This is a genomic window from Pseudoalteromonas sp. 2CM32C (genome assembly GCF_023161925.1).
In the GTDB taxonomy this organism is placed as follows: Bacteria; Pseudomonadota; Gammaproteobacteria; order Enterobacterales; family Alteromonadaceae; genus Pseudoalteromonas; species Pseudoalteromonas marina.
In genome coordinates, this window is the sequence record NZ_JALNTI010000003.1 from 296935 (window position 1) to 466507 (window position 169573).

The 169573-nt window shown below is 39.4% G+C and carries 145 protein-coding genes, 6 tRNA genes, 1 other RNA gene and 1 pseudogene; 100 read left to right on the forward strand and 53 right to left on the reverse strand.

All coding sequences use genetic code 11. The features are described 5' to 3' along the window. The 7 genes from MTF67_RS08350 to purF form a co-directional block, all read left to right on the forward strand. Positions 1-3530, forward strand: a 3530-nt coding sequence (locus MTF67_RS08350) for a FimV/HubP family polar landmark protein (protein WP_282447140.1), incomplete at its 5' end; no start/stop codon positions are given. A 154-nt stretch (positions 3531-3684) separates the two neighbouring features. Further along, positions 3685-4479 carry a tRNA pseudouridine(38-40) synthase TruA gene (gene truA / locus MTF67_RS08355; RefSeq protein WP_006793894.1) on the forward strand — a complete coding sequence of 265 codons (795 nt, stop codon included), beginning with the start codon at positions 3685-3687 and terminating at the stop codon, positions 4477-4479. A 150-nt stretch (positions 4480-4629) separates the two neighbouring features. Continuing rightward, positions 4630-5505 (forward strand): acetyl-CoA carboxylase, carboxyltransferase subunit beta, encoded by an 876-nt coding sequence (accD, locus tag MTF67_RS08360; protein ID WP_008128641.1) that lies wholly within the window; start codon positions 4630-4632, stop codon positions 5503-5505. A 24-nt stretch (positions 5506-5529) separates the two neighbouring features. Next, on the forward strand, positions 5530-6795 hold the full coding sequence (gene folC, locus MTF67_RS08365) for a bifunctional tetrahydrofolate synthase/dihydrofolate synthase (protein WP_248519260.1): 1266 nt from the start codon (positions 5530-5532) through the stop codon (positions 6793-6795). Between the two features lie 11 nt (positions 6796-6806). Continuing rightward, on the forward strand, positions 6807-7496 hold the full coding sequence (locus tag MTF67_RS08370; RefSeq protein ID WP_248519261.1) for an SPOR domain-containing protein: 690 nt from the start codon (positions 6807-6809) through the stop codon (positions 7494-7496). Positions 7497-7680: 184 nt separating this feature from the next. After that, on the forward strand, positions 7681-8175 hold the full coding sequence (locus tag MTF67_RS08375) for a CvpA family protein (RefSeq protein WP_006793890.1): 495 nt from the start codon (positions 7681-7683) through the stop codon (positions 8173-8175). Positions 8176-8193: 18 nt separating this feature from the next. Beyond that, the gene (gene purF / locus MTF67_RS08380; RefSeq protein ID WP_010557197.1) at positions 8194-9720 is read left to right on the forward strand and encodes an amidophosphoribosyltransferase; all 1527 of its coding nucleotides are present in this window, start codon (positions 8194-8196) and stop codon (positions 9718-9720) included. A gap of 90 nt (positions 9721-9810) precedes the next feature. Here the strand turns inward: purF and MTF67_RS08385 are convergent, their stop codons facing one another. Continuing rightward, positions 9811-10410, reverse strand: a complete 600-nt coding sequence (locus MTF67_RS08385) for a Yip1 family protein (protein ID WP_006793888.1) — start codon at positions 10408-10410, stop codon at positions 9811-9813. A 205-nt stretch (positions 10411-10615) separates the two neighbouring features. Here MTF67_RS08385 and miaE point away from each other — a divergent pair, with 205 nt between their 5' ends. From miaE to MTF67_RS08400, 3 genes are all read left to right on the forward strand, one after another. Beyond that, positions 10616-11374 (forward strand): tRNA isopentenyl-2-thiomethyl-A-37 hydroxylase MiaE, encoded by a 759-nt coding sequence (miaE, locus tag MTF67_RS08390; protein WP_010557196.1) that lies wholly within the window; start codon positions 10616-10618, stop codon positions 11372-11374. A 161-nt stretch (positions 11375-11535) separates the two neighbouring features. Further along, positions 11536-13761, forward strand: a complete 2226-nt coding sequence (locus MTF67_RS08395) for an EAL domain-containing protein (RefSeq protein WP_248519262.1) — start codon at positions 11536-11538, stop codon at positions 13759-13761. Continuing rightward, positions 13748-15661, forward strand: coding sequence for a HAMP domain-containing sensor histidine kinase (locus tag MTF67_RS08400; protein ID WP_248519263.1), 1914 nt, complete (start codon positions 13748-13750; stop codon positions 15659-15661). Before MTF67_RS08395 ends, MTF67_RS08400 begins: the two co-directional genes overlap by 14 nt. 103 nt (positions 15662-15764) lie before the next feature. Here the strand turns inward: MTF67_RS08400 and MTF67_RS08405 are convergent, their stop codons facing one another. Both MTF67_RS08405 and MTF67_RS08410 read right to left on the reverse strand, forming a co-directional pair. Beyond that, positions 15765-16502, reverse strand: coding sequence for a UDP-2,3-diacylglucosamine diphosphatase (locus MTF67_RS08405; RefSeq protein ID WP_248519264.1), 738 nt, complete (start codon positions 16500-16502; stop codon positions 15765-15767). 89 nt (positions 16503-16591) lie between these two features. After that, positions 16592-17083, reverse strand: a complete 492-nt coding sequence (locus MTF67_RS08410; protein ID WP_008128620.1) for a peptidylprolyl isomerase — start codon at positions 17081-17083, stop codon at positions 16592-16594. Positions 17084-17215: 132 nt separating this feature from the next. On the opposite strand from MTF67_RS08410, the gene cysS reads away from it, so the two are divergent. After that, positions 17216-18595 carry a cysteine--tRNA ligase gene (gene cysS, locus MTF67_RS08415; protein ID WP_248519265.1) on the forward strand — a complete coding sequence of 460 codons (1380 nt, stop codon included), beginning with the start codon at positions 17216-17218 and terminating at the stop codon, positions 18593-18595. Between the two features lie 62 nt (positions 18596-18657). Here the strand turns inward: cysS and folD are convergent, their stop codons facing one another. After that, complete coding sequence (gene folD, locus MTF67_RS08420; protein ID WP_008127813.1) at positions 18658-19512, reverse strand: bifunctional methylenetetrahydrofolate dehydrogenase/methenyltetrahydrofolate cyclohydrolase FolD; 855 nt, start codon at positions 19510-19512, stop codon at positions 18658-18660. 347 nt (positions 19513-19859) lie between these two features. On the opposite strand from folD, the gene MTF67_RS08425 reads away from it, so the two are divergent. The 11 genes from MTF67_RS08425 to MTF67_RS08475 all read left to right on the forward strand — a co-directional run bounded on the left by MTF67_RS08425 (position 19860) and on the right by MTF67_RS08475 (position 29333). Continuing rightward, positions 19860-19936, forward strand: a tRNA-Pro gene (locus MTF67_RS08425). A gap of 58 nt (positions 19937-19994) precedes the next feature. After that, positions 19995-20071: transfer RNA gene (locus tag MTF67_RS08430), tRNA-Arg, on the forward strand. Positions 20072-20094: 23 nt separating this feature from the next. Further along, positions 20095-20170, forward strand: a tRNA-His gene (locus MTF67_RS08435). Between the two features lie 13 nt (positions 20171-20183). After that, a tRNA-Pro gene (locus tag MTF67_RS08440) sits at positions 20184-20260 on the forward strand. A gap of 70 nt (positions 20261-20330) precedes the next feature. Beyond that, a tRNA-Pro gene (locus tag MTF67_RS08445) sits at positions 20331-20407 on the forward strand. A gap of 355 nt (positions 20408-20762) precedes the next feature. Further along, positions 20763-22067, forward strand: coding sequence for a trigger factor (gene tig, locus MTF67_RS08450; protein ID WP_008126620.1), 1305 nt, complete (start codon positions 20763-20765; stop codon positions 22065-22067). 165 nt (positions 22068-22232) lie between these two features. After that, positions 22233-22850 (forward strand): ATP-dependent Clp endopeptidase proteolytic subunit ClpP, encoded by a 618-nt coding sequence (gene clpP, locus MTF67_RS08455; protein WP_008126622.1) that lies wholly within the window; start codon positions 22233-22235, stop codon positions 22848-22850. A gap of 133 nt (positions 22851-22983) precedes the next feature. Next, positions 22984-24267: an ATP-dependent protease ATP-binding subunit ClpX gene (gene clpX / locus MTF67_RS08460; protein WP_006794855.1), complete on the forward strand. Its 1284-nt coding sequence runs from the start codon at positions 22984-22986 to the stop codon at positions 24265-24267. A gap of 149 nt (positions 24268-24416) precedes the next feature. Continuing rightward, the gene (gene lon / locus MTF67_RS08465; RefSeq protein ID WP_008126626.1) at positions 24417-26777 is read left to right on the forward strand and encodes an endopeptidase La; all 2361 of its coding nucleotides are present in this window, start codon (positions 24417-24419) and stop codon (positions 26775-26777) included. Positions 26778-26969: 192 nt separating this feature from the next. After that, on the forward strand, positions 26970-27260 hold the full coding sequence (locus tag MTF67_RS08470) for an HU family DNA-binding protein (RefSeq protein ID WP_157849304.1): 291 nt from the start codon (positions 26970-26972) through the stop codon (positions 27258-27260). A 171-nt stretch (positions 27261-27431) separates the two neighbouring features. Further along, complete coding sequence (locus MTF67_RS08475) at positions 27432-29333, forward strand: SurA N-terminal domain-containing protein (protein WP_248519266.1); 1902 nt, start codon at positions 27432-27434, stop codon at positions 29331-29333. A 104-nt stretch (positions 29334-29437) separates the two neighbouring features. On the opposite strand, the pseudogene MTF67_RS08480 reads toward MTF67_RS08475, so the two are convergent. The 7 genes and pseudogenes from MTF67_RS08480 to pspF form a co-directional block, all read right to left on the reverse strand. Beyond that, positions 29438-29918, reverse strand: a pseudogene (locus MTF67_RS08480) (VOC family protein). 73 nt (positions 29919-29991) lie between these two features. Then, entirely contained in the window at positions 29992-30753 is a 762-nt protein-coding gene (locus MTF67_RS08485; protein ID WP_138740105.1) for an ATP-binding cassette domain-containing protein, read from the reverse strand. Beyond that, positions 30753-31745 carry an oligopeptide/dipeptide ABC transporter ATP-binding protein gene (locus MTF67_RS08490; protein ID WP_058429500.1) on the reverse strand — a complete coding sequence of 331 codons (993 nt, stop codon included), beginning with the start codon at positions 31743-31745 and terminating at the stop codon, positions 30753-30755. Before MTF67_RS08490 ends, MTF67_RS08485 begins: the two co-directional genes overlap by 1 nt. Next, complete coding sequence (locus tag MTF67_RS08495) at positions 31746-32639, reverse strand: ABC transporter permease subunit (RefSeq protein ID WP_006793652.1); 894 nt, start codon at positions 32637-32639, stop codon at positions 31746-31748. It lies immediately after the preceding gene. Continuing rightward, positions 32626-33660 carry an ABC transporter permease gene (locus MTF67_RS08500; RefSeq protein WP_008126634.1) on the reverse strand — a complete coding sequence of 345 codons (1035 nt, stop codon included), beginning with the start codon at positions 33658-33660 and terminating at the stop codon, positions 32626-32628. Before MTF67_RS08500 ends, MTF67_RS08495 begins: the two co-directional genes overlap by 14 nt. Beyond that, on the reverse strand, positions 33660-35267 hold the full coding sequence (locus tag MTF67_RS08505) for an ABC transporter substrate-binding protein (protein ID WP_008126635.1): 1608 nt from the start codon (positions 35265-35267) through the stop codon (positions 33660-33662). The genes MTF67_RS08500 and MTF67_RS08505 overlap by 1 nt, the downstream gene beginning before the upstream one ends. 15 nt (positions 35268-35282) lie before the next feature. Beyond that, a complete protein-coding gene (gene pspF, locus MTF67_RS08510; RefSeq protein ID WP_248519267.1) occupies positions 35283-36347 on the reverse strand; it encodes a phage shock protein operon transcriptional activator in 1065 nt (354 codons plus the stop codon). A gap of 186 nt (positions 36348-36533) precedes the next feature. Between pspF and pspA the strand changes: the two genes are divergently transcribed. The 9 genes from pspA to MTF67_RS08555 all read left to right on the forward strand — a co-directional run bounded on the left by pspA (position 36534) and on the right by MTF67_RS08555 (position 44369). Next, positions 36534-37193 (forward strand): phage shock protein PspA, encoded by a 660-nt coding sequence (gene pspA / locus MTF67_RS08515; RefSeq protein ID WP_006793648.1) that lies wholly within the window; start codon positions 36534-36536, stop codon positions 37191-37193. 66 nt (positions 37194-37259) lie between these two features. Then, positions 37260-37493, forward strand: a complete 234-nt coding sequence (pspB, locus tag MTF67_RS08520) for an envelope stress response membrane protein PspB (RefSeq protein ID WP_006793647.1) — start codon at positions 37260-37262, stop codon at positions 37491-37493. Beyond that, entirely contained in the window at positions 37490-37891 is a 402-nt protein-coding gene (gene pspC / locus MTF67_RS08525) for an envelope stress response membrane protein PspC (protein ID WP_006793646.1), read from the forward strand. Before pspB ends, pspC begins: the two co-directional genes overlap by 4 nt. A 55-nt stretch (positions 37892-37946) precedes the next feature. Beyond that, positions 37947-39371 (forward strand): YcjX family protein, encoded by a 1425-nt coding sequence (locus MTF67_RS08530; protein WP_248519268.1) that lies wholly within the window; start codon positions 37947-37949, stop codon positions 39369-39371. Then, entirely contained in the window at positions 39368-40396 is a 1029-nt protein-coding gene (locus tag MTF67_RS08535) for a TIGR01620 family protein (protein WP_248519269.1), read from the forward strand. The genes MTF67_RS08530 and MTF67_RS08535 overlap by 4 nt, the downstream gene beginning before the upstream one ends. A 140-nt stretch (positions 40397-40536) precedes the next feature. Further along, positions 40537-41718 (forward strand): methionine gamma-lyase, encoded by a 1182-nt coding sequence (gene megL, locus MTF67_RS08540; protein ID WP_248519270.1) that lies wholly within the window; start codon positions 40537-40539, stop codon positions 41716-41718. A gap of 236 nt (positions 41719-41954) precedes the next feature. Continuing rightward, the gene (gene phhA, locus MTF67_RS08545) at positions 41955-42752 is read left to right on the forward strand and encodes a phenylalanine 4-monooxygenase (protein ID WP_248519271.1); all 798 of its coding nucleotides are present in this window, start codon (positions 41955-41957) and stop codon (positions 42750-42752) included. Between the two features lie 37 nt (positions 42753-42789). Continuing rightward, complete coding sequence (locus MTF67_RS08550) at positions 42790-43134, forward strand: 4a-hydroxytetrahydrobiopterin dehydratase (RefSeq protein ID WP_006793641.1); 345 nt, start codon at positions 42790-42792, stop codon at positions 43132-43134. Between the two features lie 203 nt (positions 43135-43337). Continuing rightward, positions 43338-44369 carry a DUF2804 domain-containing protein gene (locus MTF67_RS08555; protein WP_248519272.1) on the forward strand — a complete coding sequence of 344 codons (1032 nt, stop codon included), beginning with the start codon at positions 43338-43340 and terminating at the stop codon, positions 44367-44369. Positions 44370-44493: 124 nt separating this feature from the next. On the opposite strand, the gene dapD is transcribed toward MTF67_RS08555, so the two are convergent. The 3 genes from dapD to map form a co-directional block, all read right to left on the reverse strand. Then, positions 44494-45321 carry a 2,3,4,5-tetrahydropyridine-2,6-dicarboxylate N-succinyltransferase gene (dapD, locus tag MTF67_RS08560; protein WP_010557180.1) on the reverse strand — a complete coding sequence of 276 codons (828 nt, stop codon included), beginning with the start codon at positions 45319-45321 and terminating at the stop codon, positions 44494-44496. 10 nt (positions 45322-45331) lie between these two features. Beyond that, complete coding sequence (gene glnD, locus MTF67_RS08565) at positions 45332-47950, reverse strand: [protein-PII] uridylyltransferase (protein WP_010557179.1); 2619 nt, start codon at positions 47948-47950, stop codon at positions 45332-45334. 62 nt (positions 47951-48012) lie between these two features. Next, positions 48013-48798 carry a type I methionyl aminopeptidase gene (gene map / locus MTF67_RS08570; RefSeq protein ID WP_006793637.1) on the reverse strand — a complete coding sequence of 262 codons (786 nt, stop codon included), beginning with the start codon at positions 48796-48798 and terminating at the stop codon, positions 48013-48015. 272 nt (positions 48799-49070) lie between these two features. Here map and rpsB point away from each other — a divergent pair, with 272 nt between their 5' ends. The 14 genes from rpsB (at position 49071) to MTF67_RS08640 (ending at position 62450) form a co-directional block, all read left to right on the forward strand. After that, complete coding sequence (gene rpsB, locus MTF67_RS08575) at positions 49071-49799, forward strand: 30S ribosomal protein S2 (RefSeq protein WP_006793636.1); 729 nt, start codon at positions 49071-49073, stop codon at positions 49797-49799. Positions 49800-49903: 104 nt separating this feature from the next. Next, positions 49904-50755, forward strand: a complete 852-nt coding sequence (gene tsf, locus MTF67_RS08580) for a translation elongation factor Ts (protein WP_006793635.1) — start codon at positions 49904-49906, stop codon at positions 50753-50755. 158 nt (positions 50756-50913) lie between these two features. Beyond that, complete coding sequence (pyrH, locus tag MTF67_RS08585) at positions 50914-51663, forward strand: UMP kinase (RefSeq protein ID WP_006793634.1); 750 nt, start codon at positions 50914-50916, stop codon at positions 51661-51663. A 13-nt stretch (positions 51664-51676) separates the two neighbouring features. After that, positions 51677-52234 (forward strand): ribosome recycling factor, encoded by a 558-nt coding sequence (gene frr, locus MTF67_RS08590; RefSeq protein ID WP_008126662.1) that lies wholly within the window; start codon positions 51677-51679, stop codon positions 52232-52234. Between the two features lie 81 nt (positions 52235-52315). After that, positions 52316-53095, forward strand: coding sequence for an isoprenyl transferase (locus tag MTF67_RS08595; protein WP_008126663.1), 780 nt, complete (start codon positions 52316-52318; stop codon positions 53093-53095). Between the two features lie 20 nt (positions 53096-53115). Continuing rightward, a complete protein-coding gene (locus MTF67_RS08600) occupies positions 53116-53982 on the forward strand; it encodes a phosphatidate cytidylyltransferase (protein WP_006793631.1) in 867 nt (288 codons plus the stop codon). Next, positions 53979-55184 carry a 1-deoxy-D-xylulose-5-phosphate reductoisomerase gene (gene ispC, locus MTF67_RS08605; protein ID WP_248519355.1) on the forward strand — a complete coding sequence of 402 codons (1206 nt, stop codon included), beginning with the start codon at positions 53979-53981 and terminating at the stop codon, positions 55182-55184. Before MTF67_RS08600 ends, ispC begins: the two co-directional genes overlap by 4 nt. 1 nt (position 55185) lies before the next feature. Beyond that, positions 55186-56538, forward strand: a complete 1353-nt coding sequence (rseP, locus tag MTF67_RS08610) for a sigma E protease regulator RseP (RefSeq protein WP_248519273.1) — start codon at positions 55186-55188, stop codon at positions 56536-56538. A gap of 96 nt (positions 56539-56634) precedes the next feature. After that, the gene (gene bamA / locus MTF67_RS08615) at positions 56635-59106 is read left to right on the forward strand and encodes an outer membrane protein assembly factor BamA (RefSeq protein WP_010557176.1); all 2472 of its coding nucleotides are present in this window, start codon (positions 56635-56637) and stop codon (positions 59104-59106) included. 11 nt (positions 59107-59117) lie between these two features. After that, positions 59118-59636 (forward strand): OmpH family outer membrane protein, encoded by a 519-nt coding sequence (locus tag MTF67_RS08620; RefSeq protein ID WP_006793627.1) that lies wholly within the window; start codon positions 59118-59120, stop codon positions 59634-59636. A 7-nt stretch (positions 59637-59643) separates the two neighbouring features. Continuing rightward, entirely contained in the window at positions 59644-60666 is a 1023-nt protein-coding gene (gene lpxD, locus MTF67_RS08625; RefSeq protein WP_248519274.1) for a UDP-3-O-(3-hydroxymyristoyl)glucosamine N-acyltransferase, read from the forward strand. A gap of 27 nt (positions 60667-60693) precedes the next feature. Then, complete coding sequence (gene fabZ / locus MTF67_RS08630; protein WP_006793625.1) at positions 60694-61146, forward strand: 3-hydroxyacyl-ACP dehydratase FabZ; 453 nt, start codon at positions 60694-60696, stop codon at positions 61144-61146. Between the two features lie 2 nt (positions 61147-61148). Continuing rightward, positions 61149-61919 carry an acyl-ACP--UDP-N-acetylglucosamine O-acyltransferase gene (gene lpxA, locus MTF67_RS08635; protein ID WP_248519275.1) on the forward strand — a complete coding sequence of 257 codons (771 nt, stop codon included), beginning with the start codon at positions 61149-61151 and terminating at the stop codon, positions 61917-61919. 138 nt (positions 61920-62057) lie between these two features. Beyond that, on the forward strand, positions 62058-62450 hold the full coding sequence (locus MTF67_RS08640; RefSeq protein ID WP_006793623.1) for a septal ring lytic transglycosylase RlpA family protein: 393 nt from the start codon (positions 62058-62060) through the stop codon (positions 62448-62450). Here MTF67_RS08640 and cydC read toward each other — a convergent pair. From cydC to MTF67_RS08665, 5 genes are read right to left on the reverse strand one after another with little or no spacing between them, the layout of a single operon-like run. After that, positions 62433-64175, reverse strand: coding sequence for a thiol reductant ABC exporter subunit CydC (gene cydC / locus MTF67_RS08645; RefSeq protein WP_248519276.1), 1743 nt, complete (start codon positions 64173-64175; stop codon positions 62433-62435). The genes MTF67_RS08640 and cydC overlap by 18 nt on opposite strands. Next, positions 64168-65955: a thiol reductant ABC exporter subunit CydD gene (gene cydD / locus MTF67_RS08650; RefSeq protein WP_248519277.1), complete on the reverse strand. Its 1788-nt coding sequence runs from the start codon at positions 65953-65955 to the stop codon at positions 64168-64170. Before cydD ends, cydC begins: the two co-directional genes overlap by 8 nt. Continuing rightward, entirely contained in the window at positions 65945-66109 is a 165-nt protein-coding gene (gene cydX / locus MTF67_RS08655; RefSeq protein ID WP_006793620.1) for a cytochrome bd-I oxidase subunit CydX, read from the reverse strand. Before cydX ends, cydD begins: the two co-directional genes overlap by 11 nt. 12 nt (positions 66110-66121) lie before the next feature. After that, entirely contained in the window at positions 66122-67261 is a 1140-nt protein-coding gene (cydB, locus tag MTF67_RS08660) for a cytochrome d ubiquinol oxidase subunit II (protein ID WP_039038116.1), read from the reverse strand. A gap of 2 nt (positions 67262-67263) precedes the next feature. Beyond that, positions 67264-68838 carry a cytochrome ubiquinol oxidase subunit I gene (locus MTF67_RS08665; RefSeq protein WP_006793618.1) on the reverse strand — a complete coding sequence of 525 codons (1575 nt, stop codon included), beginning with the start codon at positions 68836-68838 and terminating at the stop codon, positions 67264-67266. A 299-nt stretch (positions 68839-69137) separates the two neighbouring features. Here MTF67_RS08665 and lpxB point away from each other — a divergent pair, with 299 nt between their 5' ends. The 6 genes from lpxB to MTF67_RS08695 all read left to right on the forward strand — a co-directional run bounded on the left by lpxB (position 69138) and on the right by MTF67_RS08695 (position 77099). After that, the gene (gene lpxB, locus MTF67_RS08670) at positions 69138-70295 is read left to right on the forward strand and encodes a lipid-A-disaccharide synthase (RefSeq protein WP_248519278.1); all 1158 of its coding nucleotides are present in this window, start codon (positions 69138-69140) and stop codon (positions 70293-70295) included. Continuing rightward, positions 70285-70890, forward strand: coding sequence for a ribonuclease HII (gene rnhB, locus MTF67_RS08675; protein WP_010557170.1), 606 nt, complete (start codon positions 70285-70287; stop codon positions 70888-70890). The genes lpxB and rnhB overlap by 11 nt, the downstream gene beginning before the upstream one ends. Next, positions 70890-74381 (forward strand): DNA polymerase III subunit alpha, encoded by a 3492-nt coding sequence (gene dnaE / locus MTF67_RS08680; RefSeq protein ID WP_248519279.1) that lies wholly within the window; start codon positions 70890-70892, stop codon positions 74379-74381. The genes rnhB and dnaE overlap by 1 nt, the downstream gene beginning before the upstream one ends. Before the next feature lie 16 nt (positions 74382-74397). Next, on the forward strand, positions 74398-75354 hold the full coding sequence (gene accA / locus MTF67_RS08685) for an acetyl-CoA carboxylase carboxyl transferase subunit alpha (protein ID WP_006793614.1): 957 nt from the start codon (positions 74398-74400) through the stop codon (positions 75352-75354). Positions 75355-75446: 92 nt separating this feature from the next. Further along, on the forward strand, positions 75447-76751 hold the full coding sequence (gene tilS, locus MTF67_RS08690) for a tRNA lysidine(34) synthetase TilS (protein ID WP_248519280.1): 1305 nt from the start codon (positions 75447-75449) through the stop codon (positions 76749-76751). Beyond that, the gene (locus MTF67_RS08695) at positions 76752-77099 is read left to right on the forward strand and encodes a hypothetical protein (RefSeq protein WP_248519281.1); all 348 of its coding nucleotides are present in this window, start codon (positions 76752-76754) and stop codon (positions 77097-77099) included. It abuts the gene before it with no gap. Between the two features lie 66 nt (positions 77100-77165). Here the strand turns inward: MTF67_RS08695 and MTF67_RS08700 are convergent, their stop codons facing one another. Next, positions 77166-78062 (reverse strand): GGDEF domain-containing protein, encoded by an 897-nt coding sequence (locus MTF67_RS08700; protein WP_006793611.1) that lies wholly within the window; start codon positions 78060-78062, stop codon positions 77166-77168. A 133-nt stretch (positions 78063-78195) separates the two neighbouring features. On the opposite strand from MTF67_RS08700, the gene MTF67_RS08705 reads away from it, so the two are divergent. Next, positions 78196-80169, forward strand: coding sequence for a monovalent cation:proton antiporter-2 (CPA2) family protein (locus tag MTF67_RS08705; RefSeq protein WP_248519282.1), 1974 nt, complete (start codon positions 78196-78198; stop codon positions 80167-80169). Position 80170: 1 nt separating this feature from the next. On the opposite strand, the gene MTF67_RS08710 is transcribed toward MTF67_RS08705, so the two are convergent. After that, complete coding sequence (locus tag MTF67_RS08710; protein ID WP_248519356.1) at positions 80171-81316, reverse strand: patatin-like phospholipase family protein; 1146 nt, start codon at positions 81314-81316, stop codon at positions 80171-80173. Positions 81317-81547: 231 nt separating this feature from the next. Between MTF67_RS08710 and MTF67_RS08715 the strand changes: the two genes are divergently transcribed. From MTF67_RS08715 to MTF67_RS08740, 6 genes are all read left to right on the forward strand, one after another. Further along, the gene (locus MTF67_RS08715; protein WP_248519283.1) at positions 81548-82420 is read left to right on the forward strand and encodes a DUF3014 domain-containing protein; all 873 of its coding nucleotides are present in this window, start codon (positions 81548-81550) and stop codon (positions 82418-82420) included. A gap of 138 nt (positions 82421-82558) precedes the next feature. After that, positions 82559-82655: signal recognition particle sRNA small type (gene ffs, locus MTF67_RS08720), an RNA gene on the forward strand. 133 nt (positions 82656-82788) lie between these two features. Further along, positions 82789-83418, forward strand: a complete 630-nt coding sequence (locus tag MTF67_RS08725; protein WP_248519284.1) for a Tn7 transposase TnsA N-terminal domain-containing protein — start codon at positions 82789-82791, stop codon at positions 83416-83418. After that, on the forward strand, positions 83411-85234 hold the full coding sequence (locus MTF67_RS08730; RefSeq protein ID WP_248519285.1) for a Mu transposase C-terminal domain-containing protein: 1824 nt from the start codon (positions 83411-83413) through the stop codon (positions 85232-85234). Before MTF67_RS08725 ends, MTF67_RS08730 begins: the two co-directional genes overlap by 8 nt. Before the next feature lie 2 nt (positions 85235-85236). After that, positions 85237-86241 carry a TniB family NTP-binding protein gene (locus MTF67_RS08735; protein ID WP_248519286.1) on the forward strand — a complete coding sequence of 335 codons (1005 nt, stop codon included), beginning with the start codon at positions 85237-85239 and terminating at the stop codon, positions 86239-86241. Between the two features lie 69 nt (positions 86242-86310). Then, positions 86311-87432, forward strand: a complete 1122-nt coding sequence (locus MTF67_RS08740) for a hypothetical protein (RefSeq protein ID WP_248519287.1) — start codon at positions 86311-86313, stop codon at positions 87430-87432. A 13-nt stretch (positions 87433-87445) separates the two neighbouring features. Here MTF67_RS08740 and MTF67_RS08745 read toward each other — a convergent pair whose 3' ends face one another. Both MTF67_RS08745 and MTF67_RS08750 read right to left on the reverse strand, forming a co-directional pair. After that, positions 87446-89203 carry an ATP-dependent helicase gene (locus MTF67_RS08745; RefSeq protein ID WP_248519288.1) on the reverse strand — a complete coding sequence of 586 codons (1758 nt, stop codon included), beginning with the start codon at positions 89201-89203 and terminating at the stop codon, positions 87446-87448. Beyond that, entirely contained in the window at positions 89204-91102 is a 1899-nt protein-coding gene (locus MTF67_RS08750; RefSeq protein WP_248519289.1) for an AAA family ATPase, read from the reverse strand. Between the two features lie 181 nt (positions 91103-91283). Between MTF67_RS08750 and MTF67_RS08755 the strand changes: the two genes are divergently transcribed. The 7 genes from MTF67_RS08755 (at position 91284) to cas6f (ending at position 98460) form a co-directional block, all read left to right on the forward strand. Then, positions 91284-91583: a helix-turn-helix transcriptional regulator gene (locus tag MTF67_RS08755; RefSeq protein ID WP_248519290.1), complete on the forward strand. Its 300-nt coding sequence runs from the start codon at positions 91284-91286 to the stop codon at positions 91581-91583. Then, complete coding sequence (locus tag MTF67_RS08760; RefSeq protein ID WP_248519291.1) at positions 91584-92156, forward strand: Pycsar system effector family protein; 573 nt, start codon at positions 91584-91586, stop codon at positions 92154-92156. Then, complete coding sequence (locus tag MTF67_RS08765) at positions 92144-93532, forward strand: adenylate/guanylate cyclase domain-containing protein (protein ID WP_248519292.1); 1389 nt, start codon at positions 92144-92146, stop codon at positions 93530-93532. The genes MTF67_RS08760 and MTF67_RS08765 overlap by 13 nt, the downstream gene beginning before the upstream one ends. Positions 93533-93602: 70 nt before the next feature. Beyond that, positions 93603-94778 (forward strand): TniQ family protein, encoded by a 1176-nt coding sequence (locus MTF67_RS08770; RefSeq protein WP_248519293.1) that lies wholly within the window; start codon positions 93603-93605, stop codon positions 94776-94778. 3 nt (positions 94779-94781) lie between these two features. Then, a complete protein-coding gene (locus tag MTF67_RS08775) occupies positions 94782-96833 on the forward strand; it encodes a type I-F CRISPR-associated protein Csy2 (RefSeq protein WP_248519294.1) in 2052 nt (683 codons plus the stop codon). Then, positions 96833-97861: a type I-F CRISPR-associated protein Csy3 gene (csy3, locus tag MTF67_RS08780; protein WP_248519295.1), complete on the forward strand. Its 1029-nt coding sequence runs from the start codon at positions 96833-96835 to the stop codon at positions 97859-97861. The genes MTF67_RS08775 and csy3 overlap by 1 nt, the downstream gene beginning before the upstream one ends. Then, a complete protein-coding gene (gene cas6f, locus MTF67_RS08785) occupies positions 97858-98460 on the forward strand; it encodes a type I-F CRISPR-associated endoribonuclease Cas6/Csy4 (protein ID WP_248519296.1) in 603 nt (200 codons plus the stop codon). The genes csy3 and cas6f overlap by 4 nt, the downstream gene beginning before the upstream one ends. Positions 98461-98793: 333 nt before the next feature. Here cas6f and MTF67_RS08790 read toward each other — a convergent pair whose 3' ends face one another. After that, a complete protein-coding gene (locus tag MTF67_RS08790) occupies positions 98794-99072 on the reverse strand; it encodes a hypothetical protein (RefSeq protein ID WP_248519297.1) in 279 nt (92 codons plus the stop codon). Positions 99073-99138: 66 nt separating this feature from the next. Next, positions 99139-100014 carry a WYL domain-containing protein gene (locus MTF67_RS08795; RefSeq protein WP_169020724.1) on the reverse strand — a complete coding sequence of 292 codons (876 nt, stop codon included), beginning with the start codon at positions 100012-100014 and terminating at the stop codon, positions 99139-99141. Positions 100015-100343: 329 nt separating this feature from the next. Here MTF67_RS08795 and MTF67_RS08800 point away from each other — a divergent pair, with 329 nt between their 5' ends. From MTF67_RS08800 to MTF67_RS08820, 5 genes are all read left to right on the forward strand, one after another. Further along, a complete protein-coding gene (locus tag MTF67_RS08800; RefSeq protein WP_248519298.1) occupies positions 100344-101216 on the forward strand; it encodes a hypothetical protein in 873 nt (290 codons plus the stop codon). Between the two features lie 127 nt (positions 101217-101343). Further along, positions 101344-102000 (forward strand): hypothetical protein, encoded by a 657-nt coding sequence (locus MTF67_RS08805; protein ID WP_248519299.1) that lies wholly within the window; start codon positions 101344-101346, stop codon positions 101998-102000. An 18-nt stretch (positions 102001-102018) separates the two neighbouring features. After that, a complete protein-coding gene (locus MTF67_RS08810; RefSeq protein ID WP_169020727.1) occupies positions 102019-102303 on the forward strand; it encodes a hypothetical protein in 285 nt (94 codons plus the stop codon). A 127-nt stretch (positions 102304-102430) separates the two neighbouring features. Further along, positions 102431-103486 (forward strand): lipase, encoded by a 1056-nt coding sequence (locus MTF67_RS08815; protein ID WP_248519300.1) that lies wholly within the window; start codon positions 102431-102433, stop codon positions 103484-103486. A 506-nt stretch (positions 103487-103992) separates the two neighbouring features. After that, positions 103993-106755 carry a response regulator gene (locus MTF67_RS08820; RefSeq protein WP_248519301.1) on the forward strand — a complete coding sequence of 921 codons (2763 nt, stop codon included), beginning with the start codon at positions 103993-103995 and terminating at the stop codon, positions 106753-106755. A gap of 54 nt (positions 106756-106809) precedes the next feature. Here MTF67_RS08820 and MTF67_RS08825 read toward each other — a convergent pair whose 3' ends face one another. Both MTF67_RS08825 and zigA read right to left on the reverse strand, forming a co-directional pair. Further along, positions 106810-107505, reverse strand: coding sequence for a DUF1826 domain-containing protein (locus MTF67_RS08825; protein ID WP_248519302.1), 696 nt, complete (start codon positions 107503-107505; stop codon positions 106810-106812). Continuing rightward, complete coding sequence (gene zigA / locus MTF67_RS08830) at positions 107505-108704, reverse strand: zinc metallochaperone GTPase ZigA (RefSeq protein ID WP_248519303.1); 1200 nt, start codon at positions 108702-108704, stop codon at positions 107505-107507. The genes MTF67_RS08825 and zigA overlap by 1 nt, the downstream gene beginning before the upstream one ends. Before the next feature lie 223 nt (positions 108705-108927). Here zigA and MTF67_RS08835 point away from each other — a divergent pair, with 223 nt between their 5' ends. After that, positions 108928-111063, forward strand: a complete 2136-nt coding sequence (locus MTF67_RS08835) for a TonB-dependent siderophore receptor (protein ID WP_248519304.1) — start codon at positions 108928-108930, stop codon at positions 111061-111063. A gap of 29 nt (positions 111064-111092) precedes the next feature. Here the strand turns inward: MTF67_RS08835 and MTF67_RS08840 are convergent, their stop codons facing one another. From MTF67_RS08840 to MTF67_RS08870, 7 genes are all read right to left on the reverse strand, one after another. Next, positions 111093-112172: a mechanosensitive ion channel domain-containing protein gene (locus MTF67_RS08840; protein WP_248519305.1), complete on the reverse strand. Its 1080-nt coding sequence runs from the start codon at positions 112170-112172 to the stop codon at positions 111093-111095. A gap of 102 nt (positions 112173-112274) precedes the next feature. Next, positions 112275-112676 carry a DUF6691 family protein gene (locus MTF67_RS08845; protein WP_248519306.1) on the reverse strand — a complete coding sequence of 134 codons (402 nt, stop codon included), beginning with the start codon at positions 112674-112676 and terminating at the stop codon, positions 112275-112277. Between the two features lie 3 nt (positions 112677-112679). Next, positions 112680-113093 (reverse strand): YeeE/YedE thiosulfate transporter family protein, encoded by a 414-nt coding sequence (locus MTF67_RS08850; RefSeq protein ID WP_008129261.1) that lies wholly within the window; start codon positions 113091-113093, stop codon positions 112680-112682. 1 nt (position 113094) lies between these two features. Continuing rightward, complete coding sequence (locus MTF67_RS08855) at positions 113095-114354, reverse strand: outer membrane protein transport protein (protein ID WP_248519307.1); 1260 nt, start codon at positions 114352-114354, stop codon at positions 113095-113097. Between the two features lie 224 nt (positions 114355-114578). Further along, positions 114579-116009 carry a sugar porter family MFS transporter gene (locus MTF67_RS08860; protein ID WP_248519308.1) on the reverse strand — a complete coding sequence of 477 codons (1431 nt, stop codon included), beginning with the start codon at positions 116007-116009 and terminating at the stop codon, positions 114579-114581. A 36-nt stretch (positions 116010-116045) separates the two neighbouring features. After that, positions 116046-117140, reverse strand: a complete 1095-nt coding sequence (locus MTF67_RS08865; RefSeq protein WP_248519309.1) for a FecR domain-containing protein — start codon at positions 117138-117140, stop codon at positions 116046-116048. Beyond that, entirely contained in the window at positions 117133-117705 is a 573-nt protein-coding gene (locus MTF67_RS08870; protein WP_033025389.1) for an RNA polymerase sigma factor, read from the reverse strand. The genes MTF67_RS08865 and MTF67_RS08870 overlap by 8 nt, the downstream gene beginning before the upstream one ends. A 355-nt stretch (positions 117706-118060) precedes the next feature. On the opposite strand from MTF67_RS08870, the gene MTF67_RS08875 reads away from it, so the two are divergent. The 5 genes from MTF67_RS08875 to MTF67_RS08895 all read left to right on the forward strand — a co-directional run bounded on the left by MTF67_RS08875 (position 118061) and on the right by MTF67_RS08895 (position 125228). Beyond that, positions 118061-121354, forward strand: a complete 3294-nt coding sequence (locus MTF67_RS08875) for a TonB-dependent receptor (protein ID WP_248519310.1) — start codon at positions 118061-118063, stop codon at positions 121352-121354. A gap of 71 nt (positions 121355-121425) precedes the next feature. Beyond that, positions 121426-122982 (forward strand): tryptophan halogenase family protein, encoded by a 1557-nt coding sequence (locus tag MTF67_RS08880; RefSeq protein ID WP_248519311.1) that lies wholly within the window; start codon positions 121426-121428, stop codon positions 122980-122982. A gap of 38 nt (positions 122983-123020) precedes the next feature. Further along, a complete protein-coding gene (locus MTF67_RS08885; RefSeq protein ID WP_058429470.1) occupies positions 123021-123761 on the forward strand; it encodes a SapC family protein in 741 nt (246 codons plus the stop codon). Beyond that, positions 123754-124473: a DUF6445 family protein gene (locus MTF67_RS08890; RefSeq protein WP_248519312.1), complete on the forward strand. Its 720-nt coding sequence runs from the start codon at positions 123754-123756 to the stop codon at positions 124471-124473. The genes MTF67_RS08885 and MTF67_RS08890 overlap by 8 nt, the downstream gene beginning before the upstream one ends. 326 nt (positions 124474-124799) lie before the next feature. Continuing rightward, entirely contained in the window at positions 124800-125228 is a 429-nt protein-coding gene (locus MTF67_RS08895; protein WP_039038097.1) for a DUF6491 family protein, read from the forward strand. Between the two features lie 129 nt (positions 125229-125357). Here the strand turns inward: MTF67_RS08895 and MTF67_RS08900 are convergent, their stop codons facing one another. Further along, positions 125358-125852: a dual specificity protein phosphatase family protein gene (locus MTF67_RS08900; RefSeq protein ID WP_248519313.1), complete on the reverse strand. Its 495-nt coding sequence runs from the start codon at positions 125850-125852 to the stop codon at positions 125358-125360. An 89-nt stretch (positions 125853-125941) separates the two neighbouring features. On the opposite strand from MTF67_RS08900, the gene MTF67_RS08905 reads away from it, so the two are divergent. The 3 genes from MTF67_RS08905 (at position 125942) to MTF67_RS08915 (ending at position 130225) form a co-directional block, all read left to right on the forward strand. Beyond that, on the forward strand, positions 125942-128179 hold the full coding sequence (locus MTF67_RS08905; protein WP_248519314.1) for an exonuclease domain-containing protein: 2238 nt from the start codon (positions 125942-125944) through the stop codon (positions 128177-128179). A 136-nt stretch (positions 128180-128315) separates the two neighbouring features. Then, positions 128316-129209 carry a hypothetical protein gene (locus MTF67_RS08910; RefSeq protein WP_248519315.1) on the forward strand — a complete coding sequence of 298 codons (894 nt, stop codon included), beginning with the start codon at positions 128316-128318 and terminating at the stop codon, positions 129207-129209. Between the two features lie 62 nt (positions 129210-129271). Continuing rightward, the gene (locus tag MTF67_RS08915; protein ID WP_248519316.1) at positions 129272-130225 is read left to right on the forward strand and encodes a hypothetical protein; all 954 of its coding nucleotides are present in this window, start codon (positions 129272-129274) and stop codon (positions 130223-130225) included. On the opposite strand, the gene MTF67_RS08920 is transcribed toward MTF67_RS08915, so the two are convergent. Next, positions 130209-131555, reverse strand: coding sequence for a S8 family serine peptidase (locus MTF67_RS08920; protein WP_248519317.1), 1347 nt, complete (start codon positions 131553-131555; stop codon positions 130209-130211). The two genes, MTF67_RS08915 and MTF67_RS08920, sit on opposite strands and share 17 nt — an antisense overlap. A 140-nt stretch (positions 131556-131695) precedes the next feature. Between MTF67_RS08920 and MTF67_RS08925 the strand changes: the two genes are divergently transcribed. Genes MTF67_RS08925 through MTF67_RS08935 form a run of 3 tightly spaced genes read left to right on the forward strand, consistent with a single transcriptional unit; the run spans position 131696 to position 133462 of the window. Next, positions 131696-132187, forward strand: coding sequence for an RNA polymerase sigma factor (locus MTF67_RS08925; protein ID WP_039038091.1), 492 nt, complete (start codon positions 131696-131698; stop codon positions 132185-132187). Then, positions 132184-132924, forward strand: coding sequence for a hypothetical protein (locus MTF67_RS08930; RefSeq protein ID WP_248519318.1), 741 nt, complete (start codon positions 132184-132186; stop codon positions 132922-132924). Before MTF67_RS08925 ends, MTF67_RS08930 begins: the two co-directional genes overlap by 4 nt. A gap of 25 nt (positions 132925-132949) precedes the next feature. Continuing rightward, positions 132950-133462: a hypothetical protein gene (locus MTF67_RS08935; RefSeq protein ID WP_248519319.1), complete on the forward strand. Its 513-nt coding sequence runs from the start codon at positions 132950-132952 to the stop codon at positions 133460-133462. A 17-nt stretch (positions 133463-133479) separates the two neighbouring features. Here MTF67_RS08935 and MTF67_RS08940 read toward each other — a convergent pair whose 3' ends face one another. Further along, positions 133480-134364 carry a DMT family transporter gene (locus tag MTF67_RS08940; RefSeq protein ID WP_248519320.1) on the reverse strand — a complete coding sequence of 295 codons (885 nt, stop codon included), beginning with the start codon at positions 134362-134364 and terminating at the stop codon, positions 133480-133482. A 103-nt stretch (positions 134365-134467) separates the two neighbouring features. Between MTF67_RS08940 and MTF67_RS08945 the strand changes: the two genes are divergently transcribed. After that, positions 134468-134992 carry a sel1 repeat family protein gene (locus MTF67_RS08945; RefSeq protein WP_248519321.1) on the forward strand — a complete coding sequence of 175 codons (525 nt, stop codon included), beginning with the start codon at positions 134468-134470 and terminating at the stop codon, positions 134990-134992. Between the two features lie 2 nt (positions 134993-134994). Here the strand turns inward: MTF67_RS08945 and MTF67_RS08950 are convergent, their stop codons facing one another. Genes MTF67_RS08950 through dinG form a run of 6 tightly spaced genes read right to left on the reverse strand, consistent with a single transcriptional unit; the run spans position 134995 to position 139835 of the window. Beyond that, the gene (locus MTF67_RS08950; protein WP_006793581.1) at positions 134995-135147 is read right to left on the reverse strand and encodes a YbaM family protein; all 153 of its coding nucleotides are present in this window, start codon (positions 135145-135147) and stop codon (positions 134995-134997) included. Further along, on the reverse strand, positions 135131-135412 hold the full coding sequence (locus tag MTF67_RS08955) for a late competence development ComFB family protein (RefSeq protein ID WP_006793580.1): 282 nt from the start codon (positions 135410-135412) through the stop codon (positions 135131-135133). The genes MTF67_RS08950 and MTF67_RS08955 overlap by 17 nt, the downstream gene beginning before the upstream one ends. A gap of 51 nt (positions 135413-135463) precedes the next feature. Then, positions 135464-136363: a histone deacetylase gene (locus MTF67_RS08960; RefSeq protein ID WP_008129306.1), complete on the reverse strand. Its 900-nt coding sequence runs from the start codon at positions 136361-136363 to the stop codon at positions 135464-135466. Positions 136364-136373: 10 nt separating this feature from the next. After that, entirely contained in the window at positions 136374-136982 is a 609-nt protein-coding gene (locus MTF67_RS08965) for a primosomal replication protein (protein ID WP_006793578.1), read from the reverse strand. A 1-nt stretch (position 136983) separates the two neighbouring features. Next, positions 136984-137760 (reverse strand): TSUP family transporter, encoded by a 777-nt coding sequence (locus tag MTF67_RS08970; protein WP_039038085.1) that lies wholly within the window; start codon positions 137758-137760, stop codon positions 136984-136986. After that, complete coding sequence (gene dinG / locus MTF67_RS08975) at positions 137760-139835, reverse strand: ATP-dependent DNA helicase DinG (RefSeq protein ID WP_039038084.1); 2076 nt, start codon at positions 139833-139835, stop codon at positions 137760-137762. Before dinG ends, MTF67_RS08970 begins: the two co-directional genes overlap by 1 nt. Before the next feature lie 60 nt (positions 139836-139895). On the opposite strand from dinG, the gene MTF67_RS08980 reads away from it, so the two are divergent. The 5 genes from MTF67_RS08980 (at position 139896) to MTF67_RS09000 (ending at position 148534) form a co-directional block, all read left to right on the forward strand. Continuing rightward, positions 139896-142256, forward strand: coding sequence for a DNA polymerase II (locus MTF67_RS08980; protein WP_248519322.1), 2361 nt, complete (start codon positions 139896-139898; stop codon positions 142254-142256). 331 nt (positions 142257-142587) lie between these two features. Next, the gene (locus MTF67_RS08985) at positions 142588-145182 is read left to right on the forward strand and encodes a TonB-dependent receptor (RefSeq protein WP_082652822.1); all 2595 of its coding nucleotides are present in this window, start codon (positions 142588-142590) and stop codon (positions 145180-145182) included. Between the two features lie 63 nt (positions 145183-145245). Continuing rightward, positions 145246-146175 (forward strand): class I SAM-dependent methyltransferase, encoded by a 930-nt coding sequence (locus tag MTF67_RS08990; protein ID WP_010557133.1) that lies wholly within the window; start codon positions 145246-145248, stop codon positions 146173-146175. A gap of 187 nt (positions 146176-146362) precedes the next feature. Next, positions 146363-146665: an H-NS family nucleoid-associated regulatory protein gene (locus MTF67_RS08995; protein WP_006794071.1), complete on the forward strand. Its 303-nt coding sequence runs from the start codon at positions 146363-146365 to the stop codon at positions 146663-146665. A gap of 117 nt (positions 146666-146782) precedes the next feature. Beyond that, complete coding sequence (locus tag MTF67_RS09000) at positions 146783-148534, forward strand: DEAD/DEAH box helicase (protein WP_248519323.1); 1752 nt, start codon at positions 146783-146785, stop codon at positions 148532-148534. A gap of 20 nt (positions 148535-148554) precedes the next feature. On the opposite strand, the gene MTF67_RS09005 is transcribed toward MTF67_RS09000, so the two are convergent. Further along, positions 148555-148890, reverse strand: a complete 336-nt coding sequence (locus MTF67_RS09005; RefSeq protein WP_008129315.1) for a ribonuclease E inhibitor RraB — start codon at positions 148888-148890, stop codon at positions 148555-148557. A gap of 202 nt (positions 148891-149092) precedes the next feature. Between MTF67_RS09005 and MTF67_RS09010 the strand changes: the two genes are divergently transcribed. From MTF67_RS09010 to MTF67_RS09020, 3 genes are all read left to right on the forward strand, one after another. Beyond that, positions 149093-150817, forward strand: a complete 1725-nt coding sequence (locus MTF67_RS09010) for an autotransporter assembly complex family protein (protein WP_248519324.1) — start codon at positions 149093-149095, stop codon at positions 150815-150817. Then, entirely contained in the window at positions 150817-154506 is a 3690-nt protein-coding gene (locus MTF67_RS09015) for a translocation/assembly module TamB domain-containing protein (protein WP_248519325.1), read from the forward strand. Before MTF67_RS09010 ends, MTF67_RS09015 begins: the two co-directional genes overlap by 1 nt. A gap of 194 nt (positions 154507-154700) precedes the next feature. Further along, positions 154701-155585 (forward strand): peptidylprolyl isomerase, encoded by an 885-nt coding sequence (locus MTF67_RS09020; RefSeq protein WP_248519326.1) that lies wholly within the window; start codon positions 154701-154703, stop codon positions 155583-155585. A gap of 58 nt (positions 155586-155643) precedes the next feature. On the opposite strand, the gene queF is transcribed toward MTF67_RS09020, so the two are convergent. Next, on the reverse strand, positions 155644-156489 hold the full coding sequence (gene queF / locus MTF67_RS09025) for an NADPH-dependent 7-cyano-7-deazaguanine reductase QueF (RefSeq protein ID WP_248519327.1): 846 nt from the start codon (positions 156487-156489) through the stop codon (positions 155644-155646). Positions 156490-156548: 59 nt separating this feature from the next. Between queF and syd the strand changes: the two genes are divergently transcribed. Next, positions 156549-157088, forward strand: a complete 540-nt coding sequence (gene syd, locus MTF67_RS09030; protein ID WP_248519328.1) for a SecY-interacting protein — start codon at positions 156549-156551, stop codon at positions 157086-157088. A 63-nt stretch (positions 157089-157151) separates the two neighbouring features. Here syd and MTF67_RS09035 read toward each other — a convergent pair whose 3' ends face one another. The 3 genes from MTF67_RS09035 to MTF67_RS09045 all read right to left on the reverse strand — a co-directional run bounded on the left by MTF67_RS09035 (position 157152) and on the right by MTF67_RS09045 (position 158706). Continuing rightward, entirely contained in the window at positions 157152-157925 is a 774-nt protein-coding gene (locus tag MTF67_RS09035; protein ID WP_006794063.1) for a Zn-ribbon-containing protein, read from the reverse strand. A 13-nt stretch (positions 157926-157938) separates the two neighbouring features. Beyond that, positions 157939-158205, reverse strand: a complete 267-nt coding sequence (locus MTF67_RS09040; protein ID WP_248519329.1) for a hypothetical protein — start codon at positions 158203-158205, stop codon at positions 157939-157941. A 264-nt stretch (positions 158206-158469) separates the two neighbouring features. Beyond that, positions 158470-158706, reverse strand: coding sequence for a DUF2789 domain-containing protein (locus MTF67_RS09045; RefSeq protein ID WP_248519330.1), 237 nt, complete (start codon positions 158704-158706; stop codon positions 158470-158472). Positions 158707-159032: 326 nt separating this feature from the next. Here MTF67_RS09045 and MTF67_RS09050 point away from each other — a divergent pair, with 326 nt between their 5' ends. Further along, entirely contained in the window at positions 159033-159677 is a 645-nt protein-coding gene (locus MTF67_RS09050) for a GNAT family N-acetyltransferase (RefSeq protein ID WP_248519331.1), read from the forward strand. 743 nt (positions 159678-160420) lie between these two features. Here the strand turns inward: MTF67_RS09050 and MTF67_RS09055 are convergent. Together MTF67_RS09055 and MTF67_RS09060 are read right to left on the reverse strand one after the other, a co-directional pair. Beyond that, a complete protein-coding gene (locus tag MTF67_RS09055) occupies positions 160421-160720 on the reverse strand; it encodes a DUF3301 domain-containing protein (protein WP_010557125.1) in 300 nt (99 codons plus the stop codon). Beyond that, positions 160721-161749, reverse strand: a complete 1029-nt coding sequence (locus MTF67_RS09060; protein ID WP_008129324.1) for a DUF3549 family protein — start codon at positions 161747-161749, stop codon at positions 160721-160723. 105 nt (positions 161750-161854) lie between these two features. Here MTF67_RS09060 and MTF67_RS09065 point away from each other — a divergent pair, with 105 nt between their 5' ends. The 3 genes from MTF67_RS09065 to MTF67_RS09075 are packed head-to-tail and all read left to right on the forward strand — an operon-like array spanning position 161855 to position 163381. After that, positions 161855-162175 (forward strand): YqcC family protein, encoded by a 321-nt coding sequence (locus tag MTF67_RS09065; RefSeq protein ID WP_006794057.1) that lies wholly within the window; start codon positions 161855-161857, stop codon positions 162173-162175. Beyond that, a complete protein-coding gene (truC, locus tag MTF67_RS09070) occupies positions 162168-162932 on the forward strand; it encodes a tRNA pseudouridine(65) synthase TruC (RefSeq protein ID WP_248519332.1) in 765 nt (254 codons plus the stop codon). Before MTF67_RS09065 ends, truC begins: the two co-directional genes overlap by 8 nt. Beyond that, on the forward strand, positions 162932-163381 hold the full coding sequence (locus MTF67_RS09075; protein WP_248519333.1) for a flavodoxin: 450 nt from the start codon (positions 162932-162934) through the stop codon (positions 163379-163381). Before truC ends, MTF67_RS09075 begins: the two co-directional genes overlap by 1 nt. Positions 163382-163435: 54 nt before the next feature. Here the strand turns inward: MTF67_RS09075 and MTF67_RS09080 are convergent, their stop codons facing one another. Both MTF67_RS09080 and gloB read right to left on the reverse strand, forming a co-directional pair. Continuing rightward, a complete protein-coding gene (locus MTF67_RS09080; RefSeq protein ID WP_248519334.1) occupies positions 163436-165019 on the reverse strand; it encodes a LysM peptidoglycan-binding domain-containing protein in 1584 nt (527 codons plus the stop codon). Positions 165020-165160: 141 nt separating this feature from the next. Continuing rightward, positions 165161-165934 carry a hydroxyacylglutathione hydrolase gene (gene gloB / locus MTF67_RS09085; protein ID WP_248519335.1) on the reverse strand — a complete coding sequence of 258 codons (774 nt, stop codon included), beginning with the start codon at positions 165932-165934 and terminating at the stop codon, positions 165161-165163. Between the two features lie 53 nt (positions 165935-165987). On the opposite strand from gloB, the gene MTF67_RS09090 reads away from it, so the two are divergent. After that, positions 165988-166764 (forward strand): class I SAM-dependent methyltransferase, encoded by a 777-nt coding sequence (locus tag MTF67_RS09090; RefSeq protein ID WP_006794052.1) that lies wholly within the window; start codon positions 165988-165990, stop codon positions 166762-166764. 11 nt (positions 166765-166775) lie between these two features. Here MTF67_RS09090 and rnhA read toward each other — a convergent pair whose 3' ends face one another. Further along, on the reverse strand, positions 166776-167240 hold the full coding sequence (gene rnhA / locus MTF67_RS09095) for a ribonuclease HI (RefSeq protein WP_006794051.1): 465 nt from the start codon (positions 167238-167240) through the stop codon (positions 166776-166778). 68 nt (positions 167241-167308) lie between these two features. Between rnhA and dnaQ the strand changes: the two genes are divergently transcribed. The 3 genes from dnaQ (at position 167309) to MTF67_RS09110 (ending at position 169573) form a co-directional block, all read left to right on the forward strand. After that, positions 167309-168022 carry a DNA polymerase III subunit epsilon gene (gene dnaQ / locus MTF67_RS09100; protein ID WP_006794050.1) on the forward strand — a complete coding sequence of 238 codons (714 nt, stop codon included), beginning with the start codon at positions 167309-167311 and terminating at the stop codon, positions 168020-168022. A gap of 9 nt (positions 168023-168031) precedes the next feature. Further along, positions 168032-169402, forward strand: a complete 1371-nt coding sequence (locus MTF67_RS09105) for a TIGR03503 family protein (RefSeq protein WP_248519336.1) — start codon at positions 168032-168034, stop codon at positions 169400-169402. A 97-nt stretch (positions 169403-169499) separates the two neighbouring features. Beyond that, a tRNA-Asp gene (locus MTF67_RS09110) sits at positions 169500-169573 on the forward strand.

Here is a 169573-nt window from a genome sequence, read left to right on the forward strand (position 1 = left end):
AAACTGATGAGTTAGTTGAAGAAAGCGATGACTTTGATTTGGACGATATCGACAGCTTAATTGATGAAGCAGATGAAGGTTCAGTTAATGAAACGCTTACAGAGTCGTTAGTTGAAGAAAGCGATGACTTTGATTTGGATGACATCGACAGCTTAATTGATGAAGCAGATGACGATTCAGCTAATGAAACGCTAACAGAGTCGTTAGTCGAAGAAAACGATGACATTGATACTGCTTTGGCCGGTTCTGTCGATGATTTAGCTGATGCACAAGAAGAGTTAAATGTTGATGATGTCGAATCTTTAGCTTCAGCTTTGATTGATGAATCTGAATCGGAGAATGAGTCTGAAGATGAGCCAGAGCTTGTAGAGGAGCCCGAGCTTAAAGAAGAGCCAGAGCTTGAAGAAGAGCCAGAGCTTGCAGAAGAGCCTGAGCTTGAAGAGGAGCCTGAGCTTGAAGAAGAGCCAGAGCTTAAAGAAGAATCAGAGCTTGAAGAAGAGCCAGAGCTTGAAGATGAGCCAGAGCTTGTAGAAGAGCCTGAGCTTGAAGAAGAGCCAGAGCTTGAAGAAGAGCCAGAGCTTGCAGAGATGCCAGAGCTTGCAGAAGAGCCAGAGATTGAAGAAGAGCCAGAGCTTGTAGAAGAGCCAGAGCTTTTAGAGGAGCCAGAGCTTTTAGAGGAGCCAGAGCTTGAAGAAGAGCTAGAGCCTAATGAAGTGCTTGAAGACTTTGGGGCCGATGATTTTACAGACACATCAGACACGCTTTTAGATCCAGAAGATTTACTGGATGAATATAACGATGATGCGTTGCAAAGTGTAGACGAACTCTTAAATGAATTACAACAACCAGAAGACTCAGAATACGTAGAAAGCCCTGATTGGACACTTGATGATCTGGACGATGAAATTGAAGAGGTTGAAGTTGATCTAGGTGATGATCCATTAGCAGAAGACACAGATTCTGATTTATCCCTTGAGGATGAATTACTAGAAACAGAATCAATAACGCCTAGTGAAGAGTTAGACGATTACCCTGAGTTAGAAATAGCTGAAGATCAAGGGGCTGAAACGCAAGAGTCTACTAGCAATGAAGGTGAAAATGTTGTTAGTCAAACAGAAAAAGATTTAGCTGACTCTATTTCTAAGGGCGCAGACTTGGGTAACTTTGACGAGGAACTTGATGATGAGCCCCATGCCACTGCTGATTTTGATGAAGCCCCAATAATTGATGACAATGAGCTATTGGCGGTAGGCGATGCTAAAGAATTCGCGACAAAAGAAGAGCATAATGAATTAGATGATGACGGAGAGTTTGCAGAAGAGGTTTCAGATTTTTCGGATAATGATATCGATGTGCTGGCTGATGAAGAACTTGATTCAGAACTATCACCAAGTCAAACAGAGCAAGAATTATCACAAGCGCTCTCATCAAGTATTGATTTAAATAGCCTAGAAGATGACTTTGACGATGAGCCGTTAATCGATAGTGAGTTTGAACAGTCAGATTCTGGACTTGATACTAATTCAGAAAGTGAAGAACCACTACCAGAAATTACAGATGAAGCATTGTTATCGCAAGAGGACTTTGATGATTCACAGGTTGATTTAGCAGGGTTAGACGCCGACTTAGAATTTGATTCTGTCAATGCAGAAGACTTTGAGGAGCTTGTTTCAGAGACGCCAGATGGTGATACTGATAACGATGAAGAGCTAGATGGATTAAATTTAGATGAAGTTGTTAGTGATACCACAATTGATGAAACTTTAGATGCAGGCCTAGAGCCAGAACTATCACCAAGTCAAACAGAGCAAGAACTATCGCAAGCGCTCTCATCAAATATTGATTTAGATAGCTTAGAAGATGATTTTGATGATGAGCCATTAATTGATAGCGAGTTCGATGAATCAAATTTAGAGCCTGAAATTAATGAAGAAGCCAACGTTTTAGTCCCAGAGGATACTGGCGAAGATTCATTACTAGGCGCTGATTTAGAGTTTGATTCAGTGGGTGTCGAAGGCGTTGAAGAGCAAGTTTTAGAAACGCCCCAAAACGACATTGAGAGAACGGATACTAAAGAATTTGAACAAGATTTAGATGATGGCGGCAGTGCGATTGCTCAGGAAGTCGACATTGAGCATGAACCAGAATTATCACCAAGCCAAACAGAGCAAGAACTATCGCAAGCACTTTCATCAAATTTTGATTTAGATAGCCTAGAAGATGACTTTGATAATGAACCATTAATTGATAATGAGTTTGATGAATCAGAGTTAGTGCTAGAAGCTAATGACGAGACTGAAGTATCAGCGCCTGAAGCTACTGATGAAAGCCAAATTTTAGACGAAAACCTTGAATATTCACAAAACGATTTAGCAGAAACAGGCACTGATTTACCTAATAGTGAAGAGCTTGAATCATCTGATTTAGGTATCGAGCAAACTGTTGATGATGAACTAGATGAACTAGATGAACTAGATGAACTAGATGAACTAGATGCTGAGCTTGAAATCAATGACGAGGTTGAGAGATCAATTGCTCAAGTTAACGATGATGCGGTTTCAGCAGAAGAAGTTGAAGAGCTACTTCCTAATAGACCGAGTAATGGTGCTGATTTCTCAGGTTCAGGTGAAGATGATAGTGAAATAACCAGTGACGATGCGTTAACTCCAGAGCTTAATGACAACGAAGCTGATAATCAAAATTCAGCTGAAGATGATATAGACAGCGCGGGAACTAACTTTAATGACGACCTGTTAATTGATGAATTTAATGAACTAGATGGTGAGCTCGACAATCTTAACGACTTAAGCGATGACACACTTGATGATTTACTCTCAGAGTCGAATAACGCTGATGCGGACTATTTAGCGCCTGATAGCAGCGTTGGGCTAGACAATCCAGCATTTATAAGTGAATCGGACGATGAAATAAATGAACAAACTAATGTTGATCGTGAAGCTGAACTAACTCAAGTTGACTCTCAGGGTGATACTAACCTTGTATCAGATGAAGTACTTGATGATGAATTTATGGCTGATTTAAGTGAAACCGATTTCGATTCATTGCTCAATGAGTTAGCCGCTCCCGATGAACTTGCTATAGAAGATAGCAGCGAGTTTGATGTTGACTTTGATTCTTTATTGAAAGAAGACTTAGTTGATGAAGAAGTGTTTAATCATAAAGAGCCTGTCCCTGAAGCTGAAGACGCAAAACCTTTAGGTGAAGACGATTTTGTAGATATTGACTCATTACTTGAGCAAAGTGACGATGCTGAACTTGAGCATGAGCCTTACAATGACGTAAATATAGATTTAGGTTTAAGTGAGTTTGATGCATTGCTTGCTGGTGATAATCCAACAGACGTTGATGCCGAGAGTGGAGGTTATTCCGCTAAGTTGGATTTAGCACGTGCCTATATTGAAATTGACGACTTCGATTCCGCGCTTAAAGTGATTGAAGACGTAATAGCAAAAGGGCCTGAAGAAGTTCAAGAAGAAGCGCTTAGTTTGCAAGCAAAATTACAACAATAGCTTTTGTGTTAATTTAAATACGATAAACCCATAATTGGTGATGCTGATTATGGGTTTTTTATTGTTTTTATATGATTACATCACGGTCGCTTTTATTGCGCCGCGAGATAGCATAAAATGCGCCGTTAATTAGTACAGTAGGTAAACGATAAATATGCGAGTAGCACTTGGGGTTGAATATAATGGCGCACGTTATAGTGGTTGGCAGCGTCAATCGCACGTAAATAGCGTACAACAAGAAGTAGAAAAGGCGCTGTCGAGTATCTGTAACCACCCAGTTGAAATTGTGTGTGCAGGGCGAACTGACGCAGGAGTGCATGGAACAGGCCAAGTTGTTCATTTTGAAACCAATGCATCTCGTGAAATGGTCGCGTTTACTATGGGTATGAACACTTTGCTACCTAAAGATATTGCTATTCGATTTGCTCAGCCTGTTGTAGAAGACTTTCATGCACGTTTTAGTGCAACTGCAAGAAGGTATCGTTACGTTATTTATAACTATCCATACCGTGGAGCTGTCATGAACGAAGGTGTTACTCATTTCCATCACAAGCTAGATGAAAAGGTGATGCAAGAGGCGTGTCAGCATTTAATTGGTGAGCATGACTTTACATCATTCAGAGCATTACACTGCCAAGCTAATACCGCCAAACGTACAATTCATCACTTATCTGTACAGCGCCAGGGTGATTACGTTGTAATTGATATTAAGGCAAATGCATTTTTGCATCATATGGTGCGTAATATAACCGGTTGTTTAATGGATATAGGCCTACACAAGCACCAACCTGTATGGTTAAAAGAGCTATTAGATTTAAAAGAGCGTGCTAAAGCGAGTGCAACCGCTAAAGCAGCTGGTTTGTATTTAGTCGATGTTGATTACCCAGAACACTTTAATATCCCTAAAACACCATTAGGCCCATTATTTTTGCCTGATGTTGATATTTAGTTAGAATTATTAATCGCTAAATTTAATTTCCTCTAACTACTAAGACCAGTTTTTTATACCGTGTTTGTGTAATTCATGTTTTAATTGAAAAAATCTGTCTGCTACTTATTAGCAGACTCGCGACACAGAACAGCATTAAGAGAGTTGCAAATGAGTTGGTTAGAAAAAATCTTACCTAAAACGACTAAGTCGTCAGGTCGTAAAGAAATTCCAGAAGGCGTTTGGGCTAAATGTACAGCTTGCGATTCAATTTTATATAAAGCTGAACTAGAAAAATCATTAAACGTATGTCCTAAATGCGACCATCACATGCGTGTGAGCGGCCGTAAACGTTTAGAGCACTTTTTAGATGAAGGTGACCGCACGGAGCTTGGTACTGAGCACGAGCCTAAAGATGTATTAAAGTTTAAAGACTCTAAAAAATACTCAGACCGTATTAGCGCAGCCCAAAAATCAAGTGGCGAAAAAGACGCGCTAGTTGCAATGAAGGGCCGCTTAAAAGGTATTCCTGTTGCTGCGGTTGCTTTTGAATTCTCATTTATGGGTGGTTCAATGGCTTCGGTTGTTGGCGCACGGTTTGTTGATGCCGTAGACCAATGTTTAGAGCACAACATGCCATTAGTGTGTTTTTCTGCCTCAGGTGGTGCCCGTATGCAAGAAGCGCTTATGTCGCTTATGCAAATGGCCAAAACCAGTGCTGCACTTGCTAAAATGAGCGAAAAAGGATTGCCATTTATTTCGGTAATGACCGACCCAACAATGGGTGGTGTATCGGCTTCATTAGCAATGCTAGGTGATATCAACGTTGCTGAACCAAAAGCCTTAATTGGCTTTGCTGGCCCGCGAGTAATAGAACAAACAGTTCGCGAAACCTTACCAGAAGGTTTTCAGCGTAGTGAGTTTTTACTTGAGCACGGTGCAATAGACATGATTGTTGACCGCCGTGAAATGCGTGATACGTTAGCACGTGTGCTTGCTAAATTTATGAACTTGCCTTCTACTGAACAAGAGCATAGAGTAGCGTAAATTTAAGCTTTTCTGATTTATGCTATGACAAAAACAATCCCTAGCCAATCATCAAGCCTTGATGATTGGCTTTTTTATTTAGAAAGTGTTCACCCAGCCAACATTGAAATGGGGCTTGAACGCGTTGCTACTGTTGCCAACAACATTGGCTTATTAAACACTTCCAGCAAAATTATTCTTATTGGCGGCACAAACGGCAAAGGCACGACTGCGCGCTGTTTAGAATCGCTACTACTTGCGCAAGGTTACAGCGTAGGTACTTACGCCTCTCCTCATTTAATTCGATATAACGAACGTGTTCGCATAAAGGGTCAAGAGCTTGATGATCAATACCATGTTGATGCCTTCAACACGCTAGAGCAAGGCCGGGGTAGCACACCGCTTACGTATTTTGAGTACGGTACCTTGGGGGCACTGGCTATTTTTAAGCGCTTTGAAGTAGATTATGTATTATTAGAAGTTGGCTTAGGCGGGCGTTTTGATGCAACAAATATAGTAACGCCATACGCAAGTGTGATTACAACCATCGATTTAGACCACAAAGAATACCTTGGCGATACCCGAGAGCTGGTGGCGTACGATAAAGCAGGTATATTCCGCAAAGATACCCCCGCTATCATCGGGGACTTAAGTATCCCGCATACAATGATTGATTACGGTAACGAGATTAGTGCCAATATGACATTATCAGGCACTGACTTTATATTTAAAGAGCACGACAAAACGTTTAATTGGCAGTTTGAAAAACATAACCTGACACTCAATAAGCCTGCAATACCCGCGCAAAATGCAGCGACTGCTCTAACAGTGCTAAGCGTTTTAAATTTATTACCCAATGTTGATGTAATAAAAAATTGCTTAGCTAACTTGGTGGTGGAAGGGCGTTTTGAACAATTAAGCACAGAGCCATTGGTATTTACAGACGTCGCTCACAATCCAGAATCAGCTCGCTATTTAGCCAATAAGTTATTAAGCTACAAAGATAAAGGCTTTAAAGTTCACGCATTAGCCGCTATGCTTGCTGATAAAGATAAAGCTGCGGTGCTAAAAGAGCTAACCCATCTTGTCGATGATTGGTTTCTTGCTAGCTTAGGCGGCCCTCGTGGTGATAGTGCTAATAACCTAAAAGAAGCCCTACAAAGCTTATCTACTCACGACAAGGTACAAACCTTTGAAAGCGTTGAACGAGCACTGAGTGTTATTTTACCTAAGCAACAAGACAATGTTATTTTAATTGTATTTGGTTCATTTTTTACAGTAGCAGATGCTATTAATTATTTTAAAAAATAGAGAGGATATCGGTGAACTCAAGTTTTATAAATCGCTTAGTTGGAACAAGTATTGTGGTGATCGCAGCAATTGTGTTTATCCCAAACATACTTGATGGCGAAAAAGTGCATTACAAGGAAGGCTTTAAAGCGATCCCAGAGCGACCTGAGTTCAAAACGATTGACTTGCAAGACTCAATTAATGATCAAGTAGCTATAGCTGAGCCGTTAAAGCAAGATAACATTGAAGATATTTCTCCTGATGATGACGTTTTAGAGCAAGACGATACTATTTCACAAAGCAGCTTTGCTAGCGAAGAGAAAATAGTTGAAGCGTCAGTTATACCTAAAGCTACAAAAACTGATATTGCTGAACCGCAAGTTGCTAAAGCGGAAGAAGAGACTAAGGTTCCCGAAAAAGTAGTTAAAGAGGCACCTAAGCCTATTACGCCGCGTAAAAGTGATGAAAACCTAACTGATATGGCCTATGTGGTGCAGTTAGGTAGTTTTTCTCATGCTGCAAATGTTAAAGCATTACAGGCTAAATTAACTTCAAAAGGGTTTAATACGTTTACTAAACCTATAAAAACACCCAACGGAACGCTAACAAAAGTATTTGTTGGTCCGTCACTTGATAAAACTGAGTTGGAAAAGCAATTACCAGAACTTAAAAAGCTTACTAAGCTTAACGGTAAAATAACCCAATACGAAGTAACTAACTAATTAAAAAGGCCTTAAACAATAAGGCCTTTTTCTTTGATGTTACACAATTACTTAGGCCAATTTATTAACCACTAGAATGTTAATTAAATGTTTCAGTTTGGCTGCGGTTATCTCCCGTTTAAACTTGCATACTGAGGATGTTTGGGTATAGAATGCGCCCCAAAATAGCGACTAATTGGTTATTATGATCTGGGTTGATTACGCCATTCTTGGCATCATTGCACTGTCTACCATCATCGGTTTAATACGCGGCTTTGTAAAAGAAGCTATGTCATTAGCGGTATGGGCAGGCGCGTTTATCATCTCAAGTTTATTTTACCAATATTTAGCTTCCTTCCTAACAAGCATTTCTGAACCCCTTTTAAGAAATGCGGCGGCCATTGCCATACTCTTCTTTGCGACGCTCCTGTTAGGCGGTTTACTAAACTATATTTTAGGTCAGCTTGTACTTCGTACTGGCTTATCGGGTACTGACCGTGTCTTTGGCATAGTGTTTGGTGCTCTACGAGGCGTGTTGGTCGTGAGCGCGTTACTCTTCTTTCTTGATGCTTTTACTGGTGCACCTAATACGCACTGGTGGGGTAATTCTATTTTGATTCCAGAATTTGGCTTTGTTGTTGAATGGTTTTTTTCGTACCTTGAAAACAATTCCAGCTTTTTAAATTCAGTAAACCGTTAATCGGCGAGGATAAATTACATGTGTGGTATCGTTGGAATAGTCGGAACGTCTCCTGTGAATCAGGCGATATATGATGGCTTAACTGTTTTGCAGCATCGTGGGCAAGACGCCGCGGGAATAATTACCATTGAAAATAATACGTTTAGCTTACGTAAAGCAAACGGCCTAGTGAAAGATGTATTTCACACACGTCACATGAAGCGACTACAAGGTACCATTGGTATTGGCCATGTACGTTATCCAACAGCAGGCTCTTCTAGTTCATCTGAGGCACAGCCTTTTTATGTAAACTCACCATTTGGTATCGCCCTTGCGCATAATGGAAACCTTACAAATGCTGAAGAACTAAAAGAACAGTTATTTTCAGAAGCACGTCGACATGTTAATACAACGTCTGATTCTGAGATATTGCTGAATATTATGGCACATGAGCTTAGTCGCTCAGACAAGTTGCACCTAGACCCTGAAGATGTGTTCACAGCTGTTGCTGAGGTAAACAAAAAAGTAACGGGTGGCTATGCAGCTATTGCTATGATTATCGGTCACGGCGTTGTAGCGTTTCGTGATCCTAACGGTATTCGCCCTCTTGTTTTTGGTAAACGCGAGACTGAAAAAGGCACGGAATACATGTTTGCCTCAGAAAGTGTAGCACTAAAACCTGATGGCTTTGAGTTTATTCGCGATGTAGCCCCAGGTGAAGCTATTTTTGTGACGGAAGATGGACAGTTTCACTCATTAAATTGTGCAGATAAAGTGTCTTACTCGCCTTGTATTTTTGAATTTGTTTATTTTGCTCGTCCAGACTCAACAATAGACAGAATGTCGGTTTATGCAACACGCGTAAACATGGGTACCAAACTGGGTGAAAAAATAGCACGTGAGTGGGCAGATAAAGACATTGATGTTGTCATTCCTATTCCAGAAACTTCGTGTGATGTCGCGCTTGAAATTGCTCGTGTACTTGATTTACCGTACCGCCAAGGCTTTGTTAAAAATCGTTACATTGGCCGTACGTTTATCATGCCTGGTCAAGAAATGCGTAAAAAGTCAGTGCGTCAAAAGCTAAACGCAATTGATCGTGAATTTAAAGGTAAAAATGTATTACTTGTTGACGATTCAATAGTGCGCGGTACTACATCTGCGCAAATTGTGGAAATGGCGCGAGAGTCTGGTGCTAAAAATGTATATTTTGCCTCAGCAGCTCCTGAAATACGCTTTCCAAATGTTTATGGTATAGATATGCCATCGGCAGCTGAACTTATTGCGCATGGCCGTGAGGTTGAAGATATAAACGCAAGTATTGGTTCTGACGGATTGATTTTTCAGTCATTAACAGATTTAATGGCCGCTGTAAGCCAAGAAAATCCAGAAATAACTCAATTTGAAACTTCTGTGTTTGACGGGCAATATATAACAGGCGACATAGATCAAAACTATTTAAACCGAATAGATAAACTGAGAAACGATACAGCTAAAAGCACACGCGAAACAGCGATGTCATCAGGGTTAGAGATACATAACCAAGAAGAAAACGAGACTGATTAATACTTTCGAGTATTTTTTATTTTAGAAAAGGAGCTAATTAGCTCCTTTTTTGTTGGTTGAATATTACTTAATCGAGTTACTTAAAATTTATTATGTGAACATGGGGCTTACAATGCCATTTGTCCAAAGAATCGCAGTGGCAGCTAATATGATGACTAGTAGGATAAGCCCACAAGTAACGACCGAGCTTGCATAAATAAAACCACGTTCTTCAGGTATGTGCATGAGTATAGGTACTCCGGTATAAAGTAAATAAACCGAGTAGGCTAGTGCAACAATACCAGCACATACAACAAACCAAAGTACAGGCCAAAAAGCGGCAAGCGCAGACATAAATACCGGTGTTGCTGTGTAAGCCGCTAGTTCAAGCGTTTGAGTAAAGGTGGGTTTAGAGCCAAAAGTAACGGCCATCCAATGGGCTAAATAGGCAAGTGCAAATACACCTATAATTAAAGCTACATACATGGCTATAGCTATTAATAGCGCGCTCTCATGTGTTAAAAATACTAGACCACCAGTGCCAATGCTCCAGCCCAAGTAAACAGACGAGTAATACCCCATTATTGATGGAAACAAAGCAATGAGTAAAATATGTGACAAGCTGTAGGTCAGGCTTTCGTGTCGGTTATCAATTGTTTGCCACTCTTCAAGTGGGTGAGCGTATAAGCCCCATAGGTGGTTTAATATCATAGTGTGTACTCCGTTTAGGAAGGTATTATTGTTTTTGTTACGGTGTGTTTTTTATACAGTTCATTTACAGTTATGGGCCACATAGTGTACAAAGTCAAGTTAACTAATTTTTAACAAATAAATGAAGCTGGCTTTGATTTAATCAAACCGTGAATTCGTGTTAAAATACAGGTTCTTTAATTTTAATTAGCAACGAGTATCAAACGTGTCACATAGCCAGCTGTTAGAGCCTATTCATGACTTTTTATTGTGCAAAACACCGACTCAGTGGGTAGATAAAGCAATCAAAAAAGAAAATCTGTCAGTTATTTTAATAGATCACTTAATTTGTGAGTTAAAAGCAGCTCAGTCAGCAATGTTTTTAATTCGTAAGTATGCAGTAGATAAAGAAAGCGGTGATGCACTTTTAGCCTGGCTTAAACCATTCGAAACACTTATTTATAAACGTGAAGGTAACTGGCGTGATTTAGCAGCAAAAAACAAGCTCACTAAATCAATCATTCCCAAGTCTAACTCTCCTTACGGGCAAGACTTAATTGACAAAATGGTGTTGCTCATAAAAGAAGAGTTACATCACTTTTACCAAGTTTTAGAAATAATGGATGAGTACGGTGTAGAGTACCAAAGTATTACACCATGTCGTTACGCTAAAGGGATGTTACGAAATGTAAAAACATTCGAGCCAAATGCACTTGTCGACAAATTAATTGTAGGTGCTTACATTGAGGCACGCTCGTGTGAGCGTTTTGCAAAGTTGGCGCCCCATGTAGATAAACGTCTAGGTGATTTTTATATTTCGCTACTGCGCTCAGAGGCACGTCATTATCAAGATTATCTAGCCTTGGCGCAAGAAATTGCCGATTTTGATATTACGCAAAGGGTTAAGGAATTTGGTGAAATTGAAGCTGAACTTATTGTATCGGCAGATGAAGACTTCAAATTTCATAGTGGTACTCCAGCATAATCCCCCCAGTGCTTTATTTTTTGCATAACTGATGAGATAAAGCACTAAAAATTAGACCAAACTTAAATCGCCTTCTACTATATATAGTAAATAGTTACATACAAATTTATGAACTATATCTATTAAATTTAGTTGTATATTTTTTATATAGGCGGTGTAGGATGTCCGATAACAACAGTCTGTTTGTATTTGATGAGGAGCTTGAAGAAGACAGCTCAACAATAAAAAAAATAAAAGTGCTCACTGTTGAGGACGATATAAATTATCAGCATGCTTTAACCAACAGCTTAAAAGAAATGAGACCAGAGGATAATTGTGAAATAGAAGTTCTCACAGCTAACTCGGTTTCACAAGCAGCTTTAGTGCTCAGTTTACATCCAGATATAGCGCTCACTTTTATAGATGTTGTAATGGAAGATGATGACTCAGGTCTCAGGCTTGTAAGTACTATAAGAGAGGTGATTGGTAACGCAGACATGCGTATTGTTTTACTTACAGGTCAACCAGGCTTTGCTCCCGAACAGCAAATAATGAAAACGCTTGATATAGACGAGTATTGGAATAAATCAGACGTCTCTGCTGAAAAATTACAATCTATTGTTACAAGCAACTTACGCACTTGGAAATACATTTCACAAATATCTTCAGCCAGAAAAGGTCTTCAACTTGTTTTAGATGCTTCAAGAAGCATAAACAGTAAACACGATATGGGATCTTTCTCTAAAGCTGTTTTAGAAGAAATCAGTAATATTTTAAACGTCACTGAGGGAGGAGGGATTATGTGCTCTACTCAAAGTGATGGCGAAATTATCAGAGCGCATATTTCGACAGCTAATGGTTGTTTTGATGGGTTTGAAGGAAAGCTTATTGACGATAGGGTTTTGCTTCCACAAATCTACAGTGATTTTGAGCGAGCTTTAGATGAAAAAAGGCACGTTTTTTCTGAACACCACACGGTATTTTATTTTTGTAACAAAGAAATAGCTGGGGAAAGCTATATAACGATTGTTCAGTCGGACAATGAGATATCAGAGCAAAATGAATATTTATTAAAAGTATTCAGTGAAAATGTAAGCACAGGCTTTAGTAATATAGCACTGCTTAACAAGCTTACTGAACTTGCATATACCGATGTGTCGTTAAACATGCACAATCGTAACTGGCTCACTCGTGAAATAAAAAATATGAACCTGCACGAGCAGTACCAAACACGTTTGTTAGTTTTTGAAGTTGAGCAATTTGAAGAAAAAGCTTTTTCGTTTGGTCACGATTTTTGTCAAAAGCTATTAAGAGAAGTTTATAAAAATTTAATGACTATTTTTGATGGTTATTCAGCGCGTATTGCCATTATTAATAACAGCAGCTTTGGATTACTTATAAACGCAAACTTCGATATAACTGACGAAATGATAGCTAGCCTAATAAGGCAAAAATGTATAATTACCTCTGTAAAACAATATGCTGATTTGAGAATTCTTGATTTAGCGCTAAGTTCTGTTTTGAACATTGTACCCGAAAAAATAATAAGTATTGCTGAGTCTAGCTTAAGTGATAGCCATAATGCATCGTTAAAATATATAAAGCATACCCAAGAAAAAACAGAAGCATTAACTAACCGATATAGTTTAATGGCCCGATTAAGAAGAGTAATTGGTGCTGGTACTTTACAAGTAGCCTTACAGCCGAAAATGGACTTAGCAACGTTAACCCCTGTGGGCTTTGAAGCATTGGCTCGTTGGCAACTAGAAGACGGAAGTTTTGTAAGTCCAGAAGTATTTATTGAACTTGCTGAAACAGCTGGTTTAATTAGTGAATTAGACAGCGTTATTTTCGATAAGATAATTTCGAGCATTCATAAGTTAAGTGATATAGGCGTAAATCTGCCTATTGCTTTTAATGCATCTGCCTTTGATTTGGTTGACCCGGATTACTGTAAAAAAATTCTTCATAAGTTAAAAGGTGCCAATATACCTCCAGAAATGCTTGAGCTAGAGATTACTGAAACTCAAGCGATCAGTAATTACGATTTAATTAGAGAGTCGTTAGATAAATTTATGGCGCTGGGTATTAAAGTAAGCATTGATGACTTTGGAACAGGTTATTCATCTATTTCACACATAACTGAGATACCTGCAAATATTTTAAAAATAGATAGATGTTTTTTAACTGATATTGAGCGTAATGCTAATAACCAATACATCCTAGAAATGATTGTAAACTTAGCCAAACGATTTGATTTTTCGATTATTGTTGAAGGTGTAGAAACACTAGAGCAGTGTGAATGGGTTAAAAAAATAGGTTGTGATGTAGCCCAAGGTTATTACTTTTCAAAACCGCTATTTTTTAAAGACTTAACAACATGGTTAAAGCAATATGGAAAAGTTTGATAGTAAACTTTCTGTTAGTTTAAATAACAAACAAATATATATTAAAGCATTGTTTATTATGGTTGCTGCTGGCGTTATTAGTTTTTTAGTATATTGGCAAATTTACCAATCAAGGCTTGCGCTTGTTCAAGATTATCAAGACGACAAGCTATCTCTAGTGCAGACAGAGTTTGTAAAAGAGCTAAGTAGTATAAAAAAACTAACACAAGTTTTAGCAGACAACAAAAACCTAAAAAGGGGCAATAAGCTCAGGTATATGTTTAGAGACCGAGAATCCATACGAAGCATAAATGATTACTTCGTTAATTTTGGGTTATTATCGCCTATCATTTCGCAAATTCGGTGGATTGATATTGTAGGAAACGAACGCTTTAGGGTCGACTTCAAAGATGGAGAAGCTAAAGTAATTGAGCAAAGTGAACTACAAAACAAAATATCGCGCTATTATTTTAGGCAAGGTATATCGATAGAGGCACCTGATTCGTTTTTATCAAGAATTGATTTAAATATGGAGTATGGTTCAATAGTTGAGCCATACGAACCCACCATTAGAGTTACTTATCGAACCAGCTCAAGCGAATATATAGTTGATGGTCTCATTATAATTAATTTTAACTTATCTGACTTTTTTCAGAAAATTAGAAATTACTCTTCTGAAAACGCTCAGATTAATATTGTAAACAAAGATGGATATTGGATTTTTAACAATGATAAATCTAAAGAGTGGGGGTTTATGCTTGGATTGCCAGAGCTAACAATTGCTACTTATAACCCATTGCTCTGGGAGTCTATGCAAAACCAACAAGAAAATACAGTAAGACATTTTGATTCAAACATTTATACATTAGACAAGCTTCCCGCTCTTTTTTCAAAAAGGCATAATGAAACTCTTAATGAAGTCATTTATATTTACATCAAAAGTAAAGATAAATTGATAAATAACATACGCTTTGCGGCGCTAGGGTATGCTGGTATTAGCGGTGTTATTCTTTTATTCATTGGTGGCTTTATTTTATATAGAGAATATTGCTATACAAAAGCACTAAAAGATTTATTTGACCAGTTACGCACTGAAAAGGTGGAGCTGGATTCTGTTAATAATCAACTTTCAAACACCATTAGGCAGCAGCAACTTTTGCAGGACAGCTTTGTTGAAGCGCAAAAACTATCTTCATTAGGTATGCTTGTAGCGGGTGTAGCTCATGAGATGAATACGCCTATAGGCGGTGCTATTATTTCTGTTACTAATGCAGAGTCGGTGATGAGCCGCCTCAATGAAGGTATAAAAACTGGCTTAACAAAGTCTCTGCTAGAGAACAGCGTATCAAGCTTAGACGATAATTTAGGCTTAGCCAGAGTAAATCTAGATAAAGCTGCTGTGCTTGTAAAAAGCTTTAAAAAAATGGCTATAGATAGAAATAATGAAGAGTTTATTGAATGTAATATTGAAACAATAATAAAAGAGTTGTTGATTACGCTGAACTCTCGATTAAAAACCTCAAAGGTTAAAATTAAAACCTTGTTTAATGATAGCTGCACGCTTAAAAGTCGCCCTGGGATTATTTCACAGGTTATTGAAAACCTTATAATGAATGCGCTTAACCACGCTTTTGAAGAAAATCAATCTGGAGAGATTGAAATTAAGGTTGAGAAAAATGATAAGGGTCACATTAATATTAGCGTATCAGATAGCGGATGCGGGATTAATCAGCAGCAGCAATCTGTTATTTTTGAGCCCTTTCATACATCAGCGCGCGGTAAAGGGAACATAGGGCTTGGGCTTTATATGGTTTCTCAATGGGTCACTAAAATTTTAAAAGGGCAATTGGTTTTAGAGTCTGATCCTCAATGGGAGGATAAATTTAAAACTCGATTTACAATTACGTTGCCTAAAAATTAAGTGAGTACCCACATTTAATTTTTAACGTATTATTTAAATGCTATATAGGTCCTTAAAGGGACTACACTTAGGGATTGAGGCTCTAAAAATGGCTTTATATAGCTCATTTAAATGGTGTGTTTATTAGCCTTTGTTCTTGAGGTGTAACAATTAAGTAGGAGCCTTGTTCATACCAGTCCCCTAAAACAGTGCGTTTAAGCGTTTGTCCATTTAGTGAGTATGTATGAATATTTGGTCGATGCGTATGACCATGGATCATGTTAACAACTTTGTGCTTCGTAAATGTCGAAAGGACAGCATCATCAACAACATCTAAAATTTCTATCGGTTTATCTGCTTGGCTAAGCTTACTTTTTTCACGGGCATTGCGAGCTATTTTTTTTCGGTACCATAATGGCATGGCAAGCATTAATTTTGGCCACCACCAACCGCGGCTTTTTTTACGAAATTTTTGATACTCAATATCTTGGGTACACATTTCATCCCCATGTAAAATAACAGTGGGGGTGCCGTAAAGGTCTATAACAGTTTGCTCATCTAACAGTGTCATACCTGCTAAATTTGCATAGTGCTCTCGCAGGATAAAGTCGCGGTTACCATGGATAAAATAGACGGGAATACCTGAATCACTTACTGCTTTAAGCTTTTTAGCTACACTGAGCGCAAGTTCAGTGACGTAATCATCACCTACCCATACTTCAAAAAAGTCACCTAAAATGTAAAGCGCATCAACGTCTTGATTCAAAATGTTAGATTCTAAAAAATTAAAAAAAGCAGCGCTAATATCAGGCCTATTTTCAGTTAAATGTAAATCAGCAATAAAATACGTTTTTTGAGTCATAGGGATATCTTTTCGATAAAAATAAAGCGGGCGCATGCATGTTGCAATGACACCCGCTGATACTCCACGTTATGTGGGTAAGCGAACTATTAGTTAACAGTAACGCTTTCGATGATCACGTCTTCAAGAGGCACGTCTTGGTGAAAGCCATTACTCCCTGTAGCTACACCTTTAATTTTTTCTACAATATCCATGCCTTCAACTACTTCAGCAAACACACAGTAACCCCAGCCTTGAGATGTTTCGCTGCTGTGGTTTAAAAAATCGTTGTTGTTAACGTTAATAAAAAACTGTGCTGTAGCAGAGTGTGGATCTGGCGTGCGTGCCATAGCTAAAGTACCTACTTTATTAGATAGGCCGTTGTTAGCTTCGTTTTGAATAGGGTCGTTAACGTCTTTTTGTTCCATACCTGAAACAAAGCCACCACCTTGAACCATAAAGCCATCAATTACACGGTGAAAAATTGTACCGTTGTAAAAACCTGCGTTTGCATACTCTAAAAAGTTTTTTACTGTGTTTGGAGCTTCTTGCTCAAACATTTTAATGGTGATGTCACCAAAGTTTGTGTGTAGAACAACCATGAGCTTTCCTATATCTGGTTTAAATAGTCGTACTATTTTATCTTAGTTAGCTAAGATTAACAAAGCGCTAGAGCCCATGCTTTTCAAGTGGTAACATACATTTTCTTGATAATAGTGAAGGACACCAACTAAATGGTACAAATATACAACACACTCACGCGACAAAAAGAACAATTTAAACCTATGGTCGATGGTAAAATCGACATGTATGTGTGTGGTATCACCATTTACGATTACTGTCATATCGGTCATGCGCGTACATTTGTTGGCTTTGACGTCATTGTTCGCTACCTTCGTCATATTGGTTACAATTTAAAATATGTGCGTAATATTACCGACGTTGACGACAAAATTATTAAACGTGCAAATGAAAATAAAGAGTCAATAAACGATTTAACGCTGCGCATGACCAAAGCCATGCATGAAGATTTCGATAGCCTAAACATGTTACGCCCGGATGTAGAACCGACAGTGACAGGACACATGGATGAAATTATTGAAATGGTTGAGCGTCTAATAGCTAAAGGGCATGCGTATGTTGCAGCTGATGGTGACGTGTTATTTGATGTATCAACGTTTGAGCAATACGGCGCGCTCTCTCAACAAGATTTAACAATGTTGCAGTCAGGCTCGCGTGTGGAAGTTGCGCAAGATAAAGACGACCCATTGGACTTCGTTTTATGGAAAAAAGCCAAAGCCGGCGAGCCTTCATGGTCATCTCCATGGGGAGAAGGGCGCCCAGGTTGGCACATTGAATGTTCCGCTATGAGCTCAAAGCATTTAGGTGAACATTTTGATATTCATGGTGGGGGTTCTGATTTACAGTTTCCGCACCATGAAAATGAAATTGCGCAGTCATGCTGTGCCAATAATGGTGAGTATGTAAATACGTGGATCCACACCGGCATGGTACAAGTAAATAAAGAAAAAATGTCTAAATCGTTAGATAATTTTTTTACTGTTCGCGATGTGCTAAAAGAGTACGACCCTGAGTCGGTTCGTTACTTTTTAATATCAGGTCATTACCGCAGCCAACTTAATTACTCGCAAGAAAACTTAGACCAAGCGCGTTCATCGCTTGAGCGTATTTATACTGCTTTACGTGACGTTAAACCTATCGAGTGTGAGCTTGAGAGTAACGAGTTCGTTATTAAATTTAGAAAAGCAATGGATGATGATTTTAATACTCCAGAGGCTTTACCTGTTTTATTTGAGCTGGCAAAAGAGCTAAACCGCGTAAAAGAAAGCGATGCAACACAGGCGGGTCAACTTGCGTTTATATTACGTACTATAGGCGAAGTACTAGGCGTTGCACAACAAGCTCCAGAAGCGTTTTTACAAGGTGGACAAGACGATAATGAGGTTGCCACAATCGAAGCGTTAATTGTTAAACGTAATGATGCTCGTGCTAGTAAAAATTGGGCTGTGGCTGATGAAGCCCGTGATGCACTTAATGCTTTAGGTGTAATACTTGAAGATTCAGCCGGTAAAACAACGTGGCGTAAGGCTTAATACTACTCGCTTGCAATAAAAAAGGGTTGCCGAATGGCAACCCTTTTTTATTTGAATTACATTCAGCTATGATATTTTTCGCATGCTTCTAATGTATTTTCAATTAAGCTGGCCACGGTCATTGGGCCAACCCCGCCAGGAACAGGAGTAATAAAGTGAGCTTTTTGCTCTGCAATGCTGTACTCAACGTCACCTACCAATTTACCTGTATCTAAACGGTTTATACCTACATCAATAACAATGGCGCCTTCTTTTACCCAATCTCCAGGGATAAATTCAGGTTTGCCCACAGCTACAACCAAAAGGTCTGCGCGTCGCACATGAGTTTCTAAATCTTGTGTAAACTTATGGCACACAGTAGTCGTACAACCGGCCAGTAATAGCTCTAACGACATAGGGCGGCCCACAATATTTGATGCGCCAACCACAACCGCATGCATGCCTTTATAACGAACACCGGTAGAATCGAGTAAAGTTATAATCCCTTTTGGCGTACAAGGACGAAGCGCAGGCATACGCTGTGCTAAACGACCTATATTGTAAGGGTGAAAGCCATCAACGTCTTTGTGTGGTGTAATGCGTTCTAAAATTTTCTCTGCATCGAGTCCATCAGGTAAAGGTAACTGCACCAAAATGCCATCTACTTCTGCATCATTATTTAGCTCATCAATTAAACTTAAAAGAGCATCTTCTTTTGTGTCTGCAGGTAAATCAAATGATTTTGAAATAAAACCAACTTCTTCACAGGCTTTACGCTTTGAACCAACATAAACTTGGCTTGCTGGATCAAGTCCTACGAGGACTACTGCAAGTCCGGGGGCGCGTAATCCTTTAGAAACGCGTTCGCTTACGCGTTGTGCAACTGTACTACGTACTTGTTTTGCGATTGCTTTACCATCAATGATGTTTGCCGTCATGGTTGACCTTTAATTGGGGTTAATTAACTAGATACCGATACTTTAAAAATGAACGCATAATAAAAAGGGGCATATGCTTATAAAGAGAATAATAACTTTATTTTTTCATTTAATATTACCAAGCCATTTTCGCAGAAAAGCATTGCAGCGCCAAGTTGCTTTTCATCTATATAGTACTAGAGTAATTAAATAGTTTAAATTTCAGTCTTCTATTATAATATTTAGCCATTGTGGGCTAAAAATGACCACTTGATTTGTTTTCTTAAAAAAACGTTTGACCTAACCCCGTCAAATCACTATTATGCACCCCGTTGTCAACGAGGTCACTCGTAGAGAATAGTAAGTAACGGCGATTAGCGCAGTTTGGTAGCGCACTTGGTTTGGGTCCAAGGGGTCGCAGGTTCAAATCCTGCATCGCCGACCATTTTTTTATAATTTAATTATAATCGAATAGCTTATTGGTAAACTATGAAGTTTTCGATGCGCCCATAGCTCAGCTGGATAGAGCAACGCCCTTCTAAGGCGTCGGTCGAAGGTTCGAATCCTTCTGGGTGCGCCATTTGAAAACATGTAAATATAGCGGTGATTGTAGCTCAGTTGGTAGAGCCCCGGATTGTGATTCCGGTTGTCGTGGGTTCGAGCCCCATCAGTCACCCCATTTACAAGAATATCGGCGATTAGCGCAGTTTGGTAGCGCACTTGGTTTGGGTCCAAGGGGTCGCAGGTTCAAATCCTGCATCGCCGACCACTTTCTCAAGGTGGTTTTAAACGCTCTGTTTAATTGTTCAGTATGAAAAAAGAAGCTTAGCCTTCAATGTCGGCGATTAGCGCAGTTTGGTAGCGCACTTGGTTTGGGTCCAAGGGGTCGCAGGTTCAAATCCTGCATCGCCGACCATTTTCTTATTTATAACTCCTCTGTATTTTTTTATTCTATTTTTCTATTGCTATAAATAAAACTCACTTAAACCTCTGAAAACAACGGTTAGCCTGTTTTTTACTCGGTTAGGTGCTGTAGTACCCAATCTATCCCAAATAATTGCCCCCCATACTCGACTATCATAAATATTAGGTTATAATGCCGCGTCTATTGTTTAACATAGTGCCCTAAGGGCAAAGCAGCAATGGTATCTCATGGTAGCGACGGATGCTTTTAAGTGTGAAAAATCGCTTAAACTTTATCAAGACTCATGCAGATCACTTTGTTTGTAAGGAAGGCGAACAGTCGCCAAAATTGAATATTGAGGTAAATCATGCAAGTTTCTGTTGAGACGACCCAAGGCCTTGAGCGCCGTATAACTATCACCGTTCCTGCAGAGAACGTTGAGACCGAAGTAAAAAAACGCCTACAACAACTGTCAAAAACACAGCGTATAGATGGTTTCCGTGCTGGTAAGGTACCTGTATCTGTAATTAACAAGCGTTTTGGCGCTGCAGTTCGTCAAGAAGTTGCTGGCGAAGTAATGCAACGTAACTACATTGAAGCAATAGTTGCTGAAAAAATTAACCCTGCTGGCGCGCCTTCATTCGCTCCTAAATCACTTGAAGCAGGTAAAGATTTAGAATTCTCAGCTACATTTGAAGTTTACCCTGAAGTTGAAGTTCAAGGTTTAGACAAAATTGCTGTTGAAAAACCAGCGGTAACAGTAACTGACGAAGACTTAGCAAACATGCTAGAAACTCTTCGTAAGCAACACGCAGAATGGGCTGAAGTTGATACAGCTGCCGGCGAAAGTGACCGTGTAACAGTTGATTTCGTAGGTACTATCGACGGTGAAGTATTTGAAGGCGGTAAAGCTGATGACTTCCCATTAGAGCTTGGTCAAGGTCGTATGATCCCAGGTTTTGAAGATAACATCGTTGGTAAAAAAGCAGGCGAAGAAGTTGTTGCAGATGTAACATTCCCTGAAGATTACCATGCTGAAAACCTTAAAGGTAAAGCAGCTCAATTCACTATCACAGTGAAAAAAGTAGAAGCGCAAGAGCTTCCTGAATTAAGCGAAGAGTTTGCAACTAAATTCGGTGTTACCGAAGGCGGCGTAGACGCGCTTAAAGAAGAAGTTAAAAAGAACATGACGCGTGAACTTGACCAAGCGGTTAAAGCTAACGTTAAAGACCAAGCAATCAAAGGTCTTTTAGAAAACAACGAAATTGAAGTGCCAAAAGCACTTGTTGATCAAGAAGTTGACGCACTACGTCAGCAAGCAGCTCAACGTTTTGGCGGCGACGCTAAAAACATGCCTGAGCTTCCAGCTGAATTGTTCCATGAGCAAGCTGTAACACGCGTTAAGACTGGTCTTTTATTAGGCGAAGTAATCAAAGCTAACGACATTAAAGTTGATGATGCTAAAGTTGAAGCATTAATTGCAACAGTGGCTTCTGCATACGAAGATCCAACTGAAGTAGTAGAATACTACAAAGCAAATGATCAACTTATGCAACAAATGCGTAATGTTGCAATGGAAGAGCAAGCTGTTGAAGCTATTTTAGCTAAAGCAAATGTTTCAGACGTTGAAAAAGCATTTGATGACATCATGAATCCGCAGCAAGGTGCTTAATAAGTCATTGACTTAAGCTCTCGCTAACGATTAAATGGCTCGTGTTACACTGTTTAAACAGCGTGCCCGGGCCATTTTTAGTTTTTGGCTCTTAATTTGCGAAAAACGATAACTATGCTTCCTTATAATAAGGATAAGTATAAGCGCATAAGGAATTAAATAAGTATGAATACTGGTATTACAGATCCCCTAAATGCATTGGTCCCTATGGTTGTTGAGCAAACACCAAAAGGTGAGCGCTCGTATGATATTTATTCGCGACTTTTAAAAGAGCGTATTATTTTTTTAACAGGCCAAGTTGAAGACAACATGGCAAACCTAATTTTAGCGCAAATGCTATTTTTAGAATCAGAGAACCCTGATAAAGATATTTTCTTATACATAAATTCACCGGGTGGCTCAGTAACTGCTGGTATGGCAATTTACGACACAATGAACTTTATCAAACCTGATGTGAGTACTATTTGTGTAGGACAAGCAGCGAGCATGGGGGCATTTTTGCTTACCGCTGGTGCTAAAGGTAAACGTTTTTGTTTACCTAACTCACGTGTAATGATCCACCAACCTTTAGGTGGTTTCCAAGGTCAGGCGTCTGACTTTGAAATACACGCCAAAGAAATACTATCTATTAAAGATAAGCTAAATCGCTTAATGGCAGAACACACGGGTCAGCCGTTAGATGTGATTTCAAAAGATACTGATCGTGACAACTTCATGAGCGCTTCAGAAGCTGTAGAGTACGGCTTAGTTGACTCAGTATTTGCAAATCGCGATAAAAAGTAAGCGCTTGGTGAGCAGGGGACCTGTTAATCACTTTTAGTTACTATGCGAAAAACAATAAATTTTGTTATAGTTAAGCGTATTGAAATAGCCACCATAAATCTTGGTGGCCAACGTAATAAGATGAGGTAGCTGAATGTCTGACACTCCTACAGACGGCGACAAAAGTAATAAATTGTTATACTGCTCTTTTTGTGGCAAGAGCCAGCACGAAGTACGCAAATTAATTGCAGGCCCTTCAGTATACGTTTGTGATGAATGTGTAGAGTTGTGTAACGATATTATCAGGGAAGAGATCAAAGATATTGCTCCTAAGCATGACTCGTCTGATAAACTACCTGTTCCAAAAGAAATTCGAAAACACCTAGACGACTACGTTATCGGCCAAGACCATGCGAAAAAAGTATTGTCTGTTGCTGTTTACAACCATTACAAACGTCTTCGTAATCAATCAACCAAGCAAGATATTGAGCTTAGCAAAAGTAATATTTTGCTAATAGGTCCGACTGGTAGTGGTAAAACATTACTAGCAGAGACGCTGGCTCGTTTACTTGACGTACCGTTTACAATGGCTGATGCAACGACACTTACCGAAGCCGGTTACGTGGGCGAGGATGTAGAAAATATCATCCAAAAACTATTGCAAAAATGCGACTACGATGTGGAAAAAGCACAGCGTGGCATTGTATACATTGATGAAATAGACAAAATTTCTCGCAAATCAGATAACCCATCAATCACGCGCGATGTGTCGGGTGAAGGTGTGCAACAAGCATTACTTAAGCTGATTGAGGGTACGATTGCTTCTGTGCCTCCTCAAGGTGGACGCAAACACCCACAGCAAGAATTTTTACAAGTAGATACGTCTAAAATCTTGTTTATTTGTGGTGGTGCGTTTTCAGGGCTTGATAAAGTCATTGAGCAACGTAGCCATAAAAATACTGGCATTGGTTTTGGCGTTAGTGTTAAAGAGTCTGCAGAAACGCGTTCTTTAAGCGAAACGTTTAAAGACGTAGAGCCCGAAGACTTAGTGAAATACGGTTTAATACCTGAATTTATTGGCCGTTTACCTGTAGTTGCTACACTCACAGAGTTAGATGAAGCTGCACTCGTACAGATTCTAAGTGAGCCTAAAAACGCGATTACTAAACAGTTCTCAGTGTTGTTTGGTATGGAAGATGTAGAGCTTGAGTTCCGTGATGATGCTTTATCTGCTATCGCTCACAAAGCAATGGTTCGTAAAACCGGTGCACGTGGCCTTCGCTCTATCGTAGAAGGTATTTTACTAGATACCATGTACGAACTTCCATCTATGGATGATGTCAGCAAAGTAGTTATTGACGAAACGGTAATTAAAGGTGAGTCTGATCCAATCTTGATATATGAAAATAATAATCAAGATAAAGCAGCATCTGAATAGTTTTTAAGCTATTTGCATTAAAAAGGAGCCTAGGGCTCCTTTTTTTATAATTAATTTAAACGAGTCGGGGAAAATTGTTGAACTTTAATGTGGTTATCCCCATATACTTGAGTAATCTTTTAAATAAATGAAGTGCGAAGAGAAATATAATGACGCTTGAGAGAACCGACCAAGTCGAAATCCCAGTGCTAGCACTGCGCGATGTTGTGGTGTACCCACACATGGTGATCCCGCTTTTTGTAGGCCGTGAAAAATCAATAAAATGCCTTGAAGCGGCAATGGATAAAGACAAACAAATTTTCTTGGTTGCACAAAAAGATGCAACTGTAGACGAACCAGAGCAAGATGATATTTATCGCATTGGTACTATTGCAACTGTACTTCAATTATTAAAACTCCCTGACGGGACAGTAAAAGTATTGGTAGAAGGCACACAGCGCGCTGAAATCAAAGACTTTGTTGATAACGACGAGTTTTTTGTTGCCGATGCTCAATTTATTGAATCAGATTTAATTGATGAACAAGAGCAAGATGTATTTATTCGAAGCGCAATTAGCCAATTTGAAGGCTATGTAAAGCTCAATAAAAAAATTCCACCAGAAGTGCTCACTTCGGTATCAGGTATTGATGAACCAGCGCGACTTGCAGACACAATGGCTGCGCATATGCCTTTAAAAGTACCTGAAAAACAAAAAGTGCTAGAAATTTCAAGCGTGACAGAGCGTTTAGAATACCTAATGGCCCTAATGGAAGGTGAAATCGACTTATTGCAGGTTGAGAAGAAAATTCGTACCCGCGTTAAAAAGCAGATGGAAAAATCTCAGCGCGAGTATTACCTCAACGAGCAAATGAAAGCCATTCAAAAAGAGCTTGGTGAACTTGATGATGTTCCTGATGAGTTTGAAGCGCTCAAAAAGCGTATTGAAGAGTCGGGCATGTCATCAGAAGCACAAGAAAAAGCCACGACAGAACTTAATAAACTTAAGATGATGTCGCCAATGTCCGCTGAGGCAACGGTTGTGCGTTCTTACATCGATACATTAATTAACGTGCCATGGAAAAAACGTTCAAAAGTTAAAAAAGATTTAGCTGGTGCACAAAAAATATTAGACAGTGAGCATCATGGCCTTGATAAAGTAAAAGAACGTATTTTAGAGTACCTAGCGGTACAACAGCGTACTAACAAGCTTAAAGGGCCAATTCTGTGCCTTGTAGGACCTCCAGGTGTCGGTAAAACATCACTTGGTCAGTCGATTGCCCGTTCTACTGGCCGTAAGTATATTCGTATGGCGTTAGGCGGTGTTCGTGATGAAGCCGAAATCCGAGGCCATCGTAGAACGTATATTGGTTCTATGCCTGGTAAGCTAATTCAAAATATGACAAAAGTAGGGGTCAAAAACCCACTATTTTTATTAGATGAAATCGACAAAATGTCTTCAGATATGCGCGGCGACCCAGCTTCAGCATTGTTAGAAGTACTGGATCCTGAGCAAAACAGCCATTTTGCCGATCATTATCTTGAAGTAGATTTTGATTTATCGGATGTTATGTTTGTCGCTACTTCGAATAGTTTTAACATCCCTGGTCCTCTTTTAGACCGTATGGAAGTTATTCGTTTGTCAGGATATACAGAAGACGAAAAGCTTAATATTGCAAAAGAGCACCTGATCACTAAGCAAGTAAAGCGTAATGGCTTAAAAGACAACGAGATTGAAATAGACGATAGTGCAATTATCGGCATTATTCGCTATTACACACGTGAAGCGGGTGTCCGTAATTTAGAGCGAGAAATTTCTAAGTTGTGCCGCAAAGCTGTTAAAAATATTCTGATTGAAAAAGACACTAAAACGGTGACTATTAATCAAGATAATTTAGAAGAGTACTTAGGCGTTCAACGTTTTGACTATGGTAAAGCAGAAGATGGTGATCGAATTGGTCAAGTTACAGGTCTAGCATGGACTGAGGTTGGTGGTGATTTACTGACAATCGAATGTGCAGCCGTGCCAGGAAAAGGTAAATTGACCTACACCGGTTCACTTGGCGATGTAATGCAAGAGTCGATTCAAGCAGCAATGACCGTTGTGCGTAATCGTGCTGATACTTTTCGCATTAACAGTGATTTTTATGAAAAGCGTGACATTCATGTTCACGTTCCTGAAGGTGCAACACCAAAAGATGGCCCAAGTGCTGGTGCAGCCATGGTGACTGGTCTGGTGTCGAGTTTAACAGGTAACCCAGTTAAAGCTGATGTTGCTATGACTGGCGAAATAACGCTTCGTGGTGAAGTTCTGCCTATTGGTGGCTTAAAAGAGAAGTTACTAGCTGCGCACCGTGGTGGAATAAAAACCGTTATTATTCCAAAAATTAACGAACGTGACTTAAAAGAGATCCCAGATAACGTACTGGCAGGTCTTGATATTCACCCAGTGACATGGATTGATGAGGTGTTAAAACTTGCTTTGGTACATCCTGTTGAGAGTTTTTCAGTCGAAACAGAGAAAAAGCAGTAAAAAACGTAAAAAAAGTGCTTTTTAGGGCTTTTCAAATCTAAACGGTATGATAAGTTAAGCACTGGTTTTCAAGCCTAGGCCTTATGTGGCCTAGGCTCAAGAAAAATATAATCATGTGAGCATTACAAGTTTGCTCTAAAATTTTCAAAAAAGTGATGTTAGTTTAAAAAACCATCGCTCTTGATAATAACAATGAAAGAGGATGATATTGTGAATAAATCTCAATTAATCGATCAAATCGCAGCTGATGCTGACATTTCTAAAGCGGCTGCAGGTCGTGCACTTGATTCATTCATCGAATCTGTATCTGGCGCGCTTAAAGATGGCGACTCAGTTGCACTTGTTGGTTTTGGTACTTTCTCAGTACGTGAACGTGCTGCACGAGCTGGCCGTAACCCACAAACTGGTGAAACTATTCAAATCGCTGCTGCAAACATTCCAGCTTTCAAAGCCGGTAAAGCGCTTAAAGACGCAGTAAACTAATCAATAGTTTAAACAGATTAGTTATGGCGAAAGTAAAGTTACTTAATCAGCCTAACAGTTGAATTGAGTAACTTTACCGCTAGTTACTTCAAGTGAAAAAGCGTATCTGGTAAGATACGCTTTTTTTACATGTGACAAGGTATTGAGCCTTGATCAAAAAGAGATAAACAAATGCTTGAGAAAATCAGAGAAGGTTCGCAAGGACCTGTAGCCAAAATAATTTTAGGCGCGGTGATTTTATCTTTTGCTTTAGCAGGGATCGGTAGTTACCTAGGTCAAACCACGGAACAACCTGTTGCTGAAGTAAACGGAGTTAAAATTAGCCAAACGGAATTTAACCGCGCGTACCAAAACGAACGTAATCGTTTAGAGCAACAATTTGGTGAGTACTTTACACAAATTGCTGCAGATCCAAATTATATGGCACAAATTCGTCAAGGTGTAATTGACCGCTTAGTACAACAAGAATTGCAATCACAGTTAGCGGCAGAATTAGGCCTTCGCGTGAGCGATGATACAGTTCGTAAAACAATTTTAGAATTGCCTTACTTCCAACTTGGCGATAAATTTAATAACGATCGTTATTTACAAGTAATTCGTCAAATGAACTTCCAACCAGATACTTTTCGTGAATACCTTCGCGAAGACATGACACGCAGTCAGTTAGTATCAGCAGTTGCAGGCACAGACTTTGCGCTTGAAAGCGAGCTTAAAAGTGCTATTGCTCTTCAACAACAAACTCGTAGCATTGATTACTTAGTAATTAATAAAGAGTCACTTGCAGATAATGTTGAAGTATCAGAGCAAGAAGTTTCAGATTACTATGACCTAAATGCATCGCAGTTTTTATCACCAGAACTTATCTCGGTGAACTATGTCGAATTGAAAGCTGAAAATATTGTTGTTGGTTCAGTGACTGAAGAAGATGTGAAAGCGTCTTATGAGCAAAATAAGGCGCAATATGTTGAGCCTGAAAAACGCCGTGTGTCACACATATTAATAGATAATAGTGAAGACGATGATGCAGCTAAAGCTAAAGTCGATGCGCTTTATGCTGAGCTTCAACAAGGTGCAGACTTTGCTGAACTCGCAGAGTCTTCATCTGATGATATCGTTAGCGCAGAGATGGGCGGTGACCTTGATTGGATTGAACGTGATGTAATGGATCCTGCATTTGAAGATGCAGCATTTTCACTTGAAGCGAAAGGTGATTTTTCAGAAGTGGTTGCGTCAGAGTTCGGTTATCACATCATTAAACTGACTGATATTCAGCCACAACAAGTTAAACCATTTGATGATGTAAAAGCGGACTTACGTGCTGAGTTAGAGCGTGCTGAAAAAATTGATGCATTCTACGATAAGCAAACCGAAATGGGTGCAATTGCGTTTGAAATTTCAGATCGTTTAGATGATGCTGCAGAAGTTGCTGAACTAGAAGTTCAGTCAACCCCTCTTTTAGCATTGAACGCTTTACCTGAGCCGTTAAATACACCGGCTGTTATTACTGCACTCACATCTGTTGACTTACTTGAAGACAAAGTTAACTCTGAAGTTATTGAGTTGGGCGATGAGCACATTGTTATCGTGCGTATTAACGAGCATCAGCCAGCGTCAACTAAACCATTAAGTGATGTAAGTGAACAGATCAAAACACGCTTGGTAAATGATAAGACCTCTGAGCTTGCCAAAGATAAAGCGCGTAGTTTGTTTGCTGAAATTCAAGCAGGTAAAAGTTTGAATGATATTGCAACTGAGCAAGACTTAACGCTTCGTCAAGAGTCACAACTAAATCGTCAAAGTTTTGCTGTCTCGCCAGCGATTGTTACTCAGGCATTTAAAATGGCTCACCCAGCAGACACTGCAGTGGTAGATGTTGTTGACTTAAATAACGGTGATGCAGCGATTGTTGCACTTAACTCAGTGACAGATGCTACAGTAACCGCTGATATTGACCCACAAGCTAAACAAAGCATTACAATGGCTCAAGCAAACAAAAACTATATGGTTTTCATAGAGTCGCTTAAAGCTAAAGCTGAACTTAATTTACCAGTAGTTGAACAAGCTGCTGAATAAGTTAATTTTGGTTATTAAAAAAAGGCGCTTATGAGCGCCTTTTTTATTGTTTTAATTCGAGTGTGTTTATACCACTGCGTAATAATACCAATCATTTTAGGGCGCTAGATAGGCCTTGCAATAAATTCAATAGGGTTACCGCTAGGCTCTTTTATCATCATGTGCTGCGTAGGGCCTTTACCTAAATTCTCTGGTGCAAATTCTATAGTAATATTATTTTGCATTTTTAAGTGCTTATGCAGCTTGCTTAACTTTTCAATACTCTCAACACTGAGTGCTAAATGGTGTAGGCCCACATTTTCTGCTCGATTAAACTCTACACGTTTTTCATTATTCTTAATTCGCCACAATGTAATGGTTGTTTTTATTAGATAAAAAGTACGCAGGATAAGTTGGATCATTTCCCAGCACTTTAAAACCAAGCACATCAGTAAAAAACGCTTTAGATGAATTTAAATCTGAAACAGTTAAACCTAAATGATCGATTCCGCCAACCCAGTTTTTAACTTTGTTAGGGGGCTCGGCAATAGCAGAGGCTGATAAAATCAGTAGGGGAGTAATACTAAGTAGTGTGTTTTTGAGCATGGAGTGGCCTTGTTAAAAAGTAAAAGTTAATAACAAGACCTTCTAAAATGCACTTACATAACAAAAAATTGCATTAACAGCTTAATAGACGCTGCGTTATTTTTGACTGAGGGTTATTAAATACATTTTCTGTTAAACCATACTCAACAACTTCGCCTTTATCTAGCACTATGACTTGATCACTAATATGGCGTACTAAACTAAGGTGATGGGTGATCATGACATAAGTTAAACCCGTTTCACGTTGTAACTTGAGTAATAAATTTACTATTTGGGCACGTATAGAAGGGTCTAAAGACGATACGGCTTCATCGAGCACCATCACTTTAGGATCTAAAATAAGCGCTCTGGCAAAAGCCACACGTTGCAATTGGCCAACACTGAACATATGTGGATAGTAATGTTGGTGATCGACTAGCAATCCAACTTTAGAGAGTGTTGTATTTATTTTTTCTGAGCGCTCTTCTTCATCAAAGTCCGTATTGTATTGCAAGCAATCATCAAGCATGTCGCCAATAGTTAAACCTGGGTTTAACGACGCCCCTGAGTCTTGGAAAATCATTCTAATGTGACGACATTGGTTATCACGAATACCGTTATCTTCTATTACATTGCCTTCAAGTAATATTTGCCCAGCGTTTGCGTTATCGGCACCGGCAAGTAACTTAGCTAACGTACTTTTCCCTGAGCCTGTTTCACCAATTACGGCAATGGTTTCACCTTTACCAATACAAAAAGAAATGTTTTTTAGCACTTCAAATTTTTTGCGTTTAAATAAACCCGCTCGCACATCAAATGTTTTAGATAGCGCTTGTACTTTGAGAGTAGGCTGCATTACTTCACCTCCTTTATAAGCGGAAAGTGACAAGCGTAGCTGTGCCCACTGTGTTTAGTGAGAGCAGGTGTAACTACACATTCTTTTTGTGCTTGTGGGCAACGTGGCCCAAGTCGGCAACCAATTGGTAAATGTTGTAAAGTAGGAATAGTACCTTTAAGCGCATAAAACGGTTCTTTATGAGCCAAGCCTTGCTCGTAATCTGGCAAGCTTTTCAAAAGTGCTTGGGTGTATGGATGGCGAGGTTGCTTAAATATTTTATGAGTTGGACCTGCTTCAACCATTTGCCCGCAATATAAAACATGAATCCCATGAGACCAATCAGCAATCTCTTCAAGCTCGTGTGAAATCATTAAAATAGACATATTCTTGAGTTGATTAAGGCTTTTTAATAACCTAAACACTTGCGCACGGGTAGTACTCTCAAGTGCCGTAGTCGGCTCATCAGCAATTAATAGCTTAGGTGTTCGGGCAATTGCCATTGCAATCATTACCTTTTGGCACACACCTTCTGAGAGCTCATGGGGGTAGCTGTCTAGTACCGCTTCATGGTTTTTGATACCAACTTTATGGATAAGTGCTTTAACGCGGTCTTTTCGTTCGCGATTTCGTTTTAAAAAGAATCCCTTGCGAGCGACTTCAGGTAAGGTTTCAGCAATTTGATTAAAAATTTTCGCTGTAGGGTCAAGGCAACGGCTAGGATCTTGGTAGATCATTGCAATATCTTTACTAACCGTTTGTCTGCGTTGCTCCGGAGTGAGGCGCATTAGGTCAACACCACGCCAGTGAATTCTATCAGCGGTTATATTCCAGCGTTCGTTTAATACACCTACGATTGCTTTTGCGATTAGGCTTTTACCTGAGCCTGACTCACCTACAAGCGCATGCACTTCACCTTCTTTTAAGCTAAAGCTGACCCTATCAACTGCTCTTATAACTGTTTCTGAAGTGCGCAGTTCAATGGTTAAATTTCTAACATCTAATAATTGCATTTAATCGGCCTTGCGCTCTTTTAGCACTTGTCTAAGTCCATCGCCTACTAAATTGGTCGATAATACCGCTAAAAATAATAATACGCCTGGTAAGGCAACCGTCCAAGGTGCTAAATAAATTAGGCCAAGGTTTTCTGCCAATATGGCACCCCATTCAGTGGTTGGGGGTTGTGCGCCTAACTTTAAAAAACCCAACGCAGAAATATCTAGTATGGCCGTAGACAGTGCCATAGTAAAAATAACCACTATGTGTTCGTAAATATTAGGAAAAATACCGCGCGATATAATATGCCAATTTGAAGCGCCGTCGAGCTTAAAAGCCGTAATGTAATCTTTGCTTAGCTCTTCTACTATTAGGTTTCTAATAGAGTGAATAAACTGCGGTAGTAAGGCTAAAATAATAGCCCATACTGTATTCATCAAGCCCGGGCCTAATACTGCAATAATGATAATAGCCAATAATAAAGACGGTATTGAAAGAGTGATATCAAGTAAGTGGTTTAAAAAGCTTGAACGCATACCTCGACTAATGCCAGCAAATGTTCCGACTAATACACCAATTATGGTGGTCAATAATGCAGCGACGACCGATAAACCAAATGTATAGGTTGCGCCGTTCATTAAACGCGACAACACATCGCGTCCTAAATCATCAGTGCCTAAAATAAAACGCACATCGCCCATTTCTCGCCACGAGGGTGGAATAAGTAGCGCATCACTGTGCTGCTGGTTTACCCCATAAGGCGCTAAAAATGGTGCGCTGGCAGCGAGTAAGGCAAATGCCAAAAACACCCATAAACCAACAAGGGCAGGGTGATTGTTTTTAAATTTTCGCCAAAATCGCGCTAGTGGCGATTTATTCGACTCTTCAGAAAATACCTTAAACTTTGCCATGGGCTTGGTTCCGTGAGAGTGGGTCGAATAAACTATAAAGAAGTTCGGTTGTTATAGTGGCTAAAATAACAAATAAAGATACAGCCATTAGGCCTCCCTGAATTGCAGGAAAGTCGCGCTGGTAAATACTGTCTATCAACCAGCGGCCAATACCAGGCCACGAAAAAATAACTTCGGTGATCATAGCAAGCGTTATTAGTGTACTGAATTGCAAACCAATTTTTTTAATTACCGGTAAAAGCGCATTGCGCAGTGCATGATGCATGATTAATTGGCGTCTGTTTAATCCCTTCGCGCGTGCTGTTTTAATAAAATTTTGATCCATTATTTTCAACATTGATTCGCGGGTAAATCTTACAAGCACTGTGGTTGGGTATGTGGCAAGCACAATTGTGGGCAGTGTTAAGTGGTGTAATGCATCTACAAATGCCATTCCTTTATACGGAAAGCCGGCAAGCATGATATCAATGAGCATAAACCCGCTGGCTGCTGGAATTTCATAAAGAAGCCCCATTCTACCCGACATAGGAAACCACCCCAATTTGAGCGAAAAAATCATAATTAGTAATAAAGCTAACCAGAATACAGGCATAGAATAGCCCACAATGGTGGTTGAATTAATAAGCTTATCTGGCCAGCGATTGTAATACGCTGAGCCTATAATACCTGCAGGCACGCCAACAAATATAGACACAATAAGTGCATAGACACTAAGCTCTAACGTCGCTGGTAATAAATCAAGAATATGTGAAAAAACATTGTCGCCAGAGGCAAACGATAATCCCCAATCACCCTGAAAAACTCGCCCTAAAAAGGCGAGGTATTGCATAAAATAATTACTGTTATAAAAGTATTTATCTTCTAATTGCGTATTTTGAGAAAAATTATTACTCGGAACGCCACTCAAATTACTTAATGGATCACCAGGGAATAAGTACGCCAACGAAAATGTAAAAATGCTGAGCATGAGCAACATAAAAAGTAATAAACCAAGGCGGCGTAAAATATAATCGAGGATCATTACTTTTTCCTCGCATTGGCTAACGAAATAGCCCCAAATGGGCCAAGCTCTATGCCGTCTACATCGGCACTGCTTGCTTGAAACCGTAACCCATGAGCAATGGGCAACAAGGGTAATTCATCCATGATAAGCGACTGCACATCTGCGTAGTATTTTTTTCGCATATTTAAGTCTGTCGTATCGAGTGCTTGCGCCAGTAATAGATCAAATTTAGGGTTGCACCAATTGGCTGGGTTTTTGCCACTAAATGTTGCTGAGCAGCTTAATAACGGGCTAAAGAAGTTATCGGGGTCTGGCGTATCTGCTGCCCAGCCGAGGAGCACGCTATCGTGTCTGTGCTCTCCAATTCGCTGAATAAACGTATTCCACTCGTATTCTACAATACTGACGTTAACACCTACTTTGCGTAAGTCACTTTGCATTAATTCAGCCATTTTACGTGCATTGGGGTTATAAATACGACTCACTGGCATGGCCCAAATATTCATATCAAACCCATCAGAAAAGCCGGCTTCAGCGAGTAGCTTTTTAGCAAGGTCAGGGTCAAATGATGGCATACTTGTTTGAGCGTTAAAAGCCCATGAGGTTGGTGGTAACATCGATTCGGCACGTGTTCCATTACCGTAATATACCGCTTGCATTATTTTATCTGTATCAATTGCATGTGCAAGCGCCTTGCGAACTCGAATGTCGTCAAAAGGTGGGCGTTCTGTGTTAAAAGCCCAGTATCCAACATTGAGGTTGGTTTCTTTTTCAATATTAATATCTTCACGCTGGGCTAAAATACTCAACTGAGCACTACTAGGATGAGCGGCTAAGTCGCACTCTTTAGTAAGGAGTTTTGCGATTCGGGCTGTGCCATTAGGGGTAATGTCGTAAACGAGTTGTTCAAGGGCAACGTCGTGTTTCCAATAATCGGGGTTACGGTAAAAGCGGACTAAATTATCACGGCGATATTCACGATAAATGTAAGGACCAGTGCCTACAGGGTATTGATCAAAAAATTCTTCTTGCTCTGCAGCTTTACGTTTCATTGCATACTCGGCCGATAAAACAACCGCGAAGTCAGTGGCCATGTTAGCTAAAAAACTACTTTCAGCATTAAACAACTCAAATCTAACTTGGTGGTCAGACACGCGAACAATTTTACGAATAAGCTGATCAACGCCTACACTTTGAAAATAAGGGTAACTGGCATCACCCACAAAATGATAAGGGTTGTACACATCAAATAAGCGGCTAAAGGTAAAAATTACGTCATCGGCGTTAAAAGTGCGGCTAGGTGTAAAGTACGCGGTGGTATGAAATGGTACGTCTTTTCGAAGAGTAAAGGTGACCGATTTACCATCTTTACTTACTTTCCAATCTGTTGCGAGTTCGCTTTGAAACTCAGCAGTAACCGGATCAATACTTATTAAACGGTCATAAAGCTGATTGGCAATAATATCAATAGTTGAGCCTGTGGTTGTCACTTGTGGGTTAAACGACACAGGGTTTGCCTCGGCGCAATAGACCAAGCCTTGGTTTTTTTCTTCAATAACGCGTTCTTCACTATCTAAGCAGCCAACTAAAGTGCCTGCTAGTAAAGCAAGTAAAAATTTATGCACACGCATAACCTCTAACTATTGTTGATCCAACAAATTGTATTTTTTTAGATACCCACGTAATTGATGATACGTTAAACCAAGGACTTCTGCAGTTTTCTTTTGATTAAATTGGCTATGCTCAAGCGCTTTGTTAATCATATTTATTTCAAATTCATTTGAGCGTTCTTTTAAGCTACAAGGAAATTGAATATTGGCTTCAACTTTTTGCTCAGAAACGTTTACAGGCGCTGCAACAGAAACAGGCTCAGCACTAACATGTTGAGTGGTTATTGGTGCTTTAATACGCGCTTTAGGTCTAAATGGACTTTCGAATGGGTCTAAAATAATCTGGTGAACGGGAATATGTTCACTTCCGTGGCGATATAAGCTACGTTCAACCACATTTTTAAGCTCACGAATATTACCAGGCCAGTTATACGATAAAAGCGTTTCTGTAGCGCTTCGAGTAAACCCGCTAAATAGCTCCCACTCTAAATCGCGTGCCATGTTCATCGCAAATTGCTCTGCGAGCAGCATAATATCGTCTTGACGTTCACGCAATGGGGGAAGCGTTATTACATCAAATGCTAATCTATCAAGTAAATCACTTCTAAACTCACCTTGTTCAGCAAGGTATGGTAAGTCTTCATTGGTGGCGCATACTAGGCGAGTATCTACTTTTACAGTTTGCTTGCCGCCTACTCTTTCAAACTCACCATACTCTATAACGCGTAGGAGTTTTTCTTGTACCATGGCGGATGTATTTGCCAATTCATCCAAAAATAGCGTACCGCTGTTAGCACGTTCAAAACGGCCTTCGTGACGTTTACTGGCCCCTGTAAATGCGCCGCTTTCATGACCAAACAATTCACTTTCGAGCAGGTTCTCGTTCAATGCAGCACAATTTAGTTTTACGTAGTTTTGATCCCAACGTTTAGATAAAAAATGCAGGCGGGCAGCTATAAGCTCTTTACCTGTGCCTCGTTCGCCAATAATAAGCACCGGCTTATCTAGATTAGCTAGTTGCGATACTTGATCCAACACAGATAAAAAGCTGTCTGATTGGCCCAGTAAATTGTCTTGTTGGCGATATTGGCTCATATTCCCTAAGTCTTAGTCATTTTTACTAACTGTTAGTGTATTTCATAATTATGAATAACTAAAGTAATTTGTATATTTAGTTTAACTTAATGAAAATACAGTGTATTTTAGTTTTTAAAAAGTTGGCAAGCATATTGATACTAGTTAAAGCAGACTAACTAAGTTTTAATTACAGAGGTAAATGTTATGGGAATTTTTTCACGTTTTGCAGATATTGTTAATTCTAATATCAATGCCATTTTAGATAAAGCAGAAGACCCAGAAAAAATGGTGCGTCTGATTATCCAAGAAATGGAAGATACACTAGTAGAGGTTCGCTCTACGTCAGCTAAAACTCTGGCAGAGAAAAAAGAAATTGTTCGCCGCCTAGATACACTTAAAGTTCAAGTAAGTGACTGGCAAGAAAAAGCTGAGTTAGCACTTAGTAAAGACCGCGAAGATTTAGCTCGTTCAGCATTGCTCGAAAAGCAAAAGTCGGCAGATGCAGTGACGGCTGTAGAAGGTGAACTTGAGCATGTAGAGTCTCATATTGAGAAGCTTCAGCAAGAAGTGACCACGTTACAAGAAAAGTTAGCTGATGCTAAATCACGTCAAAAGGCAATAATTCTTCGTCAGCGTTCAGCTGAGTCGCGCCTAGAAGTGAAAAAAGCACTTGATAGCTCGAAGGTAGAAGATGCACTTAATCGCTTTGAACGTTACGAAACTAAAATTGATGGACTAGAATCTCAAATAGAGTCTTACGATTTAGGTAAGCAAACGTTAGCAGATGAAATTGCTGATTTACAAAAAAATGAAAAAATTGATGATGAGCTAGCTGAACTTAAAAAGAAGCTTGCTGATAAGTAATTTACGCAGGGGCATGTAATGTGCCCCACTGCTTAACATATTTGAACGGATTGTCAGGAGAGGGTTATGTTTGATCCAGAGATACTAGTTGCACCATTTATCTTGTTTATGATTTTTGTTGCGCCACTGTGGTTAATTTTACACTACCGTAGCAAAAAACAAGTAAGCCAAGGGTTAAGTGAGCACGAACATCGCCAGTTATTAGAACTAGCACACAAAGCTGAACGTATGGCTGATAGAGTCGAAACACTTGAAGCATTGCTAGACCAAGAGTCACCACAATGGAGACGCAAAGTATGAATGCCAAACGCGAATTATTAAGAGACCCACAACGCGGTAAAATAGCCGGAGTATGTGCGGGATTAAGTGACTACTTTAATATGGAGTTATGGTTAGTTCGCATTATATTTGTTAGTGCGGTACTGCTAGCAGGTGGCCCATTGTTTGTGGTAGCGTACATTGCAGCGTGGTTTATATTAGACAAAAAAGAGCCAACGACTGCACATGCGAGCAGCTCAACAAAAGCTGACGATCCGTTAGAGGTGAAATTTAAAGTATGGCAAAAGGGTGAGCCACCGCGCCGCGCTTTACAAGATTTAAAAGAGCGTTTAGCGCGAGTAGATACACGCCTTCAGGATATGGAACGCCATGTTACCTCAAGCGAGTTTACGGTAAGCCGTGAAATCAACAAACTTTAAAGGATTTAATAGCACTTTGTTCGGTGATTAAGCATCAATGAAGTGCTAGCCCATTATGAGTCGTACTTCATTTGCTAAAAAGACCTTTAAAAGTATTAAAGGCAATGCCCAAAAAGCCCTTCACCGTAGTTTAGATCAGCATGTAAAATTGGCTGTAACTGGGCTAAGCGGTAGCGGTAAAACTGCGTTTATTACAGCTCTAGTCAAGCAATTAACTACACAGGCTAACGATAAAAACCTCCCTTTTTTTGATGTAATGCGAGAGCAGCGCCACATAGCCACTAAAGTTGTACCGCAAGAGGCGTTAAAGGTCCCAACTTTTGACTATCCGCGAGCACTCAATGCTTTACTCCCAAGTGATGGGATGCCTACATGGCCTGCATCAACCGAGCGTATTAACACCTTGCGTTTGGCTATTAAATACCAAAGTGCCTCAGGGTTACGTGGGCATTTTTCGCCACAATCTACGTTGTATTTAGATATTATTGACTACCCTGGTGAATGGCTACTTGATTTACCTATGCTTGAGCAAAGTTATAGCCAGTGGTGCGAGCAGCAGTACCCGCTGTTATTACAGCACCCGCGTGTGAACACCTCTAGTGAATTTTTAAATGCGCTTGATCAGCTTGATTTAAACGCACCTGTAGATGAGAGCATGCTTGCGCAAATTGCAGCGCTTTATCAACATATGCTGGTGGGCCTTAAAAAAGACACCAAGCTTGCCATGTTACAACCTGGGCGAATGCTTATGCCTGGCGACTTACAAGGCGCACCGCTATTGTTGTTTTTCCCTGTTAATTTTAAGCAGGTTAATAGCGATGATATTATTGCGGGGTCTAATTTAGAGCATCTCATTAAGCGCTTTAATGCCTATGTAAAAGAAGTGGTTAAGCCTTTTTATAACGAGCACTTTAAACATTTTGACCGCCAAATTGTGTTAGTTGATGTATTAAGTGCTTTAAACGAAGGCCACGAAACACTCCAAGAGCAAAGTAGCGTAATCAACCAATTACTCGCTCACTTTAATTACGGCGAGTCGGGATTTTTTAAGCGCTTATTTAAACCCAACATAGATAAAATACTCTTTGCTGCCAATAAGTCAGATCACATAAGTGCCAAGCACCACAAAGACTTAGCACTTCTACTTGATTCGCTAGTGCATGAGCAAACTAACTATTTAAAATTTGATGGCGTACAAATAGAAACCATGGCTATGTCGTCAATTACTGCAACGCAGCCGCGCCAAGTTACCGATAAAGGCCAAACGCTAGAGTGTATTTACGGCAAGCCACTTAACGAGCAAGATTGGCTAACCTACTTACCCCCACAACCACCTAACCGCATGCTTAATAAAAATGAGTGGCCAGCGCAGGGTTTTGAGTTTTTGTCGTTTGCGCCTATGCCAGCCCCCGACAAGCAACTTAAACATATTCGCCTTGATCATGTGATGCAGTATCTATTAGGAGACAAATTATCATGAGCGACACACAGCAAACTTTTCAAGCAGGTAGGCGAATTGATACCCAAGCTGATGAACAAATTGAAGCTACGCTTGCACCCGCAAAAATAGTGGCTCAAGGTCAAAGTGACTATATTGAAGAACCTGATGAAGAGTTTATTGAAGATGAAATAGACCTAGAGCCGGTATATAAAAAGTCAAAATGGCAAACGCTTAAAGGTGTGTTTACCATAAGCTTTTTAGTACTGGTGTTACTTGAATTTGCTTATTCATTAGTGTTTGCATTTCAACAGTCGGTTGTTTTAGGCGGTGTGTATTTAACCGCAGTGTTAAGTGGTGTGCTTCTTATTGGGCGCATATTATGGCGCGAATATAGAATGTTGCGCAGCCTTAAGCGCAATCAGTTACACCGCCAAGAAGCTTACAGGCTCTTAAATAGCGAGCAAGTAGGCGGCGCATTACCGTGGCTTGAAAAACTAAACAAGCACCAAAAGCTTAATAATTTTGACAGCTTTAAAAAGCAAGTTGCACAGCATCACAGTGATAAAGAAATAATGACCCTTTACGCAAATAGCTTGCTTATAACGCAAGACACGCAAGCTAAAAAGCTTATAAACCGTTTTGCAACAGAGTCAGCTTTATTAGTTGCACTGAGCCCCATTGCGCTGGTGGATATGATGGCTGTGCTTTGGCGTGGTACTAAGTTAATTGAGCAAATAGGTAAAATTTATGGCATTGGTTTTGGTTACGCAAGCCGCATTAAGCTTTACCGTATGCTTATAAAACAAGTGATGTTTGTAGGCAGTGCTGAGCTTGTCTCTGATTTAGCAGCCACTGCGCTCAGCGCAGAATTGCTTGGTAAGCTTTCTGGGCGAGCCGCACAAGGTGTGAGTGCAGGGATTTTTACAGCGCGAATTGGCTATAAAGCAATGGAGTTAAGTCGCCCATTACCTAAACTAGAACACAAGCGCAGCCTATTGAAAGGGACCGTTCAGAGCATTGCAGGTAAAATTTTAAAACGAGGAAAAACAGAGCCCACACAATAACATGGAAATATTTGTGTACAGGTAAATGGGTAAACTTTGCACAAATAGCCATCTGAGCATCCGGCATGCTTGTGATTTAAACTGTGGTACGTTTTTATCTATGTCACTAACAACACATAATAAAAATGAGCACAAAGATAATGACCAAGCATCATCTTCATACACAATGTATCCATGGCCCGCAAAAAGCAAACGACCCACATGGCGCACTTACGTCGCCTTTGTATCAAACCTCAACCTTTCATTTTGAAAATGCAGCACAAGGCGCCGCACGTTTTGCAGGCGAAGAACCCGGTTATATTTATACCCGCCTAGGCAATCCAACCACCACCGAACTTGAACAAAAGATAGCACTGCTAGAGGGCTGCGAAGCCGCTGCGGCAACGGCTACAGGCATGGGCGCTGTATCGGCATCGGTATTGAGCTTTTTATCACAGGGCGACCATCTTGTAGCATCAAGTGCATTATATGGTTGTACGTTCGCGTTTTTTGCACACATGTTACCGCGTTGGGGAATTGAAGTTACGTTTGTTGATATGACCAATGAGGACGAGCTTCGGGCTGCCATTAAACCTAATTCCAAAATGATATTTGTAGAAACACCAATAAACCCAACAATGGCTGTGATTGATTTAGCACTTATTGGCGCTATTGCTAAACAGCAAAACTTAATTAGCGTGGTAGACAACACCTTTTTAACGCCATTGCTGCAATCACCAAAAAAATATGGCATTGATATCATTATGCACAGTGCAACCAAATACATAAATGGCCATGGCGATGTGGTGGCAGGACTTGTGTGTGGATCGCTTGAGCATATTACCTTGATAAAAATGACCGTACTAAAAGACATTGGTGCAACCATAAGCCCACACGACGCATGGCTTATAAATCGCGGATTAAAAACTTTAGCCATACGCATGGAGCGTCACTGTCAAAGTGCACAAACAGTGGCTGAATACCTAGAGGCGCATCATCAAGTTAATATTGTTTATTACCCAGGGCTTAAATCGCATCCAGGAAATAAATTTATTGGTAATCAAATGAAAGCGGCAGGTGGCGTGATTGCGTTTGAAATAAAAGGCACTTTACAACAAGGTGCGCAATTTATTGATAGCATGAAGCTTTGTACACTTGCAGTAAGCCTAGGCGATGCCGAAACACTGATTCAGCATCCTGCGTCTATGACCCATTCTCCATATTCGCCAGAAGAGAGAGCCGCCGCTGGTATCAGTGACGGGTTGATCAGGCTCTCTGTTGGGCTTGAAGATGTTAACGACATTATTAGTGATTTAGACCAGGCGTTTACTCAAATCCTTTAGCTGTATTTAATTGTTTACACATAAAGCTTCGTGTAAAGCCTTTATATGTAGGCTGTAATTTTAATGTGTCACATGTGTAATTTTAACTTTACGAATGAAGTGATCGCGCCAAGTACAGATGTTAGCTTGTCTATTAAACTTTTCTTCACTTTTACATAGTATGGGGTCACTCGATATTCAATAGGTTTGAGTATCACACTGACACCGATTTAGGGCTCACAACCCAGAAGGTACTTATGGCTAAAGCAAGTAAATACACATCCAAAACACCAGACGAAAATGGTGTTATACATTGGAGTGATGAAGAAAATAAAATTTGGTCTGAGCTTGTAGCACGCCAACTTGCGTGCATAGAGGGCAAGGCCTGCGATGAGTATATGGAAGGACTTAAAAAAATAAATCTTCCACACGACCGTATACCGCAACTAAGCGAGCTTAACGAGGTACTTCTTGCCACCACCGGTTGGCAAGTAGCGCCTGTGCCTGCACTTATCGATTTTGATGAGTTTTTTAGATTGTTAGCAAATAAACAGTTTCCGGTTGCCACGTTTATTCGAAGCCGTGAAGAGTTTGACTATCTTCAAGAGCCAGATATTTTTCATGAAATATTTGGCCACTGCGCCATGCTAACAAACCCTGATTTTGCCGAGTTCACACACAAATACGGGCAATTAGGGTACGCAGCGCAGAAAAAAGATCGTGTTTACCTTGCACGCATGTACTGGTTTACCGTTGAGTTTGGTTTAATGCAAACCGAAAACGGCCTGCGTATTTACGGTGGCGGAATTTTATCAAGCCCGGGTGAAACGCAGTATGTGTATTCAGATACACCAGAAATAACGCCTATGAGCGTAATTGATGTACTGCGTACGCCTTATCGCATTGATATTATGCAACCGCAGTACTACACCATTAATTCGATTCATGATCTGTTTGATATATCGCAAATGGATATTATGACTTTGGTTGAGCAAGCTAAAGCGCTTGGCTTGCATGACCCAAAATTTCCACCAAAAGAAAAATTAGCCAGTTAACTTTAATTTAAAAAAAACGCTAAAGTAAGGATTTAAAATGTCTTCATTAAGTGAACAAAAATGCGAAGCTTGCCACGTAGATGCACCAAAAGTGTCTGACGAAGAGCTTGCACAGCTTATTACAAAAATACCAGACTGGGTACCAGAAGTACGCGACGGCATTATGCAGCTAGAGCGTGTTTATAAATTTAAAAACTTTAAACAAGCTATCGCGTTTACTAACAAAGTAGGCGACATGGCAGAAGACGAAGGCCACCATCCAGGTTTATTAACCGAGTGGGGCAAAGTAACTGTAACGTGGTGGAGCCATTCAATTAAAGGCTTGCACAAAAACGACTTTATTTGCGCAGCTAAAACAGACGACGTATTTAACGCGCTGTAATTAAAAAATTAATTGAGCAAACCTAAAAGCACTTATTTTTATAAGTGCTTTTTTATTGGTGTTGGTAAACTATCACCCTTTATTAAAATTGTTACGACAAAAGCATATGGATAACAAAACGAATATTTACCATGTAATTATCTTCTTAGGTTGATTATTTTGTGTCCGAGAATAATATAGGCTGTAAATGAAAGGATAGTTACATGCCAAAAAAACTGCAGCTGATTAACCCTGATGGACAGGCTAACTTTGGTTTATTCCCACAGGGGATTGAGCATATTAATTACTTAGATTTTGATTTAAGAAACGCAATGGATAAGCCATGCGGTAAACTTGCAAAAAAATTTAAGTTTAACCAGTTTCAGTTTATAAGCATTACTTGCGATGAATTAGTTATTGGGCTTGCAATCGTTGATTTAAAAATTGCCAGCAACTGTTTTGTTTATGTTTACAATTTAAAAACAGAGCAGTTAGAAGAGCACAGCTTTGTAAATTTATTTTCTAAAAACACATTAATTGAGCCGCAGCCAAATTCTGGCAATAGTTATTTTAAAAAGGGTGATAACAGCGTTTACGTTAATACCACAGATAGACCCGGTGAACGAAAGGTAACAGTTAAAATAAGTACCACGCTGATCCTTGATGCAATAATTAACGAGTCAGATAATTACCTTCCTTTGAGTGTATGTGCTCGAGCTGGTTATGCTGGTTTCCATTTCACCCAAAAATCGGCCGCGCTAAATTGCAGTGGCACGCTTCTATTAAAAAATACCCGCTACGATTTTAGCCATATGAACGCATTGGCCTGTGTAGACTGGAGTGCAGGCTATATGCGTCGTGAAACATTTTGGAATTGGGCAAGCCTTGCCTGCAAATTACCTGATGGACGCTACTTGGGATTAAACCTTTCAGCAGGTGTAATTGAAACAGGATTTACTGAAAATGCTATTTGGCTTGACGGAAAGCTATACAAAATTGATATGGTTGATTTTAAGTTTAATCGTTATGGTAACGAAATTGATTGTGACAAGTGGGAACTCCACTCAAACGACGGCCTGATTAATCTTACTTTTGAACCTGTAAGCCAACGTTTTGATAAAACTAATTTACTCATTGTGGCCACGAATTTCACACAAAAAATCGGTTGTTATTTCGGTCAAATAACGCTTCCTAATGAAGTGATAACACTCAACGGGCAGTGGGGCTTAGCAGAAGATCACTATTCAAAATGGTAGATGTAGCTTTTGGGAATTAACGTATATAAACGAACGCTTTAAAAGAATGTAAGGCTCTAAATCTAAAAAGGTTCAGAGCCTTATTTTTTCATCAATAATTTATACTAAAGCCATTGATTTATATTTAATCATCAATCGAGCGAAGTAGGGCGTTGATGCCTACTTTTTCGCGTGTTTGTTGATCTACTTTTTTCACAATGATTGCAGCGTAAAGGCTGTGTGTGCCATCTTTTGATGGTAGTGCACCTGGTACAACTACTGCGCCTGCAGGTACGCGGCCGTAGTGAATTTCGCCGGTTTCACGGTCGTAAATACGAGTGCTTTGGCTGATATAAACGCCCATTGAAATAACAGCGCCTTCTTCTACTACTACACCTTCAACAATTTCAGAACGTGCGCCAATAAAACAATTGTCTTCAATGATGGTTGGGTTAGCTTGTAGTGGCTCTAAAACGCCGCCTATGCCAACGCCGCCAGATAAGTGTACGTTCTTACCAATTTGTGCACATGAGCCAACAGTGGCCCATGTATCAACCATGGTGCCCTCGTCAACGTATGCGCCAATGTTTACGTACGAGGGCATAAGTACGACGTTTTTACCTACAAAGCTGCCTTTACGTGCTACTGCGTTAGGCACTACGCGCATGCCGCCTTGTTGAAATTGCTCTGGCGTGTAGTCGCTAAATTTAAGCGGTACTTTGTCGTAAAACTGATTAACGCCGTCGTTCATTGGTTGGTTGTCGCGAATACGAAAAGATAGTAAAACTGCTTTTTTAAGCCATTGGTGCACAACCCATTCGCCTGATATTTTTTCAGCAACACGCGCGGCACCGCTATCAAGTAGCTCTAGCGCGTCAATAATAGCTTGTTTTACATCGCTAGATACAGTGCTTGGGCTAATGCTGTCGCGGTTATCCCATGCGTTTTCGATCATTGTTTTTAAATCTGACATGTGTGTCCTCTTATTCTGTTTCGGCGTTGAATTTTTTACGTAATGCCTGATGAATTTTTGCTTGTTCTTCATCAGTCAGGGCTTGGTATTCGTTATTTGATACGACAAAGAAATCCTCCGCACGTTCACCTACCGTTGTTATGCGGGCTGCATGAATATGGAGTAAATGTGCTTGGAAAACTTCGGCTATTTTGGTTAGTAGACCGGGTATATCAACCGCTTGTATTTCAATTAAGCTGCGATCTTTTCTAGCATGTGGGCGCAGCACAATTTTGGGTTTGATATTAAAGTCTTTAAAACGTTGTGAGCGACTCTTTTTAAAGCGAATTTTTTTACGCGGGTCATTAAGTGCTTGCTCAAGGCCGCGTTTAATCGATTGCGCGCGGCTACTTGCGATAGGGTCGCCGCTGACTTCAAGAATAACAAAGCTAAACAGTACATAACCGTCTTTGGTGGTCAGTACTTGTGCGTGTTGGATCTGTGCCTTTTTAGTACCAATTATGTTTACTAAACGGGCGAATAGGGCACCCGAGTAAGGACTGTAAACAAACACTTGCGTGCCGCCGTGCATAGGCGCATTCGACACAATTACACTCGGTTGACTTAAATCTGTGCTATTTACTAAATGCTCGGTTTGCCACGATATTTGCTGCTCGCTAAATGCAGTAAAGTAGTTTGCTTTAAAGCGGCTCCAAATTAAGTCAATTTTTTCTTCAAGGTACCCTAAATTAAGCAGGCGTTGTTTTGCTTGGTGCTTTTTATCACGAATTTGGTCGCGTTGGTCCATTGGGTTTTCAAGGCCCAAACGCAATGCACGTTGTGTGTGCAAATAAAGTTCGCGCAATAAGGTGTTTTTCCAATCGTTCCATAGGTTGTCGTTAGTGGCACGAATATCTGCCACAGTTAAACAATAAAGGTAATCGAGTTGGCGCTCTGTTTTTACACGTGTTGCAAAGTCTTTGATTACTGTAGGGTCGTTTATGTCTTTTCTTTGTGCAGTTACCGACATAAGTAAGTGATTACCAACAAGCCATGCTATAAGCTTGCCATCGGATGATGAGAACCCATGTAACTTAGCAAATGCAATAGCATCGACCGACCCTAGCTCCGAGTGATCGCCACCACGGCCTTTCGCAATATCATGAAAAATACCGGCTAAATATAAAAGCTCGGGTTTATCCATTCGAGTGACTATTTCACTACAAATTGGAAACTCACTCACGCCCGTTTTATCAAAGTATTGGTAAATATTATTGATTAATTTGTGGGTGTGCTCGTCTACCGTGTAGGCATGAAATAAATCAAACTGCATTTGCCCAAAAATATTACGCCATTGCGGTAAATATGCTGCCAGCATGCCGTGCTTATGCATTAATGTGAATGCGCGGCCCATACCGTTAGGGTGTTTTACCAAACGTAAGAAGGCCTCACGACAGGCCGCGTAATCTTGCAGGTCACCCAACAAACGACGGCGTACTTGGCGAATAGTGCGTATAGTGCTTGGGTAAATATGGGTAATTTCTGGATTTTCAGCAATGTGCTCAAACAGAACAAAAAGTTGATCGCGCCTAAAAAATACAGATGGGTCTTTAACACGAATTTGATGGCCAACACGCTCAAAATTTCTGTCGAGTACTTCAACAACGGCTTCGCTGCTTAGTGGCGAAATACTTTGCTCAAAATACGAAAGCAACATTTGATTAAGTTCGCGTACACGGCTCATTATACGAAATAAGCGCTTCATCATACGTTCAACCGAGGCTTTACCATCGCTACCAAAGCCAAGTATTTCTGCAGCAAGGGGTTGGTGATCAAATAGTAAACGGTTTTCTGATCGTCCAGCGGCTAAGTGCAGGGCAAAGCGAATGTTCCATAGGTTTTCTAAACACTCTGAAAGCTCTTGAAACTCTTCATGGGTTAAGTAGCCATGGTTTATGAGCTCTTGGAGGGTTTCGGCTCTAAAATGCTTTTTGGCTACCCAAATAATAGTTTGTAAATCGCGAAGACCACCTGGGTTTTCTTTTATGTTTGGCTCTAAGTTGTACGCTGTTCCGTGACATTTACGGTGACGCAAATTTTGCTCTTGTACTTTGGCTTCAAAAAAGTCGTTAGAGCCCCATACTGGCGTTTCGAGTATAAAGTTTTTAAGCTTTTCAAACTCAATATGGTTACCAAAAATTAGTCGGCTTTCGAGTAAGCTGGTGGCAAAGGTGACGTCTTCGCGTTTTTGCTCTATTGCTTGATCAATTGTACGAACGCTGTGGCCAATCTCTAAGTTAAGATCCCACAGCATAGTGACAAATTGACCTATTTTTTCACATACCGCTTCACTTGGTTGCTCTGTTACAAGCAGTAAGAAGTCGATATCTGAATAAGGGTGAAGCTCACCACGTCCGTAACCGCCTACGGCAATCAGCGCTAAATCAGGCTCATGAGATAGATCATAAACATGAAATAATTTGATCAACAGGCGGTCGATAAACTCAGCCCGGGCATTAATTAAATTACCAACTGGTTGTTTTGAAAATTCGTTATGCAACCATTTATAAAAATAGCTGGAACAATCGCGATAGTCACTTAGTTGCTCAGCATCGCTAAGCAACTTTTTTACTTTGTTGGGTAATGCCACGTGGGCTGGCTCCTCATTGAACCTTCCACATTGATAAACGTACTATCAACTGCGTAGGTTTATTAGTGTTCGATAATCCTGTCGATAGTATCATCTGATCGTAGCGTTAAAATTTCAACACCATTTTCAGTCACTAATAACGTGTGTTCCCACTGTGCAGACAAACTGCGGTCGCGTGTTACAACCGTCCACTCATCTTTAAGCAGTTTACATTGGCGCTTGCCCGCATTAACCATTGGCTCAATAGTTAAACACATACCCGCTTTTAATGTTTCACCGGTACCGGCTTTACCGTAATGCATAACCTGTGGTTCTTCGTGAAATTCGCTACCAATACCATGGCCGCAATATTCACGTACTATTGAGTAGTTGAAGCTCTCGGCATATTTTTGAATTGCTTCGCCAATATCACCTAAACGTACACCCGGCTTTACCATTTTAATGGCAAGATATAAGCTTTCTTGTGTTACTTCAGCCAAACGCTTACCTTGAATGTTTGGTTTACCTACGTGAAACATTTTAGATGTATCGCCGTGGTAGCCATCTTTGATAACAGTGATGTCGATATTTACGCTGTCACCTTCTTTTAACGGTTTGTCGTTAGGAATACCATGACAAATTACATGGTTAACAGAGGTGCAAATTGATTTTGGAAAACCATGATAGTTTAAAGGAGCAGGGACTGCTTTTTGCTCGTTAACAATATAATCATGACAAATAGTATTTAGCTCATCAGTGGTGATCCCCGGCACGACATGTGGGCCGATCATTTCAAGTACGTCTGCTGCTAAACGCCCAGCTACACGCATTTTCTCTATTTCTTCAGGGGTCTTGATAATAGCGCTCATTGAGGCTCCAAAGTTGCGTTTCTAACATTTTATCGCTGCATAATTTTTGCACGCGATGTTGAGTATTTAATTTTAATATGGTATAAAGCGCGCCGTCTTTTTACAAATAAATTCTTAAATGATTTTTTGTATTTAAGGCAAACACAATTTGATTTTAACACACACACGTATCGTCACATACACTTGGGTGCATTAGAAGTTTAAATACTTCGGTGTTGGTGCTATGGGATATGTGGAGGCCTAACCCTAAACAACTATAGAGGATCTATAAAATGGCAAACGTTTCAATGCGCGACATGCTTCAAGCTGGTGTTCACTTTGGTCACCAAGCACGTTACTGGAACCCTAAGATGAAGCCTTTCATCTTCGGCACTCGTAACCGTGTACATATCATCAACCTTGAGCAAACTGTACCAATGTTCAACAACGCACTTAAGTTTTTAAGTGGCGCTGCTGCAAACAAAGGTAAAGTTCTTTTCGTTGGTACTAAGCGCGCAGCAAGCGACGCAGTTAAAGAAGCTGCTATCGCAAGCGATCAGTTTTACGTTAACCACCGCTGGTTAGGTGGCATGTTGACTAACTGGAAAACAGTACGTCAATCAATCAAGCGTCTTAAAGACCTTGAAATCCAAAGCCAAGACGGTACTTTCGAGAAATTAACTAAGAAAGAAACGTTAATGCTTAACCGCGAAATGGAAAAGCTTGAAAAGAGCCTTGGTGGTATCAAAAACATGGGCGGTCTTCCTGACGCGATCTTTGTTATCGATGCTGACCACGAGCACATTGCTATCCGTGAAGCTAACAACCTAGGTATTCCAGTTGTTGCAATCGTAGATACTAACTCTAATCCAGACGGCGTTGATTTCATCGTTCCTGGTAACGATGATGCTATCCGTGCTGTAACCCTTTACACTAGCGCTGTTGCAGCTGCTATCACTGAAGGTCGCGAGAATAACATCGTTGCTCAAGCTGAGAATGACGATTTCGTTGAAGCTGAGTAATTAGCTGTCATCAAGTCTTCATCTTAATAGGATGAAGACTTGCTATTCTTGTAGAGCGGGTAACCCGCTTATCTAAACCAGATTTCAGATTTGAGGATTTACTAATGGCTGTAACTACTGCCCTAGTTAAAGAATTACGCGAGCGTACAGGCGCTGGCATGATGGATTGTAAAAAAGCGTTAACTGAGACTGATGGTGACATCGAGTTAGCGATTGAAAACATGCGTAAGAGCGGTGCTGCAAAGGCTGCTAAAAAAGCAGGTAACATTGCTGCTGAAGGTACTATCATCATCAAGCAAAATGCGGGTGTTGCGGTACTTGTTGAAGTTAACTGTCAAACAGACTTCGTTGCAAAAGATGTAAGCTTCTTAGCATTTGCTAACAAAGTTGCTGACGCTGCAATCGCTGAAACAATTTCTATCGAAGACTTACAAGCTAAGTTTGAAGAAGACCGTGTTGAGCTAGTAACTAAAATTGGCGAAAACATCAACGTACGTCGTCTACAGTACATCGCTGGTGAAAACCTAGTTGAGTATCGTCACGGTGAGCGTATTGGTGTTGTTGTTGCTGGTGTTGCTGATGAAGAAACACTTAAGCACGTTGCAATGCACGTTGCTGCTTCAAGCCCTGAGTACTTAACACCTGCTGATGTTCCTGCAGATGTTGTAGAAAAAGAGAAGCAAGTTCAAATCGATATCGCGATGAACGAAGGCAAGCCTGCTGAAATCGCTGAAAAAATGGTTGTTGGTCGCATGAAGAAGTTTACTGGTGAGGTTTCTCTTACTGGTCAAGCATTCATCATGGAACCTAAAAAATCTGTTGGCGATGTTCTTAAAGAGAAAAACGCAACAGTTACTGGCTTCGTACGTGTAGAAGTTGGTGAAGGTATCGAGAAAAAAGAAGAAGATTTTGCTGCTGAAGTTGCTGCTCAAATTGCTGCTGCTAAAGGTGAGTAAGATTGACTAACTGTGAAGGACAAGGAAATTAGATGCAATTAAAGTACTATTTGCTTTTGCTTCACGCTTAGAAATTCTTTAAAATAACCGCGCTTTTATGTTTAACATAAGCGCGGTTATTTTTTATCCATAATTCAATAAAAGTTGGCCCCAAAACTATGACTATCAATCGCAAACCTATTTTTAGACGTGTTCTTCTCAAATTAAGTGGTGAAGCTTTAATGGGAGACGAAGGCTTCGGCATCGACCCTAAAGTTTTAGACCGTATGGCACAAGAAATTAAAGAGTTAGTAGAGCTCGACGTAGAAGTGGGTTTAGTTATTGGCGGCGGTAATTTTTTACGCGGTGGGTCATTAGCTGAAGCGGGTATGAACCGTGTAGTAGGCGATCACATGGGTATGCTTGCAACGGTAATGAATGGCCTTGCAATGCGTGATGCGCTGCATCGTGCTTTTGTAAACTGTCGATTAATGTCTGCTATTCCACTTAATGGCGTATGTGATGCATACAACTGGGCTGAAGCAATAAGCTTATTAAAAACTGGCCGCGTTGTTATTTTTGCAGCGGGTACGGGTAATCCGTTTTTCACTACAGATTCTGCTGCGTGTCTACGTGGTATTGAGATTGAAGCTGATACAGTCATTAAAGCAACAAAGGTTGATGGCGTGTTCAGTGACGATCCTGTGAAAAACCCAGAAGCGACACTTTACCGTCACTTAAGCTACAATGAAATTATTGATAAAGAATTAAAAGTTATGGATTTAGCGGCATTTACTTTAGCCCGCGATCACAATATGCCATTAAGCGTATTTAACATGAATAAATCAGGCGCGTTAAAACGCGTAATTATGGGTGAAGAAGAAGGAACACTTATCTCTTCACAAGCCTCAGATGAAGTAATCAAATAATTAGGATTGAACCGTGATTAACGATATTCAAAAAGATGCGCAAGCGCGCATGCAAAAGAGTGTAACAGCACTAGGTAGCCAACTTTCTAAAATTCGTACTGGCCGTGCTCACCCTGCAATTTTAGATGGCATTATGGTGTCTTACTACGGTGCTCCTACACCGTTAAATCAAGTTGCAAATGTAACAATTGAAGATTCACGTACGCTTGCCATTGGTGTTTTTGACAAGTCATTAGCACAAGCAGTTGAAAAAGCGATTATGGCGTCTGACTTAGGTTTAAACCCTATGTCGGCAGGTACAGTTATTCGTGTGCCACTTCCTCCACTTACAGAAGAGCGCCGTAAAGATTTAATTAAAATTGTACGTGGCGAAGTTGAAGGCGGCCGTGTTGCTGTTCGTAATATTCGCCGTGATGCTAATGGTGATATTAAAGCACTATTAAAAGATAAAGATATCTCTGAGGACGAAGCGCGCCAAGGCGAAGATGCAATCCAAAAGTTAACAGATAAATTTATCAAAGAAATGGACACTCAATTAACAGCGAAAGAAGCTGAATTGATGGAAATCTAAACAGCTAAATAAGCTGAGCTAGTGTATACAAATATATTAGTTTTGAAACGCCGTCTGGGTTATACTAGGCGGCGTTTTTTTATGGAATACTCGATATTTATGGCTTTAAACGCTGATACAATTTCACAACAATGTTTACCTAAGCATGTTGCTATCATCATGGACGGGAACGGGCGTTGGGCGCAAGCTAGAAATAGGCCTCGTGTGTATGGGCACAAAAAAGGCGTGGACGCTGTTCGTCAATCTGTTCAGTTTTGTACTAAATTAGGCGTACAATCGTTAACCTTATTTGCATTTAGCAGTGAAAACTGGCGCCGCCCTGAAGACGAAGTAAATACGTTAATGGAGCTTTTTTTGTTTGTATTAACAAAAGAGGTTAAAAAGCTTCACAAAAACAATGTAAAACTAACCATCATTGGAGACCTATCTCGGTTTTCTGAAGGGTTGCAAAACAAAGTACATAGTGCGCAGCAACTGACAGAAAATAACACAGGGTTGTGTTTAAATGTGGCTGCCAATTATGGTGGCCGTTGGGATATGGCAAACGCGGCTAAACAACTCGCAATGCAAGTTGCAAGCGGTGACATTGACGCACAAGATATTACTGAAGAGCGTATTGCGCAGCATATGAGCATGGCCGATCAACCTGAACCCGATTTACTTATACGAACGGGGGGCGATGTTCGCATTAGTAACTTTTTACTATGGCAAGCAGCTTACGCAGAACTTTACTTTACCGAAACACTTTGGCCTGATTTTAATGAAGCAGCATTTGCTGAGGCCATTGCGTGTTACGTTGCTAGAGAGCGACGATTTGGTTGTACGGGCGAACAAATAAAACAATTACTCGCTCAAACCTAAATAGATTAAGGGTCACAATTTTGTTAAAACAACGCATTTTAACCTCGCTAGTGTTAGCACCCGCAGCGCTCGCCTTGGTTTTTTATACACCATTGACGTTATTTAGTTACTTTGCCGCCGCCATCGTTTTAATGGGCGCTTGGGAGTGGTCAGCTTTTATGGGGCTATGTGACAAAATAAAAAGAGGCGCCTTTGTTGTACTTGTTGCAGCTTTACTGGCTGTGCTTAATTTACACTGGCCGATAGAGTCGCTTTGGCAAAATGGTCAGCTAGTGGGCGATGCTAATTATTTATTTACTTTGGCGTTTGCATGGTGGATTGTTGCTAGTTACTTAGTATGGCGTTATCCAGCCATGGCAAAAGCGTGGAATGAAGGGCTAGTAATGCGTGGCATTGCAGGGCTTCTGACGTTAGTGCCGTTATGGCTTGCGCTCAATACGCTTCGTAGTGCGCAATACCTTGAATCTACTCACTTTGGCTCTATGCTGATTTTGGTTGTATTAGGTATTGTATGGAGCGCTGATATTGGTGCGTATTTTACAGGTAAAAGTTTTGGTAAACACAAGCTTATGCCAAAAGTAAGTCCAAATAAAACAATTGAAGGCCTTGCCGGTGGTATTGTTGCATCAGTATTATTTGTTATGGCGTTTTGTCACTTTACCGACGTGGATTTAGCCGTATGGCCGATTTACGCCATTATGACGGCATTTATAGCGCTATTTTCAGCAATTGGCGATTTACTTGAAAGTATGTTTAAACGCGAAGCAGGCCTTAAAGACAGTGGCAAATGCTTACCTGGGCATGGCGGTATTTTAGATCGCATTGACAGCTTAACAGCAGCCGCACCTATGTTTGTAATGTGTTATGCATGGACTTTAAGTTTATGAGTCATAAGCAGCAGCTAGTTATTTTAGGTGCTACGGGGTCAATTGGTTTAAGTACACTTGATGTTGTAGCAAAAAACAGTGATTTGTTTGATGTATTTGCTTTAACAGCGGGTCAAAATGCAAAAAAAATGGCTGAGCTTTGCATTAAGCATTCACCCCTTTATGCTGTCATGGCAACACAAAGTGCAGCAGAAGAACTGTCATTGCATTTAAAGGGTACAGCGTGCCAAACACTGATTATGCATTCACAACAGGCAATGAGTGATTTATGTGCGCACCCTGATGTAGATGTAGTTATGTCTGCCATTGTTGGAGCCGCAGGCTTGTTACCTACACTCAGTGCGGTTGAAGCAGGTAAAAAAGTGTTGCTTGCGAATAAAGAATCGCTGGTTATGTCGGGCCAATTGTTCATTGATAAAGTTAAAAAGCACAAAGCAACTTTACTGCCAATCGACAGCGAACATAACGCTATTTTTCAGTGTCTACCTCACTCACTACAAAATGCTCAAAGCGATAAAAACCTGCAAGATAATGGTGTCATTAAAATCTTACTTACCGGTTCAGGCGGTCCATTTTTAACGCGTGATATAAGTACCTTAAAAGATGTGACCGTCAGTGAAGCGGTAGCTCATCCTAATTGGTCTATGGGTCAAAAAATCTCAGTAGACTCCGCAACTATGATGAACAAAGGCCTTGAGTTTATTGAAGCCAAGTGGCTATTTAACTGTAATAGCGATGATATTGACGTTGTTATTCACCCTCAAAGCATTATTCACTCGATGGTTCAGTATCATGATGGCTCAATTTTAGCGCAAATGGGTAACCCTGATATGCGTACGCCTATTGCCCATGCATTAGCGTTCCCAAAACGAATTGACGCAGGTGTTAAATCGCTTAATTTTTCTGATATTTGTGATTTTTCGTTCACCAAACCTGATTTTACCCGGTACCCTAATTTGCAACTTGCTATTGATGCATGTTCGGCGGGGCAGGGGGCAACAACGACCGTTAATGCTTCAAATGAGATAGCTGTTGCTGCATTTTTAAAAGGTAAAATTGGTTTTACAGATATTTATAAAATTAATGCACAAACCTTAGAGTCGGCTCAATTCACCAACGTACAGAGTTTAGATGAAATATTGCAATGCGATGAGCTTGCACGTGTCAGCGCAACTCAGTTTATAAATAAAGTGGCTCATTAGTATGTTTGATTTTATTTGGAATCTTGGCTCATTTATTTTGGCATTAGGTATTTTAGTTACTGTGCATGAGTATGGCCATTTTTGGGTAGCACGAAAGGCGGGTGTTAAGGTGTTACGCTTTTCTATTGGTTTTGGTAAGCCCTTAATTAAATGGCACGATAAATACAATACAGAATATGTCATAGCAGCTATTCCACTAGGTGGATATGTAAAAATGCTTGATGAGCGTGTGGACGATGTTCCACCAAATCAGCGACATTTATCGTTTAACTCAAAGTCAGTACAAGCACGTATTGCCATTGTTGCAGCTGGGCCTATGGCAAATTTTTTGTTTGCTATTTTTGCGTTAGCGGTGATGTACATGGTGGGTGTGCAATCGGTAAAACCAGTCGTAGGCAGCATTACTGAAGGGAGCCGAGCAGAGCAAGCCGGGCTGATGCCAAGCCAACACATTATTAAAATTGGTGATGATAATATAACCACGTGGCAAGACGCGACGTTTGCTTTTATGTCGCGATTAGGTGAAGAGCGCGTAGAGATTACAGTTCGCGATGAAAACTTACAAACACGAGTCAAAACGCTCAATATTGATGGTTGGAAGCTCGACCAACAAGATGTTCCTCCACTAACCTCTTTGGGTATTGTCCCCTTTAGGCCACAAGCCACATTAACGGTTGCAGCGGTGACTAAAAATTCGGCAGCGGAACAAGCAAATTTGCAAGTTAACGATACTATTTTGGCTGTAAACGGTGAAACTATAAGCAATTGGCCGCAATTAGTTAATGTAATTACGCAATCGGCTAACAAATCTTTACAATTTAGTGTAAAAAGACAAGATAGTATAAAAAGCATAACAGTGACCCCACAAGGGCGTGTTGGCAACAATGGTATAGAACAAGGTTTTTTAGGTGTAGCACCTGTTGTTCAGCAATGGCCAGAGGGGTATGTACAATCCCGAAGTTTTGGACCGATAGATAGTATTGTTCGTGGTACAAAAGAAACTTGGCGGTTGATTACGCTGAGTTTTGACATGATTGGTAATTTAATTACGGGTCAGGTTTCGGTTAAAAACTTAAGTGGTCCTGTTGGTATTGCAGTGGGAGCAGGGACTAGCGTAAGCTATGGTTTAGTTGCTTTTTTAAGCTTTTTAGCCCTGATAAGCGTTAACTTGGGCGTATTTAATTTATTACCTCTGCCAGTGCTTGATGGTGGACACTTAATGTATTACATAATTGAACTTTTTCGTAAAAAGCCGGTCTCTGAAAAGACACAAGAATTTGGTTTTAAAGTGGGAGCGTTGCTACTCATTTTTCTAACATGTTTCGCTTTGTTCAATGATGTATCGCGTTTGTAATTACAGCGCAACATTTACTAATTAGAACACGATTGTAACGCACCCGTATTTTAGGTGTTAAGCGGTAATACAGTTGTAAAGGATAAAGATAATAAAATGGCTATAAAAAAACATTTGGCAGTTTCAAGTTTATTGGGTGCAAGCTTTGCCGCCCTAGGCCAAACTTCCTTTATTGTTGAAGACTTGAAAGTTGAAGGCTTACAACGCGTAGCACTTGGTGCTGCATTGACTCATATTCCTATTAACGTAGGCGATAATGTAGATGACTACACAATTTCAAAAACAATAAAGTCACTTTATCGTTCTGGTCACTTCGACAACATCAAAGCATTACGTGATGGCAACAACGTTATTTTTAAAGTAACAGAGCGCCCAACAATTAGCTTTATTGAGTTTGAAGGCAATAAAGATATCAAAGATGAGCAACTTAACGAGTCGCTTGATCAACAAGATATTCGCCAAGGCGAACCATTAGATAAAACCGTAATTGATAATATTGAAAAAGGCTTAGTAGAGTTTTTCCATAGTATTGGTAAATACAATGCAACGGTTGATATCAGCGTTACTAAATTGCCACGTAACCGCGTAAAACTTAAATTGGAGTTTGATGAAGGTGATGCCGCGTCTATCCGCCAAATTAACTTAGTGGGTAACGAGCTTTTTTCTAACGAAGAATTATTAAAACTTGCTGAGTCTCAGCAAGATTTACCTTGGTGGCAATTTATGGGTAGCGATCGCTACCAAAAACAAACCATTGAAGGTGATTTAGAAAAAATCCGCAGCTTTTATTTAGACCGTGGTTACTTACGTTTTAATATTGATTCGACGCAGGTATCGGTAAGCCCAGAGCGTGAATCTGTATATGTTACGGCCAACCTTACCGAAGGCGTTAAATACAAGGTTAAAGGCTTTGATTTTATTGGTGACTTACTCGGTCGTGAAGATTTAATTAAAAGCGTTATCCCACTCAGAGCTGGTGAGCTTTACAATGGTTCTGTTGTAACATCTTCAGAAGAGTTCATTAAAAGTTATTTAGCACGTTTTGGTTATGCAAATGCTGAAGTGCGCACAATTCCAGAAATTGATGACGAAAAGCAAGAAGTTCAGTTAACTTTATCTGTTAACCCAGGTAAGCGTGTTTATGTTCGCCGTATAATTGTTGGTGGTAACCAAAACACTGCTGACGAAGTATTGCGCCGTGAAATGACGCAGCTAGAAGGTGCATGGTTATCAAACCAGAACCTTGAGCGTTCAAAGCTACAAATTCAACGTTTACCTTATATGGAAACTGTTGATTTTAACGTAGTCCCCGTGCCAGGTGTAGACGACCAAGTTGACGTAGATTTCACAGTAAAAGAACAATCTGCCGGTAGCTTTAATGCGGGCCTTGCCTATGGTTCATACCTAGGTCTACAGTTTAATATTGGTGTGACTGAATCTAACTTCTTAGGAACAGGCAACCAAATTGGTTTAAATTTAAATACTTCTACTGGCTCTGAAAGTGTCAGTTTATCGTATACCGACCCTTATTTTACACCAGATGGTGTTTCACAAGGCAGCAGTATTTTTTACCGAAACTACGACGCAAGTAAGTTTAGTCTTGTAGATTACAAATCAAAAAGTTATGGTTTAGGTACAAATATTGGTTTTCCGATTGATGCAATCAACCGGGTTAATTTTGGTGTTCGTTGGATAAAAGAAGAGCTGTCAGATATTGCCGAGTACGAGCAAACGCGTGTATTACGTGAGACATTTTTTGACCCTGAAAACCCTGATGCAGGCTTTGACTTTACCAAATATGAATTAAGTGTTGGTTGGTCACGTATAACGGTTAACCGTGGTTTATTCCCGACAGCGGGTTCACGCCAAACGTTAAATTTAACGGGAACTACACCAAACTCAGATTTAACTTACTTCAAGCTTAATTACGATTCACGCTTTTATTGGCCAATATCTAACGACCATCGCTGGGTTTTCTCGGCTCGTGCGGCGCTCGGTTATGGTAATGGTTATGGGTCAACAAATGGATACGATCAAACGCTTCCATTCCAAGAGTTCTTCCGTATTACGGAAATGGAACTACGTGGCTTTGACCGTAATACAATATTGCCACAAGCTGTGTCACGTATTGCAACGACGATTCCTGGTACACTAAACCCAGATGGTTCTACCTCAGGTCCTATCAATAGTGCGTCGGAGTTTGACCAGTTAATACCACAAGGTCGAATTGGTGGTAACGCCAAAGCGGTGGCGGGTATGGAGTTAATCGTTCCTACGCCGTTTTTAGATGAAGAAAACACAAGTTCAGTGCGTACCAGCTTTTTTGTTGATGCTGCAAACGTATGGGACACAGAGTTTAGCGTAGACCGTTATCAAAACTTACTCGTAGATCAACGCAATAAGCTGGATGATTATTCAGATCCTATGCGTTTTAGAGTATCGACCGGTTTATCATTACAGTGGATCTCTCCAATGGGTCCAATGCTGATTAGTTTTGCGTATCCATTGCAAAAAGAAGAAGATGACGATACGAAGACCATCAGTTTTAATATTAGTAACACTTTCTAAAGGAGTTTTTTATGACTAAATTATTTAAATCAACGGCAGTGGCTGTTTTAGCAACGTTAATGATGGGTACTTCTGCTAGCGCTCTTGCGCACAAAGTAGGTGTTGTAGATATGCAAGAAATCTACAAGCAAATTCCTCAAATGGCTAAAATTGAGCAGTCACTACAAAGCGAATTTGCTGAGCGTCGCCAAGAACTTGAAAAGTTACAAGGTGATATTCGCTTTGAAGCTGAGAAGTTTAAGCGTGAGAGCACAACGATGAGCCAAGCTCAAAAAGATGCACTACGTGATAAAATTCAAGGTATGCAAAAAAACCTTGCTGAAGTAGGTCGTCCTTTAGAGCAAGAAATCAAAGCTCGCCAAAACCAAGAGCTTGCAAAAGTTCAGGGCTTAATTATTAAAACAATTGAAGAGATTGCTAAAGACGGTGACTTTGATGAAGTTAAAGTAAAAGACACTACAATTTACTTCAACCCTAAAGAAGTAACAGACCTTTCATCTAAAGTAGTAACAGCTGTTAGCAAGAAATAATCACTCTATGCAAAATTATACGCTTTCGCAAATTGCGGAACTTCTAGGCGCCGAACTTCAGGGTGATGGCGCTTTAGAAATAACAAAAATAGCGACACTTGCAAATGCCCGTACTGGGCATATTGCATTTTTAGCGAACTCAAAATATCGTGTTCAACTTGAAGCCACTCAAGCCAGTGCTGTTATCGTTAACCAAGCAGATGCCGCGCATTTTAATGGCAATAAAGTGATTGTTTCAAATCCTTATGTCAGTTACGCAAAGCTTGCGCAATTTATGGATACAACACCGCGTTCAGCCTCTTCGGGGATTCACCCAAGTGCAACAATTCACCCTAGTGCAAATATAAGCAAAAGTGCTGCTATAGGCGCTAATGCAGTTATAGAGGCTGGTGCAGTTGTTGGTGATAACGCGCAAATTGGTCCGAACAGTTTTATCGGAGAACGTGTTAAAATAGGTGCCGGGACAAAGCTTTGGCCTAGTGTGACTATTTACCATGACGTTGAAATTGGATCGGATTGTTTGCTCCAGGCAAATAGTGTTGTTGGTAGCGATGGGTTCGGTTATGCAAATGAGCGTGGGCAGTGGCTTAAAATTCCTCAGCTAGGCTCTGTGATCATAGGCGATAAAGTAGAAATAGGCGCCAGTACTACAATTGACCGGGGCGCACTTGATAATACAATTATTCATAGCAATGTGATTATTGATAATCAATGTCAAATAGCACACAACGTTGAAGTTAACTCGGGCACAGCAATTGCTGGCTGCTCTGTTCTTGCAGGTAGTGTTACCATAGGTAAAAACTGCCAAATTGGTGGTATGACTGCAATTAATGGTCACATGTCAGTATGTGATGGTGTTATAATTACGGGTATGAGCATGGTGACAAAATCAATCACCGAGCCCGGTATTTATTCATCAGGTATGCCCCATACAACTAACAAAGAATGGCGTAAATCAATTGCTCACTTGCGTAATCTATCAGACATGAAGTCTCGTTTGAAAGCGCTTGAAGCACTGGCTAAGTCATAAACGTTGAACACATAAAAGGATGCTATTTTGGCAAACGAATTAAATAGCCTTGATATTCAAGAAATCTTAGCTTTATTACCACACCGTTACCCGATGCTTTTAATTGATCGTGTTATTGATTTTACTCCGGGTAAGACATTGCATGCCATTAAAAATGTATCTATAAATGAGCCTATTTTTACTGGCCATTTTCCAAACCAGCCTATTTTCCCTGGTGTGCTAATATTAGAAGCTATGGCACAAGCTACAGGTCTTCTTGGTTTTAAAACAGTTGAAAATCGCAGCGAAGACGAGCTTTACTTATTTGCAGCAGTAGACAACGCTCGTTTTAAGCAACCGGTTGTGCCTGGTGATACATTGCATTTGCATGTAGAGTTTTTAAAAGAGCGCCGCAATATATGGAAGTTTGCTGCTGAAGCTAAAGTTGACGGCAAAGTAGTATGTAGTGCCGAAATTATGTGTGCGAGAAGAGAGTTTTAATAGTGATCCATTCTACAGCAATAATCGAACCTGGCGCTATACTAGGCAACAATGTCTCAGTTGGTCCATATAGTTATATAGGCAATGATGTTGTTATCGGTGATAACTGTATTATTGAATCTCACGTTGTTGTTAAAGGACCGTCTACCATTGGTTCTGGAAATCATATTTTTCAATTTGCGTCTGTCGGTGAAGCTTGCCAAGACAAAAAATACAACAACGAACCCACTACATTAATCATTGGTGACAATAATGTTATCCGTGAGTGTGCAACCATTCACCGTGGTACCATTCAAGACCAAGGCGTAACAAAAATTGGTAGTAATAACTTATTTATGGCTTATACCCACGTGGCACATGACGCAGTGATAGGCGATAACGTAATTTTTGCTAATAATGCCAGTGTTGCAGGCCATGTTCATGTTGCTGATTGGGTTATTTTAGGTGGTAATTCAGGGGTTCATCAATTTTGTAAAATAGGGGCACATGCGTTTATTGGCATGTACTCTGGCGTTAACAAAGATGTTCCACCATTTGTGACCACGATTGGTATGCCAGCAGGTCCTGCTGCAATCAATAAAGAAGGCATGAAACGCCGAGGCTTTGAAAGCGATGAAATAATGGCCGTTCGCCGAGCGTATAAAGCGTTTTATCGTAAGAGTTTAGGTGTTGATGAAGCAATTGAATCACTAAGTGAAGATGCGGCTAAATACCCTGCAGTACAAACTATGATAGATTTTGTTAAAAGCTCTGAGCGCGGGATCGTAAGATAAGCACTTTTTGTTTTTAAATAAACCACCTTAGAGAAATCGACGGTGGTTTTTTATCGCCTTTAAAATATTTTAATTCAGTATGCACTCAGCGAGGCAAGGTTAACCTTTGCGCAAATTTACTATATTTAAAGCACAGCTATGTCTCTTACGAAGTTAATTTTACCCCTCAGTTTTTTGTCTATCTTGGCTGCGTGTAGTAGCCAACCTGTCGTTACCACAGCTAATGGTGAGCGTACTCAGTTAGGGAAAGCTTCTTATTACGCTAATAAATACCATGGCCGTACAACGGCAAATGGCGAAACCTTTAATCAAAACGCTGCCACTGCTGCACATTTAGAGTTTGATTTTGGTACTAAGGTAAAGGTAACTAACTTAGCTAACAATAAATCGGTAATCGTAAGAATAAACGATAGGGGCCCGTACGTTAGAGGGCGTGTTATTGATCTATCGTTAGGTATGTTTAAAAAAATAGCCGACCCTAAAGTCGGCGTTATTGATGTCTCAATCAGCGTATTAAAAACGGGTGGTTAGCGACACATATTCCTGATGTTTTTCGCTAAGCTCTTTGTGGCTACCTTGCGCTACAAGGTTGCCATTTTCTAGCCAAATAATGTTATCCATTTGCGCTAGAAGAGCAGGGTCGTGGGTAATTGTGAGTACGCTTGCGTCACTCATTCCGTGCATAATGGCGTTCATTACGGTTTGCTTAGATTGGTTATCTAGCCCTTCAGTGGGTTCATCAAGTACTAAAATAGCGGGGTTTTGTAATAAAGCCTGCGCAATCGCTATACGCCTTGATTGCCCTTGGGATACGCTTCTGCCGCCTGTGCCTAAACGTGTTTTTAAACCTTCTCGTAACTCATTAAACCAAGGCTCTAGCTGTGCGAGGTTAATGGCTTCAAGCATTTCTTCTTTTGTAGCGCTTGGCTTTGCATAACGCAAGTTTTCACTTAATGTGCCATCAAAAATATGATGTTGCTGCGCTAATATATTTATAACGTTTGCTCGGCTGTCACTGCTAAGTGAGTGTAGATCTTGAGAGCTATTTTGGTCACCCAATGTAATACTACCTTGCTGAAGTGGCCATAAACCGGTTAGCAAATTAACTAAGGTGGTTTTACCGCTCCCGCTTCGACCTACAATGGCTACTTTTTGCCGCGATTTAAGCATAAAACTGACATTAGTTAATGCGTTATGCTCATCGTATTTATAGCTAATGTTATTAAGCGTTAGCGCAATATTATTTTTATCAAACTGAGTATCAATTAAAGCGCTACGATGATTGCTCTGATTAGATGCTTTATCTTGGAGGGTAAATAACCGCTCTGCGGCTTTTAGTACATTAGGCAGCTCTATAAATGCATTGGGCAGAAGTAATACGCTTTCAAAGCTTGCTAATACAAAAAGCGTTAACATGGCAAGTTCTACGTTAACCATGGAATTAGTATAAACCAATGGGGCTATCGTCACTATGCTAGCTAACATGGCCATTTGTACTATTAATAGAGTCAGTCCATCTGCATTTGCTAACGCCTTATGACGAACAAATAATTGTTGGTTGTACTGCTCGTTTAATTTATCGCACTTATTTAACTGCTCAGTACGGGCTTGATAAATACTAAGCTCTCTGAGGCCTGTTAAGGTATCTGATAATTCGGCCCGTAACTGTGCACTAAGGTGTGTTTCTTTGTGACTATTTTTTGTAAGTGAAGCACTTAAAAGCGCAGGTATGACAACGCCAATTAATAAAATTCCCATAAAGCAAATGAGTGCTACATTTGCATTATAAGCAGACATGAAAAGCAAAATGATTGGCACGCTTAACAAAGCAACCATCATGGGCATTAACACGTTCAAATAAAATTTATCGAGTGCGTCAACATCGTTCTGTAGTCGATTCAGTAAATCAGCGCTGCGGCTCATGGCTAAATCAACATTGTTGAGCTTACTGAGTGTTGCAAACATATTTACGCGAATTTCACTCAACAATAAAAAAGTCGCATTATGAGTAACTAAGCGCTCAGCATAACGAGAAGCCGTTCTTACGATAGCTAAAAAACGTATTGTGCCAGCGGGTGTAAAATAGTTCATTTGCACGCCAGCAATACCTGCAGCTGCCATAGATGCTAAAAACCAGCCTGAAATAGCCAGTAGGCCAACGTTCGCAAGCACCGTAATTGTTGCTAACAGCGTACCCAGTAGCATGGCTTTATAATGAGGGCGGCAGAGCTTTATCAATCTAATAAAGTTACTCATCGGAACCTCCTTGCTTAGCGGCATTTAGCAAATTATAAAACATGCCATGTTGAGTGCTTAGTTTTTCAAAGCTACCTTGCTCAGTGACCTTACCCTGGTCCATTACAATAATATTGTCGGCGTGTTTTACAGTGTTTAATCTGTGTGCGATTACCAGTACTAAATTGTTTTTAGCGTACATATTAATGGCGTGTTGAATGTGTTGCTCTGTTTGGCTATCAAGGTGCGCTGTTGGCTCATCAAGCATTAATATAGGGGAGTTTTTTAAAAATGCCCGAGCAAGTGCAATACGTTGCTTTTGCCCTCCAGAGAGTCCTTCACCTTGCTCTCCTATTAACGTATCAAACCCAGAGGGTAGGGTATTTATAAACTCAAGGGCGCCTGCTTGTTGCGCTGCTTGCTCTAGCTCTTGCTGTGATGCGTCTGGTTTGGCTAATTTTATATTAGCGCCAATGCTATCGAAAAATAGTGTTGGGTTTTGTGGTATCCACGCAACTTGATTCTGTAGTTGGGTAATATCGTTTGCTGCTAATGGCAATCCGTTAATATAAATACAAGGTATTACTTGGGGGTGAAAACCCAGCAGGCAATCAAATAAAGTACTTTTCCCTGAGCCACTGTTACCCACAACTGCCACCAAGCCTTTTTTTGGTAGGCTTAAGGTGACATCGTGAATGCCTTCGTTACTGTCAGGGTAAATGTAGGTTAAATTTTTAATGTTTATTGAATCAATAGTATCAGACGTGGTGTATTCGGTTGTATTGTTAACTAGTTCAGTATCTTGATAGGGTAAGGGGGCATTTAAAATAGTCACCATGTCAGCAGCGGCGCTAATACCTTGCAAGCGAGCATGATAATGGCTTCCTAATTGACGAAGCGGTAAATAAAACTCGGGAGCTAAAAGCAGCACAACAAAGCCAGTAGAAAAATCAAGTGTGCCAAAAAAAAGCCTAAAACCAATAATTACAGCCACTAAAGCCACACTGATTGTGGCTAAAAATTCTAAGGTAAAAGACGATAAAAACGCAATTTTTAACACGCCTAGCGTGGTATGCCTAAAGTCATCAGAAATTTTAGCTATTTGTTTTAATTCGGTTTGCGTGGCATTAAATAATTTTAGCTGGGTTAATCCCTGTACTCTGTCAAAAAAGTAATTACCAAGAACAGCAAGTTGTTGCCAACGCTTTTGATTTAACGCTTCTGCTTTTGATCCAACTAAAATCATAAAAAAAGGAATAAGCGGAGCCGTTAATAAAAATATTAATCCCGCTTTGTAATCGGTCGGAAAAATAACAACCAAGATAGCTAGTGGAATAAGTGCACTGTAAGCAACACCAGGCAGGTATTTAGCGTAATAGTCGTGAAGTTCTTCTACACCATTGTGCAATGTATTTAAGGTTGCACCTTGACCGTGTTGCTCAATATAACTAGGGCCCAGCAAGCTTAATTTAGTTAACAGTGTATGGCGCATAGCCGACTTTATTTTAAGGGCAGCAAAAGCACTTAGCCTTTCACTTAGCGCTAAAAAAGTAGCGCGAAGCAAAACAATACCTGCTAATGGCCACAGCAAGTGAGTGACTTCACTTAAGCTACTACCTTCAAACATTACGTTATGAATAGCCTGAGCAAGTAAATATGCCCCAGCAATCATTAAAATAGCGTTAAAAGTACCCAGTGCAATACTGAGCTTTAACCATAATGAGGCGGGTTTACTTTGTGTTTTTAAAAAAGCGCGCAGTGTTTGTTGCTGCGCGCGATTTGGTCGGGGGTTAGTCGTCATTGTTGGTCGAGTTAGCCTCGTTTAATAAATCATGCATCGGTTGTTCATCATCAGCAATGCTGTTTTTATTTTGATGAAATTCATACCACATTACATTTATTACCCCTAAGGTACAGGCTAAAAGTACACCTAAAATCCAAGCAAAATACCACATAGTTCAGTCTCCTTAGTAGCTGCCGTGAGTGTTAGTTTCAATTTCTTCTACGGTTACTCTGCGCCACATTTTTACATAACACCACGTGGTGTAGGCTAAAATTAATGGTACAAAAATGGCCACGGCTACAAGCATAATGTTAAGCGTTTTATGGCTCGAAACGGCATCCCAAATTGTTAAGCTAATATTTGGGTTGTTAATTGATGGCATAATAAATGGGAATAATGAAACGCCCGCCGTCATAATGACACCTACTAACATAAGTGCAGTCGAAATAAGCCCTAACGCTGGTTTATTGAGCTTTGAAAATACTAATGCACTTAGTGCCATGGCAAACGCTAGAACAGGAAAGGTTACTGTCCATGTACGCTCAGTGTAATTATTTAGCCAAGCGCCTTTTGCTGTGTTAACTACTTTAGCGAGCGGATCAGCATGGCCTTGAGTATCGCCCATAGACACAATTTGGTAGCCATTCAAATTAGCCACCCAAACTCCAGCCGCGGCAAATAAAACAATAAATGCAATCAATGCATAACGTCCGTATTGGCCAGAACGTTCTGCAACCGCATCTGCTGTGCGAAGTTGTAACCACATACCTGCATGTGCAATAAGCATAGCTATACTAATTAAGCCAGCGAGCAGTGCAAACGGGTTTAACAAGCCAAAAAACGAACCTTGGTAACTTACACGTAATAAATTATCAATATTGAATGGTACACCTAAAAACAAGTTACCAAATGCTACACCAAATACTAAAGCCGGAATTGCACTACCTGCAAATAATCCCCAATCCCAGTTATTACGCCAGCGCTTAGAATCAATTTTAGAGCGGTAATCAAAACCAAGAGGTCTAAAAAAGAGTGCAAATAACACCAGCATCATGGCAAAGTAAAACCCCGAAAAAGCGGCTGCATACACCATTGGCCAAGCCGCAAATAATGCTCCGCCTGCGGTGATAAACCAAACTTGGTTACCATCCCAGTGTGCGCCAATTGTATTGATTACAGTGCGTCGTTCTAAATCTGTTTTACCAACTAGGCGAAGGAGCATAGCAACCCCCATATCCATACCATCGGTAATTGCAAAGCCGATTAAAAGCACACCAATGATCAACCACCACAACATTTTTAATGTTTCATAATCAAAAATCATGATTATTCTCCTTTTGCTTGTGTGTTGTTTGGCAGCTCAAAATGGTATTTACCAGTATGTAATGAGCTAGGGCCTTTTTTAATAAAGTGAATCATTAACCAACCTTCAACAATGGCAAGGCCAGTGTAAAAAATGATGAAACCCGTTAAGCTAATCAAAATGTCATTGACCGTTAATGACGACGTTGCTAAAAAAGTCGGTAGTATTTCAGAAATAGCCCAAGGTTGGCGTCCATATTCTGCAACGATCCAGCCAAATTCAATTGCAATCCATGGCAATGGAATACTTAACACTGTAGCCCAAAGTAACCAGCGTTTTTGCTCAATAATACGGTGTGCATTGTAGTAAAATGCTAATACAAACACAGCAAGCATAGCGACACCACAGGCAACCATAATCCTAAACGACCAAAACATAGGGCCTACTTTTGGGAATGAATCTTTCACTGCTTTTTGAATTTGCTCTTCTGTGGCATCAACAACATCAGATGTATATCGTTTAAGCAACAAACCGTAGCCTAAGTCATCTTTTACTGCGTCAAATTTAGCAATGTTTTCAGGCGTATCTTCGCCGTTTCTTAGTTTAGTGAGATAACCATAGGCAATCATGCCGTTACGAATACGTATTTCATGCTTCTTCTCTAAATCAGAAATACCCGTAACTTTTTCGTCAAGTGAGCGTGTAGCAATAATGCCCAGTGCATAGGGTATTTTTACAGCTGCATGGGTTACTTGCTCTTCAGAGTCAGGAAAACCAAATGCAGTAAACGCAGCGGGCGCTTCTTCTGTGTGCCACTCGGCTTCAATAGTTGCTAATTTTACTTTTTGAATTTCGCCTACTTCATAGCCTGATTCATCACCAAGTAAAATAACACATAAAATTGAGGCTAAACCAAACCCTGAAGCCACTGAAAATGAACGTTTAGCAAATGCTAAATCGCGACCTTTTAGTATGTACCAACTACTTATACCTAAAACAAACATAGACGCGGCGACATAGCCTGCAGATACCGTGTGAATAAACTTAACCTGTGCAACAGGGTTAAATACCAGCTCTGCAAAGCTGGTCATTTCCATTCGCATAGTTTGGTAGTTAAATTCAGCACCTACTGGGTTTTGCATCCAACCATTAGCAATTAATATCCATAATGCTGATAAGTTTGTACCCAGTGCCATTAAAAAGGTAGCGCCTAAATGTTGACGTTTAGAAAGTCTATCCCATCCTAAGAAGAACATACCCACAAAAGTTGATTCTAAAAAGAATGCCATTAACCCTTCAATAGCCAGAGGGGCACCAAATACATCACCCACATAATGTGAGTAATAAGACCAGTTAGTGCCAAATTCAAACTCCATAGTGAGGCCTGTGGCAACACCAATGGCAAAGTTAATACCAAATAACTTACCCCAAAACTTAGTCATATCACGATAAATTTCGCGACCAGTCATAACATAAACTGATTCCATAATAACTAAGATCCAAGTCATACCTATTGTTAACGGTACAAATATGAAGTGAAAGAGTGCGGTAACAGCAAACTGTAGTCGCGATAGATCCACAAAGGTTTCATCTATCATTTTATGCTCCTTGAATGTGACGGATTAACTGGGCAATGAGTTATTGGCAGAGTTAATGATTGAATGAACTTTCAGTAATTACTGAAAGTTTGCAATATTATTCACAATTGCACAATACTTGTCAATATATATTAGTAAAACTTAATATATAATTTATATGCTACATCAGTATTAAAAATAAACAACAATAGAGATTATATTTACAGTTAAAAAACGAGTTATTTAAAGCGTTTAAACGCATACCAAAACGCGGTAAACTAAACTCATGACGCCCGATTAAAATATGAACTAAAAAGCAAATGACGAAAGAAAAAAAACAACTACGAATAGGTATAGTGGCAGGCGAACTGTCGGGCGATATTTTAGGCGAAGGCCTAATAAAAGCATTAAAAGTATATTTTCCAGATGCCATCTTTGAGGGTATTGCAGGACCAAAAATGCAAGCTCAAGGTTGTAAAACTCTATACGACATGGATGAGCTGTCTGTGATGGGCTTGGTTGAAGTACTTGGGCGTTTACCGCGTTTACTGAAAATTCGTAAACAATTGGTTCAACATTTTATAGATAACCCACCCGATGTATTTATAGGAATAGACGCTCCTGATTTTAATCTACGCGTTGAAAAATCATTAAAAGATGCAGGCATTAAAACAGTTCAATACGTAAGCCCTTCAGTTTGGGCATGGCGAGAAAAGCGTATTCATACTATTAGCGCAGCTACTAACTTAGTGCTTGCATTATTGCCGTTTGAAAAAGAATTTTACGACAAACACCAAGTACCGTGTACGTTTGTAGGGCACACATTAGCAGACGACATAGCGCTTGAGCACGACGATAGCCAAGCACGTGCAAAACTAGGTTTAAGTCTTCATGACAAAGTACTGGCATTATTGCCAGGTAGCCGAGGCTCTGAAGTGGGCTTACTGAGTGAAACCTATATAAAAACAGCGCAGCAACTTCAAGCTCAAAACCCAGACCTTAAAATTGTGGTTCCACTGGTCAACGAAAAGCGCAAAGCGCAGTTTACTGATATTTTAAATGCCACAGCGCCTAGTCTTAATATTAGCTTGCTAGATGGGCAATCTAAATTAGCAATGCAAGCGGCAGATGCCATTTTACTTGCGTCTGGCACCGCCACACTCGAAGGCATGCTGTATAAAAAGCCAATGGTTGTTGGGTATAAAATAAAACCATTAAGCTACTGGATTTTTAAAACCCTGTTTACCTTTAACATTAAATATTTTTCGTTGCCAAATTTATTGGCTGATGAAGAATTAGTGCCTGAATTTTTACAAAGCGACTGTAATGTTAAAAACTTAACTCAAGCACTTACCCCAATGCTAGAAACAGACAATAGACAATTAAAAGCACGTTTTTTAGAAATTCATGAAAACATTAGATTAAATGCCAGCGAGCAAGCAGCCAATGCCGTAGCGGAGTTAATACATGCAAATTGAACGACCCAATGTAACCTTAATTGCCGGTGTTGATGAAGTAGGGCGAGGCCCGCTTGTTGGCGATGTTGTTACCGCAGCAGTAATACTTGACCCAACTAAACCAATAGCGGGTCTAGCCGACTCTAAAAAATTAACAGACAAAAAGCGCCAAGCATTAGCCACCGAGATAAAAGAAAACGCATTATGTTATGCCTATGGCCGTTGTAGTCCATCAGAAATTGATGACTTAAACATTTTACACGCGACCATGCTTGCTATGAGCCGCGCTGTGGAAGGGTTAAGCACACAGCCTGAGTTTGTATTTATAGATGGTAACCGTTTACCAAAACTCACTATGCCTGCTCAAGCGGTTGTTAAAGGCGATAGCCTGGTTGCCGAAATATCAGCAGCCTCTATTTTAGCCAAAGTAGCGCGTGATGATGAAATGCTTGAACTTGATAAACGCCACCCGCAATACGGGTTTGCAGGGCATAAAGGTTACCCAACTAAAGCGCACTTTGCAGCACTTGAGCAGTACGGCGCAATAGATGAACATCGTAAAAGTTTTAAACCCGTGCAGCGTGTACTTATGCAAGCGAAAGGCGAGGCAAAATAATGGCAGCACCTGATTTTGTACATTTAAGGGTCCACTCAGACTTTTCGATGGTTGATGGCTTAGCTAAAACCAAGCCAATAGTCGCTAAGGCGCAAGAGCTAGAAATGCCCGCGATTGCTATTACCGACCAAATGAACTTTTGTGGATTAGTACGCTTTTATGGCGCGACCCATAATGCCGGTATAAAGCCGATTGTGGGTGCTGACTTTTGGCTGCGCAGCCCTGAATTTCCGGATGAGCCATGTCGCATTACAATTTTAGCTAAAAATAATGTGGGTTATAAAAATATAACGCTATTAATTTCTGAGGCGTATCAGCGTGGTCATGTATTTCATCGTCCAGTAATTGACAGAGAATGGTTAGCTAATCATAAAGAAGGATTAATTATTCTCTCGGGCGCAAAAGACGGTGATTTAGGTAAAGCATTATTAAAAAATAATCCGGGCGTTATAGAAAGCGTAATTAGCTTTTACAAGCAGCACTTTAGCGATCATTACTATTTAGAGCTTGTACGAACTAACCGCCCGCTTGAAGAAGACTACCTGCACATGGCGGTAGAGCTTGCAGCTAAAGAGCAGCTGCCCGTTGTTGCAACCAACGAAGTGGTATTTCTAAAACCTGAAAATTTTGAAGCGCACGAAATCCGTGTAGCTATATTTGATGGCTACACACTTGATGACAAACGCCGTCCAAAACGTTTCTCAGAAGAACAATACCTAAAAACGCCAGAGCAAATGGCTGAGCTATTTAGCGATATACCTGAAGCACTGCAAAATACGGTAGAAATAGCTAAACGCTGTAATGTGACTGTAAAGTTAGGCGAATACTTTTTACCAGATTATCCAACAGGCTCTCTTAATATTGATGAGTTTTTGGTTAAAGTGTCAGAAGATGGCCTTGAAGAACGACTCCAGTTTTTGTTCCCTGACGAAGAAGATAGAAAAGTAAAACGTGTTGAATACGATGAACGTTTAGCCGTAGAGCTTGGCGTAATCAACCAAATGGGTTTTCCGGGTTACTTCTTAATCGTAATGGAGTTTATTCAGTGGAGTAAAGATAACAATATACCGGTAGGTCCAGGGCGAGGCTCGGGTGCGGGTTCATTAGTAGCATACGCACTTAAAATTACCGACCTCGATCCGCTGGAATTTGACTTGCTTTTTGAGCGATTTTTGAACCCTGAACGTGTATCAATGCCCGATTTCGACGTCGATTTTTGTATGGACAGGCGCGACGAAGTAATCGATCACGTATCGGCGTTGTATGGCCGTGATGCGGTATCACAAATTATTACCTTTGGTACTATGGCTGCAAAAGCGGTAATACGCGATGTAGGTCGTGTACTTGGTCATCCTTATGGTTTTGTTGATCGTATTTCTAAACTGATCCCAGGCGATCCGGGGATGACCCTTGCCAAAGCCTTTGAAGTAGAGCCGCGTTTGCAAGAAGCCTACGATGGTGACTCAGAGGTAAAAGATTTAATCGATATGTGTCGCATTCTAGAAGGGTGTACGCGTAATGCCGGTAAACATGCCGGTGGTGTTGTAATATCGCCGACCACCATTACCGACTTTGCTGCACTTTATTGTGACGATGAAGGTAAATTTCCGGTAACACAGTTTGATAAAAACGACGTAGAAACCGCGGGCCTTGTTAAGTTCGATTTCTTGGGTTTACGTACCTTGACCATTTTGCAGTGGGCAGTGGATATGACCAACGTGCGTATGCAGCGCGAAGGCAAAGACCCTGTTGATATCAACACTATTCCACTGGATGATAAAAAAAGCATAGAGCTATTACTGCGCGCCGAAACAACCGCGGTGTTTCAGCTAGAATCGCGCGGCATGAAAGATTTAGTACGCCGCCTTAAGCCCGATTGCTTTGAAGATATGATTGCATTAGTAGCCTTGTTCCGCCCAGGTCCATTGCAATCAGGCATGGTAGATAACTTTATCGACCGAAAACTGGGTAGAGAGGAAATTTCATACCCAGATGCACAGTACCAACACGAAAGCTTAAAACCAATACTCGATCCTACTTACGGCATTATTTTGTATCAAGAACAAGTAATGCAAATAGCGCAGGTACTCGCAGGCTATACGCTGGGTGGTGCAGATATGTTACGCCGTGCTATGGGTAAGAAAAAACCTGAAGAAATGGCAAAGCAGCGTTCAACGTTTGAAGATGGCGCGCGTAATAATGGTATTGATGGCGAACTGGCGATAAAAATCTTCGACTTGGTAGAAAAATTCGCAGGTTATGGTTTTAATAAATCTCACTCAGCAGCGTATGCACTGGTTTCGTACCAAACCTTGTGGATGAAAACGCACCACCCAGCTGAGTTTATGGCTGCGGTAATGTCGGCCGATATGGATAACACCGACAAAATAGTAATTTTGGTAGATGAATGTGAAAACATGAAACTTACCTTATTACCGCCCGATGTAAACGCCGGTGAATTTAAGTTTACGGTAAACCTGCAAGGCGAAATTGTTTATGGTATTGGCGCAATTAAAGGTGTAGGTGAAGCGCCAGTAGACGCTATTTTAGAAGCGCGCGCAAAGGGCGGCCCGTTTAAGGATTTATTTGATTTTTGTGCTCGCGTTGACTTAAAACGCCTAAATAAACGTGTCACCGAAAAATTAATTTATGCTGGTGCACTTGATAAGCTTGGGCCAGAGAAAACCCAAGCAGGGCGTGCAACATTACTGGCAAGTTTAAAAGACGCTATGCGCGCGGCCGATCAGCACAACAAGGCAGAGCAACTTGGACAAAGCGATTTATTTGGTTTATTGGCTACTGAGCCAGACGAAGTAGAGCAAGCCTTTATTAAGGCCACGGGCCTGACCGACAATGAATGGCTTGAAGGTGAAAAAGATACCCTAGGCCTTTATTTAACTGGGCATCCGATAAATCAGTATCGCAAGGAACTTAGGTATTACACCAGCGGAAAGCTGGTGGATTTACAACCAACTAATCGTGATGTACTCTCTACTGCCGCTGGTCTAGTTATTTCAGCGCGGACCTTAATTAATAAAAAAGGCAACCGTTGGGGCTTAATAACTTTAGATGACAAGAGCGCCCGTATTGATGTACGCTTGTTCCCAGAACAGTTTGAAATGTACCAAGAAATGCTTCAAGTTAACAATATCTTGGTAATATCTGGACAGGTCAGCTTTGATAACTTCTCCGGTGGCATTACAATGACCGCCAGAGAAATAAACACCATTGCTCAAGCGCGTGAAAAACGTATTAAAGCGATTAAAATGACGCTGAACATGGTGCAAATCGAGGCAGGTTTCTTCGATAAATTACAAAAAGTACTCGAACCTTATAAAATGGGAACGTGTCCGATCAAGGTTTATTACCAACGCCCAGATGCGTTGGCGCAATTAACCCTAGGGATCGAATGGTGTGTCACGCCGAGCGACGACTTGATTCACAAGTTATCACTCATGGCGGCACAAGATGTAGAACTAGAATTTAACTGATTAGGTAGTTTAGAGCATGAGCCTCAATTATCTTGATTTTGAGCTTCCGATTGCAGAATTAGAAGCAAAAATTGAAGAATTACAAAGCATAAGCCGCGCTGGCGAATTAGACCTTGAGCTAGAAGAGGAAGTCAGCAAATTAAAAGAAAAAAGTGCTAAGCAAAAAGAGGAAATTTTCTCAAACTTAGGCGCTTGGCAAGTATCGCAGTTAGCGCGTCATCCGTTGCGTCCTTATACTCGAGATTATATCGAGCGCATTTTCACGGAATTTGACGAGTTTGCAGGCGATCGTACTTTTGCTAACGACCCGGCTATTTTAGGCGGTGTTGCACGTTTAGATGGCGAACCCGTTATGGTTATTGGCCAACAAAAAGGCCGCGATACAGCTGAAAAAATTAAACGCAATTTTGGTATGCCAAAACCAGAAGGCTACCGTAAAGCACTTCGCTTAATGGAAATGGCTGAGCGTTTTAAAATGCCAATAATGACCTTTATCGATACGCCAGGTGCATACCCTGGTGTTGGCGCTGAAGAGCGTGGTCAGTCTGAAGCAATTGCACGTAACCTTAAAGTAATGGCGGCGCTTAAAGTGCCAACTATTTGTACGGTTATTGGTGAGGGCGGCTCAGGTGGTGCATTAGCGATTGGTGTTGGTGACAGAGTTAATATGTTGCAATACAGCACGTACTCGGTAATTTCGCCAGAAGGCTGTGCTTCAATTTTATGGAAAAGCGCCGATAAAGCACCACTTGCTGCAGAGGCTATGGGCGTAACCGCTGAGCGCGTTAAAGAGCTAGATTTAATCAACAACTTAGTTGATGAGCCTTTAGGTGGTGCACACCGTAACTACGATGCGATGGCACGTAACTTAAAAACCCGTTTAAAACGTGATTTAGCAGACTTACAAGCGCTTTCGCTTGAAGACATGCTTGATCAACGTTACAAACGTTTAATGTCGTTTGGTTACTGCTAATAAAGTAGCTATTACATTAAATGTTAAAAAAAGCCGCTTATGCGGCTTTTTTGTTTTAAAATACTTCTAACACAAATTTTATAGCGTATTGCATGCAATCATCAGCCATTTATCAACACGTTAAACACGCTCTAGAGCACTTTTTTAAGCAACAACAGTTTAATTTTACTGTTGCGCTTTCGGGTGGGGTCGACTCAGTTGTATTGTTACATGTAATGCACGTGCTAAAGCAAGAAATGCCAAAGCTAAAGGTAAGTGCAATATACGTTAATCATGGCTTAAGCGAATACGCTAATGACTGGCAGGCTTTTTGCCAAAACCTATGCGTTGAGCTAGATATACCGTTTAATACCGCGCAGGTAACAATAAGCCGGCAAACACGAACAAGCCTTGAAGCGCAGGCACGTGAGGCACGTTATAAAGCACTTGATGAACTAAGCGCACCGCAAAGTGTTATTTTATTAGGCCAACATTTAAACGACCAAATAGAAACGTTTTTACTGCGTTTAAAGCGTGGCTCGGGCTTAAAAGGGTTAGGTGCAATGCAAGCAATGCGTGAACTACAAAGCGGGCGAATATGCTACAGGCCGCTTTTAAACATTGCGCGCAGTGATATAGAGCACTTTGCCACAGCGTTTAATATTACGCACATAACTGATGACTCAAATACCGATGAGCGTTTTGATCGTAACTTTTTACGTGCACGTGTAGTGCCTGAACTGGCTATGCGGTTTAAAGGTTTTGAACAGTGTGCTGGGCGCAGCATTGAGTTATTGCAGCAACAACAAGCGCTACTTGATGAGTACACTCAAATTGATTTAAGCCAAAGTTTAAATGACCAGCAAGCATTGTGTATTAGCCAAATAATTCATTATAGCGACGTGCGCATAACAAATGTGGTTCGTGCGTGGCTTAGCTTATTTACCCAAGTAATGCCATCTCAAAAGCAGTTGTCACAAATTATTAATCAGGCAATAAACGCTCAGGCCGATGCTAAAATTCAAATTGACTTAGTTGATGGACAGGTTAGGCGCCACCAAGGGTATTTATACTTTGTAACTCAAAAAAACATTGTGAATGATGATGAATTAATCACTCATGAACTCACTCTCAACGATGGCCGCGTATTAACAAAGCAAAGAGGTGCAGGAATAAGAGCGCCGCATGCCAATGAGCAGGTTTCAGTAAGGTTTAATTATAACAGCGCTCGTATAAAGCCTCTTAAAAAGCCCGGAAGTAACAGCGTAAAGCACTGGTTTAAGGACGCAAAAGTAGCGCCTTGGCTTCGAAGTCAAGTGCCGCTTATTTTTTATAATGACGAACTAGTACAAGTGGTTGGCTATTTTATAAGTGAAAAACATTATGATGAAAATGGTATTTATTGGGAGTGTAAATAAATGAGTGAACAGCCACATGTTGGATTATCGCTAGTCAATAAAGCGCCACTAGGCATACTATTTACAGCCCTAATAGCGATAGTTGCTAATGTATTGCTTGATTTGAACATTGTCACTTTAGCGTATGCTATTTTAGGCGGTGCTACATCAGCGGTTATATTAATGGCGTATTGGTTAGGTAAAGGTGGCATATTTTTTATATTAGGGGTGAGTTTACCGCTCGTTTTAGTGTTATTTACGCCTCTTGATACCGCCACAGCCTTAATAAATTTAGTGAGTGGTTACTTTTTAGGTTTTTGTGTAGCACTGACAATTTATAAATTTTTACCTGCAAAGTCTATTAAGTAATAGGGCAACGGTTTTCATAAAAAAGGCTTAGCGGGGGAAGCTAAGCCTTTTAAAAAAGCCTTATAATCAATATGCTTTAGCGCAGTTTCTGCCAGATGCTTTTGCTTTGTACAAGCCTTTATCTGCGCGAGAAAAGATTTCTATATCGCAGTCATTACTCATTGCTAAGGTATAGCCAATACTAACTGTAACTTCATGCTTTGACATTAAGCTAGATTGCTTTACAAATTGCATTATACGTTCAGATACAACCTGATTAGTTTTGAATTCAGGGTCTTCTATTAGTATTGCGAATTCATCGCCACCAAACCTAAATACGGTATCTGTAGCGCGTATACTTGAATTTAATACTGTTGCAAATTCTTTAAGAGTATCGTCGCCAATTTTGTGGCCAAACTTGTCATTTACCTGCTTAAAATTATCTAGATCAAGTAACATTAAGCTGAAAGGGCGCTGATAGCGGCGACAATTTTCGAGCTTTTGAGATAAAATGTCATTAAATTGACTACGGTTGTTCAAACCCGTTAATGAGTCTTTTGTCGCCAATTTAAGTACGCGGCTATACATCATTGCATTACGTAGTGGGTAAACCAGCGCAGAGTGAAGCGAGCGTAACTTGCTTTCAATTGCTTTGCCTAAAGGGTATTTACTAAAGTATATAAGTTGCCCTAAGTGCTCTCTTCCAATCGTTAAGTCAAAAATATAGGGCGTGCTATTAGTATCGCTTTCAGACGTTTGTGCAGTGCCAAGCGTTGATTGAAACTGCAATCCCGTAAAGTTTAAAAGCTTTTTTGTAAATTTTGCGTATATGGCTAATACATCTTCGATAACTAAACTAGTCTGAAGCTCAGCGACTAACTCGTGTGTTGCCGTTGTTTCATTATTTGGTGTGTGTTCAGCCGAAAACGGCAAAAAGTCGCCGCGACCAGAGACACGTTGCGTCAAAATATGGACATTTTCCATTAAATTCTCCCCCGAGAGTGTTGCTTTACAAGTATTAAGCGATTTTTGTGCCATATTTTAAAATTAGCTTAAAAACAATTACTTGCTATAGTTAAGCTACATCCCCTAGTTTAATTGAAGCCGGAGGCCAAATTTGCAAAGTACTAATGCTCAATTTTTTGGCTTACTTGTCGCTGCCGTTATTTTTGTGTGGTTTTTTAAGCGCATCGGCTTGCCGCCAATTTTGGCGTACCTAGCAACAGGTGTTTTAGCTGGCAGCCATGGCGTTGGATGGCTTGAACATACGCACGAAATAGACTTTGTTGCAGAGCTTGGTATTGTATTTTTGCTTTTTAGCTTAGGGCTTGAGTTTTCAATATCTCGCTTAATGGCCATGCGTAATATTGTATTTGGCTTAGGTTCACTGCAGGTGATTGTAACAAGCTTAGTGCTTATTATAATTTTGTACTGTTTAAACTTTAGTTTGCTTACCAGCTTTACTATTGGTTCGATTATGGCGCTGTCTTCAACGGCGGTAGTTGTTAAGTTGCTCAAAGAAAGTGGTGAGCTTAATCAGCGCAGAGGGCAATTAGCAATCGGTGTATTGTTGTTTCAAGACATTGCCGTAGTCCCTTTACTTATTATTCTTCCTTTATTTGCCACAAGCGATTCACAAACAATTGGGTGGGCGTTAGCATTTTCTCTGACTAAAGGTGCTTTTGTTTGCGTATTACTGTGGGCTATTGGTAAATGGTTACTGCCTAAAGTATTCAGCGAAATAGCCTTGGTGCGCACTGATGAGTTATTTGTACTTACTACGCTACTAGTTGCTTTGTTTGCGGGTTTACTAACCTATATGTTTGGCTTATCAATGGCGCTAGGTGCATTTTTGGCCGGGATGATGCTTGGTGAAAGTCATTACAGGCACCAGCTTGAAGCCGATATACGGCCATTTCGCGATATCTTAATGGGGCTGTTTTTTGTTACCGTAGGCATGCAGCTCGATTTACTCTATGTGCTTAGCAATGGTCTTATTATTGTTGGCGCATTATTTGGATTATTAGTTTTAAAAATAGCTGTGGTTGCCATCAGCGCACAACTTATGGGTGAGCGAAAGCAGGACTCATTAGCGTGTGGCATTATGCTGTGGCAAATGGGGGAATTTGGTTTTGTATTAATTGCCTTGGGTAGGCAGCATCAATTATTAAACAGCGAACACATTTCATTTTTAATTGCCCTTGGTGTGTTATCGATGGCGTTAACACCATTTTTAATTGAAAAAACACCCTATATTTTAAGGCGTTTAGGGTTATTAAATAGCCCAAGCATTGCATGGGAAAGCGACCCACAAGTAAGTGCGCTTTACACAAACCATGTCGTAATTTGTGGTTTTTCGAGGGTAGGGCAAACTATAGCGCGCTTTTTAAAGCCAGAAGCTATTGAATATGTTGCTGTTGAAAGTAACCCCATACTTGTTCAAGAAGGTAAGGCCGCAGGTGAGCCTGTATTATTTGGCCACGTTAAACAAAAAGATATTTTAAAGTGTGCGGGCGTAGAGCGAGCGCGGTTGGTGATTATTACATTTACCGAGTTTGAACAAACACAAATAGTGATAGATGCAATAAAGCAAATAGCTCCAGAGGTAAAAATACTTATACGTACCCGTGACGATAGCCAGCTTGAAAAACTACGAGAGCTTGGTGTCACTGAAGTTGTACCAGAAACGCTTGAAGCAAGTTTAATGATCGTTTCGCATGTTTTGTCTATGTCGGGTGTACCCATGAGCCGAATTATTAGGCGAGTGAGTGATGAGCGAAGAAATCGTTATCAATTTTTGCAAAGTTTTTTTACAGGTGAGCATATAAACAACGATGAAAGTAATTCAGATAAATTAGAGTATTTGCATGTGGTTGCTCTGCCCGATAAAGCACATGCGGTTAATAAAAGTATAAATGAGCTTAATTTAGTAAAGCGCAAGGTATCTATTAAGGCATTACGACGCCAAGACCGAGAAATAGATGCCCCTTCAGATCAAATTATCTTGCTTGCCAACGATATACTCGTTTTGCAAGGTAAACCAAGGCGTGTGGAACGCGTAGAACATTTTTTATTAGACGGCATTGAATAAATTAATCGAGCCCTAAAAAAGCTCTTATTTCAGGTAGCTTAGCCATGCCGTCTTGATACCCTATTTCCATTAAGTGCTGGGTATAGCGTTTTTCAAATAATAAGTAACTCGTTAAACTTGATTGAGAGTGCTTTTTAACACCAATAGTACGCAATAATACTTTTATCGCCCATGGCATATCGTTGTAATACTGTGCTGCAATGACATTAAAGTTTTGTGAGGGGTTAATAATAAAGCTATCTATTTGCTTTAGCTCTTGGTGTTTATCTCGCGCAGGTAAAAGCCCCAAAGTGCGGTTTATTCTATCTAAGCGTTCTAAATCTGACTGCATGGTGTCGGTAAATACACTATCAAGTAAGTGTCCAGCTACAGCAGAAAGCCCAGGATAATGCGCAGTATATCCTGGTGGATGCGGCTCTTTAGGTTCATCTACACCAATGATAAATATTTTTTCAGCACCCAAATGTATTGAAGGGCTCAGTGGTGATAGTTGATGTATAGAACCATCGCCAAAGTAGTGGTTATGAATATTCACGCTTGGGAACACCATTGGAATAGCACTTGATGCCATTAAATGCTCAACATTAATACGTGTTGGGCGGCCTTCCCGTTTAGCTCTTTGCCAAGCTGTTTGTGTATTTGACTGAAAAAAAGCGACTGAATCACCAGTGGTATAGCTTGAGGCTGTAATCGAAAGCGCTTCTAAATAGTTTCGGTGTAAATTACGCTCTATGCGATGCAGGTCTAAAATTTCGTTAAGTAAACCACGTAAAGGGCGGTTGTTAAGCAAGCTTGCTGGTGGGTGGTTAATATGCTCTGATTGAAAGCTAGTTAAAATATTACGCGCAATATGGCCAAATACACTTAAAAAATCACTTTTATACACCATTGAGGTCGAAAAGTTTTTCCAAACAGATTCTAATTTTCGCACTGCTAAGTGCGCGCAAGAGGCATAACAAGCCAAGGCCGCAGAGTTTATTGCGCCTGCAGACGTACCATTTATTATTCTAAAAGGAAGAGGTGCCGTACGTGGCATACTATGCGCTAGCGCTTTTAAAACACCTACTTGATACGCTGCTCGAGCACCACCACCAGTGAGTAATAAGGCTGTTTTAGGTTTTTTGGGATCTATTTGCTTAATTTTCATATTGGTGGTTAAACTGTTCAACGTCTTTACTTTATTTATTAACTGTAAGTCTTTAAGCTAGAAGAATCAAAGGTTAACTGTTCATAGAGTTATAACTGTATAATTTAATGCTGAATTCAGCATGTCTAACTTAAGATAACTATTGATTTAATAAAAAACTCGAACAGAATGAATTTAATCCACTTAGCCCACTCTAAGTGATACCGCATTTTTATTTTTTATGGAGTTCGTATGTCAGACTCACCAGATGTTCAAAAACGCTCAACAAACAGTAACTTACTTCTTGCCATTATTACGCTAATTGTTGTTGCTTGTGTGGTTGCATTTGTATTACTCAAACCAAGTGACGAACCGGTTGCGCGCATAGAAGCAACAGAGCCCGTTAAAGAGCGGCCAATAATGGAACTTAAGCCATTAAATGAACCAGATATAATTGAGCCAGAAGAGCCAACAACAGTTGAACAGCCCGCAGAGCTCGAAGTGCCAGCGCAGCGCATAGTTGAACCCGAACCAGAAGTAGCTACGCTACCTGCCTTAAACGATAGTGATACTATGGTTGTTGCCAAAATTGACGAGTACCTAAGTGACTCTGTGATGAGCCTATTAGTCACTGATGATGTTATTCGTCGAGGTGTTGTTTTTATTGACAATTTAGCTCAAGGCAAAGTAGCTAAAAAACATAATCCTGTTATTAAACCCCAAGAAAGCTTTAGTGTTACCGAAGGGGATATTTTAACAATTGATCCAAATAGTTATGAGCGTTACACACCGTATGTAAAAATTTTTACTAGCATGAGTGCAGCGCAAGTAGTCCGTATGTTTGAAGAGTACCAGCCACTTATTAACGATGCATACACTGAAATTGGTTATGGCGATGACGAGTTTAAGCAAACATTGAACGACGCTATCGATTTACTACTTGATACTCCGGAGCCTGAAGGCGCCTTACCACTTTTACGTGACTCAGTAACTTATCAGTATGCGTTTTCAGAGTGGGAGCAACTTCCTGCTGCTCAAAAACAGCTTTTACGCATGGGTCCAGACAACATGAAAAAAGTAAAAGCAGCACTTCGTAATATAAAAGCGCAATTAGAGAGCAAATAACAGTCACAAATTAAATTTCAAAGCCGCGATTGTATATGAAGTATGCAATCGCACCTTCTTTTTTGATTATCCCTTGAATAACACAGTAAAAGTAGAGATAATCTCTTCCGCGCCAACCAAGGCCCTCAATGGTAGTCTTATTGGTCCTCTCGCAACACTAGCAGGCGAACCTGGTCAGGCCCGGAAGGGAGCAGCCACAGTTTGTGACGTGTGTGCCGAGATGTGGCTGGTAAGACTGCCACCCAAATTCCTCATTTGGGTGTTGTTTGAAGTATAAGTTGACATATTTGTACTAAAAGATGGCATAAATTGGAAGTATAAGGTGGCATAGTCTAGTATTTAACCAAATGGTTAGATGGTTGACTCACATGTACAGAAGAAAACTCAAACACTCCCGTGTAAAAAACCTCCATAAATTTGCTAGTCAAAAAAATAAATCTACCTGTTTAGTTGAATCCTCTTTAGAGTTTGATGCCTGTTTCCATTTTGAATTTTCACCATCAATAGCCGCATTTGAGGCACAACCACTAGGTTACGAATATGAGTTCGATAACCGTATTTGCCGTTACACACCTGACTTTTTACTTACCCACACAGACGGCACGCAAAAATTTATAGAAGTAAAACCACAAAGCAAAATTGCTGACGAAGACTTTCGTGCACGTTTTATTGATAAGCAAACCATAGCTAAGCAAGATGGACGCGACTTAATACTGGTTACTGATAAACAAATCCGTGTATACCCAACACTCAATAACTTAAAGCTTTTACATCGCTATTCTGGTTTTCAGTCTTTAACAGAGCTGCAAGCATCGGTGTTAGAACTTGTTAAGCAATACGGCTCTATTAAAGTGGGCCAGTTAGTTAACTTTTTAAAAGTAACTGCCGGTGAGCTACTTGCTACTGTGCTACGCTTATTATCACTAGGGCAGTTATTTGCCGACTTAACTACAAATGAAATATCAATAGAAACAGCAATTTGGTCTAACAATGTTTAATGACGGTTTGTTTGATGATGAGTTTAACCAGCCATTACCAAAAGTAGAGACCAAACTACCTCAAAATTACGCCAAAGATTTACAAGCCCTTCCTGAAAAAATTAAAAATACAACATTTGCTAAGCTTAAATATATTCAATGGCTTGAGGCTAATATCCAAGGTGGTTGGACACAAAAAAACCTTGAGCCTTTATTGAAAGTAATGCCTGAAGTTGAGGGAGAAAAAAAGCCCAGTTGGAGAACAGCAGCACGATGGTATAGCGCTTATACCAATGCGGATAAAAATATTATGGCATTAATACCAAGCCATCAAAAAAAGGGTAACAGGGAGCGCGATACAGCCACCGATAAGTTTTTTGAAAAAGCACTTGAGCGTTACTTAGTAAAAGAAAAACCATCAGTGGCTTCGGCTTACAAGTATTACGCAGACTTAGTTATCATTGAGAACGACAGTGTTGTGGGCAGTGTTTTAAAGCCTTTAACATACAAAGCGTTTAAAAATAGAATCGATAATTTACCGCAATACGACGTGATGGTTGCTCGCTATGGTAAGCGTCTTGCTGATATTGCTTTTAATAAAGTAGAAGGGCATACACGGCCTACCCGAGTACTCGAAAAAGTTGAAATTGACCATACACCGCTTGATCTTATTTTATTAGATGATGAGCTACATATCCCGCTTGGTCGGCCGACACTCACCATGTTAGTTGATGTGTATAGCCATTGTATTGTTGGCTACTACTTTAGCTTCAGCGAACCCAGCTATGATGCAGTAAGGCGAGCAATGCTAAATGCCATGAAACCTAAAAGTGAAGTGGCAAAACTATACCCAGATACGATTAATGGGTGGAAGTGTGCTGGTAAAATTGAAACACTCATTGTTGATAATGGCGCTGAATTTTGGAGTAACAGCCTTGAGCTAGCTTGTGAAGAAATAGGCATTAATACTCAATATAACCCTGTTGCAAAGCCGTGGTTAAAACCATTTGTAGAACGTATGTTCGGCACAATAAATACTGAATTATTAGACCCTGTGCCAGGTAAAACCTTTTCTAACATTTTACAAAAGCATGAATACAATCCCAAAAAAGATGCAATTATGCGTTTTACGACCTTTATGCAGTTATTTCATAAATGGGTAGTAGACGTTTACCATCAAGATGCCGACAGCCGCTTTAAGTACATACCTAGCCAAATATGGGAGCAAGGCTTTAGTTCGTTACCACCAACAATGTTGAGTGATGCTGATCTTCAACAACTAGATGTTGTGCTCAGTATTTCAAACCATCGGGTGCTTCGTAAAGGTGGAATAAGGCTAGAAAACTTAAGCTACGACAGTACTGAACTGGCCAATTATAGAAAGCAATTCAGCCACAAGGTATCTCAAGAAGTTTTAATTAAATTAAATCCCGATGATGTTTCTTATATATACGTTTACCTCGATAAGCTAGAGCATTACATAAAAGTGCCATGCATAGATCCAAACGGTTACACCCAAAATTTAAGTTTGAATCAGCATAAAATAAATATACGTATTCATCGCGATTTTATTTCGGGCTCTATCGATAATGTCGGCTTAGCAAAAGCGCGTATGTTTATTCATAATAAAATTCAAAACGAGTTTGAAGCGTTAAAAAATGCGCCAAAAAACTCAAAGGTAAAAGGGGGGAAAGCGTTAGCTAAGCATCAAAGTGTTAGTAGCGACTCGCAGAAATCAATAGCTCAGAGCGAACCGGTTGCACCTAAAAAGGTTACACCTAAAGAGCAATCAACTGATAGCTGGGATGACTTTATCTCAGATCTAGATGGATTTTAATTATGCTGACCGATAAACAAAAAGAAAGGCTGAATGAATTTCGCGATGTGTTTATTGAATACCCAATAATAAGCACGGTATTTAACGACTTCGACAGATTAAGACTTGGTAAAGGGTTAGCGGGCGAAAAGCCCTGCATGCTTTTAAGTGGTGATACAGGCACAGGTAAAACAGCAGTAATAAAACAGTATAAAGAACGCCATTTACCGCAATTTATTAATGGTGTTATGAATCACCCTGTATTAGTAAGTCGCATACCTAGTAACCCGACACTAGAATCTACTTTAGCTGAGCTTCTTAAAGACTTAGGACAAGTAGGTAGTACAGAGCGCAAGCTACGAATAAACGGCACTCGGTTAACGACATCATTAATAAAATGCCTAAAAACGTGTGGCACAGAGCTTATAATTATTGATGAGTTTCAAGAGTTGATTGAGCACAACCAAGGTAAAAAGCGCCGCGAGATTGCCAACCGATTAAAATATATTAACGACGAAGCGGGTGTATCAATTGTATTGGTAGGTATGCCGTGGGCAGAAAAAATAGCAGACGAGCCGCAGTGGTCATCGCGTTTATTAGTAAGGCGGCAGTTGCCTTATTTTAAGTTGTCAGAAAACCCAAAGCATTTTGTACAATTAATAATTGGCCTAGCCAACCGTATGCCATTTACCGAAAAGTCAAATTTAAGTGAGCAAGCAACAGTGTTTGCTTTATTCTCACTATCAAAAGGTTGCTTTAGAACACTCAAATACTTTTTAGATGATGCCGTACTTTATGCATTAATAGATAACGCAAAAACCCTCACGACTAAACACTTGGTCAAAGCATTTGATGTGCTCTTCCCTGATATACCAAACCTATTTACTTTGCCTGTTGCAAAAATTACAGCAAGTGAAGTCGAGCGCTATTCACTATACAAACCTGAAAGCGCCCAAGATGAAGATCCGTTTATAGCGACCAAGTTTACTGACCGGATGCCTATTAGTCAGTTGTTGAGAAAGTCGTAAAAACTTATATTTTAATTCAGTAACAAGTGTATGCTTTAATAATTGTTAGTTTCAAAGTTGAATTAGATCATGCCTATAACAGCTTATTCAAAGTTTTATAAAAGAGAATTGGATGCTCATCAATTGGAATCTCTGTTTCAAGGAGAATCTCAGACTGAACATAGTTCTTTTCAAGACTTTGTTTTATTTGATGTTGAATGTCCCTCATGTAATGTTTCTGGTGGTTATGCCGTAAAAGAAGGGTACTCGAAAATCACAGGTAAAAGAGTTTCTCAGGCACACTTTGCATTTAAAAACACTAGCGGTGGTGATGCACATTTAGCTTTTTGTGAGTTTAATTCTACAAATGAAAAGCAAAACTCAATTGCTAATGAAGGCAAAGTTGACTATCGGGAAAGTAAGTCTCTTATCACTCAGCATGTTGGTTTGATAGTAAGTATAGGTATAGAGAATAATATTTTTACCCAGAGTGATATGAGGAATATGAGGGGCTGGATAATTAACATAAGAAAACAAGGTCAAGAAAACTTAGATATGTCCCCTCATATCATTAACCTAGCTCAAAGCTTAGCTAGACGATCTAAGAGAAATTTTGATAAATATGTTTTTGATATAAGTGCCGCAAAAGAGGATATGTTCAATATTGATAAAGAGGTTTATGAATCACTGTGTCATAGGTTTCCTAATTTTGATTTAAGCAAGCATTTTCGGGATAATGGTTTTTATTCAGATATCAAAAAAAGAGATGTAGCAAAAAAAGCGGCCAATATCTTAAAAGCCGCAAAAGGTGAATATTATTTTGATAGGAATATTTTAAATGAAAAGTTTACACTCGCTCGAAAGCTAACTGGAAAAATAGTGAAACATGATGATTACCTCTCTAGGAAGCTATCACCAAGTGCCTTCTTGAAATCAAATCCATTAATGGCATTGTCATCATTATTATTATTTACATCAGATTGGGACTCTGAAAAAGCATGGATGAAAGTGGAAAATATTTATAAAATATCGAGTGTAAAAGATAGTAATTTAGGTAACTTTATTGGTTTGAATCCTTTTGCAAATTATAGTGCTTGGGTGATTATTAAGAAGTTATCATTTCTAAATAATGCTTATTATGACAGCGTAGATTTCGATATACTCTTTCAAGAAGAAAAGTCTAGATTGATGAAACTATATGGGTTGCAGTAGATACAATCATCTATTAGGCAATATGAAAACCCATGTTTTTGAATTTTTTTTCATCATCTTTATTAATTTTTTTTACAGCCCAAATCAAACGGTGCTTTGGGCGTGAAGATGCTACATAAGCAAATCTAGCGGCTTCATTTGAAGGAGAGTCGAGCCATTTACTCCAATGTGAATCAGATGAGCCTCTGGCATCAGGTGTCGAAATTAATATAGTGACATCATGTGTTTCACCTTTAACAGCATGGATTGTTTTCCTTATAATTTCTCCTGATTTATTTGTTCCCCCTAAGCTAGTGATGATATTTTCTTTAGCCTGTTTAACTGGAGCTCTGAGTTTAACTTCATCTAAGGGCAATATAACTGATTTGATTTCACTCTCAACAAAATCTTGAGCACTTAATATATTAATTGATTTTTTTATGGCGCTAACCCAAGTTGACCAACTTTTATTTAAATCTTTATTTTGCTCAGCAAGAAAATCTAATGATGCGAAGAGAAACCTTCGCCATGCTAAGCTCGATGTGATTTTTTGGGGGCAGTTAAAGCTATTTGGTTTAATGCTTTCACTTATGTAATATCGAATGAACTCAGAAAATAGCTGCAAAGATTGTTCTAATGCCAAGATATTTCCCTTATCAAAAATTTTAATAGCTAACGCCAGTTTATGAATTGGTTTTAAGTTTTTTTCAGATGTATCAAACTTTTGTAATTGAGAATATCCTCGGCTCAATATAACCACTTTTTTAAAGCCTGTGGTTAGTTCTTTGAATTTAGGTGTTAACTCGGTTGGACAAGTTTTATATTGGACTAAATAACATACAGGCTCTAATTGTGTATATTGGCCGATAATAGATCCTCGCCCTGTTAGTTTTCCGCAAATATTAATAATTTTTTGGCAACTTCGGAAGTTTCTAGTTAACTGTAGGTTTAAAAATGAGTTATCAATGGTAAATTGTCTAACTGCTTTAGGGTCTACGTCTCTGAATCCATATATTGCTTGGTGTAAATCGCCTATGAAATGTAATGTAACGCCCAAGTCTATTAATCTTTTAATAATTAATAATTGTTCAAAGCTTAAGTCTTGGCATTCATCGATAAATATAAAAGGATATTTTTTTGATAGTTGCTTAATGTAAGCTTCATGCTTATTATCATTTAATGCCTCAATAGTAAGGTATTCAATATCACTATATGTAGCAAATCCTGCTTTCCACATTTTTCTTTTTGAGTTAAGTAAGTCATCAATTTGCCAGTTTTCAAATTTATGGCTATTTAAAGCTCTATCTTTGGCTGATTCTCCAGTGTTAAATATTGGATTGTTATTGTGAGAATTGAGAGAGAATTGATGTGCGTATATATTCCCCTGTTTTGCTATTCCATATTTTGTCTTGAAACCAAAAAAGCTAGATGACCCATCAACAACACGAATAGAAAAGTCACCATTTTCACCAGTGTATCCTGTAAGTTGTTGAGATAATGGGTTGATAACGTTTTTGAAGATGAAGCTATCAAATGTTCCAACGAAGTGAGGGAATAATGAAGCTCCAACAGGTAGGTGTTTTCTGATTCTATTTTTTAACTCATCAGCAGCACTATTAGCAAACGTTAAAATCGCTATACCGCTAGGGAATTTTTTCCACGCCTCTATTTCTCTAACAACTTTAGCGGCTATAACCTCTGTTTTTCCACTCCCAGGGCACGCTTCTAAAAATGTATTTAGCTCTATATTCGAGTATATGTATTCTAATTGCTCCTTTGAGAAATCAATCATTCATATATTCCTTTCAATAGAGCATGACCAAAGTACGGCCTTTTTTATATAGTCAGGGACATCAATTGCAATATTTCCCTTTGAAATTTCATCAGCAAGAGTTTGTGCAAATATACCTTTTCCTATGTTATCGCTATCTATTCTTGCTAAAATAGTACTAGCTGCAAATGAAGTTAACTCTGTACTTTTTTCGCACCAATCAGTTTCTGCTATAATCTTTAATTCTTCAATTACATCACTTTTACCACTTTTTGGTTGCGGCCAAAGTGAAGCAAGAACTTTAGCCATAACGGCAGCATTATTACCTTCCATTGCTAAATCATATTCGAAGGTTTTATATTTTGAAACATATAAGCGAGCATTATCCGAGTTTGAAATGGGCTCAACTAGTTTAATTGCATGATTTTTACCTTTGGTTAAATTACCTCCATGTGGCACATACGTTTCACCATCTAAAGTTTTTGGTGGATCAAGATCTGTGAGCCCAGCACATCTTATAGGTATATTTATTCCTTCTTGATCTTCATATCCTTCTATTCCTATAAGGTTACAGTACAACCCCATAAAATGTTTAAAATAAATACCATTTAAATTAACCACAGATATACCTATATCTTCGAGTGTGTTTGTGCCTTCTTTTTGGGGCTCTAGAACTGTTTTTGCAAATGCAGGTATCAACATTTGCTCAGCAATCCCTTCAACTAATATGACACCACTTGCGAATAATAGATTAGATTTAGTTACATCCAACCAACGGTTGATGAACTTTTTACTATTATCTGAAAGGCCACACTCTCTCAATGGTGTAGCTATTGGTAGAGCAGATTTAGATAAATGAATTATTGAATCAATTTCTACTGACGATGCCAAGACTGTTGAATGCGAAGTAACAATGACTTGTACGTCGTTTTTATCATTTTCAGCTACTGCTTTGAGATGCTTTAAAAGTCTAATTTGTAGTTGGGGGTGTAAATGTGCTTCCGGTTCTTCAATTAATAGTATTTTGAATAACGGCTCTTCTTGATCCTCATTATCATCGAGAGTTAACTCGGCAAGTATGGATGCTACGTAAAGTAAATTGTTATAACCTAAGCTATTTTGACTTAAGCCTCTAAATAACGAATCGTCTTCAGGTGACATATCAGGAAAAAATAGTAGCGTTAAGTTTTCTACGATTTTTGTAAAGTTACTTTCAGCGAATTGTATTTTAGTGCTTTGACCAAAATGATTTCCAATGGCTCGCTCTAATTGCCTAGAGATTAACTCATTCGCATTGTTAATTGTCAAAGTACTATCTTCGGCTAATTCATTATTAAAAATTTTAAACTTTTCTTCTAAAGGATGAAGCGTTTGCTTATCCTTACACTGTTTTAGTTCTTTACGATTTATAGCTTTCAATAACTTTGATAATCTGGATTGTCTTCCATTTCTTAGTTTTGATTCGGCATCTCTGAGAGGTGGTAAATAAATACACTGAATTAATTCAACTAATTCAGGATCGAATTGAGAGGCTCGAGAGTTTCCGCCCCATATTAACTTTTTATATCTCCCTCTAATTTCCTTATTTTCGACTTGAAGATTTAAACTAGCTATTTCTGAACCATTAGTCCATGGTAAAAAAGCTACTTTTTCTTTTTGGCTAAGTTCACAGAAGTCAGCTGAAATTGAAAAGTGAGGTGTGATATTGAGTTCACCTGAAAATGAAGAATAAAAATCATCATCGTTGATGCTATAACGCCCAGCCTCAGAGTCTGAAAAAAGTTGTCTAATAGCGCTTATAGCGGCTGTTTTCCCAGCTCCATTCTCACCTACAATAACGTTTAGTCCACTGTTAAATGTTACAGAAAATTCATTGTCAAAACATCGAAATCCTTGGACTCTTAATTTACTGAGATACACGCGCCTTTCCTTATGCTTATTGTTATTTTGCTAACATAGCACTACTACAATTATTATAAAAATATTTATTTTCAGGTGTTACTAATTAAGTATATATTTAAAAACTAAAATATCCTTAGTACACTTATAGGTTATATACTAAGAGAATCTTAGCAAGATATATTTTATAGCTAAGGTTCTCATGGAAACTCCAACACCTTCACGCCTAAAATCTGCAAGAAAAGCAGCTGGCCTTACTCAGCAACAGCTAGGTATGGCATTAGGTATGGAGCCAAACACGGCTAGTGCTCGCATGAACCAATATGAAAAAGGCAAACATGCCCCTGATTTTTTAACAATGAAACGTATTGCTAAAGAGCTCGATGTACCGGTAGCTTATTTTTATTGTGAAGAAGATGTTTTATCTGAATTAATCTGCGTGCTTGGGAGATTGAGTAGCACTGATCAAAAAGAATTGTTAATGAAACTTAAGGAGGAGTAAATGCCGGAAGATTGTAAATTTAGTGCTCAACAACCTAGTGATGAAAAACCAAGCAAATCAGACCTATGGGATATAATTAAACGCTATGATTCGTACATTGCCACAATTAATTTTAAAAGCGGTTTAATTACAACGTTTAACTTTGGTGTTTTTGCTGGCTTGTTAGTTAAAGCCTCGGAATTACTACCTGATTCAGGATTCTATTTGTGGGCTATTTCTATAAACCTAGTTCTAATAGCATTGTGTAGTATGCTTAGTATTTTCTTTGTAATGAATAGCATAAAACCCAAGCTAGATAGCTCAGATAAACCTAAACCTAGTTCTGTTATCTTTTTTGGTTCAGTGGCTGACTCTGATCGAGAGGATTACATAAATAAATTTAAAAGCACGGATGCGGATGCCTTTTTAGAGGATATTTCAGGACAAGTTCACGAGGTCGCTGTCATCACTAAGAGTAAATTTAATGACTTAGATAGAGCCACGAAAACCACTAAGGCAAATCTGTATCTATTATCAATCCTTTTCATATTAATAGTTTCAGACACATTAGGGATCACATTATGTCAAAGCTAAAAGGAGCTTACGGGTCAATAGAAGAAATTTTAAAGAAAAGTTTTGATAGAGAGAGAAGCTCATCTAAGCTTTTTGAAAGTGTTCAAAAAGGAAATAGTTTTTCATTAGACTCACTGAGTTCTGAAAGCTATCAAACTGGCCTAGAAGCAGCTTCCTCGATTCTAAATATTCGCTCGGGATTACCACAAGAGCAAAACTTTGGCATACAAGAAAGTATTCGGAAAGCTTTTGGTAAAGAGGGAATAAAAGAGTCAAAGATAGGTGGGCATCCTGATTTTGATTATTTAGCTGACACTGATGCACTAAAAAATGGTTTTAATGTCTCGTTATTTATAGATATTAAAGGTTCGACTAAATTAGGAGTGACTTATTCTGCGGAAACAGTTTTTTTAATCAAAAATGCAATTATCAGGGCTGCTATTGAGACAATCCAAGCATTTGATGGTCATGTACACAGAATTATGGGTGATGCCGTACTTGCTTTTTTTAGAAGTAATAAGAAGGCTAGAAATGCTGCTATTGATGCTATTAATTGTGGTACTTATATAGTTCAAGTGATGAACGAAGTTGTAAAGCCATATTTTGAAGATCAAGGTATTGAAGATGACGTTGGCATTCGAATAGGTATAGATTATGGCGAAAAAGAAAATGTTATATGGGGTATGTATGGTTATTCAGGCGCTTCTGAAGTTACAGCCACATCTTTCTATGTTGATATTGCAGCAAAGTTACAGCAAAGAGCTCCTAAAAATAGAGTTCTATTGGGGCAATCAATTAAAGAGTTATTAGATTTACCTGAAGATATTTTGGAAATAAGGCATGTTCAATCTAAAGGCGAAAGGGTAAAAAAAGAGTTTGTTGAACCAAATTATCTAGATGCTGATGGCAATCGAATTAATTACAAGCAATATGTACTCAACCATGAAAAATATATAGCTTTGTTACCAAGCCCTGCAACAGACAATATTTTAGAAAATATAAAAATAACTGCATGCTTAAAAGATAATAAGAACGCTCCAACAAAGTTTACTTACTTTCCATGTGCAGAAGTAATAAAGAAGTCTTTAGGTATAGACTTTAAAGTTAATTTTAAGCTGCCTCAACAAGAATTAAACACTGAAGTTTTTGTAAAATTTAGAGTGAAAAATACTGGTAATGAAGCCAAAGAAGCTGCTGAAAATTCGGGTAATCATGAGACACTTGTCCTAGCTCAGACTCTTGATGGATGTAATTTTAAAGCAAAGCAATGGGAAGATACGTGTTATCTAGGGCTTCACTTTATGTATGTTTCTGTCTTAGATAAAAATAAAAAAGTTTTATTGGGGGAGGAGTGCTTTGGAATTTACATTGGTGATCCTCTTTTAGAAATTGATTAAGTATTTAATTTTGACTATCTAATTTATTTAGCCTAAACCTAAACTAAGATTTTCTTAGTTTAGGTTGGCGATGCATTTTTTAGTTCAAACAAAACCTTATCTAGATGAGGCGCTTGAAAGCTATTTGCTAAGGCTTGCAAGGGATAACTCATACGATGGCTATAGTGAGCTTGCTGATATTTTATGGCAATGGCTTGCAGAGCAAGATCATGATCTTGAAGGTGCGTTGCCGTTAGAGCTGAGTAAAGTTGATGTTTATCATGCTAGGCAAGCGAGTAGCTTTAGAATAAGAGTGCTTAAGTTGGTAGCTCAATTAGCTGATGTAAACGCTGGTGATATTCTTGCGCTTGCATGGCGGCGCAGTAACTTTAAATTTGGCAACCTAGCAGCAGTAAGCCGTAATGAGCTGATAGTTCCTCTTGAGTTACTTCGCACTGATAACATACCTGTTTGCATTGAATGCTTGTCTGAATCTTCATATATTCCTTTTTATTGGCATTTAAAGCCCTATAAGGCGTGCCATAAGCATAAAATACAATTAACCACACATTGTGGTGAATGCCATAACTTAATTGATTACAGAGCTTCTGAGACGTTTTTAGAATGTGGTTGCGGTCATAAACTAACCAATAGTGAACAGTTAAACGATGCAGACTTTAAAATTGCATCTGCGCTTGCAAGTAATAACAGCCAAAAAATGGTGGGGTTAATATCTTGGTTTGCGAAGGTTAAGCAACTTGATGTAAGTGATGCAGACTTTAACTGCGCTTTTGTTGATTACTTTAGTACTTGGCCTAATGGTCTTACTGCTGAATTAGATTTACTCACAAATAATGCGCGGCTCAAACAACTTAATCCTTTTAATAAAACTAAATTCAACTCTGTGTATGGAAATGTGATCTGTGATGCTCAAATAGCTGTAACAAGTAACCGTAAAAACAAAGTAATTGATGAGATTATTAATTATGTTGTCGAATTAGTTGATAGTAACCCTAAAGCTAAACATCCAAATATTGCAGACTTACTGCTTTGTACTTTTGATGCCGCAGTATTATTAAATACCACTACCGAGCAAGTTTATAGGCTTCATCAAGAAGGCTTTTTAAACTGCGCTTACCCACAAAAAAAGCACGAACAGCTCAGAGCTGATAGCCATGTTTTTTATTTACGCCAAGTTATAGAGCTACAGCAAGCATTCGCTGCTGAAAAGCCTCAAACAAAAAAACAATTTATAGCGCCGTGGTAACTTATGAACTTACAAGATGCATTTGCAATTGAATCATTAAAAGAAAAAATCACAGCACTTAGAAAGTTATTTGCTCCATACATGCCTCATGTTGCGGTAGATGGCTTTGAAGAACAAGCCCTGACTGTGCTCATTAACCTAGTTTATAAACGAAGTGAAATTGATGATTTAACAAGTACGAGAACCGCTAAAATTGTATTACGCGATGAAGTGTTACTGAGTAAATGTATTAACGAAGTTAAATGGTTTCATACTCATAATTTAAAATACCCTGATATACGAGTAAGCCATCAACGTTTAATTAGTGAAGTTGTAAGTGAAGATATTGCGGGTATTTGTAGCCGGTCATTACCTTTAAGTTTTGGATGGTCGCACAACAGTGCTGAAATTAATCATGCAAAGCTATTTTTAACCTCATTTACTTGGCAAGGCGAAGTGACTTGTTTAGCAAAGTTATTAATAGCTGAAGAGCCTGTTTGGATCAATTTAATAAGAGCATACGGGTTTACTAAAAAGGCGGTTTTAGACATCGCGGGGAAAATAAAACAGCATTTGCCAGTGGCAGAGCGCCCGTTAGAAGTAAGCTCTTTTTCACCACAATTACAAATGCCATTTCAGCAAAGCTACCTTGCGGTTACGCCTGTAGTAAGCCACGCAATGCTGGCTAAAATTCAGCAATTAACAACAGATCGTAAGTTAAATTTTGCTTTAGTTGAGCACTCAAGACCTGCCAATGTTGGCGATTTAGCAAGCTCAGTAGGCGGCAATATAAGAGTGCTGCGTTACTTTCCTAAAACATATTCAAAGGCTGTTAACCGCTCTAAAGTAGCCAATAATGATATTGAGAAAGCATTTAAAATTCGTGCGCTATTAAGTAGTCAATTTCAACAGGCGCTTTTGGTGTTGGTAGGCATTAAACAGTTTAATACGTTAAGGCAAAAACGATTAGCGCGAGTAGCGGCTATTAGGCAAGTACGTGTTAGCTTGCAGTTATGGCTTGATAATATTCTTGAAGCTAAAAATAACGCGCAAAACCAAGTTTACCCTGAGTGGGTAAGGCATTACTTAGATCAGAGTATTACTAACTGTATTAGCCAATTTAGTAACGTACTAAATGAGAGCCTTGGTAATTTAAGTAAGCTCAAACGCTTTGCGTATCACCCTAATTTAATGGGACTGTTTAAAGCGCAGTTAAACTATGTATTTACTCACTGTGCAGCTGAACAAGAAATATTAAATGATGAGCAGATAGTGTATGTACATTGCCAAGATATGCGAGTGTTTGATGCTGAGGCAATGGCTAATCCGTATATTCAAGGCATGCCGTCACTTACTGCTTTAAATGGGCTTGCTCATAACTTTGAGCGTAAGCTAAAAAACTTTATAGACCCTTCAATTAAGTGTATTGGCAGTGCTATTTACATTGAAAACTATCAATTACATACAGGTAAACCATTACCTGAGCCAAGCAAGTTAAAACAAGTTGCAGGGCGTAGTCATGTAATAAGATCAGGAATTATCGATAAACCTAAATGTGACATAACACTCGATTTAGTATTTAGGCTTTTCGTATCAAATGAAGAGATACTTAATAAGTTAAATAGTCAGCTTATAAAGCCCGCACTACCATCTGCGTTTGCAGGCGGCACTATGCATCCACCTTCGTTGTATCAAAATATAGACTGGTGCCATTTACATACTACACCGAGTGAGCTGTTTAAAAATATAAAGACAAAATCGTTAAATGGCAGTTGGTTGTACCCTTCAAAAAAAGTAGTCAAAAGTTTTGAACAATTGATTGATGCCCTTGACGGTAACTTTAATTTAAGACCCGCTGCAATTGGCTTTGCTGCGCTTGAAGAACCCGTAAAGCGAGATGCAGCATTACATGAACACCATTGTTATGCAGAGCCCGTAATTGGGTTGTTAGAGTGTGTTAGCAATACATCAGTAAAGTACGCAGGCGCTAAGCAGTTCTTTCATGACGCATTTTGGGTTATGGATGTTCAAAAAGAGTCTATGCTTATGAAAAAGTCTAAGTTTGAGTATGAATAATGCAATTACCTCGGCACTTAAGTTACACGCGTTCGCTCTCACCCAGTAAAGCGGTGTTTTTTTATAAAACACCGGAGTCTGATTTTGAACCGTTACAAATAGAGCAAAATAAATTAGTTGGGCAAAAGTCAGGGTTTGGCGATGCGTATCAAAAGCAAAATGTGGCTAAAAATTTAGCGCCACAAGATCTTGCTTTTGGGAACCCTCAAACAATTGATGTGTGCTACGTGCCTCCAACAGTAAATGAGCTATTTTGCCGTTTTTCACTCAGGGTTGAGGCTAATAGCATTGAGCCACATGTTTGTGATGACCCTAAAGTTATTTATTGGTTAAAACGGTTTTTTGAAACCTATAAAAAACACAATGGCCTTAATGAAGTTGCAACTCGCTATGCTAAAAATATACTGATGGGAAACTGGCTTTGGCGTAACCGTCAATCACCGGATGTTGATATTGAAATCCTTACTGAGCACGCTGCTCCAATTATTGTTGAAGGTGCACAAAAACTAAAGTGGCAGAGCAATTGGCAAAATAATCAAACAGCACTAATAACATTATCAGAAGCTATTCAAGAAGGGCTTAGCAACCCTCAAAATTATTGTTATTTAGATATAACCGCAAAAATTAAAAATGCATTTAGCCAAGAGATTCACCCTAGTCAAAAGTTTGTAGATACTGTTGAACAGGGGATGTCATCTAAACAGCTTGCATACACTCAAGTAGGTGATAAAAAAGCAGCAAGTTTAAACTCACAAAAAGTAGGGGCTGCTATTCAAACTATCGATGATTGGTATGAGGGAGGTTACAAACCTTTGCGCACTCACGAGTATGGTGCAGATAAGCAAATATTAGTTGCACACAGAACACCTAAGAGCCATTCAGACTTTTATTCATTACTCCCGCGCATTGCTTTGCATATTAAGCACATGGAAAAGCATGGTTTAGAGCAAAGTGAAAAATCAAATGCAGTTCACTTTATTGCGGCAGTGTTGATAAAAGGTGGCTTGTTCCAAAGGAGTAAAGCTTGAAGCGCTATTATTTTGCTATTACTTATTTACCTAAAAATTGTGATGTAAGCCTTCTTACTGGGCGGTGTATCGGCATATTGCATGGGTTTATGAGTGCACGCGAAATAAGTAATATTGGTGTGTGCTTTCCTAAATGGAATGAGCAAACAATAGGTAATGAAGTAGCGTTTGTATCAACAGATAAAAAGCAATTAATCAATCTATCTCAGCAAAGCTATTTTGAGATGATGGCGCATGATAAGTTATTTGGCTTATCAAAAATACTTGATGTACCAACAGAGCAAAATGAGGTTATGTTTATTCGCAACCAATCAGTAGCCAAAGCTTTTGTTGGCGAAAAGCAAAGGCGGTTAAAACGCGCTAAAAAAAGAGCTGAAGCCAGAGGCGAAGCCTACAATCCAGAATATAAATTTGAGGCAAAGGACATAGGCCACTTTCATTCAATACCCGTATCAAGCAAAGGCAATGGTCAAAGTTATGTTTTGCATATACAAAAAGTCGAAAAACCTGAACCAATAAATAATCACTTTAACAATTATGGCTTTGCTACAAATCAAACATTTCTAGGTACGGTTCCTTCTTTAAATATCCTTTTTTAATAGTTTTAAAACACCCTATAATTTTCAATGAGTTATCTGATTGATTAAAAATAAGGGTAAATAATTTAAATACGTTTAACAGTTTGGTATTTATAGGAATTTAAACTATTTTTAATAGTGAACTGCCGAGTAGGCAGCTGAAAATTATGAGCAAATAGAGCTAACAAAGGAAGAATAGTGAACTGCCGAGTAGGCAGCTGAAGTTAGGCCAGGAAGTAAACAACCACATCTTGTGACTTTTAACTGCCGAAAAGGCAGAGGCTAAATAAAAAGAGCCCAGCAAACGCTGAGCTCTTTTTATTTGAATTCGATTAAGGTATGAGCTATTTGTGTTTATTCAGGCTTGAGCTGTTTTTTGTTATCACAGATAATTTTATCCTTATCATCTAAGCCATAAAGTTTTTCGTTACCGCTCAGTTTCTCAAAATGCTTAGAAAAATCCTGTTCTAAATTAGAGTTAATAGCTTCGTCAAAATTATCCATAAATACAGCTTGTTCAGTGGCGCTAAGATCATCTACGGACAGCCGACCATCTAATGCAGCTTTTACGTTGTCGCAACCGAATTTCACCGATTTATCAGTGGTGTTGCTAGTTTTTATTGTTTTAGCCATATTAAACTCTAAAGTATAAGTAGGTCTCATCTTCTAATAATATTATTAAGTTGCTTATAAATACAACTATTCTTCTTCAAATCCATCGAAGTATGGAGCCATGTTTAGTCCTCCGACTCCATATAAAGAGAGCCTGTTTTTTAACCTTAATCGGAAATGTTTGTCTGCTGTTGGAATTCTCGCGCAATCGACGTAGAGGTTTTTTAAAAAGTACCCGGCTGAAGAAGCTCTAACCCTCTTTTTTAATACACCGTCGATCATATTGAACTCATTGATTACACCGCGAGTGTCTTCCAAGCTAGGGTGGGGAATTATTTCAAGATCAATTTGTCTGTTCCATTGAATATCTTCTGTTTTAAGCTCAAGCTTATTAGGTGTCTCTTTTTCAATTATCTTTGCGCCGAGAAACCGAGATATAACAAAGTCCCCAAACCTATTTTTACATCTATCAAATGCTCGCACGTGCCATCTTGATCCATTATACATATATGAATGCGGGACTAAGTTCTTGGTACTAGAGCCGCTAGAATTGGAAAAGTATTCGGCCTCTAAAGCTCTTTGCGAAAGAATTGCTTTTGTTATTTCAGTAACAATCCTAAGATCCGGCTCGTCAATGATATCAAGTGTTTCATTTGAAACATATGAATGAGAGAAGCTTTGGATTTCTTTACCAGTTAGTTGAGCTAAGACTTCAGAGGATTTAAAGTTAAACAGTGGCTGCCAACTATCGCTAAGTACATAACTTTTAGAGCTTGATGTTTCCGAGATATTATTAGGCATTAGCTTCTTATACTCCGCTATATCTCTACTTGCAGCAGCTGTTCCTACTCCAAATTTCTTAACAAGATCCGCTCGAGAAAAACTACCTAAAAATCTTAAACAAAATTCTATATAAGTTAATCTTGAAACTTGTGCGGCTGGTAAGTGCTTGAGGCTAATCATACTAAAATGACTCCAACATTTGTGTTCCCCTACAAATATCACAGAGTAATCAATGGTACAACATTGAGATTCAATATGAACCTTTAAAGAACAAAAAGAAAACCACAAAAATACATTGACCGAATCATAATGATACTGTAGTTTATAAATTATACTGTTCGTGGTTGTGTTTTGACCGCACCTTAATTACAGAATTCTAACGATTTGTTTGAATCATAGCTGGATTGACTCATCAGGTCAGTAGTGAGTACTGAGGTTAGTAGTATTGATGATACGAGAGAGCACTATCGCTTTAGAGCTATTTATTTAAATCAGGAATATATGAAAAGATGTGGAAAAATATATTAGTCGCAGCATTGAGTGCATTATTTACGTTTGCAGGTAGTTACTACTTTTATTCTGAGAGCTTAGCAATATCAAAGTTAGATCTACACAAAGATTATGACGATAACTACTTCTCAAAACCTAAATTCCCTTCCGATGATATAATTCTCACTGTGAATAAGATAGAAAAAGAAAAGATTGGTTTATTGCAAATCTCACTACTTAACTATACGGCTAAAGATTACTTGGATATTCCCATAAATTTTAAATTAACACCTAAAGAACTATCTAATTTTAAGGTGTTAGCTTATTCAGTGGTAGGGCATGGTGATGTAAATGACCTCGTTAAAGAGCCAAAAAAAATGGAATTTGATGGTAACTCGTTTAATTTCTCCTTCAAAGTTTCAGCCATCAATCGGACTGAAAAATCAGACTACGGTATTCAACTTAGAATTTTATTTGAAGGTACAGAGGAACCAAACATTAGAGCTTTTGCTAAAGGAGTTGGAATAAGAGATTTCGATATAAATAATAGCCCATATCAAGAGACTATAAGTAAGAAATCATTATTGATATTCATAGGAGCTTTAGTTTGTTTCTGTTTAGTAATGTTTATTCTGATGATTTTTATTTTAAATCCCGTGATGTCTATTCTAACTCGCAAATCGGACATAAAAAGTCGTCAAAAATATGCAGAATCTCTCTTTGTAGCGATCAAAAACGAAAATTTACTACCTGGTAAAACTGATCCTCAAATTGCAGAGTTTATTGCTGATATGCTCTACAGAAGACAATGTGAATGGTGGGATAAAAGATCCCCTATTGCTAAATGGAGTTTAGGATTAATGGCTCCTGAGCGAAAAGAACATTTATTTTAATTTATTACCTGTTGTTATTTATGTTTTTGGTTGGTGGTCGAGATGTAATTCTATAATTGGAAGTAAATTAAATCAGTTTAAATTTACCTTAAATACGATTGAGAATAAAAAAGAAGAGAGTTGCAAGATGCTTAAAATAATTAAAGTAACAACATTATCAGTACTTATTGCAGTCACGGGGTGTGTATCAATTCCTTCAGAAGCTCCAGAATTATCAGTTGAGTTAGGTAAGCGAATTGCTGCAATTGAAGAATCAAATATCACACTTTTAAATCGATTCTTTGATCAGAAGCGAAAAGAAGTGGATAAGTTTATAGAGGAAGAGTGGGTTCCTGAATTTGCAAATCACTTCTTTTCCAATAAAACAATTTCTGATGCATGGGAAACGATTGTTAGTGAAGATGATAAAAAGCAAAGATTACTGTTTTTAGTAAAAACTGGCCCAAGACTTATAAAGAAAATCAATGAAAAAAGACTAGAGCTAATTCAGCCCCTTGATGCCCTTGAAAGACGTATCGAGCTAAAAATTAGAGAGGAATATACGCAGGCTAGAGCGATCAATAATAGTATTACTAGTTTTTTATTATCCGCATCTAAGGTCGCAGATAATAGGAATCGTTACTTAGAAATTGTTAATACAACCGATGCGAGCATAGGAAGGTTGATTGACGAAACAGATGATGCGGTTTCTGTTCTTATTGAAAAGAAAGATATTTTGGAAGATAAATCAGAACGTTCACAAAAATTTTTAGGTAAAGTCCGAGAAATACGAGATTCTATTTAATTAAGGGGAGAGATTAAAATGACGATAAATTGGGATGAATTTGATAGTGAGATCGATTTAATAATCGAAAATTCTGCTGAGGCTACAGATGAAAAATTAGCATCAAGTATTTCTTCAATTACTCGAATGACTGATGAAGAAGTTAAGGAGTTATTTCCTAGCCCAGCAGATGTAAAAAAACTTACCGAATTAATGAAAATAGTTAAATCTTCGCAAAATAGAAACGAGAAGATTAATAATATCGTTGCTAAATCTGAAGAGCTGGGCGGTGTGATTTTATCCCTTTTACAAAAATTTGCTTAAGTGAATCAAAAATAGAAAGTTAAGTTTAGCCTAAAAACACTCTTAGACAGCAGCAGTCTTGTTCTAATTACAGTTTAAAACAAGTTGTACCAAGAAGTTAATTTAGATATTAATAGGAATTGAGATAATGTCAAAACCAATGATAAGTACTACTGAGGAATTAGAACAAGCTAAAAGCTTATTAAGTAAAACAGTACCTATGTACCGTAGGGCCTATAGTGATAGAACAGCATGGTTAATGGCATGTTTTGCTGAGCTGGCTTATGTTAGATTTAACCCTCCAGTTATTAATGATGTTCTCAGACTTAAGCTAGAAAAGATTTTTTCTTCAAGTAAAAATAGCGACAGTCTTCTAAAAGGTGCAATCCAATTAGCTGTTGATAAGTTTACTTATGATCACAATGAAGAAAAAATCTTACTCGAAAATCAGCTAAAACTTATAGATGCTGAGCTTGTATCAACTTTTAATGCTCAAGGAAGCCAAGCAGTTCTAATTAAAACTAATGAATTTGTTGTGCTATCCTTTCGTGGTACTGAGCCAACAGAGTTAAAAGATATAAAATCGGATGCAAATGCTGTTTTGACGAGGTGTGTGACTGAAGGAAGGGTGCACTCTGGCTTCCATGATGCTTACAACCTCATTGAGATGGATATTAATAAATCACTTGAGCAATTCAAAGAGTTACCTCTTTTTATTACAGGTCATTCACTTGGTGGGGCGCTTGCAACAATAGCTGCAAAAAGGATTAACCACAAAGGAGGTAATGCAGCGTGTTATACATTTGGCTCTCCTAGAGTATCGGATGATCATTGGCTTATGACAATGAAAACACCTATCTATAGAATTGTAAATTCGTCAGATGGTGTAACTATGGTCCCGCCCGCAGATGTTCTTATCACAACTACCTCTTGGTGTTTAGGGTTTATTCCCGCCATAGGAGATAAGCTTAAGTCTGGTCTTCGCGAAAAGTTTGGTCAATATATTCATGGTGGCGATATGCGCTTTCTAACCAATGTTAAGCCTGGAGAGTATTATAAAACTCGCTTGTTAACTCACGTAGATATTTGGTATCGGCTGAAAGGTTGGATGAGAAAACAGTTTACTTGGAAGAAATTTGGTACTGATCACAGCATGAGAGTATACCGCTCAAAGCTTGCATTTGTTGCTTTAGATAGAAATTAATTTCGAAGTGTAATTATATTTTTGGCTTCAATTAAAGGGTCTGAAACGACCCTTTAATTAATAACGTACGATCTCTTTAAACATGAATTTACTCCTACTTTTGTTCAAAAATATCTACCCTTGATGTCTGACTCTCTAGCGAAATTTATTACAGCTAAAAATGACACATCGCAAGTCAGTATGCTTTATTTTATTAATCTCGTTGCTTGAGCTAAATTCGGTAACTTTATGCCATTATATGCTTCAATATTATGCCAAGTTATACTTTACTGGCGCCGCTATGGCTCAATAAAACCGAGTTTGGCTATGCCAACTTATACTTCAAACAACATTGGGTGACTACAGCTAATCAATTTAAAAAACTTTAACCAAATACACACAAGTTTATTTTCTGATATTCCCTATATTTCTGCCATATAGACAACACTTAGATATTGCGCAATAATGAAATAATACGTTAACGTTAACGCTACACATGTTAAATCAGATGCCCAAGGGTTGTTGTAATGTCTCAAAGAAGTAAGTGGGCACTAGCTATTTTATTAGGGTTAATAGGCGGGTTGGTTAACCTTTTACCCCTGTATTTTTTCGATAGTTCTGAATTTTTATTTGGACAATTTTTTGTTTTATGCAGCTTAGTATTCACTGGACTGCGTTATTCCTGCCTTACGCTCGTAATTGTCTCAAGCTTTTTACTCTATAGATGGGGGCACTGTTGGCCCAGCATAGTTTATTTGTTGGAGCTTTTATGGCTTTATATTTTTTGTTTAAGGCGCTCTAAACCTATTTTACCCTTAGGTGCCGTATTTTGGTTTTTAGTTGGACTGCCTATCATTTGGGGTATAGGCCAGTTTGTAATGGATTTAGCATCGCTAACGCTTATTGTTGCAGTGTTTAAATACCTGGTAAATGCATTAATAAGCTTAGCACTCGTTGATTTGATGAGCATATTTGTTCCCTTTGCTAGTCGTGCTTATCAAGGACGCCCACTAGCCCGTATTCTTAGCTATGTTGTCAGCGTAATTATTGTTTTGGTTGTTCTTATTACAAGTGTTTTTTTGGTGAACGATCATCACTCACGCATAGAGTATGAGGTAAATGCTCAGCTTGAAGAAAAAGCGAAATCAATTAGCACACAGTTGAATGACTATTTACAGTTTCATAAAAACGCGGTGGTAATGAGCAGTGATGCCATAGGTGGTGGAATTACTATACAACAACAGTTAACGCAGTTAATGGATTTATACCCAGGTTTTACTACAAGCTTATATGCAATGCCAAATGGCTATGTTGCTAAAAGTATTCCCAGCACATTATTAGAAGGACTTAGTGAAGAAAAGCGCTTTGTAAACGACCGCCCTTATTTCTCTCAAGCTAAACAGTATCCTCAAGGTTATAGCAGTGGTGTGTTTCAGGGGCGTGGCCTTGGTAACGAACCTATAGTTGCACTTTCTGCGCCTATTTACAGAAATGATGAGTTTTATGGTGTAGTGGAAGGGTCGTTAAAGCTTGAACGTTTAGAGCAATATATACCGAATTTGTTTAACCAAACTGGTGAGCTAATTATACTCGATGCTGAGCAAAGGATTGTTTTTAGCTCATTAGCACAATTTGACATTTTGGCTGACTTTAAAACTTTAGATTTTACGATAAGTAACTTGGGCGATAATCAACTGTTCCGTTCTGTTAATAATGAAGTATTTCATACCAATCAGTATGTTGATACTGTTAGTAAATGGCAGGTCATCACGTTTTACAATCGTAAGCACTTAACAAAGGTAGTAGCAAGTGCCTGGTTACCAACAATATTATTTAGTGCAGTGTTGATATTTTTAGTGGTGTTGTTTATACATCATTTGTCTAACTTATTAGTTCAGCCAATTATTGGTTTAACTAATTTAATGCATGGTTTTGATAAATCAGAAAAACAACATTTTAATACAGAGTCTAGTTGGTACGAAGTACTGCAGCTACAAGAGCAGTTTAAGATGCTGGGAAGTGCGTTAAGGGACTCAATAGAGAGCTTACAAGCGTCTAATATTAAAAATCAGGATCTAAATAAACAGCTAAGCCAATTTAACCAGCAATTGGAAGTTAAAGTGGCAGAGCAAACAGATGAGCTAACAAAAGCAGTTAAATCTGCTAATGAAGCTAATAAAGCTAAGTCACAGTTTTTGGCCAATATGAGTCATGAACTGCGCACGCCTATGAACGGCATCTTAGGTATGGGTGAGGTATTACTTCGTGATACCACCCTTACTGATGAGCAGCGTGACCTTCTTGAAACACAACAAAAAAGCTCAAAAAATTTACTACAAATATTAAATGATATTTTAGATTTTTCTAAAATTGAAGCTAACGCTATGCAAATAAGCCCCCGTGCTACTTTGCTTGCTCCGTTTATAGAAAATATCCACTCGTTATTCTCACCCATTATTCATTCTAACAATGTTGAGTTTATTATTCAGCGCAGCCCAGACTTACCCGATTGCTTAAATGTAGATGACTTGCGTTTAAATCAAATAATTATTAACTTATTGTCAAATGCACAAAAGTTTACTCAGGCTGGGTTTGTGCGTTTATCGTTTGATTACAAAGATGAGCAACTGACGGTAAGTGTGTCTGATAGCGGAATTGGGATTGAAAAAGAGCAGCAACTATTACTTTTTAGTGAGTTTACCCAAGCAGATGCTAGCGTAGCTCGTAAGTATGGCGGTACAGGGCTTGGGCTGGCTATTTGCCAAGGTTTGATTAAAAAAATGGAGGGTGAAATAACCCTCAATAGCGTGCCAGGTTTGGGCAGTACGATTAAGTTTTCGATACATGCACCTGAAGCGAAAATTGTCGATTTAGCAAAACGTGTACGAGAGCAATCTTTACCAGATTTGATCAATAAGCATATTTTGCTAGTAGAAGACAATCCGATAAATCGCCAAGTAATTGCAAAAATGCTAGAGCCAACAGCTGTTACTATTACAATGGCAAACGACGGTTTAGAAGCGCTTAAAACATTAAAAAGTAATGTGTTTGATTTAATTTTAATGGACTGTCAAATGCCTAATATGGACGGTTATGAATGTACTATACGCATTCGCGAAAATGAAATAGGGGAAGATAAAAGGGTTCCAATTATCGCTATTACAGCCAATGCATATGAAGAAGATAAGCAGCGTTGTTTAGATGTAGGTATGGATGACTTTATTTCAAAACCGGTTAACTCTCAGGGGTTATATAGTGTTATTGCTAATAACTTTACAAAGATAGGTTAAGTATAATTGATAAAGGCCAGACAAAATATGGCCTTTATGAATGGCGCTTTAATTTTATATAAAATCGAGAGTAAGCAGTAACCTAGGGCTACTCATAGTTGTCGGGACAGGGGGTGAGCGATGCACTAAACCTGCGCCTTCGTTTTCATCCCAGTATTCGCCTTTAAGCAGTGCAACATCGCCTTCTGTTAGCTGGTTAATATTATTTAGGCTTTTAATTAAGCCAGACTCCTCATCAGGCTTACCTAAATTACCAGTACCGAGTTTTGAGCGGCTTACATCGCTGTGATTTAACCATTGCGTTGCAACGCCTTGATAAGTAGTCACTAATCGACACGGAATTTTGTCTACATGAAAACGCGGGCACATGGGTTTATCTAATATTTTTAGCCTTAAACCGGCGCGTTTTAAATCAAACAGGCAGCAAAACATTTCAACCAACAGTGCAATGTCTTCACACAAAGCTTTAATTTCATCGCTGTTATTATCTTCAGGCTTAAGCGCTTTTATTAATTGATCAAACGCATCATCGGGCGATACCGCAAGCTCAATTGGTTTTAAAGCATTAGCGCTAATGAGTGTATTAACTGCACTTGTTAATGTTTGCTCAAGGTCTCTTTGCCAAATAACAATGTTAGTGTCTTGGTTATAAATTTGTGGCAATACATTGGCATTACTCTCTATAGCTGCTCTTCGATATAGCGGTTTAGCCGGTTTTACTTGGGCTGTTATTGGGGCTAGGGCATTCATTACTCTTCCTCCCAAATAGGAAACGGGTCATTAAAGGTTTTCCAAAAATCTTTACCTTTAAGTACGGCATCTTCTGGGAGAAGGCAGTCATCAAGCGCTTTAATCATGGCTTTTTTATCTAACGACTGACCAATAAAAACAAGCTCTTGGCGCATGTCACCAAAGGGCTCTACCCATTTACTATTTATATCAGCAAGTAGATCGGGCTCTGTGGGCCAGTCTTTTTTAGGTATTGCTTTATAAAACATGCCTGCAAACCCGTAATGCGCTATACCGCCAGCTTGGCTCCACTGCGCGCAAAATAAAGGGCGCGTTGCGAGCCAAAAATATCCTTTAGAACGAATGAGCTTGCCAAATTGCTCGGTGTTGTGCAAAAAGTTATAAAACTTTTCAGGATCAAATGGGCGGCGCGCGGTGTAATTAAAGCTGCTAATACCATACTCTTCGGTTTCGGGAATATGTTCACCACGCACTTCTTTAAGCCAACCCGATGCTTGTTGGGCACGTTCAAAATTAAATAAACCGGTGTTTAGCACTTCGTTAATATTAATATGGCCGTTTGAAGTAGGAATAATGTTAGCTTGAGTATTGAGCGTATTTAAAATGGCAGTGAGTCTATTTAATTCATCGTTTGTAATTAAATCAGTTTTACTAATTAAAATAACATCAGCAAATTCAACTTGTTCAACAAGTAAGTCGGCTACGCTTCGCTCGTCGTCTTCTCCTAATGATTCGCCGGTATCTTGTAAATCATTTGCTTGTTCGTAGTCGTTTAAAAAGTTAACCGCGTCAACCACTGTTACCATGGTATCGAGGGTGGCAACATCACCAAGTGAAACCCCGTTTTCGTCGGCAAAGGTAAATGTTTCGGCAACTGGGAGGGGCTCAGATATACCGGTTGATTCAATAACGAGGTAATCAAAACGCCCCTCTTTGGCAAGTTTGCCCACTTCAACAAGTAAATCTTCTCGTAGGGTGCAGCAAATACAACCGTTGCTCATTTCGACTAGTTTTTCGTTACTGTGATTGAGCGATACATCACTTTTAATTGTTGCGGCATCGATATTTATATCGCTCATATCGTTAACTATGACGGCGACTTTTTTACCTTGCCTGTTATTAAGAATATGACTAAGTACAGTAGTTTTACCAGCCCCCAAAAAGCCTGATATCACTGTGACGGGCAGTTTATTTATCATTTAATAATCTTACTAAAGTGCATTTTTAGATATGTTATATTATATCAATATTGTATTCCAGTAATGCTAATTAATTTATTCAAAGCTGAGCTGCAGATTTAATGTATTGCTAAAATACTCTTCACACGAAAAATAAAGGTGAATATGAAATTATTTACATTGCGCATGATAATGATAGTCGTTATCATTTGCGTTGCCTTGTAATCATCTTCTCTGGATCAACATGTTTAACCAAAAATATTTGGCGCTCAGTATTGCTGCGTCTTTTTCTGCTTTTTCTAATGTGGCATTTGCCGAGCAAAATAACGAAATTGAAACAATTGAAGTAACAGGCCGCGCTCAGCAGTTTTACCTAGAAACCGAAAGTAAAATTGGGACTAAAACGGATTTAGATCTTATTAAATTACCGCAATCTGCGCAGGTATTAACCGAGCAGCTTATTATTGACCAAGCCGCGCGCGACATTACCGATTTATACCGTTCAATAGCCGGAGTAAGTGAGTACAGTTATTCAGGCGTTACTTTTCGTGGTTTTAGAGACGATGCCAATGTATTTTACGATGGCGTACGTGGCGACCCGTATTCGGGCTTTGGTGTACCGCAATTATTTAATGTAGCGCGTGTAGAAGTATTAAAAGGCCCAGCCTCTGCGTTATATGGTGGTGGTGAGCCAGGCGGTATGATCAACTATGTGACTAAAAAGCCTTCGTACACGCAAAGCAAAGAGCTAAAGCTAACGCTTGGCAATTACAACACACGTGGTGCATCACTTGATATGACCGGCGGTTTAACCGACACCATGGCGTATCGTGTAGGTGGTTATTACGAGGAGCAAGACAGCTTTCGTAATAATGCAGATTCAAAAAACAGTGAGTTTACCGGTGGTTTATTATTTGATTTAACAGATTCAACCACACTAACCACAAGTGTTGACTACATCAAACAAGACTTAGGCGGTAACCGTTTACGTGGTGTACCGGTAGGTGATAACGGTAATTTTTTAGTTGACCCAAGTTACAACGCAAACGAAGCATTTGACTACCAAGACATGGAAGCGTTAGTGCTGCAAGGTAAACTAAAGCATTACTTTAATGATGATTTTTCTGTAAGTAGCACACTTCGTTACATGGATAACGAACGCGACCAAGCCTACCATGAGTCGCAAAGCTGGGTAGATGTAAACGGCGATGGTGAAGCCAACATTGATGACGAAACCATTAAACGCGAATACCGAAAGCAATACCGCGCCAACGAAGAAACAAGCTTAACCACCGACTTTGTTTATAGCTTTGAGCAAGGCCAATTAGCACACCAAGTATTATTTGGTGGCGACTACCACATAGTCGATACCGAGTACGATTACTTACGCGCCCGCTATGAAGCAGACGGTGTGACTAACTTAAACATATTTGACTTAAATTACGGCGAAACCGACCCACGTACTTATAACCTGACAGACATGAACCGCGATGGTGTTGAAACCGACCGTTTTGGCGTATACGTACAAGACGTTGTAAGCATTAACGAGCAATGGACCGTGATTGCCGGCCTGCGTTACGATTATTTTAAAGAGCTAAACAAAGAAACCGGTTACAGTTACTCAGATAACGATGTAACCCCGCGCGTGGCAGTTACATACCAACCCGTTGAAAACACATCGGTATACATAAATTACTCAGAAAGCTTTAACCCAGCATCGTCGGGCGATCAAGAAGATGTAGAAGGCGAGGGTAATTTAACCCCAGAAACCGGTAAACAAACCGAAATTGGTATGAAAAACAAATGGCTTAATGGCAAAATTATGAGCACCTTTGCTATTTACCAAATTAATAAAGAAAACGTGGTAATGAGCAACCCTGACGACACTGGCGCGGGTGATGGCATTGCAGCACTTTTAAATATTGGTGAGGTAGAAAGCCGTGGGTTTGAAACAACGCTGGTGGGCGATTTAACCGAATACTGGACGCTAACTGCTAACTACGCCTATAACGATACGCTAGTTGTTGAGGGGGTAACGGGCGATACTATTTCAAGCACCTACGGTGATGGCTCTCGCTTTGCTAATGCCCCACGCCACCAAGCTGGTTTATGGTCGCGTTTTGCGCTTGATAGCATCGACTCGTCTATAGCATTTGGCGCAAATTACGTAAGCGAGCAAATAAGCCAAGACGGCCAAAAAGTTAAACCCTTTACCGTATTTGACATGAGCTGGACTACCCGCTTTGACGATGTGTTATTAAGTGTAAATATTAATAATATATTTGATAAAGAATATGCAGTAAGTGGCTTTAGTGAGCGTAACGGCCACTTCCCGGGCAGCCCACGTGAAATAGTAGGCCAAGTAACCTATAAATTTTAAAGTAAATTAAGTGCGAGCTTATCTCGCGCTTAATTTTTATCAGTATTAAAATTAGCGGCTTCTTGCGATGTATTAATGGCTGTAATAGGGAAGGGGATCACAATGCCTTCTTGGTTATAGCGTTTATGGAGCGCTTTAATAAAAGCAGATTTAACCCAAAACCGATTAAAGTACTCTTTTGCGCGCAGCATTACGGTAAAATTAATACTTGAGTTATCAAAGGTGTGATACACCACAAAGGTATTGTAATCATCAACACCCCATTCATGGTCAATCAGTACTTGGCGCGCAACTTCAAGCGTTACTTGCTCTACAAATTCTAGGTCTGAGCTGTAATGTACGCTTACATCAACAGGCACACTCAGCTCTTTTTCGGGGTAAAAGTAATTAATAATACGCGATTTAGAAAGCTGACTATTAGGAATAATAATCATATTATTTGGCAGCATTTTAACCCACGTAGAGCGCCAACCAATTTTTTCTACAAAGCCTTGCTCCTTTGACTCAAGCTCAATAAAATCACCTACGCGTATGGGTTTATCAATAACGAGCTGTACGCCCGAAAAAAAGTTTTCAAGAGTGGGTTGCAGAGCAAGTGCCACCGCCAATGACGTAATACCAAGAGATGCAATAATAGGTGTAATTGAAATACCCAATGTGCCTAATAAAACCAACAACCCTACTGAAAACAATGTAACGCGAATAACCCCCTTAATAATACTTTGAGAATTGAATATAACGGCTGATTGTTTAGAGTAGTGATTAACCGTGCCAATAATAAAGTGATTTAAAAAGAAAATAAGCGCAAGTAAAGCTAATACAATATTGATGCTGTTGAACGGAATTCGCTTCGCTAACTCGGGGTCAATAACGAATGTATCGTGCTCCAAAATGGTGATTAGCACAATAAATGTGCAAAGCGTGAGTGGTTTAGATATTGAATCAAGAAGTAGGGTATCGAAGGTAAAAGTGGTTTTTGATGTCCACTTTTTTAACCAATACATTATAAAAAAACGAATAAAAAACAAGAGTATAGTTATGAGTAAAAGGTAAGCTACTGTACTCAACCAAGGGGTGTTGTTAATAACGTCAAGCGTATTTTTGAGCATAACTTAAACCTAATAAATATATTTATATTTATTACAGCAAGTTATGTACCTATGTTTAGAATAAAAAAGGTGTATTGCCGAGACAAGCTCGGCAATAGTGGATTATATTTTTTTGGCCAACCACATTCCACCCAGTACCGAGGCAAAAAACAGCCAAAACTCCATTTTGAGTGACACTAACTGAACCAAGCCAGGGCCTGGACATATACCACTCAATCCCCACCCTAAACCAAACAAAACAGAACCCGTAATTAATCTACGATCTACATTTTTTAGATTACTCAGGCTAAATGATTCACCAAATAAGGGGCTGTCTTTTTTAGAAACCCAAAACCACGCTAACATCATTATTCCCATGGCTACCGCCATTACAATAATTAAACTGCCATCCCAGTTCTCGCCAAAGGTTAAAAAATTGAGTACTTTATCAGGGTTAGTCATTCCACTAATAATAAGACCTATGCCGAAAATAAAGCCTAAAAACACCGATGTAATTGCTTTCATGTTTTATCCAATTAAGTTAGCAGTGATAACGGCAACAAGCATAAACACACATGTTGAAACCCAAGAGCGAGTAGAAAAACGCGACATACCACACACGCCATGCCCGCTTGTACAACCATTAGCAAGTGAAGTACCTACACCCACTAAAAGTCCCGCTACAATAATTAACCAAGAGGGTATATTTAAATCGCCCTCTAATAATTCAGGTGCAATAAATGAGGTAGCAACGCCTGCAATTAGTAAACCTGCAATAAAGCATACTTTCCATACATTATCGGATTTTAATGGGGTGAACAGCGATTTAACTAATCCTGAAATACCGGCTACTTTGCCAAATAAAACCAGTAATAGTGCGCAGGCTATACCTATTAAAGCACCGCCTAAAGCGGCTGAAATGGGCGTAAATTCGGTTACCATTTTAAATCCCCCAAACAATAGATACACCAACACCAGACTGCTGCATTTCAATTGATAATTGTTGGTTAGGCGCTAAAAAGTTTGCACCCGATACTTTTTTAGCTGGCGAGTAAAAAGCCATAGCGTTTAATTGTACTTTTTCGCTAACTTCATGACTAAAACCCGTTGTAAAATGCCACTCTTGTACACCCGGCGCTAAAATATTAAATAACACCTCAGACGATGGAATAGGCTGTTGCGTGTATGAAACACCAAAGCGAATTTTTTGTTTTGCAGTGCGCTGCCACTGATAGCCTAATTTATATATATCCATATCTTCCCAGCCAAACCCTGCACCTGCGCTTGCACCTAAAGGTGCAGACATTAAGTTACTCATTGGATTGGCGATGCTTTTAACTTCACTGTAGTTTATTTTTTGCCAATCAAATACAACTTGGTTTGTAGGCGTTAACTTATAAGCGGCACCAATTTGAATCGAGCTTGGTAAATCAAAGCCACCGTTTTCTGCGAATAAACCTTTATAGCTATCAAACTCTTCCATAGACACCGATGAGCGGTAACTGGCACCCCAGCTAAACGATGTGCCTACGGTTTGAGTTATACCTACTTGTACACCTAAACCTGTGCTGGTGTCGGTGTCATTATTTGTAAGCGCTTGGGGCGATTGCGAAAAAGGCGCAAAGTTTCCAAGGCCTGTCGCTTTAAACTGTTGCACAACATAAATAGGTGAAACACCCACTTTTGTTTGCTCATTTAACTGGTAGTTAATAGTTGGGCTAATAAACATCTGCTTTAAATCAACGCCAGTCGTGCCAGCATAAAATGTGCCTTCGGGTTCTGACTCGGCGTTGTAGTCGGTGTTCATGCCGCCATTGCCGTAAACTAATAAGCCAATATTTATTTTGTCATTGAGCTGGTGGCCAATGGCAAATTCAGGAATAGCAAATAACGTGTTATCACTTTTTTGGGTTTTTGCTTCAAGATAAAGCGCATTAGGATAAAACGTACCTACAGATGAAGCTGTGTATTTTCTATCAGGTGAAAATAACTCTAACCCAACTGAAATTTCAGTGTCATTTACATTAAAGCTAGCAGGATTATTTGCACCCGACATCAACTCTTCCGATAGCGCAACACCCGCACCCGCCATGCCTTTGTGGGTCATGCCATAACCATGAGTAAAATACCCATTGGTAGCAAGTGCGTTAAAAGAACCTAGGGTAAAGGTTAGGGCCAAACCAGATACTAACTTATTTTTCATTTTGACAGACATGCGTAGTTGGAAAAGGCGGACAATAGCTAATTTTCTATATTCAAAAAAGGAATTTAAATCGATTACTTATAGTAAAAAGGAATATTAAGGGTGGGTAGTGAATTCAATATTTAGCGCAGTAACTTCTTAATCCTTGCATACAGCAGTTGAATCAATCATTTAACTAAAAAACACAAAGCGGTGAGAGGGTTCACCGCTTTTTATTTGGCTAATTACATAGACTCAAGTGTTTTACCACGGGTTTCATTAATGTATTTAGCCACAAAAAATATGCTTATAAGTGCCGATAAAGCGTAAAAGCCGTACGCACCTGCGAGGCCAATATTAGCCAGCATAATAGGGAAGGTCATGGTAATGGCGAAGTTAGCAATCCACTGTGCGCTTGCAGCAACTGCAAGTGCTGCGCCGCGAATACGGTTATTAAACATCTCGCCTAATAACACCCACACAACCGGGCCCCAACTTAAACCAAAAAATACCACAAATAAGTTAGCCATAATAAGCGCAAATGTACCCATGTTATCGCTAAGTGCAAGCTTGCCTGCTTCATCAAGGCCTGCGCTGCCAAATATATAAGTAAGCGCACTTAAGCTAATAAACATACCCACACTGCCCACAAGTAAAAGTGGTTTCCGACCAATTTTGTCAACAAGGGCAATAGCAATAAAGGTCGATACAATATTAGTAGTACCCGCTAATACATTTATAAATAGCGATTGCGACTCGTCAAACCCAGCAGCTTGCCAAAGCTCAGAGCCGTAATAAAATACCACGTTAATACCTACAAATTGCTGAAATACACTCAGCGCAACACCCGCCCAAACAATTGGGTGTACTTTTTTACTACCATCAATAAATAAATCACGAATACTCGGCTTTTTATCGCTATGCAAAGAGCTTTTAACATCGCTTATTTGCGCATCAGCACTGTCGTTCGAAATTTTACTAAATACCGTTTTTGCATCGTCTACTTTACCTTGCGCCACTAAATAACGAGGCGACTCAGGAATAAACAACACACCCACTAAAAACAGTATTGCAGGCACAAGCTCAACCCAAAACATCCAGCGCCAAGCGGCTATATCAAGCATTAAAATGTTTTGCGCACTACCTGCCGCATCAGCAATTAAATAGTTACTTAAAAACGCAGCAAACAAGCCCAATACAATAGCGAGTTGTTGAAGTGTAGCTAAACGACCACGAAGTGCGGGTGGTGCAACCTCTGCAATATAAGCCGGCGCCAATACCGATGCAGCACCAATACCTAAGCCACCAAATAAGCGGTAAAAAATAAACTCGGCCGAGCTTTCGCTAATGCCTGAGCCAAACGCACTAATAGCAAAAATAATCGCGGTGATGATCATAATGGCACGGCGACCAAATTTATCAGCCAGTGGCCCCGCAGCAAGAGCCCCCACGGCGCACCCTAATAATACCGATGCCACATTGAAGCCCGTAGCCACACTGCTTGAATTAAACGCATTACCGAGCGCCGACACCGTGCCGTTAATAACGCCCGAGTCAAAACCAAATAAAAAGCCACCAATAGCAGCCACTGCAGAGATAAAAATTACATAAAAAAGAGAGCATGTGCCCAATGTGTGCGCCGAGCTATGACTGCTCGGCGAGATAGGTGATGTCATAATTGTGTGTCCTGGTTTTTATTATTGTGTACTTTACTAAATTGAGACGTGTGGTGCAGCGTATTTTAGGCGAATTTTATCTGGGCTAACTCTCTCATAATCAATATTAAAATTATTGTTTAATACTTCTAATAGTCCTTTAATATCGCCCGTTTTAAACATGCCAGCTACTTGTACTTGTTTGAGACGGTCATCTTCTGAAAGCTCAAAATCTATGTGTGTATAGCGGCTGATTTCAGCCATTGCTTCAGCAAGTGATTCACCTCTAAATATTAAGCTACCTTTGCGCCACGATAATCTAGCGGCTACATCCATAGGATCAACTTTTTCGACCGCTTTAGCAATTTTACCTTTAAAGCTTAAATCAAGTTTTTCTCCCTTTGACACCGAAGTTGAACTATTTGATAAATACTGTCCTTGTTTATTAGTCCCCAGGGAAAGGTTGGGTAACGATTCGGCTTTTTGCTCTGCAACAAGGACTTTGCCATCTGTCACAATGAGTTCTATTTGCTTTTGACCTACTTCTACATTAAATGCAGTACCAACAGCCTGAATAACTTTATCACCAGCGATAACACTTAAAGGACGCGTTTTATCGTGAGCTACGTCTATATGAATTTCGCCACGCAGTAAATTTATTACGCGAGAGTGTTGGGTATACCTCACTTGAACGAAGCTATTTGTGTTTAAGGTGATTTTGCTTTTATCAGAAAGCAGTATGTCCTTACTTTCACCTACGTCGGTTTGAAAATTAAGTTGTTTAGCAACCACTGCTGACTGATTAACTGGGTAAAAAAATGAAAAGTTAAACGCTTCTTGAAAAAGGCTAAGTGCAACCGCTAATAAAATAGAAGCAGCAGTTGCACCCAACCACATAGGGAGACGTTTTTGTTTTACTGGTGTTTGTGGAAATAAATCTGACAAACGACTGAGATCGTCCATTTTATCCCACAGCTTTGCTACCTCAAGTAACACTTCTACATTTTTATAAGATTGTGCTAACCATTGCTTTAGCGCTTGCTCTTCAGATTTAGTCAATCCACGATCAAGTTTAGCCAGCCACTCACTGGCTTCATCAAGGCGCGAATCGTCGCTAGTGTTTCGCTCGTTTATGTGATGAATATTAGTCATTCCTACCTCCTGCATTTAGCTGGGAAGAAGTATTTGGTTGCTCATAAACACTTTTTTTAGATTGACGCATAAATTGCGTACAACGTTTCATGCCTGTTGCTATATGTTTTTCCACGGTACTTTCACTAAGGTTTAATTGAGCAGCAATTTCTCGCTGCGAATAACCATACACTTTTTTTAATACAAACACTTTGCGGCACTGCACAGGTAAAAGCCGTATGGCTTCACAAAAATTAGAAAACTCACTATCGGTTAGTGCTTTTTCATACATTTCGTCTTGCTGATGCTCCGCTAAGAGTTGCTCTAACGCTTCCATGTTGTCGATCCCATCGACTAGGCGTATATTGGCTTGCTTTTGGTAATCGAGCGCTAAATTTCGCGCCGTTTTATAAATAAAAGATTTTGGTGAGCTTATGTTTTCAGTGTTTTTAATCTGACAAATTCGCACATAAGTTTCTTGCACTATATCTTCAATTTCATGTGGCGGCACTATGCGTGCAACTACATTTGAGAGACTTTTGCGCGAGGCCAAATAGACCTTATAAAAAAGTGTGTCTTTCGTCATTTAGTGTGTGTCTCGTGTGTGTGTTTACGGCAATTATTGTTATTGTTTTGCCACTACAAACTAAGACGAATGGTAAGAAAAAATCCGCCATTAAATTTAAAAAATAAATCAGCATTTTATTTTTTAAATTTAATGTTCATTAACCGCACGGGGCATAAAGCTTGTAATGTAAAGGCGAAGTGTACTACAGTTTTTTTCATTACAAATACCTCACCAGGTACTGATTATTCATTTTAAAAACTTTAACTTTTTAATTAATAAGTAAAAAATGGCAATTTGGACTGTATTTTTAATCGTTTAAAAATACAAGTAAACGCGCTAACAATAAAAATAATCAAGGCAAAAACAAATTAGCATGGCAAGTCAAAAAAATAATTTATTTAAAAAAAATAAAAAATATTTATGGAGGAAAATAAAAAGTCACTCGTCTTTGTTCAGTGTATGGCCAAAAACTATACACAAGGAATATGTGCATTTGCCGCTTTGTTTACCAATTTATGTGCTGGTTTTTAGCTTATTCACCACCGAGGTAAAAGCGAGCCCTGTAAACGATAAAGCAGTGTTTAATATTCCCAGACAAAGGGCCGATTTATCGCTAATAAATTTTGCCGAGCAAGCCGATATTACTTTGCTTTTTCCGCTGGATAAAATTCAGCAGTTACAAACAAATACTATTGCTGGCGAGTATTCAATAATAAACGCATTACAGATTTTACTCGATGGCACAGGTTTGCAACCGCATGTTAGCGAAGATGGGCAAATATCTATTTTAATAGATCCAAGCTTCGAGAGAACTGACAACATGGCTAACTATAAAAAAAATGGCGTGTCGAGTGCTGTACTAGCTGTACTAAGCACAATGGCAACGCTCCCTGCAGTAGCAGAGACAGCAGCACAAGAACCAGAAATAATTGAAGTACGCGGAATTAGAGGCTCGCTTGGCCGAGCTATGGATGCCAAAAGAGAAGCGGGTGGCGTGGTTGACTCCATTTCAGCTGAAGATATTGGTAAATTTCCTGACACAAATTTAGCTGAGTCTTTACAGCGTATTACAGGGGTTTCAATAGACCGTTCAGGCGGTGAAGGGCAGCTCATTACAGTACGTGGGTTTGGCCCTCAGTTTAATACAGTGCTTGTAAATGGACGCCAAATGGCCTCTGAAAATCAAAGCCGTGCGTTTAGTTTTGATACCATTGCATCAGAGCTGGTTAAAAGCTTAGACGTATTTAAAACCTCAACAGCCACAAAGCAGTCAGGTGGTATTGGTTCAACAGTCAATGTAAATACAGCGCGCCCATTTGCTATTAATGGCTTTAAAGTTGCGGGCAGTGTTAAGGGTATTTACGATGAAAATAGTGAAGAAACTACACCTGAGATATCTGGGTTAATCAGCAATACATTTAATGATGACACACTGGGTGTGTTATTTGCTGTTTCTCGCCAAGAGCGCGAAACACGCTTAAACCAGGCGCAGGTAGATGGCTGGTTAGAAAATGTAGGCGTCCCAAACCCGCAAACTCAAAGCGGGCAAGCATACACCGGTAATATTTTTTCGCCGCGTAACTATGATCATAAAGTTACTACAGAAACACGTACACGTACTAATGCAAATTTAGTTATACAGTATGCACCCTCAGATGATTTAGTCATAACAGCTGATGGGCTTTATTCTGATTTCGATGTAGAAGCAGACACCACGTCATACGGGCATTGGTTTACAGCGCCAAACATAGAAGGCTTTGGCGGGGCTGCAGGCCCAACCGTAGACGAAAATGGCACAGTGGTTGATTTATATCAAGAGGTAGGCCTTGCTACCGATATGCATGCTAAAAAGTTTGATCGCTTAACAAGCTCTAGCGCATTAGGTTTAAACTTTGATTGGCATGTAAACGATAATTTAAATATGAAATTTGATTTAAGCCACTCAAAGGCTGAGCGTGAGGCTAATAACGGTGGTGGCGATCAGCTGTCCTTGATTGGCTATGCTAACCGAGTTCGATTTGAAGTAGATGGCGGCATACTTCCTTACGCAAGTGAGTTTGCCTCTGCTAATCCCAATATTTACAGCGGTCAGCAAGAGCTTGACGGTGTTGCCTATAACCCTGCTGTTACGCCCGATGGCGTATCAAACCATTTAGATACCGCCAATAGCCGAGCACATGTAATGCTACGCCGTGGTTGGGCTGTAGAAGATACCGTGGATCAATTTCGCTGGGATAACATTTGGTATAACGATGGCACCTCTGGCCTAGTTTCGGTCAAATTTGGCGCTATGTATTCAACAGAAACTAAAAACCTTGATCGTTGGGACAACGAAGGTGTTGGTATTCACTGTACTTTTTGTGGTTACCCGGATGATCCAAGTATGGATGGCTTAGCGCAATTCGTATTTGACGCAGGGGATGACTTTTTAGGTGATGTAAGCGGCAGCGGTCGAATGCCAACGTCATGGCTTGCACACGATGGCGAGGCAAACTTTGCGTACCTTGAGCAAATAGCTGCGGCGAATGGTCAGCCTATTAGTTTTGACGCAGTTAAACGTAATAAGTCGTTTGAGATCACTGAAGATACGTTCTCGTTTTATACAGAGTTCGACTTTGAAGCTGAACTTGCAGGCATGCCTTTATACGCAACAGCGGGCTTTAGATACGAAAGCACTGATGTAAAAGTAAAGGGCACAGATGAGCCGGTTAGTGCATTAACCATTTTAGATAAAACAGAAATGCTCGCTAACTTTGGCGCTGTAGAAAATATCTCAGCAAGTTCAGATTACGAAGCGATTTTACCTAACTTTAGTGTAAAGCTTGAAATAAACGATGAGCTAATAGCACGTGCTGCGGTATCACAAACAATTACACGGCCAACACTCGACAGTATGTCGCCTGTAACAGTAATTGAAACAACTCGCCAAGGCGGCAATTTAACATCGAGTTCTGGTAACCCAGCGCTTGAGCCATTTACCTCTGATAATTTAGATTTATCATTAGAGTGGTATTACGCTGATGCCAGTTATTTATCTGCGGGTTACTTTAGAAAAAATGTTGCTAACTTCATTATTAATACGACCGAAGACTTAACCTTTGAGTTGTCTGATGGCGGATTGTTAACTGACCCCTCTACAGGTAACGATGTAGACAACCCTGATGCTGGCGACTCAACGGCTGTATTCACTAATACATTGCCCAATAATAGCGAATCGGCGATTGTTGATGGCTGGGAAGTCGCCTTACAACATAGTTTTGATAGTGGCTTTGGCTTTATGGTTAATGCAACATTTGTAGACAGCGATGCAGAGTTAGACTCTGCAGATATAACTCAAGTTTTTGCATTAACAGGCTTAAGCGACTCTTATAATGTGGTTGGCTTTTATGAGAATGGGCCATTTCAAGCGCGTTTAGCTTATAACTGGCGCGATAGCTTTGTACAGTCACTAACACAGCTAAATGGCGATGGTGTAACCATTGTAGAAGATTACGCACAACTTGATGCTAGCGGCAGCTATGACATTACCGAAAATGTATCGGTATTTTTTGAAGGTATTAACTTAACCGAAGAATACGTGCACAAACGTGGTCGTTTTACTAATCAATTATTGTTGGTTGAAGATAGCGGACGACGTTTTGCGTTAGGTATTCGCGGTAGTTTTTAACTTTAATTAATAAAGTGGCTTTTACATTTAGTAATAGCCACTTTTTAACTATGCCTTTATAGGTAACAAGTATGAACCAGCAAAATAAAAAAATAAAAACAGTGGTTGTCGTTGGTGGTGGTATAGCGGGCTGGCTAACAGCCGGACGATTAGCGGCGCACCACAAAAGTAATACCCCGGATGGCCTTAATGTTGTTCTCGTTGAGTCTCCAAATGTACCAATTATAGGTGTTGGGGAAGGTACTTGGCCTACCATGCGCAGTACATTAATAGCACTTGGTATTAGCGAAACTGATTTTATACGCGAGTGTGAAGCAAGCTTTAAGCAAGGAGCAAAATTTGCCAAGTGGGTGGATGGCTCCGAGGATGATTTTTATTATCACCCATTAGTTTTGCCACAGGGCTTTTCAAAAACAGATATGGCTGGCCACTGGTTAAATAACACCGCTGAGTCAACGTCTTTTTCAAACGCAGTGTGTTACCAAGAAGCTATTTGTGAGCAAGGACTTGCCCCTAAAACTATTCGCACACCAGAATACGCAGCTATAGCCAACTATGCCTACCACTTAGACTCTGCAAAATTTGCCGTTTTTTTACAAAAACATTGCACGCAGGAACTTGGTGTTAAACATATTTTGGCTGATGTAACACAGGTTAATAGTGCTAAAAATGGCGATATTGCAAGCGTTACCACAAAGCAACAAGGTGAAATTAGCGGTGATTTATTTGTTGATTGCACCGGCTTTTCTTCATTGTTATTAGGCGAGCATTATAAGGTTCCTTTTAAGCCGTGCGATGACGTGCTATTCATTGATACCGCCTTAGCAGTGCAAGTCCCTTATGAGAATGAAGATGAGCGTATTGCATCCCACACAATCTCAACAGCGCAAGAAGCAGGTTGGATATGGGATATAGGATTACAGCACCGCCGTGGTGTAGGTTATGTGTATTCGAGTAAATATAGTAGCGAAGCTCAAGCACGAGAAAATCTCAAAGCGTATGTTGGCGATAAAATAGAGTCGTTAACAATTAGAAAAATCCCTATTAAAAGCGGCCACCGCTCACACTTTTGGCAAAATAACTGTGTTGCGGTTGGGCTTTCAGCTGGTTTTTTAGAGCCGCTTGAAGCCTCTGCATTGGTATTAGTAGAAATGTCAGCGCAAATGATAAGCGAACAACTCCCCCAGACCCGCGATATTATGGATATTACCGCCAAACGCTTTAACGAGACATTTACCTATAGGTGGGAAAAAATAATCGACTTTTTAAAACTGCATTATATTTTATCAAACCGTGACGATAACGCATTTTGGCGTGATAACAGAGACCCAAAAACGATTCCTCAAAGCTTACAAGATCTAATGAAGTTGTGGCAATACCGCGCTCCTGCTGATCACGACTTTACAAGTAATAATGAGGTGTTTCCAGCGGCCAGTTATCAATATGTTTTATACGGCATGGGCTTTAAAAGTGATTACAGCACAACTGCCTATATGCTTAAAGACACTGTTTTCGCTAAAAGTCAGTTTGATAAAAATAAGAGTATGATAAATCAAGCAGTCACTAACTTACCTAGTAACCGAGAGCTGCTTAATAAAATTAAGCACCATGGTTTTAGTGCTATCTAGCTTAAAAAATTACACATAAAAACAATAAAGAGACACGCATGGAAAATTTAGTCGCATTAGAGCAAAGTGCTCATCAGCATATAAAAATAGATACACAAAAAGCACAATCACACGCTAAAAATCTTAATATGATCCCCGTAGTTATGGCGGAGCTTAGCCAAATTGCCGTTCAGCAGCCTATAGTTTTTGCAAAAAATTCAGAAACAGGCGAGTTTACACTCAATGCTTTATTAGGCTTTGAGCAACATGAGAACTTGTTTTATCAGCAATCACAGTGGCAGGGCGTATATTTACCGCTTCAGTTACAGCGTCAGCCATTTTTTGTTGGTGATACGCATTCGCAGCAGACGCAATACCCTGTGTGTATTAATTTAAACAGCCCTGCAGTAGTTGATAACTCTGCGCAAAGCGAAAATAATTTAGAACCAATTTATACCCAAAGCGCAGAAGAAAGTGGCTATTTTAAACAAATAAAGCAGTGTTTAGGGCATTTACTACAAGGCGAAATAGATAATAAAAAGTTAATTGATGCGTTGTTAAAGTATGAACTACTACAGCCATTATCGCTTGAAGTAACGTTTGAAAATAACAAAAAAACAAAGTTAAACGGCCTATACACTATTAATCAAGAAAAGCTCTCACAACTTAATAGTGATCAAATTACGCTTTTACATCAAAGTGCTTTATTACCTGCCATTTATACAGTAATAACCTCACTTGGTCAGATATACCCATTAATAGAGCGTAAAAATGCGGTGCTTAATTTAGCCGATGATTGATTTTACACTTAACAAAAATATGGTGTTACACATACACACTGTAGGGGAGGAAAAAAACCCAATAATTGTTATTGATGATTTTGTTAATAATGTAGATGCGCTAATTAATTTTGCTGTGTTTTCTCAAAATACGAGGGAAACATTTTACGCACAAGAAAGTGATTTTTATCCAGGAGTAAGAAAAGCAGCACCGCTTAGTTATATAGAGCAGTTAAAAGCACTGTCGCCAATTATTAATTCACACTTTAATATGGCAGATAAAAGCGAGTTTGATGTAATACTTTCTGCCTTTTCAATTGCATGCACTGAACCTGATAAACTCAGGCCAATACAAATGCTTCCCCATTTTGACACACCTAATATGAACCAACTTGCTATGGTGCATTTTTTATGTGATGAAACACATGGGGGTACTTCATTTTATAAACATAAAGCCCTGGGGTATGAACGCATAACAAAAGAGCGACTTATCCCTTATAGGCAAGCTATAAAGCAACAAGCCATGGCACAAAAGCTTCATAAAAACCCACATTATATAAATGGCAGCACAGCTTTGTTTGAGCAAATTTTCAGTGTAGAGGCAAAGCTAAATCGGGTTGTTATATATCCAAGCAACTTATTGCATTCTGGTAATATAAATGCGGCTAACGATTATGCTCGCGATCCAATTAATGGGCGTTTAACTATTAGTAGCTTTGTGGTTTTGTGCTGACTATTAATGTGTTGTTTGCAGCGGGTAGGCGCTAATTCATATGATTATAAATTGATTTTTATAAATGGTTTTTAGAAATCATATATCTTAAAGTTATAAAAGGGGATTTATTGCCACCTCTTTTATAAAATAAAACACTTTAAATTTACCTAAAATGTTAACAAAAAGGTGACAAAGATAAAATAACATTCTATTGTAAAGTTGGCTGTGTATTTTTTGTTCTTCTTAGAGTGAGTGTAAAAAATTAAGCTCTACTAAGTTGTATCTTTTCGCAATAAATATACATTTGTAATCTACCTAATTATTTTAATTTATAGGGATAATTTATGAAAAACATTTTAGTTATTACATTAACAGCAACAGTACTTTTAGGCTGTTCAGCAACAAGCAACATCTCACTGAAAGAAAAAGACCAAGCATATGCAAAGTACTTGTCTGAAGAAAACCTAGCAGGTGAAGATAAAATTAATAGCTTTAGGTTCAAAGGTTGGAAACCACTATCTGATAAATTTTTAATTATTTCGGCGGCACATAAGAAAGATTATTTGATTGAGACTCAGGGTACTTGCCATGATCTTAATGAATCACATGGAATTGAGTTAAACCGCTTTTCTAATTTTGTTATACATAAGGAAGGGGATTCAATTTCTACCATTGAACAACCTACAAAAAAATGTTTTATAAAATCGATTTACCCACTTACTGCTGGCCAAACAGAGCATTTAGAAAGTATTGGAAATCCTATCCAAAGTTGAATTTAATAACAACAATAATAGTTGACCTTTTAAGGTCAACTATTATTTAAGAAACGTTGAATAAACGCATTTTTAGTTCTAGATTTAAAATCAAAGCCATGCCAGGTTAATGTTACACCTCGTAAATACCTAAATCATAAACTCTTCAAAGTACTCTTTTTGTAATTCTATAGTCAGTGCTTTAGGGCGAATACCTTGTACTAAGCTGTACACTTCATCTTTTGTGTAACCTGCTGAATTTAAAATAAGCGCAGCAACCAACCCTGTGCGGCCAGTGCCGCCTTTGCAATGTATGGCAATGATTTGTTTTTGCTGTATGGCTTGTAGTATATCTGTTTTGTGGGTGTTCCAACTTGATGTAAAAGGCTGTTTGGGTGCTTCGTCGTCATTTATTGGTAAATGAAACCAGGTTATATCGTGCTTTTTGCACTCACTATTAATTGTTTGTACGTTGTTTTTTTCAAGCTCCTTTTGCGGCATAAGCGATAACAGCATGTGAGTGCCAGCGGCTTTTAATGTAGCGATTGAATCTGCTAGGTTTTGTGTTTTTGTACCAGGGCAAGGCGTAAAAATAATATTTGCGCCGTTATTGAGTGATAAAACATCGTATGGGTGCGCGCTCATGGTAAGTCCTTTATTTTTAATAAATTTACTTTTATACGCTCACTATAGCGTGTTTTAGTTACAAGTTTAAGATTGAATAATAAGCACAAATGCTAGATACTGTTTTTATATACAGTTGTGGCGGTATTATGAAAAAAGAATTACCAGCAAAATACTATTTAGCGCATTTTAGAGAACTTATTGAGTTTGTAACAAGTAAATGTATGCATTTACTTGAGCCTAAACATAGTGAATTTATTAGTAAAATTAACCAACTAGATGAGCAAAGCCAATGCATGTTGGCGCGTGTGTATTCGCGCAAACCTTATTTAGTGCAGGCGCAATCGCTTAATTATGAAGAAATAACTTCGCCGCATCAGGCTATTTATACGCTAAAAACAGCGGGTATTTTATATGAGCCAAACGCACAGCATTACAAGCAGCTTATAGCGCATTTAACCAAGCCCATACTGGTGGAGTTACTCAGTAATTACAGTGAGCAAGTAAGCTTTAAGAAAAGCGCAGCTAAAGGGGAGTTGGTCACTATTGCGTGTCAGTTTTTTAGTGAGCGCGCAGATGATTTAGCCCCTTTATATAGCCAATATGTGATAAATAACCGTGAAGATTATTACGAGTATTTTGAGTTTTTATTTGCAGGGCGCTTAAGTAGTGGCGATGTAAACCATCAAAACCGCTTTGTTATGCGCGATTTAGGGTTAACCGCTACCCGCGAAGGGCACAGCGAGAGCTTATCGCGCTTTAATACACTCGCTGAGGCGCAATCTAATTACGTTTTAAATCGTTACCGTTTAGCATTCAAAAACATTGGCAAAACAGCCGGTAATACAAAAGATGAAACCTTGGATGACAAAGCCCCTTACACCGAGCTTGCGCATTTAGTATTAGCGCAACCGGCGCATGGCGCACAAGCGCACGACATTAAAAACAAACTGCTGGTTAGGCTGTATAAACAACTTAAAATTACCGATAGCGAACTTGCCTTTAGCTTACTTGAAGGCTGCACCGATTACGCCGAAGCACAAGAAATTCAAATAAGAGAGCAATACCGCCTAGGTAATAAAGCGTGGGTAAAAGCGCAGCTAGAGCAAATTATAGAAAACCCGCTCACCGACGATTTACTGTACTTTGCTGATGACTTTTTAATGCGTAAGTTTAATAAACAAACGCGTTCGCGCTTAAGCACTATGCTGGCCGACACCCAGTGTGTGCTTGAAATTGACGAAATTTACCGAGGCGATGTAGAGCAAGGTGTAAATGAGTATTACAGTGCAAAAGGGTTAACGGTTTTTAATACCGAAAACACCTTATGGCAAAGCTTGTTTGGCTTAGTATTTTGGCACGAGTTATTTATTGAGTCGCCTTACCCGCCGTGTAATGAATTTGATATTTACCCGCAAGTTTTACAGCTTGGTAATTTTTATGAAGCACAAAGCACGCAAATTGACGCACGTTTAAAAAGCTGTAGCACTAATCAGGCGCTGCTTAATTTGGTATGTAAGCATGCCGCACAGTATTTTGAGCAGCCCAATGGTTTATTTAGATGGCGCAGCAATTTATTAGAGCCACTAGAGGCACTTATTTTAAACAGCCCGCTTGAAGCGTTAATTGCGCACTTAACGGCTATGAGCAAACACTACTTACAGCTAAAAGACGGTTATCCCGATTTAATGGTTATTAATAATGGCCAAGTACATTTTGAAGAGGTAAAAGCCCCAGGCGATAAGCTTAGGCGCAACCAACTTACCACTATTGATAATTTAAAAAATGTAGGCTTTACGGTACATATTGCCGCAGTTAAATGGTTTGTAGACCCTAATCGTGTTTACAGCGTGGTTGATATAGAAACCACGGGCAGCTTAAAAGGTGGTAACCGCATTACCGAAATTGGCATAGTTAAAGTACAGCACGGTAAAGTAATAGATACCTGGACGACACTTATTAATCCGCAGCGCCATATCCCAAGCTTTATTACTAAATTGACCGGCATAAGCGATGGCATGGTTTACAACGCGCCTGTATTTGCCGATATAGCACAGCCACTACTAGATAAACTTGCAGGCAGTATTTTTGTAGCCCATAACGTGAACTTTGATTACGGTTTTATAAAAAAAGAATGCGAGGTTGCAGGGCACTTTTTTAAAATGCCAAAAATGTGCACCGTGGTTGAATCGCGCAGAGCGTTTAAAGGGCTAAAGTCGTATTCGCTTGGTAACCTTAGCGCGCATTTTAATTTAAATTTAACCAGCCATCACCGCGCATTGGCCGATGCTACCGCCACTGCCGAGCTGTTATTGCTGATCCAAAACAGTGAAACGCTAACGCAGTAAACGAGTAATTTATATTTAAGGGTATGAAACTTAAGTAATTAAGTAACGTTATTATAATTTTTTAATTATTTTTGGAATAAAGTGTTTTTGTAAATCGTCTTCTTTATGTCAATCCGACAAACTAGAGGACAAAACAATGACTAAATTAAATAAAATTGTAAGCGTAATGATGTTAAGCGGTGTGTGTACTTTTACAGGTGCAGTGCATGCCGCTGATATTGAACTATCTCAGTCAACGTCGGCGCAGCAACAAACATCTACATCTATTACGCTTTCACAAAATGGTTTAACAGCCAGTGGTAGCAACGAGTCAAACGTATCTAACGATACACAAGTAACGGCTGATGATTCGCAAGCTACAGATTCAACGGCAAATAATACACAAACTCCAGCGCAAGAAAGCAGTGAGGCCGCAGAGCCTGCAAATACATTAGTTGCATCTGCCAGCTCATCTTTAAATAATGCATTAAATGCATCGGCCTCGTCTTTAAATGCCACAGCCAATTCCACAAGCAATACCACAGCCAATACAGCGCTCGATGCAACAACGCAGTTAACCTCATCGGCGGGTAATTTAACAACCGCAGTGAGCCAGTCGTCATTACTTTCTGTTACCTCTGAGCAAGGTGCTCAGCCAGACACCACAGATACACCTGCCGATGCCTCTTTACTTTCAAATGTAAGTAGCGCTACCGATTCAGTTACACAAGCTGATGCAACAAATGCGCTCAATGCGGGTGAGCTTACAAACCAATTAGCAATTACTAATACGGCTGCAAACTCAGTGAGCTCTGCACTGCAAGTGGGTGATGCAATTAATACCAGTAATGAAGTAGTAAACAATGTTCAGCAATCTTTAATTGCCAGTGTGCAAGACAGTACGGTTAGTAGCTTACAAAGTACGGTACAGCAAAGTGTTAGTGGGCAGGTGAGTGCAGCGGTCACTGATCAAATTAGTAACGATGTAGCACTTAGCACCGCAAGTGAAGTAGTAACCAACATTACTAACGATTTAGACCTAGGCCTTTAATACGCCAAGTGCTTGCACAAATGCCGAATGGGGAAACCTATTCGGCCTGTTGGAGAATAAATATGAAAGCAGTTATAACCGCCACATTGTGTGTTTTTAGTGCCCAAGCGGTGCTTGCACAAACTAACCACATTAAAACAGCTGAGCAAAATAAGCCCTTTAAAAGTAGCTTTGAGCTAAATGCAGATGCAGAAGTTGGAGTATTAAGTAACTCGGCGCTCTCTGTTCAGGAGCTTGACGATATTTCGTCGCAAAGCGACAGCGGCATAAAAACCGCAGCCGGTGTTAATGCAAAATGGCAAGTAACCAAAAGCGCTAAATTAACTTCAAGCTATAGGTTTGAACAACAAGACTACGATGAGTTTGATCAATACGATTTAGACCTGCATCAATATGGTTTAGATGGCAGCTACAGCTTTAATAGCCATGAGCTAGGGGTTCGTTACGATGGTGCAAAAGCAAATGTAGATGGCGAACCATTTTTACATTTTAATCAAGCCAGTGCCTACTATGGCCATTTTTTAAACCCGCATACGTATTTGCGTATGAGTGTAAAAATCAAAGCTAAACGTTTTGCTACTGCAAAAGCACGTAATGCCGACGGTGTAGGTGGCGATGTAGCGCTTTATCATTTTATAAATAATGGGCAAACCATGCTAATGGCAGCGCTAAGTGCCAATAAAGAAAACGCCGACGACAACCAATACGACTTTAACGGCTACGGCTTTACTACTAAAGTTACGCACAAATTTACGGCCTTTAATGTAGCGAATAAAGTGGGCGCAGGCTGGCGTTATCAAAATAAAGATTATGATGAGCAAACAGCGGATGATTTTTTTGAGCTAATACCGTCGCGAGATGAGCACCGAAATGTAGTTAATGCGTTTTATAACCTAGCTTTATTTGAGCACGTAACACTCATAGCCGAGGCTGAATATGGCGATTATCAATCAAAGCTTAGTAGCAATACCTATACGCAATCGGTTTTATCGGCGTCAGTTAAAGTGCACTTTTAGGTGGGTAAATGGCACCATAACCAAAGGTGGTGTCTTTGCCTTGCTCGCCTAAATCGATGGCCAGCGATGTAAGCTCGTTAAGTGCTTTGGTTTTATTATTACCATGCTTTACCAATAAACAACTTAATGCCGCGCTTACATGCGGCGCCGCCATTGACGTACCCGACTCCCTCCCAAATTTTCCATTGCCTTGGCTTGTAACAACACTTACACCAAGGGCTGCAAAGTCTATGTAATCACCTTTATTTGACCATCTATAAATTTGGTTTGTTGCATCAATAGCACTTACCGCTATCACGCTTTTATACGCACCTGGGTATAACGGCTGCGACGCCGGCCCTTGGTTACCTGCAGCAGCTACAATCAACACGTTTTGTTTTATTGCTGCAGTAATACTTGCTTCTAAAACTGCGTTATTTGGCCCTGTTAGGCTCATATTAATTACGGGTATTTTATTACTTACTAACCAGTTAAGTGCTTCTACTATGGCAAATAATGTAGCCCCTTGTGCATATTCAGATTGCCTATAAAACACTTCGGCACTGTAAAGCTTGGCACTGCCTAAAAGCGGGCTAAGTTTTGCGCCTTTACCTGTAATAAGCCCTGCAATGGCGGTGCCGTGTAAATTTGGCGAGCTTAACCCTTGTGGTAAAAAGCTTTGCGTAGTGATATTTGTACCTTCAAAAGCACTGTGTTTGGTATTAATGGCGCTGTCGATCATGCCAATTTTTACGCTTTGTGTGCAGTAAGGGGCAATAGAGTTATTTGGTGTTACTTTTGCGGTAGGCTCGCCAGTTTGCGCTTGGTATATGTGGTTTCGGTCAAGTATTGCAGACTCATCTAAGTTAAGCGCTTTTAATAACTCACTTTTAGAATTAACACCTTGGGGCACGTTAAAGCGCACTAAGCTCATGTTAAGTGCGTTGTAATTTTTTACCGATACAATAGTCACATTTTGCTGCTGTAGGGTATTAAGTTGTTGGCTATTTGCCATTAATAACCATTGGCGCTCTATTGCTCTAAAGCCGTTTTCTAGCTCTACTTCAACAAATGCGGTGTTTTGGCTATTTATATTAATGTTAAGCACATTGGGTAAACTGCTAATTGGCTCACTAATTTGCGCTTTTAGTTCATCAATCGAAACTTGTGGTACAGGCACCGGAAGCGGCAGGCGTTGTGCGCGCTCTATTGTTTGTTCAATACGCTGCTCTATTGGGTTTAACTGCCCAAGCACTTGATCGACTCTCACTATATTGGCAGAACTCGTTGCGCTAAATATGCAAATCGAAGCGGCTATGATGTGTTTAACGCGGACTTTTTTCATGTTCATAGTGGGTTACTTTTATTAAATTTATTATGCTGGTTAGTTAACGTTTAACACATAAAAATATTTCATTATTCAAATTATTTTGATTATTTGGGAATAAATGTTTTTTTGAATCGTCTTCTTTATAAAAGGGGTAAAAATCAATGAACGAAACATTAAAAACCTTATTGCCCATGCTTAGGCGTTTTGCCTATTCGCTAACGGGTAGTAAAGCAGATGCAGACGATGTAGTGCAAATAACAATTGAAAAACTATTAGTAAAAGGCATTCCGGATGACGTTGAGCCTGCTAAATGGGCGTTTAAAATTTGCCGCAATGTGTGGATAGACGAATACCGCTCACGCAAGGTAAGGCAAAATACGGCCCAGGCCGATATATTACCAGAGCCAATTACAAGTAATGAGCACCAAACGCTAGAAAACAAACAAATGCTTAAAAATGTAAATACAGCACTTGGGCAATTACCCGAAGAGCAACGTGCCATTGTATCGCTGGTGGCAGTGCAGGGCATGGCCTATAAAGACGTAGCACATACACTCGATATACCTATAGGCAGTGTAATGAGTAAATTATCGCGTGCACGCAGTACACTTTATAATTTAATAAAACCCGACTTTAAAAAGGAGCAAGTATGAACATTAACGACGAAACACTTAGCGCCTTTTTAGACTCAGAGCTAAGCGAGCACGAAATGGAACAAGTGCGTAAAGCCCTTGAAACAGATGATGAACTAGTAATGCGACTTGCAGAGCTAAGCGAAGTAGACATGCGAGTAAAAGAGCACGCAACAAGTATTGATGACGCCCCCCTTAGTGACTCATTAGCTAAAACGGTTGCAAAGCTTGATACAGCAACGACAAAAAAAATGTTAAATAGCAATGTAGTAACGTTAACGCCTTGGCAAAAGGTTAAGCACTCGGCTAATAAAGGCTTAGCAATAGCTGCAAGTGTTGCCGTGGTATTTGGTATTGCAATGACTAGTTATTTACAACCCAATGAGTCGCAAAATTTAGTAGCCAGTAGCATAGCCTCAGCCCTTAATACACAGCTAAGTAGTGGAGAGTATGAGCAAAGTGATGGCTCAGTATTTAGCGCGCAGCTTAGTTTTAAAAATCAGCAAGGTGAGCTTTGTAGGCAGTATGCACTAAGTTCAAACAATACAACGCAAACAAGTATTGCATGTAAAACGCAAGGCGGTTGGCAAATTAAAGCGCAAACAGCAGCGCAGCAAAGCAATAATGGCGCGCAATATCAAACGGCGTCTAATAACAGTGAGTTAGATGCTGTTATAGACAGCATGATCAGCGGCGCACCACTAGATAGAGCGCAAGAGCAGCAAGCAATTAGCGCAAAGTGGCAGTTAAACAAATAATAATGTGTATAAAACGAGGTGAATTATGAAAACATCTATTTTAATTATCAGTATTTTACTTATGGCGGGTTGTGCATTTAACCCTGATTACCGCGCCGCGAATAATGGCTCACAAGGTTACAGTGAGCAAAAAATTAGCGACGATCAATACCGAGTAGAGTTTAAAAGTGTGTCAAACAACGTAGCAGATGCCGGTGACTATGCATTACTACGCGCAGCTGAGCTTACCCAAACGCAAGGCTACGACTGGTTTGTTGTAACAAATAAAGAAACCTTTGTTGAGTCTAAATCGCAAGCGCCCGCGTCATCTATTAGTGCATCACATAGCCAGCAATATGAGCGAAGCTGCGGTTTATTAACTTGCGAAACACGCGCACGGCCAACAAGCAGTTTAGGCGTGCAGGTGAGCAACAATGATAAACGCAAAGAAGTACACACCCTGATTGATATTAAAATGGGCAAAGGCATTAAACCCAGCGACAACAGCTATAGCGCACAAGACTTAATTGAAAACTTAAGCAAAAAAGCACAAAAGTAAGCGCTTTGTAAAAGCACTTAGCGTGTTTTAGCTAGGTGCTTTTTTCGCGGTAAAAATCCAGTAACCAGCATAGTGCCCACAATAACAAATAAAGCGCCTAGTAACGTGTTTGGCCCAATTTGCTCATCTAAAATTAAATGTCCCCAAAAAATGCCAAATAGCGGAATTAAAAACGTGACCGCTAAAGCTGAGGTTGGGCCTATATCTTCAATAAGTTTAAAAAATAAAATATAAGCAAGCGCTGTACACACTACGCCAAGGGCTAAAACGCCAAGCATAACGTTGGTGGTTGGTACTTCACGCATTGGCATAAAAAGTATAAGGGGCAGTACCATAAAACTTGCTGCCCACATTGAGCCGTGTGCGTTATCAAACGGTGCAAGCTTTGGCGCATTTTTTGTGTAATGGGATGCAATGGCATAACAAAATGAAGCGCTTAGCGCTGCTACAATAGCAATAAGTGACTGAGTATTTAGTATAAGATGGTTTTGCCCAACTAAAATTGCCACACCTACTAAACCCAACAGCAAGCCTAAAACCATACTCTTAGTTGGCTTGGTTTTACTCCAGATAATACCCACAACTGCGCCCCAAATAGGCGTTGTAGAATTTAAAATAGATAACGTAGATGCGCTGATAGTTTGCGCGGCATAAGCAAAAAGTAAAAAAGGCAGGGCGGAGTTAAGAGCGCCAATTATAAAAAAGTGCTTTTTGTGTTTAGTAAACGCCAAGCGACGTTTTAAATACAGCGCAACTATAAATAGTGTGAGTGCCGCAAAGCCTACTCTAAATTCTATTAAGACTGCGGGCCCTAAACTAGTGGCGGCCATGCGCATAAATAAAAATGACGCGCCCCAAATTGCAGCCAGAAAAAATAATCGAAGTAAACTTGCTAAGCTCATGATAATATTTTAATTATACGAATAGAGTTATAGAATAACAGGCTTTACGAAGAGTGTAAGCCAGATTCGGTACTCGCATATTAAAAATAATAAAGGACTAGTTATGGTTAGGTATTTACTGGCTACAGCAATTTTGGCTGTGAGTTTATTAAGTGGGTGTGGGTCGACCCCAGTTAATTTATACAGCGATAATACAATGAAGAAAAAAGAATACAACGGTATTAAAGCCTATAAAAACGGGCTGTACGAACAAGCTTTTAATGATTTAGAAGAGCCTGCAGCACTTGGGTATAAAAGCGCACAATACACCCTAGCGTTTATGTTTTTAAAAGGTCAATATTTAGATCAATCAACCAAACTTGGCATGGGTTGGTTAGGTGTAGCTGCAGAAGCTGGCGTTGAAAATTGGTCACATCAATATGATACTTTCTATGCCGCTGCAACATTAGAAGAGAAGCAGCAAATAGATGCAATTGTTGCGCTCTACATTAAGCAGTTTGGTGTTAAAGCTCAAAACATGACTTGCCGAAGGTCAACATCAGCTAGAAGAACATTTGGCGAAATTAAAATTGATTGCACTAAACGTGACGGAGCGGTCACTGTGTATGAAGTAGACACAGTTGAATGAAGCTAGTTGTTAACTAGCTTCTTTTCAAAGTCACTTTTTACTATATCGAGCGCTTTTAAGACTTCTTCAGGCTCTACGTCGTGTTGCTCCAGTATCATAATTAAATCAACAGCGAGCTTAATATGCGTTGGCGCTTCCTCAAGAGGGTTGGTCATTTAAATTTTTCTTTTTAGATATTTGACTAATAGCCACATCAATAGCGGTTTGAACACGTTCTTCCATGTGTATGCGTTCAGCTTGTGGTAAATAAAACGCCATATCTACGTCGTAACGAATGTAACGAGGTGGCAGTTGGTTTAACACGGTACAGCAAAAGTCGGCCATAACGTCGTCGTCATATTTTTCGTCTAGTTTTCGTTTTATGATTTCTTCAACAACAATTTTTTCGTAATAGTTATGTATATCGTCGTGTAATCGCATGTTCCTACCGCTTTGTTATGTTCCATTTAAGTAAGTCTATACTAAGGATTGTTATAAATCGATAGCCGCTTTAAATAGTTGTTTATGCACATTGATTAAGCTGTCTAAATTACGTTGGTAACCGCCGCCTAAACCACACATAAGGGGAATGTTATGTTGCTTACAAAAATCAAGAACAAAAAGATCTCGTTCATAAACACCTGTAATAGATACATTTAATAAACCTAGCTCATCTTTTGTGTAAATGTCTGCGCCCGCGTTGTACAGAATAATATCTGGCTGATGGATACTTACACACAGCGCAAGTGCGTGTTGTAATGTGTCGATATACTCATCGTCGCCAGATTTAGCAGGTAAAGAAAAGTCGTAATCAGATTGCTGCTTTAAACGCGGAAAGTTTTGCTCGCAATGAATTGAGCAAGTAATGATATTTTTATGGCTTTGCTGATTAATAATCTGCGCTGTGCCGTCGCCTTGGTGCACGTCGCAATCAAAAATCAGCACAGTTTTAGCTTTATGAGTATTTAATAAGTGTGTGGCCGCTATGGCTAAATCGTTAAATATACAAAAACCACTGCCGTAATCGCTATAGGCATGGTGATAACCACCGCTTAAATTGCAGGTTAGTCCGCTTTTTAAAGCCTCTTCTGCTGCTTGAATACTCCCACCGACAGACAGCAATGTTCGTTCAACTAATTGAGCCGAATAAGGAAAGCCCATCTTTTTTATCGCTTTATCAGATAAGTTCCCAGTTAAAAAATTATTAATATATTGCTCGCTATGACATAAGGCTAATTGCGAGGGGCGTGCCTTGGCGGGCTGCTTGAATGCGGTTGGTAAAAAGCCTAAATGTTCTATTTCGGTTTTAAGCCGTTGATATTTTTGAATTGGAAAGCGGTGCTTTTCGGGCAAAGGCAAATTTGAATAAAGAGGGTGGTAGTATAGCTGCATGAACAAAGCCCTAACGGAGTTGCTGTTTTTCTACTTGTTGTATTTTGTCTTCAGTGGCTGAAATGGCTTTTCTGCATCGACCTAAACGTGCATGAGTACTTAATATTTCAAGGTTAAGCTTTTGAGCTTTTGCTGGGGATGCATTTTCCATTTGCATTTTACGCTCTTCTATCATCAGCATTAAGCGGCGTTCAAACTCATGGTTTTGTTTTAACTCGTCGTAAAGTTCATGAGAAGACTGCATCACTTTTTTTACAGCTTGCTTATAAACAGCTTGTTTTGGGCGAGGTTTAAACCGACTTTTATTTTCTTTTTCCCAAATTGGTGTTGATTTAATGACATTAAATACGGCCTGGACTTGCGATGCAATTCGCTCTAGCGCGTAGGTATAAGCATGGCGGTGATCGCTTGGTGGTAAGCTTGCTACTTCTTCTTCTATTTCGTTTACGTAATCAGCCAGGTTCATGCTTTTAGTTTGAAATACAGCGCGGTCAAATAGGCTAGGTTGTGCTTGCATATAACGGTTTTTAGCAAACAATTTAGCTCTGTCAAATTGCTCAGCTTGTTGCTTGAGCGAAGTAACTTGCTGTTGTAGTTTTTCTAATGCATTCACTTGCATGCTAAAAGTAAGCCTCGTAAATGAGTTTTAATGCTAAAAGTATAACCATGGTATTAAAAACAGGGCGTATAAATTTACTACCAAACCTAATTGCAGAGTGCGCACCAAACCAGGCTCCTAACATAATAAAAAAGCCCATTGTTATACCAAGCAAAAAGTTTACATGCCCTAAAGCTACAAAGGTTATAAGAGAAATAAAGTTAGACACAAAGTTCATAGAGCGGGCTAAACCGCAATTAAGAAGCAAGTTCATTTTATAAAGCATGCCGTTAGACGCGGTCCAAAATGTACCGGTGCCTGGGCCTGCTAATCCATCAAAAAAACCGAGTGCTAGGCCTTGGACCCACTGCTTTACTTTCATTGCATTGTTGAGTTTTGGTAACTCATCACCTTGTGTGGTGCTCAAATTTCCAAATAAGCTGTAGCAGGCAACAACAATAATTATAATTGGTAGCAACTTATTTAAAAAGTCGATGCTTAAATAATCAACAATAACCGTGCCTAGTAGCGCGCCTATTGCGGTTGCAATAATTGATGCCAACCAAAACTTGGGGCTAAAAAGGTTTTTTTTGTAATAGGTAAAACTTGCTGTTAACGAACCAAAGCTCGCAGCGAGTTTATTAGTACCTAATGTTAGGTGCGGTGGTAAACCGGCCGTAAGTAATGCGGGCACGGTTAACATGCCACCGCCACCGGCTATTGCATCTATAAAGCCTGCTGCCAATGCAACAGCACATAAAATTGCCCAAGTTGTCGGGTCGAGTGCGAGTTCAAACATTAATAGTCTATTTGTCTTTTAAATGGTGGTAGGGTGTCGAGCATGGCTTTACCGTAGCGTTTGGTTACTAAACGCCTATCAAGAATAGTAATACAGCCTTCGTCACTCTCTTTTCGCAGCAGTCTACCACAGCTTTGTACCAATTTCTTAGCAGCATCTGGGACTGTAATTGTTAAAAACGGATTACCGCCTTTGCTTTGCACAAATTCTGCTTGCGCTTCTTCTATTGGAGAGGTAGGCACAGCAAAAGGGATTTTTGTGATAATGAGGTTCTCTAAATATTTACCAGGTAAATCAAGACCTTCTGAAAGGCTTTGCGTACCAAATAAAATACTACCTTTACCACTATCAATATTTTGGCTGTGTTTTTTAAGCAGTGCTTCTCTCGACATCTCACCTTGTACTAATAAGTTAAAACCTTTTGTTCTAAGAAACTTTGCTACATGGTCCATTTGCCAGTACGAGGCAAACAAGACTAAGTTTGCCTTTTTAGTGCTTAAATACTCTGGCAAAGTGGTTGCTAAGTGATCGCTAAAGTCTTTATCGGTAGGTTCAACTTTAGACACGGGAATGCGTAATGTTGCCTGTTTTGGGTAATCAAAGGGCGAGGGAACCTTTATAAATTTAACGCCTTCCTCTTTTGCTAAACCACTTTCATAAGCAAAATGGTCAAACGAACCAAGTGCACTTAATGTGGCAGAACATAAAACAGCGCCGGCGCACTCGTTCCAAAGTTTGTCTTTTAGGTAGTAGCCTACTTCAATGGGGCAGTCGCTTAAAAGGTGGTCATGATGACTTTTATATTCAAGGCGTTTTATCCAACGTGCGTGGGGTATGCCTTCTCCTTTGTTGGCATAACTAAACCATAATTTATTTAGTTGCTCTAAGCGATTAATGTAGTGACCGCTTTCAGCAAGAATAGGATCGGCAACATAAGGTTTTATGTCGCCGTCGCTCACATCTTGTGTAAGGGTGTCGTGCATTTTATTTAAACAACGTAGTGCATCTTGTGTGGCTTCGCTTATATCTTTTGCTTTGCTGTGAAGCGACTTGGGGATTTCACCATGTTCAAAACGGTATGTGTCGTCTTTTGAATATTCAAAGTCAGCATTATCAAGAATATCTCGCACTACTTTTAGATCTTTATTTGCATCGTTTATACTATCGCAAAGCTTAAAGTTTTGACCTATGGCTCTTTGTCCTACTAATATTTTTGCCATTTTTCCGCTGAATTTAGTGAGCTTATCGAGCCATTCTATTGTGCCTTTAATGGTTGCTGCAGCAGACGAAAAGTCGCGTGTTATATGGGCTAAATGGTGTGCTTCATCAATTACATAAATAGTGTTGTCTGGTTCGGGTAAAATTTTACCACCGCCTAAATCTAAATCAGCCAGTAGCAAAGAGTGATTAATAACCAACACATCCATTTGCATGAGTTGTTGGCGAGCTAATTGAAATGGGCAAGTCAAATGCGCTTTCATTTGACGTTGGCAAGCATGCTTGTCGCAAGCAATTAAATTCCAAACTCTGTCGGGAATTGTATCTGCCCAGCTATCTCTATCGCCTTGCCATTTTTTATTTACGTAAGCATCGTATAGCCCTTGCAAGCATTTGCTTTCCATATCACTTAATGGAGAGGTAAGCGTTGGCATAAAGTCCATTTGAGTTTGGCTATCACCATTAACAGCATTATGTAGTTTATGAGCGCAAATATAGCGGTGGCGCCCTTTAACTAAATCAAACTTAAAGTCGAGCCCAGAATGTGTTTTAAAAAAAGGCAGTTCTTTTGCGATTAATTGCTCTTGCAATGCCACGGTAGCCGTAGAAATTACTAGCTTCTTTTTTTGTGCCAATGCTAAAGGCAAGGCCCCCAAACAATAAGCAAGTGACTTACCGGTACCTGTGCCAGCTTCTATGACGCAAATTCGTTGTTTTTTGTGATACTCACCAGCCAATGTTTTTGCAATTTCTGCAACAAGGTAATTTTGACTGCTGCGCGGCCTATAATCATTCAGGTTTTTAGCCACATGCTGATGCACTTGCCTAATAGTTTTTTTTAGAGAGTCAGAAAGCATGGAATGATTTGCCTAAAGTATGTATATAATTACAGTGTGTATATTAAGTGGGATCGTGCATTGACACAAGCAATCTATCAGGGCTTTATTTTATCAAGGCAACAATATTCGTCTAAACATAGTGAGGGGATCACACTATGCTATTGGCTTGCATCCGATCACGGCCCAATTAAAGTTGTTATTGAAAATCAGCAAGCTGTGTTTTTTATCTCACAAGATCAACAGCAACATGCCCAGCAGTTATTAGATAAAGCACGTATAAGTGTTAATTTTAAAACAATTGAAATGAGTCACTTTAGCGGCAAAGCCTGTGTTGCCTGCTATTTTAATAATACCAGCAGTATTTATAAGGCACGAACATTATTTGAAAACACCATAACTATTTACGAGGGTGATATTCGCCACAGCGATCGCTTTTTAATGGAGCGCTTTATTAGAGGTGGTGTTTGGGTTACTGGAGATGTTAGTCAAAAAAACGGCTTTTTACTTATACAAAACGCAAAGTTGAAAGCAAATACAGATTACACACCCAAGCTTAAGTCGCTGTCATTAGATATTGAATGTGATGGGGAGGGCGTGCTGTTTTCAATAGGTCTTGTTGGTAATGGACTTGATTGCGTTTTAATGATTGGCGAACCACACAATCATAGTGAACAAATCAACATTGACTGGTGTTTAGATGAGCTTGAGTTACTTACAAAGTTACATATTTATTTAAGTAGTAATGATCCCGACATTATTATTGGGTGGAATGTAATAGAGTTTGATTTTTCAGTACTTAATGCCCGTGCTGAAGCGCTTGGAATTTCCCTTAAATTGGGCAGAGATAACCAACCAATTAATATCAATACGGGGCACTATACTCGCCTTACGTTGCCAGGAAGATGTGTTGTTGATGGAATTGACACTTTAAAAAATGCGACTTATCACTTTGATAATTACTCTTTAGGGAACATTGCCGAAAAAGTATTAGGTGAAGCCAAGCTAATTCAATCAGACAACCGGTTAGGCGAAATTATTCGCCAATTTAATGAGGATAAACTGACTCTAGCGGCTTACAACCGCCAAGACTGTATTTTAGTTAATCGTATTTTTACTAAATTAAACTTATATGAATTTGCTATTGTTCGCACACAGCTAACAGGCCTTGAGCTTGAACGAATGGGCGGCTCTGTGGCTGCTTTTACTAATTTGTATTTACCCTTGCTGCACCGCAGTGGTTATGTAGCCCCTAATTTAGGCGACCATGGTTTGTCTTTTGACAGCCCTGGTGGCTACGTGATGGACTCATTGCCTGGGCTTTATAAAAATATTCTGGTTTTAGATTTTAAAAGTTTATACCCCTCTATTATGCGCACTTTTTGTATTGACCCTCTAGGATTAATAAAAGGGTTAAATGCCCCTAATGATGCAATACAAGGCTTTAATAATGCAGTGTTTTCTCGTAGTGAGCATCATTTACCAAAGTTAATTGAATACCTAACTAAAACCCGTCAAAACGCCAAAGACACCAACCAACCAATGTTATCGCAAGCAATTAAAATTATTATGAACAGCTTATATGGTGTACTTGGATCTAAGGGATGTCGATTTTATGATCCTCGTTTATCAAGTTCTATTACGCTGCGCGGCCATGAAATTATGCAAACGACGCGTAAATGGATGGAGGAGCTTGGGTACAGTGTTATTTATGGTGATACAGACTCAATTTTTGTAAAAGTGGATGAGAGCTTAACTGCCGAATGCTGCAATAAAATTGGTAATGAATTGATGACTCATATTAATCATCAATGGGAGCGGCATATAGCGAAGCATTTTAATTTAAAAAGCTATTTAGAAATTGAATTTGAAACCCATTACAGTCCCTTTTTTATGCCTACAATTCGCGATAAAAAAACGGGCTCTAAAAAACGTTACGTTGGTAAAATAGTAAAAGGTGATGAATCTAAAATCGTCTTTAAAGGTATGGAAACCGTGAGAAGTGATTGGACTGAATTTGCCCAAGAGTTTCAAAAAGAGCTATTTGAGGCTTTGTTTGATTCACAGTTTGAAATTGCCCAACTTGACGAAATAGTAAAAGATTATACTAAGCGACTTTTTGCCGGTGAGTTTGATCAAAAGCTTGTTTACAAAAAACGCCTTGGTAGAAATCTAAACGATTACGAAAAAAATATTCCACCACATGTACAAGCGGTAAAAAAACACAAGGCAGAACATCCTGACTTTGAAGTAATGCGCGGGCAAATTATAGAGTATGTTTATGCGATGTCAGGGGCAGAAATATTTAATGGAAAAAATGCACTTAATTACCCATTATACCAACAGAGACAGCTGGTTCCGATATCTGCAGCAATATTTGATGCCTTAGTGATAGATAATAAAAAAAACAACCTCGGTCAGCTTTTTCTGCCTGATTTTTAAGCTCTTTGCTTATTAAATTTGCGTTGAACTACAAAACTTACAAAAGTAAATATTTTAATTTGAAGTGAAAAAAGCAACAAACTGTTAATGCACTAAATTTAGATTGTGTATTTATTTGTTAATTAACAATAGTTTAAGATTTATTTTTTTTTGATGTAATTTACGTTTAGCTCTTTTTAGTAATTAATTATTAACGCAACGTTAATTCCTTGTTGACCTTGCTCTTTCACTAGTATTATCATTGAAGGCACAGTGATTGGGGTACTCAATACGTTTTGTACCGCTAGACTGAAAAAATTATAATTAATAAATGTATTCCTGGGAGAATCAAATGTTAAATAACAAAGTTTCAAAAGCAGTTCGCTTAGCGATCGCTTTTGGCGCAGCATCTACAGCTGCATTTTCAGCAAGTTCTTTTGCTGCAGAAGAAGATTCTGCAGAAAAAGTTGAGCGTATTGAAGTAACTGGTTCACGTATCAAACGTGTTGACATGGCTGGTGATTTACCAGTAACAGTTATCGACCGTACTGCAATCGAGCTTAGTGGTGAAACTTCAGTAGCTGATTTATTACGTAATACTACATTTAACAGTCTGGGTTCGTTCCGTCCGCAGTCTGGTAGTTCTGCTCAGGGCGCTACTACGGTAAGCTTGCGTGGTTTAGGTTCTGACCGTTCTCTAGTTTTAGTAGATGGCCGTCGTTTACCTAAGTCAACTCTTACTGGTTCAAGCCAAGATTTGAACTCAATCCCAATGGCAGCTGTTGAGCGTGTTGAAATCCTTACTGATGGTGCTTCTGCACTTTACGGTTCAGATGCTATCGGTGGTGTAATTAACGTAATTTTACGTAAAGACTTTAATGGTGCAGAAGTTACTTTAGGTTCTGGCCGTATTGAGCATGAAGGCGGCGACCGTGAAAATGGTTCTGTACTTTTCGGTGCTTCTTCAGACAACTCTCGTGTACTTGCTGGTGCATCTTGGAGTGGTCGTGACATTGTTTACGCTCGTGACTTCCCATGGTACAGCCCAGGTGGTTCAGTTTATTCAAACAACTTCACAACATTCACAACTACAGATGGTGAAAGAGCAAGTAATTTTGATTTCTTCTCTCCAGAAGCTACATGTGAAGGCGTAGGTAATGAAAACTTCTACCGCATTGGCGCACGTTGTGGTTTTAACTTCGCAGCAGTATCTGCTGATGAAGCGTCAATCAAAAACCGCTCAGCTTTCGTTAAAGCTACATACGATGTGAACGATGACTGGAGTATTTACACAGACATCAACATTGCACAAACTAAATCATTTGGTCGTTACGCACCTGGTCTTGATACAACAGCTTACGATTCATCACCTGATACAGTATTTATCAGTGCAGATAGCCCTAACAACCCAACTAACCCTAACAGCCCAATCTACGATGCTTCTCTAGAAATGGAACAGCAAGGTCTAGATTTCTGGCATCGTTTTGCTGCGTTAGGTAATCGTGACAACAATTTATCTACAGAGCTTAAAGATATCGGTTTTGGCGCTAAAGGTATGATTGGTGATGTTTCTGTTGAAACAGGTGTTCGTAAAACAATTAACGAAAGCCATAACGTAGGTACAGGTTACATCCTTCGTAGTATTGCTCGTCAATACATCAACGACGGTACTTACATGCTTAACGACCCGTTCGGTGCATCTGAAGAAGTTAGAGGCGCAATGACGGTAACTACTTCACGTACTGGTAAGTTTAACCAAGAAGAGTTTTATGCAAATGCTGCGTTTGACCTTATGGAAACTGACGCTGGTGCAATTCAAGCATTCGTAGGTTTTGAATACCGTTCAGAAGATTATGCTGACGTATATGATTCACTTTCTGCAGCAGGCCAAGTAGGTGGTTCTTCAGGTAGCAGTGCAGGTGGTGCACGTTCAGTTCGTGGTTTATTCTTTGAAACATTAGTTCCAGTAACTGAAGAGTTTGAGCTTAACTTTGCCGGTCGTTACGATGATTACTCTGACTATGGTTCAGATTTCTCACCTAAAGTGTCAGCACGTTACAACCCAATTGATGACCTAGTACTTCGTGCATCATGGGGTAAAGGTTTCCGCGCTCCTTCATTACCAGACCTAACTCAACAGCCTTCTGAATCAGCTGATTCAGTTTCTGATGAAGCTACATGTTTGGCAATTGGTGAAGCTGCAAATTGTTCTTCACAAATCAATGCTACAGTTATTGCTAACCCTGACTTAGGTTCAGAGCAGTCTGATCAATACTCACTAGGTGTTGTTTACCAAGTAACAGATGCTATTTCTGTAGAACTTGATTACTACAACATTGAAATCACTAACCGAATCCGTGCTTTCGGAGCTCAAGCTATCATTGATGCACGTTTACGTGGTGACTCTGTGCCAGATGCGTTCACTGTATCTCGTTCACCAAACGGTGCGATTACTAGTCTTGTTCGTGGTTTTGGTAACGATGGTAGCTTAGAAACTTCAGGTATCGATTTTAAAGCTAACTCAATGTTTGAGTTTGGTGATGCTGGTACTTTAAGAACTAACTTCAACCTATCTCACATTGTAGATTACAGCACAGATGGCGGTCGTAACTTCGTTGATGATCCAGGTGTACCGCAAATGCGTCTAAACCTGTCTAACGTTTACTCTATCTCTGATTTTGATTTCACTTGGAATCTAAACCTGATTGATAGCCAGTGTGAAGACATCACTGCAGATGGTGAGTGTGAAGGTCACATTCCTTCATGGGTAACTCATGATTTACAAGTAGCGTACAACACACCTTGGAACGGTAAAGTGAGCTTTGGTGCACAAAATGCATTTGGCAAGCAGCCACCACTTTTCGGATACGATGGTCGTGACTACAACTTTAACCTTTACTCAGGTTTTGGTCGTACAATGTACTTAAACTTTAAACAGTCTTTCTAAGTTTTTAGTTTAGATATTACAAAGAGTGACTCTTGAGTCACTCTTTTTTTTGGAGAAAATAAAATGCACTGGGATCATTACTGGGACCTTACAAAAGCTTTATCTAGTTTTGGTGATGCAAATACAGCCCTAGGTTACCCAGAAGAAGTGTTAAACTTTTGGGATGACGTTGTATTAGAAAAAGGAGAAGGTGCTGTTTATCTTGATTTAGCAACCGGTAAGGGAGCTTTAGCAATCTGGCTACAATGCCTTTTAAAAAGAAAAAACTTATCTGGCTCGGTGTATGGCTGCGACTTAGCAAACATTGATGAGTTAAAAATTACCAGTGATGTTGACGAAATTAATAGTGCTATTAATAAAGTTAAGTTTCAGTTTAATACTTCATTAGAAAATCTACCTTATCCAAATGAGTATTTTGATATATTAGTTAGCCAATTCGGTTTTGAGTATTCTAATTGGTCACACTCTTTAAATGAGGCACGTAGAGTGCTTAATAAAGATGGTGAAATTATATTAATGATGCATCACCCTGATTCAGTTATAACCAACGATTGCAAAAGCGGTTTGAAAATACTTAATTGGATGTTGGAAAACAACATATTAAATGAACTTGAAAGCTTAGTAACTTTGAAGCTTCAAGGTCATATTGAGTTATTTCAGACACGAAATAAAGAAGTGATTCAAAAAATTCAGAGCTTAAATATATCCAATGATGAAGAAAAGCTCTGGTTTGCAGATATAATGTCTAAAGTATCAAAGATAATGCTAAATATTGATCAAACGAGTAAAACAAAATTAAATAGCTTACAAAATGCTTTAAGACAACAAATTGAAAGGTTATTAGATCAAACTTCTGTTGCATTTAGTGAAGATGAAATTTACGAAAAATTTGAAGCTGCAAAGCTTAAAAATATGAAAATGTCTATTGCGACATTCAATGTAAATAATGAACTGTTTTGTTGGCAAATAAAAATTTCTCCAAAGGAAATGTAGCTTTAATTTAGTTAACAGTTTATATCAACTTTGCTTTTAAAAAAGTTGAGAGTTTTTTAGTTATTTTGTGTATTAATTTTAGTAATAGCAATTTCTTATTTTTTAAATCTTTATTCTTTGTCATAGTTATTTTAAATTAAAGTATCTATACTTATTTTGTTATGTTTATAAATTTAAAGAGATATAAATGAAAGAAGTTCGAGCTTTTATAAAGACTGCATCCTTAACTGAACTTGAAAAAGCACAACAATTAGTTACTGATGCAATTTCAAAATATACCCAACAGCAAAAAGCAAAACAGGAAGTTTTGGATCTTTTAAAAGAAAAAGGACTTACGTTAGAAGATTTACAAGACACATCCGCAGATAAGCGCACTAAAGTTAAAGCTAAATATCGCATTGAAGTTGATGGTGAAATCATTGAGTGGACTGGCCGTGGCCGCCGCCCAAAAGCGTTTGAAAATGTTGATTTACAAAAACACCTAGCTTAACAATATAAAAGAGAGGCGCAGCTTCTCTTTTTATTTCCTGTCAATAATTTAAATAAAGCTAAAAAACGTCATCCGTTATTAGATAAAGTATTCTTATTCAAATCCAATTATTTTCCCATGAGCTATAAACTTAGACCTTATCAGCAAGAGGCGGTTGAACGCACCGTTGTTCACTTTAGAAAAACCAATGATCCCGCAGTTATTGTGTTGCCAACAGGTGCAGGTAAAAGTTTAGTCATCGCTGAGCTTGCCCGTATAGCTAAACAAAAAATATTGGTCCTTGCTCATGTTAAAGAACTTGTAGAGCAAAATTCACAAAAATATAAAAGTTTTGGTTTAGAGGCGAGTATATTTTCCGCAGGTTTAAAAGAAAAATCTTTAACCCATCAAGTCACTTTTGCTAGTGTGCAGTCACTTTCACGTAATTTGGATAAACTCAATGAGCATTATTCTTTACTTATTATTGATGAATGCCACAGAGTAAATGGTGATAAAAAAAGCCAATACGGCAAAGTTATAAGTGCATTACAAGCGTACAACCCGCATTTAAAAGTATTGGGCTTAACGGCTACGCCTTATCGTTTAGGCATGGGGTGGATATACCATCACCATTATCATGGTTTTGTTAAAGGGACGACAGAAAGCCCATTTAAACGTTGTATATTTGAATTGCCGCTTAGGTACATGATTAAAAATAACTATTTAACCCCACCAAATGAAGTTGATGCTGCCATTGACCACTACGATTTTTCGTCTCTAGAGACGAATGCGTTTGGCCAATACACTGCCGATGATATGAACGCGCTTTTAAAAAGTAACGAGCGAGCAACTCAGGCTATTCTTAAACAAGTGATTGCATATAGCGAGCAGCGCAAAGGTGTAATGGTTTTTGCGGCAACAGTTATGCATGCCCAAGAAATATTAAGCTACTTACCAACAGCCCAAAGCGCGCTAATTAAAGGCGATACGCCTAATATTGAACGCGATAAAATCATTTCTGCGTTTAAAAGTAAAACGTTAAAGTATTTGGTTAATGTTTCTGTGTTAACAACCGGCTTTGATGCGCCACATGTAGATTTTATTGCCATCTTGCGTCCTACAGAGTCTGTAAGCTTATACCAACAAATTGTAGGTCGGGGCTTACGATTATCAGAATCTAAAACCGATTGCTTAGTGATTGATTATGCCGGAAATGGTTTTAATTTATTTCACCCTGAAGTAGGGGATAAAAAAGGCGACAGCGATAATGAACCTGTACAAGTACTTTGTCCAGGTTGTGGGTTTGCTAATATATTTTGGGGTAAAACGGACTTTGCTGGCAAAGTTGTTGAGCATTTTGGTAGACGTTGCCAAGGGTTATTAGAAGACGATGAAGGTAGCAAAGAGCAGTGCGATTATCGTTTTAGATTTAAAGAGTGTGAGGAATGTGGTGCGCAAAACGATATTGCTGTTCGAAAATGCCACGACTGCGGCGCTATAATGGCTGATCCTGACGACAAGTTGCGTAATGCGCTAAACTTAAAAGATGCATTAGTGCTTCGTTGTAGTGGGCTAACAGTAACTCAACTTAAAGACGAGCTAATCAAAGTTACTTATTTTGACGAAGACGGCACTAGTTGTGATGAAGTTTACAACCTTGCCAGTAAAGGCGGTCAGTTTATCTTTAATAAACAATTTGGTAAACGGCTTGCGCATGGACAAAAACCAACAGACTTTAAAGCAGCAGAACAGGTAATTAAAGCGCAGTTAGACTTGGTGCACCCTGACTTTGTGATTGCGCGAAAAAGTAAAAAATATGGTTGGAAAGTAGCAGATAAGTTATTTGATTATAAGGGGAGTTTTAGAAAGGCAAATCAGTTAAGTCGTTAAACTTAACTGATTTTAAAATATTAGGCGGCGTCTTCGTCCATTAATCCCCAACCGTCACCGTAACCGTTATAGCCATTCGCTATACTTTCCAGGTACTGTTCAGCTTGGCCTAGTAATGTGTGCTCTGGTACCATTTGTACATGAGTGATTACTTCCCAAACGCCAGTGTCTTTGCATTTTTCGACGTCGGCGGTTTGTACTAATGCATCAGAAACAATATCTTTAGCAAACTTATCAGCATCGGCTTGTTGCTCAAATAAAATGAAAAAGTCGATTTGCTGCATTTTGCTTAAATCGACGCCTGCAGCGGCTATTTCGGCTAACAGCTGGCCGTTTTCGTCATCTGGAAATTGCATTAAAAACTCATCTAAAAATAATTTTGTGTTCGTTGGCACTATTGTAACTAAAATATTGTCTTAACGCGTACTAATTTTATCTTCTTCACATTTCATATTTAAACTGAGTTTGTCATTAAGTTAATGTGTTGCTCATTATGGCTATGTTAATATGCGCCACATTAGCTCGTTTTAAGTAGTATATAAGAGTAAGGATATTTGCTTGTTTATTAAGTTTTTACGTTGCATGTGCATTGCCATTGTTTTTATGACTGCAAATTCCTATGCGGCAGAAAGAGTCATCGAAGACTACAAAATTAAAGGCATAAATGGTGATTTAGAAAAAAACGTAGCGCTATACCTAAAGCAGCTTAAAGGTGAAAAACCAACAAGAACCCTTCAACGTTATGCTAAAAGTCAGGTATTAAAAAGCATAAAAGCACTGGGTTACTACAGCCCAACAGTTGAGGTTGAATTTGATAAAGACGATAGTGAACTCGTTGTAAAAATTGAGCGTGGTCCTGCAACACGGATAGACGCCATTAATATTACATTAAATGGTGAAGGGAAGAACGATTCACAATTACAAACCCTTATTAAAAATAGCAATTTAAAACAGGGGGATGTGCTAAACCATGGTAACTATGAGTCAGCGTATAAAAAAATAGAATCCATGCTTTTGGAGCTTGGCTATTTTGATGCTAAATGGCCTGCCCGCAAATTAGAAGTTTCAATTAAAAAAAATAGTGCCGTTGTCACGTTTGTGATTAATACTGGTGTGCGTTATCAATATGGCAGTATTGAAATTACCAGTGATACGCCAGCTGAAAAATATATTCGTTCTTTGTCACCATTTACTCAAGGACAACCTTATAAATCAACTTACATAGCCGACTATAACCTTGAGCTTTCGAGCACACCTTATTTTGCTAGTGTGCGTGTTTATGCTGATATTACAGCGCGCAAAAACGCCCAAGTTCCTATCAAAGTTGAGGTTGTACCTAAACCTGCAAATAGCTTTGAAATTGGCGGCGGTGTGTCTGAAAGTGAGCCTAGGTTCCGTTTTAAGTGGAGTAAACCTTGGATCACAGAAGATGGCCATTACCTTGATACAAATATGAATATTGCTGAAAAGCAACAAGATCTCTCAATGGCATACACGGTTCCTGTAGACGACCCTAATGATGATTTATGGCGTTTTTCAGTGGGTTATAAACTGGAAGACGAACTTGCAGATGATGTCTACAGCGAGATATTAACCGCACAATTACAAAGGCAGTGGCTTACTGAGGAAAATTGGGTAAGAACAGCGTTTTTACGCAGAGACCAAGAGACGTATCGTCTGGGCGATGATCCAGAAGAGTCGACTGAAATGTTAATGCCCGGAATTAGTTATGCTCGCAAAAGTTTAAAAGGCGGAACGACTCCTTATTGGGGCGAGCAATGGCTTATATCAGCAGAGTTTGGCCTAGATGATGCGCTTTCCAGCACGAATTTGTTGAGGGTTCAATTACAGCATGCATGGCTTCGTACATACCTTAATAAGCATTTAGTTTTTCTTAAGGCAAACATTGGCGCAATGCTAGTTGATGACATAAATAATGTACCGTATTCACTGCGGTTTTATGCCGGCGGTGATCAAAGCGTTCGTGGTTTTGCTTATCAGTCAATTTCGCCAGAAAATGATGATGGTGAACTAATAGGGGGTAAATATTTGCTTGCTGGCACTATGGAGTACAACTATCAGTTTGCTCAAAATTGGCGTGCAGCATTATTTGTTGATGGTGGTACTGCTACGAATGATTTTTCAGATGAATTTGAAGTGGGTGCTGGTTTTGGTTTTCGATATTTAACGCCTGTGGGCCCTGTACGAATAGATCACGCTTGGGGCTTAACTAAAAATAGCAAAAGTACCCGTTTGAGTATTACCATAGGGCCAGAAATTTAATGACAATATTAAAAAAAATAACAGCCACAGTAAGTGCAATTTTAGTTTCGCTAATTATTAGCGTATTTTGTTTATTATTTACTGCACCCGGTAATCAATTTATTGCCTATACGGCAAATAAAGTTGTTGATGGATTACACATAGAAATTAAAGATGGCCGCTTTATTTATAACGATGCGTTTAATGTTCGTTTTAAAAGTAATGGTTTAGATTTTAATGCCCAGCAATTAAAAATCGATTTATTTTGGTGGCAGTGTGATGGTATCTGTGTTGATAATTTAAGCGCTAAATCTATTAAATTAACCTTGCCAAAAACAGTTGAAGCGCAAGATGAAACACCCTCTGAGCCCCTTGAAAAAATTACTTTACCTTTTAATGTTTCAATAAAAAATATAGCGGTTAATGAGTTTACATTAAACCACCCTAGTGCAGATGTGAGCGTTAATAACTTTAAACTATCAGCTAAAGCTGAAGGTTCAAAACTCACAGTAAAAAGCTTAAATATCCCGAGTATACTTGTTGCTTTAAAAGAGCAAGAACAACCTGCCAAGGCGCAAACTGCTCAAAGCAACAAAGCTGCACTTACGCAATTACCAGCACTTCCTGATATTGAATTTACATCACCTATTGATTTGGCCATTGAAGCCCTTGATATCGCAAAGGTAACAATTGAGCAGGGCGATGCGCAGCATAATATCGAAAACATTTCGCTGCAATTAAGTGTAGAAGATGCCGTGATTAATTTGCAGTCGCTTTCAGCTACCTATGAGCAGTGGCAGCTTAATACCCAATTAGATGCAGAGCTTTTAGGTAACTTGCCTGTAAAAGGCTTAGTGACTTTAAAAAGTGACGAGCACCAAGCAAACTTAGAGTTAAACGGTGATTTAGCTGACTTAACTATACATTTAGAAACGAGTGGCCAATATCCGCTCACGTTAACGGCGAATGCTAATTTAAAGCAAAAAAATTACCCATTTGAGCTAAGCGGCAAAATTAACCAATGGCTTATTGATGCGCAAAGTAATGAGCTTAAAGTTAAAAATGTAAGCCTTAAAGCAACTGGTAATGCTGATGACTACCAACTCAACTTACAGGCAAACAGCCAATTAGGTGCTTATCCGGCTGTTAATCTTAATACTCAGCTGACTGGTGGTTTAACTCAAGCCGTGCTCAAAACATTAAGTATTAAAGCCAATGAAAGTAGTGCGATTATAAAAGCTAATATTGATTGGCAACAGGGCATTAAAGCGAGTTTTAACGGCTCGCTTTCAAACCTAAAAGCGCAGTATTTGACAGATGCTGCAACTAGCGATGTTTCAGGGCAATTTAAAGGTTCATTTAATGCTGCAGAAGGCTCGTGGCAACTACAAATGGATGATACTAAGCTAAGCGGATTATTAAACGAGGTACCCCTTGAGTTTGCGTCAAACTTTAAGCTAAACAATACACTAGAGGCAAATATCGACAGCCTTTATTTAAGTAGTGGCACTAATAAATTAGTACTTAGCGGGCAAGTTGATGATACGTGGAAAGTTGACGGTAAAATAACACTTAAAAGTAATAAAGAGGCAAACATGCCATTTATTGCCGATGGCAACGCTGATTTAAAAGTAAGAGGGCAGAGGCTAACACCTTCTGTCGATTTAGCGTTAATAATTGATAGCTTCATTTTTAATGAAATCAATATAAATAAACTGACGGTAAAAGGGCAGTTAGATACAGCCGCTGATTGGCAAACTGACGTATCGTTAAGTGTTGGCTCGGCGGTTGTGGCTGATGAGCAAATTAATAGTGTAAAAGTTGATATTAGCGGCGATAAAACAGATCACCAACTTACAGCATCTGTAGATGCCGAGCAGGGCAGTGCAGAGCTTGAAGTAAATGGCAAAATTAATAACGCTACCTGGAATGGTGAGTTTAGTAATGTAACGCTAAGCGACAAAAAGTTAAGCTTTAGCAACACTAAAAATATTGCCGTTATGTTTAACTCTCAAAACGGTAATTTTAATGTAAGTGCGCACTGCTGGGCTTCTCAGCAAAGCGAGCTTTGTATAGACACGCTAGCTCAATCTAAAGCGCTAGGCCAGTTAAATGCTAAGTTAAACAATTTAGCGCTTGAAGAGCTTAAACACTTTTTACCCGATAACATTCGCACCCGTGGTGATGTAAAGGGTAATGTGGCGCTCAATTGGAATGCAGGCGCTCTTAAAACATTACGGGCAAGTTTAAATGCAAGTGACTTGACCACTGTTTTAACCTCAGAAGAAGATCGCTTTAAATTACCGATAGAAACACTCAGTATTAGTGCTTTTTCAGACTCTCAAAAGGGGCAGCTCGAAGCAAATATAGAGTCAAGCGTGCTAGGTAAAATTAATACACACATTAATATTAATGACATACAAAATACGCAGGCGCTTAATGGCTCTATTAATATTAATAAAATATTACTTTCAGACTTACAACCCTTTATTGAAACTCTTGAGCAATTAAAAGGTGATATTAGCGGTAAGGTCGCACTTGCGGGTACGTTAAAAGACCCACTATTAAATGGTGAGCTTAACGTAAACGATATAAACCTTGAGGGTGAACAGCTTCCTATTGCGCTACAAAAATCAAATATAAACATATTATTTGATAAAACGACCGCCACAATAGAGGGCAATTTAAACGACAATCAAGGTGGCAATGTAAAGCTAAACGGTGATGTTGATTGGCAAGGTGAACAACCTGAAGTAAATGTAAATGTGCAAGGCGAGCAGTTTTTTGTACGCGCACAACAAGGCGTTACTTTTAAAATATCGCCAGATTTAAAAATAGGGTTAGCTAATAATGCACTTAAATTAGCGGGTGAAGTAGTTGTACCTTATGGTCGTATTACGATTGAAGAGCTTCCAGAAGGCGCTGTGCAGGTTAGTGACGATGAAATTATTGTTGATCAAAAAACTGAAACCAACGAAAAGGTACCATTTGACTACGACATAGACTTAAATGTGATCGTTAAAAATGACGTTAAAGTAGAGTCGTTCGGATTAGAGTCTAAAGTGGCTGGTGATTTAGCGATTAAAATGAGTCAAGGTGTTCCAATTATTGCAACGGGTGAGCTCAATTTAATAAATGGCACTTATTTAGCATTTGGCCAAGATTTAATTATAAGAACTGGCCAAGTGGGCTTTAGTGGCTCCATTGAACATCCCTATTTGAATATTAAAGCAATCAGAAACCCAGCTAATACAGCAAATGGTGTTATAGCTGGTGTTACGCTTACAGGAAATGTTAAAGAACCCACTCTAAAGCTGTTCTCTGAGCCTGCAATGGATCAGGCGCAAACCTTAGCATACTTACTCAATGGACAGCCGCTAGGAGAGGGGGAGGGAGCATCAAGCAACGCTATGCTTGCCCAGTTATTACTTTCTCAAGGGGTTAGTAGAAGTGAAGGGGTTGTGTCTAAGGTAGGTGAAACGTTTGGTCTTTCTGATGTTAGCTTAAGTTCGTCAGGAAGTGGTGATAGCACTAAGGTAGAAATTTCAGGCTATGTTGCGCCTAGCTTGCAAGTTAAATACAGCGTTGGGGTATTTGAGTCACTTAGCGAAGTGGCCATTCGTTACCAGTTGTTGTCACAGCTCTATATAGAGGTAACCAGTGGTTTATATCAAAATGTTGATGTGCTCTATAAATTTGATTGGGACTGAACTATAAGCTCTACAGCCTGATGAACTATCAGGTTGAATTTGCAGCAGCCTGTTTGGTATTTGGGCAAGTAAGAGCCTATGTATTATGGTTATCACCTATAAATTGGCGATAACCTCGCATTAATGTCAAACAGATCCTAGGCAAGTTAGATTGCTTAAAGCTACTTTTAAATAATAAAAATAAAAGGTTGAATATGAAAACACGTTTTTCAATTTATGTAATGGCTCTTTTGCTGAGCGGCTGCGCGACAACGGCTAACAATAAATCCGTTATAAATATACAAACACCACTTAGTGCCAATGATGTAATAAAAAATGCAACTGCAGATGAGTGGCAAGTAGTTGATCCTCAAAATATTTTAAAAATAACCTTACCTACTGGTTCGGCTTACATAGCATTAAATCCACAACTAGCCCCAAACCACACGCAACATATTAAAACGTTGGCGCAAGAAGGCTTTTATAAAAACACCCGTGTCTATCGTTTTGTAGAAGGGTTTGTAGCACAAGGTGGCGACAGCTCGGGTAAAAAAGAAATAAAAACAGCGAACAAAACTGTACCTGCAGAGTTTTATTTACCAACATCGCAACCACTAAAAATTACTGAGTTAAAAGGCGATGGATACGCGCCTGTTACGGGGTTTTTAAATGGTTTTGCTGTTGCGCAAAACCAAACACAGACTCAAACATGGCAAGTGCATTGCAATGGTGTATTTGCAATGGCACGCGCTAATGATATAAACAGCGCAAGTACTGAGTTTTTTGTCACTATTGGGCAAGGCCCTCGTTACCTTGATAAAAACATTACCGTGTTTGGAAGAGTACTCGAGGGTATGGAACATTTTAATCGTTTGCAGCGTTTACCCACTGAGGGACTGGCGTTTAATCCAATAACGAATATTGAAGTGTTGGCTGATGTTAATAGCGATGCAACAGTATTCAAGGTAATGAAGACAAATTCAGCATCGTTCAAGCAACTGATAGATGCACGTAAAAGCCGAACGGAACCCTGGTTTGTCCAATCGTATAATTACGTTGATGTATGTGGTATGCCTATCCCAACAAAGCGCGTTATTTAAATATTAAAAAAGGAGCTGAAGCTCCTTTTTAATGTTTATGTTTGAGTGTTTAACGTATTTACTGACGATTAATCTTAACGGCAAACGGTGTTTCGTTATAATGCGTAGAACGGTATGGGTTTATGTCTAATCCGCCTCGGCGTGTATAACGTGCATACACTTCAAGCTCTTTAATGTTGAGTTGCGTGGTTAAGTCACTATAAATGCGCTCTACACATTGCTCATGAAACTCGTTATGTGTTCTAAACGATATTAAATAACGTAGTAGCGATTCACGGCATATCTTCTCGCCCGTGTATCTTATAATAATGCTCGCCCAATCTGGTTGAGACGTTATTAAGCAATTAGATTTTAGCAAATGGCTATTGAGTGTTTCGGTTACTATTTCATCGCTATGTGCTTTAAGTGAATAGGCATCAATATCATAGTTATCTATTTCAATATCTAAATCATCAATGCATTCCCCAGGCAGTGCAGTACAGGGTAAACAGTTAAAATCGTCCGCTTTGTATAGGGTTACCTGTACCGGACTATTAACAGCGCCTGATAAGTCATCGATTAAATGTTGCTTAACTGCGTTTATGCTCTCAAAACGAGTTTGATTAAAGCTATTTAGATAAAGCTTGAATGATTTAGACTCAATAATGTGGCTGCTTTGGCATGCAAAAGTAAATAAGGCGACAGCCACTTGCGGTTTACCTTTGGCGTTTAACCACGAAAGTTCGTAACCTGTCCAAATATCTTGGCCTTTAAATGGCAGTTCGGCTTCATCAATATTTAAAGCATCACGATTTAGCTTGCGCGCAATTGGGAAAAGCAAGCTTGGTGTATAGTGGTCTACATATTCAGTAGATTGTCCTAATACACTGCCTTTAAGGTCTGGAGAGTTGCTGTAATCTGTCATGTTTGCTCTTAAATAGTTACAATGTGCGTATTATATCTAATTTAATTGAGTTTCACAGTATGTCTGTAGCATTGCTTTTAGAACAACTTCACCATCAATTTAGCGAAAATACCCTTAAAAACACTGCTAAGTATCCACTTATAGCACACGATGAACAATGGCCGAGTCCGTGTGAGCTAGGCGAGGTTGACGAGCAAGGAAATATTCAATGGCAAGGTGTACGTCAGCAGCCAGCAGGCTCATTAAACAATTTAGCTAAGGCATTAGAGCTTGAGTTTCCAACAGCGTTAAGCGAACTTTATGGGCACATGTACGGTGGTAGCGTATTGGCAATTATTGACGGACATCAAATTGAACTGTTGCAAGCATGGAATAGCGACGACTTTGATATGCTTCAAAAAAATATTACTGGTCATGTTTTAATGAAACGAAAGCTAAAACAACCCGAAACTGTGTTTATTGGTTTAACAGATAAAGAAGATTTACTGGTCAGTGTGTTAATTCATACTGGAGAAGTTTGCCTTGAGCACGTTGGTAAAAAAACGCACCACGTACTTGCACCAAATATAGAGTCGTTTTTAAAAGCGCTTGAAGTATAAAACGTCATTAATAAATCAGCTTAGCAATATCGCTGAGCTGATTTTAAAAAGTCATTAGAGAAGCTATTGAAAGTCCCACGACACATTAGAGACTAAACCACACGGTTCACACCTAAAATCAAATAGCCCAAACCAAGGTTCATCTAGTTTCCAATCGCTATTACAGCTTGGACATTTACGCTCAAGCTCAGAGGCTTTATCCACACCACCAACTCGATATAAGTAATAGTAAACCGGCTTTTTAGTTAAAAAACTAATACGTTTGGTGATGTCTTTTCCGCGGCGATATAAATCACTTTTAGTACTGGATATTTCCTCAAGGGCAGGAAACTCACAGCGTGTTGCGCCATTAATTTGTATTTGATCGCATGCTTGCCAATCTTCTTGCCACTTAATTAGCGTTTTGTAATCGCCATTGGCGATAGCAGGGATGCGAAATAGTGGCACAGGTAAAAAGTCGTCGCCACAATACAAAGGGCTACAGGTATGCACATAAGTAGTATATAAAATGTAACTTGACGGCTCAGTGCAGCAATCCGCTCCATTAGAGTGAATATCTTGGCCAATCACTTTTACTTTTGGGGCCAATAAACCTGCGTTATGTAGTTTTTCAATGCTGTGTTTAACAAAAGGGCTATTATTTAGCGGGTGCATAGCGTCTTCAGTTGGGCACATAACACGGGTTATGAAAAAGCCGTCTTTTAAAACGGTGGGGAACTCTTCCCCCATTATTTGGCCATTAAAGCGAAGCGCATTTACTAAGCGGTTTATGGCTTGTTCGGCTTGTTCTAGGGTGGTGTCTTGGTAGCAATCAAATGTTAAATCAACAACAAACATTTATGGTCTCAAATTATTTTTGTTCTAGCAGTGAAAGTAATTGATCAAGTTTTTGCTCAATTCTGTCTAGTTGGCTTGCTTTTAGCTCAGCGTTTTCTGGCTGCTGGGAAGTTTTAACAAAGTTATTTATAGAATCCGGGTTATTTTTGTATTGGCTCACAGCTGCAATAATCATTGGCATTGGAACCGGTTGCGCTAAGCGACTTTTCGTTAATGCGACTGTGGGTGTTTTGCCTTCATCTAAAAGGACTTGAATTGCATCAAATACAACTGAATTCATTATATTTATAACTCTTAAATTAAATAAAGCGCAGCATACACATGCTGCGCGGGTGCTATGGTAGCAATAAAATGGGTATGCTACATTAAATAACCTAATACTTAGGTTAAAAACTTATTTCTAATAACTTACCTCAACGCTAACTTGCGTAAATATGCCTGAGACAAGTCAAAAATCGATCAGTAAATTGGCCTTGATCCCATTAAAAATCGTCATGGATTAGTAATTTTGAAGGCTTTAACATAGCTATCTAGCTAAATAATGCTATTTGCCTTGGCGAAGACGAACATCTAACTCATCAATCACTTCACTCCAGGCGCCATCTTCAGCAAGCGATTCCGCTAAAAAGTGTTGCTGTGCTTCATCCCAAAATGCTGCATCTTGAAGCAGTGTTGTGTCTTTTAACTCATGTGAAGCAATAAATTGATCTATTTGAGGTTCTGAATTTGGTAAACCAAGTTGTGCAAATAATGTATGAATATCGTGTTTTGTAGTATCCATGCTACGACTCCTTTAAATAAACAATAAATTACCTTAAGGCCCAACAATACATTGTGCTAGCTAAACTCAAGCTGAATTGTCGGTTAATTACTTTAGGTATATAGTAAAGTTAAGTTCTGAATAATAAATTGCCTAAACCGCTGTTAGCGCTTTATAAAGGATAGTAAAAATAAATAACACTTTGATATTATTTCTCTCTTTAAGCGGGCAATACGGCGTAATATCCAGTTCTTAGATTAAATATACTCGTAAATGCAGTTATTCGCGTATAGCTTTAGTATTTGAGCTCTGATTATATTTACGGCTAAAACAATAAAGGACATACAATGAGTATAACCGCACAAGAAGAAACGTTCAGTGTACAATACATTGAAGCAGAAGATATAAGCACTGCAGCAAGTTTAATTTATCAGGCATACCATGATGACCCTGTACTAAAAACAATGCTAGGTTATGATGAAAAAAATAAAGCCGTTTACGAAAAAAAGTTACGTGCATTAATACGTGAAGAACTCAGTAGTTTTTGGCAAGAAAAGCAACCACTAATAGGGCTTTATCGCAGTGGCAAATTAAAAGCAGTGGCCTGTATGCTTGATTCTTTAAGTCAACTTCAAGCTCAGCGTTATTGGCATTGGCGCTTAAAATTAATGCTGAGTGCGGGTTACTTACAAACTAACCAGTTAATAGAAAAAGAACAAACTATTAGAGATACACTAAAAGAAAAAGGCCGTTATTACTTTTTAGCTTTTATTGCAGTAGATCCTCATTTTCATGGTCAAGGGTTTGGTCGGTATTTACTCAGAGGGCTTGATGAGCTGGTAAAGGCAAATAGTGAGTCTTCTGGATTGGCAGTATTTGTAACGCGTAGTGAGCATACAGAACTTTTTAAATCTGAAGGGTTTCTGACTTTTAAACAGCTTACGTTTAACCAAGTTGCTGGTGAGTTACTATTTAAAAATGCATTGGGTTAAAAACGTAACTTATAGTGTGTAAGTTAATGCGCCCAAACGGACATGTGTCCGTGCGATATATCTTACATTAACGTGAGAGTAATCAGTTAAAGGTGGCCAATTGGTCGCCTTTTTTTATTTAAGTGCATGTTTAATATTAATTTATTGATTTTTTAATTTTTATGACAAAGAATTATTTTGTCTCACATACTACTTCCTCCTCTCGTTTACTCTAAACTTTAACTTGTCAAGAAGACATAGCTTAATGAATAAGCTACTGCCATGGATAAGGAATAGGCAAAATAGCAGATGCTAGCAGGATGCAAAAAGGACAAGTTAACAAGGACAGCAAGGATGAATAGGAAGTGCAAGACGCACTAAGTGGCAGGAGCTACTTCAAGGATATAAAGGATTAAAGCTGCAGGACGCAGCCACGTACTAGGTTGCACGTGAATGCTTGGAAAGCAAAGGGACAACGCAGGAAGCACAAAGTGGCAGGGCGCTACTTCAAAGGATTAACATGGATGATGCTATAGATTTAGCCAAGCGTTAGTTTACGCGGGTTTGCCAAGGTGGCGATGGATATTGCATGAGGCAATGTGAGGGTAAACAAGGTTGTTTACTCGTTCAGGGGATGAAAAAACGGATTATAGATAGTGGATATCTAGCAGGAAGCAGTCCAATTGGGGCGTAACTTTAGTTACGCCTTAGTTTTTTGTACTACACAGTTGTAATAATTTTATACATTAAAAGCATAAGAACACTTAGATTTTGTGTGGTGGAACGACAACACTTTTTAAAAACTCATTTTCCATAATAAGCATTCCCTGATACGCATTTTCACCGTCACTTGAAAACTCAAATGAAAACTCACTTTTTATTCCCGGTTTACCACTTTTTAGAAAACCAAAACGGCGCTTAGTGCACGCAACACTCATAAGTTGCACATTTAATTGCTCACATTGACGTTTAGCATGAACATTAGCCGCTTCGGCGACTTTTCTATTTAGCCAAAACAAATAAATAACACTACCAATTAATATAAACGTCCATAAACTTGCCATTTAAGAGAATAACCTTCCAATTGCACGGGCGAGGGCTTCGCTTCGATCTTCTTTTCGTAATAAACCTAATAGGTGAGGTCGAATGGTCGGTATTGCAACTAAGTCAGCAAAAATACTTGGAAAAAGCGCCTCTATTTTTTGATGTTGAGCACAATTATCCATAAATATATGCAATCGTTCAGGGTCTTCTAACTGAACAAAACAACGCCCAGCAATTGTTAAAAGTACGTCAGAGTCGCTTTTTAGAGCTGAATTCAATGTTGCATCAACAAGCTGCGCGCACAAACCTTGTGCCTGACCTTTAGACATTGAGCGTAGTGCAGCGGTTAACGCTATAGTATCACTATTATTAATAGCTGTTTGACCCTGCGCGAGTAAAAGCTCACTCAGTGTTGGTGGTATTGCAACATGTTCAAGCATTGCACTTAGTGGCTGCAATACTTCAAGGGGTAAATGCGCCCAGGCTTTTTGTAAGTTACTTAAGTTTTGATCGTTATCTAGGCGCAGCGCAAAATCAGCAATGCCTTGTAGTGCCACACTTTGCCAATTATCAAAGCCTAACTTTGCACTAAAATATAGCTGAGCGTATTCGTAATATTGTGAAGCAGGTTGCTTTAGTAACACTTTAACTTGCGCGTTAAATGCAGCCAGTTTATTTGCATTAGGCGTAAACACATAAGGATTGTTATCAAGCTTGCCATCTGCTTTTTCACCTGTAATTTCAGTGCCAAGAGCTTGAATAACCATATCGGCAAAGTGATCACGACTTGCACTAACTAATTTACTTTGCTCATCTAGCGGAAATTTTAAAAACCACACATAGGGTTCTTTGCTCGCTTTGGCATCCCAGAACTGAATTGCTATCCACGCATGACCAGCCAGCGGATAAGGGTAAGGTACTTGGGCTTGTTCAATAGCTAAAAACTGTTGTTTATCGAGTTTAGTAATGTGCCTGCCAATATCAAAAGCCCGCCATTGCGTGCCAGCACCATCTAAAAGTTGGCCTAAGGTTGCTATTTGATCACTCATTGTTTTCCCGGTCGTTTTTAACTGCAAAATTGCGCTAATTATACGCCATAGCGAGCTTTGTGGGAACAGGGTATAATTGCTGCATAACTTATAAAGAGGGTGGTTATGTTCCAACAGACCCAAGCTTATCTAGTGCAATTAAAAGCGCTATTACAAAAGCATCAACTTTGGCAATGTGAGCCAATTTCAGCAGAAGCACTAAATTCTAGTGTTCCCTTTTGTCACGATTCGATGGCGTTTGAGCAGTGGCTACAGTTTGTCTTTATTGAAAAAATGCAGCATTTGATCACTTATAATCAACCATTACCGCGAAACTTTGCAATTGCTCCCATGGCGCAAATGACCTTGATTAATAAATCAGGTGGAAATGAAATTATAGAGGTGCTGACACAGCTAGATGCACTATTAGGAGAACCGAATGAGTGAGCGCCTAGCGCCTACTGAATACGGCGAACTCGACATTTTGTATCAAGACGAAAACTTTGTAGCCATTAATAAACCGTCAGGGCTATTGGTACATCGCTCCTTTTTAGATAAACATGAAACTCAATTTGCGATGCAAATGTTGCGCGATCAGTTAGGGCAGCACGTTTTTCCAGTTCACAGGCTAGATAGACCTACGTCGGGTGTGCTGCTATTTGCTTTAAGCTCTGAAGCCGCGCGTGATATGAATCAGTTATTCATTGAAGGTACTATTGCTAAGCGATATTTAGCTCTAGTGCGCGGATTTGCCCCTGATTCGGTTTTTTTAGATAAGCCTTTAAAAGAAGAGCTTGATAAAATTGCCGATAAATTTGCAGATCAGAATAAAGCACCTCAAGAGGCGCAAACTCAGTTTAATTGTTTGTATCAAGCTGCATTACCTATTCCAATAGGCAAATACCCAACGGTTAGGTACTCATTAGTTGAGTGTTTTCCTAAGACAGGGCGCAAGCATCAGATTCGCCGGCATTTAAAACATTTATCATTACCAATAATTGGTGATGTTAATCATGGCGACAATCAACATAACCAATTTTTTAGGGATCATTTTGAATTACGACGCTTAATGCTGTTTGCAACTGAGCTGAGTTTTGTGCACCCTTATACCTACAAAGCAATAACGATAAAAGCGCCACTAGGTCATGATATGCTACAGATTTGTGAGCAACTTGGTTGGCCAAACGAAGAGAAGGATTATTAATGGCACATATTAGTATTTTTGTGGGCACTGTAAATGGTGGTGCTGAACGTTTAAGTGATGATATAGCTGCAACTATTAAGCAGGCTGGTCATAGCGCAACGGTCATCACAGAGGCTTCGCTTGACGATATTAAAAACGCATCAAACATATTAATTGTTACCTCAACGACAGGCCAGGGTGACGTGCCAAGTAACCTAGCTGGCTTATATTATGCGCTTAATAGCAGTTTTCCTATGCTTACAGATAAGCCATTTGGAGTGGTGGCTATGGGCGACAGAAGCTATGGTGATACTTTTTGCGGTGCAGGTAGAAGTTTTGATGAACTATTACGTGATTTACAAGCAAAACCTGTCGGTAACCGTTTAGAAATTGACGCGTGTGAAGATTTTGAGCCTTGGCCAGTGACAGAGCCTTGGTTAAAAGCATGGCTTGAAAAGCTCCCAGATTAATTTTTATATACCAACAAAAAAGGAGCGCATGCGCTCCTTTTTTGTTAGCTGAAATTAACTACTTCTTACGTCCACTTTAAGCTTTAATTTTTGCCCCGGTTGCAAGTACTTTTGACCTGCTAAATTATTCCATTTGATAATTTCGCTTACCGTTAAATTAAACTTAGACGCAATACGCGCAAGTGAATCGCCTCTTCGTACTTTGTACGTAATCGTGCGATTAGTGCTTTTTGGTACGCTGGTGGTTTTATTTTGTGATTTATACACTGTGAGCTTTTGGTTTAAGCGTAGCACAGCGCTTTTTTTAAGTTTATTCCACTTTGCCAATTCATCCATAGTCACATCGTATTCGCGGCTGATATCCCATAAGGTATCGCCACTTTTTACGGTATGCGAAAGCTTAGTGCGTGATGTTTTATTTGCAGCCATACGCATTTGCTTTGGTAAGTGCTCGCTATTTATTGCACCATCGGTTAACGGGACTAGTAGCTCTTGTCCAATGCGTATCGTATTTGAATCAAGCTTGTTCAAAGATCTAATTGCGCTGGTGCTAGTGGTAAACTTTTTAGCAATTACAGATAAGCTGTCGCCGCTTTTTACCACGTATCGTTGCCAGCGAAGCCTATTTTTAATATCAGTATTGGCAAGCTTTTCAGAAAATTGCTGCGCTTTATCAATAGGTAAAAGCAAATAGTGGGGGCCATTTGGGTCTGTAGCCCAACGGTTAAACCCAGGGTTTAATCTGTAAAGCTCTGTTAATGTCATGTCGGCCATTTCGGCGGCAAGCGCTAGGTCTATTTGTGAGCCTACATCAACTACTTCTACTACTTGGGCGTTGATAATGGGTTTCCACGTTACATTAAATTCATCTGAACGTTTTAATAAGTCAGCTAGTGCCAATAGCTTTGGTACGTAAGCCGTGGTTTCTCTTGGTAAATCTAATGACCAAAAATCGGTGGGCAAATGCTTTTTACGATTTTTTTTAATTGCGCGCATCAGGCGCCCTTCACCGGAGTTATAGGCGGCTATGGCATTGAGCCAATCACCTTCAAGTGTTTTGTGAAGATAAGATAAGTAATCTAGCGCTGCACGGGTAGATTGCACAATATCTCGGCGGCCGTCGTACCACCAGTTTTGTTTTAAATCAAAGCGCTCACCCGTTTGTGGCATAAATTGCCAAATACCCGATGCGGTTCTGTGAGAGTAGCCAAAGGGATCAAAAGCGCTTTCTACAATAGGAAGAAGCGCAATTTCGATTGGCATCTCGCGTTTTTCCACTTCTTCAACAATAAAGTGAAGGTAAGGCTCTGCACGCTTTGAAATACGGTCTAAATAACGTTGATGCTTCGCATAATAATTTCGCTCGGTCACAACAGGGCGGTTTTGAGGAACATTAATCGACAATTGGTAACGAATACGCTCCCATACATCGTCAAATACCGGCGCATCTTGTTCATCGCTATCTAGTTGTTGATATTGCGCGTTTACCATTAATGCATTGTTAATATCATTTGGGCTTGCACCTTCAAGCTTATTATTAGCTTGATTTGCGACCTGAGGGTCAGATTCTAAGGTAGTCAATGTTTGACAACCACTTAGCGCAAGCGCCAAGGTTAGTATAAGAGGAGATTTATTCATAAATACCAATACATCGGGTAAAAAACTCGGCAAATGTTACCTTTAATAAACTAACATTACCACTTTATGACAATTACAGCAGTTAGTAGAAAGTGTTCATGTATTTCAAGTTAATGATTTAAAATAATAAACTTATATGCGCTAAAAATTATCTTTGAACTTTCTCAGAGCAGCAAAGTTATGCCAAGGTTCATTGTTTTTTGTAACCGAGATAAATTCTTTAGGTACTTCCTCTATAATGGTTGGAATGTCGCTGCGCATAAACGGGTTTATTTTAAGCTCTTGGCTTATAGTGGTTGGCAGTGAAATTTTAACTTCTTTTCTTAATTCATCTACCAGCTCACTGTGTGCAAGTAACGATGGATTACGAGGCTCAACGGCTTTAGCAAAAGTTAAATTAGCTTGTGTATATTCGTGGGTGCAAAACACTTTACACCCTGCTGGTAGCGTTTTTAATTTGTTTAGAGAATGCCACATTTGTTCACTAGTACCTTCAAATAAACGTCCACAGCCACCACTGAATAATGTATCACCAGTAAATGCCATGTTGTCATTTACAAAACAAATGTGATCAAGCGTATGCCCTGGAGTTGTGAGCACTTTAAAGTTGATGCCTAAAACATCAATACTATCGCTATCAACCAGTGGATGCGTCACTCCTTTAAATGGGCTATTTTTAGGCCCATAAACCTTTATTGTTGGGTCATCTTTTATTAGCTGCGCAACGCCATCGGTATGATCGTAATGATGATGGGTAATTAAAATGCCACCCAGTGTTAAGTTTTCTGCTGCGAGATGAGCAAGCACAGGCTCAGCCTGACCAGGATCAACGACCCATGCTTTAGAATTGCCTTCAGTGGTTAAACACCAAATGTAATTATCTGAAAAGGCTTTAATTGCTTTGACTTGCACCATGTTAAATTGCTCTATAAAGTGACATTTAACGCATAGTATAACGAGCTCATAAAATGAAACCAGCCCTTAGTTTTCAAGAAGGACCCAAACCACTGTCGTGGCAGCAGTTCCCTCACGGGGATTACTTGCAAGCTGATATTGAACGTAAAATGCAATATTGGCTACCACGCATGTTTGGTTACCATATGCTCAAGTTAGGTAATTTAAGCGGTGAGTTAAATACAAGTTTAAGTACTATTAAGCACCAGGTGTGTGTCGCTGAGCCCGGACCATATACAGGGGTAGTGGCAGATATAGATGAATTACCTTTTTACGAACATAGTGTTGACGCGTGTATTTTAAGCCATTGTTTAGAGTACCACTCTGACCCACATCACATTTTACGCGAAGCTCATCGAACACTCATACCTGGCGGTTACGTTTTAATTACCGGGTTTAATCCGCTCAGCTTGTGTGGGTTGGCTCAAATGTTGCCGTTTAGCGGGCAAAAGTTACCATGGACAGGACGATTTTTTACCCCAGCAAGGGTAAAGGATTGGCTGAATTTATTGGGTTTTGAAATTGTAAGTGACGAGCGGTTTATTTACTCATCACTTGCTAGGGGAAACAGGCTATCACGGTTTGAATTTTGGCGAGCATTTGCCAAGCAGTATTTAAAACCTATGGGCAGTGTTTATATGCTGGTGGCTCGAAAACGCGTTGCGCCCCTTACACCCATAAAGCCTAAGTGGCACGCACGGCCACAATTTGTGCCTGTTAAAGGAGCTGGGCTCAGGCAAACCTCAAAGCAGCATTACAAAACGTGCGACCAAAAAAGTGATAACCATTAGCATCAAGTAAATTAAGGCTGGTAGCCCACATCTTCGAGTAAATCTGTGCTGCCAGCTGCATCACGAGCTAAATCATCGACTATTTCGTTGTACTTATGGCCGCTATGACCTTTAACCCACTTCCAATTTACTGTGTGTTTGCTGCAAGCTGCATCTAGGCGTTTCCATAAGTCCACATTTTTAACTGGCTTTTTAGCTGACGTTATCCAGCCGCGTTTTTTCCAGTTTGATATCCATGACTCGATACCTTGTTTTACGTATTGACTATCGGTAGTAAGGTTTACAACACAAGCACGGTTAAGTGATTCAAGTGCCACTATAGCCGCAAGCATTTCCATGCGATTGTTTGTAGTGAGCTTATAGCCTTGGCTTAATTTTTTTTCATGGGCGTCATAAATCATAAAAATACCATAACCACCGGGGCCTGGATTACCTAAACATGAGCCATCGGTGTAAATCTCTACGGTTTTTTGCACTGTTTTACCTTGATCTTATGTACAATAAAGTGATTATAGAAAGATACCAGAGTCAGGCTTAATTCGATATGGCACGCAGACAAATAGTTTTAGATACAGAAACAACCGGCATCGACCCTAAACAAGGGCACAGAATTATAGAGATTGGTTGTGTAGAGTTAGTAAATCGTCGTTTAACGGGTAATAACTTTCATGTTTATATTAATCCGCAACGTAGCATAGAAGAAGAAGCGATTGACGTTCACGGTATTACCAATGAGTTTTTACGCGACAAACCGCTTTACCGCGATATTGCACAAGAGTTTTTTGATTATATAAAAGGTGCTGAACTTGTAATTCATAATGCCCCGTTCGATGTGGGCCACATGGATAATGAATTTGCATTGCTTAATCAAGGTTTTCCAAATACGCATGATTACTGTCAAGTTCTCGACACGCTTAAAATGGCGCGTGACTTGCATCCAGGACAAAAGAATAACCTTGATGCGTTATGCCGACGTTACGACATAGATAACGCTAAACGTACCTTGCACGGGGCGTTACTGGATTCTGAAATTTTAGCTGATGTTTATCTTGCCATGACAGGCGGACAAACAAAGTTAAACTTAAATCAAAATAAAGATGATGGTAGTGAGCAACAGCAAGGCGGCATAAGACGTTTAAACAGTGAAAGAGCGCCATTGGTAGTATTACGCGCTACAGATGAAGAGCAAAGCGCACACGAAGCCAGATTGGATCTTGTAAATAAAGAAGGCGGCCAATGCCTATGGCGCGCTGAATAAGGCCTTATAATGAGAATAATGTATTTTGTAACCGTGTTATGTGCACTCAGTTTGTTATCAGGTAACGCATATAGCGCAGAGCAAGTTGAAGTTTTAAAACGGGATGGCCTACAAAATGAAATCCCCTTACTCGACAACCGCTTTCGAATTGACAGCCAAATAGACGAAATCACATTACTCTTTTTCAGAAAACCAGGGACACCTGCCGTTATTTTAGTTAGGCCTGATGGTAGTAAGTATTTTGCCACCAACGCCGTTAGGGATACTAATATTGAATGGTTTGACGAACTTAGCTATGACCTTGTCACCATAAAAAAACCAATGCCAGGTCCTTGGCAAGTTATAGGGAGTATTTTACCAGATAGCAGAATTGTTGTATTGGGTGAAATATCACTACAGGCAGAGCCATTACCTCCCATGCTTTTTAGAGGCGAAACGATAAAAGTAACTGGCCAAATTTTAAATGATGGTGAACCGATTAACGCTAATCTATTTAGAGATGTGGTTAGTCTTAATGTTGATTTTGTAAGTACGAATAACGATAGCTTTGCAAACTTTGGCGCAGGTACACAAGAAGTCGCCGAATTTAAAGACGACGGGCGTGGATTTGATGAACGTCCAAAAGACGGTGTATTTACCGGTGAGTTTAAACTTGTGTTCCCTGAAGGTGAGTGGACCCCAGAACTTTACATTTCTACTCCTTTACTGCAACGCAGAATCGTGCAAGACACCATTATTGTTCACGAACCCCCCTTTGGCTTTAATATCGCGCTTGCAGATGAAAATATTGATGAACATAAATTAACGATCACAACAGACAACAAAATAGTTAAACCAGAGACCGTTATTTTTCAGGGTAAGATTTATTACCCTAACAACGAAGAGCAAATGTTTACTATAAACGCTGCGCCAGGTGAGACAAGAGAATTAATAATTAAAAACTATGACTGGGGGCGCTACAGTGTAGAACTCTCTGTATTTGGTACTAATAACAACGGCCGTGAATTTATGGCCACTTTACCAACCTATAAATTTGAAATAGCTCGGCCAATAGAAGCAGTACCAGAAGTTGACCCTGCAACAATAGTTGAAGCCGAGCAAGCCACCGCCATTGAGCCGGAAGAAGAAAAAATGGCCACATCTACCATTGTGGGCTTAATAATTGGCGGTAATATTTTAATTATAATGCTTGGCTGGTTAGCTATTCGAATATTTGTGCAAAAAAAACCGATTAAAATTAAACTATCGTTACCTTTTTTAAATAAAAAGAAACACGCGAATCAAGATGCGGACGACACAGAAAAAAATCAAGTAGACAAAAATGGTTCAAAAAATGACAAATCAGGTGAAATTTTAAACCTTTCGATGTCAGATGACTAAAAAACCTGTAAAAAAACAAAAAAGCCCTTGACGAAATAGGGGCTGGTTCGTATTATTCACGCCGCTGTCAGGGAGACCTAAACAGCAACGAAAATGCGGAGTGGTAGTTCAGTTGGTTAGAATACCGGCCTGTCACGCCGGGGGTCGCGGGTTCGAGTCCCGTCCACTCCG

Excerpts from the sequence above, each read along its gene's own strand:
- truA (WP_006793894.1), top strand. The coding sequence starts at position 3,685 with ATGCGAGTAGCACTTGGGGTTGAATATAATGGCGCACGTTATAGTGGT.
- accD (WP_008128641.1), top strand. The coding sequence starts at position 4,630 with ATGAGTTGGTTAGAAAAAATCTTACCTAAAACGACTAAGTCGTCAGGT.
- folC (WP_248519260.1), top strand. The coding sequence starts at position 5,530 with ATGACAAAAACAATCCCTAGCCAATCATCAAGCCTTGATGATTGGCTT.
- MTF67_RS08375 (WP_006793890.1), top strand. The coding sequence starts at position 7,681 with ATGATCTGGGTTGATTACGCCATTCTTGGCATCATTGCACTGTCTACC.
- purF (WP_010557197.1), top strand. The coding sequence starts at position 8,194 with ATGTGTGGTATCGTTGGAATAGTCGGAACGTCTCCTGTGAATCAGGCG.
- MTF67_RS08385 (WP_006793888.1), bottom strand. The coding sequence starts at position 10,410 with ATGATATTAAACCACCTATGGGGCTTATACGCTCACCCACTTGAAGAG.
- MTF67_RS08395 (WP_248519262.1), top strand. The coding sequence starts at position 11,536 with ATGTCCGATAACAACAGTCTGTTTGTATTTGATGAGGAGCTTGAAGAA.
- MTF67_RS08400 (WP_248519263.1), top strand. The coding sequence starts at position 13,748 with ATGGAAAAGTTTGATAGTAAACTTTCTGTTAGTTTAAATAACAAACAA.
- MTF67_RS08405 (WP_248519264.1), bottom strand. The coding sequence starts at position 16,502 with ATGACTCAAAAAACGTATTTTATTGCTGATTTACATTTAACTGAAAAT.
- MTF67_RS08410 (WP_008128620.1), bottom strand. The coding sequence starts at position 17,083 with ATGGTTGTTCTACACACAAACTTTGGTGACATCACCATTAAAATGTTT.
- cysS (WP_248519265.1), top strand. The coding sequence starts at position 17,216 with ATGGTACAAATATACAACACACTCACGCGACAAAAAGAACAATTTAAA.
- folD (WP_008127813.1), bottom strand. The coding sequence starts at position 19,512 with ATGACGGCAAACATCATTGATGGTAAAGCAATCGCAAAACAAGTACGT.
- tig (WP_008126620.1), top strand. The coding sequence starts at position 20,763 with ATGCAAGTTTCTGTTGAGACGACCCAAGGCCTTGAGCGCCGTATAACT.
- clpP (WP_008126622.1), top strand. The coding sequence starts at position 22,233 with ATGAATACTGGTATTACAGATCCCCTAAATGCATTGGTCCCTATGGTT.
- clpX (WP_006794855.1), top strand. The coding sequence starts at position 22,984 with ATGTCTGACACTCCTACAGACGGCGACAAAAGTAATAAATTGTTATAC.
- lon (WP_008126626.1), top strand. The coding sequence starts at position 24,417 with ATGACGCTTGAGAGAACCGACCAAGTCGAAATCCCAGTGCTAGCACTG.
- MTF67_RS08470 (WP_157849304.1), top strand. The coding sequence starts at position 26,970 with ATGAAAGAGGATGATATTGTGAATAAATCTCAATTAATCGATCAAATC.
- MTF67_RS08475 (WP_248519266.1), top strand. The coding sequence starts at position 27,432 with ATGCTTGAGAAAATCAGAGAAGGTTCGCAAGGACCTGTAGCCAAAATA.
- MTF67_RS08485 (WP_138740105.1), bottom strand. The coding sequence starts at position 30,753 with ATGCAGCCTACTCTCAAAGTACAAGCGCTATCTAAAACATTTGATGTG.
- MTF67_RS08490 (WP_058429500.1), bottom strand. The coding sequence starts at position 31,745 with ATGCAATTATTAGATGTTAGAAATTTAACCATTGAACTGCGCACTTCA.
- MTF67_RS08495 (WP_006793652.1), bottom strand. The coding sequence starts at position 32,639 with ATGGCAAAGTTTAAGGTATTTTCTGAAGAGTCGAATAAATCGCCACTA.
- MTF67_RS08500 (WP_008126634.1), bottom strand. The coding sequence starts at position 33,660 with ATGATCCTCGATTATATTTTACGCCGCCTTGGTTTATTACTTTTTATG.
- pspF (WP_248519267.1), bottom strand. The coding sequence starts at position 36,347 with ATGAGCCAATATCGCCAACAAGACAATTTACTGGGCCAATCAGACAGC.
- pspA (WP_006793648.1), top strand. The coding sequence starts at position 36,534 with ATGGGAATTTTTTCACGTTTTGCAGATATTGTTAATTCTAATATCAAT.
- pspB (WP_006793647.1), top strand. The coding sequence starts at position 37,260 with ATGTTTGATCCAGAGATACTAGTTGCACCATTTATCTTGTTTATGATT.
- pspC (WP_006793646.1), top strand. The coding sequence starts at position 37,490 with ATGAATGCCAAACGCGAATTATTAAGAGACCCACAACGCGGTAAAATA.
- MTF67_RS08530 (WP_248519268.1), top strand. The coding sequence starts at position 37,947 with ATGAGTCGTACTTCATTTGCTAAAAAGACCTTTAAAAGTATTAAAGGC.
- MTF67_RS08535 (WP_248519269.1), top strand. The coding sequence starts at position 39,368 with ATGAGCGACACACAGCAAACTTTTCAAGCAGGTAGGCGAATTGATACC.
- megL (WP_248519270.1), top strand. The coding sequence starts at position 40,537 with ATGACCAAGCATCATCTTCATACACAATGTATCCATGGCCCGCAAAAA.
- phhA (WP_248519271.1), top strand. The coding sequence starts at position 41,955 with ATGGCTAAAGCAAGTAAATACACATCCAAAACACCAGACGAAAATGGT.
- MTF67_RS08550 (WP_006793641.1), top strand. The coding sequence starts at position 42,790 with ATGTCTTCATTAAGTGAACAAAAATGCGAAGCTTGCCACGTAGATGCA.
- MTF67_RS08555 (WP_248519272.1), top strand. The coding sequence starts at position 43,338 with ATGCCAAAAAAACTGCAGCTGATTAACCCTGATGGACAGGCTAACTTT.
- dapD (WP_010557180.1), bottom strand. The coding sequence starts at position 45,321 with ATGTCAGATTTAAAAACAATGATCGAAAACGCATGGGATAACCGCGAC.
- map (WP_006793637.1), bottom strand. The coding sequence starts at position 48,798 with ATGAGCGCTATTATCAAGACCCCTGAAGAAATAGAGAAAATGCGTGTA.
- rpsB (WP_006793636.1), top strand. The coding sequence starts at position 49,071 with ATGGCAAACGTTTCAATGCGCGACATGCTTCAAGCTGGTGTTCACTTT.
- tsf (WP_006793635.1), top strand. The coding sequence starts at position 49,904 with ATGGCTGTAACTACTGCCCTAGTTAAAGAATTACGCGAGCGTACAGGC.
- pyrH (WP_006793634.1), top strand. The coding sequence starts at position 50,914 with ATGACTATCAATCGCAAACCTATTTTTAGACGTGTTCTTCTCAAATTA.
- MTF67_RS08595 (WP_008126663.1), top strand. The coding sequence starts at position 52,316 with ATGGAATACTCGATATTTATGGCTTTAAACGCTGATACAATTTCACAA.
- ispC (WP_248519355.1), top strand. The coding sequence starts at position 53,979 with ATGAGTCATAAGCAGCAGCTAGTTATTTTAGGTGCTACGGGGTCAATT.
- rseP (WP_248519273.1), top strand. The coding sequence starts at position 55,186 with ATGTTTGATTTTATTTGGAATCTTGGCTCATTTATTTTGGCATTAGGT.
- bamA (WP_010557176.1), top strand. The coding sequence starts at position 56,635 with ATGGCTATAAAAAAACATTTGGCAGTTTCAAGTTTATTGGGTGCAAGC.
- MTF67_RS08620 (WP_006793627.1), top strand. The coding sequence starts at position 59,118 with ATGACTAAATTATTTAAATCAACGGCAGTGGCTGTTTTAGCAACGTTA.
- lpxD (WP_248519274.1), top strand. The coding sequence starts at position 59,644 with ATGCAAAATTATACGCTTTCGCAAATTGCGGAACTTCTAGGCGCCGAA.
- MTF67_RS08640 (WP_006793623.1), top strand. The coding sequence starts at position 62,058 with ATGTCTCTTACGAAGTTAATTTTACCCCTCAGTTTTTTGTCTATCTTG.
- cydC (WP_248519276.1), bottom strand. The coding sequence starts at position 64,175 with ATGAGTAACTTTATTAGATTGATAAAGCTCTGCCGCCCTCATTATAAA.
- cydD (WP_248519277.1), bottom strand. The coding sequence starts at position 65,955 with ATGACGACTAACCCCCGACCAAATCGCGCGCAGCAACAAACACTGCGC.
- cydX (WP_006793620.1), bottom strand. The coding sequence starts at position 66,109 with ATGTGGTATTTTGCTTGGATTTTAGGTGTACTTTTAGCCTGTACCTTA.
- cydB (WP_039038116.1), bottom strand. The coding sequence starts at position 67,261 with ATGATTTTTGATTATGAAACATTAAAAATGTTGTGGTGGTTGATCATT.
- MTF67_RS08665 (WP_006793618.1), bottom strand. The coding sequence starts at position 68,838 with ATGATAGATGAAACCTTTGTGGATCTATCGCGACTACAGTTTGCTGTT.
- lpxB (WP_248519278.1), top strand. The coding sequence starts at position 69,138 with ATGACGAAAGAAAAAAAACAACTACGAATAGGTATAGTGGCAGGCGAA.
- rnhB (WP_010557170.1), top strand. The coding sequence starts at position 70,285 with ATGCAAATTGAACGACCCAATGTAACCTTAATTGCCGGTGTTGATGAA.
- dnaE (WP_248519279.1), top strand. The coding sequence starts at position 70,890 with ATGGCAGCACCTGATTTTGTACATTTAAGGGTCCACTCAGACTTTTCG.
- accA (WP_006793614.1), top strand. The coding sequence starts at position 74,398 with ATGAGCCTCAATTATCTTGATTTTGAGCTTCCGATTGCAGAATTAGAA.
- tilS (WP_248519280.1), top strand. The coding sequence starts at position 75,447 with ATGCAATCATCAGCCATTTATCAACACGTTAAACACGCTCTAGAGCAC.
- MTF67_RS08695 (WP_248519281.1), top strand. The coding sequence starts at position 76,752 with ATGAGTGAACAGCCACATGTTGGATTATCGCTAGTCAATAAAGCGCCA.
- MTF67_RS08700 (WP_006793611.1), bottom strand. The coding sequence starts at position 78,062 with ATGGAAAATGTCCATATTTTGACGCAACGTGTCTCTGGTCGCGGCGAC.
- MTF67_RS08710 (WP_248519356.1), bottom strand. The coding sequence starts at position 81,316 with ATGAAAATTAAGCAAATAGATCCCAAAAAACCTAAAACAGCCTTATTA.
- MTF67_RS08715 (WP_248519283.1), top strand. The coding sequence starts at position 81,548 with ATGTCAGACTCACCAGATGTTCAAAAACGCTCAACAAACAGTAACTTA.
- MTF67_RS08725 (WP_248519284.1), top strand. The coding sequence starts at position 82,789 with ATGTACAGAAGAAAACTCAAACACTCCCGTGTAAAAAACCTCCATAAA.
- MTF67_RS08730 (WP_248519285.1), top strand. The coding sequence starts at position 83,411 with ATGTTTAATGACGGTTTGTTTGATGATGAGTTTAACCAGCCATTACCA.
- MTF67_RS08735 (WP_248519286.1), top strand. The coding sequence starts at position 85,237 with ATGCTGACCGATAAACAAAAAGAAAGGCTGAATGAATTTCGCGATGTG.
- MTF67_RS08740 (WP_248519287.1), top strand. The coding sequence starts at position 86,311 with ATGCCTATAACAGCTTATTCAAAGTTTTATAAAAGAGAATTGGATGCT.
- MTF67_RS08745 (WP_248519288.1), bottom strand. The coding sequence starts at position 89,203 with ATGATTGATTTCTCAAAGGAGCAATTAGAATACATATACTCGAATATA.
- MTF67_RS08755 (WP_248519290.1), top strand. The coding sequence starts at position 91,284 with ATGGAAACTCCAACACCTTCACGCCTAAAATCTGCAAGAAAAGCAGCT.
- MTF67_RS08760 (WP_248519291.1), top strand. The coding sequence starts at position 91,584 with ATGCCGGAAGATTGTAAATTTAGTGCTCAACAACCTAGTGATGAAAAA.
- MTF67_RS08765 (WP_248519292.1), top strand. The coding sequence starts at position 92,144 with ATGTCAAAGCTAAAAGGAGCTTACGGGTCAATAGAAGAAATTTTAAAG.
- MTF67_RS08770 (WP_248519293.1), top strand. The coding sequence starts at position 93,603 with ATGCATTTTTTAGTTCAAACAAAACCTTATCTAGATGAGGCGCTTGAA.
- MTF67_RS08775 (WP_248519294.1), top strand. The coding sequence starts at position 94,782 with ATGAACTTACAAGATGCATTTGCAATTGAATCATTAAAAGAAAAAATC.
- csy3 (WP_248519295.1), top strand. The coding sequence starts at position 96,833 with ATGCAATTACCTCGGCACTTAAGTTACACGCGTTCGCTCTCACCCAGT.
- MTF67_RS08790 (WP_248519297.1), bottom strand. The coding sequence starts at position 99,072 with ATGGCTAAAACAATAAAAACTAGCAACACCACTGATAAATCGGTGAAA.
- MTF67_RS08795 (WP_169020724.1), bottom strand. The coding sequence starts at position 100,014 with ATGATTAGCCTCAAGCACTTACCAGCCGCACAAGTTTCAAGATTAACT.
- MTF67_RS08800 (WP_248519298.1), top strand. The coding sequence starts at position 100,344 with ATGTGGAAAAATATATTAGTCGCAGCATTGAGTGCATTATTTACGTTT.
- MTF67_RS08805 (WP_248519299.1), top strand. The coding sequence starts at position 101,344 with ATGCTTAAAATAATTAAAGTAACAACATTATCAGTACTTATTGCAGTC.
- MTF67_RS08810 (WP_169020727.1), top strand. The coding sequence starts at position 102,019 with ATGACGATAAATTGGGATGAATTTGATAGTGAGATCGATTTAATAATC.
- MTF67_RS08815 (WP_248519300.1), top strand. The coding sequence starts at position 102,431 with ATGTCAAAACCAATGATAAGTACTACTGAGGAATTAGAACAAGCTAAA.
- MTF67_RS08820 (WP_248519301.1), top strand. The coding sequence starts at position 103,993 with ATGTCTCAAAGAAGTAAGTGGGCACTAGCTATTTTATTAGGGTTAATA.
- MTF67_RS08825 (WP_248519302.1), bottom strand. The coding sequence starts at position 107,505 with ATGAATGCCCTAGCCCCAATAACAGCCCAAGTAAAACCGGCTAAACCG.
- zigA (WP_248519303.1), bottom strand. The coding sequence starts at position 108,704 with ATGATAAATAAACTGCCCGTCACAGTGATATCAGGCTTTTTGGGGGCT.
- MTF67_RS08835 (WP_248519304.1), top strand. The coding sequence starts at position 108,928 with ATGTTTAACCAAAAATATTTGGCGCTCAGTATTGCTGCGTCTTTTTCT.
- MTF67_RS08840 (WP_248519305.1), bottom strand. The coding sequence starts at position 112,172 with ATGCTCAAAAATACGCTTGACGTTATTAACAACACCCCTTGGTTGAGT.
- MTF67_RS08845 (WP_248519306.1), bottom strand. The coding sequence starts at position 112,676 with ATGAAAGCAATTACATCGGTGTTTTTAGGCTTTATTTTCGGCATAGGT.
- MTF67_RS08850 (WP_008129261.1), bottom strand. The coding sequence starts at position 113,093 with ATGGTAACCGAATTTACGCCCATTTCAGCCGCTTTAGGCGGTGCTTTA.
- MTF67_RS08855 (WP_248519307.1), bottom strand. The coding sequence starts at position 114,354 with ATGAAAAATAAGTTAGTATCTGGTTTGGCCCTAACCTTTACCCTAGGT.
- MTF67_RS08860 (WP_248519308.1), bottom strand. The coding sequence starts at position 116,009 with ATGACATCACCTATCTCGCCGAGCAGTCATAGCTCGGCGCACACATTG.
- MTF67_RS08865 (WP_248519309.1), bottom strand. The coding sequence starts at position 117,140 with ATGACTAATATTCATCACATAAACGAGCGAAACACTAGCGACGATTCG.
- MTF67_RS08870 (WP_033025389.1), bottom strand. The coding sequence starts at position 117,705 with ATGACGAAAGACACACTTTTTTATAAGGTCTATTTGGCCTCGCGCAAA.
- MTF67_RS08875 (WP_248519310.1), top strand. The coding sequence starts at position 118,061 with ATGGCAAGTCAAAAAAATAATTTATTTAAAAAAAATAAAAAATATTTA.
- MTF67_RS08880 (WP_248519311.1), top strand. The coding sequence starts at position 121,426 with ATGAACCAGCAAAATAAAAAAATAAAAACAGTGGTTGTCGTTGGTGGT.
- MTF67_RS08885 (WP_058429470.1), top strand. The coding sequence starts at position 123,021 with ATGGAAAATTTAGTCGCATTAGAGCAAAGTGCTCATCAGCATATAAAA.
- MTF67_RS08890 (WP_248519312.1), top strand. The coding sequence starts at position 123,754 with ATGATTGATTTTACACTTAACAAAAATATGGTGTTACACATACACACT.
- MTF67_RS08895 (WP_039038097.1), top strand. The coding sequence starts at position 124,800 with ATGAAAAACATTTTAGTTATTACATTAACAGCAACAGTACTTTTAGGC.
- MTF67_RS08900 (WP_248519313.1), bottom strand. The coding sequence starts at position 125,852 with ATGAGCGCGCACCCATACGATGTTTTATCACTCAATAACGGCGCAAAT.
- MTF67_RS08905 (WP_248519314.1), top strand. The coding sequence starts at position 125,942 with ATGCTAGATACTGTTTTTATATACAGTTGTGGCGGTATTATGAAAAAA.
- MTF67_RS08910 (WP_248519315.1), top strand. The coding sequence starts at position 128,316 with ATGACTAAATTAAATAAAATTGTAAGCGTAATGATGTTAAGCGGTGTG.
- MTF67_RS08915 (WP_248519316.1), top strand. The coding sequence starts at position 129,272 with ATGAAAGCAGTTATAACCGCCACATTGTGTGTTTTTAGTGCCCAAGCG.
- MTF67_RS08920 (WP_248519317.1), bottom strand. The coding sequence starts at position 131,555 with ATGAACATGAAAAAAGTCCGCGTTAAACACATCATAGCCGCTTCGATT.
- MTF67_RS08925 (WP_039038091.1), top strand. The coding sequence starts at position 131,696 with ATGAACGAAACATTAAAAACCTTATTGCCCATGCTTAGGCGTTTTGCC.
- MTF67_RS08930 (WP_248519318.1), top strand. The coding sequence starts at position 132,184 with ATGAACATTAACGACGAAACACTTAGCGCCTTTTTAGACTCAGAGCTA.
- MTF67_RS08935 (WP_248519319.1), top strand. The coding sequence starts at position 132,950 with ATGAAAACATCTATTTTAATTATCAGTATTTTACTTATGGCGGGTTGT.
- MTF67_RS08940 (WP_248519320.1), bottom strand. The coding sequence starts at position 134,364 with ATGAGCTTAGCAAGTTTACTTCGATTATTTTTTCTGGCTGCAATTTGG.
- MTF67_RS08945 (WP_248519321.1), top strand. The coding sequence starts at position 134,468 with ATGGTTAGGTATTTACTGGCTACAGCAATTTTGGCTGTGAGTTTATTA.
- MTF67_RS08950 (WP_006793581.1), bottom strand. The coding sequence starts at position 135,147 with ATGACCAACCCTCTTGAGGAAGCGCCAACGCATATTAAGCTCGCTGTT.
- MTF67_RS08955 (WP_006793580.1), bottom strand. The coding sequence starts at position 135,412 with ATGCGATTACACGACGATATACATAACTATTACGAAAAAATTGTTGTT.
- MTF67_RS08960 (WP_008129306.1), bottom strand. The coding sequence starts at position 136,363 with ATGCAGCTATACTACCACCCTCTTTATTCAAATTTGCCTTTGCCCGAA.
- MTF67_RS08965 (WP_006793578.1), bottom strand. The coding sequence starts at position 136,982 with ATGCAAGTGAATGCATTAGAAAAACTACAACAGCAAGTTACTTCGCTC.
- MTF67_RS08970 (WP_039038085.1), bottom strand. The coding sequence starts at position 137,760 with ATGTTTGAACTCGCACTCGACCCGACAACTTGGGCAATTTTATGTGCT.
- dinG (WP_039038084.1), bottom strand. The coding sequence starts at position 139,835 with ATGCTTTCTGACTCTCTAAAAAAAACTATTAGGCAAGTGCATCAGCAT.
- MTF67_RS08985 (WP_082652822.1), top strand. The coding sequence starts at position 142,588 with ATGTTAAATAACAAAGTTTCAAAAGCAGTTCGCTTAGCGATCGCTTTT.
- MTF67_RS08990 (WP_010557133.1), top strand. The coding sequence starts at position 145,246 with ATGCACTGGGATCATTACTGGGACCTTACAAAAGCTTTATCTAGTTTT.
- MTF67_RS08995 (WP_006794071.1), top strand. The coding sequence starts at position 146,363 with ATGAAAGAAGTTCGAGCTTTTATAAAGACTGCATCCTTAACTGAACTT.
- MTF67_RS09000 (WP_248519323.1), top strand. The coding sequence starts at position 146,783 with ATGAGCTATAAACTTAGACCTTATCAGCAAGAGGCGGTTGAACGCACC.
- MTF67_RS09005 (WP_008129315.1), bottom strand. The coding sequence starts at position 148,890 with ATGCAATTTCCAGATGACGAAAACGGCCAGCTGTTAGCCGAAATAGCC.
- MTF67_RS09015 (WP_248519325.1), top strand. The coding sequence starts at position 150,817 with ATGACAATATTAAAAAAAATAACAGCCACAGTAAGTGCAATTTTAGTT.
- MTF67_RS09020 (WP_248519326.1), top strand. The coding sequence starts at position 154,701 with ATGAAAACACGTTTTTCAATTTATGTAATGGCTCTTTTGCTGAGCGGC.
- queF (WP_248519327.1), bottom strand. The coding sequence starts at position 156,489 with ATGACAGATTACAGCAACTCTCCAGACCTTAAAGGCAGTGTATTAGGA.
- syd (WP_248519328.1), top strand. The coding sequence starts at position 156,549 with ATGTCTGTAGCATTGCTTTTAGAACAACTTCACCATCAATTTAGCGAA.
- MTF67_RS09035 (WP_006794063.1), bottom strand. The coding sequence starts at position 157,925 with ATGTTTGTTGTTGATTTAACATTTGATTGCTACCAAGACACCACCCTA.
- MTF67_RS09040 (WP_248519329.1), bottom strand. The coding sequence starts at position 158,205 with ATGAATTCAGTTGTATTTGATGCAATTCAAGTCCTTTTAGATGAAGGC.
- MTF67_RS09045 (WP_248519330.1), bottom strand. The coding sequence starts at position 158,706 with ATGGATACTACAAAACACGATATTCATACATTATTTGCACAACTTGGT.
- MTF67_RS09050 (WP_248519331.1), top strand. The coding sequence starts at position 159,033 with ATGAGTATAACCGCACAAGAAGAAACGTTCAGTGTACAATACATTGAA.
- MTF67_RS09055 (WP_010557125.1), bottom strand. The coding sequence starts at position 160,720 with ATGGCAAGTTTATGGACGTTTATATTAATTGGTAGTGTTATTTATTTG.
- MTF67_RS09060 (WP_008129324.1), bottom strand. The coding sequence starts at position 161,749 with ATGAGTGATCAAATAGCAACCTTAGGCCAACTTTTAGATGGTGCTGGC.
- MTF67_RS09065 (WP_006794057.1), top strand. The coding sequence starts at position 161,855 with ATGTTCCAACAGACCCAAGCTTATCTAGTGCAATTAAAAGCGCTATTA.
- truC (WP_248519332.1), top strand. The coding sequence starts at position 162,168 with ATGAGTGAGCGCCTAGCGCCTACTGAATACGGCGAACTCGACATTTTG.
- MTF67_RS09075 (WP_248519333.1), top strand. The coding sequence starts at position 162,932 with ATGGCACATATTAGTATTTTTGTGGGCACTGTAAATGGTGGTGCTGAA.
- MTF67_RS09080 (WP_248519334.1), bottom strand. The coding sequence starts at position 165,019 with ATGAATAAATCTCCTCTTATACTAACCTTGGCGCTTGCGCTAAGTGGT.
- gloB (WP_248519335.1), bottom strand. The coding sequence starts at position 165,934 with ATGGTGCAAGTCAAAGCAATTAAAGCCTTTTCAGATAATTACATTTGG.
- MTF67_RS09090 (WP_006794052.1), top strand. The coding sequence starts at position 165,988 with ATGAAACCAGCCCTTAGTTTTCAAGAAGGACCCAAACCACTGTCGTGG.
- dnaQ (WP_006794050.1), top strand. The coding sequence starts at position 167,309 with ATGGCACGCAGACAAATAGTTTTAGATACAGAAACAACCGGCATCGAC.
- MTF67_RS09105 (WP_248519336.1), top strand. The coding sequence starts at position 168,032 with ATGAGAATAATGTATTTTGTAACCGTGTTATGTGCACTCAGTTTGTTA.